Annotated in this window: 159 protein-coding genes, 2 tRNA genes and 5 pseudogenes; 96 read left to right on the top strand and 70 right to left on the bottom strand. The window is 62.7% G+C overall.

Annotated features, from left to right (window positions below):
* From WM94_RS30605 to WM94_RS04820, 7 genes are all read left to right on the top strand, one after another.
* On the top strand, nucleotides 1-180 hold a 180-nt coding region (locus tag WM94_RS30605; protein ID WP_218188719.1), incomplete at its 5' end, for a hypothetical protein.
* 110 nt (nucleotides 181-290) lie between these two features.
* Nucleotides 291-899, top strand: a complete 609-nt coding sequence (locus tag WM94_RS04795) for a YqiA/YcfP family alpha/beta fold hydrolase (protein ID WP_061550595.1) — start codon at nucleotides 291-293, stop codon at nucleotides 897-899.
* A 35-nt stretch (nucleotides 900-934) separates the two neighbouring features.
* A complete protein-coding gene (gene parE / locus WM94_RS04800) occupies nucleotides 935-2,839 on the top strand; it encodes a DNA topoisomerase IV subunit B (RefSeq protein ID WP_061550596.1) in 1,905 nt (634 codons plus the stop codon).
* Nucleotides 2,836-3,822, top strand: a complete 987-nt coding sequence (locus WM94_RS04805; protein ID WP_061550597.1) for an esterase-like activity of phytase family protein — start codon at nucleotides 2,836-2,838, stop codon at nucleotides 3,820-3,822. The genes parE and WM94_RS04805 overlap by 4 nt, the downstream gene beginning before the upstream one ends.
* A complete protein-coding gene (locus WM94_RS04810) occupies nucleotides 3,819-4,337 on the top strand; it encodes a TIGR02281 family clan AA aspartic protease (RefSeq protein ID WP_061550657.1) in 519 nt (172 codons plus the stop codon). The genes WM94_RS04805 and WM94_RS04810 overlap by 4 nt, the downstream gene beginning before the upstream one ends.
* A 10-nt stretch (nucleotides 4,338-4,347) precedes the next feature.
* Nucleotides 4,348-6,606 (top strand): DNA topoisomerase IV subunit A, encoded by a 2,259-nt coding sequence (gene parC / locus WM94_RS04815; RefSeq protein ID WP_061550598.1) that lies wholly within the window; start codon nucleotides 4,348-4,350, stop codon nucleotides 6,604-6,606.
* Nucleotides 6,607-6,778: 172 nt separating this feature from the next.
* Nucleotides 6,779-7,489, top strand: coding sequence for a membrane integrity-associated transporter subunit PqiC (locus tag WM94_RS04820; RefSeq protein ID WP_031324184.1), 711 nt, complete (start codon nucleotides 6,779-6,781; stop codon nucleotides 7,487-7,489).
* A gap of 159 nt (nucleotides 7,490-7,648) precedes the next feature.
* Here WM94_RS04820 and WM94_RS04825 read toward each other — a convergent pair whose 3' ends face one another.
* On the bottom strand, nucleotides 7,649-9,106 hold the full coding sequence (locus tag WM94_RS04825) for an AhpA/YtjB family protein (RefSeq protein WP_003258142.1): 1,458 nt from the start codon (nucleotides 9,104-9,106) through the stop codon (nucleotides 7,649-7,651).
* A gap of 135 nt (nucleotides 9,107-9,241) precedes the next feature.
* Here WM94_RS04825 and serB point away from each other — a divergent pair, with 135 nt between their 5' ends.
* Nucleotides 9,242-10,456, top strand: a complete 1,215-nt coding sequence (gene serB, locus WM94_RS04830; RefSeq protein ID WP_015272016.1) for a phosphoserine phosphatase SerB — start codon at nucleotides 9,242-9,244, stop codon at nucleotides 10,454-10,456.
* A gap of 132 nt (nucleotides 10,457-10,588) precedes the next feature.
* Here the strand turns inward: serB and asd are convergent, their stop codons facing one another.
* The 3 genes from asd to WM94_RS04845 are packed head-to-tail and all read right to left on the bottom strand — an operon-like array spanning nucleotide 10,589 to nucleotide 13,851.
* Complete coding sequence (gene asd / locus WM94_RS04835; protein WP_013974449.1) at nucleotides 10,589-11,452, bottom strand: archaetidylserine decarboxylase; 864 nt, start codon at nucleotides 11,450-11,452, stop codon at nucleotides 10,589-10,591.
* A 9-nt stretch (nucleotides 11,453-11,461) separates the two neighbouring features.
* Nucleotides 11,462-12,271 (bottom strand): rhodanese-like domain-containing protein, encoded by an 810-nt coding sequence (locus tag WM94_RS04840; RefSeq protein WP_061550599.1) that lies wholly within the window; start codon nucleotides 12,269-12,271, stop codon nucleotides 11,462-11,464.
* Nucleotides 12,272-12,315: 44 nt separating this feature from the next.
* Nucleotides 12,316-13,851, bottom strand: coding sequence for an HDOD domain-containing protein (locus tag WM94_RS04845; protein ID WP_061550600.1), 1,536 nt, complete (start codon nucleotides 13,849-13,851; stop codon nucleotides 12,316-12,318).
* 130 nt (nucleotides 13,852-13,981) lie between these two features.
* Between WM94_RS04845 and motA the strand changes: the two genes are divergently transcribed.
* On the top strand, nucleotides 13,982-14,833 hold the full coding sequence (gene motA / locus WM94_RS04850) for a flagellar motor stator protein MotA (protein ID WP_015272014.1): 852 nt from the start codon (nucleotides 13,982-13,984) through the stop codon (nucleotides 14,831-14,833).
* Between the two features lie 3 nt (nucleotides 14,834-14,836).
* Complete coding sequence (gene motB, locus WM94_RS04855) at nucleotides 14,837-15,850, top strand: flagellar motor protein MotB (RefSeq protein ID WP_013974445.1); 1,014 nt, start codon at nucleotides 14,837-14,839, stop codon at nucleotides 15,848-15,850.
* Nucleotides 15,851-16,024: 174 nt separating this feature from the next.
* Here the strand turns inward: motB and rsgA are convergent, their stop codons facing one another.
* Nucleotides 16,025-17,056, bottom strand: coding sequence for a small ribosomal subunit biogenesis GTPase RsgA (gene rsgA / locus WM94_RS04860; protein ID WP_013974444.1), 1,032 nt, complete (start codon nucleotides 17,054-17,056; stop codon nucleotides 16,025-16,027).
* 143 nt (nucleotides 17,057-17,199) lie between these two features.
* Between rsgA and orn the strand changes: the two genes are divergently transcribed.
* A complete protein-coding gene (gene orn, locus WM94_RS04865; RefSeq protein WP_003258152.1) occupies nucleotides 17,200-17,742 on the top strand; it encodes an oligoribonuclease in 543 nt (180 codons plus the stop codon).
* A 100-nt stretch (nucleotides 17,743-17,842) separates the two neighbouring features.
* The gene (locus tag WM94_RS04870; RefSeq protein ID WP_013974442.1) at nucleotides 17,843-18,454 is read left to right on the top strand and encodes a trimeric intracellular cation channel family protein; all 612 of its coding nucleotides are present in this window, start codon (nucleotides 17,843-17,845) and stop codon (nucleotides 18,452-18,454) included.
* A 58-nt stretch (nucleotides 18,455-18,512) separates the two neighbouring features.
* Here WM94_RS04870 and queG read toward each other — a convergent pair whose 3' ends face one another.
* Nucleotides 18,513-19,577: a tRNA epoxyqueuosine(34) reductase QueG gene (queG, locus tag WM94_RS04875; protein ID WP_061550601.1), complete on the bottom strand. Its 1,065-nt coding sequence runs from the start codon at nucleotides 19,575-19,577 to the stop codon at nucleotides 18,513-18,515.
* Nucleotides 19,578-19,642: 65 nt separating this feature from the next.
* Here queG and WM94_RS04880 point away from each other — a divergent pair, with 65 nt between their 5' ends.
* The 20 genes and pseudogenes from WM94_RS04880 to WM94_RS04970 all read left to right on the top strand — a co-directional run bounded on the left by WM94_RS04880 (nucleotide 19,643) and on the right by WM94_RS04970 (nucleotide 38,726).
* Nucleotides 19,643-20,503: an NAD(P)H-hydrate dehydratase gene (locus tag WM94_RS04880; protein WP_039612441.1), complete on the top strand. Its 861-nt coding sequence runs from the start codon at nucleotides 19,643-19,645 to the stop codon at nucleotides 20,501-20,503.
* A 2-nt stretch (nucleotides 20,504-20,505) separates the two neighbouring features.
* A complete protein-coding gene (tsaE, locus tag WM94_RS04885; RefSeq protein WP_206695211.1) occupies nucleotides 20,506-20,964 on the top strand; it encodes a tRNA (adenosine(37)-N6)-threonylcarbamoyltransferase complex ATPase subunit type 1 TsaE in 459 nt (152 codons plus the stop codon).
* Nucleotides 20,965-20,975: 11 nt separating this feature from the next.
* A complete protein-coding gene (locus WM94_RS04890) occupies nucleotides 20,976-22,406 on the top strand; it encodes an N-acetylmuramoyl-L-alanine amidase (RefSeq protein ID WP_013974438.1) in 1,431 nt (476 codons plus the stop codon).
* Nucleotides 22,403-24,298, top strand: a complete 1,896-nt coding sequence (mutL, locus tag WM94_RS04895) for a DNA mismatch repair endonuclease MutL (protein WP_061550602.1) — start codon at nucleotides 22,403-22,405, stop codon at nucleotides 24,296-24,298. The genes WM94_RS04890 and mutL overlap by 4 nt, the downstream gene beginning before the upstream one ends.
* Nucleotide 24,299: 1 nt before the next feature.
* Nucleotides 24,300-25,271 carry a tRNA (adenosine(37)-N6)-dimethylallyltransferase MiaA gene (gene miaA / locus WM94_RS04900; protein WP_061550603.1) on the top strand — a complete coding sequence of 324 codons (972 nt, stop codon included), beginning with the start codon at nucleotides 24,300-24,302 and terminating at the stop codon, nucleotides 25,269-25,271.
* A gap of 94 nt (nucleotides 25,272-25,365) precedes the next feature.
* Nucleotides 25,366-25,626: an RNA chaperone Hfq gene (hfq, locus tag WM94_RS04905; RefSeq protein WP_003258160.1), complete on the top strand. Its 261-nt coding sequence runs from the start codon at nucleotides 25,366-25,368 to the stop codon at nucleotides 25,624-25,626.
* A 12-nt stretch (nucleotides 25,627-25,638) separates the two neighbouring features.
* Nucleotides 25,639-26,940, top strand: a complete 1,302-nt coding sequence (gene hflX, locus WM94_RS04910; RefSeq protein WP_015272005.1) for a ribosome rescue GTPase HflX — start codon at nucleotides 25,639-25,641, stop codon at nucleotides 26,938-26,940.
* A gap of 96 nt (nucleotides 26,941-27,036) precedes the next feature.
* On the top strand, nucleotides 27,037-28,218 hold the full coding sequence (gene hflK, locus WM94_RS04915) for an FtsH protease activity modulator HflK (protein ID WP_061550604.1): 1,182 nt from the start codon (nucleotides 27,037-27,039) through the stop codon (nucleotides 28,216-28,218).
* Nucleotides 28,218-29,087, top strand: a complete 870-nt coding sequence (hflC, locus tag WM94_RS04920) for a protease modulator HflC (protein ID WP_013974432.1) — start codon at nucleotides 28,218-28,220, stop codon at nucleotides 29,085-29,087. Before hflK ends, hflC begins: the two co-directional genes overlap by 1 nt.
* Nucleotides 29,088-29,388: 301 nt before the next feature.
* Complete coding sequence (locus WM94_RS04925; RefSeq protein WP_013974431.1) at nucleotides 29,389-30,576, top strand: ATP phosphoribosyltransferase regulatory subunit; 1,188 nt, start codon at nucleotides 29,389-29,391, stop codon at nucleotides 30,574-30,576.
* Nucleotides 30,577-30,632: 56 nt separating this feature from the next.
* The gene (locus tag WM94_RS04930; protein WP_061550605.1) at nucleotides 30,633-31,925 is read left to right on the top strand and encodes an adenylosuccinate synthase; all 1,293 of its coding nucleotides are present in this window, start codon (nucleotides 30,633-30,635) and stop codon (nucleotides 31,923-31,925) included.
* Between the two features lie 1,112 nt (nucleotides 31,926-33,037).
* Nucleotides 33,038-33,250: pseudogene (locus tag WM94_RS31060) on the top strand (methyl-accepting chemotaxis protein); the annotation flags it as partial.
* 201 nt (nucleotides 33,251-33,451) lie between these two features.
* On the top strand, nucleotides 33,452-34,156 hold the full coding sequence (locus WM94_RS31065; RefSeq protein ID WP_371264016.1) for a methyl-accepting chemotaxis protein: 705 nt from the start codon (nucleotides 33,452-33,454) through the stop codon (nucleotides 34,154-34,156).
* A gap of 176 nt (nucleotides 34,157-34,332) precedes the next feature.
* On the top strand, nucleotides 34,333-34,824 hold the full coding sequence (locus WM94_RS04940) for a DUF2867 domain-containing protein (protein WP_061550607.1): 492 nt from the start codon (nucleotides 34,333-34,335) through the stop codon (nucleotides 34,822-34,824).
* Nucleotides 34,825-35,055: 231 nt separating this feature from the next.
* Nucleotides 35,056-35,544, top strand: a complete 489-nt coding sequence (locus WM94_RS04945; RefSeq protein ID WP_039613522.1) for a type VI secretion system tube protein Hcp — start codon at nucleotides 35,056-35,058, stop codon at nucleotides 35,542-35,544.
* Between the two features lie 9 nt (nucleotides 35,545-35,553).
* A complete protein-coding gene (locus WM94_RS04950) occupies nucleotides 35,554-36,528 on the top strand; it encodes a hypothetical protein (protein WP_061550608.1) in 975 nt (324 codons plus the stop codon).
* Nucleotides 36,525-36,902: a hypothetical protein gene (locus WM94_RS04955; RefSeq protein WP_061550609.1), complete on the top strand. Its 378-nt coding sequence runs from the start codon at nucleotides 36,525-36,527 to the stop codon at nucleotides 36,900-36,902. The genes WM94_RS04950 and WM94_RS04955 overlap by 4 nt, the downstream gene beginning before the upstream one ends.
* Nucleotides 36,903-37,017: 115 nt before the next feature.
* Nucleotides 37,018-37,344 (top strand): annotated as a pseudogene (locus WM94_RS30685) (hypothetical protein); the annotation flags it as partial.
* A gap of 123 nt (nucleotides 37,345-37,467) precedes the next feature.
* Nucleotides 37,468-37,842, top strand: a complete 375-nt coding sequence (locus tag WM94_RS04965) for a hypothetical protein (RefSeq protein WP_013974425.1) — start codon at nucleotides 37,468-37,470, stop codon at nucleotides 37,840-37,842.
* Between the two features lie 227 nt (nucleotides 37,843-38,069).
* Nucleotides 38,070-38,726 (top strand): Bax inhibitor-1 family protein, encoded by a 657-nt coding sequence (locus WM94_RS04970; RefSeq protein ID WP_013974424.1) that lies wholly within the window; start codon nucleotides 38,070-38,072, stop codon nucleotides 38,724-38,726.
* Between the two features lie 50 nt (nucleotides 38,727-38,776).
* On the opposite strand, the gene WM94_RS04975 is transcribed toward WM94_RS04970, so the two are convergent.
* The 4 genes from WM94_RS04975 to WM94_RS04990 form a co-directional block, all read right to left on the bottom strand.
* Nucleotides 38,777-40,342: an iron ABC transporter permease gene (locus WM94_RS04975; RefSeq protein ID WP_061550611.1), complete on the bottom strand. Its 1,566-nt coding sequence runs from the start codon at nucleotides 40,340-40,342 to the stop codon at nucleotides 38,777-38,779.
* Nucleotides 40,342-41,355, bottom strand: coding sequence for an extracellular solute-binding protein (locus WM94_RS04980; protein WP_013974422.1), 1,014 nt, complete (start codon nucleotides 41,353-41,355; stop codon nucleotides 40,342-40,344). Before WM94_RS04980 ends, WM94_RS04975 begins: the two co-directional genes overlap by 1 nt.
* Before the next feature lie 315 nt (nucleotides 41,356-41,670).
* Nucleotides 41,671-41,757 (bottom strand) — tRNA-Leu (locus tag WM94_RS04985).
* An 88-nt stretch (nucleotides 41,758-41,845) separates the two neighbouring features.
* Nucleotides 41,846-41,932: transfer RNA gene (locus WM94_RS04990), tRNA-Leu, on the bottom strand.
* A gap of 271 nt (nucleotides 41,933-42,203) precedes the next feature.
* On the opposite strand from WM94_RS04990, the gene rnr reads away from it, so the two are divergent.
* From rnr to WM94_RS05030, 8 genes are all read left to right on the top strand, one after another.
* Nucleotides 42,204-44,780: a ribonuclease R gene (rnr, locus tag WM94_RS04995; RefSeq protein WP_015271993.1), complete on the top strand. Its 2,577-nt coding sequence runs from the start codon at nucleotides 42,204-42,206 to the stop codon at nucleotides 44,778-44,780.
* The gene (rlmB, locus tag WM94_RS05000; protein ID WP_003259007.1) at nucleotides 44,777-45,523 is read left to right on the top strand and encodes a 23S rRNA (guanosine(2251)-2'-O)-methyltransferase RlmB; all 747 of its coding nucleotides are present in this window, start codon (nucleotides 44,777-44,779) and stop codon (nucleotides 45,521-45,523) included. The genes rnr and rlmB overlap by 4 nt, the downstream gene beginning before the upstream one ends.
* Before the next feature lie 305 nt (nucleotides 45,524-45,828).
* Nucleotides 45,829-46,254 (top strand): 30S ribosomal protein S6, encoded by a 426-nt coding sequence (gene rpsF, locus WM94_RS05005; RefSeq protein ID WP_013974420.1) that lies wholly within the window; start codon nucleotides 45,829-45,831, stop codon nucleotides 46,252-46,254.
* Between the two features lie 28 nt (nucleotides 46,255-46,282).
* Nucleotides 46,283-46,513 (top strand): 30S ribosomal protein S18, encoded by a 231-nt coding sequence (gene rpsR, locus WM94_RS05010; RefSeq protein WP_003249563.1) that lies wholly within the window; start codon nucleotides 46,283-46,285, stop codon nucleotides 46,511-46,513.
* 33 nt (nucleotides 46,514-46,546) lie between these two features.
* Nucleotides 46,547-47,410 (top strand): hypothetical protein, encoded by an 864-nt coding sequence (locus WM94_RS05015; protein ID WP_061550612.1) that lies wholly within the window; start codon nucleotides 46,547-46,549, stop codon nucleotides 47,408-47,410.
* Nucleotides 47,411-47,430: 20 nt separating this feature from the next.
* The gene (rplI, locus tag WM94_RS05020; RefSeq protein ID WP_003249568.1) at nucleotides 47,431-47,877 is read left to right on the top strand and encodes a 50S ribosomal protein L9; all 447 of its coding nucleotides are present in this window, start codon (nucleotides 47,431-47,433) and stop codon (nucleotides 47,875-47,877) included.
* Nucleotides 47,878-47,990: 113 nt separating this feature from the next.
* Entirely contained in the window at nucleotides 47,991-49,388 is a 1,398-nt protein-coding gene (gene dnaB / locus WM94_RS05025) for a replicative DNA helicase (RefSeq protein WP_015271992.1), read from the top strand.
* Between the two features lie 116 nt (nucleotides 49,389-49,504).
* On the top strand, nucleotides 49,505-51,805 hold the full coding sequence (locus WM94_RS05030) for a YgiQ family radical SAM protein (protein ID WP_013974417.1): 2,301 nt from the start codon (nucleotides 49,505-49,507) through the stop codon (nucleotides 51,803-51,805).
* 135 nt (nucleotides 51,806-51,940) lie between these two features.
* Here WM94_RS05030 and WM94_RS05035 read toward each other — a convergent pair whose 3' ends face one another.
* Nucleotides 51,941-52,528, bottom strand: a complete 588-nt coding sequence (locus WM94_RS05035; RefSeq protein WP_023660590.1) for a TIGR00730 family Rossman fold protein — start codon at nucleotides 52,526-52,528, stop codon at nucleotides 51,941-51,943.
* A gap of 349 nt (nucleotides 52,529-52,877) precedes the next feature.
* On the opposite strand from WM94_RS05035, the gene azu reads away from it, so the two are divergent.
* Nucleotides 52,878-53,327, top strand: coding sequence for an azurin (gene azu, locus WM94_RS05040; RefSeq protein WP_015271990.1), 450 nt, complete (start codon nucleotides 52,878-52,880; stop codon nucleotides 53,325-53,327).
* 141 nt (nucleotides 53,328-53,468) lie between these two features.
* Here azu and nadE read toward each other — a convergent pair whose 3' ends face one another.
* Complete coding sequence (gene nadE / locus WM94_RS05045) at nucleotides 53,469-54,296, bottom strand: ammonia-dependent NAD(+) synthetase (protein ID WP_013974414.1); 828 nt, start codon at nucleotides 54,294-54,296, stop codon at nucleotides 53,469-53,471.
* A gap of 3 nt (nucleotides 54,297-54,299) precedes the next feature.
* Nucleotides 54,300-55,504 (bottom strand): annotated as a pseudogene (gene pncB / locus WM94_RS05050) (nicotinate phosphoribosyltransferase).
* A 468-nt stretch (nucleotides 55,505-55,972) separates the two neighbouring features.
* Between pncB and WM94_RS05055 the strand changes: the two are divergent.
* From WM94_RS05055 to WM94_RS05080, 6 genes are all read left to right on the top strand, one after another.
* Nucleotides 55,973-57,109, top strand: coding sequence for a branched-chain amino acid ABC transporter substrate-binding protein (locus WM94_RS05055; RefSeq protein WP_013974412.1), 1,137 nt, complete (start codon nucleotides 55,973-55,975; stop codon nucleotides 57,107-57,109).
* A gap of 156 nt (nucleotides 57,110-57,265) precedes the next feature.
* Nucleotides 57,266-58,180 (top strand): branched-chain amino acid ABC transporter permease, encoded by a 915-nt coding sequence (locus WM94_RS05060; protein ID WP_013974411.1) that lies wholly within the window; start codon nucleotides 57,266-57,268, stop codon nucleotides 58,178-58,180.
* 2 nt (nucleotides 58,181-58,182) lie between these two features.
* Nucleotides 58,183-59,484, top strand: a complete 1,302-nt coding sequence (livM, locus tag WM94_RS05065) for a high-affinity branched-chain amino acid ABC transporter permease LivM (protein ID WP_061550613.1) — start codon at nucleotides 58,183-58,185, stop codon at nucleotides 59,482-59,484.
* Nucleotides 59,481-60,356: an ATP-binding cassette domain-containing protein gene (locus WM94_RS05070; RefSeq protein ID WP_010955466.1), complete on the top strand. Its 876-nt coding sequence runs from the start codon at nucleotides 59,481-59,483 to the stop codon at nucleotides 60,354-60,356. Before livM ends, WM94_RS05070 begins: the two co-directional genes overlap by 4 nt.
* Nucleotides 60,353-61,069, top strand: coding sequence for an ABC transporter ATP-binding protein (locus WM94_RS05075; protein WP_015271986.1), 717 nt, complete (start codon nucleotides 60,353-60,355; stop codon nucleotides 61,067-61,069). Before WM94_RS05070 ends, WM94_RS05075 begins: the two co-directional genes overlap by 4 nt.
* A 595-nt stretch (nucleotides 61,070-61,664) precedes the next feature.
* Nucleotides 61,665-62,432, top strand: coding sequence for an SDR family oxidoreductase (locus WM94_RS05080; RefSeq protein ID WP_061550614.1), 768 nt, complete (start codon nucleotides 61,665-61,667; stop codon nucleotides 62,430-62,432).
* A 116-nt stretch (nucleotides 62,433-62,548) separates the two neighbouring features.
* Here WM94_RS05080 and WM94_RS05085 read toward each other — a convergent pair whose 3' ends face one another.
* The 3 genes from WM94_RS05085 to WM94_RS05095 form a co-directional block, all read right to left on the bottom strand.
* Entirely contained in the window at nucleotides 62,549-63,646 is a 1,098-nt protein-coding gene (locus tag WM94_RS05085) for an AGE family epimerase/isomerase (RefSeq protein ID WP_061550615.1), read from the bottom strand.
* Between the two features lie 175 nt (nucleotides 63,647-63,821).
* Nucleotides 63,822-64,454, bottom strand: coding sequence for a TetR family transcriptional regulator (locus tag WM94_RS05090; RefSeq protein ID WP_061550616.1), 633 nt, complete (start codon nucleotides 64,452-64,454; stop codon nucleotides 63,822-63,824).
* 122 nt (nucleotides 64,455-64,576) lie between these two features.
* Nucleotides 64,577-65,074, bottom strand: a complete 498-nt coding sequence (locus WM94_RS05095) for a hypothetical protein (protein ID WP_061550617.1) — start codon at nucleotides 65,072-65,074, stop codon at nucleotides 64,577-64,579.
* Nucleotides 65,075-65,415: 341 nt separating this feature from the next.
* On the opposite strand from WM94_RS05095, the gene WM94_RS05100 reads away from it, so the two are divergent.
* A complete protein-coding gene (locus WM94_RS05100; RefSeq protein ID WP_061550618.1) occupies nucleotides 65,416-67,482 on the top strand; it encodes an AsmA family protein in 2,067 nt (688 codons plus the stop codon).
* 45 nt (nucleotides 67,483-67,527) lie between these two features.
* Here WM94_RS05100 and WM94_RS05105 read toward each other — a convergent pair whose 3' ends face one another.
* Nucleotides 67,528-68,058 (bottom strand): bacterioferritin, encoded by a 531-nt coding sequence (locus tag WM94_RS05105; RefSeq protein WP_015271981.1) that lies wholly within the window; start codon nucleotides 68,056-68,058, stop codon nucleotides 67,528-67,530.
* 48 nt (nucleotides 68,059-68,106) lie between these two features.
* Nucleotides 68,107-68,448 (bottom strand): osmotically-inducible lipoprotein OsmE, encoded by a 342-nt coding sequence (gene osmE, locus WM94_RS05110; RefSeq protein WP_061550619.1) that lies wholly within the window; start codon nucleotides 68,446-68,448, stop codon nucleotides 68,107-68,109.
* 123 nt (nucleotides 68,449-68,571) lie between these two features.
* Between osmE and WM94_RS05115 the strand changes: the two genes are divergently transcribed.
* The gene (locus WM94_RS05115; protein ID WP_015271979.1) at nucleotides 68,572-69,462 is read left to right on the top strand and encodes a triacylglycerol lipase; all 891 of its coding nucleotides are present in this window, start codon (nucleotides 68,572-68,574) and stop codon (nucleotides 69,460-69,462) included.
* On the opposite strand, the gene WM94_RS05120 is transcribed toward WM94_RS05115, so the two are convergent.
* Nucleotides 69,459-70,331, bottom strand: a complete 873-nt coding sequence (locus WM94_RS05120; protein ID WP_039613530.1) for a DMT family transporter — start codon at nucleotides 70,329-70,331, stop codon at nucleotides 69,459-69,461. The genes WM94_RS05115 and WM94_RS05120 overlap by 4 nt on opposite strands.
* A gap of 226 nt (nucleotides 70,332-70,557) precedes the next feature.
* Between WM94_RS05120 and WM94_RS05125 the strand changes: the two genes are divergently transcribed.
* The 3 genes from WM94_RS05125 to WM94_RS05135 all read left to right on the top strand — a co-directional run bounded on the left by WM94_RS05125 (nucleotide 70,558) and on the right by WM94_RS05135 (nucleotide 72,775).
* Nucleotides 70,558-71,346: a helix-turn-helix domain-containing protein gene (locus WM94_RS05125; RefSeq protein ID WP_013974400.1), complete on the top strand. Its 789-nt coding sequence runs from the start codon at nucleotides 70,558-70,560 to the stop codon at nucleotides 71,344-71,346.
* 62 nt (nucleotides 71,347-71,408) lie between these two features.
* On the top strand, nucleotides 71,409-71,696 hold the full coding sequence (locus tag WM94_RS05130; RefSeq protein ID WP_003258250.1) for a PsiF family protein: 288 nt from the start codon (nucleotides 71,409-71,411) through the stop codon (nucleotides 71,694-71,696).
* A 71-nt stretch (nucleotides 71,697-71,767) separates the two neighbouring features.
* Nucleotides 71,768-72,775: an AI-2E family transporter gene (locus WM94_RS05135; protein WP_015271976.1), complete on the top strand. Its 1,008-nt coding sequence runs from the start codon at nucleotides 71,768-71,770 to the stop codon at nucleotides 72,773-72,775.
* Nucleotides 72,776-72,910: 135 nt separating this feature from the next.
* Here the strand turns inward: WM94_RS05135 and WM94_RS05140 are convergent, their stop codons facing one another.
* Nucleotides 72,911-74,182, bottom strand: coding sequence for an Hsp70 family protein (locus WM94_RS05140; protein WP_013974398.1), 1,272 nt, complete (start codon nucleotides 74,180-74,182; stop codon nucleotides 72,911-72,913).
* Between the two features lie 164 nt (nucleotides 74,183-74,346).
* Between WM94_RS05140 and cbpA the strand changes: the two genes are divergently transcribed.
* Both cbpA and WM94_RS05150 read left to right on the top strand, forming a co-directional pair.
* Complete coding sequence (gene cbpA, locus WM94_RS05145; RefSeq protein WP_013974397.1) at nucleotides 74,347-75,300, top strand: curved DNA-binding protein; 954 nt, start codon at nucleotides 74,347-74,349, stop codon at nucleotides 75,298-75,300.
* Between the two features lie 2 nt (nucleotides 75,301-75,302).
* Nucleotides 75,303-75,608: a chaperone modulator CbpM gene (locus WM94_RS05150; protein WP_023660836.1), complete on the top strand. Its 306-nt coding sequence runs from the start codon at nucleotides 75,303-75,305 to the stop codon at nucleotides 75,606-75,608.
* 102 nt (nucleotides 75,609-75,710) lie between these two features.
* Here the strand turns inward: WM94_RS05150 and WM94_RS05155 are convergent, their stop codons facing one another.
* The 17 genes from WM94_RS05155 to WM94_RS05235 all read right to left on the bottom strand — a co-directional run bounded on the left by WM94_RS05155 (nucleotide 75,711) and on the right by WM94_RS05235 (nucleotide 93,769).
* The gene (locus WM94_RS05155) at nucleotides 75,711-76,226 is read right to left on the bottom strand and encodes a GNAT family N-acetyltransferase (protein WP_061550620.1); all 516 of its coding nucleotides are present in this window, start codon (nucleotides 76,224-76,226) and stop codon (nucleotides 75,711-75,713) included.
* A gap of 31 nt (nucleotides 76,227-76,257) precedes the next feature.
* Nucleotides 76,258-76,956, bottom strand: coding sequence for an urea ABC transporter ATP-binding subunit UrtE (gene urtE, locus WM94_RS05160; protein WP_023660838.1), 699 nt, complete (start codon nucleotides 76,954-76,956; stop codon nucleotides 76,258-76,260).
* Between the two features lie 137 nt (nucleotides 76,957-77,093).
* A complete protein-coding gene (urtD, locus tag WM94_RS05165) occupies nucleotides 77,094-77,951 on the bottom strand; it encodes an urea ABC transporter ATP-binding protein UrtD (protein WP_061550621.1) in 858 nt (285 codons plus the stop codon).
* Complete coding sequence (urtC, locus tag WM94_RS05170) at nucleotides 77,948-79,027, bottom strand: urea ABC transporter permease subunit UrtC (RefSeq protein ID WP_061550622.1); 1,080 nt, start codon at nucleotides 79,025-79,027, stop codon at nucleotides 77,948-77,950. The genes urtD and urtC overlap by 4 nt, the downstream gene beginning before the upstream one ends.
* Nucleotides 79,027-80,514, bottom strand: a complete 1,488-nt coding sequence (gene urtB / locus WM94_RS05175; protein ID WP_061550623.1) for an urea ABC transporter permease subunit UrtB — start codon at nucleotides 80,512-80,514, stop codon at nucleotides 79,027-79,029. The genes urtC and urtB overlap by 1 nt, the downstream gene beginning before the upstream one ends.
* A gap of 140 nt (nucleotides 80,515-80,654) precedes the next feature.
* Nucleotides 80,655-81,920, bottom strand: coding sequence for an urea ABC transporter substrate-binding protein (gene urtA, locus WM94_RS05180; RefSeq protein ID WP_013974390.1), 1,266 nt, complete (start codon nucleotides 81,918-81,920; stop codon nucleotides 80,655-80,657).
* A 487-nt stretch (nucleotides 81,921-82,407) separates the two neighbouring features.
* A complete protein-coding gene (gene cycA, locus WM94_RS05185; protein ID WP_061550624.1) occupies nucleotides 82,408-83,814 on the bottom strand; it encodes a D-serine/D-alanine/glycine transporter in 1,407 nt (468 codons plus the stop codon).
* A gap of 224 nt (nucleotides 83,815-84,038) precedes the next feature.
* Nucleotides 84,039-85,406 (bottom strand): PepSY domain-containing protein, encoded by a 1,368-nt coding sequence (locus WM94_RS05190; RefSeq protein WP_061550625.1) that lies wholly within the window; start codon nucleotides 85,404-85,406, stop codon nucleotides 84,039-84,041.
* A gap of 58 nt (nucleotides 85,407-85,464) precedes the next feature.
* Complete coding sequence (locus WM94_RS05195) at nucleotides 85,465-87,516, bottom strand: TonB-dependent copper receptor (protein ID WP_061550626.1); 2,052 nt, start codon at nucleotides 87,514-87,516, stop codon at nucleotides 85,465-85,467.
* 68 nt (nucleotides 87,517-87,584) lie between these two features.
* The gene (locus tag WM94_RS05200; RefSeq protein ID WP_061550627.1) at nucleotides 87,585-88,016 is read right to left on the bottom strand and encodes a DUF2946 domain-containing protein; all 432 of its coding nucleotides are present in this window, start codon (nucleotides 88,014-88,016) and stop codon (nucleotides 87,585-87,587) included.
* A 23-nt stretch (nucleotides 88,017-88,039) separates the two neighbouring features.
* A complete protein-coding gene (locus WM94_RS05205; RefSeq protein WP_061550628.1) occupies nucleotides 88,040-88,525 on the bottom strand; it encodes a copper chaperone PCu(A)C in 486 nt (161 codons plus the stop codon).
* 47 nt (nucleotides 88,526-88,572) lie between these two features.
* Nucleotides 88,573-88,962 carry a DUF2946 domain-containing protein gene (locus tag WM94_RS05210; RefSeq protein WP_061550629.1) on the bottom strand — a complete coding sequence of 130 codons (390 nt, stop codon included), beginning with the start codon at nucleotides 88,960-88,962 and terminating at the stop codon, nucleotides 88,573-88,575.
* A 213-nt stretch (nucleotides 88,963-89,175) separates the two neighbouring features.
* A complete protein-coding gene (locus WM94_RS05215; RefSeq protein ID WP_061550630.1) occupies nucleotides 89,176-90,030 on the bottom strand; it encodes an SPFH domain-containing protein in 855 nt (284 codons plus the stop codon).
* Nucleotides 90,031-90,056: 26 nt separating this feature from the next.
* Nucleotides 90,057-90,494, bottom strand: a complete 438-nt coding sequence (locus tag WM94_RS05220) for an NfeD family protein (protein ID WP_003257542.1) — start codon at nucleotides 90,492-90,494, stop codon at nucleotides 90,057-90,059.
* A 254-nt stretch (nucleotides 90,495-90,748) separates the two neighbouring features.
* On the bottom strand, nucleotides 90,749-91,474 hold the full coding sequence (locus WM94_RS05225; RefSeq protein WP_061550631.1) for a cobalt-precorrin-6A reductase: 726 nt from the start codon (nucleotides 91,472-91,474) through the stop codon (nucleotides 90,749-90,751).
* Nucleotides 91,471-92,565 (bottom strand): cobalt-precorrin-5B (C(1))-methyltransferase, encoded by a 1,095-nt coding sequence (locus tag WM94_RS05230; RefSeq protein ID WP_061550632.1) that lies wholly within the window; start codon nucleotides 92,563-92,565, stop codon nucleotides 91,471-91,473. Before WM94_RS05230 ends, WM94_RS05225 begins: the two co-directional genes overlap by 4 nt.
* On the bottom strand, nucleotides 92,558-93,769 hold the full coding sequence (locus tag WM94_RS05235) for a bifunctional cobalt-precorrin-7 (C(5))-methyltransferase/cobalt-precorrin-6B (C(15))-methyltransferase (RefSeq protein ID WP_061550633.1): 1,212 nt from the start codon (nucleotides 93,767-93,769) through the stop codon (nucleotides 92,558-92,560). Before WM94_RS05235 ends, WM94_RS05230 begins: the two co-directional genes overlap by 8 nt.
* A 245-nt stretch (nucleotides 93,770-94,014) precedes the next feature.
* Here WM94_RS05235 and cobG point away from each other — a divergent pair, with 245 nt between their 5' ends.
* From cobG to WM94_RS05265, 6 genes are all read left to right on the top strand, one after another.
* Nucleotides 94,015-95,346 (top strand): precorrin-3B synthase, encoded by a 1,332-nt coding sequence (gene cobG / locus WM94_RS05240; protein WP_177342355.1) that lies wholly within the window; start codon nucleotides 94,015-94,017, stop codon nucleotides 95,344-95,346.
* On the top strand, nucleotides 95,339-95,965 hold the full coding sequence (locus tag WM94_RS05245) for a precorrin-8X methylmutase (protein WP_039613543.1): 627 nt from the start codon (nucleotides 95,339-95,341) through the stop codon (nucleotides 95,963-95,965). The genes cobG and WM94_RS05245 overlap by 8 nt, the downstream gene beginning before the upstream one ends.
* Complete coding sequence (locus tag WM94_RS05250; RefSeq protein WP_177342357.1) at nucleotides 95,962-96,696, top strand: precorrin-2 C(20)-methyltransferase; 735 nt, start codon at nucleotides 95,962-95,964, stop codon at nucleotides 96,694-96,696. The genes WM94_RS05245 and WM94_RS05250 overlap by 4 nt, the downstream gene beginning before the upstream one ends.
* Nucleotides 96,684-98,381, top strand: coding sequence for a precorrin-3B C(17)-methyltransferase (gene cobJ / locus WM94_RS05255; protein ID WP_082810493.1), 1,698 nt, complete (start codon nucleotides 96,684-96,686; stop codon nucleotides 98,379-98,381). Before WM94_RS05250 ends, cobJ begins: the two co-directional genes overlap by 13 nt.
* Before the next feature lie 93 nt (nucleotides 98,382-98,474).
* The gene (locus tag WM94_RS05260) at nucleotides 98,475-99,155 is read left to right on the top strand and encodes a hypothetical protein (RefSeq protein WP_023662437.1); all 681 of its coding nucleotides are present in this window, start codon (nucleotides 98,475-98,477) and stop codon (nucleotides 99,153-99,155) included.
* A 59-nt stretch (nucleotides 99,156-99,214) separates the two neighbouring features.
* Nucleotides 99,215-99,868 (top strand): hypothetical protein, encoded by a 654-nt coding sequence (locus WM94_RS05265; protein ID WP_256206998.1) that lies wholly within the window; start codon nucleotides 99,215-99,217, stop codon nucleotides 99,866-99,868.
* Nucleotides 99,869-99,875: 7 nt separating this feature from the next.
* On the opposite strand, the gene WM94_RS05270 is transcribed toward WM94_RS05265, so the two are convergent.
* From WM94_RS05270 to WM94_RS05310, 9 genes are all read right to left on the bottom strand, one after another.
* Nucleotides 99,876-100,472 (bottom strand): MarC family protein, encoded by a 597-nt coding sequence (locus tag WM94_RS05270; RefSeq protein WP_013974374.1) that lies wholly within the window; start codon nucleotides 100,470-100,472, stop codon nucleotides 99,876-99,878.
* A 177-nt stretch (nucleotides 100,473-100,649) separates the two neighbouring features.
* Complete coding sequence (locus WM94_RS05275) at nucleotides 100,650-103,421, bottom strand: hybrid sensor histidine kinase/response regulator (RefSeq protein WP_061550638.1); 2,772 nt, start codon at nucleotides 103,419-103,421, stop codon at nucleotides 100,650-100,652.
* 144 nt (nucleotides 103,422-103,565) lie between these two features.
* On the bottom strand, nucleotides 103,566-104,861 hold the full coding sequence (gene purD, locus WM94_RS05280) for a phosphoribosylamine--glycine ligase (protein WP_013974372.1): 1,296 nt from the start codon (nucleotides 104,859-104,861) through the stop codon (nucleotides 103,566-103,568).
* 182 nt (nucleotides 104,862-105,043) lie between these two features.
* On the bottom strand, nucleotides 105,044-106,651 hold the full coding sequence (purH, locus tag WM94_RS05285) for a bifunctional phosphoribosylaminoimidazolecarboxamide formyltransferase/IMP cyclohydrolase (protein WP_061550639.1): 1,608 nt from the start codon (nucleotides 106,649-106,651) through the stop codon (nucleotides 105,044-105,046).
* An 81-nt stretch (nucleotides 106,652-106,732) separates the two neighbouring features.
* Entirely contained in the window at nucleotides 106,733-107,053 is a 321-nt protein-coding gene (gene fis / locus WM94_RS05290) for a DNA-binding transcriptional regulator Fis (protein WP_012274390.1), read from the bottom strand.
* The gene (dusB, locus tag WM94_RS05295) at nucleotides 107,050-108,063 is read right to left on the bottom strand and encodes a tRNA dihydrouridine synthase DusB (RefSeq protein WP_061550640.1); all 1,014 of its coding nucleotides are present in this window, start codon (nucleotides 108,061-108,063) and stop codon (nucleotides 107,050-107,052) included. Before dusB ends, fis begins: the two co-directional genes overlap by 4 nt.
* A gap of 254 nt (nucleotides 108,064-108,317) precedes the next feature.
* Nucleotides 108,318-109,673 (bottom strand): DUF3426 domain-containing protein, encoded by a 1,356-nt coding sequence (locus WM94_RS05300; protein WP_061550641.1) that lies wholly within the window; start codon nucleotides 109,671-109,673, stop codon nucleotides 108,318-108,320.
* Between the two features lie 42 nt (nucleotides 109,674-109,715).
* Nucleotides 109,716-110,594 (bottom strand): 50S ribosomal protein L11 methyltransferase, encoded by an 879-nt coding sequence (gene prmA / locus WM94_RS05305; RefSeq protein ID WP_061550642.1) that lies wholly within the window; start codon nucleotides 110,592-110,594, stop codon nucleotides 109,716-109,718.
* A gap of 198 nt (nucleotides 110,595-110,792) precedes the next feature.
* Nucleotides 110,793-111,248: a MaoC family dehydratase gene (locus WM94_RS05310; RefSeq protein WP_039613549.1), complete on the bottom strand. Its 456-nt coding sequence runs from the start codon at nucleotides 111,246-111,248 to the stop codon at nucleotides 110,793-110,795.
* A 143-nt stretch (nucleotides 111,249-111,391) separates the two neighbouring features.
* Here WM94_RS05310 and WM94_RS05315 point away from each other — a divergent pair, with 143 nt between their 5' ends.
* From WM94_RS05315 to WM94_RS05325, 3 genes are read left to right on the top strand one after another with little or no spacing between them, the layout of a single operon-like run.
* Nucleotides 111,392-111,754: a CidA/LrgA family protein gene (locus WM94_RS05315; protein ID WP_061550643.1), complete on the top strand. Its 363-nt coding sequence runs from the start codon at nucleotides 111,392-111,394 to the stop codon at nucleotides 111,752-111,754.
* A complete protein-coding gene (locus tag WM94_RS05320) occupies nucleotides 111,751-112,467 on the top strand; it encodes an LrgB family protein (protein ID WP_013974365.1) in 717 nt (238 codons plus the stop codon). The genes WM94_RS05315 and WM94_RS05320 overlap by 4 nt, the downstream gene beginning before the upstream one ends.
* 9 nt (nucleotides 112,468-112,476) lie before the next feature.
* Nucleotides 112,477-113,067, top strand: a complete 591-nt coding sequence (locus WM94_RS05325) for an LON peptidase substrate-binding domain-containing protein (protein ID WP_039613550.1) — start codon at nucleotides 112,477-112,479, stop codon at nucleotides 113,065-113,067.
* A 111-nt stretch (nucleotides 113,068-113,178) separates the two neighbouring features.
* Here the strand turns inward: WM94_RS05325 and WM94_RS05330 are convergent, their stop codons facing one another.
* Nucleotides 113,179-114,495: a bifunctional DedA family/phosphatase PAP2 family protein gene (locus WM94_RS05330; RefSeq protein ID WP_013974363.1), complete on the bottom strand. Its 1,317-nt coding sequence runs from the start codon at nucleotides 114,493-114,495 to the stop codon at nucleotides 113,179-113,181.
* Between the two features lie 3 nt (nucleotides 114,496-114,498).
* Nucleotides 114,499-115,167, bottom strand: coding sequence for a DNA-3-methyladenine glycosylase (locus WM94_RS05335; RefSeq protein WP_015271945.1), 669 nt, complete (start codon nucleotides 115,165-115,167; stop codon nucleotides 114,499-114,501).
* A 330-nt stretch (nucleotides 115,168-115,497) separates the two neighbouring features.
* Between WM94_RS05335 and WM94_RS05340 the strand changes: the two genes are divergently transcribed.
* The 13 genes from WM94_RS05340 to WM94_RS05400 all read left to right on the top strand — a co-directional run bounded on the left by WM94_RS05340 (nucleotide 115,498) and on the right by WM94_RS05400 (nucleotide 127,920).
* Nucleotides 115,498-116,769 carry a glutamate-5-semialdehyde dehydrogenase gene (locus WM94_RS05340; protein ID WP_061550644.1) on the top strand — a complete coding sequence of 424 codons (1,272 nt, stop codon included), beginning with the start codon at nucleotides 115,498-115,500 and terminating at the stop codon, nucleotides 116,767-116,769.
* Nucleotide 116,770: 1 nt separating this feature from the next.
* Complete coding sequence (nadD, locus tag WM94_RS05345; protein ID WP_039613553.1) at nucleotides 116,771-117,430, top strand: nicotinate-nucleotide adenylyltransferase; 660 nt, start codon at nucleotides 116,771-116,773, stop codon at nucleotides 117,428-117,430.
* 43 nt (nucleotides 117,431-117,473) lie between these two features.
* Complete coding sequence (gene rsfS, locus WM94_RS05350) at nucleotides 117,474-117,893, top strand: ribosome silencing factor (protein ID WP_013974359.1); 420 nt, start codon at nucleotides 117,474-117,476, stop codon at nucleotides 117,891-117,893.
* Between the two features lie 10 nt (nucleotides 117,894-117,903).
* Nucleotides 117,904-118,371 carry a 23S rRNA (pseudouridine(1915)-N(3))-methyltransferase RlmH gene (rlmH, locus tag WM94_RS05355; RefSeq protein WP_003249722.1) on the top strand — a complete coding sequence of 156 codons (468 nt, stop codon included), beginning with the start codon at nucleotides 117,904-117,906 and terminating at the stop codon, nucleotides 118,369-118,371.
* Nucleotides 118,372-118,387: 16 nt separating this feature from the next.
* On the top strand, nucleotides 118,388-120,277 hold the full coding sequence (gene mrdA, locus WM94_RS05360) for a penicillin-binding protein 2 (protein WP_015271942.1): 1,890 nt from the start codon (nucleotides 118,388-118,390) through the stop codon (nucleotides 120,275-120,277).
* 38 nt (nucleotides 120,278-120,315) lie between these two features.
* Entirely contained in the window at nucleotides 120,316-121,419 is a 1,104-nt protein-coding gene (gene rodA / locus WM94_RS05365) for a rod shape-determining protein RodA (protein WP_015271941.1), read from the top strand.
* A gap of 17 nt (nucleotides 121,420-121,436) precedes the next feature.
* Entirely contained in the window at nucleotides 121,437-122,447 is a 1,011-nt protein-coding gene (mltB, locus tag WM94_RS05370; RefSeq protein ID WP_061550658.1) for a lytic murein transglycosylase B, read from the top strand.
* Nucleotides 122,447-123,448 carry a septal ring lytic transglycosylase RlpA family protein gene (locus tag WM94_RS05375; protein WP_013974354.1) on the top strand — a complete coding sequence of 334 codons (1,002 nt, stop codon included), beginning with the start codon at nucleotides 122,447-122,449 and terminating at the stop codon, nucleotides 123,446-123,448. Before mltB ends, WM94_RS05375 begins: the two co-directional genes overlap by 1 nt.
* Nucleotides 123,449-123,718: 270 nt before the next feature.
* Nucleotides 123,719-124,879, top strand: a complete 1,161-nt coding sequence (locus WM94_RS05380; RefSeq protein WP_013974353.1) for a D-alanyl-D-alanine carboxypeptidase family protein — start codon at nucleotides 123,719-123,721, stop codon at nucleotides 124,877-124,879.
* A 73-nt stretch (nucleotides 124,880-124,952) separates the two neighbouring features.
* Nucleotides 124,953-125,228: a DUF493 domain-containing protein gene (locus WM94_RS05385; protein WP_003249736.1), complete on the top strand. Its 276-nt coding sequence runs from the start codon at nucleotides 124,953-124,955 to the stop codon at nucleotides 125,226-125,228.
* Nucleotides 125,228-125,875: a lipoyl(octanoyl) transferase LipB gene (gene lipB, locus WM94_RS05390; protein WP_013974352.1), complete on the top strand. Its 648-nt coding sequence runs from the start codon at nucleotides 125,228-125,230 to the stop codon at nucleotides 125,873-125,875. The genes WM94_RS05385 and lipB overlap by 1 nt, the downstream gene beginning before the upstream one ends.
* 2 nt (nucleotides 125,876-125,877) lie before the next feature.
* Entirely contained in the window at nucleotides 125,878-126,894 is a 1,017-nt protein-coding gene (lipA, locus tag WM94_RS05395) for a lipoyl synthase (RefSeq protein WP_003257574.1), read from the top strand.
* Nucleotides 126,895-126,981: 87 nt separating this feature from the next.
* Nucleotides 126,982-127,920 carry an LD-carboxypeptidase gene (locus WM94_RS05400; protein WP_061550645.1) on the top strand — a complete coding sequence of 313 codons (939 nt, stop codon included), beginning with the start codon at nucleotides 126,982-126,984 and terminating at the stop codon, nucleotides 127,918-127,920.
* A 121-nt stretch (nucleotides 127,921-128,041) separates the two neighbouring features.
* Here WM94_RS05400 and WM94_RS05405 read toward each other — a convergent pair whose 3' ends face one another.
* From WM94_RS05405 to leuS, 5 genes are all read right to left on the bottom strand, one after another.
* A complete protein-coding gene (locus WM94_RS05405; RefSeq protein WP_013974349.1) occupies nucleotides 128,042-129,355 on the bottom strand; it encodes a lytic murein transglycosylase in 1,314 nt (437 codons plus the stop codon).
* A gap of 60 nt (nucleotides 129,356-129,415) precedes the next feature.
* Entirely contained in the window at nucleotides 129,416-129,580 is a 165-nt protein-coding gene (gene arfA / locus WM94_RS05410; RefSeq protein ID WP_003257578.1) for an alternative ribosome rescue factor ArfA, read from the bottom strand.
* 237 nt (nucleotides 129,581-129,817) lie between these two features.
* Entirely contained in the window at nucleotides 129,818-130,855 is a 1,038-nt protein-coding gene (gene holA, locus WM94_RS05415; RefSeq protein WP_039613557.1) for a DNA polymerase III subunit delta, read from the bottom strand.
* A 39-nt stretch (nucleotides 130,856-130,894) separates the two neighbouring features.
* Entirely contained in the window at nucleotides 130,895-131,500 is a 606-nt protein-coding gene (lptE, locus tag WM94_RS05420) for an LPS assembly lipoprotein LptE (protein WP_003257580.1), read from the bottom strand.
* A 60-nt stretch (nucleotides 131,501-131,560) separates the two neighbouring features.
* Nucleotides 131,561-134,167 (bottom strand): leucine--tRNA ligase, encoded by a 2,607-nt coding sequence (leuS, locus tag WM94_RS05425; RefSeq protein ID WP_061550646.1) that lies wholly within the window; start codon nucleotides 134,165-134,167, stop codon nucleotides 131,561-131,563.
* A 227-nt stretch (nucleotides 134,168-134,394) separates the two neighbouring features.
* Between leuS and WM94_RS05430 the strand changes: the two genes are divergently transcribed.
* Both WM94_RS05430 and WM94_RS05435 read left to right on the top strand, forming a co-directional pair.
* The gene (locus WM94_RS05430) at nucleotides 134,395-134,709 is read left to right on the top strand and encodes a hypothetical protein (RefSeq protein WP_003257582.1); all 315 of its coding nucleotides are present in this window, start codon (nucleotides 134,395-134,397) and stop codon (nucleotides 134,707-134,709) included.
* A gap of 135 nt (nucleotides 134,710-134,844) precedes the next feature.
* Nucleotides 134,845-135,606, top strand: a complete 762-nt coding sequence (locus WM94_RS05435; protein ID WP_061550647.1) for a YdcF family protein — start codon at nucleotides 134,845-134,847, stop codon at nucleotides 135,604-135,606.
* Between the two features lie 111 nt (nucleotides 135,607-135,717).
* Here WM94_RS05435 and lnt read toward each other — a convergent pair whose 3' ends face one another.
* Genes lnt through WM94_RS05455 form a run of 4 tightly spaced genes read right to left on the bottom strand, consistent with a single transcriptional unit; the run spans nucleotide 135,718 to nucleotide 139,573 of the window.
* Nucleotides 135,718-137,235, bottom strand: a complete 1,518-nt coding sequence (gene lnt, locus WM94_RS05440) for an apolipoprotein N-acyltransferase (RefSeq protein WP_013974344.1) — start codon at nucleotides 137,233-137,235, stop codon at nucleotides 135,718-135,720.
* An 8-nt stretch (nucleotides 137,236-137,243) separates the two neighbouring features.
* A complete protein-coding gene (locus WM94_RS05445; RefSeq protein ID WP_003257584.1) occupies nucleotides 137,244-138,083 on the bottom strand; it encodes an HlyC/CorC family transporter in 840 nt (279 codons plus the stop codon).
* 25 nt (nucleotides 138,084-138,108) lie between these two features.
* Nucleotides 138,109-138,582 (bottom strand): rRNA maturation RNase YbeY, encoded by a 474-nt coding sequence (gene ybeY, locus WM94_RS05450; RefSeq protein ID WP_013974343.1) that lies wholly within the window; start codon nucleotides 138,580-138,582, stop codon nucleotides 138,109-138,111.
* The gene (locus WM94_RS05455) at nucleotides 138,575-139,573 is read right to left on the bottom strand and encodes a PhoH family protein (protein WP_039613560.1); all 999 of its coding nucleotides are present in this window, start codon (nucleotides 139,571-139,573) and stop codon (nucleotides 138,575-138,577) included. The genes ybeY and WM94_RS05455 overlap by 8 nt, the downstream gene beginning before the upstream one ends.
* Before the next feature lie 276 nt (nucleotides 139,574-139,849).
* Here WM94_RS05455 and WM94_RS05460 point away from each other — a divergent pair, with 276 nt between their 5' ends.
* Entirely contained in the window at nucleotides 139,850-140,176 is a 327-nt protein-coding gene (locus WM94_RS05460; protein ID WP_039613561.1) for a DUF1820 family protein, read from the top strand.
* 3 nt (nucleotides 140,177-140,179) lie between these two features.
* Here WM94_RS05460 and WM94_RS05465 read toward each other — a convergent pair whose 3' ends face one another.
* The 4 genes from WM94_RS05465 to WM94_RS05480 form a co-directional block, all read right to left on the bottom strand.
* Nucleotides 140,180-140,725, bottom strand: coding sequence for a tetratricopeptide repeat protein (locus WM94_RS05465; protein ID WP_003257587.1), 546 nt, complete (start codon nucleotides 140,723-140,725; stop codon nucleotides 140,180-140,182).
* Nucleotides 140,726-140,981: 256 nt separating this feature from the next.
* Nucleotides 140,982-142,265, bottom strand: a complete 1,284-nt coding sequence (gene hemL / locus WM94_RS05470) for a glutamate-1-semialdehyde 2,1-aminomutase (RefSeq protein WP_013974339.1) — start codon at nucleotides 142,263-142,265, stop codon at nucleotides 140,982-140,984.
* 15 nt (nucleotides 142,266-142,280) lie between these two features.
* Nucleotides 142,281-142,904 (bottom strand): thiamine phosphate synthase, encoded by a 624-nt coding sequence (thiE, locus tag WM94_RS05475; RefSeq protein ID WP_003257589.1) that lies wholly within the window; start codon nucleotides 142,902-142,904, stop codon nucleotides 142,281-142,283.
* Nucleotides 142,905-142,917: 13 nt separating this feature from the next.
* Complete coding sequence (locus WM94_RS05480; protein ID WP_061550648.1) at nucleotides 142,918-143,715, bottom strand: hydroxymethylpyrimidine/phosphomethylpyrimidine kinase; 798 nt, start codon at nucleotides 143,713-143,715, stop codon at nucleotides 142,918-142,920.
* A 265-nt stretch (nucleotides 143,716-143,980) separates the two neighbouring features.
* On the opposite strand from WM94_RS05480, the gene WM94_RS05485 reads away from it, so the two are divergent.
* Nucleotides 143,981-145,969 carry a hybrid sensor histidine kinase/response regulator gene (locus WM94_RS05485; RefSeq protein ID WP_061550649.1) on the top strand — a complete coding sequence of 663 codons (1,989 nt, stop codon included), beginning with the start codon at nucleotides 143,981-143,983 and terminating at the stop codon, nucleotides 145,967-145,969.
* 488 nt (nucleotides 145,970-146,457) lie between these two features.
* Nucleotides 146,458-146,718: a DUF3077 domain-containing protein gene (locus tag WM94_RS05490; protein ID WP_003257593.1), complete on the top strand. Its 261-nt coding sequence runs from the start codon at nucleotides 146,458-146,460 to the stop codon at nucleotides 146,716-146,718.
* A gap of 823 nt (nucleotides 146,719-147,541) precedes the next feature.
* Here WM94_RS05490 and WM94_RS05495 read toward each other — a convergent pair.
* Nucleotides 147,542-148,717 carry a PAAR domain-containing protein gene (locus tag WM94_RS05495; RefSeq protein ID WP_310650311.1) on the bottom strand — a complete coding sequence of 392 codons (1,176 nt, stop codon included), beginning with the start codon at nucleotides 148,715-148,717 and terminating at the stop codon, nucleotides 147,542-147,544.
* 254 nt (nucleotides 148,718-148,971) lie between these two features.
* Between WM94_RS05495 and WM94_RS05500 the strand changes: the two genes are divergently transcribed.
* From WM94_RS05500 to WM94_RS05510, 3 genes are all read left to right on the top strand, one after another.
* Entirely contained in the window at nucleotides 148,972-150,624 is a 1,653-nt protein-coding gene (locus tag WM94_RS05500; RefSeq protein WP_061550650.1) for an acyl-CoA dehydrogenase family protein, read from the top strand.
* A gap of 177 nt (nucleotides 150,625-150,801) precedes the next feature.
* On the top strand, nucleotides 150,802-152,265 hold the full coding sequence (gene amn / locus WM94_RS05505; protein ID WP_061550651.1) for an AMP nucleosidase: 1,464 nt from the start codon (nucleotides 150,802-150,804) through the stop codon (nucleotides 152,263-152,265).
* A gap of 6 nt (nucleotides 152,266-152,271) precedes the next feature.
* Nucleotides 152,272-152,904, top strand: coding sequence for a pseudouridine synthase (locus tag WM94_RS05510; protein ID WP_061550652.1), 633 nt, complete (start codon nucleotides 152,272-152,274; stop codon nucleotides 152,902-152,904).
* Nucleotides 152,905-153,016: 112 nt separating this feature from the next.
* On the opposite strand, the gene WM94_RS05515 is transcribed toward WM94_RS05510, so the two are convergent.
* Nucleotides 153,017-153,220, bottom strand: coding sequence for a DUF2788 domain-containing protein (locus tag WM94_RS05515; protein WP_013974331.1), 204 nt, complete (start codon nucleotides 153,218-153,220; stop codon nucleotides 153,017-153,019).
* Nucleotides 153,221-153,274: 54 nt separating this feature from the next.
* Nucleotides 153,275-153,751 (bottom strand): Lrp/AsnC family transcriptional regulator, encoded by a 477-nt coding sequence (locus WM94_RS05520; RefSeq protein ID WP_003249795.1) that lies wholly within the window; start codon nucleotides 153,749-153,751, stop codon nucleotides 153,275-153,277.
* Nucleotides 153,752-154,145: 394 nt separating this feature from the next.
* Here WM94_RS05520 and WM94_RS05525 point away from each other — a divergent pair, with 394 nt between their 5' ends.
* Nucleotides 154,146-154,931 (top strand): DUF6515 family protein, encoded by a 786-nt coding sequence (locus WM94_RS05525; protein WP_061550653.1) that lies wholly within the window; start codon nucleotides 154,146-154,148, stop codon nucleotides 154,929-154,931.
* Nucleotides 154,932-155,008: 77 nt separating this feature from the next.
* Here WM94_RS05525 and WM94_RS05530 read toward each other — a convergent pair whose 3' ends face one another.
* Together WM94_RS05530 and WM94_RS05535 are read right to left on the bottom strand one after the other, a co-directional pair.
* Nucleotides 155,009-155,881 carry a cation diffusion facilitator family transporter gene (locus tag WM94_RS05530; RefSeq protein ID WP_061550654.1) on the bottom strand — a complete coding sequence of 291 codons (873 nt, stop codon included), beginning with the start codon at nucleotides 155,879-155,881 and terminating at the stop codon, nucleotides 155,009-155,011.
* A 22-nt stretch (nucleotides 155,882-155,903) separates the two neighbouring features.
* A complete protein-coding gene (locus tag WM94_RS05535) occupies nucleotides 155,904-156,323 on the bottom strand; it encodes a hypothetical protein (RefSeq protein WP_013974328.1) in 420 nt (139 codons plus the stop codon).
* A 116-nt stretch (nucleotides 156,324-156,439) separates the two neighbouring features.
* On the opposite strand from WM94_RS05535, the pseudogene WM94_RS05540 reads away from it, so the two are divergent.
* A pseudogene (locus tag WM94_RS05540) lies at nucleotides 156,440-156,832 on the top strand (DEAD/DEAH box helicase); the annotation flags it as partial.
* A 311-nt stretch (nucleotides 156,833-157,143) separates the two neighbouring features.
* Nucleotides 157,144-158,829 carry a hypothetical protein gene (locus WM94_RS05545; protein ID WP_061550656.1) on the top strand — a complete coding sequence of 562 codons (1,686 nt, stop codon included), beginning with the start codon at nucleotides 157,144-157,146 and terminating at the stop codon, nucleotides 158,827-158,829.
* Between the two features lie 255 nt (nucleotides 158,830-159,084).
* On the opposite strand, the gene WM94_RS05550 is transcribed toward WM94_RS05545, so the two are convergent.
* Both WM94_RS05550 and WM94_RS05555 read right to left on the bottom strand, forming a co-directional pair.
* A complete protein-coding gene (locus WM94_RS05550) occupies nucleotides 159,085-159,300 on the bottom strand; it encodes a hypothetical protein (protein ID WP_028697843.1) in 216 nt (71 codons plus the stop codon).
* A 1-nt stretch (nucleotide 159,301) separates the two neighbouring features.
* Nucleotides 159,302-160,495, bottom strand: coding sequence for a hypothetical protein (locus WM94_RS05555; protein ID WP_141745075.1), 1,194 nt, complete (start codon nucleotides 160,493-160,495; stop codon nucleotides 159,302-159,304).
* Between the two features lie 343 nt (nucleotides 160,496-160,838).
* On the opposite strand from WM94_RS05555, the gene WM94_RS05560 reads away from it, so the two are divergent.
* The 3 genes from WM94_RS05560 to hrpB all read left to right on the top strand — a co-directional run bounded on the left by WM94_RS05560 (nucleotide 160,839) and on the right by hrpB (nucleotide 165,471).
* The gene (locus WM94_RS05560) at nucleotides 160,839-161,312 is read left to right on the top strand and encodes a hypothetical protein (RefSeq protein ID WP_028697841.1); all 474 of its coding nucleotides are present in this window, start codon (nucleotides 160,839-160,841) and stop codon (nucleotides 161,310-161,312) included.
* Nucleotides 161,309-162,337: a serine/threonine-protein kinase gene (locus tag WM94_RS05565; RefSeq protein WP_028697840.1), complete on the top strand. Its 1,029-nt coding sequence runs from the start codon at nucleotides 161,309-161,311 to the stop codon at nucleotides 162,335-162,337. The genes WM94_RS05560 and WM94_RS05565 overlap by 4 nt, the downstream gene beginning before the upstream one ends.
* Before the next feature lie 599 nt (nucleotides 162,338-162,936).
* Nucleotides 162,937-165,471, top strand: coding sequence for an ATP-dependent helicase HrpB (gene hrpB / locus WM94_RS05570; protein ID WP_028697839.1), 2,535 nt, complete (start codon nucleotides 162,937-162,939; stop codon nucleotides 165,469-165,471).
* 68 nt (nucleotides 165,472-165,539) lie between these two features.
* Here hrpB and WM94_RS05575 read toward each other — a convergent pair whose 3' ends face one another.
* Nucleotides 165,540-166,025, bottom strand: coding sequence for a helix-turn-helix domain-containing protein (locus tag WM94_RS05575; protein ID WP_230849520.1), 486 nt, complete (start codon nucleotides 166,023-166,025; stop codon nucleotides 165,540-165,542).
* A 226-nt stretch (nucleotides 166,026-166,251) separates the two neighbouring features.
* On the opposite strand from WM94_RS05575, the gene WM94_RS05580 reads away from it, so the two are divergent.
* From WM94_RS05580 to WM94_RS05595, 4 genes are all read left to right on the top strand, one after another.
* Complete coding sequence (locus tag WM94_RS05580) at nucleotides 166,252-166,626, top strand: hypothetical protein (protein WP_236198324.1); 375 nt, start codon at nucleotides 166,252-166,254, stop codon at nucleotides 166,624-166,626.
* Nucleotides 166,627-166,629: 3 nt separating this feature from the next.
* Nucleotides 166,630-167,025, top strand: a complete 396-nt coding sequence (locus tag WM94_RS05585) for a hypothetical protein (protein ID WP_028697836.1) — start codon at nucleotides 166,630-166,632, stop codon at nucleotides 167,023-167,025.
* A gap of 79 nt (nucleotides 167,026-167,104) precedes the next feature.
* The gene (locus WM94_RS05590) at nucleotides 167,105-167,833 is read left to right on the top strand and encodes a metallophosphoesterase family protein (RefSeq protein ID WP_028697835.1); all 729 of its coding nucleotides are present in this window, start codon (nucleotides 167,105-167,107) and stop codon (nucleotides 167,831-167,833) included.
* A 62-nt stretch (nucleotides 167,834-167,895) separates the two neighbouring features.
* A complete protein-coding gene (locus WM94_RS05595) occupies nucleotides 167,896-168,291 on the top strand; it encodes a hypothetical protein (RefSeq protein WP_042131944.1) in 396 nt (131 codons plus the stop codon).
* Between the two features lie 17 nt (nucleotides 168,292-168,308).
* On the opposite strand, the gene WM94_RS05600 is transcribed toward WM94_RS05595, so the two are convergent.
* Entirely contained in the window at nucleotides 168,309-168,602 is a 294-nt protein-coding gene (locus WM94_RS05600; protein ID WP_042131946.1) for a hypothetical protein, read from the bottom strand.
* 188 nt (nucleotides 168,603-168,790) lie between these two features.
* Here WM94_RS05600 and WM94_RS05605 point away from each other — a divergent pair, with 188 nt between their 5' ends.
* Complete coding sequence (locus WM94_RS05605; protein ID WP_028697834.1) at nucleotides 168,791-169,108, top strand: hypothetical protein; 318 nt, start codon at nucleotides 168,791-168,793, stop codon at nucleotides 169,106-169,108.
* Nucleotides 169,109-169,461: 353 nt separating this feature from the next.
* Nucleotides 169,462-169,639, top strand: a pseudogene (locus tag WM94_RS28750) (IS5/IS1182 family transposase); the annotation flags it as partial.

The following is a 169,639-nucleotide window of genomic DNA, read 5'->3' on the forward strand; positions in this document are numbered from 1 at the left end:
TCGAAGCCAAAAGCCAAGACCGACAGCTTCGGGCTTTGCTTCGCAAAGCCCGAAAGCTGGGATATCAATTGGTGGCAGCCTAAGGTGCTTAAAAAACAGCGGGTTGCATTTTGTTTGATGAGAGCGGCCTTGTGTCGCGATAGGGGCGCAAAGCGCCCCCGGCACTCTCAAAGCTGTTGAAGAATTTGTTGCTAAAACCCCTGTGCGGCGCCAAAACCCGGCGAACGCGCTACACTGCGCGTCCCTGCGCCCATATCACCGGGCGCGAAGCCACAGATTCCGGGGGCAGCATGTCGGGTTCCATCCTCTATATCCATGGCTTCAACAGCTCGCCACTTTCGACCAAGGCGCGCCAACTCGAGGCCGTGATGCAGCAACTGGGCCTGTCGGCCCGACTGCGGGTGCCCGCCTTGCACCACCACCCACGGCAGGCCATCGCCCAGCTCGAAGCGGCCATCGCCGAACTGGGCGCACCATTGTTGGTAGGTAGTTCGCTCGGCGGCTACTATGCCACCTATCTGGCCGAGCGCCACGGCCTCAAGGCCTTGCTGGTGAACCCGGCGGTAACACCGCACAAGCATTTCGACGGCTACCTGGGCACCCAGCACAATCACTACACCGGTGAAGCGTGGGAGCTGACCCACGATCATGTGCAGGCCCTGGCCGAGCTTGAGGTACCAGCCCCGGTGGATGCCAGCCGCTATCAAGTGTGGCTGCAGACCGCCGATGAAACCCTGGACTATCGCCATGCCGAGCGCTATTACCGTGCTTGTGCCCTGCGCATCCAGGCCGGTGGCGACCATAGCTTCCAGGGCTTCGCCGAGCGCCTGCCGGCACTGCTGGCCTTCGCCGGCATTGCCCGTGGGCAGTACGCAGCGCTCGATTTTTCTGTATTTTGACTTTTTTGCATTCACCAGACTGACGACGAGACCCTATGGCCACTCCCAGCGCTAGCGCCTATAACGCAGACGCCATCGAAGTCCTCTCGGGCCTTGACCCGGTCCGCAAGCGGCCGGGCATGTACACCGATACCAGCCGCCCCAACCACCTGGCCCAGGAAGTCATCGACAACAGTGTCGACGAAGCCCTGGCCGGTCACGCCCGTTCGGTGCAGGTCATTCTCCATGCCGACCACTCGCTGGAAGTCAGCGATGATGGCCGCGGCATGCCGGTGGACATCCACCCGGAAGAGGGCGTGTCCGGGGTCGAGCTGATCCTCACCAAGCTGCACGCCGGCGGCAAGTTCTCCAACAAGAACTATCAGTTCTCCGGTGGCCTTCACGGCGTGGGCATCTCTGTGGTCAACGCCCTGTCGACCCAGGTGCGCGTGCGCGTAAAACGTGACGGCAACGAATACCAGATGACTTTCGCCGATGGCTTCAAGGCCAGCGAGCTGGAATTGGTCGGCACGGTTGGCAAGCGCAATACCGGCACCAGCGTGTACTTCAGCCCCGACCCCAAGTACTTCGATTCGCCGAAATTCTCCATCAGCCGCCTCAAGCATGTGCTCAAGGCCAAGGCCGTGCTGTGCCCGGGCCTGCTGGTCAGCTTCGAGGACAAGGCCAGCGGCGAGAAAGTCGAATGGCACTACGAGGACGGCCTGCGCTCCTACCTGGTCGACTCGGTAAACGAGTTCCAGCGCCTGCCCGACGAGCCGTTCTGCGGCAGCCTGGCCGGTAACAAGGAGGCGGTGGACTGGGCCTTGCTGTGGCTGCCCGAAGGCGGCGACAGCATCCAGGAAAGCTACGTCAACCTGATCCCTACCGCCCAGGGCGGCACCCATGTCAACGGCCTGCGCCAGGGCCTGCTGGATGCCATGCGTGAATTCTGCGAGTTCCGCAACCTGCTGCCGCGCGGCGTGAAGCTGGCGCCGGAAGACGTCTGGGAGCGCATCACCTTCGTGCTGTCGATGAAGATGCAGGACCCGCAGTTCTCCGGGCAGACCAAGGAGCGCCTGTCGTCGCGCGAGGCGGCTGCCTTCGTTTCCGGCGTGGTCAAGGACGCGTTCAGCCTGTGGCTCAACGCCCACCCCGAGCTGGGCATGCAACTGGCGGAGCTGGCCATCAGCAACGCCGGGCGCCGCCTGAAGGCCAGCAAGAAGGTCGAGCGCAAGCGCATAACCCAGGGCCCGGCACTTCCCGGCAAACTGGCCGATTGCGCCGGCCAGGACCCGATGCGCGCCGAACTGTTCCTGGTCGAGGGTGACTCGGCCGGTGGCTCGGCCAAGCAGGCTCGCGACAAGGAATTCCAGGCGATCCTGCCGCTGCGTGGCAAGATCCTCAACACTTGGGAAGTGGATGGTGGCGAAGTACTGGCCAGCCAGGAAGTGCACAACATCGCCGTGGCCATTGGCGTCGACCCGGGGGCCACCGACCTTGCGCAGCTGCGCTACGGCAAGATCTGCATCCTCGCCGACGCCGACTCCGACGGCCTGCACATCGCCACGCTGCTGTGCGCACTGTTTGTCCAGCACTTCCGCGCCCTGGTCGAGGCCGGGCATGTGTACGTGGCCATGCCGCCGCTGTACCGCATCGACCTGGGCAAGGAAATCTACTACGCCCTCGACGAGGCCGAGCGTGACGGTATCCTCGATCGTCTGGTTGCCGAGAAGAAGCGCGGCAAGCCACAGGTCACCCGCTTCAAGGGCCTGGGCGAGATGAACCCGCCACAGCTGCGCGAGACCACCATGGACCCGAATACCCGGCGCCTGGTGCAACTGACCCTGGACGACGTGCAGGCCACCTGCGAGCTGATGGACAAGCTGCTGGCCAAGAAGCGCGCGGGCGACCGCAAGAGCTGGCTGGAAACCAAGGGCAACCTGGCCGAGGTCATGGTTTGATTCGGCGGCTTCTGGCTGCCTGCCTGGCGCTGGTTGCCCTGCCGAGCCTGGCGGGCAACTGGCCAGAGTTGAAGCTGAGCGCCGAGCACCCGATCGAAGGCATGCGCGGTGGCAACCTGTCTGGCCTGGTGGAATGCCGGGGCGGGCTGTGGGGCGTATCCGACCGCGACGACGACCGCATCTACCGCTTCGACCAGCAAAACCCGACCTGGCGCGCGCAGCCGCTCACCTTCATCCCGCCAGCGGTGCCGGAAAGTGGCCTGCCGTGGGGCCTGAAGTCGCGCAACTGGGCGGCGTCGTATATTCGTGGTGGCGAGCTGGATTTCGAAGGCATCAGCTGTGACCAGGCGGGCAACCTGTACCTGGTCAGCGAAGCTCATGCCGCTGTGCTGCAACTGCCGCTGGAAGGCGAGGCGGACTGGTTGAAGATCGACCCGGCCATGGTTCGTCAGGCCCGGGCCAGCGGCATGCTGCTGAACTTCAACGCCTTGTTCGAAGGCCTGGCGATCAACCCGGCGGGTGACCGCCTGTGGCTGGCCGCCGAGCGCGAGCGCCGTGGCCTGGTGGCCATCGAGCGCCAGCAGTCGGTGTGGACCTGCGGCCGCAGCTGCGTGTTGCTGAGCGAGGCCGGGGTCGAAATGCAACCGGCACAGATGCCCAATGCCCAGGCACTGTCGCGCGACTTCTCCGACCTGGCCTGGTTCGAAGGCAAGCTGTTCACTCTCGAACGCAATGCCTACCGCGTCTGTCGTCGGGATACCGACAGCGGCATGGTCGAGCGCTGCTGGTCGTTCGCTGCCGATGCCTTGGTCGAGTCGCGTCGCTACCAGCAGCCGTTCGGTCTGGCCGAGGCCCTGGTGATCGATGCCAAGGGCGCCTGGATAGGCGTGGACAACAACAACGGCGCCCGCGCCGATGGCGAAGCACGCCCGATCGTCTGGCGCTTCGATGCGCCGGAAGGCGGATGGAGCGCCAAGCCATGAGCCAGGCACCGGGCAAGCGGGCTGGCAAGGTATTGATGATCGTCGCCTGGGCGGCGGCGCTGTTCCTTGCCACGCGTTTTTTCGGCCAATGGGAAGACAGCCAGCGCAACCCCAATGCCCAGGTGCAGTCGTCGCATGGCGAAGGCTTTATCGAGGTGCGCCTGCTGGGCAACGGCCAGGGCCACTTCGTGATGGATGGCGCAATCAACGGCCAGGTGGTGCATTTCATGCTCGACACAGGTGCTACCGACGTGGCCATCCCCGAGGCGCTGGGCCGCGAGCTGGGCCTGGAGCGTGGCAGCCCGGTGCAGCTCAGTACCGCCAACGGCCGTACCGAAGGCTACCGCACGCGCCTGACCAGCCTGCAGCTGGGGGATATCCGCCTGCAGGACGTGCGCGCCATCGTGGTGCCGGGCCTGGACGGGCAGACCGTATTGCTGGGCATGAGTGCCCTGAAACAACTTGAATTTACCCAGCGCGGCGGCACCATGCTGCTGCGCCAGAACCTGAAATGACGAGGCCCGCATGAGCGACTCACTGGAACTCAGCCTGGATGGCGTAGAACGCCGCTCGCTGGCTGACTTCACCGAACAGGCCTACCTCAACTACTCCATGTACGTGATCATGGACCGCGCCTTGCCGCACATCGGCGATGGCCTGAAGCCGGTGCAGCGACGCATCGTCTACGCCATGAGCGAGTTGGGGCTCGATGCCGATGCCAAGCACAAGAAGTCGGCGCGTACCGTCGGTGACGTACTCGGCAAGTTCCACCCCCACGGCGACTCGGCCTGCTACGAAGCCATGGTGCTGATGGCCCAGCCGTTCAGCTACCGCTATACCCTGGTCGACGGCCAGGGCAACTGGGGTGCGCCAGACGATCCGAAGTCGTTCGCCGCCATGCGTTATACCGAAGCGCGTCTTTCGCGCTACGCCGAAGTGCTGCTCAGCGAAGTCGGCCAGGGCACCGTGGACTGGGTGCCCAACTTCGACGGCACCCTGCAGGAGCCGGCCGTGCTGCCTGCGCGCCTGCCCAACATCCTGCTCAACGGCACCACTGGTATCGCCGTTGGCATGGCCACTGACGTACCGCCGCACAACCTGCGTGAAGTGGCCACGGCCTGTGTGCGCCTGCTCGACGAGCCCAAGGCCACCATCGAGCAGCTGTGCGAGCACATCCAGGGGCCGGACTACCCGACCGAGGCCGAGATCGTCACGCCGCGGGCAGAAATCCTCAAGATGTACGAAAGCGGTCGCGGCTCCATCCGTATGCGCGCCGTCTACCGCGTCGAGGATGGCGACATCGTCGTCACCGCGCTGCCGCACCAGGTCTCCGGGGCCAAGGTGCTGGAGCAGATCGCTGCGCAGATGCAGGCCAAGAAGCTACCTATGGTCGCCGACCTGCGTGACGAGTCGGACCACGAGAACCCGTGCCGCATCGTCATCATCCCGCGCTCCAACCGTGTGGATACCGATGAGCTGATGCAGCACCTGTTTGCCACGACCGACCTGGAGAGCAGCTACCGGGTCAACGTCAACATCATCGGCCTGGACGGCCGGCCACAGCTGAAGAACCTGCGAGCGCTGCTGCTGGAATGGCTGGAGTTCCGTACCGCTACCGTCCGTCGCCGCCTGCAGCACCGCCTGGACAAGGTGGAGAAGCGCCTGCACCTGTTGGAAGGCTTGCTGACCGCGTTCCTCAACCTGGATGAAGTTATCCACATCATCCGTACCGAAGACCAGCCCAAGCAGGCCCTGATCGCCCGTTTCGACCTGACCGAAATCCAGGCCGACTACATTCTCGAGACCCGCCTGCGGCAGCTGGCACGCCTGGAAGAGATGAAGATCCGCGGCGAGCAGGATGAATTGCTGAAGGAGCAGGCCAAGCTGCTCGCCCTGCTGGGCAGCGATGCCAAGCTGCGCAAGCTGGTACGCAGCGAGCTGATCAAGGATGCTGAAACCTATGGCGACGACCGCCGCTCGCCGATCGTCGAGCGTGCCGAGGCCAAGGCGCTGTCGGAAAACGAGCTGATGCCGACCGAGCCGGTTACCGTTGTGCTGTCGGAGAAGGGCTGGGTGCGCTGCGCCAAGGGCCACGACATTGATGCCACCGGCCTGTCGTACAAGGCCGGCGATGGCTTCAAGGCCGCAGCCGCCGGGCGCTCCAACCAATTTGCCGTGCTTATCGACTCCACTGGCCGCAGCTACTCGCTGGCCGCTCACAGCCTGCCGTCGGCGCGTGGTCAGGGCGAACCGCTGACCGGCCGCCTGACGCCCCCACCGGGGGCCACCTTCGAGTGCGTTCTGTTGCCGGACGACGATGCGCTGTACGTGGTGGCTTCGGACGCCGGCTATGGCTTCGTGGTCAAGGGTGAAGACCTGCAGGCCAAGAACAAGGCCGGCAAGGGCTTGCTCAGCCTGCCCAACGGTGCCAAGGTCATGACCCCGCGGCCGGTGGCCAACCGCGAGCAGGACTGGCTGGCGGCGGTTACCACCGAAGGCCGTCTGCTGGTATTCAAGGTCAGCGACCTCCCTCAGTTGGGCAAAGGCAAGGGCAACAAGATTATCGGGGTGCCGGGCGACCGGGTGGCGAGCCGTGAAGAATTTGTTACCGATCTGGCCGTGATTGCAGATGGCGCGACGCTTGTATTGCAAGCCGGCAAGCGTACCCTATCTCTGAAAGCGGACGACCTGGAGCATTACAAGGGCGAGCGCGGACGGCGCGGCAGCAAGCTGCCACGCGGGTTCCAGCGGGTCGATGGGTTGCAGGTGGAAGTGCCGGCGTAACCGGTTGAAATGTCTGGAACGGCAATTTCAGCGTCGTTCCGGGCAGAAATGCTGGAGTCGGACGGTTATTTCGCGGATGATATGGCCCTTGCGGTGCCGGCGTGGCCGTGTGCCCGTTTGAATTTATGTGTATCACTGCGGTTGGCCTTTTGGCGACCGCCTGGATGGGATGATGAAATTTCTGCGCCTTCCATTTGCGCTGTTGATGACTGGCCTGCTGGGCCTTGGCGGGTGCACCATGCACCAGCCGGTTGCCCTGTACCAGCTCGACAGTGGTGATCCTGGCCAGCCTTCGCAGAGTGCGGGCATGGCCGTGGTGCTCGGCCCGGTATCGGTTGCCGATTACCTGCAACGTGAGACGTTCCTGCAGCGTCAGGCCGATGGCAGCCTGAGTTCGGCGACCGACGGTCGTTGGGCCGGCAGCCTTTCGTCGGATATCGACCAGCTGCTGGTGCGCCAGCTCGCCTGGCGCCTGGACAGCCAGCGCGTGGTGCTGGCCCCGGCGGCTGCCGGGTTCAACCCGGATGTACAAGTGCTGCTGTCGATCACTCGCCTGGACTCGGGCAAGGACCAGCCGGCCGTCCTGGATGCCCAGTGGCGCCTGTTGGACCGCCGTGGCCATGTGCGTGACAACCGCATCGTTCACCTCGAACAGCCACACGCGGGCAGCGAGGCGTCGCAGGTGCAGGCCCAGGGCCAGTTGCTTCAGAAACTGGCCGAACAGCTGAGCACAGCGGTCAAGCCTCTGGCTAACCAGCCGGCGATTGCCGAAGAGTCGCCTAAAAAATCGGCTGCTCCGGTGCAGGTGAAGAAGACGCCTGAGAAATCCAAGATCCCGATGGCTGCGCCGATTCGAACCGATATGGAAGTCTACCGGTTCTGATCTAACTGCCAGATACGAAAAAGCCCGCATCATTGCGGGCTTTTTCGTATCTGCAGTTTTTGTACTGTATGTGCTGGTCTCTTCGCGGGTGAGCCCGCTCCCACAGGTTGGTGCAGGCCCTGTGGGAGCGGGTTTACCCGCGAAGAAGCCAGCCCGGTATCAGGCCCGGCGTTCGTGCATCCGCGCCAACTGCCGCTCCAGCATCGACGGGTAGGGCTCCATCAGGCGCTCCACGCAGCAGGCGCCCTCAGGGCTGGCAATCGGGCGAATGCGGGCGCGCTGGCGAATCAGCGTGTCATCGCTGATCTGCCGTTCTACCAGCAACAAGTTGCGACTGTGCTGCGACAGTGCCAGAGCGTCCTGGGCCTTTTCGGCCATCAGCAGGTCTACCAGCTCCAGCCCTTGCAGGTCGTTACCCAGGGCAAGGCCCAGCTGCAGCTGCAGGGTAATGCCGCTGTCCGCTACCTCGATCTGCAGGGCATGGCCCAAGGCGCGCAACAGCTCGCCGCAGCAGATGGCGTTGGTCAGGTAGTCCTCGCCGCAGTCGCGGCTGTGGAACAGCACCAGGGTGCTGCCGTCGTTGAGCGTGTGAGTTTCACCGTCGTAGAGTGAGGCGGCATGTTCCAGGCAATCGCGGTAGCGCTCGGTCAGTTCGGTCAGGCGCGTGCGCGGCAGGCGACGCAGCTGCTCCTGCGAGCCCAGTTGCACGGCAAGCACGGCGCTGTACTGCGGCTCGTCGGATTCGACCACGGCGGCCTTGGGCGCGCTTTCGTCGTCCAGCAGGCCGGCGAAGGCTTCATCGTCATCCTCGTCCGCCTGGGCGGCAAGCTTGGCGCGCGGTGCGACCTTGGCTGCCGGGGCAGCGTCGTGCAGGTCGTCGAACTGCTCGTCTTCTTCTTCTTCGGGCTCCGGCTCAGGTGGCGGCGGCGGGGCCAGGCGCGCGTGCAGCTGGCGGGCGATGTCGCCGATCTCGTCCTGGCGGTCGGTGGCCGGGGTATAGGGTTGCGGGTCGCGCAGCCACACCCGCAGCTGCAGCAACGGCAGGGTGATGAAGCGGCCCTGGCGCAGGCTCAGGGTCAGCGCCAACACCAGCAGGATGGCGGCAAGGATGCCCATGCTCTGCAGACTGATCAGCATCGGCTGCTGGAACTGGCTCATGTCCAGGCTGATGCGCAGTTGCCCGGCGGTCACGTCCTGGAAGGTGATCTTGGTCTGGTACAGGCCTTCGGCCTCGCCCAGCAGGCTGTTGCGCGGGCGCTGGCCGGCTTCCGCGAGGATGCGGTTGTCCACGCTGTAGATCGCCGCATGGGCCACCAGTGGGTTTTTCACCAGGTTGCCGAGCAGAACGTTGAGGCTGAGGATGTCGTTGGCCACCAGCAACTCGGTCGCCGAGGTGGCGGTCTGGGTGGTCAGGCTCTGGCCCAGGGCATCGGCCTGCTCGTGCATGGCCTGCTTGAACTGCAGGCCCATCACGCAGGCGTAGATCACCAACGCCAGCGCCACCAGGAAAATGTTGGTGCAGGCGATGCGTAGTGCCAGCGGCACGCGACGTTGACTCAGGGCGCGATAGATCATCAGGAAGAAGTTGTCTGCTTTGACGGGCGTGGGCCGGTTCACTGAGCTCGGCTCTTAATGGCATGAAAGTGTGGGGCAGTATAGCGAGCCGGGTTTTGTCGGCAAAGTATCGTTGGCGCCCGACGGTCACGGAAAATCGGTAGAATGCGCATTTTTCATCGAAGTCGGAGCCAGGTTGTGCGCGAAATCGTCCTGATCAACATCACCGGTGAGGACCGTCCCGGTCTCACTGCGGCTATCACCGGCGTCCTGCTGCAGGGCGGTGTGAGCATCCTCGACATTGGCCTGGCAGTCATGCACGGTACCTTGTCGTTCGGCATCCTGGTCGATATCCCGGACAACGAAGTGGCCACCTCCCTGCTGCAGAGCGTGCAGGCCAAGGCCCACGAGCTGAACCTGCAGGCCCGCTACACGCCGATTTCCGAGGCGGACTACCAGCACTGGGCCGATGGCCAGGGCGAGGCGCGCCACATCGTCACCTTGCTCAGCCGCAAGATTACTCCAGAGCAACTGCAGCGGGTGAGTGCGGTGATCAGCCGGTACGGCCTGACCATCGAGCGCATCGAGCGCCTGTCGGCCCGTGTGGCGCTGGATGCCGAGACCGACAAGGGCAAGGCGGCCATCGAGATCTCTGTGCGCGGCGTGCCGAGCGATGCCGAGGCTCTGCGTGCCGACTTCTTCGCCCTGGCCGAAGAGCTGAGCATCGACATTGCCTTCCAGAAGGACGACCTGTTCCGCCGCAACCGTCGCCTGGCGGTCTTCGACATGGACTCGACGCTGATCGAAGCCGAGGTCATCGACGAACTGGCAAAGGCCGCTGGCGTGGGTGAGCAGGTTGCCGCCATCACCGAGCGCGCCATGCGCGGCGAGCTGGACTTCCGCGCCAGCTTCAAGGAGCGCATGGCGCTGCTCAAGGGCCTGGATGTGGGCGTGTTGGATGAGATCGGGGCGTCGCTGCGTCTGACTGAAGGTGCCGAGAACCTGTTTGCCGAGCTCAAGCGCCTGGGTTACAAGACCGCGATCCTGTCCGGTGGCTTCACTTACTTTGCCCGCCAGGTGCAGGCGCGCCTGGGCATCGACTATGTGTTCGCCAACGAGCTGGAAGTGGTCGATGGCAAGGTGACCGGCGTGGCTGTGGAGCCGATCGTCGATGCCCAGCGCAAGGCCGAGCTGCTGCAGAAGCTGGCCAGCGAAGAAGGCTTGCAGCTGGAGCAGACCATTGCCGTTGGTGACGGTGCCAACGACCTGCCGATGTTGTCGCTGGCCGGCCTGGGCGTGGCGTTCCGCGCCAAGCCGCTGGTGCGCCAGTCGGCCAAGCAGGCGATTTCTACCCTGGGGCTGGATGGGGTGTTGTATCTGCTGGGCCTGCGTGACCGCGACGCGCGCGGCTGATCTGCAAATTTGGGGCTGCTTCGCAGCCCTTTCGCGACACAAGGCCGCTCCTACAGGGAATCGCATATCTCCTGTGGGAGCGGCCTTGTGTCGCGAAAGGGCCGCAAAGCGGACCCAGGTTCCATCAGGCAATCAAGCCTGCACAGGCGCCGCCAACTGCTGGCCCATGCGCACCGCGGAACCAGCCCCCAGGTTCTCCGCCCACTTCACCTGCTCCGGCCCGAACAGCACGATAGCAGTCGACCCCAGCTTGAAGCGGCCTAGTTCGGCACCTTTCTCCAAGTGGATCGGCGCGCGGCTGGCTTCGTCGTAGCGGAAGGTCTTCAGTTCACGCTTGGGTGGCGTCACCAGCCCGGCCCACACGGTTTCGATCGAAGCGACGATCATCGCGCCCACCAGCACCACGGCCATCGGCCCGCGCTCGGTATCGAACAGACAGACCACGCGCTCGTTGCGGGCGAACAGCTCGGGGACGTTCTCTGCGGTGGTCTGGTTGACCGAGAACAGGCGGCCCGGCACGTAGACCATTTCACGCAGGGTACCGGCCAGCGGCATGTGCACGCGGTGGTAGTCCTTGGGCGACAGGTAGATGGTGGCGAACTCGCCGCCCATGAACGGCGCGGCCATGGCCGGGTCACCGCCCAGCAGCTCCTGCGCGCTGAAACCGTGGCCCTTGGCCTGGAAGATGCGGCCGTGCTCGATCGGGCCAAGCTGGCTGACGGCACCGTCGGCCGGGCAAAGGATGGCGCCCGGAGTCTCGTCCAGCGGGCGGGCACCCGGCTTCAGGGCGCGGGTGAAGAATGCATTGAAGTGCTCGTAGGCGCTCAGGTCCTCGACCAGCGCTTCGCTCATGTTGACCTGGTAACGCTTGGCGAACCAGGCGGTGAAGGCATTCTTGAACCAGCGCACGCGGCACTCGGCTATGCAGCCGGCCAGCCGCGACAGCAAGTGGTGCGGCAGCAGGTACTGGCTGATGATGAACAAACGGGATTTCATGCAGGTTCCTTAGACTTCTACAGGCGTGTCCGGGTGGTTGCCCCATTCGCTCCACGAGCCGGCGTAGGCCTTGACCCGTGGATAGCCGAGGGCCTTGGCCACCAGGTAGGTGAAACCGGAGCGACGGTGGGATTGGCAGTGGGTAATGACTTCCTTGTCAGGAGTGATGCCCAGTTTCTGCAGAACTTCGGCGATGTCCGTGCGTATGCGCAGGTGGTCATTGAGGTCCATGCCGGACGTCCACTCGAAGTTGATCGCGCCGGGAATGTGGCCGCCCCTGGCTGCCAGTACTTTCTCGCCGCGGAATTCCTGCGGGCCACGAGCATCCCAGATGACCAGATCTTCCGCGCCCAGGCGGCTTTGCAGGTACTCTCGGGTGGCTGTGGGTGCCGTGTCGATGCGCAGCTGCACGGGGGAATTAGCTCTGGCGGGCGCTTCGGTGGAGAGCTTGTCGGCCGGCCAAGCCTGGATGCCGCCGTTCAGGTAGTGATAGCGCTTGTGCCCGATCACATCGAGCAGCCAGATGAAGCGCCCGGCCCAGCCGCCACCTTCATCGTCGTACACCACATACACCGCATCCTCGCGGTGGCCGAGTTCACTGAACAGCTTCTCCAGATCGGCCTGGGCCGGCAGCAAGCCGGGCGCAGGCGGCTGGCCGAGCTGAGTACGCTTGCCTTCGACAAAGCGTGCGCCGGGGATATGCCCGCTGACATAGCGGTTGGCGCTGCTCAGGTCGACCAGGATCAGCTGTGGCGAATCCAGGCGCGGCAGCAGGTCCGCGGCTTCGATCACCAGGGGCAGGCCGGAAAAGTCAGTCATCCACGGTCTCCAGTGTGGAAAGAGGGGCGATTGTAGCGCAAGGCTCAGGCCTTGCGGTTGGCAAACACCGATAGCGCCCGTTCGGTGCACTGTGCGGTCTTGCCGAAGGCTTGCACGCTGATATCGGCCAGCGGCCGGCAGCCTTGGTCTGCCACCATCAGCATCAGCACCTGGTCCGTCACCGCCAGCGAGCGTAGCAGCACGTGCTCGCTGCGGAACAGGGCACGCAGCGGGGCCGGCAGCAGGGCCGAGAACTGGCTGTGGTTTTCCGGGGTGATACGCAATTGCCCGGCCTTGGCCAGCAGCTTTTGCAGCAGTTTGTTCTGCGCCACCGGCAGTACCAGCGCTGCGGCTTCCTTGGGCAGGCCGGCCATCTGCTGCACGCGCAGCTGGTCGTTGGCCTTGTCCAGGCTCAGCAGCAGTATCCGCTGCATGCCAGAGGCCAGAAGGGCCTCGATAACCTGCGTGGCCAGGTGCACGCTGTTGGTGAACGGGCTGGGCTGGGCCAGAAGGTCTTGGCACAGCTTGCGCCAGCGCGCCAGTTCGTCGCTTGTGGGAGGTGGCGGAGCCAGCATGTCTGGGTGCGGACGGCGCTGGTGCCAGGGCCAGATCAGCGCTTCGGCCGGGTGGAACAAGGCATGCTGGGCATGGCGGCGGGCGCTGGCCGCAGCCTGCTGGTGCACCTGCTGCTGCACGTCGTCCAGCGAGGTCTGCAGGTACAGTGCGGTCAGCAGCTGCCAGCGCAACAGGTGCGGGTTGTCCCAGCCCACTTGTGCCGCCAGGGCCAGGTTGTTTGCCAGCAGCACGGTGTTGGCCGGCTGGTTGAACCAGCGGCGCAGGCCAGGCTCGGCGTCCAGGCGGTGTTGCTGGCTGAGCAGGTCCGGGTCGCGGGCGATACTGAGCACCTGGGCCAGTTGTTCGCGCTCTTCCAGCAGCAGGCGGTAACCCTGGGTCACCCATTGTGGCAGGCGCCAGTACTCCGCCATGGTCTGGCACAGCTCCATGATGCGCACGCCAAACAGTTCTTCCTCGACATGGGCGGCGTCTTCGCCCTTGTGGATAACCCGCAGCTCCCAGGTATCGAGCAGCTTGGGGTAGGCCAGCGCCAGCGGCCAGAGTGGCGACAGGAACAACAGGCTGCCCCAGTGGATTTCCTGCCACAGCCGTGCCAGGCGGCTGGCGAACAGGCCGTTGGCCTGCTGCGAGGCGTGCTGGCTGATCAGCTGGAACTGGCACAGTACCGGCGGGATCTCTTCGACGGGCACTGCTGGCAGGCGCTTGAGCAGCTGTTCGCTGCGCTCCAGGCCCAGGCGGTTGAGGGCGACTTCCAGGCTTTCGGCGGGCTCGGCCAGGCTGGCATTGGTGGGGTGATTGGCTTCGCGCATCACCGACAGCACCAGTGCCGGGCTATCCTGCATCAGTTCGGCGATATCGCGCAGCGAGCGGCGGCTATCGTGGATGGCGGCCATGACCCGGTCGTAGCTGTGCTTCGGCACGGGGATGCGAACACTCTCGAGCAGCTTTACCCAGGCCTCTAGCGTAAGTGGAGCCTGAGCGGGCACCTTGGTTTCAATTGGCATTTTGACATCAGTCCGAACTGGCTTTTCGCATTGAGTGGCTATAGTCTGGCGCAGTTCTGCCGATAAGTAGAAGAAGAGTTTTAAAGCTCCCGTCTCTTCCCCTGACCACGACAGCAAGTGCTTTGAACCTATGGCTAAAATTATCGGCATCATCGTCGTATTCGCGAGCGTGCTCGGCGGATACGTGCTTTCCCACGGCAAGATCGCGGCACTGATCCAGCCGTTCGAAGTACTGATCATCGGCGGTGCGGCCTTTGGTGCATTCCTGCAGGCCAACCCTGGCCACATGACCATGCACGTCATCAAGAAGTCGATGAAGATGTTCGGCTCGCGCTTCACTCACGCCTTCTACCTGGAAGTGCTGGGCCTGGTGTACGAAATTCTCAACAAGAGCCGGCGCGAAGGCATGATGGCCATCGAGGCCGATATCGAGGATGCCGCCGCCAGCCCGATCTTCGCCAAGTACCCGACGGTGCTGGCCGATGAGCGCATGACCGCGTTCGTCTGCGACTATCTGCGCATCATGTCCACCGGCAACATGGCCCCGCACGAACTCGAGGGCCTGTTCGACATGGAACTGCTGAGCATGAAGGAAGAACTGGAGCACCCGTCCCATGCGGTGACCGGCATCGCCGACGGCATGCCCGGCTTCGGTATCGTTGCGGCGGTACTGGGTATCGTGGTGACCATGGCCTCGCTCGGCGATGGCGACCAGGCCTCCATCGGCCTCCATGTGGGTGCGGCGCTGGTGGGTACCTTCTTCGGTATTCTGGCGGCCTACGGCTTCTTCGGCCCGTTGGCCAAGTGCCTGGAGCACGATGCCAAGGAAGAGCTGAACCTCTACGAATCGATCAAGGCTTCGCTGGTGGCCTCGGCCTCGGGCATGCCGCCTTCGCTGGCGGTCGAGTTCGGGCGCAAGGTGCTGTACCCCAAGCACCGCCCAAGCTTCGCCGAACTGGAACAAGCGGTTCGCGGTCGCTGAGTCATGGAGAACAATCAGCCCATCATCGTCAAGCGCGTCAAGCGCTTTGGCGGCGGCCACCACGGCGGCGCCTGGAAAATCGCCTTCGCCGACTTCGCCACGGCGATGATGGCGTTCTTCCTGGTGCTGTGGCTGTTGTCCACGGCCACCCCGGAACAGAAGATCGCCATTGCCGGCTACTTCAAGGACCCGATCGGCTTCTCGGAAAGCGGAACGCCCTACGTCATCGACCTGGGCGGCTCGCCTCAGCTGGCGCCGGAAAAGACCATCAACCCCGAAGCCAAGTCGGAGCCGACGCCTGATACCAGCATTCAGCTGGACAAGGACCAGGTGGAGACCATGGCCGAGCAGGTCGAGCGTGAGCGCCTGGAGTTGCTGCTGCAGGAACTGCAGAACAAGGTGGAAGAGAACCCGCAACTGCAGAAGTTCAAGGACCAGATCCTGTTCGAGATCACCCAGGACGGCCTGCGCATCCAGATCATGGACGCCGAGAACCGGCCGATGTTCGACATTGGCAGCGCGCGCCTGCAGCCGTACTTCGAGGACATCCTGCTGGCGATGGCCGACACCATCAAGGCGGTGCCGAACAAGATCAGCATCAGTGGCCACACCGACGCCAAGCCCTATGCCGGCAGTGGCGAGTTCGGCAACTGGGAATTGTCGGCCAACCGCGCCAACGCCGCGCGCCGTGCACTGGTGGCCGGCGGCTACCCGGATGGCCAGGTGGCGCGGGTGGTGGGTTATGCCTCGTCGTCGCTGTTCGACCGCAAGGACCCGTTCAACCCGGTCAACCGCCGCATCGACATCATCGTGCTGACCAAAAAAGCCCAGCGCAATATCGAAGGCGAGCAGGGCGCGCCGGAAGCACCGGCTGCCGAGCCCGCGCCGCCGGCCGCTGCGGCACCGGCGGCGCCAGGGGAGGCCGGGCAGGCCCCCATGCAGCCGCGTGAATTGCGCCAGAAGCTGAACATCTTCGAAGAGGGGACGCTGAAGATGGATGAGGCCAAGGACCAGTAAACCTTGCAGGATCGCGCTGTAGCTGAAGCCAGCGCGTACCCTGTGGGAGCGGGCTTGCCCGCTAACACGGGCGAAGCCCGTGCCAACCACCGAGGTGCCTGCTTCGCGGGCACGCCCGCTCCCACAGGATTGGCGTAGCCCTCGAGTCTTGTGCAGAACCTGGGGTGCAAGCGGTCAGTAAGCGTCTTCCGGCAAACTGGCAATGATCGAGCGGTAGCTGTTCATCCGTTGCTGCTTTATACGCCCCTCGTCCAGCGCCTTGAGCAGCGCGCAGCCCGGTTCGCGATCATGCTTGCAGTCGCGGAAGCGGCAGGTGCCGAACAGGTCGCGGAACTCGATGAAACCATCCTCCACATCACTGCGGCTGACGTGACCCAAGCCGAACTCGCGGATGCCCGGTGAGTCGATCAGGTCGCCACCATTGGGGAAGTGGTACAGCCGCGCGGTGGTGGTGGTGTGGGTACCCTGGCCAGACCATTCCGACAGGTCGCCGACACGGGTGCCGGCCTCCGGCAGCAGGCTGTTGACCAGCGACGACTTGCCCACCCCCGACTGGCCGACGAACACGCTGATGTGGCCGTCGAGCATCTGCTGCAGGCGTTGCATGCCGTCACCGTGATGTGCCGAGACCTCGAGCAGCGGGTAGCCGAGCTCGCGGTAAACCTCCAGCAGCGCATGCAGGCCCGGGCCGTTCTCTTCGTTGATCAGGTCGGCCTTGTTCAGCAGCAGCAGCGGGCGAATGCCAGCGTGCTCCGCGGCCACCAGGTAACGGTCGATCAGGTTGGGGTGCGGTTCGGGCGCGGGGGCAAAGACGATCACGATCAGGTCGACGTTGGCCGCCACCGGCTTCAGCTGGCCGTGGTTGTTAGGCCGGCACAGCTCGGTGCTGCGCGGCATCTGCGCGACGATCACACCAATGCCCTGGTTGCCCGCCCGCCATACCACGCGGTCGCCGGTAACCAGCGCCGGCAGGTTGGCGCGCAAGTGGCAACGGAACACCTGGCCCGCGGCTTCGCCGTCCTGGGCTTCCACTTCTACCTGCACACCGAAGTGCGCAATCACCAGGCCCAGTTGCTCTGGCCCAAGGTCGCCACCCTCCAGTTCCTGCAGCACGTGCTGTTCGCGTTTGGCCGCACGCGCGGCGCGCTCGTTCTGGATTTTTTCGATGCGCCAGTTCTGGCGGCGATTGAGCTGGCGTTTGGCCATGAAGGTTCCGTGCGTGGGGGCAGGTTGAAAACGGCAGGCAGTTTAGCACGCCAGGCGCCGGACCATTTGGCTTACCTTCGCACCGTGAATGGGCGTGCCTTGGCCACTACGCTACTATGACGGCCTATACGAGGAGCCCCCGCATGCAAAACCCACAGAACCTGATCTGGATCGACCTGGAAATGACCGGCCTGGATCCGGACAGCGACGTCATCATCGAGATGGCCACCATCGTCACTGATAGCGAACTGAACACCCTGGCCGAAGGGCCGGTGATTGCCATCCACCACAGTGACGAAGTGCTGGCGCGCATGGACGAGTGGAACACCCGCACCCATGGCGCTTCGGGCCTGACCCAGCGCGTTCGCGAGAGCAAGGTCGGCATGGCCGAGGCCGAGGCGCAGACCATTGCCTTCCTCGAGCAGTGGGTACCGAAAGGCAAGTCCCCGATCTGTGGCAACAGCATCTGCCAGGACCGCCGTTTCCTGTACCGACACATGCGCAACCTGGAAAACTACTTCCATTACCGCAATCTCGATGTTTCGACCCTGAAGGAACTGGCTGCACGCTGGGCACCTGATGTGCGCGACAGCTTCAAGAAGGGCAACACCCACCTGGCGCTGGACGACATCCGCGAATCGATCGCCGAACTGCGCCACTATCGCGAGCACTTCATCAAGGTGTGAGCCGAAAAGGCGCAGATATTGTATCTGCGCCCTCTTTTGGTGCCATGGGCAACTGGTTAGACTGCGCGCCTTTCTCGCACGCCCGCACGGACCCCGCACCATGTTGTTGATGCTCTACCTCATCGCCATCACCGCCGAAGCCATGACCGGCGCATTGTCTGCAGGCCGCCGCGGCATGGACTGGTTCGGCGTGGTGCTGATTGCCTGCGTCACCGCCCTGGGTGGCGGCTCGGTGCGTGACGTGCTTCTCGGGCATTACCCGCTGACCTGGGTGAAGCATCCTGAATATCTGGTGCTGACCAGCTGTGCGGCGCTGCTGACCATTTTCATCGCGCCGATGATGCGCCGCCTGCGCTCGCTGTTCCTGGTGCTCGATGCCCTAGGGCTGGTGGCCTTTACCCTGATCGGCTGCATGACCGCGCTGGAGATGGGGCAGGGCATGCTGGTGGCGTCGATCAGCGGGGTGATCACCGGGGTATTCGGCGGGATCCTGCGGGATATCTTCTGCAACGACATTCCCTTGGTGTTCCGCCGCGAGCTGTACGCCAGCGTGTCGTTTGCCGCGGCTTGGTTCTACCTGGGCTGCGTGTATTTCAAGGTGCCGGCGGAGCAGGCGATGCTGCTGACCTTGTTTGGCGGGTTCCTGGTGCGGCTGCTGGCGATTCGGTTCCATTGGGAAATGCCCAAGTTCCACTACAACGACCAGCAGTAACGCAGTTCCGGCACAACATGGCCTCTGTGGGAGCGGCGCAAGCTCTGGGGCTGGGTCGCTATCGAACGCCGTGCTGCGCCAGCGCCCACTCCACATGCTCCCTTACCAGCTCCGAGGCATCCTCGCGCCGCGCCTTCAGCGCTTCGATCACCGGGATTGTCGATGGCGCATTGCCAAGCCCCACCGCCAGGTTGCGCAACCAGCGCTCATACCCGGCCCGGCGCAATGGCCCGCCTTCGGTCTTGCGCAGGAAGGTCCTTTCATCCCACAGGAACATCTCCGCCAGCTCGGCATTCTCCAGCCCGTGCCGTGGCTGGAAGTCCTGCTCCTGGCTGTGCCTGGCAAAGCGGTTCCACGGGCAGACGATCTGGCAGTCATCGCAACCGAACACCCGGTTGCCCATCTTCGAACGCAACTCGACGGGGATCGGCCCCCGCAATTCGATGGTCAGGTAGGAGATGCAGCGCCGTGCATCCAGCACATACGGCCCGACGAAGGCCTGGGTCGGGCAGATGTCCAGGCAGGCCTGGCAGCGCCCGCAGTGTTCGCTCGTGGTGGCTTCGTCCACCGGCAGCGGCAGGTCGACGAAAAGCTCGGCGAGGAAGAAGTAGCTGCCCGCCTTGCGGTTGAGCAGCAGGGTGTTCTTGCCGATCCAGCCCAGCCCGGCCTGCTCGGCCAGGGCCTTTTCCAGCACCGGAGCGCTGTCGACGAAGGCGCGGTAGCCGAACGGGCCGATGGCTTCCTGAATGCGATCGGCCAGGAACTGCACGCGCTTGCGCACCAGCTTGTGGTAATCCCGGCCCAGGGCGTAGCGCGATACGTAGGCTTTTTCGGGCTGTGCCAGGCGCTGCGCCATCTGTGTGTCGCCCGGCAGGTAGTCCATGCGCAGCGATACCACGCGTACCGTGCCAGGGATCAGTTGCTCTGGGTGTGCACGCTTGCTGCCGTGGGCACCCAGGTAATCCATCTCGCCCTGGTAGCCGGCGTCGAGCCAGCGCTGCAAGTGGTGTTCGTGTTCGCCAAGGTCTACCCCGGCGATGCCAACATGGGCAAAACCGAGTTCTTGGCCCCAAATCTTGATGGATTGGGCCAGTTGGGCGAGGTCAGGCGTACAGGCGGACATGGATGGGCAAGGCAATACGGGCTCAGGTGCGTATAATTCTGCCAGACATTGGAGCCTTTGACCCCATGCCGCAGACCAAACACCCCAGCCATACCCCTCAATTGCTCAGCAGCGTGACTGTCGCGCACCTGCCGGCACGGCATGCGCATGCCCATAAAGGCGACTTCGGCCATGTACTGGTGGTCGGTGGCGACCTTGGTACCGGAGGCGCTGTGCTGCTCAGTGCCGAAGCCGCCCTGCGCTGTGGCGCGGGGCTGGTCAGCGTGGCGACCCGGCCTGAACACGTGACTGCCAGCCTGGCGCGCCTGCCCGAGGTCATGTGCCTGGGCGCCACTTCGGCCAACCAGCTGATGGGCGTGCTGGAGCGCGCTTCGGTGCTGGTGGTCGGCCCTGGCCTGGGCCAGGCAGCCTGGGGCCGCAGCCTGTTGTCGGCGGTGGCCAATGCCGAGCGCCCACAGGTGTGGGACGCCGATGCCCTGAACTTGCTGGCGCGCACCCCGCTGGCCCTGCCCAGTGGCAGCATCCTTACCCCGCACCCCGGGGAGGCGGCGCGGCTGCTGGGCATTTCCACCGAGGCTGTGCAGGCGGACCGCCCGGGTGCCGCACGCAAGCTGGCGCGCCGTTACAACAGCGTCTGCGTGCTCAAGGGGGCCGGCACTCTGGTAGCCGACCCGGCCGGGCAACTGCTGTTGTGCGAACGTGGCCACCCGGCCATGGCCGGTGCCGGCCTGGGCGATGTGCTGACCGGCGTGCTGGCGGCGCTGTTGGCCCAAGGCCTGGATGCCTGGCACGCCGCGGGGCTGGGGGTATGGCTGCACGCCTGTGCCGGCGAGCGTCTGGGCGTAAAAGGTAGAGGCCTGGCTGCCAGCGATCTGGCACCGGTCATTCGTGAGTTGTTGGAGGAGCATTCAGCGTGTCTGGCTTAAACCTGTTTCTGGCCGATGAAGCGGCCACGGTCAAATTCGGCGCACAACTGGCCGAGGTGACCGGCGGTCACGGCGTGATTTTTCTGGAAGGTGACCTGGGCGCGGGCAAAACCACGCTGTCGCGTGGCCTGATTCGTGGCCTGGGCCATACTGGTGCAGTGAAAAGTCCGACCTTCACCGTAGTCGAGCCTTACGAGATCGGTGAGGTGCGGGCGTTCCATTTCGACCTGTATCGCCTGGTCGATCCGGAAGAGCTGGAGTTCATGGGCATTCGTGACTATTTCGAGGGCGACCCGCTGTGCCTGTTCGAGTGGCCACAAAAGGGTGCGGGCGTTTTGCCAAAGCCCGACCTGACCATTACCATAAGCCCCCAAGCGGGCGGACGCTCGCTGAACCTTTCGCCGCAGGGGGCTCGCGGCGAGGCCTGGTGCGTGGCACTGGCCGAACACTATAAACAGTAAGTGGGGTAGGTATGCGCATACGCGCACTGGTCGCCATCGTTGGGCTGCTGCTGACAACGGTGACCGTTGACGCTCTGGCCGTCACTCAAGTCAAGAGCATGCGCCTGTGGCGCGCGCCGGACAACACGCGGCTGGTCTTCGACCTGTCTGGCCCCGTGCAGCACAGCGTCTTCACCCTGAGCGCACCTGATCGCCTGGTTATCGACATCAATGGCGCGACCTTGGCCGCGCCACTGAACGTGGCTACCTCCAATACGCCGATCAGCAGCGTGCGTTCGGCTCAGCGCACCCCGACAGACCTGCGCGTGGTGGTCGACCTGAAAAAGTCGGTCACCCCAAAAAGCTTCACCCTGGCGCCCAATGCCCAGTACGGCAACCGCCTGGTGGTCGACCTGTACGATCAGGAGGCTGACGCCATCGCGGCCAGCGCGCCGACTCCGGCCCCGACTCCGGCACCAACGCCTGCAACCACGCCAGCAGTACCGGTGACCCCGGCCCAGCCTGCCATCAAGCTGCCGCCGGTTCCCAACGGCAAGCGTGACATCGTGGTTGCCATCGACGCCGGTCACGGCGGCGAAGACCCGGGCGCATCCGGCTCGCGTGGCCAGCATGAAAAAGACATCGTGCTGCAGATCGCCAAGGAACTGCAGCGCCAGATCAACAGCGAAAAAGGCTTCCGGGCCGAGCTGACCCGTACCGGCGACTACTTCATCCCACTGCGCAAGCGCACGGAAATCGCCCGCAAGAAGGGCGCCGACCTGTTCATCTCGATCCATGCCGACGCCGCGCCATCCCGCGCCGCCTTTGGCGCCTCGGTGTTCGCCCTGTCCGACCGCGGCGCTACCTCCGAGACCGCGCGCTGGCTGGCCGACACGGAAAACCGTTCCGACCTGATCGGTGGTGCCGGTAACGTCAGCCTCGACGACAAGGACCGCATGCTGGCCGGCGTGCTGCTCGACCTGTCGATGACCGCCACGCTCAGCTCCAGCCTCAATGTCGGGCAGAAGGTGCTGGGCAACATGGGCCGCATTACCTCCCTGCACAAGCAGCGGGTGGAACAGGCCGGCTTCATGGTGCTGAAGTCGCCGGATATTCCGTCGATCCTCGTTGAAACCGGGTTCATCTCGAACAACAACGAAGCTGCCAAGCTGGCCACCGCCAGCCATCAGCAGGCCCTGGCCCGTTCGATCCATACCGGTGTGCGCCAGTACTTCCAGCAGAACCCGCCGCCAGGCACCTACATCGCCTGGCTGCGCGATACCGGCAAGATCGCCGCTGGCCCGCGTGAGCATACGGTGCGCCCTGGCGAGACCCTGGCGATGCTTGCCGTTCGCTACCAGGTCAGCGTCACCAGCCTGCGCAGCACCAACAGCCTCAAGACCGATGAGCTGAAGGTCGGCCAGCGCCTCGATATCCCTGCTACCACGTTGGCCTCCCAATGAGTGGCGGTTCGCGCATCCAGCTGCTCAGCCCGCGGCTGGCCAACCAGATTGCCGCCGGCGAGGTTGTCGAGCGGCCGGCCTCTGTCGCCAAAGAGTTGCTGGAGAACAGCCTGGACTCCGGCGCCCGGCGTATCGACGTGGAAGTTGAGCAGGGCGGCGTCAAGCTGCTGCGAGTGCGAGACGATGGCAGCGGCATCTCCGCCGACGACCTGCCGCTGGCCCTGGCCCGTCACGCCACCAGCAAGATCCGTGAGTTGGAGGATCTGGAAGGGGTCTTGAGCCTGGGCTTTCGTGGTGAGGCCCTGGCCTCGATCAGCTCGGTGGCGCGCCTGACCCTGACCTCGCGTACCGCCAGCGCTACCGAGGCCTGGCAGGTAGAAACCGAAGGCCGGGACATGACCCCGCGGGTGCAGCCGGCGGCGCACCCGGTGGGTACTTCGGTGGAAGTGCGCGACCTGTTCTTCAATACCCCGGCCCGGCGCAAGTTCCTCAAAGCCGAGAAAACCGAATTCGATCACCTGCAGGAAGTGATACGGCGCCTGGCGCTGGCGCGCTTCGATGTCGGCTTCCACCTGCGCCACAACGGCAAGAGCATCCTCAGCCTGCACGAGGCCCACGATGAAACCGCCCGTGCGCGGCGGGTAGGCGCCATCTGCGGTCCGGGCTTCATGGAGCAGGCGCTGCCGATCGACGTGGAACGCAACGGCCTGCGCCTTTGGGGTTGGGTCGGCCTGCCGACGTTCTCGCGCAGCCAGGCGGACCTGCAGTATTTCTTCGTCAACGGCCGTGCGGTGCGCGACAAGCTGGTCGCCCACGCCGTGCGCCAGGCCTACCGCGACGTGCTGTTCAATGGTCGGCACCCGACTTTTGTGCTGTTCCTGGAGCTGGAGCCCAACGGCGTCGACGTCAACGTGCACCCGACCAAGCACGAAGTGCGTTTCCGCGAGGGGCGCTCGGTGCACGACTTCTTGTATGGCACCCTGCATCGCGCCCTGGCCGATGTGCGCCCGGAAGACCAGTTGGCGGCGCCAGTTGCCGTACCCGAAGTGGTCCGCCCCACGGGCCCGCAGGCCGGTGAGTTCGGCCCCCAGGGCGAAATGCGCCTGGCCTCGCCGGTGCTCGAGCAGCCACGTGGCCCGCAGCAGTCATTCTCCAGCGGTGGTAGTGGTGCGGGTTACCAGTACCAGTACACGCCGCGCCCCTCGCAGCCGCTGCCGGCCGCCGAGGCACAGGCGGTGTATCGCGAGTTCTACAAACCGCTGGATGAAGGCGCGGTGCCGACGACGCTGCCTGAAAGCCAGGGCGATATTCCACCGCTGGGCTACGCGTTGGCGCAGCTCAAGGGTATCTACATCCTGGCCGAAAATGCCATTGGCCTGGTGCTGGTAGACATGCACGCCGCTCACGAGCGCATCATGTACGAGCGCCTCAAGGTGGCCATGGCCAGCGAAGGCCTCAGCGGCCAGCCGCTGCTGGTGCCCGAGACCCTGGCCCTGAGCCAGCGTGAAGCAGACTGCGCCGAAGAGCACGCGCAGTGGTTCCAACGGCTGGGTTTCGAACTGCAGCGTCTGGGCCCCGAGGCCTTGGCTATCCGCCAGATCCCGGCTTTGCTCAAGCAGGCTGAGGCCAACCGCCTGGTGCAGGATGTACTCGCCGACCTGATGGAATACGGCACCAGCGACCGTATCCAGGCGCACCTCAACGAGCTGCTCGGTACCATGGCCTGTCACGGTGCCGTGCGCGCCAACCGGCGCCTGGCGATCCCCGAGATGAACGCCCTGCTGCGTGACATGGAAAACACCGAGCGCAGCGGCCAGTGCAACCATGGTCGCCCCACCTGGACCCAGATGGGCCTGGACGACCTGGACAAACTCTTCCTGCGCGGTCGATGAAATGAGCGGCAAGCCCCCTGCAATATTCCTGATGGGCCCGACGGCGGCCGGCAAGACCGACCTGGCCATCGAGCTGACCAAAGTACTGCCGTGCGAGCTGATCAGCGTCGATTCGGCGCTGGTCTATCGCGGCATGGACATCGGTTCGGCCAAGCCGTCGAAAGAAATCCTCGCCGCTCACCCGCACCGGCTGATCGACATTCGCGACCCGGCCGAGAGCTATTCGGCTGCGCAGTTCCGTGCCGATGCCCTGGAGGCCATGGCCGAGATCACCGCGCGCGGCAAGATCCCGCTGCTGGTGGGCGGCACCATGCTCTATTACAAGGCGTTGATCGATGGCCTGGCCGACATGCCGGCGGCCGATGCCGCTGTGCGTTCCGAGCTGGAAGCCCAGGCCGAAGCGCTGGGCCTGGCCGAGTTGCACCGCCAGTTGGCCGAGGTTGATCCTGAGTCGGCGGCGCGCATCCACCCCAATGACCCGCAGCGATTGATCAGGGCGTTGGAGGTGTACCGGGTGAGTGGCGAGAGCATGACGGCACATCGACAGCGTCAATTCGCGGAAAGTCGCGGCGCAGACGCAGGCGCTGGCGGACATTTGCCCTATACTGTCGCGAGTTTGGCGATTGCTCCTACAGATCGTCACATTTTGCATCAGCGAATTGCGTTACGATTTTCACAGATGCTGGAACAGGGCTTCGTCGACGAGGTCCGATCGCTGCGAGCCAGAAGTGACTTGCACGCCGGGCTGCCGTCTATACGGGCAGTGGGGTATCGGCAGGTCTGGGATTACCTGGACGGCAAGCTGACTGAGAATGAGATGCGTGAACGCGGTATCATTGCCACCAGGCAGCTGGCCAAGCGGCAGTTCACCTGGTTGCGTGGCTGGCCTGAAGTACACTGGCTTGACAGCCTGGCCTGCGACAATCTGTCCCGCACCTTGAAATACCTTGGGGCCATCTCCATATTGAGCTGAGTCCCTGCTGATTGCCGTCTATTCTTGCGAAGGGGCGGCCTAATTTATCGATTTTCTTGATTTTCTATTATTTATCCTTACAGGAGTGCGGCATATGTCAAAAGGGCATTCGCTACAAGACCCTTACTTGAACACCTTGAGAAAAGAAAAGGTCCCGGTATCCATCTATCTGGTCAACGGCATCAAACTGCAGGGTTCGATCGAGTCCTTCGACCAGTTCGTGGTACTGCTGAAGAACACCGTCAGCCAGATGGTCTACAAGCACGCCATTTCGACCGTGGTTCCTGCCCGTCCGGTTCGTCTGCCAAGCCCGTCCGATTCCGAACACGGCGACAGCGAGCCAGGCAACGCCTGATAGGAGCCTGCATTGTTCTTTGAGCGCCACGGTGGTGGTGAGCGGGCGTTGCTCGTTCACTTGGAAGGTCAGAACCCTGAGGCGCGCGAAGACCCGCAGGAGTTTCAGGAGCTGGCATTGTCGGCCGGTGCCGACATCGTCTCGCTGGTCACGGTGGCAAGGCATCAGCCTTCCGCCAAATACCTGATTGGCAGTGGCAAGGTCGAAGAGTTGCACGACCTGGTCCATGCCGAGCAGGTAGACCTGGTGATTTTCAATCACACCCTCACGCCCAGTCAGGAGCGCAACCTCGAACGTGTGTTCGAGTGTCGTGTGCTCGACCGCACCGGGCTGATCCTCGATATTTTCGCCCAACGGGCGCGTACCCATGAAGGCAAGCTGCAGGTCGAACTGGCCCAGCTCGAGCACATGAGCACGCGGCTGGTGCGCGGCTGGACCCACCTTGAGCGACAGAAGGGTGGTATCGGCCTGCGCGGCCCGGGTGAAACCCAGCTGGAAACCGACCGCCGCCTGTTGCGGGTGCGCATTCGCCAGATCAAGTCACGCCTGGAGAAGGTGCGCAGCCAGCGCGAGCAGGCACGCCGCGGGCGCAAGCGTGCGGACATTCCGTCGGTATCGCTGGTGGGTTATACCAACGCCGGCAAGTCCACGCTGTTCAACGCCCTGACAGAATCCGAGGTGTATGCTGCGGACCAGCTGTTCGCCACCCTCGACCCGACCCTGCGCCGGCTCGAGCTGAACGACCTGGGGCCGATCGTGCTGGCCGACACCGTGGGCTTCATTCGGCACCTGCCGCACAAGCTGGTCGAGGCATTTCGGGCTACGCTCGAAGAGTCGAGCAACTCCGACTTGTTGCTGCATGTGATCGACGCCCATGAGCCGGAGCGCATGGAGCAGATCGAGCAGGTGCTGGCGGTATTGGGCGAGATTGGTGCCGAAGGGTTGCCGATCCTCGAGGTGTATAACAAACTCGACTTGCTCGAAGATGTCGAGCCGCAGATCCAGCGCAATGCCGATGGCAAGCCGGAACGGGTCTGGGTATCGGCACGCGATGGGCGTGGCCTGGAGCTGGTCGGCCAGGCGATTGCCGAGTTGCTGGGGGATGATCTGTTTGTCGGTACCCTGTGTCTGGAGCAGCGTTTTGCCCGCTTGCGCGCGCAATTCTTTGCCTTGGGTGCCGTGCAGAGTGAAGAGCATGATGAAGAAGGGCGCAGCCTGCTGAGCGTGCGACTGCCCATGGTCGAACTGAATCGCCTGGTCAGCCGCGAAGGCATGGAGCCGCAAGTGTTTGTCGAGCAACACACTTTGCAATAAATGCTCGTCGAGGTCGCCGGGCAGCAGTGACAGGCATTCTGTAGCATTGGACGGCGCGCCGTGGGCGCGTCTTTGCTTTATCAGATGGAGAGCGCTATGGCTTGGAACGAGCCGGGTGGCAACTCGAACAATCAGGATCCCTGGGGCGGTCGCCGGAATGGCGGTGGCGGCGGTGGTGACAAGAAAGGTCCACCGGACCTGGACGAGGCCTTCCGCAAATTGCAGGACAGCCTGAACGGCATGTTCGGCAGCGGCAAGAAACGTGGCGGCAGCGACCGCAATATCGGCAAGGGCGGTGGCCTGGGCTTGCTGGGCATCGGCCTGGCTGTGCTGGCTGCAATCTGGCTGTACAGCGCTGTGTACGTGGTGGACGAGCAGGAGCAGGCCGTGGTGCTGCGCTTCGGCAAGTACTATGAGACGGTCGGTCCCGGCCTGAACATCTACTTCCCGCCGATCGATCGCAAGTACATGGAGAACGTCACGCGCGAGCGTGCCTATACCAAGCAAGGCCAGATGCTGACCGAAGACGAGAACATCGTCGAGGTACCGCTGACCGTCCAGTACAAGATCAGCAACCTGCAGGACTTCGTGCTCAACGTCGACCAGCCTGAGGTCAGCCTGCAGCACGCGACCGACAGTGCCCTGCGCCATGTGGTGGGCTCCACCTCGATGGACCAGGTGCTGACCGAAGGTCGTGAGCAGATGGCCGTGGATATCCGCGAGCGCCTGCAGCGTTTCCTCGACACCTACCGTACCGGTATCACTGTCACCCAGGTCAACGTACAGAGCGCGGCTGCCCCGCGTGAAGTGCAGGAAGCCTTCGACGACGTGATCCGAGCCCGTGAAGACGAGCAGCGTGCCCGCAACCAGGCCGAGTCCTACGCCAATGGCGTGGTGCCGGAAGCCCGCGGTCAGGCCCAGCGCATCATCGAGGACGCCAACGGTTACCGCGACGAAGTCATTGCCCGCGCGAAGGGTGAGGCCGATCGCTTCACCAAGCTGGTCGCCGAGTACCGCAAGGCACCTGACGTGACCCGTCAGCGCCTGTACCTGGAGACCATGCAAGAGGTCTACAGCAATTCGAGCAAGGTCATGGTGGCAACCAAGGACGGGCAGAACAACCTGCTCTACCTGCCGCTGGACAAGATGGTCGAAGGCAGCCGCAACCCGTCCGCGCCGACCACCAGCGTGTCGCCATCGGTCAACGATGCGGCCGCCCGTGCGGCGCAGGACCTGCAACAGCAACAGCAGCCGCTGCGCACTAGGGAGAGCCGCTGATGAGCAACAGATCGCTGATCGCCCTGATCGCCGCCGTGGTCCTGGCCATCGTGGCCTGGAACAGCTTCTACATCGTGTCCCAGACCGAACGTGCGGTACTGCTGCGCTTCGGTAAGGTGGTCCAGGCGGATGTACAGCCGGGCATGCACGTGAAGATTCCGTACGTGAACCAGGTGCGCAAGTTCGACGCCCGCCTGATGACCCTCGACGCCCCGACCCAGCGGTTCCTGACCCTGGAGAAGAAAGCGGTGATGGTCGACGCCTACGCCAAGTGGCGCGTCAAGGACGCCGAACGTTTCTACACCGCCACATCCGGCATGAAACAGATCGCCGACGAGCGTCTGTCGCGTCGTCTGGAAAGCGGCCTGCGTGACCAGTTCGGTAAACGTACCCTGCACGAAGTGGTTTCCGGTGAACGTGACGCGCTGATGGCTGACATCACTGCTTCGCTGAACCGCATGGCCGCCAAGGAGCTGGGTATCGAGGTGGTCGACGTGCGCGTCAAGGCCATTGACCTGCCGAAGGAAGTTAACCGCAGCGTGTTCGACCGCATGAGCACCGAGCGTGAACGTGAAGCCCGCGAGCACCGCGCCAAGGGTAACGAGTTGGCTGAAGGTATCCGTGCCGATGCCGATCGTCAGCGCCGCGTACTGCTGGCTGAGGCCTATCGCGAAGCAGAGGAAACCCGCGGTGACGGCGATGCCCAGGCGGCTGCCATCTACGCCAAGGCCTACACCCAGGACGCTGATTTCTATGCGTTCTACCGTAGTCTGCAGGCGTACCGCGAGAGCTTCTCGAGCAAGAGCGACGTGCTGGTCCTGGATCCGAAGAACGAGTTCTTCCGCTTCCTGGACAAGAGCAGGCCGTGATGCTCAGGCCCTGATTTTCATGCGGCGGCGCCCCGCCTGGCAGCTAAAACGCCAGGCGGGGTGCATCCTGAATGAAAAGGGGTGTATGATGAGGCAGCCGGGAAATTTCCCGGCTTTTTTGCGTCTGCAAGGTTGATTGGCAAACCGCCAGTTGGCGGATTGGTCAGGTCGCAAGGCAATTCGAGGGTGTCGGGTACGGTGGCTGCGCTGGGATCAGTGCTGCCCGCTGCTGTGCGCGATACCGGCTTTACTGACGGCTCGCCTGCTGGCAAGCCGCCCGGACCAGAGGGGAAATGGCGTAATGGCAACGGTAGACCGCTGGCTGCTGCCAGATGGCATCGAGGAAGTACTGCCACCTGAGGCCGCGCGAATCGAGATCGCGCGCCGCCAGGTGTTGGACCTGTTCCAGAGTTGGGGCTACGAGCTGGTCGTCACCCCGCATATCGAGTACCTGGAGTCGCTGCTCACCGGCGCCGGCCAGGACCTGGATCAGCGCACCTTCAAGGTAGTAGACCCGCAGTCCGGTCGCCTGATGGGCTTCCGCGCCGACTTCACCCCGCAAGTGGCGCGCATTGACGCCCACACCCTGCGCCGTGAAGGCCCGAGCCGCCTGTGCTATGCCGGCAGCGTGCTGCACGCCCAGCCGCGTGCCCTGTCCACCTCGCGCAGCCCGATCCAGCTGGGTGCCGAGCTGTACGGCGATGCCAGCCCCACCAGCGATGTCGAAGTCATCAGCCTGATGCTCGCCACGCTGCAGCTGACCGATGTGCCGGATGTGCACATGGACCTGGGCCACGTCGGTATCTACCGCGGCCTGGCCCGTGCTGCCGGCCTGTCCGGCGCGGTCGAGCAGCAGCTGTTCGACGCCCTGCAGCGCAAGGCCGTGGATGAGGTTCAGGTGCTGACCGCCGACCTGCCGAAGGACCTGGGCAACATGCTGCGCGCGCTGGTGGAACTGTGCGGTGGTCGCGAAGTGCTGGCCGAAGCCCGTGTGCGCCTGGGCCGAGCCCCGGCCAGCGTGCTGGCGGCGCTGGACGACCTGCTGGCGATCGCCGATCGCCTGGCGTCGCGCTTCCCGGACCTGCCGCTGTACTTCGACCTCGGCGAGCTGCGCGGTTACCACTATCACACAGGCGTGGTGTTCGCCGTGTTCGTGCCGGGCGAAGGCCAATCGATCGCCCAGGGCGGGCGCTATGACGACATCGGCGCCGATTTCGGCCGGGCCCGCCCGGCCACCGGTTTCTCCACGGATTTGAAGACCCTGGTCACACTGGGGCGAGCGGAGGTCGTATTGCCAACTGGCGGCATCTGGATGCCGGACAGTGGCGACGCGGCCCTCTGGCAGCAAGTCTGCCAGTTGCGCAACGAGGGCCAGCGTGTGGTCCAGGCCCTGCCTGGCCAACCGTTGAGTGCTGCTCTCGAGGCGGATTGTGATCGGCAATTGATTCAGCAAGACGGGCGCTGGCAGGTTCTGCCGCTGGCCCAGTGAGTTTCTGCGCCGGCAGTAGGCCGGCAACCAAGTTTGCGTGAATGAGGACCAATGTAATGGGTAAGAATGTCGTCGTCCTGGGCACCCAGTGGGGTGATGAGGGCAAAGGCAAGATCGTCGATCTGCTGACCGAACATGCTGCCGCCGTAGTGCGCTACCAGGGTGGCCACAACGCGGGTCACACCCTGGTGATCAACGGTGAAAAGACCGTTCTGCACCTGATTCCGTCCGGCATCCTGCGTGAAGGCGTACAGTGCCTGATCGGCAACGGCGTGGTCGTTGCCCCGGATGCCCTGATGCGTGAAATCACCAAGCTGGAAGAGAAGGGCGTACCGGTGCGTGAGCGTCTGCGCATCAGCCCGGCTGCACCGCTGATCCTGTCGTACCACGTTGCCCTGGACCAGGCCCGCGAAAAAGCCCGCGGCGAAGCCAAGATCGGTACCACCGGCCGCGGTATCGGCCCAGCCTACGAAGACAAGGTCGCACGCCGCGGCCTGCGCGTGGGCGACCTGTTCCACCGCGAGCGTTTCGCCGCCAAGCTGGGTGAGCTGCTGGACTACCACAACTTCCAGCTGGTGAACTACTACAAAGAGCCGGCCATCGACTTCCAGCAGACCCTGGACGAATGCATGGCCTACGCCGAACAGCTCAAGCCGATGATGCTCGACGTCACTGCCGAGCTGCACAACCTGCGTCGCGCCGGCAAGGACATCATGTTCGAAGGCGCCCAGGGCTCGCTGCTGGACATCGACCACGGTACCTACCCGTACGTCACCAGCTCCAACACCACCGCTGGCGGTATCTCCACTGGTTCTGGCGTTGGCCCGATGTACCTGGACTACATCCTGGGTATCACCAAGGCCTACACCACTCGCGTAGGTTCCGGTCCGTTCCCGACCGAACTGTTCGACGAGACTGGCGCTACCCTGGCCAAGCGTGGCCATGAGTTCGGCTCCACCACCGGCCGTGCGCGCCGTTGCGGCTGGTTCGATGCCGTGATCCTGCGTCGCGCCATCGACGTCAACAGCATTTCGGGCATCTGCCTGACCAAGCTGGACGTACTGGATGGCCTGGAAACCATCAACATCTGCGTTGGCTACAAGAACGAGAACGGTGCCGTCATCGACGCGCCTTCCGATGCCGACAGCTACATCGGCCTGGAGCCGGTGTACGAAGAGATGCCAGGCTGGAGCGAGTCGACCCTGGGCGTGAAAACCCTGGAAGATCTGCCAGCCAACGCTCGCGCCTACATCAAGCGCATCGAAGCGCTGATCGGCGCGCCGATCGACATCATCTCCACCGGCCCGGACCGCAACGAGACCATCGTTCTGCGTCATCCGTTCGCCTGATCTGCCTTCCAGGCTGATCTGACGCCGTGGCCCTGAAAGGGGCTGCGGCGTTTTCATTTGTGGGGTATGCCTGTCCCGGCCCTTTCGCGGGTAAACCCGCTCCCACAGGTACCGCAAAGTCCTCAGGACCTGCGCGGTCCATGTGGGAGCGGGTTCACCCGCGAAGAGGCCCGTGCGGGCAACCTCATTGCTAGACCTTGGCACATTTCCCTGCTGACCCCGGCACAACCCTTGCTGTAAGAAGTTTCTGAAGATGCCATCAAAATAGTGGCGCCAGAAAACACGAGGGTTACACCGTGTCTGCCATCCTCTCACTGTTACGAAGCCGCCTTTTGCGGCCTGTGTTTGTTGCCCTTGGTATCGCTCTTTTGGTGCAGGTGCTGGTCGCCGTTGCGCTTACCCGAAGCACGGTCACCGCCCTGGAAGCCGACCTGGGTGAACGCCTGGGCAATGACAGCCGCCAACTCGCCAGTGAGTTGGAGCAAGCCGGGCAAGATGTGCGCTCAGGCCTCGACGGCCTCTCCAGCAGCACCCGCCAGCGCTTGAGCGCAGGTTTGTCGGCGCGCCTGCAAAGCGAGCAGCAGCAGCTGCGCAGCACGCTGGAGAAGAACCTCAAGGATTCCGCCAACGATATGGCCGAGCTGCTGGCGTCGGTCGCACCGCGGGCGATATGGGACAACGACGTGCCGGTGCTCTCCGACTTCGCGCGCCGCGCCCAGCGCAACCCCAACGTGCTGTTTGTGGTTTACGACGACGCTCAGGGCCAGCACCTTACCCGCTACCTGAACCGGCAGAACCCGATCAACCAGGCGTTGATGGAAAAAGGTCAGGGCGAGCGTGCGCTGGACAAGGTGATCGACGCGGCACGGCGGGACCCGGCGGTGTACTTCGTCGAGGCCTCGATCAGCCCCAATGGTGCGGAAATCGGCAAGGTGGTGATGGGTGTTTCCACGGCTGGCATCGACCAGGAGCTCAAGGCGCTCGACCAGCGCTTCGCCGCCCTTATCACCAGTGGCGAGCAACTGGTCGGTGACAGCCTGGTCGGTGCTGCGGCCGAGAGTGGCAACACCCTGCGCGAGCGTTTGGAAAAGGCCCAGGGCAGCGCCGCCGCGATGCAGGCCAATACAGCACAGACGGTTCGCGATGCTGCTGCAGAGCTGCGTTGGCGCATCGGCCTGGGGCTGGTGCTGGTCGGCCTGGGGGTGCTGCTGGTGGTAGCCGTGGTGCTTGGCCGGCGGGTGTTGAGCAAGCTGCGCCTGCTGATCGCTGCACTCGACGACCTCGCTGCCGGTGAAGGCGACCTGACCAAGCGCGTGCTGCTCGACAGCCGCGATGAAATCGGCGACATGGCCTCGGCGGTGAACCGCTTTGTCGACAAGCTGCAGCCCATCGTGCGCGAGGCCGGCGAGGTGGCGCAGCGTACCGGCGTTGAGATTGGCGCAATGGCCCAGCGCAATGCCGGCGCCGATGCTGCCGCTGCGCTGCAACGCGATGAAGTGGCGGCCAGCCTGCGCGACCTGTCGAGCATGGCCGACGAGGCCCAGGCTGAAAGCCACGCGATGCAGGCAGCCCTGCAGCAGGTGGTGGATATCCGCCAGGCAACTGACGAGAACAGCCGCACATCAACCCAGCTAGCCGGTATGATCGAGAACCTGGCCGGGCAGGTGGAGGCCGGCTCCCAGGTGATCGAGCGCCTGGCCAAGCAGAGCGAGCAGATCGAAGTGGTGCTGACGGTTATCCACGGCATCGCCGAACAGACCAACCTGCTGGCCTTGAACGCGGCCATCGAAGCCGCCCGTGCTGGCGAAACCGGGCGCGGGTTTGCCGTGGTGGCCGATGAGGTGCGGGCGCTGGCGAGCAAGACGCAAAGTTCCACGGGAGATATCCAGGCGCATATCGCCGCGCTGCAAAAGGGCGCCAAGGAAGCCGTCGCCACCATCAGCCAGGCGGGTCTCAAGGCCAGCGAAGGCTTGCTGGTGCTGCGTGACAACGAGCGCCGCCAGCAGTCGGTGCAGGCAGCGGTGGAGCAGGTGCATGCAGCCATCGGTCTGGCCACCCGAGCGGCCGAGCAGCAGGCGAGCGGGGCGCAGGCAGTGCGTGGACGGGTGGAAACCATACACGCCCAGGCCGAACGCTCGGCCGAGGTGGTGATGCAGACAACGGCCAGTAGCAAGGTGCTGGATGACCTGGCGGCACAGCTGCGTGCCAGCCTGGGCCAATTCAGAGCTTGATGCGGTCCCTGTAGGAGCGGCCTTGTGTCGCGAAAGGGCTGCGCAGCAGCCCCGGGATATCTGCTTGAATGCTGAAATTGCCGGGGCCGCTGCGCAGCCCTTTCGCGACACAAGGCCGCTCCTACAGCGAGTCATGTTGCTAAGCTGTCGGCGACACATGACAAAGGGAGTTGCTCATGTCCGCCCAACTGGTCGCCGCCAAGGCATGCCTGGATTTTCTCCACACTGACAGCGTGCAGCTGACGGTACCGCTGACCGCCCTGCAAGCCTACTGCGCCATGACCTCGGACGTCCCCGGCTGGCTGGCCTTGGCTTTTCACATTCGCGACTTCATCTCACGTCGTTTCAATGTCGCCGATATCCACGGCTTCACTCGCCGCGATCCAGAGCATGTACCAGCCGTCGGCGAGGGTCTGGACTTCTTCACTGTCGAGGCCATCAGCGACCAGCAACTGGTGCTGACCTCGCGCGATACGCACTTGGCCGTCATGGTCTGCATGGATGTGTCGACAGGGGAGTGCGGCTTCCCGCAGTTGAACGTGACCACCTCGGTGAAGTGCTTCAACACCTTTGGGCGTTTGTACATGGTACCGGTTGGATGGGTTCATGGCGTGATCGTGCGGCGGATGCTGAGCAACTTGCAGGGCCATCGTTTCGAGCGTCGATAAGCAGCAGATTCTTACCTGATAAACCAGAATTTTTACCTGATGTTGTAGGTAATTTCCCAAAGTTTGCTTTGGTTGGTGCGTGCTATTGCGTGGCTTGGCGCCGGGAACTAGTGTCAACCGGGCCTTGAGGCGACAGCGCTAAACCGCCGTGCGCTTTTCAGGCACAACCGCAAGACGACAATGTCAGAGCGTTGTCGTTATCAGCCCAAACATTACCAGGGAGAGGTAAGCATGGCTTTCGATGCTTATATTCAAATCAACGAAATCGCTGGTGAGGCGCTGGACGAGCAGTTCACTAACTGGATCGAGATCGCTGGCTATAAGTTTGGTGCCAACCAGAGCACCTCTGCCACCGCCAGTTCTGCGGGCGGCGCATCATCAGGTCGCACCACCCTCACCAACTTCTCTTTCACCAAGCACCTGGACAGCGCCAGCTGCAAGCTGCTGGAAGCCAGCTGTGCCGGCCAGCACCTGAAAGAAGTGAAGTTGGTGCTGTGTCGTGCGGGTGGCGACAAGCTCAAATACTACGAGGTCGTCCTCGAAGAAGTGATCATCGCTGACTACACCCAGAGCGCCAGTGCCGGCGTGCCGATCGAGGTGGTGCAACTGAACTATGGCCGTATCAAGACCACTTACACACGGCAGAAGCGCCTCGACGGCAGTGCCGGCGGCAATGTGACCGGCGGCTGGGATCGCATCAGCAACAAGAAATATGCGTGAGGTGCGACCATGTCCGAGGCACGTAGCTTCATCAATCCCCAGGCACAATCCTATGAGTCGTTGAAGGCCGGCACGCCGATGTCGGCCAATCAGCGGGCCAAGTTTGATGTGTTGAATGCGCATATCGTCAATAGCGTGGTTGTCGGAGGGGAGCTGGTGATTGTTGGAGATCCCAGTACCCCATCGTGTACGAGCCATGAAGCATATTTGATGGCAGAGGCGGCGGGGATACACCATCAGCTTGAGATCAATGGCGCTGGGGTGGATGACTTCTTTCTGGATAACTATGAGATGTTGAAAGGCTTGCTCTCTCATACCTCCATGGGGGCAGGCGTTGTGAGCGATGGTTGGAGCAGATACCTCGATGCGATCAAGAGGACGTTGGAAGAAATCGAGATATTACATCGGGAGTATTTGAAAAACGGCACGCTAAAAGCGCGTGACGAATTTTATGCCAAGAGAATGGCATTGTTTATGAAGTTGGAAGGGCAGTTGAACAACATGGCTGCGTATGGTTCGGGCCTGAAAAATAAGGGATCGGTGAAAAGAGCGCTCGAGATATCTACCAAGAGCTACCTACATACAGGTGAGATTGCTGGATATGCCGAAAAGATTGCTGGCGTCTCGAAAGCGGCAAGTCTGATTAAGAAGGGCACTTATATCGGCTTGGGGCTCGACGTGGCTTCAACAGGGTTAAGTATCCATCATGCATGTACCTTTGGACGCTCTGAAGATTGCAGAAAGGCCAAGTATGTGGAAGGAGTCTCTCTGGTCGGCAGTACGGGGGGCTCGATCGCGGGCGGGTCGATTGGTGGATTTCTAGGGGGAACTGGATGCGTACTTTTACTCGGAGTGACGACAGGCGGTCCGGGGGCCCTCGCGTGTACTGTCATTGGAGGCGCCGTGGGTGGTGCTGCAGGCGGTTCGGTCGTAGGTGATATCGGTGAGATGTTTGGTGAGTTGTTATATGAGGTGACGCAATGATTGGCTTCGACGCCAGGTGGTTAGGTCTTCCTTTAATGATGGCTATGTTCATGGTCATATTTATATGGGTTTATATTTCAGTTCGCTATGTGAGTTACATAGAGTCGTTGCTTTCTAATAGTTCAATGGTTTCGGGTAATAAAAAGATTTTTGGTCAGGCGGGTTTGGTGGGTAAAGTGATGCGTACCGGCTCCGCATCCGTAATGTTGTCGATGAGGGCGATTTGCATTCGTAAAGGCCTTTTGGATCTTCAGGATGTAAAGAAATTTCCTGGTGGTTTGCGCCGTATGCTTGTGGGCTTGTGGTTTGTTCATGTCGCTATTTTTTTGTCGCTCATAGGTCTTTGGAGTTGGTTGAAATTGGAAGGCTATTAATTTGGTGTGTGGGTAGGCGAGTTTGCGCCGATCGCGGGCAGCACGGTGCCGGCGGCGGTGGAGCAAGTGCAATCTCCAGGCGCAATCGTATGAGTCGCTGAAGGCCGGCACGCCGATGTCGGCCAATCAGCGGGTCAAGTTTGATGTGTTGAATGCGCATATTGCCAATAGCGTCGTTTTCCCTGGCGAACTCGTGATCGTGGGTGATCCAAGCACCCCCTCCTGCACTAGTCATGAAGCTTTTCTCATGGGTAAGGCGGCTGGGATACACCTTGATATCGAGTTGAACGGAGGGGGAATCGATGGATTCTTCCTAGAGAACTATGACCTGTTGCAGAGCTTGTTGACCCGTGCGTCTATAGGTGCAGGTCCAGCCAGTGATGCCTGGAACAAGCATCTTGAAGCTATCAAGAAAACGCTAGAGGAGATTGATCAACTGCATCACAGCAGGTGCAGGGGCTGTCGCTTGCGTGGTGCTCGGCGGGGTGGCTGGAGGTAGTGTAGGTGGGGCGTTAGAAGAAATGGGTGGCGAGTTTCTTGGAGAAGTTTTATATGAGGTGCTGTAATGACCAATGTGCAGGTCGCGGTGCTCGGAGTGTGTTTGTTTGCATCACCATTTTTAATGTTTGGAACGTGGATTGTAATTGCATACCGCTTCCTTGATAAGGTCGAGGCAAGCTTCTCAAATAGTCCCATGGTTGTGGGAAACAAAGCAATGTATGCCCGTGCTGGTATGCTTGGGCAGATTATGCGTTTGGGGTCAGTTTCCGCGATGCTATCAATGAAGGGTTTTTGCATTCGCAAAGGTATGTTGGACAGTGAAGATGTCCGCAATGCCCCTCAAAGCCTTAAAAAACTACTGGTTTGGTTATGGCATGCTCACGTGCTGCTTTTTGTCTTGCTGGCTATGTTCTGTGTTTGGATAAGGTTTCTGAGATGACGGGTGTATATTAATGAAATCGGGTTGGTCACCAGTCTGGACCCGTTCTCCGCCTTATTCAAATACATCCGTATAGTCAGCAAATACACCGGTAACCCGATGCCACGATCAACAACGCCGCATAAGGCTCCGCCGCCGCGAAACAGCAGTTGCTTAGCGGGGTGGCGTTGAGCGCACGTTATCGCGGGCAGTATTTACAAGCATAGACGCCAGGGGGCGTAACAGACATGCTGGAGAACGAAACCTTCAATCGACTCGGAACCAATCATAAAATATCGGCGTGCATCTACAATCTGATCCTCGGCGCAGTACTGCTGTGGGGCTTCTTCGTCAACTGGTATCTGGTAATCACGGTGCCGCCCGATATTGTTCGGTCCATCCCCATGATGCTGTTCCTGGTTGGCTACTTGATCACCGCGCTAGCGGGTGTCGCGATCATCTTCAAATCTGAAAAGCCGTTGTACAGTTTCCTCGGCTACAACCTAATCGTGATTCCGGTCGGGTTGCTGCTTGTCATCGTCCTCCCAAAGTACTCACATGAAAACATCGTGAATGCCTTGCAGGCGACCGTCTTGCTAACCGTTACCATGATGTTGCTGGGGTCTGTATTCCCCCGCTTCTTCAAGCGCATCAAGGCGTCATTATGCATAGCTTTGATAGCTGTGATCTTCGTTGAATTGGCGCAGGTTTGGTTATTCGGTATCCATCTCGGGGTAATGGATTGGATCACTGCACTGATCTTCTGTGGCTATATCGGGGTTGATTGGGGGCGTGCGAACCAGATTGAGCGTACCGTGGATAATGCAATAGACAGCGCTGCATCGCTGTATCTAGACATTATCAATCTGTTTCTGCGGGTCTTGCGGATCATGTCCAAGAAGTGAGTTGCCCAGCTGGCTTAATGCCCAGGCCGCATGGCGGCCTGGGCAAGCTTTCAAGCCTTGTTCAAATACATCCGCGTAGTCAGCAGATAAACCGGCAACCCCGACACTACGATCAGCAACGCCGCATAAGGCGCTGCCGCCGCGAACTCGACGTTGGCCGTGTGCGCCCACACCTCGGTGGCCAGGGTGGTCATGCCGGTCGGGCTGAGCAGCAAGGTAGCTGTCAGTTCCTTCATGGCATCCAGGAACACCAGGGCAAAGGCTGCCGCCATGGCCGGGAAGATGATCGGCAGGGTCACCCGGCAGAACGCGGCAAAGCTGCTCGCGCCCAAGGTTCGTGCCGCTTCCTCCAGGGTAGGTGAAGCCTTGTTCAGTGCGGTGCGCACCGGCGACTGCGCCAGCGGCAGGAACAGTAGCGCATAGGCCAGCAGCAACAGTGCCGTGGTCTGGTACAGCGCCGGCACGTAATGCAGGGCGAAGAACACCAGGGTCAGGGCAATCACCAGGCCGGGCAGGGCGTGCAACAGGTATGGCAGGCGCTCGGCCCAGATTGCCAGGCGGCCCTTGTAGCGCACCACCAGGAAGCTGATTGGCAGGGCTAGCAACACGCAGAAACCGGCCCCCCCCAGCGACACCGATAACGAGGTGAACAGCGCCTTGGAAATGGCTGCCACAGGGAATGCCGCCGATGAACCCACGCTCAACCAGTAGCCGAGCATGGCCAGCGGAATACCGCTGCCCAACACCGCCAGGCCCACGCAGAACAGTTGCGCCAGCACTGCCCAGCCACGCAGCCGCACCGGATGGGCTCGCCGCGCCACACCTTGGCCGATGCGCACATGACGGGCTTTGCCGCGTACCCGCAGTTCAAGCCACAGCATCACCAGGCACATCGCCAACAGTACGGCGGACAGCATGGCTGCGTTGGCATTGCTGAACTCCAGTTCGAACTGCTGGTAAATCGCCGTGGTGAAGGTTTGCAAGCCGAGGATCGACAAGGCGCCGAACTCCACCAGCATGTGCAGGGCGATCAGCAGCGCGCCGCCCAGCATCGATGGCCATAGCAGCGGCAGGGTGACCTTGATGAATCCACCCCAGCGGCTGCAACCCAGCGTACGTGCCGATTCCTCCAGCGAGGTATCGAGGTTGCGCAGGGTCGCGGCCACCGGCAGGAACACCAGTGGGTACTTGGACAGGGCCATGACCATGATCGCCCCGCCCAGCCCTTCGAAGTCCGAACTCAGCGACACCCAGGTGAAGCTGCTGACGAACGACGGCACGGCGAACGGCAGGCACAGCACCACGCCCCACAGCCGACGGCCGGCCAGGTTGCTGCGCTCAAGCAGCCAGGCCAGGGCCAGGCCGACTACCATGCAGGTCAGCGTCACCCCGACCATCAGCATCAGGGTGTTGCGCATGAGGCCCCAGACAAACGGCCGCCACAGCAGGTGCAGGGCTTCGCGCCAGCCGGCCTCCCAGGCTTTCATGGCAACGTACAGCAAAGGCAGCAAGCTCATCGCTACCAGGAACAGCACAGGCAGCACCACCCAGACAGAGGGGCGCTTGCGGCGCGGTACGAAGCGTACCGGCACCGGCTCGGACAGGGCGGCAGTCATCAGAGCAGGCCGACCTCGCGCTCAAGCTCGATCGCTTCCTCGGCATTGCCCAGGTCGGCTGGTGAGATCTTCGGTGGGCGCAGGTCTTCGAACGGCTTCAGGCCACGGTCGGAGACCATGCCTTTGTGCAGCGGGTACTCGGCAGTGGTCTGGGTGATCACGCGCTGGCCTTCTTCGCTGGCCATCCAGTTGAGCAGGGCCTGGGCTTCTTTCGGGTGCTTGCTGGCCTTGACCACGGCTGCGCCGGAAATGGTGACCAGGTTGCCGGCGTCGCCATCGGCCAGGTAGTAGAGCTTGGTGTCCAGCTTGCCGCGCTCGCGCTCAAGCGCATACCAGTAGTAGTTGTTCACCAGTACCGCAGCCACTTCGCCTTTTTCCACGGCTTTGAGGGCGACCATGTTGTTGGTGTAGGTCTTGCCGAATGCCTTCAGGCCGGTTAGCCATTCTTCGGTGGCTTCTCGCCCGTGCATCTTCAGGATAGCCACGGCCTGTTCCTGGAAGGCGCCGCTGGTGGGTACATAGCCGACACGGCCTTCCCACTCGGGGTTGGCAAAGTCCATCACTGTGGTCGGCAGGTCTTTCTCGTCGACCTTCTTCGGGTTGAACACGACGATGCGCGTACGGGCGGTAATGCCCATCCAGGTGCCGTTGGCGCCAACGTACTCCTTGGGCATCATGTTCGCGGTGGCGTCGTCGATCTTCGCCAGCAGGCCCAGTTCGCCCAGGTTGTTCAGGGGAGGGGACTCTTCGGTATAGATGATGTCGGCCGGCGAGCGTTCGCCTTCCTCGATGATCTGGCTGGCCAGCTGGTTGCTGCTGCCCTTGCGGATATCGATGTGGATGCCGGTCTTGGCCTCGTAGGCCTTGGCGATGGCCTCGCCGATTTCCTTGTGCTGACCGTTGTACATGGTCAGGGTGACCGGTGCGTCTGCCATGGCGGCCGGAGCGCCGATGGCCAGGCTCAGCACGGCGGCGGCCAAGGTACGCATCAGCGGTTGCGGGCGGATCGTCATGCGGGTACTTCCTCGCTTACGGCTACATATTTGGAAACAATGGTAAACGAAATCGTTTCTCAAGTGGCTGGGTGACGAGAAATTCATGGTCAGACCATGGTGCAAGAGTCTGAAGGTGTGTTGGCTGTGCTGGCCTCTTCGCGGGTAAACCCGCTCCCACAGGTGCATCACAGGTCTTGAGGGGAGTGAAATACCTGTGGGAGCGGCTTTAGCCGCGAAGAGGCCAGCACAGGTTTGCACCTATGACCGAAAAGAGGAGGGATACAAAAATCGCAGGCAAGAAAAAACCCACTAGCAAGCTAGTGGGTTTTTGTATGGTGCCCAGGAGAAGACTCGAACTTCCACGACCGTTAAGTCACTGATACCTGAAACCAGCGCGTCTACCAATTCCGCCACCTGGGCAAAGCTTTACATCATCTGGAGAAGGCGACTATCGTTCGCTTTCACACAGTAGTAACAGATCCTTGGTCATCTGTTACTTGAAAATATTTGGTGCCCAGGAGAAGACTCGAACTTCCACGGCCGTTAAGCCACTGATACCTGAAACCAGCGCGTCTACCAATTCCGCCACCTGGGCACACATTCGAGATTACTTGATGCTTTACAGCGCCGCTCATCTCTACTACAACTTCGGGGTTGTCCGTCGTTGTGGTGCGCACTATACGGACGGTCCGGGGGGCTGTAAACCCCCCAAGCAAAAAAAATTTCAAAAAATTCAACTTGTTGATTCCGCAGGCCTATTCGTCCTCGCCAGACACGCCGGTGGGGCTGTCCAAGGCTGACATTTCCGGTTTCAATACGCCTATGCCAGAATTCCTATCTATATACCCCAAGGTGAACCCCTTCTGATGGCCGATTGGCAATCCCTCGATCCCGAGGCCGCTCGCGAAGCGGAAAAATACGACAACCCCATTCCCAGCCGTGAGCTGATCCTGCAGCGCCTCGCCGACCGTGGCGAACCGGCCGCACGCGAGGAGCTGGCGGCCGAGTTCGGTCTTTACGACGAAGACCAGATCGAAGCCCTGCGCCGCCGCCTGCGTGCAATGGAGCGCGATGGCCAGCTTATCTATACCCGGCGCGGCACTTATGCCCCGGTAGACAAGCTGGACCTGATCTGCGGCCGCGTCTCCGGTCACCGCGACGGCTTCGGCTTCCTTATTCCGGACGACGGCAGCGAAGACCTGTTCCTCAGCCCGTCGCAAATGCGCCTGGTGTTCGACGGTGACCGCGGCCTGGCCCGCGTCTCTGGCGTCGACCGCCGTGGCCGCCGTGAAGGCGTGCTGGTCGAAATCATCTCCCGCGCCCACGAAAGCGTGGTCGGCCGTTACTTCGAAGAAGGCGGTATCGGCTACGTGACCCCGGACAACCCGAAGATCCAGCAGGAAGTGCTGGTCACTGCCGGGCGCAACGGCGGTGCCAAGATCGGCCAGTTCGTCGAGATCAAGATCACCCACTGGCCGACCCCGCGCTTCCAGCCGCAAGGCGATGTGGTCGAGGTCATCGGCAACTACATGGCGCCGGGCATGGAAATCGACGTTGCCCTGCGCAGCTACGATATCCCGCACGTCTGGCCCAAAGAGGTGATCAAGGAAGCGCGCAAGTTCCGCTCCGAAGTCGAAGAGAAGGACAAGGAGAAGCGCGTCGACCTGCGCCACCTGCCGTTCGTCACCATCGACGGCGAGGACGCCCGCGACTTCGACGATGCCGTCTATTGCGAGCCGCTGGGCAAGCTGCGCCTGTTCTCCGGTGGCTGGCGCCTGTATGTGGCCATTGCCGACGTGTCCAGCTATGTGCGCCTGGGTTCGGCCCTGGACGTCGAGGCCCAGCAGCGCGGCAACTCGGTGTACTTCCCCGAGCGCGTGGTACCGATGCTCCCCGAAGAGCTGTCCAACGGCCTGTGCTCGCTGAACCCGCATGTCGATCGCCTGGCCATGGTCTGCGAAATGACCATGAACAAAGCCGGCCAGATGGTCGACTACCAGTTCTACGAAGGCGTCATCCACTCCCACGCCCGCCTGACCTACAACAAGGTCAGCAGCATGCTCGAGCACTCCCGCACCCGTGAGGGCAAGGCGCTGCGCGAGGAGTACAAGGCAGTCGTCCCGGACCTGAAGAACCTGTACAACCTGTACAAGGTGCTGGTGGAGGCCCGTCACACCCGTGGCGCGATCGACTTCGAGACCCAGGAAACCCGCATCATCTTCGGTGACGAGCGCAAGATCGCGGAAATCCGCCCGACCGTGCGCAACGACGCCCACAAGCTGATCGAAGAATGCATGCTGGCGGCCAACGTGGCCACCGCCGAATTCCTGCAGAAGCATGGGGTGCCGGCCCTGTACCGCGTGCACGACGGCCCGCCGCCGGAGCGTCTGGAAAAGCTGCGCGCCTTCCTGGGCGAACTGGGCCTGACCCTGCACAAGGGCAAGGACCCGTCGCCGAAGGATTACCAGGCACTGCTGGCGAGCATCGCCGGGCGCCCGGACTTCCACCTGATCCAGACCGTGATGCTGCGTTCGCTGAGCCAGGCGGTGTACAGCACCGACAACAACGGCCACTTCGGCCTGAACTACGAGGCGTACACCCACTTCACCTCGCCGATCCGTCGCTACCCGGACCTGCTGGTGCACCGCGCCATCCGCAGCATCATCCGTTCCAGGGTCGACACCCCGCACGTCAAGCGTGCTGGCGCCATGAGCATTCCCAAGGCGCGTATCTACCCGTACGACGAGAACACCCTCGAGCAGCTCGGCGAGCAGTGCTCGATGACCGAGCGCCGGGCCGATGAAGCCACCCGTGACGTGGTCAACTGGCTCAAGTGTGAGTTCATGAAGGACCGCGTCGGCGAAACCTTCCCGGGTGTGATCACTGCGGTAACCGGTTTCGGCCTGTTCGTCGAGCTGACCGATATCTATGTGGAAGGCCTGGTGCACGTCAGTGCGCTGCCGGGTGACTACTACCACTTCGACCCGGTGCACCACCGCCTGTCTGGCGAGCGTACCGGTCGCAGCTTCCGCCTGGGCGACACGATCGAGGTCAAGGTCATGCGCGTCGACCTGGACGAACGCAAGATCGACTTCGAAGTGTCGGAAAAGACCCTCGCCGCCCCGATCGGCCGCAAGCAGCGTGGTGCCGCACCGGCTGCCGGCCAGGCCGAGCAGGCCCCGGTCGAGGCCAAGGCCACGCCGAAGCCGCGCAGCCGCAAGAGCGAGACCGCCGAGGCGTACTTCCCGAAAGACGCTGTGCAGCGTAACGCCGAAGTGCGCAAGAGCCGCGAAATGAAGAAGGCGCTGATGAGCGAGGCGCGCAGTGGCGGCCATGCCAGCAGCAAGTCGGACAAGGGCGGCAAGGCCTCCGGCAAGCCGACCAAGCACCGTAAAGGCCCGTCGAAGTCCGGCGCGCCACGCAAGAGCAAGAGCAAGTCATGAGTCAGCTGGAAAAGATCTACGGCGTGCACGCCGTGCAGGCATTGCTGCAGCACCATCCGAAGCGGGTCAAGCAGATCTGGCTGTCGGAAGGGCGCAGCGAGCCTCGCCTGCAGGCGTTGCTGGCGCTGGCTGCGGAAAATCGCGTGGCGGTCGGCCAGGCCGAGCGTCGTGAGATGGATGCCTGGGTAGAAGGCGTGCACCAGGGTGTGGTCGCCGAGGTGAGCCCGAGCCAGGTCTGGGGCGAGTTGATGCTCGAGGAGTTGCTCGAACGCACCGAAACACCCCCGCTGATCCTGGTGCTGGATGGCGTGACCGACCCGCACAACCTTGGCGCCTGCCTGCGTACCGCCGATGCCGCCGGTGCCACGGCAGTGGTGGTGCCCAAGGACAAGTCCGCAACCCTGACGCCGGTCGTGCGCAAGGTGGCCTGCGGCGCGGCGGAGGTGATCCCGCTGGTGGCGGTGACCAACCTGGCGCGTACCCTGGAAAAACTGCAGCAGCGTGGCCTGTGGGTGGTAGGTACCGCCGGCGAGGCCGAGCAGGAGATCTACCAGCAGGACCTGACCGGGCCGCTGGTGATGATCATGGGCGCGGAAGGCAAGGGCATGCGCCGGTTGACCCGCGAGCATTGCGATTTCCTGGTTAAGTTGCCGATGGGCGGTAGTGTCAGCAGCCTGAACGTGTCGGTGGCGACTGGCGTGTGCCTGTTCGAGGCTGTGCGTCAGCGTCAGGCCAAGCGCTGATCTTCGGCCTGTACCGGCCTCTTCGCGGGTAAACCCGCTCCCACAGGGATCGCACAAGGCCTAAGCCATGTGGGGTATCTGTGGGAGCGGGTTTACCCGCGAAAGGGCCGGCAGTCTGTAATGTGTTTCAGGCTGTTCAAATATTCACCAATCACCTTGCTTGTACGCCTCGCCTTCTCTACAATTGCGCCCCTTGCCGAGCTGGCAGGCGCGCATGTGCCTCCCCTCCGTGCAAGACATACAGTGTCATTCACTCCTTGTCTGACCAGATTCGCTGGCAGACTACTAACCCGTAAGGAGCATTCATGCGTCATTACGAAATCATCTTCCTGGTTCACCCGGACCAGAGCGAGCAAGTCGGCGGCATGGTTGAGCGTTACACCAAGCTGATCGAAGAAGATGGTGGCAAGATCCACCGCCTGGAAGACTGGGGCCGTCGTCAACTGGCCTACGCAATCAACAATGTTCACAAGGCTCACTACGTGATGCTGAACGTTGAGTGCACCGGCAAGGCCCTGGCCGAGCTGGAAGACAACTTCCGCTACAACGATGCCGTTATCCGTAACCTGGTCATCCGTCGTGACGAAGCCGTTACCGGTCAGTCCGAGATGCTGAAGGCTGAAGAAAACCGCAGCGAGCGCCGTGAGCGTCGTGAGCGTCCTGAGCATGCTGAATCCGCCGACGGCGACGACAGCAATGACAGCGACTCCAGCGATAACGCTGACGAGTAATCCACGGACCTTTAGAGGAGCCTATTAAATGGCACGTTTCTTCCGTCGTCGTAAATTCTGCCGCTTCACTGCTGAAGACGTGAAAGAGATCGACTTCAAAGATCTCAACACCCTGAAAGCTTACGTATCCGAAACCGGCAAGATCGTTCCAAGCCGTATCACCGGTACCAAAGCTCGTTATCAGCGTCAGCTGGCTACCGCTATCAAGCGCGCCCGCTTCCTGGCCCTGCTGCCCTACACCGACAGCCACGGCCGCTGAGACCGGGTCGTCGACAAGCAGTAAGGGATTAGCATGCGAGCGTTAGCAAGTTTCATCATGCGCGGTCGTGTGCAGGCCACCCTGGTGGTGGTCATCAGCGCGGTACTGCCGCTGCTGTTCTGGTTGAGTGCCGCTGCCGGCAGCCTTGTGCTGCTGCGGCGTGGGTTCAAGGATGCTACAACGGTCATCGCCGGCGGCCTGCTGGCCGGGCTGGCCGTGTGGGTCATGGGCGATCCCATCACCTTTCTGGTGATCGCGGGTGCCCTGGGCTTGGCTGCGCTATTGCGCGCCGAGCATCCCTGGAGCCGGGTGTTGCTGGTCAGTGCCGTGTTCGCCGTGGCTTTCAGCCTCGTGCTCGATCTGGCGCTGGCGCAAACCTTCGATGTACTGGCCAAGGCCTTTGCCGAAGCCATGCCGAAAATCGAGGGGCAGCCGGTGCTCTCCGGTGAGCTGATCCGCCCTGTGCTGGTCGCTTCCACAGCAGTGACGGTGCAATTGTTCAGTGTGCTGGCCTTGGTGCTGGCGCGCTACTGGCAGGCGGCGTTGTACAACCCTGGAGGCTTCGGTCGCGAGTTTCGCGCCCTGAAGTTGCCGAAACAGACCATGGCGGTCTTGGTGGCAGTGATGCTGGTGGCCCCGTTCATCGGGCCGCAGTTCATCGTCCTGGCATCGGCCTCGAGCCTGGTACTGGTACTGGCCGGCATCGCCTTGATGCATGGGCTGGTGGCACAGGGTCGACTGGCCGGGTTCTGGCTGGTGGGCATGTACGTGACGCTGCCGCTGATCATGCAGCTGATTTATCCGTTGCTGGTGGTTCTGGCCATTGTCGACAGCCTGATTGATTTTCGCGGTCGCAAGTCCCCCAAGGGGAATGACTCCGCGAACGGTGAAGGTTAAAAGTTAAGAGGTTTTACCAAATGGAACTGATCCTGCTGGAAAAAGTCGCTAACCTGGGCAACCTGGGCGACAAAGTAAAAGTTAAGGCTGGTTACGGCCGTAACTTCCTGCTGCCATTCGGCAAGGCCACCGTTGCCAACGCCGCCAACCTGGCTGCGTTCGAAGAGCGTCGCGCCGAGCTGGAAAAAGCAGCTGCTGACAAGAAAGCTTCGGCTGAAAGCCGCGCTGCCCAACTGGCCGAGCTGGAAGTGACCATCACTGCCACCGCTGGCGATGAAGGCAAGCTGTTCGGTTCGATCGGCACCCACGACATCGCTGACGCCCTGACCGCCTCTGGCGTTGAAGTGGCCAAGGCTGAAGTTCGTCTGCCGAACGGCACCATCCGTCAGGTTGGCGAATACGACGTAGCCGTGCACCTGCACAGCGACGTTGAAGCCACCGTACGCGTGGTCGTCGTAGCTGCCTAAGCTGCGCTGACTGTCTGGCTCCTTGTGGGGCAGGCGGTTAACATCGGGCACGGTCCTGTTTTCGACAGGCCGTGCCCTTTGTCTTTTTCATCCTCCAGAATTCTTTCGTGGCCATGAACGAGATCACCACTTCCGAACAGCTTGACCTGCAAACCGCAGCCCTGAAGGTGCCGCCGCATTCCATCGAGGCCGAACAGGCCGTGCTCGGTGGCCTGATGCTGGACAACAACGCCTGGGAGCGGGTGCTGGACCAGGTATCGGATGGCGACTTCTACCGGCATGACCACCGCCTGATCTTCCGTGCCGTGCACAAGTTGGCCGACGCCAACCAGCCATTCGACGTGGTGACCCTGCACGAGCAGTTGGACAAGGAAGGCCTTTCTTCGCAAGTCGGTGGGTTGGCTTACCTGGCCGAGCTGGCCAAGAACACCCCGTCGGTAGCCAACATCAAGGCCTATGCCGCGATCATTCGCGAGCGTGCCACCCTGCGCCAGCTGATCAGCATCAGTACCGATATCGCCGACAATGCGTTCAACCCGCAAGGGCGCAACGCCGAAGAAATTCTCGACGACGCCGAGCGGCAGATCTTCCAGATCGCCGAGGCTCGCCCGAAAACCGGCGGCCCGGTTGGGGTCAACGAACTGTTGACCATGGCCATCGACCGCATCGACACGCTGTTCAACTCCGACAGTGACATCACCGGCGTATCCACCGGCTTCACCGACCTCGACGAGAAGACCAGCGGCCTGCAGCCAGCCGACCTGATCATCGTCGCCGGCCGACCGTCGATGGGTAAGACCACTTTCGCCATGAACCTGGTGGAAAACGCCGTACTGCGTACCGACAAGGCGGTACTGGTGTTCTCCCTCGAGATGCCAGGTGAATCGCTGATCATGCGTATGCTCTCGTCCCTTGGCCGTATCGACCAGACCAAAGTGCGTTCCGGCCAGTTGGACGACGATGACTGGCCGCGCCTGACCTCGGCTGTGAACCTGCTCAACGACCGCAAGCTGTTCATCGACGATACCGCCGGCATCAGCCCCTCGGAAATGCGCGCCCGTACCCGCCGCCTGGCCCGCGAGCATGGCGAAATCGCCATGATCATGGTCGACTACCTGCAGCTGATGCAGATCCCGGGTTCGGCCGGCGACAACCGGACCAACGAAATTTCCGAGATCTCCCGCTCGCTCAAGGCCCTTGCCAAGGAATTCAACTGCCCGGTCATCGCCCTGTCGCAGCTGAACCGCTCCCTGGAACAACGCCCGAACAAACGCCCGGTGAACTCCGACTTGCGTGAATCCGGTGCGATCGAGCAGGACGCCGACGTGATCATGTTCGTGTACCGCGACGAGGTGTACCACCCCGAGACCGAGCACAAGGGCGTGGCGGAAATCATCATCGGTAAACAGCGTAACGGCCCCATCGGCTTCGTGCGCCTGGCGTTCATCGGCAAGTACACCCGCTTCGAGAACCTTGCGCCGGGCATGTACAACTTCGACGACGACGAATAAGCCACCGGCCTCATCGCCGGCAAGCCATGAATCCGACAACCATCGTCGGATTTGGTCAAAATTTGTGCTATATTCCGCGCCCGCGATTTCCCTGCACACCAGAACCGGTCACTGACATGCAAGCAGCCAAACCACTCTACGACTATCCCAAGTACTGGGCCGAATGTTTCGGGCCAGCACCTTTCCTGCCGATGAGCAGGGAGGAGATGGATCTGCTCGGCTGGGATTCCTGCGACATCATCATCGTGACCGGTGATGCTTACGTCGACCACCCGTCGTTCGGCATGGCCATCATCGGCCGCCTGCTGGAGGCCCAGGGCTTCCGCGTGGGCATCATCGCCCAGCCGAACTGGCAGTCGAAGGACGACTTCATGAAGCTCGGCGAACCGAACCTGTTCTTCGGTGTGGCCGCGGGCAACATGGACTCGATGATCAACCGCTACACCGCGGACAAGAAGATCCGTTCTGACGACGCCTACACCCCTGGTGGCCTGGCCGGCAAGCGTCCGGACCGTGCCAGCCTGGTGTACAGCCAGCGTTGCAAGGAAGCCTACAAGCACGTGCCGATCGTACTGGGCGGCATCGAGGCTTCGCTGCGCCGCATCGCCCACTACGACTACTGGCAGGACAAGGTCCGCCACTCGATCCTGATCGACGCCAGCGCCGACATCCTGCTGTTCGGCAACGCCGAGCGTGCGGTGGTCGAGGTGGCCCAGCGCCTGTCCAACGGCGAGAAGATCGAGACCATCACCGATGTGCGCGGCACTGCTTTCGTGCGTCGTGACACGCCTCAGGGCTGGTACGAGATCGATTCGACCCGCATCGACCGCCCGGGTCGCGTCGACAAGATCATCAACCCGTACGTGAATACCCAGGACACCCAGGCCTGTGCCATCGAGCAGGCCAAGGGCGACCAGGAGGACCCGAACGAAGCCAAGGTCGTGCAGATTCTCGACAGCCCGAGCATGACCCGGGAAAAGTCGGTGATCCGCCTGCCGTCGTTCGAAAAGGTGCGTAACGACCCGGTACTCTATGCCCATGCCAACCGGGTGCTGCACCTGGAGACCAACCCGGGCAACGCCCGTGCCCTGGTGCAGAAGCATGGCGAAGTGGATGTGTGGTTCAACCCGCCACCCATCCCCATGAGCACCGAGGAAATGGACTACGTGTTCGGCATGCCCTATGCCCGTGTGCCGCACCCGGCCTACGGCAAGGAGCGCATCCCGGCCTACGAGATGATCCGCTTCTCGGTGAACATCATGCGTGGCTGCTTCGGTGGCTGCACCTTCTGCTCGATCACCGAGCACGAAGGCCGCATCATCCAGAACCGCTCGCACGAGTCGATCCTGCACGAAATCGAAGAGATGCGTGACAAGGTGCCGGGCTTCACCGGCGTGGTCTCCGACCTTGGCGGCCCGACTGCCAACATGTACCGCATCGCCTGCAAGAGCCATGACATCGAGAAGCACTGCCGCAAGCCGTCGTGCGTATTCCCGGGCATCTGCGAAAACCTCAACACCGACCACAGCTCGCTGATCGAGCTGTACCGCAAGGCTCGTGCCCTGCCGGGTGTGAAGAAGATCCTGATTGCCTCTGGCCTGCGTTATGACCTGGCGGTGGAGTCGCCGGAGTACGTCAAGGAGCTGGTCACCCACCATGTCGGTGGTTACCTGAAGATTGCCCCTGAGCACACCGAGCGTGGCCCGCTGGACAAGATGATGAAGCCGGGTATTGGCACCTATGACCGCTTCAAGCGCATGTTCGAGAAGTTCTCGAAAGAGGCGGGCAAGGAGCAGTATCTGATCCCGTACTTCATCGCCGCCCACCCAGGCACCACCGACGAAGACATGATGAACCTGGCCCTGTGGCTGAAGGGCAACGGCTTCCGTGCCGACCAGGTGCAGGCGTTTTACCCGTCGCCGATGGCTTCGGCCACGGCCATGTACCACTCGGGCAAGAACCCGCTGCGCAAGGTGACCTACAAGAGCGAGGGTGTGGAGATCGTCAAGAGCGAGGAGCAGCGTCGTCTGCACAAGGCGTTCTTGCGTTACCACGATCCGAAGGGCTGGCCGATGCTGCGTGAGGCGCTGCAGCGCATGGGCCGTGCCGACCTGATCGGGCCGGGCAAGCACCAGCTGATCCCGCTGCACCAGCCGCAGACCGATACCTACCAGAGTGCTCGCCGCAAGAACTCGACCCCGGCGGGTAGCCACAAGGTGGGCAAGGAGCAAAAGGTCCTTACCCAGCACACCGGCCTGCCCCCGCGTGGCAGTGATGGCAGCAAACCGTGGGACAAGCGTGAAAAAGCCAAGGCCGAAGCGTTTGCACGTAACCAGCAGGCGGCCAAGGAGCGCAAGGAAGCGGCCAAGGGTGGCAAAGGCAACAAGAAGCCGCGTCAGCCAGTGATCCCGCGCTGATTTCGGGGGCCGCTTTGCGGCCCAATCGCCGGCAAGCCAGCTCCCACAGGATTTGCACAAAGCCCAAGGGTTGCACTGTACTTGTGGGAGCCGGCTTGCCGGCGATCGGGCTGCAAAGCAGCCCCTGTTACAGGTTTAGTCGGGCTTCTTGTCGACCCACTTCGGCGCCACCGGCGCAACAAAGCTGTCCATCCCGTCCAGCAGTTCATCGGGCTGCTGTCCCAGCAGCAACATCGCCCGATGCTGCGGCCGCACGAAGCCTTCTTCGACGATATGGTCGAGGAACCCGCCCAGCTTCTCGTAGAAACCGTTCACATCCAGCAGCCCCAGCGGCTTGGCGTGATAGCCCAATTGCCCCCAGGTCCATACCTCGAACAACTCCTCCAGCGTACCCAGCCCACCGGGCAGGGCGATAAAGGCGTCGCTCAGTTCGGCCATGCGTGCCTTGCGCGCGTGCATGCCGTCGACCACTTCCAGGCGGCTGAGGCCCTTGTGGCCGATTTCGGCATTCATCAGGCTCTCGGGGATGATTCCGATCACTTCGCCACCGGCCGCCATGGCCGCGTCAGCGACGGTGCCCATCAGGCCAACTGCGCCGCCGCCATAGACCAGGGTCAGGCCGCGACGGGCTATCGCCTGGCCCAGCGCGATGGCTGCTTCACGGTAAGCGGGGTTGGCACCAATGCTGGCGCCGCAGAATACACAAACGGAACGTACGGGCATTGCTCATCTCCAGTCACTCAGGCTGACAGGGTAAGGCCCATGTCCTACAGTTCCAAGGCTGGTTTCACTCCGGTCGGGAGAATTCGCAGATGGCGCCGGTCGCTCCATGGGCGTAGGCCGCCAGCAGGCTGTTCATCAGGCTACCAAGGGTCATTTCGTATTGCTCCTAAATGAGAGGTTGTCCCATCGTCCAATAAAAGGGCATGATGTGCCCTTGAATTGGTTGTATACAATCCATTGAACAATTCTACTGGCTGGCCTCTTGACAGCCCCTTGACCCATATCAGCAAGGGGCTGAACGGTTTCAGGCAGTCTCGCAATTGATAAAACCCTGCCAAGGAGATTCATGATGTTTGCGAAAGCTGTAGCGGTATCCCTGCTGACCCTCGCCAGCGCTTCTGTCTTCGCAGCCGAGTGCTCGGTGACTGTCGACTCCACCGACCAGATGTCCTACAACACCAAGGAAATCACCGTCGACAAGAGCTGCAAGGAATTCACCGTCAAACTGACCCACTCCGGCAACCTGCCGAAGAACGTCATGGGCCACAATCTGGTGATCAGCAAGACTGCCGACATGCAGGGCATTGCCACCGAAGGCATGAGCCAGGGTCTGGAAAAGGACTACATCAAGGCTGACAACGCCGCGATCATCGCCCACACCAAGATGATTGGTGCTCCTGAGAAGGAGACCGAGGTGAAGTTCGATGCTACCAAGCTGGAAGCCGGTGGCGACTACAGCTTCTTCTGCACCTTCCCGGGCCACATCTCGATGATGAAGGGCAAGGTCGTCGTCAAGTAATCAAAGACTGACGGTGAACCCTGTGGGAGCGGGTTCATCGGGACGCCGAACCGCCGCGAATGCAATGGTGAGCCCACCGACGTATTCGCGGCGGTTCGGCGCCCCGATGAACCCGCTCCCACAGGTCTTTCTACAGCCTGATCAAGGGGCGAACGGCAGTTCGCGCTTGTGCTGGGTCTTGCGGTAGGTAGCGACGATGATATCGAACGCTTCCTGGTCAACCGGCTGCCCATGCAGGAAGGCATCGATCTGCTGGTAAGTCACGCCATGGGAGGCTTCGTCCGGCTTGCCCGGTGCCAGGTCTTCCAGGTCCGCAGTCGGCACCTTCTCCACCAGTGACTCCGGCGCACCGAAGCTGCGCGCAATCGCCCGCACCTGGTTCTTCACCAGCCCGCTCAGCGGCGCCAGGTCGCAGGCACCATCACCGAACTTGGTAAAGAAGCCCATCACTGCCTCGGCGGCGTGGTCGGTGCCGATCACCAGGCCTGCGCGGGCACCGGCGATGGTGTACTGGGCGACCATGCGGGTGCGTGCCTTGACGTTGCCGACCACGAAGTCCACCAGCGTCGGCGAGCCGTTCTTCAACTCCACCACTTCAGCCGCCAGCGCCCGTACTGCCGGGGCGATATCCACGGTGTGCACTTCGTCGGCCTTGATCACTTCCAGGCACGCCTGGGCGTCATGCTCGTCATGCTGGACCTGGTAAGGCAGGCGTACGGCGATGAAGGTGTAGGCCTTGTCACCGGTTTCGGCGCGCAGCTCGTTGATGGCGCGCTGAGCGAGCAGGGCGGCGGTCAGTGAGTCGACGCCGCCGCTGATGCCCAGCACCAGGGTCTTGAGCCGGGCGTTGGCCAGGCAATCCTTGATGAACGCCACGCGCCGGGCGACTTCGGCCTCGAGCGCGGCGGCGTCGGCGAACGGCGGCTGTACCTTCAGCGCCTGGGCAATCTCTTGCTGAACCGCTTGCATGGGTTACTCCTTGCTGGGGACTTTGAATACATGGCGCATGTAGGCGACGAAGTTCTCGTCGCGGCATTGGGTCTTGGCGGCTTCGTCCGAGATCTTCGCTACCGGCGCGCCGTTGCAGTCGGTCATTTTAAGCACGATGCTCATCGGGGCCACACCCGGGATGTCGCAAGTCAGGTTGGTGCCGATGCCAAAGCTGACGTTGATGCGACCGCGCAGGGCTCGGAAGATTTCCAGCGAGCGGGTCAGGTTGAGACCGTCGGAAAACACCAGGGTCTTGGTCATCGGGTCGATACCCAGTTTCTGGTAATGGGCAATGGCTTTTTCCGCCCATGCCACCGGTTCGCCCGAGTCGTGGCGCAGGCCGTCGAACAGCTTGGCGAAGTACAGATCGAAATCGCCGAGGAAGGCATCCATGGTGATGCAGTCGGTCAGGGCGATACCGAGCAGGCCGCGGTACTCGCGCACCCAGCAGTCCAGCGCGGCGATCTGGCTGTCGATCAGTCGCGGGCCGAGTTGCTGGTGGGCCATGATCCATTCATGAGCCATGGTACCCAGCGGCTTGATATCCAGTTTCCATGCCAGGTCGACGTTGCGGTACCGACGAAGCGGCCTGGGAAATCGTCGCGCAGCACGCGCACCACCTCTTCCTGCACGCGGCTGGAAAAGCGTCGGCGGGTGCCGAAGTCGGCCACCTGCAGTTCGGCCAGTTCATCTTCGTTGGCATGCGCGCGCAGCCAGTCGAACTTGCGGTATAGCTGGTCGCGGGCCTCGGCCAGGCGCATGCGCGGGTGCAGATGGCGGTTGCGCACTTCGCTGATAATCGCCAGCAGCGGCACTTCGAACAGGATCACATGCAGCCACGGACCTTTCAGGCGCAGGAACAGCTGGTCGTTTTCTATCCCCAGGCGTACGTAGCGCAGGTTGAAGCGGAACAGGCGCAGAAAGCGCAGGAAATCTGGTTTGAGAAAGCTGATGCGTTCGAGAAAGGCCAGCTGGCCGTCATCCAGGGTGAGGTCGCTGAGCAGTTCTAGCTGGTTGCGGATCTCGCCGAGGTATGGGCGCAGGTCCTCGCCGTTGCGACAGCGGAATTCCCATTCAACGTCGGCATCCGGGTAGTTGTGCAGTACGCCCTGCATCATGGTGAGTTTGTAGAAATCGGTGTCGAGCAGGTTGTGCACGATGCGCTCGGCGAATGCGCTCTCGCTCATCAGTGGGGCTCCGGAAGCGGCGAATGGCGGACATTGTGCCAGCCTTTTTGGCCTTGTTGTGTCTGGGCTGGCCTCTTCGCGGGTGAACCCGCTCCCACAGGGCCGCGTATCTGCCAAAACCGCGTGTTTTTTTCGTGCACCAGCTAGCCTTGAAACGGTGCCGCCTGTAGCAGTCGCGCACCAGCTGTGTGCAGTTCGGTGACGTCCGCTGTTACAGGGCGGTTGCACGTAAACACTTGCCAGGGTTGCAATGATGGCACTCGACGGTTGCTCCTTGTCTGTACGTCTGGTGGCGCCTGCCGCGTGGCAGACGGTTGCACGCTCAATAAAGAAAAGGCCGTCGGTCGCCTGCAGGCAACCTCCGCAGTGTGTTTTGCCGGAAGACAAAACCTATGGCACGGCCCTTGCTCTGAGCACAGGGCTGAGAAGTTGTAGTGCCAACCAAAAAAACTCTAGGAGCACCACCTCATGTCGCAGACGTTTTACAAGAAAGGTTTCCTGGCTCTGGCCGTAGCTACGGCACTGGGTGTTTCTTCGTATGTTCAGGCCGACGTCAAGATCGGTGTAGCGGGCCCGATGACCGGGGCTAACGCAGCGTTTGGCGAGCAGTACATGAAAGGTGCGCAGGCAGCGGCCGACAAGATCAACGCCGCCGGTGGCGTGAATGGCGAGAAAATCGTACTGGTCAAGGGCGATGACGCCTGCGAGCCGAAACAGGCCGTGGCCGTGGCCAACCGCCTGGTCGACCAGGACAAGGTGATTGGCGTGGTAGGCCACTTCTGTTCTTCCAACACCATCCCGGCCTCCGAGGTGTATGACGAGGCTGGCGTCATCGCCATCACCCCGGGCTCCACCAACCCACAGGTTACCGAGCGCGGTCTGGGCGCCATGTTCCGCATGTGCGGCCGTGACGACCAGCAGGGCATCGTCGCCGGCGATTACATCGTCGACGTGCTCAAGGGAAAGAAAGTCGCGGTGCTGCACGACAAGGACACCTACGGCCAAGGCCTGGCCGACGCGACCAAGGCACAGCTGGAAAAACGCGGCGTCAAGCCGGTGCTGTACGAAGGCCTGACCCGCGGCGAGAAGGACTTCAGTGCCGTGGTCACCAAGATCCGTTCCACCGGTGCCGACGTTGTCTACTTCGGCGGCCTGCACCCGGAAGCCGGCCCGCTGGTACGCCAGCTGCGCGAGCAGGGCCTGAAGGACGTCAAGTTCATGTCCGATGACGGCATCGTCACCGACGAACTGGTGTCCACCGCTGGCGGCGCGCAATACGTCGATGGCGTGTACATGACCTTCGGCGCCGACCCGCGCCTGCTGCCGGACAGCAAGGCGGTGGTGGAGGAGTTCCGCAAGGCCGGTACCGAACCTGAAGGCTACACCCTGTACGCCTATGCCTCGCTGCAGGCCCTGGCTGCTGCGTTCAACGGCGCCAAGTCGAACAAGGGCGAAGACGCTGCCAAGTGGCTCAAGGCCAACCCGGTGAAGACCGTCATGGGCGAGAAAAAGTGGGACTCGAAGGGTGACCTGACCGTCTCCGACTATGTGGTTTACCAGTGGGATGCCCAAGGCAAGTACCACCAGCTGGAAAAACAAAAATAACAACGGCCCACGGCCCGGGCGCGTCAGCCCCCGGGCCAAAGCCCCGCGGTACCTGTCTTTATCCGTAGATCTGCACAGTACTGCGCTGCGAGGGCCGCCTGTTCCAGGCCCGCCGTGGTCGGCGCTCGTGCAATCTCAATCAGGTGAGATTGCGTTATGGATGGTATTTTCCTGCAGCAACTGGTCAACGGCCTGACCCTCGGGTCGGTCTATGGCCTGATCGCCATCGGCTACACAATGGTCTATGGCATCATCGGCATGATCAACTTCGCGCACGGCGAGGTGTACATGATTTCCGCGTACCTCGCGGCGATCAGCCTGGCATTGCTGGCTTATTTCGGTATCGAGTCGTTCCCCCTGTTGATGCTGGGCACCCTGTTGTTCACCATCGTCGTCACCGGCGTGTACGGCTTCACCATCGAACGCATCGCCTACAAACCCCTGCGCAACTCCACCCGCCTGGCACCACTGATCAGTGCCATCGGCATCTCGCTGATCCTGCAGAACTACGCGCAGATCAGCCAGGGCGCCCGCCAGCAAGGCGTGCCAACCCTGCTGGAAGGCGCCTGGCGTGTCGAAGTGGGCACCGGCTTCGTGCAACTTACCTACACCAAGATCTTCATCCTGGTGGCAGCCTTCGTTGGCATGGGCCTGCTCACCTATGTGATCAAGTACACCAAGCTCGGCCGCATGTGCCGTGCTACCCAGCAAGACCGCAAGATGGCCTCGATTCTGGGCATCAACACCGACCGGGTGATTTCCTACGTGTTCGTCATCGGTGCGGTTATGGCTGCCCTGGCCGGCGTGCTGATCACCATGAACTACGGCACCTTCGACTTCTACGCCGGCTTCATCATCGGTATCAAGGCGTTTACCGCCGCGGTGCTCGGCGGTATCGGGTCGCTGCCAGGCGCCATGCTCGGCGGGATCATCCTGGGCATTTCCGAGTCGCTGTTCTCTGGCCTGATCAACTCCGACTACAAGGACGTGTTCAGCTTCTCGCTGCTGGTGATGATCCTTATCTTCCGCCCACAAGGCCTGCTGGGTCGCCCGCTCGTGGCTAAGGTGTGAACATGTCCATTGCCAAAACTGCCTCTGTTCCTGAAACCAAAAGTTTCGATATCAAACGCAGCCTGCTGGAGACCATCGTCGCCGGCCTGCTGGCACTCATCGTGTTCGGCCCTGTCGTTGGCGTGGTGCTCGACGGCTACACCTTCAACGCCGAGCCGCGGCGTGTGGCCTGGCTGGTTGGCGGGGTGATGCTGGGGCGCTTCCTGCTCAGCCTGTACCTGCAGACGGCCGCCGGCACGCGCATGCTCCAGGGCTTCGAAAGCGGTGGCTCGGGCGTGCATGTGCGCGCGCCGAACTACGTATCGCGGCTGCGCTATATCATCCCGGCGCTGGTGGTGATCGCCATCGTCTTCCCGATCTTCGCCAACAAGTACCTGCTGACCGTCGTCATCCTCGGCCTGATCTACGTGCTGCTGGGCCTGGGGCTGAACATCGTGGTCGGCCTGGCCGGCCTGCTCGACCTGGGCTACGTGGCGTTTTATGCCATCGGCGCGTACGGCCTGGCGCTGGGTTATCAGTACCTTGGCCTGGGCTTCTGGAGCGTGCTGCCACTGGCGGCCATAGCTGCGGCGCTGGCGGGGTGCATACTCGGTTTCCCGGTGTTGCGGATGCACGGCGACTACCTGGCGATCGTGACCCTGGGCTTCGGCGAGATTATCCGCCTGGTGCTGAACAACTGGTTGTCGTTCACCGGCGGCCCCAACGGTATGCCGGCACCGGCGCCGACCTTCTTCGGCCTGGAGTTCGGCCGTAGAGCCAAGGACGGTGGGGTACCGATCCACGAGTTCTTCGGCTTCGATTACAACGCCAACCTCAAGTTCGTGTTCATCTACGCGGTGCTGTTCATCGTCGTGCTTGCAGTGCTCTACATCAAGCATCGCCTGACCCGCATGCCGGTTGGCCGTGCCTGGGAAGCGCTACGCGAAGACGAGATCGCCTGCCGCTCGATGGGCCTGAACCACGTACTGGTCAAGCTCTCGGCGTTTACCCTGGGTGCCTCCACCGCCGGCTTGGCCGGGGTGTTCTTTGCCACCTATCAGGGCTTCGTCAACCCGTCGTCGTTCACCTTCTTCGAGTCGGCGCTGATCCTCGCCATCGTCGTGCTCGGTGGTATGGGCTCGACCGTAGGCGTGGTGATCGCCGCCTTCGTGCTGACCGTGGCACCCGAGCTGCTGCGCAGCTTCTCCGAATACCGCGTGCTGCTGTTCGGTGTGTTGATGGTGCTGATGATGATCTGGCGACCGCGTGGGCTGATCCGCATCAGCCGTACCGGTGTGACCCCGCGTAAAGGAGTGGCGCCATGAGCGACGATATCATTCTCTCGGTCGACAACCTGATGATGCAGTTTGGCGGCATCAAGGCGCTCAGCGATGTCAGCCTGAAGGTCCGGCGCAACCAGATCTTCGCCCTGATCGGCCCCAACGGTGCGGGCAAGACCACCGTGTTCAACTGCCTGACCGGGTTCTACAAGGCCAGTGGCGGGCGCATCGAACTGAACGTGCGCGGTAGCCACACCAATGTCATCCAGCTGCTCGGCGAGCGCTTCCAGGCGGCAGACTTCGTCTCCCCGGCGCGCTTCGCCAACCGCATGTACTACAAGATGTTCGGCGGTACCCACCTGGTCAACCGCGCCGGCCTGGCACGCACCTTCCAGAACATTCGCCTGTTCAAGGAAATGTCGGTGGTGGAGAACCTGCTGGTGGCGCAGCACATGTGGGTCAACCGCAACCTGCTGGCCGGGGTACTCAACACCAAGGCCTACCGCAAGGCCGAGAGCGACGCGCTGGACCACGCGTTCTACTGGCTGGAAGTGGTCGACCTGGTCGATTGCGCCAACCGCCTGGCTGGCGAGTTGTCGTACGGCCAGCAGCGCCGCCTGGAAATCGCCCGGGCCATGTGCACGCGGCCGAAGATCATCTGCCTGGACGAACCGGCGGCTGGCCTGAACCCACAGGAAACCGAGGCCCTCAGCCGCATGATCCGCGTGCTGCGCGACGAGCACGACATTACCGTGGTGCTGATCGAACACGACATGGGCATGGTCATGAGCATTTCCGATCATATCGTGGTGCTCGACCACGGCAACGTGATTGCCGAAGGCGCACCGCAGGATATCCGCCACAACCCGACGGTGATCGCCGCCTACCTGGGTGCAGATGAAGAGGAACTGGTATGAGTGCACCCATTCTGGAATTGAAGGACCTGGACGTGTTCTACGGCCCTATCCAGGCGCTGAAGAAAGTCTCGATGCACATCAATGAAGGTGAGACGGTCAGCCTGATCGGCGCCAACGGCGCTGGCAAGTCGACCCTGCTGATGTCGATCTTCGGCCAGCCGCGGGCGGCGTCGGGGCATATCGTGTACCGCGGCACCGACATCACTCGCAAGTCATCGCATTACATTGCCTCCAACGGCATCGCCCAGTCGCCGGAAGGGCGCCGGGTGTTCCCCGACATGACGGTCGAGGAGAACCTGATGATGGGTACCATCCCCATCGGCGACAAGCATGCCGACGAAGACATGCAGCGCATGTACGAGCTGTTCCCGCGCCTGAAAGAGCGGCGTAACCAGAGGGCCATGACCATGTCCGGTGGCGAGCAGCAGATGCTGGCCATTGCTCGCGCGCTGATGAGCCGGCCAAAGTTGTTGCTGCTGGATGAGCCATCGCTGGGGCTGGCGCCGATCGTGGTCAAGCAGATCTTCTCGACCTTGCGTGAACTGGCCAAGACCGGGATGACCATCTTCCTGGTGGAGCAGAACGCCAACCATGCGCTGAAACTGTCGGACCGGGCTTATGTGATGGTCAACGGGCAGATTCGCATGAGCGGGACGGGGCAGGAGCTTTTGGTCAACGAAGAAGTGCGCAACGCCTATCTCGGCGGGCATTGAGTTGCTTTCGGGGGCCGCTTTGCGGCCCTCGAAGCCAATGTGGACAACCTTTCGAACACCTCTCCCCAATTACTCCACAACCCCACCACAAACCCTTGTTTCCACAGGATCATTTTTTCCACGGTTAATGTGGAGCTGCCTGTGGAAAACATGGTGGCATCTCGCTCAAGCCCTTTGATACCAAGCCCTGCAGAGTAATGATCATTTTTTGATCAATTGCACCTTGTGGATTATTTTCCAAGGTTTTTCAAAGCCCTGCATTCATTCCAGGCGTTGCGAAAAGCCTGTGGATAACCCTGTGAAAAAGCCTTGGACAGACCGCTGCAGACGGCATGCTTGAAAGCCTTGCGCCATCACCGAAAAGATATCCACCGACCATAAGTCGCTGAAAGGGTTCCGTACCGTGGACAAGTTGCCCCCAATCCGTGGGGAAAGCCTTGTGGATAACGTGCGCATAGCTGGTGCCGAGCCGTCTACTGTAAGGGTTTGCCACATATGATCAAAAAATGAACAGTATCCCGGGCGGGTTGCTGCAAGCACGCGGCGCGGGCATGCTGCAAGACTGCCGATGACAATCCACCGTGAGGAACAGAGCATGACGTCCACCGTATTCATCACTGGCGCGACTTCCGGTTTTGGTGAGGCCACTGCCCGCCGTTTTGCCGAAGCTGGTTGGAAGCTGGTGCTCACTGGCCGCCGCAAGGAGCGCCTGGATGCCCTGTGCGCAGAACTGTCGGCCAAGACCGAAGTACACGGCCTGGTGCTCGACGTGCGTGACCGCAAGGCCATGGAGCGGGCCATCGCCAACTTGCCGGCCGGCTTCGACAAGTTGCGCGGCCTGGTCAACAACGCAGGCCTGGCGCTAGGGGTGGACGCGGCGCAGAACTGCAGCCTGGACGACTGGGAAACCATGGTCGATACCAACATCAAGGGCCTGATGTACACCACTCGCCTGCTGCTGCCACGGCTGATCGCCCATGGCCGTGGGGCGTCGATCCTCAACGTAGGTTCAGTGGCGGGCAACTACCCGTACCCAGGCAGCAACGTGTATGGCGGCACCAAGGCCTTCGTCGGCCAGTTCTCGTTGAGCCTGCGCTGCGACCTGCGGGGTACGGGCGTGCGCGTGAGCAATATCGAGCCGGGCCTGTGCGAGAGCGAGTTCTCGCTGGTGCGCTTTGGCGGTGACCAGGCCAAATACGACGCCACCTACGCCGGTGCCGAGCCGATCCAGCCGCAGGACATTGCCGAGACCATCTTCTGGATCCTCAACCAGCCGGCGCATATCAATATCAACAGCCTCGAGCTGATGCCGGTGAGCCAGGACTGGGCAGGGTTCTCGATCGACCGGTCGGCCAAGGCCTGATCAAAAGGCGGGGCCGCTTTGCGGCCCATTCGCAGCACAAGGCTGCTCCTACAGGATTGGCACTGGTTTCAGGTGCGCCGCTTTCCCTGTAGGAGCAGCCTTGTGCTGCGAAAGCGTCAGCCCAGGCGCTGCAACCCTTCCAGGCAAGTCGCCAAGTGGTAGGGCGTAGTCGAAGGCATATCATGCCGGCTGACACTGCCTTGCCCATCCCGGCACTCATACCAGCCCGCCTCACGCAGGAACCGCGTTTCCAGAGCCTGCAACTGCCCGGCAAGCTTGCTCTCGCCCCCTGTCCGCAACACCAGCGCCCGCAGGTACTCTGCCTGCGCCCAGATCCGCTGGGTGGCGTCGAGCACCTGGCCATCCACATCCAGCATCGCCAGCACAGCGGCATCCTTCACCCCGTATTGCTCGGCGTAGCCGAAAGCCCGGTCGATGGACGCATGCAGCGGCGTATCTCGCAGCAGTGGCGAGGTATGCAGGAGGTAGAACCACTCGAACTGGTGCCCCGGCTCGAACCAGTTATCCACAGTGCCGCGTGGCTTTTCCAGCATCAGGCCGTGGGCGGGGTCGATGAAGTGTTCCTGCAGCGCGCCGCACAGGTGCAGCAACGACTGCCGGACATGCTTGTCGTCACGCACCGCCAGCACCTGCAGGAAGGCTTCGGCCAGGTGCATCTGTGGGTTTTGCAGCGGGCCGCTGCCAAGGTCTGCCCAGTCTTCAGCGAGGCTGGCTTCGTACAGGCCGTCGTCGCGGGCGAACTGCTGGTCGATGATGTCCAGCGCGGCGTTCAGCGTGGACTCCACCAGGTTTTCACGCACCTTGCCCCAGTAGTGCGCACAGGCGAAGACGATGAACGCGTGGGTGTAGAGGTCCTTGCGCCGGTCCAGCGGTTTGCCCTGGGCGTCGATGCTATAGAACCAGCCGCCGTGTTCGGCGTCGTGGAAGTGCTTCTGCAACGAGCGGAACAAGGCCGCCGCACGCTCGGCTGCGCCCGGTTGCCCGATGCGGCTGCTGAACAGGTAAAGCTGACGCGCGCAGGCCATGGCCCGGTAGCGCTGCACCGGCAATGGCTGGTGTTGGGCGTCCAGTGCCTCGTAAGGCAGGGCCATGTCGGCGTTCCAGCCCGGGCCTTGCCACAACGGCACGATACGTTCGGCGAAGTGCTGGTTGAAGCGGGCCAGTTCGGGCAGGGTGGGGCGGGGGTCGGACATTTCGGCGCTCGTCGCTGTCGGGCAGGGCGCAATGGTAGCAGAACTGGGTTGTGGGTAGCCTGTGCCGGCCTCTTCGCGGGTGAACCCGCTCCCACAAGTACGGCACCGGACCTGAGGGAAGCGCAATACCTGTGGGAGCGGGTTCACCCGCGAAGAGGTCAGTACAGGCTACCGATCAGCTCGGGTTGCCAAGCCCCTGCCATTGCCGCGCCCCTACGAAGATGAAGCGCAACTGCTGGGTGATCTTTTCCTGCGGCGTCAGCGCCTGTGGATAACCCGCTTCGGGGCTGTCGATAAGCTCGGGCAGGGTGGCGAACACGGTCTTCACCACCAGGTCGGCCATCACCGCCAGCGCGGCGCTGTCCAGGTGCTGCCAGCGCTTCATCCGCGCCAGGTCGGTGGCCAGGTCGTCGCTGATGTCCTGTCGCAGGCGGGCGATGGCCTGGCGTACGGCCTGCGAACCGCCGTACTGCTCACGGGCGAGGAACAGGAACTGCGCACGGTGGGCGGCGACCACGTCAAGGAAGATGCGCACCGAGGCGTCGGTGATGCCGCCCAGTTCGAATTCGTTCTGGCGCACCAGGCGGATGGTCTGGCGGAAGGTGGTGTCGACCTCGGCAACCAGGGCCAGGCCCAAGGCGTCCATGTCGGAAAAATGCCGGTAAAAACCGGTGGGTACGATGCCGGCCGTCTTTGCCACTTCGCGCAGGCTGATACTGCCGAAACCACGGCCACTCTCCATGAGCTGGCAGGCAGCATCGAGCAGGGCCTGGCGGGTCTGTAGCTTCTGTTCGGCGCGCGGCAGCATGGTGCGGGCTTCTATGGCGGTAAGGCTGGGCACTCTAGTTAAAAAAACAAAGCCCGGTCAATGGACCGGGCCTGGAGGGGAGCTGGCGTTGTGATATAGGTTGTTCTTTTCAGTCATGGCGATCAGCTCACACGGCTGATTTCAACCAGGCGATCGGAACCACCCTCGGCAACACGGCCAGTACGTTCGATCAGGCGATCGGAACCACCCTCGGCGACGCGGCCAGTACGTTCGATCAGGCGATCGGAACCACCCTCGGCGACGCGGCCAGTACGTTCGATCAGGCGATCGGAACCACCCTCGGCGACGCGGCCAGTACGTTCGATCAGGCGATCGGAACCACCCTCGGCGACGCGGCCAGTACGTTCGATCAGGCGATCGGAGCCACCTTCGGCAACGCGGCCAGTACGTTCGATCAGGCGATCGGAGCCACCTTCGGCAACGCGGGCACTACGTTCGAACAGGCGATCAGCACCACCTTCAGCAACGGTCTTCAGCGGCTGGGCGATTTCAGCAGCGCTGGAGCGCGATTCGGCGGTCAGGTGTTGCTCGTCGGCTGGTAAGGCAAAAGCGTTGGCAGCCAGGATGGACAGGGTCAGGGTCAGCAGATGGCGTTTCATGATTTCGGTGCTCCTCTCGGGGGCTGGAAAGTGGGTACGGAGCCAATGCTACGCCGCGTAACGCCAGAGAGAAGTTCATACGGGTAATGGTAACAATCGACCGTATTGATAGAGATTTAAAACTGCTCTAGAAAGCGCTTTACAGGACGTTAGATGGCAATTTGATGGCGCTTTTTGCAGGTAACACGTACGGTCTGGCGCGACGATTTGCTGAGCAAAAGGCCAGAAAAAACATCGCTATCATGGCGCCATCGATAAAACCCCACGGGTTTTCATCAGTCCGAGATATTGAGTGCCACCGCTGCACCTGTTCTGTGCCATACCGCAAGGAGAATCACGCAATGACGCGTCCCGCCAGAATCCTCGTCTGGACCTTCACCAGCCTGCTGACCCTGCTGGCGATCCTGGTGGTGGTGATTGCCACCTTCGACTGGAACCGCGTCAAGCCCCTGCTCAACGAGAAAGTCTCCGAGGCCCTGCAGCGGCCCTTCGCGATCAATGGCAACCTTGCCGTGGACTGGCGCACCGAACCAGAAGAGGGGGGCTGGCGTGCCTGGGTGCCCTGGCCGCACTTCATTGCCGAAGACCTGACCCTGGGCAACCCCGAGTGGCTCAAGGAACCGAAGATGGTCGGCCTGGAGCGCGTGGCGTTCCGCCTGGCGCCGCTGCCGCTGCTGTTCCAGCAGATCAGCATCCCGCGCATCGACCTGACCAAGCCCACAGCCAGCCTCACCCGTCTGGCCGATGGCCGCGCCAACTGGGCCTTCGACTTCGGCCCCCAGGATGAAAACGCAGAGCCTTCCAAATGGCAGCTGGACATTGGCGCCATCGGCTTCGACCAGGGCAATGTCAGCTTCGATGACCAAACCCTGAAAACCAGCATGAAGGTGCAGATCGACCCGCTGGGCAAGCCTGTCCCGTTCAGCGACATCGTCGGCAAGGCCAGCGCCGAGAAGGCCGGTGCCGCGCAGGACTATGCCTTCGGGCTCAAGGCCCAGGGCCGCTACAAAGGCCAGTTGGTGTCCGGTACCGGCAAGATCGGCGGCCTGCTGGCCCTGCAGGACGCCAGCCAGCCGTTCCCGCTGCAGGCTGACGTGCGCATCGCCGACACCCATGTGGTGCTTGCCGGCACCCTGACCGACCCGCGCAACCTCGGCGCCCTCGACCTGCGCCTGCGCCTGTCCGGGGCCAGCCTGGGCAACCTCTACCCGTTGACCGGCGTAACCTTGCCCGACACCCCGGCCTATTCCACCGACGGCCACCTCAGCGCCAACCTCCACGCGGCGCAGGGTGCGACCTTCAATTACCAGGGTTTCAACGGCAAGATCGGTGACAGCGATATCCATGGCGACCTGGCCTTCGTTGCCAGCCAGCCACGGCCCAAGCTGTCCGGCAACCTGGTGTCCAACCAGTTGTTGTTCAAGGATCTGGCGCCGCTGATCGGTGCCGACTCCAACGCCGAGCAGAAAGCCCGTGGTGGTGCCAGCAAGCAGCCGGAGGGCAAGGTGCTGCCAGTGGAAGAGTTCCGCACCGAGCGCTGGCGCGCGATGGACGCCGACGTCACCTTCGCTGGCAAGCGCATCGTGCACAGCGCGCAACTGCCGTTCAACGACCTGTCGGCCCACGTGATCCTGGAGGACGGCCTGCTGCGCCTGGAGCCCCTGCGTTTTGGCGTGGCTGGCGGCAACCTGGCTTCCAGGATTCGCCTGGATGGCCGCAACGTACCGTTGCATGGGCGTGCCCGGCTGACGGCGCGGGGCTTCAAGCTCAAGCAGTTGTTCCCCTCCTTTGCGCCGATGCAGACCAGCTTCGGTGAGTTGAATGGCGATGCCGATATCACCGGCCGGGGCAACTCGGTAGCCGCCTTGCTGGGCACCGCCAATGGCGACCTGCGCATGTTGATCAACGATGGTGCCATCAGCCGCAGCCTGATGGAGATTGCCGGGTTGAACGTGGGCAACTATGTGGTCGGCAAGCTGTTTGGCGATGAGGATGTGAAGATCAACTGCGCAGCGGCTGACGTGGGTATCAAGGATGGCCTGGCGACCACGCGCCTGTTCATCTTCGATACCGAGAACGCGATCATCTACATCAACGGCACGGCCAATTTCGCCACGGAGCAGCTGGACCTGAAAATTACCCCCGAATCGAAAGGGTTGCGGCTGTTCTCGCTGCGCTCGCCGCTGTATGTGCGCGGGCCGTTCGCCAAGCCCAGTGCCGGGGTGCAGGCGGTGCCGCTGGCATTACGCGGAGCGGGAATGGTGGCGTTGGGCGTGGTTGCCGGGCCGGCGGCGGGGTTGCTGGCGCTGATTGCGCCTAGCAGCGGGGATGATCCCAACCAGTGCACGCCGCTGTTGCAGCAGATGAAGGCGGGCAAGGCGCCGGCGGTGGTGAAAAGCAAGAAATGATGGGGCCGCGTTGCGGCCCATCGCCGGCAAGCCAGCTCCCTGCGCTTACAAGCCTTGCAACAGGTCGGACATATCGTCCGCGTGCTCTTCTTCCTGCGCGAGGATGTCTTCAAAAATCCGCCGCGTAGTCGGATCTTTATCCCCGATGTACCGAATGATCTCGCGATAGCTATCGATGGCGATCCGCTCCGCCACCAGGTCTTCCAGCACCATCTCCTTCAATGAAGTGCCCGCCACATATTGGGCATGGGACCGCTTGCTCAAATTGTCCGGGTTGAAATCCGGCTCTCCACCCAACTGCACGATCCGTTCGGCAAGCTTGTCGGCGTGTTCGGCTTCCTGGTTGGCATGCTCGAGGAATTCATCGGCAGCCACGCTGGCCTTGATGCCGCTGGCCATGAAGTAGTGACGCTTGTAGCGCAGCACGCAGACCAGCTCTGTGGCCAGTGAATCATTGAGCAGGCGCAGGATCTGTTGGCGATCAGCATCGTAACCCTCGGTCACCGCACCTTGCTCGACATGCTGACGGGCACGTTCGCGCAGGGTTTGTACATCGGTCAGTTCATTAGCATTCATGTTCATCTCCTGGAACATCAGGGTGGTCATGGATATGGCCTGGAAGGCTTAGGCGCCGTGGACGGCGTCGCTGTCTTCTTCGCGTTGTCTGCAAGTCTTGAAGCCCTTGGCGTCGACATGGCCGGTGGCGTCGAAGCGCACGTAGTAGGGCTGCTGGTGGCCATCGTGGTTGAGGATGTAGTCGTTGCAGGTGCCGCCATGGGGGAGGTCGATGACGTTGGACGGGCTGCCGCCGATGGCGATGACTTTCTGCATGGTCATGCCTTTTTCCACCTGCTTGACCAGCGGTTCGTCGCGGTAGGTGACGTAATCCACCGGGTTTTCCGGGCGGCTGCCGCAGGCGACGAGGGTGGCGCTTGCCAGAAGGATTGCCAGGGTCTGCTTGTACATGGTCCCGCTCCTTGCAAAGGGTCTGTGTGGTTTGGAACCGCAGCGCGCGGCGGGAGTTCGATTGCGATGGTCATCAAGGCCGCTGTAGTGTTGGCCGGTCGTCCACGGAAAGGGGCTGGGGCAATGCAGCAGGAATTGGCCACGCGATACCCGTTGGTGCTGGTGCCGGGCATGCTCGGTTTTGTCCGGGTAGTGCTCTACCCCTACTGGTTCGGCATCGTGCCGGCCCTGCGCCAGGGCGGGGCGCAGGTGTTCCCGGTGCAGGTTTCGCCACTGCATTCCAGCGAGGTGCGCGGCGAGCAGTTGCTGGCGATCATCGAAGACATCTGCCTGCGTACCGGAGCGGAAAAGGTCAACCTCATCGGCCACAGCCAGGGCGCCCTGAGCGCGCGCTACGCGGCTGCCAGGCGGCCTGGGCGGGTGGCTTCGGTCACTTCGGTGGCAGGGCCCAACCATGGCTCGGAACTGGCCGACTACCTGGAACGCACGGCACCGGGCGATTCCCCGCAGGGGCGCATCCTGAAGGCCGTGCTGCATGGCTTGGCCGTGCTGCTGGTGTGGCTGGAAACCGGCTGGCGCCGTGACCCGTTGCCGGTGGATGTACACGCCTCGCACCAGTCACTGACCAGTGCAGGTGTGGCGCTGTTCAACCAGGCTTATCCACAGGGGTTGCCAGACACCTGGGGCGGGGAGGGGGCCTATGAGGTCGATGGCGTGCGTTATTACTCCTGGTCCGGCACCTTGCAGCCCGGCCTGACCGACCAGCGGCGCAACCGTTTCGACGGCAGCAGCCACTTCTGCCGCCTGTTCGCGCGCAGTTTCGTCAAGGAAAAGGGCTATTGCGACGGAATGGTCGGGCGCTTCAGTTCGCACCTGGGGCAGGTGATCGGCGATGATTACCCGCTCGACCACCTGGATATCGTCAACCAGTCGCTTGGTGCGGTGGGCAAGGGTGCCGAACCGGTGCGGCTTTTCACCGAACATGCCGCCCGGCTCAAGGCGGCAGGGCTCTAGCGACGGATCGGTGTGGTCCAGCGCTCGGCCAGCACCACGCCCGCCAGGGTCAGCAGGCCGCCGACCAGGTGATAGCGGGCCAGCTGCTCATCGAGCACCACGGCGGCGATCAGTGCCGTGACCAGCGGCAGCAGGTTGAAGAACAGCGTGGTGCGGCTGGGCCCCAGGCGGTGCACGGCCTGCATCCACACCAGGGGCGCGATCATCGAGGCCAGCACGCAGGCGTACAGCACCAGGCCGACGTTGCGGCTGTTCAGGCCAGTCTTGTCCGACAGCACGAACAGCGGCAGCAACACGACGATGGCTACCAGCACCTGCAGGTACAGCAGTTGCATCGGCGGCAGGCGCAGCTGCCATTTCTTCAGCAGGAAGCTGTACAGCGCGTAGGCCAGTGTGGCCACCAGCATCAGCAGGTCGCCGCTGTTCAAGCCTTGTTGCAGCAGGCTGGCGGGGTGGCCGGCGCTGACCACTTCAAGCACGCCGAAAAATGACACCAGCGCGCCCAGCAGGGCACCGTAGCTCAGGCGCTGGCCCAGCCAGGCGATGGACAATGCCAATGACATCAGTGGCATCAGCGAAAGGATGATGCCCATGTTGGTGGCGCTGGTGATGCCGGCGGCAAAGTAGGCCAGGCTCTGGTACAGCGCCATGCCCAGCACGCCCAGCACGAAAACCTTGCCCAGGTGCGGGCGAATGGCCGCGCGATTGCGCCACACGGCGGGCAGCAGGAACGGGGTGAACAACAGCGCGGCCAGCAGCCAGCGGTAGAAGCCGATCTCGGCGGGGTGGATGGCGCCGGCGGACATCTTGGTGACCACGGTGTTGCCGGCCCATATCAGGATGGCGGTCAGGGGGAACAGATAGTTCATGTAGCAGGTTACTCGTTTTGGACTGTTTGGGGCTGCTTTGCAGCCCATCGCGACACAAGGCCGCTCCTACAGGTATCGCGCAGGCCCGGAAGGCAACGCGGGTCCCTGTAGGAGCGGCCTTGTGTCGCGATGGCCTGCGCAGCAGGCCCCGATGGCAGCCATTATCAACTGTCTGTCAACAAGCTTATACTCCTATCCAGACAATCCACCCCGCAAAGCAGACAGCATGCCGCGCAAATACCTCGACATTCCCCAGTTCACCCGGCTCCCGGCCGCGGTGTACTTCCGCCACGACGAGTTCGGTGCCGACACCCGCAGCGCCCTGCATCGCCACGCCTGGGGCCAGCTCAACTACACCGCCCACGGCGTGATGCACCTGGAGGTAGCTGGCCAGCACTTCCTGTCGCCGCCGCAATACGCCGTGTGGGTGCCGCCCGACACCGAGCATGGTTGCTACAACCCGCAGGCCATCGTCTACCGTTCGGTCTACCTGGACCGCAGCCTGTGCGCCGCACTGCCGCAGCAACCGTGCAGCCTGATGATCAGCGACATCCTCAAGGCCATCCTCGCCGACTTCGCCCGGCGCGACCTGCGGGTGGCCGAGGGCGAGCGCGACCAGCGCCTGGCGCAGGTGCTGCTCGACCAGCTGCTGCTGGCGCCAACTCAGGCTTGCTACCTGCCGTTTGCCCACAGCGAGGGCTTGCGCCAGGTGCTCGATGCCCTTGGTGCCGAGCCGGGCGACAACCGCCCGCTGGGCGAATGGGCCGCCCAGATTCATGTCAGCGAACGTACTTTGGCCCGGCAGTTCCTGCGCGAGCTGGGCATCAGTTTTGGTGAATGGCGGCTGCGCCTGCGCTTTTTGCGCGCCATCGAGGCGCTTGAAGCCGGCCAGCCGATCCAGGCCATCGCCTTCGACCTCGGCTACAGCAGCGCCTCGGCGTTCATCGCCATGTTCCAGCGCCAGGCCCAGTGCACGCCCGAGCAATACCGTCGCCAGGCACGGGCAGGGCGTTGAGAATTCTTGGCTACACTCAGCTCGACCCCCGTGCATCGGGCGCGGAGCCAAGGAGATACTCCATGAAAGTGCTGCAAATCCCCTTACTGGTATTGGCGGTGTTGTTCAGCGCACAAGGCTTCGCCGCCAATACCGCGCAGCAGGAAAAGATGAAAACCTGCAACGCCGACGCCACCGCCAAGGCCCTCAAGGGCGATGAGCGCAAAGCCTTCATGAGCACCTGCCTGAAGAAGGATGTGCCACAAACCCAGCAAGAGAAGATGAAAACCTGCAACGCCGACGCCACCACCAAGGCCCTCAAGGGTGACGAACGCAAAGCGTTCATGAGCGACTGCCTGAAGAAGAAATGACCTGCGCCTATGCCTGCAGACGTAAGGCTGGCAGACTGCGGGTCTTTCCCGTTGTCTGCCGTTGAGGCTGTATGACCTTCACCCCCCGCCAGGTCACCCTGGCCAGCTGGATCATCGTATTTGCCGGCCTGTTGCTGGCGTTGCCCCTGAAATTGCTGCCAAGCCTGCTGGCCGGCCTGCTGGTGTTCGAGCTGGTCAACATGCTCACGCCGCGGCTGCAGCCGCTGCTCGCCGGGCAGCGCGCCCGCTGGCTGGCTGTGGCGCTGCTAGGCACGCTGGTTGTCAGTACCCTGACCCTGCTGTTTGCCGGTGCCTTCAGCTTTTTGCTGCACGAGGCGGAAAACCCCGGTGCCTCGCTGGACAAGTTCATGGCCCTGGTGGAGCGCGCCCGTAGCCAGCTGCCGCCGTTCATCGAAGGCTACCTGCCGGCCAGTGCGGCGGAGTTCAAGGTGGCCATCGGTGACTGGATCAAGAGCCACCTGAGCGACCTGCAGCTGGTGGGCAAGGGTATGGCGCACATGTTCGTCACCTTGTTGATCGGCATGATCCTCGGTGCCATCGTCGCCTTGCAGCGCATCCCCGACATATCCCGACGCAAGCCGCTGGCAGCGGCGCTGTTCGAGCGCCTGAGCCTGCTGGTGAAGGCGTTTCGCAACATCGTCTTCGCGCAGATCAAGATTTCGCTGCTCAACACCACGTTCACGGGCATCTTCCTGGCCGTGGTGCTGCCGATGTTCGACGTGCACCTGCCGCTGACCAAGACGCTGATCGTGCTGACCTTCCTGCTGGGCCTGCTGCCGGTGATCGGCAACCTGATGTCGAATACCCTGATCACCATCGTCGGCCTGTCGCTGTCGATCTGGGTGGCGGCGGCGGCGCTGGGTTACCTGATCGTCATCCACAAGGTCGAGTACTTCCTCAACGCGCGGATCGTGGGCGGGCAGATCAGTGCCAAGTCTTGGGAGCTGCTGCTGGCGATGCTGGTGTTCGAAGCGGCATTCGGGCTGCCTGGGGTGGTGGCGGGGCCGATCTACTATGCCTACCTGAAGAGTGAGCTGAAGCGGGCCGAACTGGTCTGATTCTTTGATTGACCAGTACCGGCCTCTTCGCGGGTAAACCCGCTCCCACAGGTATGCCACTTCTCTCAAGACTTGCGGGGACCCTGTGGGAGCGGGTTTACCCGCGAAGAGGCCGGCACAGGGGAAAGGGATGGCTCAGGCTACGCCGTAGCGCTTGCGCGCCTCGATGGCCAACCCGCTACCAATGCTGCCAAAGATGTTGCCTTCCACATGCCGCGCATTCGGCAGCATCGCCGACACGCTGTTGCGCAACGCCGGAATCCCGCTGGAACCGCCGGTGAAGAACACCGTATCGACCTGGGTCTCGCTCACTCCAGCCTTGGCCAGCAGTTCGCTCACGCTACCACGCACCCGCTCCAGCAACCCTTCGATAGCCCCCTCGAACAGCGCTCGAGACAGGTCCACGCCCAGATCGCGCTCGATGCGGCCTAGGTCGACGTGGCGGCTCTGCTGTTCGGTCAGCTCGATCTTGCTGGCCTCCACTTCCATCGCCAACCAGTGGCCGGCACGCTCTTCGATCAGTTTGAACAGGCGGTCGATGCCCAACGTGTCCTCGATGTCATAGCGCATGCTGCCCAGCGCCAGCTGAGACTTCTGCGAGTACAGGGCGTTGATGGTGTGCCAGGTGGCGAGATTGAGGTGATAGCTGGTTGGCATCAGCGCGCCGCTCTTCATGCGGCTGCCGTAGCCGAACAGCGGCATCACGCCCTGCAGGCTCAGCTGCTTGTCGAAGTCGGTACCGCCAATGTGCACACCGCCGGTGGCGAGGATGTCGCTCTGGCGCTCGGCGACCAGGTGGCGCTCGGGCGACAGGCGGATCAGGGTGAAGTCCGAGGTACCACCGCCGATGTCGACGATCAGCACCAGTTCTTCGCGGCTGATGCTCGACTCGTAGTCGAAGGCCGCGGCAATCGGCTCGTACTGGAAGGAAACATCCTTGAAGCCGATCTTGCGCGCCACTTCGGCCAGGGTGTCCTCGGCCTCCTGGTCGGCGGCAGGGTCTTCGTCGACGAAGAACACCGGACGGCCCAGCACCACCTGCTCGAACTCCCGCCCGGCAGCGGCCTCTGCGCGTTTTTTCAGCTCGCCGATGAACATGCCCAGCAGGTCCTTGAACGGCAGGGCGCTGCCCAGCACGCTGGTATCGTGCTTGATCAGCTTGGAGCCCAGCAGGCTTTTCAGCGAACGCATCAGGCGGCCTTCGTAGCCTTCCAGGTACTCGTGCAGTGCCAGGCGGCCATATACCGGGCGACGCTCCTCGATGTTGAAGAACACCACCGAGGGCAACGTGATCTTGCCGTCTTCCAGGGCAATCAGCGACTCGGCGCCTGGGCGGTGCCAGCCGACCGTGGAGTTGGAGGTGCCAAAGTCGATGCCCAGGGCGCGGGCCGGGGATACGTCAGACATGGGGAATGAGCTTCCGGAGGCAAAACGGCCGCGCAGTGTATGCCAGTTGGCTACAGAATCAAGACCGATCGTCTGCCATGGAGCAACCCCAAGCTGGTCTTGAAAGGCTATGCTTGACCCCTATCTTCTCTTGCAACACGCACATTCACATTGGTGATCCATAGATGGACTTCAAAGACTATTACAAGATACTCGGCGTAGAGCCCGCGGCGGACGAAAAGGCGATCAAGGCCGCGTACCGCAAGCTGGCGCGCAAGTATCACCCCGATGTCAGCAAGGAGCGCGACGCCGAGGAAAAATTCAAGGAGGCCAACGAGGCCTACGAAGTGCTGGGCGACGCGCAGAAACGTGCCGAGTACGATGAAATCCGCAAGTACGGTGGCCAGCATGGCCGGCCGTTCCAGGCGCCACCGGGCTGGGAGAACCGTGGCGGTGGTGGCGGCTTCGAAGGTGGCGATTTCTCCGACTTTTTCAGCTCGATCTTTGGTGGCCGGGGGGGCAACCCGTTCGGTGGTGCCCGGCAGCAGCAACGCAGCGCCGGCAGGCGGGGGCAGGACGTGGAGCTAGAACTGGCGGTATTCCTTGAAGAGACCCTGAGCAAGGAGTCCAAGCAGATCAGCTTCCAGGTGCCGCAGACCAATGCCATGGGCCAGCGCACCGGCTTCACTACCAAGACCCTGAACGTGAAGATCCCGGCCGGTGTGACCGACGGCGAGCGCATCCGCCTCAAGGGCCAGGGCGCGCCGGGAAGTGGTGGCGGGGCCAATGGCGACCTGTTCCTGACCATTCGCATGGCACCGCACCCGCTGTTCGATGTCGAAGGTCATGACCTGATCATCACCGTGCCGCTGGCACCGTGGGAGGCAGCACTGGGCGCCAAGGTGGCCGTGCCGACCCTGGACGGCAAGATCAACCTCACCATCCGCCCCGACAGCCAGAGCGGCCAGCGCCTGCGCGTACCGGGCAAGGGCCTGGCCAACAAGAGTGGCGAGCGTGGCAACCTTTACGCGCAACTGAAAGTGGTCATGCCACCAGCATCCGACGAGTCTGCCCGCGAACTGTGGACCAAGCTTTCCGAGAAGGCTGCGTTCAACCCGAGGACACAATGGAGTAAGTGATCATGAGCAGCACCCTGATCGTTCAACTGGACATGCGTACCTTGTGTCAGGAGGCCGATCTCACGGCTGACTGCGTGATCGAAATCGTCGAGCACGGCATTGTCGAACCTTCCGGGCGAACGCCGGAGGACTGGTTGTTCGACGATCAGGCGCCGTTGCTGGCCAAACGCGCGGCGAAGCTGCATCAGGAGCTGGAACTGGAGTGGGAAGGCGTGGCGCTGGCGCTGGAGTTATTGCAGGAAGTGCAGCAGCTGCGCAGCGAGAACAGCATGCTGAGGCAGCGGTTGGGCAGGTTTATCCAGATGTGAGGTTTGCAGGCCCGGCCTCTTCGCGGGCTTGCCCGCTCCCACAGATACTGCACAGGCCTCGGAAAATGTGCGGTCCCTGTAGGAGCGGGCAAGCCCGCGAAGTTAGCTTGGTTCTGCCCCCGGGTTCAGCACCAGTTGCATGAAGGTCAAGTCCAGCCACCGGCTAAACTTCACCCCCACCTGCGGCATCTGCCCGGTCACCACGAAGCCCAGCCGCTCGTGCAGGCGCACCGACGCTGCATTGCCGCTCTCGATGGCCGCCACCATCACATGCTTGCCACACTCGCGCGCACGCTCGACCAGCGCTGCCATCAGCACCGGCCCCAGCCCCTTGCCACGTTGGTCGCCGCGGATATACACCGAATGCTCAACGGTAAGGCGAAAGCCCTCGAACGGCCGCCAGTCGCCAAACGACGCATAGCCCAGCACACCGCTCTCATCCACCGCCACCAGGATCGGGTAGCCCTGCTGCGCACGTGCGGCAAACCAGGCCAGGCGGTTGGCCAGGTCCACCGGGTTTTCGTTCCAGATCGCCGTGGTGTTGCGCACCGCGTCGTTGTAGATGTCGAGGATGCCCGGCACGTCGGAAGGCAGGGCGTCGCGGATTTCATGACTCATGACAGCGTCTCGCAGGGTCGTTGCTTGCAGATTAAATGGTTACCAGCCCGCGCACACCTTCGGCCTGCATGTTTTCGCCGCGGCCCCGCTGGATGATCTCGCCACGGGCCATCACCAGGTACTGGTCGGCCAGCTCCTCGGCGAAGTCGTAGAACTGCTCCACCAGCAGGATTGCCATGTCGCCACGCTCGGCCAGGCGGCGGATGACTGCGCCTATCTCCTTGATCACCGAAGGCTGGATGCCCTCGGTGGGCTCGTCGAGGATTAGCAGCCGCGGGCGGCTGGCCAGGGCGCGGCCGATGGCCAGCTGTTGCTGCTGGCCGCCGGACAGGTCACCGCCACGGCGTTGCTTCATCTGTTCCAGCACGGGAAACAGTTCGTAGATGAAGGATGGTACTTCGCGCGCTTCACGGGCGGGAAAGCGCGACAGGCCCATCAGCAGGTTTTCCTCGACAGTGAGGCGGGGGAAGATCTCGCGGCCCTGGGGCACGTAGGCGATGCCGGCGTGGACCCGTTGCTGGGGCTTGAGGCTGGTGATCGGCTTGCCTTCCCATTCGATGCTGCCGTCGCGAGCGGGTACCAGCCCCATCAGGCAGCGCAGCAGGGTGGTCTTGCCCACGCCGTTGCGGCCCAGCAGGCAGGTGACTTCGCCAACCTTGGCCTCGAAGGACAGGCCCCGGAGGATGTGGCTGCCGCCGTAATACTGGTGCAGGGTGTCGATCTTGAGCATGTGTGTATTCCTGAAATTGTTGCTGTGCCTGTGCCGGCCCTTTCGCGGGTAAACCCGCTCCCACAAGGACCGCGCAGCTCTTCAGGCCTGTGTGGGAGCGGGTTTACCCGCGAAGAGGCCGGCACAGGTTTCAATGTCTAGCGGCCCAGATACACCTCGACCACCCGCTCATCCGCCTGCACCTGTTCCAGCGACCCTTCCGCCAGCACGCTGCCCTGGTGCAGCACGGTCACATGGTCGGCAATGCTGCCGACAAACCCCATGTCGTGCTCCACCACCATCAGCGAATGCTTGCCAGCCAGCCCCTTGAACAGCTCGGCGGTGAACTCGGTCTCGGCATCGGTCATGCCTGCCACCGGCTCGTCCAGCAACAGCAGTTGCGGCTCCTGCACCAGCAGCATGCCGATCTCCAGGAACTGCTTCTGCCCATGCGACAGCAAGCCCGCCTGGCGCTGGGCCAGCGGCAGCAGGCGCAAGGTGCCCAAAACCTCCTCGATGCGCTGGCGCTGCTCCCCACCCAAGCGCGCTGCCAGGCTGGCCCATACCGACTTGTCGGTCTTCAGCGCCAGCTCCAGGTTTTCGAACACCGTCAGCGCCTCGAACACCGTGGGCTTCTGGAACTTGCGGCCTATGCCGGCCTGGGCGATCTGGTATTCGCTCATGCGGGTCAGGTCGAGGGTGTCGCCAAAATAGGCCGTACCGGTGTCGGGCCTGGTCTTGCCAGTGATCACATCCATCATCGTCGTCTTGCCGGCACCGTTGGGGCCGATGATGCAACGCAGCTCGCCCACGCCGATGTACAGGTTCAGCGCGTTCAGCGCCTTGAAGCCATCGAAGCTGACGCTGATGTCTTCCAGGCTCAGCACCGTGCCGTGGCGGGTGTCGAGGCCGGTCTTGCGGCTTTGGCCCAGGCCGATGGCGTCGCGGCTGGCGCCGAGGTTGTCGAACACCGGTTCGAGCATGAATTCCGGGTGTACCGGGGGCACGCCTCTCATGGCTGGCTCCTTTTCTTCAACAGGCCGACCACGCCCTTGGGCAGGTACAGAGTGACGAGGATGAACAACGCGCCGAGGAAGAACAGCCAGAACTCCGGGAAGGCCACGGTGAACCAGCTTTTCATGCCATTGACCAGGCCAGCGCCGAGCAGCGGGCCGATCAAGGTGCCGCGCCCGCCCAGGGCCACCCACACGGCGGCTTCGATGGAGTTGGTCGGCGACATCTCGCTGGGGTTGATGATGCCTACCTGCGGTACGTACAGCGCACCGGCCAGGCCGCACAGTACGGCGCTGAGCACCCACACCAGCAACTTGAAACCGCGTGGGTCGTAGCCACAGAACATCAGGCGGTTTTCGGCATCGCGCACGGCGGTGAGCAAACGGCCGAACTTGCTGCGGGTGAGGCGCCAGCACAGGTACAGGCTGGCCAGCAGCAGGCCGACGGTGAGCAGGAACAGCACCGCGCGGGTGCCTTGGGCGGCGATGTCGAAGCCAAGGATGGTGCGGAAGCTGGTAAAGCCGTTGTTGCCGCCAAAGCCGGTTTCGTTGCGGAAGAACAGCAACATGCCGGCGAAGGTCAGCGCCTGGGTCATGATCGAGAAGTACACGCCCTTGATCCGCGAGCGAAAGGCGAACCAGCCGAACACCAGCGCCAGCAGCCCGGGCGCCAGCACCACCAGGCACAGGGCCCAGGCGAAATGCTGGGTGCCAGCCCAGTACCACGGCAGCTCGCTCCACGACAGGAAGGTCATGAACCCTGGCAGGCCGTCACCGGCGGCCTGGCGCATCAGGTACATGCCCATGGCGTAGCCACCGAGGGCGAAGAACAGCCCGTGGCCCAGCGACAGCAGCCCGGCGTAGCCCCAGACCAGGTCCAGGGCCAGGGCGACGATGGCGTAGCAGAGGATCTTGCCGACCAGGGTCAGGGTGTAGGCCGACACCTGCAGGGCATGGTCCGCCGGCAGCAGCGACAGCAGCGGCAGGGCCACAAGCAACAGGACGACGATGGCGCCGATGGCCAGGGTCAGGCGTGGCCCGGCCTTTTGCGTAGCGGTGACAAGCAGTGGCTGGTTCATCAGTCGATTACCCGTCCCTTGAGGGCGAACAGGCCTTGCGGGCGCTTCTGGATGAACAGAATGATCAACGCAAGGATGAGGATCTTGCCGAGCACGGCGCCGATCTGCGGCTCCAGCAGCTTGTTGGCGATGCCAAGGCCGAAGGCTGCCCACAGGCTGCCGGCCAACTGGCCGACGCCGCCGAGCACCACCACCAGGAACGAGTCGATGATGTAGCTCTGGCCCAGGTCCGGGCCGACGTTGCCGACCTGGCTCAGGGCCACGCCACCAAGCCCGGCGATGCCCGAGCCGAGGCCGAAGGCGAGCATGTCGACGCGCCCGGTGGACACGCCGCAGCAGGCGGCCATGTTGCGGTTCTGGGTGACCGCGCGCACGTTCAGGCCCAGCCGCGTGCGGTTGAGCAGCAGCCAGGTGAGCAGTACCACGGCCAGGGCGAAGCCGATGATCACCAGGCGGTTGTATGGCAGTACCAGATTGGGCAGCAGCTGGATGCCCCCCGACAGCCAGGCCGGGTTGCTGACTTCTACGTTCTGCGCGCCGAACAGCAGGCGGATGGCCTGGATCAGGATCAGGCTGATTCCCCAGGTCGCCAGCAGGGTTTCCAGAGGGCGGCCATACAGGTGGCGGATTACCGTGCGCTCCAGCGCCATGCCGACGCCGGCACTGACGGTGAAGGCCACCGGCAGTGCGATCAGTGGGTAGAACTCGATGGCGCCTGGAGCGTAGCGTTGCAGCAGTACCTGGACCATGTAGGTGCTGTAGGCGCCGAGCATCAGCATTTCGCCGTGGGCCATGTTGATCACCCCGAGCAGGCCGAAGGTGATGGCCAGGCCAAGGGCTGCCAGCAGCAGGATCGAGCCCAGCGACAGGCCACTGAAGGCCTGGCCGAGCAGTTCGCCGGCCAGCAGCTTGCGCTGCACCTGGGCCAGGCTGGTTTCGGCGGCGGTGCGCACGCCCGGGTCGGTTTCCGCGTTGGGTTGCAGCAAGGCTTCGAGGCGGGTGCGGGCCAGCGGGTCACCGGTTTCGCCGAGCAGGCGAACGGCGGCCAGACGTACTGCCGGCTCGCTGGCACCTAGTTGCAGGTTGGCCAGGGCAAGGCCGAGGGCGGCGTGCACGGCGGCATCCGGTTCGCTGGCGAAGCGCCGGTCGAGGAAAGCCATTTGCGCCGGTTGCGCGCTTTTCTGTAGTTGTTGGGCAGCGGCCAGGCGGATGTCGCTGTTGTCGCTGAGCAACTGGTGGCTAGCCAAGGCATTGTCGATCAGGCCACGCAGGCGGTTGTTCAGGCGCACCTTGCGCGTGTCGTCGGCGGCGATGCGGCCCTGGCGCAGGTTGTCCAGCAGCGCCAGGCGCGCGGTATCGGGTTGTGCGGCCCAGCCTTCGAGCAGGCGGGCTTGCTCGGCGGGCTTGGCAGCGAGGAAGAATTCGCCCTCGCTGGCCTGGGTTGCCAAGGGCATCAGCAGGAGAAGAGTTAGCAGGAGTCTAAGCATGCGAGCAATCCTGGAATACAGCGGTGGATTCTTCGCGGGTAAACCCGCTCCCACAGGGACCGCACAGGTTTCGAACCTTGCACCGAACCTGTGGGAGCGGGTTCACCCGCGAATGGGCCGCAAGGCGGCCCTAACGGCTCTCAGTTACCTTTCACGGCGTAATCAGGGCGCTTGTCGTTGCCGGGAATGAACGGGCTCCATGGCTGCGCCCGCAGCGGTTGCTCGGTCTCCCACACCACGCTGAACTGCCCGTCATCCTGGATCTCGCCGATCATCACCGGCTTGTGCAGGTGGTGGTTGGTCTTGTCCATGGTCAGGGTGAAGCCGGACGGCGCCTCGAAACTTTGCCCGGCCAGTGCCTCGCGCACCTTGTCGACATCGGTGGACTTGGCTTTTTCCACTGCCTGCGCCCACATGTGGATGCCCACGTAGGTGGCCTCCATCGGGTCGTTGGTCACCGCCTTGTCGGCGCCTGGCAGGCCCTTGGCCTTGGCGTAGGCCTTCCAGTCGGCGACGAACTTCTGGTTGACCGGGTTATCCACAGACTCGAAGTAGTTCCACGCCGCCAGATGGCCCACCAGAGGCTTGGTGTCGATGCCGCGCAGTTCTTCCTCGCCCACCGAGAAAGCCACCACTGGCACATCGGTGGCCTTCAGGCCCTGGTTGGCCAGCTCCTTGTAGAACGGCACATTGGAATCGCCGTTGACGGTGGAAATGACGGCTGTCTTGCCGCCAGCAGAGAACTTCTTGATGTTGGCGACGATGGTCTGGTAATCGCTGTGGCCGAACGGGGTGTACACCTCTTCGATGTCCTTGTCGGCCACGCCCTTGCTATGCAGGAAGGCGCGCAGGATCTTGTTGGTGGTGCGCGGGTAGACGTAGTCGGTGCCCAGCAGGAAGAAGCGCTTGGCGCTGCCGCCGTCCTCGCTCATCAGGTACTCCACGGCCGGGATCGCCTGCTGGTTGGGCGCGGCGCCGGTGTAGAACACGTTTGGCGACATCTCTTCACCTTCGTACTGCACCGGGTAGAACAGAAGGCCGTTCAGTTCCTCGAACACTGGCAATACCGACTTGCGCGATACCGAGGTCCAGCAGCCGAACACCACTGCCACCTTGTCCTGGGTCAGTAGCTGGCGGCTCTTTTCGGCGAACAGCGGCCAGTTGGAGGCCGGGTCGACCACCACCGGCTCGAGCAGCTTGCCGTTCACGCCGCCCTTGGCGTTGATCTGCTCGATGGTCATCAGCGCCATGTCCTTGAGCGAAGTCTCGGAAATGGCCATGGTCCCCGACAGCGAATGCAGGATGCCGACCTTGATGGTTTCGGCGGCCTGGATGCTCCAGCTCAGGCCCATTGCGGCAATCGATGCGCTAAGGGTGAAGGCCTTGATCAGACTGCGTCGCTTCATGTGCTCTCTCCGCTGAGTTTTTATGTGTTGGGCAAGCGGGGAGGGGTGTTGCAAGGGGTGTGCCTAACGGCGGAAGGTGCGCAATAGAGGGGTTGTGCGAGGTGTTGGGGCGTTGGTTGGATCCAGGTTGGTGCCTGATGGATTTGTGTGCACAGGATTGGGGCCGTTGTGCGGCCCATCGCCGGCAAGCCAGCTCCCACCTCGACCGCATCGGCCTTGAGCCATGCGCTGTCCCTGTGGGAGATTGCCCAGCCCTTTGGGCTGCGCTGTCGCGCAGAGAACCAATATCGCTCGTCTGACGCGTCCTTTGTAGGAGCAGCCTTGTGCTGCGAAGAGGCCGGTACAGCCAATAGACAGGCTTTGTCAGCCCCGGCCTCTTCGCAGCACAAGGCTGCTCCTACAGGACCTCGCCGAACCAATGAGTCATGTGTTGTTCTATGAGAGCTGGCTTGCCGGCGAAAGGGCTGCAGAGCAGCCCCCAGGGTCATCAGCCGTTACGCACTGCCGTGCGCGGATGGCGCTTGCTGCGCACCCCCTGATAGGTCACCGCCAGCAGCACGAACCAGATCGGCGTCACCAGCAACGCCGCGCGGGTATCGTCCTCCAGGCTCAGCAACACCAGGATGAAAGCAAAGAACACCAGGCACACGTAGCACATGAAACGCCCGCCCGGCATCTTGTACTTCGACGCCTGGTGCAGTGCCGCGCGGTTTTTGCGGTACTGCAGGTACGACAGCAGGATCAGCGTCCAGACGAACATGAACAGCACCGCCGAAACGGTGGTGACCAAGGTGAATGCCTCGATCACGTTCGGCACCAAATAGATCAGCACTGCACCCAGCAGCAGGCAGGTGCAGGAGAAATACAGGCCGTTGGCAGGTACCGAGCGGCTCGACAGTTTCTCGAATGCCTTGGGTGCGTCACCCTCCTGGCTCAGGCCGTAGAGCATGCGGCTGGTGGAGAAAACGCCGCTGTTGGCAGAGGAGGCCGCCGAGGTCAGCACCACGAAGTTGATGATGCTCGCCGCCGCCGGCAGGCCGGCCAGCACGAACAACTCCACGAACGGGCTCTTGCCCGGCACTACGTCGCGCCATGGGGTCACGGCCATGATCGCGATCAGCGCCAGCACATAGAACACGATGATGCGTACCGGGATCGAGTTGATCGCCCGCGGCAGGGTGCGCTCCGGGTTCTTCGCTTCGGCGGCGGTTGTACCCACCAACTCGATGCCGACGAAAGCGAACACGGCGATCTGGAAGCCGGCGAAGAAGCCCATCAGGCCATTGGGGAACATGCCGCCGTCATTCCACAGGTTGGCCAGTTGCGCGGTGCGCCCGCTGGGCGAGGTGAAGCCGGTGATGACCATGTACAGGCCGGTGGCGACCAGGCCGATGATGGCGACAATCTTGATCAGGGCGAACCAGAACTCCATTTCACCGAACATCTTCACCGTCACCAGGTTCAGCGACAGCAGCAACCCTACGCAGGTCAGCGCCGGTATCCACTGCGGCAGTTCGGGGAACCAGAACTGCGTATAGGCCGCGATCGCGACCACGTCGGCGATGCCGGTGACCACCCAGCAGAACCAGTAGGTCCAGCCGGTGAAGTAGCCTGCCCAGGGGCCGAGCAGGTCGGCGGAAAAATCGATGAACGACTTGTAGTTGAGGTTCGACAGCAGCAGTTCGCCCATGGCGCGCATGACGAAGAACAGCATGAAGCCGATGATCATGTAGACGAAGATGATCGACGGCCCGGCCAGGCTGATGGTCTTGCCCGAGCCCATGAACAGGCCGGTACCGATTGCGCCGCCAATGGCGATCAGCTGGATGTGGCGGTTGGTCAGGTTGCGCTGCAGATGCTGTTCATCTGGCGCTGTGGATGAGGTTTGCGTCATAGGCTGCATTCCGTTGGACGGTCGGTCGTCTTGTCAGAGGTAGCCGGCTAGGCTAACACGCGCGTTCCAGTTCGGGGCGCGACAGATCGACTCGACTTTTGGGTAGCAGTGTTGTGCCTGTGCCGGCCTCTTCGCGGGCTTGCCCGCTCCCACAGGGACCGCGCTGGCGCAGAAACTGTAGGAGCGGGTTACCCGCGAAAGGGCCGGCACAGACGAAGCAAGGCTCAAGCGCTGGCCAGCACTCGGCCGCGCCTCACCACCAAGCTATCCACCAGCCACATCACCACCATCGACACCCCCACCAGCGGGAACATCAACCCCAGCACCAGCATCACCCCCACCGCTACTTTCCAGCGCGGCAAGTCATGGCGCAGCGGCGGCACACCCAGCCCGCCGGCCGGCCTGCGCTTCCACCACATCACCAGCCCGCTCACCGAGCCCAGCAAGATCATCAGGCACACCAGCAGGATGATGATCTGGTTGAACGCCCCGAACATCCTGCCTTCATGCAGCATCACACCCAGTTCGGTAGCGCGCGCCACCGGGCTGTAGTCCTGCCAGCGCACATCGGCCAGGACCTTGCCGGTGTACTGGTCGACATGCAGGGTGGCGTCGTTGCGTGGGTCGTCGGCGAACACCGCAATGGTGAACACGCCATCGGCCGTGGTCGGCGCGGTAATGCTGTAACCCGGCTCGACCTGGCGCGCGGTTGCGATGTCTTCGACTTGCTGCAGGCTTACCTGTGGCGCTGCGGGCGCGCTCGACGTCATGTGATGCCCGGCATGTTCGGCGTGTGCACCGGACTGTGGCATCGGCGTGTTTTCCATCGCCCACGGCACGGTCTGGCGGTGTGCGCTGTTGAGTTCACCCGCCTGCTGGTCCGATTTGGGCACGTCGTTCCACATGGCCGCCGGAAAGCGGTTCCACAAGTCGGCGTACTGCTTGCCCCACAGGCCGGTCCAGGTCATGCCGCTGAGCAGCATCAGCAGTAACAAGGCCGAGCCCCAGAAGCCGGTTACCGCATGCAGGTCGCGCCAGAACATTCGGCCGCGTGCCGAGAGCCGTGGCCACAGCACGCCAGCGCCATTGCGCCCGCGTGGCCACCACAAGTACAGGCCCGACACCACCAGCACGATGCCCCAGCCCGCGGCCAGTTCTACCAGGCGGTCACCGATCGTGCCGACCATCAGTTCGCCATGCAGGGCGCGGGCGATGGCCTGCAGGTTCTGCTTGCCATCCTGTACGCCAAGGATTTTGCCGCTGTAGGGGTCGACGAAAACGTTCAGTTCGCGCCCGGCGTCATGCACCACGAATTGTGCGCTGCGTTCGGCGTCCAGCGGCGGCAGGTACTGGCCAACGTGGCCTTCGGGGTAGGCCTTGCGCACTTCGGCCAGCATCGTGTCCGCGCCCTGTCGGTGGTGGCCGGCTTCGACCACCATCAGCTCGCGGTACAGCAGCGGGTCGAGCTGCGGCTTGAACAGGTAGATGATCCCGGTGATTGCCAGCAGGATCATGAACGGGGCCACGAACAGCCCCGCATAGAAGTGCCAACGCCAGGCCAGGTTGTAGAAATTGATGCGTGTTCCTCTCATGGGAACCTCCTGTTTGACCAGCAGATGGGCGCGACCTGCGCCGCGCCCGTTGTTGTTGTCAGAAGCTGAAGTCGACCTTGGTCCAGAAGGTCCTGCCTGGCTCGTTGACCGGCTGTGGATCGCTAGCCGGGTAGCCGAACCCGGCGTTCCCGGCCAGGTTCAAGTGCTCGGCGTAGGTTTTGTCGAACAGGTTGTCGACCCCTGCGCTGAGCTTGAGGTGGTTGCTTACCTTGTAGGCGCCATTGAGCGAGAACACGCCGAAGCCGGCGCTGTTGTCGTAGTCCTTGCCGACCACGTTGCCCTGGTTCTCGGCGATGCGGTTCTGCGCCGCCACCAGCCGCCACAGTGCGCCGACGCTCCACACATCGCGGCTGTAGGTCAGGCCCAGGCGGCTTTCCAGAGGCGGCATTTGCGGCAGTGCTGTGCCGTCACTGCTGTTCTTGCCCCAGGCGTAGGCCAGCGTGGCGTCGGCCTTCCAGTTTTCCGTCAGCTGGTAGGCCGCGCCCAGTTCGCCGCCCATGATGCGGGCGTCGATGTTGCGAGCCTGGGAGCTCATTCCCTGGTAGTCGAACAGGATGTAGTCGCGGATCTGCCCGATGTAGCCAGACGCCCAGGCTTCCATGCGCTCGTCGCGGTACTGGACACCGAAGTCGAGCTGGGTGGTCTTCTCTGGTTTGATACCGTCGAAAGCATTGGCCGCACCGGGTGGTGCCAGCTTGGGCGAGAACAGCTCCCAGTAGTCGGGGAAACGCTGGGCATGACCAAGGCCGATGTACATGGTGGCCGGGATGGCTGCCAGGTCGTGCTCGTAGCGGACGAAACCGCTGGGCAGGGTATCGGCGCGGGTGTCGCCGTTGGTGGCGCTGGTTGCGCGGAAGTCGCGGGCCGAGGCGCGGTCCAGGCGGGCACCGGTAATCATGCGGTCCTCGCCGCTGACGTACCAGGTCAGCTCGCCGAAGGCACCGTAGTTGTGGAAGTCGGCGTCCTTGGTCCAGGCCTGGCCCTTGTGCGCGTCCACACCCATGCCGCCGCGTTTGCGATGTTCGTTGGTCTGCGCGTCGATGCCGCCGATCAGTTGCACATCGGCCCAGCGCCAGGTGGCCTTGATGCGTGCGCCCATGGTGCGGCGGTCGACGTTGCTGACCATCGGCATGCCCATCATGCCGCTGCCCGAAGGCGTGCGCAGGCTGTAGTTGTCCATCACGTGGTCGGCGTAGTTGTAGTAGACCTGCGCCTCGACCTTGTCGAGCACCTCGCCGAGGTTGGATTTTTCGAAACGCAGGCCCAGGCTTTCGCGCTTGAACTGCGAGCCGTCCATGCCACGCCCGGCATAGCGGGCCTCACCATCGCCCTTGCCGGCGGTGAGTTCCAGCAGGGTGTCCTGGTCGGGGGTCCAGCCGAGGGCGACATCGCCATTCCACTTGTCCCAGCGTGACGGCACGGTGTTGTCATCGCCGTCATGGTAGTCGTCCGAGCGCGACTGGTTGCCGACGAAGCGGGCGTAGGCCTGGTCGTTGCCGGCGGCGGTGTCCAGCACCTTGTCGAAGCGGCCGTTGGAGCCGGCCAGCAGGCTGGCGTTGACCCGGCTGCCGAGGGTGCCGAACTTCTCCGGCTCGCGCTCGAAGAGGATGGTGCCCGCCGAGCCGCCCGGGCCCCAGATCACGCTTTGCGGGCCTTTGATCACGGTCAGGCGGTCGTAGGTTTCCGGCGAAATATACGACGTGGGGGCATCCATGCGGTTGGGGCAGGCGCCCAGCATCAGGCCGCCATTGGTGAGGATGTTCAGGCGCGAGCCGAACATGCCGCGCAGTACCGGGTCGCCGTTGGTGCCGCCGGCGCGGATGGCCGAGAAGCCGGGGATGGTCTTCAGGTAGTCGGCGCCGTCGCTGGCAGGCACCGGCTGGCGCGGGTCTTTCGGGTTGGTGACCACGGTCAGCGGCGAGCTCGGGGCCACGGCGGTGATCACCGTCGGGCTCAGCTCGGGGGCGTCGTATGCATGGCCTTCATGGCCTGGGGCGGCGGCCAGGGCCACGGGCGCGAGCAGCGAGCCGCACACGGCGGCGATGGTCCCACGCAGGGACAAGGCAAAAACAGGGGTGTAGCCGGACATAATGATTCCAGTCGATCAGTCATGGGTCAGCGCGAAGCCTCCTGGCTCCGTGCGCAAAAAATGTGGGTTCAGACGTTGATCGAGGAAGGTGGGGCGCGGCTGCGCGCGCCAGGGAATACAGCCTGCCGGGCATGGCCCTGGCGCGTGGGTGCGAACAGGTGGGTGGTGGGTACGACGCTGCTGGCACTGAGCGGGCTGAGGGCCTGGGGCAGGGCCGGGCAGTTGAACAACAGGCTGCAGTAACCGCACTTTTCCCACATCACATGCAGCTGGCCATCGCCAGTCTGGCCGTGATGGGCGTCGCCGCCATGCTGATGGGCGGTGGCCATCGGCATGTCCATCGGCATGCTCATGCCGGCGTGGTGGTCCATCGGCATCGACTGGGAAATCAGCGGGCCGATGAAGATCATCCACATGGCGAACAGGCTCAGCCATCCGCCACCGGCGCGCCTGCGGTCAGGGCGGGTGGTACGGCTGATGCTGTTGCGCGGCAGGCTCATGACGAGTGCCTTTCAGCGGGTGATCAGTGCGCGTGTTCGTGGGCTTGCGGCTGGTCCGTCGGCGCCTGCTTCTGCACGGCCACATCGACGGTGATATCGCCGGCCTTTTCGAAGTGCAGGGTCAACGGGAAGCGCTTGCCGTCGCTGAGCAGGCTGCGGTCCTTGGGCTGCATCAGCATCACATGGTAGGCGCTGGGGGCGAAGGTCAGGTCCTTGCCGGCGGGCACCACCACGCTGGGTACCTGCTGCATCTTCATGGCACCGCTGGCGCTCATGGCATGCTCGTGCAGTTGTGCGTCATCGCTGATGGGGCTGTCGACACCGAGCAGGCGGTCGTCGGCCTGGCCATTGTTGTGCACCACGAAATACGCCGCGACGTTGGGGGCGTTGGGGGGCAGCTGCAGTGACCAGGGGTGGGCGATGTGCAGGTCACCCACGCTGTATTCGTGGGCATTGGCAAAGGCGCCGGGCAGCAGCAGGGCGGCCAGGACGAGGGCGTGCTTGAGCATGGTGAATCTCCGTTTCTGTTCAGGTTCAGGCAGACAGCGTGATGAACTCAGGCCAGCGGAGAGGCTCGGGGGTTGAGCGCCGGCCAGAGTTGGCGCGGCGTGGCGTGGTAGTCGGCGGGTGGCGGCAGCAGCCCGGCGAGCAGTATCGGCGGGTTGTGCAGCTGCGGCGGGTAGCCGGGCAGGGCCAACAGCGGCGCGGCACCAGAGCAGCACCAGCAATTCATCATGCTGCCACTGTCGTCGCTTTGCGTGCCTAGGTCGATCCTGGCCAGGGCCTGGACGTCGGCCTTGGCCTTGTTGGCCATGCTGGAACAGAAGGCCCCCCACAGCAGCTGCTCGGCCGGGCCCTTGGGCGCGGCAGAGGACAGCGGCATGGCCAGCAGGTTGAACAGCACTGCAAGGCAGGCTATCCAGGCAATGTGCCGACGTGGGGGCATGGAGAGATCCGGTCAGGAATCGTGGTGGGTATTGTAAGGCCGAGTATAGGTAAAAATGGCGGGGTGCGGTGAAGTGACGCAGGCCGGGCCCTTAGAGGGGCCGCTTTGCAGCCCGATCGCCGGCAAGCCAGCTCCCACAGGGACCGCACAGATTTCAAGGCCTGTGGTAAACCTGTGGGAGCTGGCTTGCCGGCGATGAAGATCAAGGTACCCTCAAGCCTTGTTGCGGCCCATCAACCCTCGCACGGTCTCCTGCAGGTCCGCCGGCAGCACCACCACCTTGGCATTGCTGCTGCCCGCCAGGTTCTCCATGGCCCCCACATAGCGCTCGCCCAGCAGGTACATCGCCGGCACGGTCTCGTTGCCGACCGCGTCCTTGACCAGCGTAATCGCCCGCGCCGAGGCCTCGGCCAGGCTGATCTGCGCTTCGGCATCCAGCCTGGCAGCCTGCAAGCGTGCTTCTGCTTCCAGGATCGCCGCCTGCTTGGCTCCTTCGGCACGAGTCACGTCGGCCTTGCGTTCACGCTCGGCTGCCGCCTGGCGCTCCATGGCCAGTTGCATGTTCTCCGAGGGCTTGATGTCCTGGATTTCCACCGAGCGTACGGTCACGCCCCAGTCTTCGGTCTGCTCGGACATCGCCTCGCGCAGGCGCGCCTTGATCTGCTCGCGGCTGGACAGCGCTTCGTCCAGGTCCATGGCCCCGACGATGGCGCGCAGCGAGGTCATGGTCAGGCTGGTGACGGCGAACGAGAAGTCCTGCACGCCATAGGAGGCCTTCTGTGGGTCGACCACCTTGGCGAAGCACAGGGCGTTGGCCACGATCACGGCGTTGTCCCGGGTGATGATTTCCTGCTGCTGCACATCGAGGATGATGTCCTTGGTAGGCAGGCGGTAGGCGACCACGTCCATGTACGGGATGACGATGTTCAGGCCGGGCTTGAGCGTGCTCTGGTAGCGGCCCAGGCGCTCGACGACCCATTCTTCGCCCTGGGGCACGATGCGCACCCCCTTGAACACGGTGATCAGGACGAACAGGGCGATGGCGACGACGACGATGAGACTGGTCATGATGCGAAATTCCTTTTAATGCGGATTCAGGCCCGAATGACCCGGGCGGTGTTCCCTTCGATGGCGGTCAGGCGTACCCGCTCGCCGGCCGCGATCTCGCTGTCGGCGATGCAGGTCCATTCCTCGTTGCCGAGGATAGGCTTCTGGAAGCGCACACGGCCTTTCTGGAACTCCGATACACCAGCAGTCAGCAGCCCCACTTCACCGATCACGCTTTCGGCGGTCCAGCGCACGTCTGGTTGCTTGCGCCGGAACAGCTTGAACCACAGTGCCGTGGTGACTGACGACATCAGCACCCACAGCAGCACCTGCATGTCCAGTTGCAGGCTGGGGGCGGCCAGCGAAATGAGCGATACCAGCACGGCGCCGATGCCGAACCAGAGGATGAAGAACGTCGGCAGGACCAGTTCGAGCAGGATCAGCGCGATGCCGAAGACCAGCCAGATCCACCATTGCATTTCCATATGGGTAGCGCCTTCCGGGAGGGGAGTGCCGAGTTTAAGGTAGCAGTGCGGCACATGGCCACTTCATGGTTTGCAAGAAAAGTCCGAAATGGCTGTAGGAGCAACTATCTTGTGCAAATACATGAAAGTTGCCGCGTCCCCTGTGGGAGCAGGTTCACCCGCGAACACCGGCGAAGCCGGTGCCATGCACCGCGTTGATTTCTTCGCGGGTAAACCCGCTCCCACAGGGATCTGCGGTGCGCTTACGGAATTTGTTATCCGCGCAGGTCGAGCGCCGCAGCCAGGTCGGCTGGCGAATCGAATGTCCGGTCCACATCCGGCAAAGCCGGTCGCTTCAGGATCAGCACAGGTATCCCCAGCTCCCGCGCCACCTCCAGCTTCGGTTCGGTCGCTACGCTGCCACTGTTCTTGCTGATCAGCACATCGATCTTGCGGCGCTGGAACAACGCCCGCTCATCCTCGATATGGAACGGCCCGCGCGCGCCAATCACTTCGCAGCGATCGTTGCCAGGGCACGTTTCCAACGCACGCAAGGTCCAGAACTGCTCCAGCGGTATCTCGTCCAGATGCTGCAGCGGCTCACGCCCCAGCGTGAACAATGGCCTGCGAAACGGCTTGAGTGCCTCGATCAACCCCGCCCAGTCCTCGACCTCGCGCCAGTCGTCCCCCGCTTGTGTCTGCCAGGCCGGGCGGCGCAAGGCCCAGCACGGAATACCGGCCAAGCGTGCGGCGTTGGCCGCGTTGCGGCTGATCTGCGCGGCATAGGGATGGGTAGCATCGATCAGCAACGTGATGCCTGCATCGTGCAGGTAGTTCGCCAGCCCTTCGGCGCCGCCAAAGCCGCCGACCCGAACCTGGCATTGCAGGTCCTGCGGCACCCGGCCGATGCCCGCCAGGCTGTAGACATGCTGCGGGCCCAGGCGGCGAGCGATGGCCAGGGCTTCAGTGACGCCGCCCAGCAGCAGGATGCGCCCGTTCATTGCACACCCGCCCGGCCGACGATGCCACCCTGGCGATCGATGGCGAACACCTCCACCTGCACCTGCGCCGGCACCACGCTGCGGGCGAAGGCCAGGGCGTGGGCGCACACCGCGTCACCCAAGGGAATGCCGGCCGCATGGGCCAGTGCCAGGGCCTGTTGGCTGGTGTTGGCAGTAATGATCGATGCCTGCAGCGCTGCGTCGGCGCCGATGTCCGCCGCCCAGCCGGCCAGTTGCGGCAGGTCGATGCTGGAATGACGGCTGTGCAGGTCCATGTGCCCGGCAGCCAGTTTGCTGATCTTGCCGAAACCGCCGCACAGGGTCAGGCGTGGCACCGGTACCTTGCGCAGGTGCTTGAGCACCGCACCGACGAAGTCGCCCATTTCGATCAGGGCTATTTCCGGCAGGCCATAGACGCGGCGCATGGTGTCTTCGCTGGCGTTCCCGGTGCATGCGGCGATATGCGTGTAGCCGTTGGTGTGGGCGACGTCGATGCCCTGGTGGATCGAGGCAATGTAGGCCGCGCAGGAAAACGGCCGCACGATGCCGCTGGTGCCGAGGATCGACAGACCGCCGAGAATGCCCAGGCGCGGGTTCATGGTCTTCAGGGCCAGTTGCTCGCCGCCCTGCACATTGACCGTCACCTCGAAGCCGCCGGGATAGCTGCATTCGTCCGCCAGGCGTTGCAGGTGTTCGCTGATCATGCGCCGTGGCACCGGGTTGATGGCCGGCTCACCCACCGCCAGCACCAGCCCCGGGCGGGTCACGGTGCCGACGCCGCTGCCGGCGACAAACCGGATGCCAGGTTCGGCCAGCAGGCGAACCTGGCTATAGAGCAGGGCCCCATGGGTCACGTCCGGGTCGTCGCCGGCGTCCTTGAGCGTGCCCGCTTCGGCACCTTGGCTGGTGAGGCGGCAGAACTCCAGGCGCATCTGCACCACCTTGCCCTTGGGCAGGGTGATGCTGACGGCGTCGTTGCTCTCGCCACCGAGCAGCAAGCGTGCTGCCGCCAGGCTGGTGGCGGTGGCGCAGCTGCCGGTGGTCAGGCCGCTGCGCAGGGGGGCGGGCTGTTCGCGGGTTTCTTCACGCATCGGCGGGTTTCACCACGTCCAGCAAGGTGATCGGCAGCGCCTGGCGCCAAGTGTCGAACGCGCCCAATGGCTGGGCATGGGCGACATGGATGCGGGTCAGCTCGCCGCCGTGGCGTTCACGGAAATGCGTCAGGGCCAGTTCGCTTTGCAAGGTCACCGCATTGGCTACCAGCCGGCCGCCGGGGCGCAGGTTTGCCCAGCACAGTTCGAGCACACCTTCGCGGGTGACGCCGCCACCGATGAAGACAGCATCCGGTTGCTCCAGGCCCTCCAGCGCCGCCGGTGCCTTGCCGCGGACCAGTTGCAGACCGGGTACACCCAACGCATCGCGGTTGTGTTCGATGAAGCCCTGGCGGCCTTCGTCGGCCTCGATGGCCAAGGCGCGGCAGGCCGGGTGGGCGCGCATCCATTCGATGCCGATCGAGCCGCAGCCGGCGCCCACGTCCCACAGCAGTTCGCCGGGCTGTGGTGCCAGGCGGGCCAGTGTGATGGCGCGGACGTCGCGCTTGGTCAGCTGGCCGTCATGCCGGAAGGCGCTGTCCGGCAGCCCGGCCAGCCGGTGCAGGCGCGGCGCCTCGGGCGTGGCCAGGCACTCGATGGCTACCAGGTTGAGCGCGGCGACGTCGCTGTGCGGCCAGTCCTGGGCGGTGCCGGCCAACTCACGTTCGTCCACGCCACCCAAGTGTTCGAAGACTCGCAGGCGGCTTGGCCCGAAGCCCCGCTCGCGCAGTTGCGTGGCAATTGCTGCCGGGCTGTCGCCGTCGTTGCTCAGCACCAGCAGGCGCACACCGCTGTGCAGATGGGCATTGAGCGCTGCCAGGGGCCGAGCGACCAGCGATACCACCTGCACGTCCTGGAGTGGCCAGCCCAGGCGGGCGGCGGCCAGGGCGCAGGAGGAGGGCATCGACAGCACGCGTATTTCAGCGGCGGGCAGTTGGCGCGCCAGGCTGGCACCGACGCCGTAGAACATCGGGTCGCCGCTGGCCAGCACGCACACCGGCTGGCCGCGCAGGGCCAGTACCGGGGCCAGCGAGAACGGGCTTGGCCAGCCCAGCCGTTCGCCGGCCACGCAGCGTGGCAGCAAGGCCAGCTGGCGCGGGCTGCCGAAGATCCGCGCAGCGCCCAGCAGCGCGCGCCGGGCCTGCTTGCCCAGGCCGCTGAAGCCGTCTTCGCCGATACCTACTACTGTCAGCCAGGGTGCCATGTATTTCATTCCGCCATTTTTTGGGGCCGCTGCGCCCCCCTTCGCGGGCTCGCCCGCTCCCACAGGTACAGCGCAGCCGTTGAGGGCAGCGGTGATCCTGTGGGAGCGGGTATGCCCGCGAAGGAAGGCGACGCGGTCCTTAATTTCTACTCGATCGTCGATGATGCTCGACCACCGGCTTTTCATGCCGCCGGACAAAGCAGGCATAATACCGCGCCTTCTACACTCAAGCGCATTTTCACAGATTGCCGGACGCCCCTTTGACCCAGGCCCATGCCTTCCATGTATCGCCCCGTCCCTCGGCCTGCCCGGGGTTGTGGCGCATCGTCAGTGCCCGTGATGGCGGCATCTGCCGCATCAAGCTGCCGGGCGGCCTGCTGCTGGCCGACCAGGCCGACGCAGTGGCGGCGGCTGCCGAGCGTTTCGCCGGTGGCGTGATCGAGGCCACCAACCGCGGCAACCTGCAGATTCGCGGCATCGGCAGCGACCATCGCGGCCTGGTCGAGACACTGCTCGCTGCCGGCCTGGGCCCACGTGATGCCGCCGGTGACGATGTGCGCAACCTGATGCTCAGCCCGCTGGCCGGGCATGACCCGGCGATGCTGCTGGACGCTCGACCGTTGGCCGGGCAGATCCTCGACCTGCTGGAGGGCACCCCGCGTTTTCACCAGTTGTCGGCCAAGTTCGCTGTGCAGCTGGATGCCGGCGAAAACCTGGCCATGCTCGAACACCCCCATGACCTGTGGCTGTCTGCCCTGCGCCTGGGGCAGCAGACCTGGCTGGCGTTTGGCCTGGCAGGTTGCCCGGCAGACGGCCAGGTGCTCGGCGCGGTGCCGGCGGACCAAGGCCTGGTGCTGGTGCGTGCGGTGCTGGAGCGCTTCCTCGACCTGGCCACCCCGGCACAGTCGCGCATGCGCCAGTTGCTCGAGGTATGTTCGGCAACCGATTTCATCGACGGGCTCGGCCTGGCCATCCGCCGCGATGCCGCCGTGCTCGCATGGCGACGTGAACCGCGCAGCGCCTCGTGGCTGGGCGTTCTGCCCCAGGCGCAGGGCGTCGCCTTGGGCGTTGCCCCGCCGCAGGGGCGCCTGACCCCGGCCATGCTGCGTGGCGCTGCGCGCGTTGCCCGTGAACATGGCGATGGCAGCCTGCGCCTGAGCCCCTGGCAAAGCCTGGTGCTGACCAACCTGCAAGCGCAACACATCGACCACGCCCAGGCCGGGTTGTCCGCACTGGGCCTGCTATGCCATGACCATGAGCCACTGGCACGCATAAGCGCCTGTACCGGCGCCAGTGGCTGTGCCAAGGCCCTGGGCGAGACCAAGGCCGACGCCGTCACCCTGGCCGCACTGCTCGGCCCTGGTGTGCCCGGCAGCGTGCACTTGTCCGGTTGCCCCCGATCCTGCGCCGTGGCCCATGTTGCCCCGGCCACCCTGCTGGCCCGCGCGCCGGGCCGTTACGACCTGTACCTGCGTGATGCGCGCCAGCCGGGCTTCGGCGCCCTGCGCGCCACCGACCTTACCTTGAATGAAGCAGGCGCCATGCTCGACCTGCCGACGGAGCACCTTGATGATTGACTACATCCGCGATGGTCAGGAGATCTATCGCAATTCCTTCCGGATCATCCGCGAGGAAGCCCGACTCGAGCGGATCCCCGCAGACCTCGAAAAGCTCGCCGTGCGCGTGATCCACGCCTGTGGCATGGTCGACGCCATCGATGGCCTGCAGTTCTCCGAAGGCGCCGGCCGGGCCGGGCGCGAGGCGTTGCTGAACGGCGCGCCGATCCTGTGCGATGCGCACATGGTCGCCGAAGGCATCACCCGCGCCCGGCTGCCCGCCGACAACAAGGTCATCTGCACCCTGCGCGACCCGAGCGTACCGGGCCTGGCGAAAGACGCCGGCAACACCCGTTCCGCCGTCGCCCTGGAGCTGTGGCGACCGTACCTGGAAGGCAGTGTGGTGGTGATCGGCAATGCGCCTACCGCACTGTTCTACCTGCTGGAAATGCTCGACGCCGGCGCCCCGAAACCAGCACTTATCCTCGGCTTCCCGGTCGGCTTTGTCGGTGCCGCCGAGTCCAAGGCGATGCTCGCCGCCGACAGCCGTGGCGTGCCGTTCGTGATCATGCAGGGCCGCCTGGGCGGTAGCGCGATGGCCGCAGCTGCGGTCAACGCCTTGGCCACGGAGGTGGAATGATGGCGCCGCGTGGACGTCTGCTGGGCCTGGGTGTGGGCCCTGGCGACCCAGAACTGATTACCCTCAAGGCCCTGCGCCTGCTGCGTGAAGCGCCTGTGGTTGGCTACTTCGTGGCCAAGGGCAAGCGCGGCAACGCCTTCGGCATCATCGAGGCGCACCTGCAGCCCGAGCAGACCCTGCTGCCGCTGGTCTACCCGGTAACCACCGAAGCGCTGCCAGCGCCGCTGTCCTATGAACAGGTGATCAGCGACTTCTACGACGAGGCCAGCGTGCAGGTGGCCGAGCACCTGGATGCCGGCCGCGACGTGGCGGTTATCTGTGAGGGCGACCCGTTCTTCTATGGTTCCTACATGTACCTGCACGACCGCCTGGCACAGCGCTACGAGGCCGAAGTGATCCCCGGCGTCTGCTCGATGCTCGGTGGCGCCTCGGTACTGGGCGCGCCGCTGGTGTACCGCAACCAGAGCCTGTCGGTGCTGTCTGGCGTGTTGTCGGCCGAAGAGCTCAAGCGTCGCCTGGCCGATGCCGACGCGGCGGTGATCATGAAGCTTGGCCGCAACTTCCCCAAGGTGCGCGAAGTGCTGGCCGAACTGGGCCTGGACGGGCGCGCGCTGTATGTGGAGCGGGCGACCATGGCCAACCAGAAAATCGTGCCGCTGGACCAGGTCGACCCACAGTCGTCGCCGTACTTCTCGCTGATTATCGTGCCGGGTGAAAAATGGCAGGGCTGAACATGCACCAGGCACCGGCGATCGTCATCCTTGGCCAGGGCAGCCTGGCCACGGCGCAGCGTATCCAGCAGTGTTATCCACAAGCATCGATCCATGGGCTGGAAGGACGGGTCGAGGGTGCCGACCTTTGCTACACCGCGTTCGGCGATACCCTGCGTGGGCTGTACCAGCAGAACACTCCGATCATTGCCTTGTGCGCGGCGGGTATCGTCATCCGCAGCCTCGCCAGCCTGCTCAGCGAGAAAGGTGTCGAGCCGCCAGTACTGGCCGTGGCCGAAGACGGCAGCGCGGTAGTGCCGTTGCTCGGTGGCCTTGGCGGTGTGAACGTGATGGCGCGCGAAATCGCTGAAGCACTGGGCGTTGCTGCGGCGATTACCACCAGCGGCGAGTTGCGTTTCGGCACCTGTCTGCTGAACCCACCGCAAGGTTACGCGTTGGCGGATATCGAGCAAGGCAAGCGCTTCGTCTCCGATCTGCTGGCTGGCGAGGCGGTGCGCATCGAAGGTGACGCGCCGTGGCTGCAGCAGGCGCAGCTGCCTGCCAGCGAGGCGGCCCGGCGTACCATCCATGTAGGGCACCAGGCGCGCCCGGCCAGCCGCGACGAGCTGCTGATCCACCCGCGTTCGGTGGTGGTGGGTGTTGCTGGCGGTAGCCTGGCCAGTATCCGGTCGGCATTGCAGCAGGCCGGCATCGCCGAGCCGGCAGTGGCCTGCCTGCTGGCCGACGAGCAAGCCATGGCCGATAGCGCCCTGTACGAGGCCGCACAGGCCCTGGGGGTTGCCTTGCGCTTTGCTGCCAGGACGCATGATCTCGCCAGCATGGTTGCCGCGGCATTGCCTGCTGCGCAGCTGATCGAGGTGGCAGACGTGGTCATCGCGGTGGCGCCTGCCCCGGTCGAAGTGGCGCAGATCGGTCGTCGTCGGGGTCGTTTGGCGGTCATCGGCCTGGGGCCGGGTGCAGCCGAGCTGATGGTGCCGGCGGTCAAGGCCGAGCTTGCGCGGGCCGAGGATGTGCTCGGTTACGAAACCTACGTGCGCATGGCCGGCCCGTTCCGTGACGACCAGGTACTGCACTGCACCGACAACCGTGAAGAGATGCAGCGTGCCCGGCATGCCTTCGAACTCGCGGCTCAGGGCCGTTCGGTGGTGGTGGTTTCGTCGGGCGACCCGGGGGTGTTCGCCATGGCGGCTGCGGTACTTGAAGCGCTGCACGAGTCCACGGACCCGGCCTGGCACCGGGTGGATCTCGAGATCCTGCCAGGGGTGTCGGCCTCGCTCGCGACGGCCGCCCAGGCGGGCGCGCCGCTGGGGCATGACTTCTGTGTGATGTCGCTGTCCGACAACCTCAAGCCTTGGTCGATCATTGAAAAGCGCCTGGACCTGGCGGCCCAGGCCGACCTGGTGCTGGCATTCTACAACCCGATTTCCAAGGCCAGGCCGCACCAGCTTGGGGTAGCGCTGGAGGTCGTGCGTCGGCACCGCGAGGGTAACACGCCTGTAGTCCTTGGCCGTGACATCGGTAGGCCGGGGCAGACGCTGAGGGTCGTCACATTGGCCGAACTGCTGCCGGAAATGGTCGACATGCGCACCATGGTGCTGGTGGGTTCATCTACAACCTGCGTGTTTCCTCGCTTGTCGGGCGGGGTGTGGGCCTACACCCCGCGTTGGTACCCGTCGGCTGACTAGTTGCACCGGAAACCCTTCAGCGCGCTGCATCCTGGGCGTGCTGCCTAAGGTGGTCGCCCCTGACTCGGGGGGCAACCATCTAGGAGTTTCCACATGTCCACAGAAACACAAGTCACTGCGACCGACACCGCCATCCTGGTCGAAGGCAACCTGCTGGCCTGCGGCGCAGGCATGTCTTCGCAAAGCCGTCATGACGTAAAGAACGCCTTCCACTTTGCCACCTTGGTGGCTGACAAGTCCTTCGATGCCGAAAAACAGAGCAGGGAGTGGTACGACCGGTTCATCGATGTCATGCGTGATCTTGGCTTTACCATCCCTCGTCGCACCTTCGAGCTGGAAACCTCTGCCGAGTTGTCTGTCACCGTAGGCGCTGTCGCTATACGGGCGATCGGTGCGGTCGGCAATGCAGTGCTGGGTGGTACCAAGTTGGGTGTGCTGGCCAAGGCGGCTTTCGACAAACTCACCACCGTCGAAAATGACGTCAAGGTGGTCGATCACAAGCGCAAGAACAAGGTCAGGGGCATGGTCGGGATGGCCGCCTGCGTCGAAACCGACAACAACGATGTGGTCATGGTGGTGAGCTGCATCCAGGCCTCTGCCCCCAAACTGGAGGATGACATCCTGGGTATCCAGTGGAAGCTGGAAAAGACCGAGTACTACGCCGGCATGGCTGTGCTCACCCTCAACACTTTCGTCTACGACAAGGTCCGCGAAACCGTGGAAAACAAACTTGGCGTGCGCAGCGTCGAGAACGTTCTCCAGTACGACTTCTGATTGCAGGGCGGCGTTGTTGCAACGCCGCCTTGTTCGGCTCTTTGTGACGAGGCAATGCAATGGACAGAACAGCTGAACAACTGATGTTGATTGGCGGGACTGCATTACTGTATCGCGCGGACGCTGGCCAGATTCAACGCCAGGCTGCTTTCGACTCCATCCTTTACGCCCAGTTGGTGGCCAACAGGAATGCGGGGTCACGCTTTGACAACTATGAAGCCTGGTATGACGCCTATCGCGAGGCATACCGGCAACTGGGCTGGATCAAGCTGGCCAGTACGCATGACTTGAAACAGCTGGGGCAGCCCGCGCGCAGCGCGCAGATACAGCCACTCGAGGCGTGGCTGAAGATGCGCTCGATCCGTCATGAGGCTGTGCTGGCTGCAGTAAGAAGTGGCCTGGGCCGATCGATCGAAGGTTTTCGTCACCAGCTGAAGTTCAGCACGCAGGGTTCGCAACTGGTGATCGAGCTTGGCTTGCTCAAGCCGGGCCCGACCCTCGATCTTTGCAGTATCACCATCCAATTCGACGCACCGATTGCCGGCATACCCAAGGACATGCTGCTGGTCGAAAAGGCGCTGGAGGGTGAAGCCGGGTTCAATGGCGTTTCCTTGCAGCTGGATAACGGGCGTTTCCAACACCAGCGAGATGAGCTGGAGGCATTGATGAAAACCAAGGATGCACAAGGGGAGTATCGGTTCGACCTGCATTAGGCAATGGCTATGGCGCCAGGTAGCCTTTGATACCGGTAAAGATGATTTGCGCAGCCAGGGCGCAGACGAACAGCCCCATCAGCCGGCTGACGATCTGCAGGCCCTGGTCGCCGAGGATGCGCTCGATACGGTGTGACAGGTACAGCACCAGGCCGACGGTAAAACTGGCCAGGGCGATGCTGATGATGGCCAACAGCTTGTCGTCCCAGTGCGGGTGGCCGACGCCCATTACCAGCAGTGCACCGATGGTGCCCGGGCCGACGGTGAGCGGGATGGTCAGCGGCACGATGGTGACATCCTGCTGCACGTTGTCGGCCTGTACCGCAGACTTGCCTTGGGCCATGCCCAGTGCCGAAATGAACAGCACACTGCCAGCGCCGATGCGGAAGGCGTCGGCGGTGATGCCGAAGATGCCGAAGATCGCCCGACCGAACAGGTACAGCAGGACACTGGCGATGAGTGCGGCGATGGCTACCTTCCATGCCAGCTGCTTGCGCTCCTTGCTGGAATGGCCGCGGGTCAGGCTGATGAAGCACGACAGCACGAAGAACGGGCTGTAGAGCACGAGCATTTTCAGGTAGACGCTGAACAACTCATGGAGCATGGGGGCTAGTCCAGGCAGTTATGGCTGGGCAGAGTTTATCAGCAGATTCTGTTGATAGCCTGTGCCGGCCTCTTCGCGGGTGAACCCGCTCCCACAGGGATAGCATTGCCTTCAGGTCTTATGCAGTACCTGTGGGAGCGGGTTCACCCGCGAAGAGGCCGGCACAGGCGCCTCAGATCAGGAGCTATGCACCGGATCCACCTTGGCTTCCCGGTGGTTGGCCCAGTACTGGATCAGCTCTCGCAACTGCGACAGTTCCACCGGTTTGGCCATGTGCCCGTCCATGCCCGCCAGGCGGGCGCGTTCCTTGTGTTCGGCAAGTATGTGCGCGGTCAGCGCCACCACCGGGGTGCGCTGGCGCTGGTTGGCGGCTTCCCAGGCGCGCAGCTGCTGGGTGGCCGAGAAACCGTCAAGTATCGGCATTTCGCAGTCCATCAGCACCAGGTCATAGCGCTGCGCCTTCATCGCCTGCAAGGCCTCTTCACCATTGCTGGCGGTGTCGGGCTCGAGGTTGAGCTTGCCAAGCATGCCGCGGATCACCTTGGTCGAGATGCTGTTGTCCTCGGCGACCAGCACGCGGAAATCGCCGGGCAGGTCCAGTGCCTGGGGGATGCCGGGCAAACTGGCTGGTACGGCTTGCTCGCGGCCGCGCTGGGCCAGTTCTTCGGCCAGGGTGGTTTTCAGCGTGTAGCCGGCCACCGGCTTGGCGAGGATCCGCTTGACCCCGGCGTTGCGCGCAATGACCTTGCTCGGCGCGTTGCTGATGCCGGTGAGCATCACCACCAGGATGTCGTGGTTCAGGCTCGGGTCTTCCTTGATCTTGGCGGCCAGCTGCATGCCGGTCATGCCCGGCATGTTCTGGTCCAGCAGCACGGCATCGAAGTAGTCGCGCAGGTGGGCCTTGGTGCGCAGCAGGGCCAGTGCTTCCTTGCCCGACGGGACCGCGCTGACGTTCATGCCCCAGGCGCTGCACTGCTGTACCAGCACCTTGCGGCAGGTGTCGTTGTCGTCCACCACCAGTACGCGAGCATCACGCAGCGGGCTGTCGAGGTCGGCCGGTGGCTGTTCCAGGCGCGAAGGGTCCAGCGGCAGGGTCAGCCACAGGGTATTGCCCATGCCGGTGCTGCTCTTGATGCCGAACTCGCCCTGCATCAGCCCGATCAGCTGCTTGGCGATGACCAGCCCCAGGTGGCCGCCCAGCTTGTTGCTGGACAGGAAGTGGTGGCTGTGCAACTCGGCCTGCAGCAAGGCTTCGCGGTCAGCGGCCGGCAACGGTTCGCCGCTGTCCTGCACGGCGATGCGCAGGCGCGGTACCTCGCCGCGCTGGTCCAGCGCCACTACCAGCAGTATCTCGCCCTGGTCGGTGTTTTTCAGGGCATTCTCCAACAGGCTCGACAAGGCCTGGCGCAGGCGCGTCGGGTCGCCGCTGATCACCCGTGGTACCTGTGGTTGGGTGAAGCTGATCAGTTCGATGTTCTGCTGTTCGGCCTTGGCGCGGAAGATGTTCAGGCAATCCTCGATCAACGCGTTGAGGTCGAACTGCACGTCATCGAGTTCGATCTGCCGGGATTCCAGCTTGGAAATGTCGAGAATCTCGTTGATCAGCGTCAGCAGTTCGTTGCCGGCGCTGTGAATGGTCTGCACGTAGTCGCGTTGCTTGACCGACAGCGGCGTGCCCAGAAGCAGCTCGGTCATGCCCAGCACACCGTTCATGGGGGTACGGATTTCGTGGCTGATCTTGGCCAGGAACTCGGCCTTGGCGTTGATTTCGGCATCGCTGGCGGCCAGTGCGCGGCTGGCGCTGAAGCGCTCCTCGCTAATGCGCCGCAGGCGTTCACTGACGGCCAGGTTGAGCAGCAGGCCGCTGGCCACGGTCAGGCCCAGCAGGATGCACAGCAGCCAGGGCGTCGAGGTACGGGTCAGGCCCAGTAGCGCTGGCAGCAGCACCAGGCCACCGAGGTTGAACACCACCATGGCCAGGCTGAACAGACGTGCTGGCGCATAGCCCTTGTACCAATGGTAGCTGCTGACCAGCAGCATGCTCACGCTGCCCAGGGCCATCAGGGCGTAGGTCATCAGGTTGAGGGGCAGGGTGTCGACGAACAGCAGCACCAACCCGCTCACCCCGACCAGCAGCATCTCGCCCTGCAGCAGGCGGTTTAGCCGTGGCGAGTTGCATGGCGAGAAGAAATGCTGGGTGAAACCCAGCCCCGCCAGGCCGGCCAGGACCAGCGTCAGGTATGCGGCGGGTGTTTGCGCGCTATGCCAAACGTGCCACCAGGGGCCGCTGAGGTTCAGCAGGATCAGGCCGCTGAGCAGCATCAGGCCGTGGTACAGCGCCAGGATCAGGGTGGTGCTGGAGCGGCTGTAGATGAAGCGGATCAGGTTGTGCATGATCAGCATCACCAAGCCGCCGAACAGCATGCCGAACAGCAGTGGCTGGCGCTGGTCGGAGGCTGCCACGGCCGCAGGCTCCAGGCTGATGGCCGGGCGCAACTGGTGCTCGGAAACCAGGCGCAGGTAGATATCCAGGGGTTGCTTGCTGTTGGGCAGGGGTAGTACATGGTCGCTGCCACGTAGGGTCGGGCTGGCATTGCCTGCCTGGCGCCCGTGGTGCAGCTGACGCAGAAGCTTGTCGCCCTCGAGGGCGTAGAGGTCCAGGCCAGAAAGGTCTGGGGCGAAAACCCGCAGCAGTTTTTCCTGCTCGCCGGGCTCCAGGCGGTAGTGCAGCCACAGGGCCTGTTCCGCAGGAGCGGCATCCAGGTCGGCAAGTACCAGCGGGCTGAACTGGTTGCGGTAACGTTCGGAGCGCACGTCGCTCAGTTGCAGGTTGGCCTGTTCGTCGAGCATAACGGCCCAGCCTCCGTCATGTTCGGCCGCCGCCGGGAACATGCAGAGCAAGGTCAGCAAGCTGACGATCAGAGCTGAGGCAATCCGAAGCCGACGCACTACGAAATCCCTTCTTAGCCTAGGTGCCGGATATTAACTATGCGCGGCGCGCCAAGTCGAAGGCAAGGCCCCTTGGGGCCCTGTCGACGAGCCGGATGCCGCAGGCGCAAGGTGCTGGGGCGCGCTGCGGACGTCCGGTACAACTTACTGCTGGTGCTCACCGCGTTCGCGGGCGATGGCCCGGTAGCCGATATCGGTGCGGTAGAAACTGCCGTTCCAGCTGATTTCCTTGGCCAGGCGGTAAGCCTGCTGCTGTGCGTCGGCAACGGTGCTGCCCATGGCGGTGGCACACAGCACGCGCCCGCCGTTGGTGGTCACCTTGCCATCCTTGAGTGCGGTACCGGCGTGGAACACCTTGCCTTCGATCTTCGCGGCAGCGTCCAGGCCGTTGATCACGTCACCCTTGGCGTAGTCGCCCGGGTAGCCGCCGGCAGCCAGTACCACGCCCAGGCTCGGGCGCGGATCCCACTGTGCTTCTACCTTGTCCAGCGCCTTGGCGAAGGCGGCCTCTACCAGCAGTACCAGGCTCGACTCCAGGCGCAGCATGACCGGCTGGGTTTCTGGGTCGCCGAAGCGGCAGTTGAACTCGATGACCTTGGGGTTGCCCGCCTTGTCGATCATCAGGCCGGCGTAGAGGAAACCGGTGTAGACGTTGCCTTCCTCGGCCATGCCGCGCACGGTCGGCCAGATCACCTGGTCCATCACGCGCTGGTGAACTTCGGCGGTGACTACCGGGGCAGGGGAGTAGGCACCCATGCCGCCGGTGTTCGGGCCGGTGTCCTGGTCGCCGACGCGCTTGTGGTCCTGGCTGGTGGCCATGGGCAGCACGTTCTGGCCGTCGACCATGACGATGAAGCTGGCCTCCTCGCCGTCGAGGAACTCCTCGATCACCACGCGGGAGCCCGCATCGCCGAAGGCGTTGCCGGCCAGCATGTCACGCACGGCGGCTTCGGCTTCTTCCAGGGTCATGGCGACGATCACGCCCTTGCCCGCGGCCAGGCCGTCGGCCTTGATCACGATCGGCGCGCCTTTTTCCTGCAGGTAGGCCAGCGCCGGCTCGATTTCGGTGAAGTTCTGGTAGTCGGCGGTCGGGATCTTGTGACGCGCCAGGAAGTCCTTGGTGAAGGCCTTGGAGCCTTCCAGCTGGGCCGCGCCCTTGGTCGGACCGAAGCAGTCCAGGCCGCGGCTGCGGAACAGGTCGACCACGCCGATGACCAGCGGTGCTTCCGGACCGACGATGGTCAGGTCGACGTTCTTCTCGGCGAAGTCAGCCAGTTGCTCCAGGGCGCACACGTCGATGGCGACGTTCTCGCACTTGGCTTCAATGGCGGTGCCGGCGTTGCCCGGGGCAACGAAGACTTTCTCGACGCGTGGGTCCTGGGCGACTTTCCAGGCCAGGGCGTGCTCACGGCCGCCGCTGCCGATGATCAAAACTTTCATGTCAAAACCTCGAATTTTGTCTGGCCGATCCCGCTTCCTGTAGGAGCGGCCTTGTGTCGCGAAAGGGGCGCGTAGCGGCCCCAGGTTTTCAGCTTCGCAGCAGAAATTGCTGGGGCCGCTTTGCGGCCCTATCGCGACACAAGGCCGCTCCTACAAGGGCCGGCGATCGGCCCTGCATCTGTTTAGTGGCGGAAGTGGCGCATACCGGTGAAGACCATGGCGATGCCGGCTTCGTCAGCGGCAGCAATCACCTCGGCATCACGCATCGAACCACCTGGCTGGATCACGGCGCTGATACCCACTTTAGCCGCATTGTCGATGCCATCACGGAACGGGAAGAACGCATCCGACGCCATGACTGCACCCTGCACCTGCAGGCCGGCATGCTCGGCCTTGATTGCAGCAATGCGCGCGGAGTTGACGCGGCTCATCTGGCCGGCGCCGACGCCGATGGTCTGGCGCTGCTTGGCGTAGACAATGGCGTTGGACTTGACGAACTTGGCCACTTTCCAGGCGAACACCAGGTCGTTGATCTCTTGCTCGGTTGGCGCACGCTTGGTGACGATCTTCAGGTCATCGGCAGTGATCATGCCGATATCGCGGCTCTGCACCAGCAGGCCACCGTTGACGCGCTTGAAGTCCCAACCGGCAGCGCGCTCGGCAGGCCACTCGCCGCACTCCAGCAGGCGTACGTTCTGCTTGGCGGCAACCACTTCGCGGGCAGCCTGGGAAATTTTCGGGGCGATGATCACTTCGACGAACTGGCGGTCGACGATGGCCTTGGCGGTTTCGCCGTCCAGTTCGCGGTTGAAGGCGATGATGCCGCCGAACGCCGACTCGGTGTCGGTGGCATAGGCCAGGTCGTAGGCCTTGCGGATGCCGCCTTCGTCTTCAGGTACCACGGCCACGCCGCACGGGTTGGCGTGCTTGACGATGACGCAGGCCGGCTTGACGAAGCTCTTCACGCACTCCAGCGCGGCATCGGTGTCGGCCACGTTGTTGAACGACAGTTCCTTGCCCTGCAGCTGGACGGCGGTGGAAACGCTGGCTTCGCCTTTCTTCGCTTCTACGTAGAACGCCGCGCTCTGGTGCGGGTTTTCGCCGTAACGCATTTCCTGGGCCTTGACGAACTGGCTGTTGAAGGTGCGCGGGAACTCGCTGCGGCCTTCAGTGCTCAGGGTTTCTTTAGCCTGGTCGATGGTGCCCATGTAGTTGGCGATCATGCCGTCGTAGGCAGCAGTGTGCTCGAACGCCTTGAGCATCAGGTCGAAGCGCTGGGCGTAGGTCAGGCCACCGGCCTTGAGGCCTTCGACGATGCCGGCGTAGTCGCTGGCATTGACCACGATGGCCACGTCCTTGTGGTTCTTGGCAGCCGAGCGGACCATGGTCGGGCCGCCGATATCGATGTTCTCGATGGCGGTCGGCAGGTCACAGCCAGGCTTGGAGATGGTGGCTTCGAACGGGTACAGGTTGACTGCTACCAGGTCGATCGGCTTGATGCCGTGCTCGTTCATGATGGCGTCGTCGGTGCCGCGACGGCCGAGGATGCCACCGTGGATTTTCGGGTGCAGGGTCTTGACCCGGCCATCCATCATTTCGGCGAAGCCGGTGTAGTCGGCCACTTCCACCGCATTGACGCCGTTGTCCTTGAGCAGCTTGTAGGTGCCGCCGGTGGACAGGATCTCGACACCGAGCTGCTGCAGCTCACGGGCGAATTCGAGGATACCGGTCTTGTCGGAGACGCTGATCAGGGCGCGGCGGACTGGCAGGCGGGTAGTCTGGTCGGTCATTTCGGGTTCCAATAACGCGGTGGAGTCAGCAAAAAAGGCGCCTCTGTTCAGGGAGCCGCCTTTTCTGGTTGGGATTCTGGCTTACAACAAGTCGTACTGCTTGAGCTTCTTGCGCAGGGTGCCTCGGTTCAGCCCGAGCATCTCGCTGGCCTTGGTCTGGTTGCCCTTCACGTAGTTCATCACGCTTTCGAGCAGGGGCGCCTCGACTTCGGAGAGCACCAGGTTGTACACGTCCGTCACGGTCGCGCCTTCCAGGTGGGCGAAGTAGTTGTGCAGCGCCTTCTCGACGCTGTCGCGAAGGGTCTGGCCCTCTTCGCTCGGCGTGTTGAGGTGCTGTTTCAGGTTGGCGTTGTCGCTCACGGGCGTTGTTCCACTCACAAATGTCTCGGTCATCATCGTCATGCGGCCACCCCTTGTCCGTCCTCTGTCTCAAGGCTCTGTCGACGTTCGCTGAAAAACGCGCGAACGTTGGCGCACTGCGCTTGTGTGTCTTCCAAAGCGTTGAACCGGGAGCGAAACTCCTTGCCGCCGGGTCGTGTTGCCAGGTACCAGCCAACGTGCTTGCGGGCAATACGTACGCCCATCACATCGCCATAGAAGGCATGCAGCGCGGCCAGGTGCTCCAGCAGGATGCGTTCCACTTCCTCCAGCTGCGGCGCTGGCAGGTGTTCGCCAGTGCGCAGGTAATGCTCGATCTCGCGAAAGATCCATGGCCGCCCCTGGGCGGCCCGGCCGATCAACAGGCCATCGACCCCGGTGGCGTCCAGCACCGCCCGGGCCTTTTCTGGCGAGGTGATATCGCCGTTGGCAAAAACCGGGATCGACACCGCCTGCTTGATGGCAGCGATGGTGTCGTATTCGGCTTCGCCGGTGTACAGGTCGGCGCGTGTGCGGCCATGCACCGCCAGCGCCTGGATGCCGGCCTGCTCGGCAATCTTCGCCACGTTCAGGCCGTTCTTGTTCGTCCGGTCCCAGCCGGTGCGGATCTTCAGGGTCACCGGGACGTCCACGGCGCCGACCACGGCGTGGAGAATCTCGCTGACCAAGGCTTCATCTCTCAATAAAGCAGAGCCTGCGGCTTTGTTGCAGACTTTTTTTGCCGGACAGCCCATGTTGATATCAATGATCTGGGCGCCTGCATCGACGTTGGCCTTTGCCGCCGCTGCCATCATCTGCGCATCACCACCGGCGATCTGTACCGAGCGTGGCTCGGGATCACCTTCATGGATGCGGCGCAGGCTCGACTTGCGGCTGTTCCAAAGGCTCATGTCACTGGAGACCATTTCCGACACCACCATGCCGGCGCCCAGGCGCTGGCAAAGTGTACGGAAAGGCTGGTCCGTGACCCCGGCCATGGGCGCGAGGATCAGGTTGTTACGTAGTGTGTATGGGCCGATGCGTACCGCCGACATAGGTGATCCCTGTTGTGGGGCCGAATCTTGGAGTTCGAAAAAGGGTTGGCATGATACCCGCTCTCGGTGACCGGATAAAGATGGATTTGGATAAAATCTGAACAGTTGTCGGCTTATGACTTTTGGTATGGGTGAGGATCCAGGACCTTGCGCGGCCCCTGTGGGAGCGGGCCTGCCCGCGAAGCAGGCGGCGCAATGGATGGCACGGGCTTCGCCCGTGTTCGCGGGCACGCCCGCTCCCACAGGGCTGCTGGTTATTCCGGCGAACGGAAGCTCAGGCTGTAATTAACGGCCTTCGGCCCTGGGTCGAGGATGTCCAGGGCGATATGGATCGGGGTCTGGCTTGGCATTTCGCCGCGCCCGGCCAGTTCGCCGGACAGGTATTCGCTGGGCTTGAAGCGACGGCTGGCGATCAGCTGGCCATTGAGGTCGGCGAAGCGCAGCTCCAGCAGCGGGAACGGCTGGGCGAACGGCGCGCGGTTGTAGATGATCGCATCGACGATCAGTGCGCCCTTGAAGTCCGGGTGGCTGCGTACTACCAGGTTGCTGCTCTTGATTCGAGCGATATCGACGCGGGTCGGCACTTCGCAGCCGACCAGCGGGCAGACTTGCTGGAAGAGCGGCCGGTACTGGTCCTGGCGGGCCATTTCGTCGAAATGGAACCAGACATACTGGAACGCAAGCAAGCCAGCGGCCAGCAGTGTCAGGAAACCCCACAACAAGCGCTTGCCCCAGTTGGGCGCGGGCTGTTCCCAGCCCAGTTGCAGTGGGTCGTCGACCACATCTACCAGCGGCTCCTTGCGCGCCGGGCGCTCGGCTTTGCCGGCAAGGCCTGGTTCCAGGCGTTCGTCGGGAAGCGGCTCGACAGGTTCGTCGTCGCGCGCTGACAGGCGCAGCTCCAGCGGCTCGTCGTTCCGGGCGCTCAGGCCCCGTACAGGGGCCTCATCATCGCTGGCCCGCAGCGGTTCGTTGAATTCGGGGTGGTCATCGATTGCGGCGGTACGGTGTACCGGTGGTTCGTCGTCGATGTCCAGATCAAGATTGCCACCTAACGTCGGCTCGGTACGCTCGCCTGGGGCGGGTTCCAGGTCCAGCTCCAGGGGCTCCGGCTCCCGCAGCACGGGCGTGGGTTCTACCGCCTGTTGCGGCTCGAACGGCTCATCGGTTGCCGTACCGAACAGGTCGTCGGCATGTTCGTCCGGGTGCAGTTCGTCACGCCGCGCCTGCAGGCCGTCATCCTGGCTTGCCGGGCGAGCCGAGGCCGGTTGGCCGCGGCGCTCCAGGCGCTCCAGTTCCATGTCGAGGTCGAGCGATTCCAGCGCCTGGGTGGTGAGCGCCCAGTCCTCGTCCGAGGGGGCGCTGGGCTCGCTGGCGACTGGCTGGGGTGCGATCGCCGGTTCGACCAGCGGTTCGGCAGGTGCAGCTGGTATCGGCACCGCAGGTGCGCTGGCTCCGCTGGCGCGGTTCTGCTCCAGCAGCTGCCTGGCGGCGTTGAACACCTGCAGGCAGTGGCCACAGCGCACTACACCGCGGGCCACGCTCAACTGGTGGTGGGTGACGCGAAAGCTGGTCTGGCAATGCGGGCACTGGGTGACGAAACTGTCGGTCATGCGGCAATCCGGGAGCTGTGCAGAAAAGTATTCTAGGCCCGCTTAACGGCGGCGACCACTGATGCGCACCCAGCCGTCGCGCACGACGATCGGGTCCAGTTCGAAGTCGGCGGCATAGGCTGCGGCCACTTCCTCACCTTGCTCGGCGAGGATGCCCGACAGCGCCAGCAGGCCACCTTGGCGGACCAGGCCGGACAGTTGCGGTGCCAGCGACACCAGCGGGCCGGCGAGGATGTTGGCGACCAGCACATCGGCCTGCATGGCCGGCATGTTCACTGGCAGGTACAGCGCCAGCTTCTCGTCGGCGATGCCGTTGCGCTGGGCGTTGTCGCGAGAAGCCTCGATGGCCTGTACGTCGATGTCGGTACCGACCGCCTCACGGGCGCCCAGCAGCAACGCGGCGATGGCCAGAATGCCCGAGCCGCAGCCGAAGTCCAGCACCTGGGTGCCTTCGAGCTGCTGGCCGTCGAGCCATTCCAGGCACAGGGCGGTGGTGGGGTGGGTACCGGTGCCGAACGCCAGGCCCGGGTCGAGCAGCAGGTTCACCGCGTCCTGTTCCGGGGCCTCGTGCCAGCTTGGCACGATCCACAGGCGGCGGCCGAAGCGCATCGGCTGGAAGTTGTCCATCCAGCTGCGTTCCCAGTCCTGGTCCTCGATCACCTCGGCCTGGTGCTCGGGCAGCTCGGCAGCGGTCAGCAGGCGCAGGTGGGCGAATACCTGCTCAGGGTCGGCATCGGCCTCGAACAGGGCCAGCAGGTGGGTGTGCGACCACAGCGGAGTGGTGTTGAGGTCTGGCTCGAAGATCGGTTGATCCTCGGCGTCCATGAACGTGACCGAGACGGCACCCACTTCGAGCAGGGCATCTTCGTAGGTTTCGGCTTGTTCCGGGCTGATGGCCAGGCGTACTTGCAGCCAGGGCATGGCGGGCACCTTTGGTAAATCGACAGGGGCAGCCCTAGGCTGCGCGAAGGCTGGCAGTTTACGCGAGTGCGGGGGATTTGTGGATCTGGGCTGCTGTGCAGCCCGTTCGCAGCACAAGGCTGCTCCTACAAGAGATCACATACCCCTGTAGGAGCAGCCTTGTGCTGCGAATAGGGCGCGAAGCGCCCCCGGAATGCATCAGACAAAACAGAGGGAAAGCGACTCAGCTATATAAGCAGGCTTCTCCTCACCGTCGATCTCCAGCGTGGCAATCGCCTTTAGCAGCCATTGCCCCGGTCTCTTTTCCGTCACTTCGGCCAGGTCCACCTTCAGCCGTACCTGGCTGTCGACCTTGACCGGCTGGATGAACCGCACGCTGTCCAGCCCATAGTTCACCACCATCTTCAGCCCTTCCGGCAGAACCAGGATGTCCTCGATCAGCTTGGGAATCAGCGACAATGTCAGGAAACCGTGGGCGATGGTGCAGCCGAATGGGGTTTTTGCCGCCTTTTCCGGGTCAACATGGATGAACTGGAAATCGCCGGTGGCTTCGGCGAACAGGTTGATGCGTTGCTGGTCGATCTTCAGCCAGGCCGAGCGGCCCAGTTCCTTACCAACGTACTGCGAAAGCTCTGTAACCGGTACATGGGGCATCGCGGACTCTCCGGGTTGTCAGTTGGTACGAAAGTGCAAGATCAGCACGGCGAACCGTTTCAGTCAAGTTGCACGTTTTTCGACGAATATCGGTATATGACGGCACATGCTTATAATGGCGGCCATGCCCGAGGGAGATGCTTATGCTGTTGCGTGGTTTGACCTGGCTGGTGCTATTCCAGCTGCTGGGGACGGCAATCAACCATCTGTTGGTGCCGTTTCTGCCGGGGCCGATCATCGGCCTGTTGCTGCTTTTGTTCTTCCTCATGGCCCGTGGTGAGGTGGGCAAGCCGCTGAACGAGGCCGCCAGCAGCCTGCTGCGTTACCTGCCGCTGTTGCTGGTGCCACCAGCGGTGGGGGTGATGGTGTATGCCAGGGATATCGCCGCCGACTTCTGGGCCATTGCCGGTGCCTTGCTGATCTCCTGCCTGGTGACCCTGGTGTTCGTCGGCGTGTTGATGCAAAAGCTCATCCACCGTCAGGTCCGGAGCGAGGAGCAGCCATGATGCTCGACTGGCAAGGCGCACTGGATGCGGTCGTTCATCATCCCTTGTTCGGTATCGGCATCACGCTTGGGGCCTACCAGGTGGTGCTGGCGGCCTACGAGAAGACCCGCTGGATCTTCCTGCAGCCGGTACTGGTCTCGATGCTGCTGGTGATCGGCGTGCTGCTGGTGTGTGGCATCGACTACAGCGAATATCGCAAGAGCACCGAAATCATGAACATCCTGCTGGGGCCTGCCACCGTAGCCCTGGCTGTGCCGCTCTACCTCAACCTGCGGCGTATCCGACAGCTGTTCTGGCCCACATTTACTACGCTGGTAGTCGGAGGCCTGTTCGCCACGCTGTGCTGCCTGTTGCTGGGCTGGTGGTTCGGTGCCGAGCACATGATCCTGATGACCATGGCGCCGAAGTCGGTCACGTCGCCGATCGCCATGCTGGTGGCTGAGCAGATTGGCGGCGTGGCTGCCTTGGCGGCGGTGTTCGTGCTGATTACCGGGGTTATCGGGGCAATCTTCGGCCCGGCGTTGCTGAGCCGTTTTGGCGTGCATAGCCCCGAGGCCCGTGGCATGTCTTTGGGCGTGACCGCGCACGCAGTGGGCACTTCGGTGGCCCTGCAGGAAAGTGACGAATGCGGCGCCTTTGCCGCGCTGGCGATGAGCCTGATGGGGGTGGCCACGGCGGTGTTCCTGCCGCTGGCGGTCAGCCTGGTGGCTTGAGGACTTGTGATGACGCTACCGCTGTTTCCTCTCAATACCGTGCTGTTTCCTGGTTGTTTCCTCGATTTGCAGATTTTCGAGGCACGCTATCTGGACATGATCGGGCGCTGCATGAAGCGGGGCGAAGGTTTTGGTGTGGTGTGCATCCTCGAAGGCGAGCAGGTCGGCAAGGCACCGCCGGTGGTCGCCTCGATCGGCTGCGAGGCGGTGATCCGTGACTTCGTGCAGCAGGATAACGGCTTGCTGGGTATCCGCGTCGAAGGCGTGCGGCGCTTCAACCTGGAAAGCACCGAGGTGCAGAAGGACCAGTTGCTGGTGGGGCAGGTGCAATGGCTGCCGGAGCAGGCGGACAGCCCGTTGCTCGAGGCGGACGAAGACCTGCTGGCGTTGCTGGTGGCCCTGGGTGAACACCCAATGGTCGAAGCCCTGGACATGCCGCGGCCTGTGGACGGGCGGCAGACGTTGGCCAACCAGTTGGCGTACCTGCTGCCCTTCATGGAAGAGGACAAGCTGGATCTGCTGACCCTCGACTCGCCACAGGAGCGGTTGGGGGAAATCCAGAAGCTGCTGGAGCGGATTCAGGGTGAATTGTTTGCCTGATACTGCTGTGTTGCCAGTGCCGGCCTCTTCGCAGCACAAGGCTGCTCCTACAGGCTGACGAGAGCCCTGTAGGAGCAGCCTTGTGCTGCGAAGAGGCCGGTACAGGCGACATCAATATTGATATCGCAGCAAAGCCTGCGGCAGCGCATGCATGGCAAAGAACGCCAGCAACGCGACACACGCCGGCAAAACCAGCCACCACACCCGCAGCGGCAAGGCCGGGAGGGTCTGGTGACGCTGCGCCAGTGCCAGGCTGAGCGCGCACACACAGCACGCCAGCAAGGCCCCGGCGAGGATGTCGGTCGGCCAGTGCGCCCCGAGGTACACCCGTGACAGGGCAATCGCCAGCGCCGGAATGCAGCCCAGCATCACCCAGGTCAGGCGCATCCGCGGCGGCTGACCGCGACCGGCCAGCACTGCCATTACCAGGAAGAACGCAAACGACGCCGAACTGTGCCCACTGGGCATGCTGTAGCTGGTCAGCGGGTCGCTCAGCACTTCCGGGCGGGCCCGGGCGAACAGCCACTTCAGCGTGCCGTTGGCAAACGCCGTACCCATCAGTGCGCCCGCAGCGAACATGGCATGCCGCCACTGCCTGGCAAGCAGCAGCAGGCCCGTCAGCAGCCCGCCGAGGAATAACTGGGTGCGGAAATCGCCCAGCCGGGTCACCAGCACCACGGCGCCATCGATGGCCTGGCTGCGGTGCTCCTGCACCAGTGTCATAACGCCCTGGTCGAACTCGTGCAGGTAGGGCCAGCCGAGGAAGACCCCGGCCAAGGCCAGGAAACTCATGCCGGCGATCAGCCGGGTGCCGTGGCGTTGATCACGAATGCTGGTGTTCAGGCTCAGCCCGATGATGACTGCCAGGGTGCCGGCGATGATCCCGGCATCCAGCCAGAAGCCTTCCGGCAAGGGCAGGCGCATGGCTGCGCCGGTAGCCCAGCCGGGCAGCAGGTAGGCCACTGCCCAGCCGGCACCGGCCACCAGGCTGACGGCGATGAACCGCGGCAGCGGCATGTCGAACATGCCGGCGACCATTGGCAGCATAGGCCGCAGCGGCCCGATGAAGCGCCCTACCAGCAGGCTGGCGATGCCGTAGCGCTGGAAGTAGGCCTCGGCGCTGCCGATCCATTCCGGATGGTGGCGCAGCAGGGGCAGCCTGCGAATGTTCTGGTGGAAGTACTTGCCCACCGTGTACGACAACGCATCGCCCACCAGGCCACCGAGAAAGCCCAGCAGCAGCGTTTCGCCCAGGCTGAAGGCGCCGCTGCCGGCCAATACCGCGACCGCGAACAGCAGCACGGTGCCTGGCACGATGATGCCGGCAATGGCCAGGCACTCTATGCAGGCCACCAGGAATATCGCCAGGCCAAGCCACTGCGGGTTGGCGCTGAGCCAGCCAGTCAGGCTGTCGAGCCATTGGCCCATGGTTCAGCTTCCTTGTTCCAGAATGAAGAAGTCGCGGCCTTCGACTTGGCCGCGACGTAACGGGTTCCGCGTGCAGAAACGGGCGTATTCGGCATCGACGAAACGGTAGGGCAGGTGCTCGTCGCGGCCATGCGGGATGCCCAGGCGGGCGGCCTGGATCACCCGTGGCACGATGTTGCCGCAATCCTCCACGTACAGGCGCTCGGCGTCAAAACGCTGGGCGTCCCAGTGCGGCACCTTCAGGCCCAGGGCCCGGCACAGCAAGGTCTGGCCCGCGCACAGGCGCTCGGGCGGGCGGAGGTTGCCGCTCGCATCGGGGTTGTTCAGTTGCATCTGTGCCAGGCTGTTCGGCCCCGAGCGGGCGTCCTGCCAAGGATAGGCCGACTTGATGAGCACCGCGTTGCCTGGCCCGTGGGCGCTGAAGTTCAGCGAGTCGCCGCCGCGGGCGTAGTACATATAGATGTGCCCGCCATCGAGGAACAGCGCCTTGCGCTTTTCGGTGTAGCCGAGCGAGGCGTGGCTGCCTTTGTCGGTGAGGTAGTAGGCCTCGGTCTCGATGATGCGCGCGGCCAGCCACAGGTCGCCGTGGCGATGGCGGATGACTTTGCCCAGCAGGGCCTTGGCCAGGGTCTGGGCGTCGCGATCGAAAAAGCTGTCGGGCAAGGCTGGCATGCGGGCGGTTCGTGGCTGGGACGGCGGGGATGATAGCAATGAATAGCTTAATCGAGGCTGAATCGAGTGGGATGTTGGCAGTGGCGGCCCTTTCGCGGGCTCGCCCGCTCCCACAGGTACCTCGGAGGTCCCAGGCCTTGTGCAATCCCTGTGGGAGCGGGTTTACCCGCGAAAAGGCCCTGACAGGAGATAGAAATTTCGATAACCCCGGTTACATCTTTCCTACACAATGCCCCCAGCCATTTTCTACCATCCGCCACCCGCCGCTGGGCGTACACCTGCGCGCCAGTTATAATCAGCCGATTTCCCCTTCGCCAAGACACCGAACCCATGACTGAGTCCGTTCTTGACTATATGACCCGCCTGGGTCGCGCTGCCCGTGAGGCTTCCCGGGTGATCGGCCGTGCCAGCACCGCGCAGAAGAACCGCGCCCTGCAAGCTGCCGCCGACGCACTGGACGCCGCTCGTGCCGAGCTGACCGCAGCCAACGAGCTGGACCTGGCCGCCGGCCGTGCCAACGGCCTGGAGCCCGCGCTGCTCGACCGCCTGGCGCTGACCCCGGCGCGTATCGACGGCATGATCACCGGCCTGCGCCAGGTGGCCAGCCTGCCGGACCCGGTCGGTGCCATCCGCGACATGAGCTACCGCCCATCCGGTATCCAGGTCGGCAAGATGCGCACGCCGCTGGGGGTGATCGGGATTATCTACGAATCGCGCCCGAACGTGACCATCGATGCCGCCAGCCTGTGCCTGAAGTCGGGTAACGCGACCATCCTGCGTGGCGGCTCCGAAGCCATCCACTCCAACCGCGCCATCGCCACCTGCATCCAGCGTGGCCTGGCCGCCGCCGGCCTGCCGGCAGCCGTGGTGCAGGTGGTCGAGACTACCGACCGCGAAGCCGTGGGCGCGCTGATCAGCATGCCGGAATTCGTCGACGTCATCGTGCCGCGCGGTGGCCGTGGCCTGATCGAACGCATCAGCCGCGATGCCCGCGTGCCAGTGATCAAGCACCTGGACGGTATCTGCCACGTCTATGTCAGCCAGCACGCCGACCTGGACAAGGCCTGGCGCGTGGCGTTCAACGCCAAGACTTACCGCTATGGCATCTGTGGTGCCATGGAAACGTTGCTGGTCGACCAGCAGGTGGCCGAGCGCTTCCTGCCGGAAATGGCCAGTCGCTTCCAGAAGAAGGGCGTCGAGCTGCGTGGCTGCGAGCGCACCCGGGCGATCATCGCCGCCAAGCCCGCCACCGAGGCCGACTGGCACACCGAATACCTGGACGCGATCCTGTCGATTCGCGTGGTCGATGGGCTGGACCAGGCCATCGAGCACATCAACCACTATGGCTCGCACCATACCGACTCGATCATCAGCGAACACCAGGGTGAAGCCCGCCAGTTCATGGCCGAGGTCGACTCGGCGTCGGTCATGCTCAATACCCCGACCTGCTTCGCCGACGGCTTCGAGTACGGCCTGGGTGCGGAAATCGGCATTTCCACCGACAAGCTGCATGCCCGCGGGCCGGTCGGCCTGGAAGGCCTGACCTGCGAGAAGTACGTGGTGATCGGTGACGGCCAGCTGCGCGGCCAGGAGTCCTGCTGAGTTGAGCAAGGCCCAGGCAGTCCGGCGCATCGGCATTCTTGGCGGCACCTTCGACCCCGTGCACATCGGCCACCTGCGCAGCGCGCTGGAAGTGGCCGAGTTCATGGGGCTGGACGAGCTGCGCCTGCTGCCCAACGCCCGGCCGCCGCACCGCGACACCCCGCAGGTGGCCGCGCAGGACCGCCTGGCCATGGTGCAAGGCGCTGTACAGGGCGTGCCCTGCCTGAGCGTGGATGCCCGCGAACTGGCGCGCGACAAACCGTCGTACACCATCGACACGCTGGAATCGATCCGCGCCGAACTGGCCGCTGACGACCAGCTGTTCCTGGTGCTGGGCTGGGATGCCTTCTGTGGGCTGCCCGGCTGGCACCGCTGGGAAGAATTGCTGCAACACTGTCACATCCTGGTGCTGCAACGCCCGGATGCCGACGTAGAACCCCCTGACGAGCTGCGCAACCTGCTGGCTGCGCGCTCGGAGAGCGATCCCACCGCCTTGTCCGGCCCGGCGGGAAACATTTCGTTCGTCTGGCAGACGCCGCTTGCGGTGTCGGCTACACAGATCCGACAGCTGCTGGCCAGCGGCAAATCGGTGAGGTTCCTGGTGCCGGACGCCGTACTGGCCTACATCGAGGCGCACGAACTGTATCGTGCACCTAACTGACGGTGCCTCTGGCGCCTCATCCAACGAGTTGAACGAGTTTTATATGACCAAGCAGAAAATCCACGGCGAAGAACTGGTCGCCCTGACCAAGGCAGCGCTGGAAGACGTCAAGGCCCAGGACATCCAGGTCATCGACGTGCGCGAAAAGCACAGCCTGACCGACTACATGATCATTGCCACCGGTACCTCCAACCGCCAGATCAACGCGATGCTGGAAAAGGTCCGCGAAGCGGTCAAGGCCAAGGGTGCCCAGCCACTGGGTGAAGAAGGCAAGGGCGACAGCGACTGGGTCCTGCTGGACCTGAACGACGTCATCGTGCACATGATGACCGCCGCTGCCCGCCAGTTCTACGACCTGGAGCGCCTGTGGCAGGGTGCCGAGCAAAGCCGTGCTGCCGATGGCAAGCACCACAGCCCGGACCATGCCCACGAGTACTCCGACAAGCTCAAGGACCGGGAATAAGGAAAGCGCTGTGCGTCTGCGCCTGATCGCGGTCGGCTCGCGCATGCCGAAGTGGGTCGAGGAAGGCTGGCATGAATATGCCAAGCGCCTGCCCGCCGAGCTGTCGCTGGAGCTGGTGGAAATCCCGCTGAACACTCGTGGCAAGAATGCCGACGTCGCCCGCCTGATCCGTCAGGAGGGCGAAGCCATGCTGAGCAAGGTTCAGCCAGGGGAACGCATCGTCACCCTCGAGGTCCATGGCAAGCCCTGGAGTACCGAGCAGCTGGCGACCGAGCTGGACCGCTGGCGCCTGGATGCGCGCACGGTGAATTTGATGGTGGGCGGCCCGGAAGGCCTGGCGCCCGAGGTCTGTGCGCGCGCCGAGCAACGTTGGTCGCTGTCGCCGCTGACCTTGCCGCACCCATTGGTAAGGATACTCATCGGCGAGCAGATTTACCGCGCCTGGACCGTGCTGTCCGGGCATCCTTACCATAAATGAGCCTGTAAGCAGTCCGATGTCGCAGCCGATCCGTCTCAAGGACCACGAGAAAGACGCCCGCCTGGTGCGCAACCGCGTCGTGGTCGGCGCAGTCGCGATCATGCTGCTTATCTGCGTGCTGATTGCGCGTCTGTACTACCTGCAGGTCATCCAGCACGACTATCACTCGACGCTGTCGGAGAACAACCGGGTGCATGTGCAGCCGATCCCGCCGACCCGCGGGTTGATCTTCGACCGAAACGGGGTGATCGTCGCCGACAACCGGCCCAGCTTCAGCCTGTCGATGACCCGCGAACGTGCGGGTAACTGGCAGGAAGTGCTGGATACCATCGTCGAAGTGCTGGAGTTGACGCCCGACGACCGCGCCCTGTTCGAGAAGCGCATGCGCCAGGGCCGCCGGCCGTTCGAGCCGGTGCCGATCCTGTTCGAACTCAACGAAGAGCAGATCGCCCGTGTGGCGGTGAACCAGTTCCGCCTGCCGGGCGTGGAAGTGGTAGCCCAGTTGGTGCGCCATTACCCGCAGGGCGCGCATTTCGCCCATTCGGTGGGGTATGTGGGGCGGATCAACGAGAAAGAGCTGAAAACCCTCGACCCGGTGAACTACAGCGGCACCCACCACATCGGCAAGACCGGCATCGAGCGCTTCTACGAAGCCGACCTGCATGGCCAGGTGGGCTACGAGGAAGTCGAGACCAACGCCCGCGGCCGCGTGCTGCGGGTGCTCAAGCGCACCGACCCGAAACCGGGCAAGGACATCGTGCTGAGCCTGGACATCAAGCTGCAGGAGGCCGCCGAGGCTGCCCTGGGTGGCCGGCGTGGTGCGGTGGTGGCGCTCGACCCGCGTACCGGCGAGGTGCTGGCGATGGTCAGCCAGCCCAGCTTCGACCCCAACCTGTTCGTCACCGGTATCGGCTTCAAAGCCTATGCCGAACTGCGCGACTCGATCGACCGACCGCTGTTCAACCGCGTGCTGCGCGGCCTGTACCCGCCGGGTTCGACCATCAAACCGGCGGTGGCCATCGCCGGCCTGGACAGCGGCGTGGTCAATGCCGGCAGCCGGGTGTTCGACCCGGGCTACTACCAGTTGCCCAACTACGACCACAAATACCGTAACTGGAACCGCTCGGGCGATGGCTGGGTCGACCTGGACACCGCGATCATGCGCTCCAACGACACCTACTTCTACGACCTTGCCCACAAGATGGGCATCGATCGGCTGTCCAGCTACATGAACAAGTTCGGCATCGGCCAGCGGGTTTCCCTCGACATGTTCGAGGAATCCGCCGGGCTGATGCCATCGCGTGAATGGAAGCGCGCCACCCGCCGCCAGGCCTGGTTCCCCGGCGAAACCCTGATCCTCGGCATCGGTCAGGGCTACATGCAGGCCACGCCGCTGCAACTGGCCCAGGCCACTGCGCTGATCGCCAACAAGGGCGTGTGGAACCGCCCGCACCTGGCCAAGACCATCGAAGGCCAGCCGCCGGTGGACGACAACCCCATGGAAAACATCGTGCTGCGTGACAAGTCCGACTGGGCCAAGGTCACCCATGGCATGGAGCAGGTGATGCACAACGCCCGCGGTACCGCACGCAAGGCGGCCATTGGCTCCCAGTACCGCATTGCCGGCAAGAGTGGTACCGCCCAGGTGGTGGCAATCAAGCAGGGCGAGAAGTACGACCGCAACAAGCTTCAGGAGCGCCACCGCGACCACGCCCTGTTCGTCGCCTTCGCCCCGGCCGAGGACCCGAAGATCGTGGTTTCGGTGATGGTCGAGAACGGTGAGTCCGGCTCGGGCGTTGCCGCCCCGGTGGTGCGCCAGGTGATGGACGCCTGGTTGCTCGACGAAAACGGCCGGCTCAAGCCCGAGTTCGCGCCTGCCACCGTTACCCAGGAATCAGCCCTGTGATGAACAATTTCGATCGCATGCTCTCCAGCGAGGATGTGATGCGTCGGCGCGCCAGCTTTCTGCAGCGCATCCACGTCGACGGCCCTTTGCTGATCATTCTGCTGACCCTCGCGGCCGGTAGCCTGTTCGTCCTGTATTCGGCCAGTGGCAAGAACTGGGACCTGCTACTCAAGCAGGCCACCTCGTTCGGCATCGGCCTGGTGTCGATGTTCATCATCGCCCAGCTGGAGCCGCGCTTCATGGCTCGCTGGGTGCCGCTGGCCTACCTGGCCGGGGTGCTGTTGCTGGTGGTGGTGGACGTGATGGGCCACAACGCCATGGGCGCCACGCGCTGGATCAACATCCCCGGGGTGATCCGCTTCCAGCCCTCGGAGTTCATGAAGATCATCATGCCGGCGACCATCGCCTGGTACCTGTCCAAGCGCACGTTGCCGCCACATCTGAAGCATGTGGCGATCAGCCTGGTGCTGATCGGCGTGCCGTTCATCCTGATCGTGCGCCAGCCCGACCTGGGCACGGCGCTGCTGATCCTCGCCTCCGGGGCTTTCGTGCTGTTCATGGGCGGCCTGCGCTGGCGCTGGATCCTCAGCGTGCTGGCGGCTGCGGTGCCAGTGGCGGTGGCGATGTGGTTCTTCGTCATGCACGACTACCAGAAGCAGCGGGTACTGACCTTCCTCGACCCGGAAAGCGACCCGTTGGGCACTGGCTGGAACATCATCCAGTCGAAGGCGGCGATCGGCTCGGGGGGGGTGTTCGGCAAGGGCTGGCTGCTCGGCACCCAGTCGCACCTGGACTTCCTGCCGGAAAGCCACACCGACTTCATCATTGCCGTGCTCGGCGAGGAATTCGGCCTGGTCGGCATCTGCCTGCTGTTGATCGTCTACCTGCTGCTGATCGGCCGTGGCCTGATGATCACCGCCCAGGCGCAGACCCTGTTCGGCAAGCTGCTGGCGGGCAGCCTGACCATGACCTTCTTTGTGTACGTGTTCGTCAATATCGGTATGGTCAGCGGCCTTCTGCCCGTGGTGGGCGTGCCGCTGCCCTTCATCAGCTATGGCGGAACTTCGTTGGTGACGCTGCTGTCAGCGTTTGGCGTTCTGATGTCGATCCACACGCACCGCAAATGGATCGCTCAGGTTTGAATAAGGTGAAGAATTTCATGCAAGCAGTGCGTAACTGGGCTGCCCGTTGTGCGCCGTGGATCGGCGCGGTGGGCCTGTTCGGCGCTGTACAGCTGGCCCATGCCGGCGATTATCAGGGCTCGCCGCAGGTGGCCCAGTTCGTTGGCGAAATGAGCCGCGACCATGGCTTTGCCCCTGAGCAGCTGATGGGTGTGTTCGCGGAGGTGGAGCGCAAACAGTCGATCCTCGACGCCATTTCGCGCCCGGCCGAACGGGTAAAGCCGTGGAAGGACTACCGGCCGATGTTCATCACTGACGCGCGTATTGCCCGCGGTGTGGACTTCTGGCGCCAGCACGAGGCGGTGCTGGCCCGTGCCGAGCAGGAATATGGCGTGCCGGCGCAGTACATCGTTGCCATCATCGGCGTGGAAACCTTCTTTGGCCGCAACACCGGTAACTACCGGGTGATCGATGCCTTGTCGACCCTGGGCTTCGACTACCCGCCACGGGCGGAGTTCTTCCGCAAGGAGCTGCGCGAATTCCTGCTGCTGGCCCGTGAGGAACAGCTCGACCCGCTGACGCTCAAAGGCTCCTACGCTGGTGCAATGGGCCTGCCGCAGTTCATGCCGAGCAGCTTCCGCAACTTCGCGGTGGACTTCGACGGCGACGGCCACATCAATATCTGGAACAACCCGGACGATGCCATTGGCAGCGTGGCCAGCTACTTCAAGCGCCACGGCTGGGTGGCCGGCGAAGGTGTGGTCAGCCGCGCCTGGGTGGACGGTGGGCGCGCCGACGAAGGCCTGACCACCGGCATCGAGCCGGTAAAAACCGTTGGGGAGTTGCGCACGCTTGGCTGGTCGGTCCATGATTCGTTGCGCGATGATCTGCCGGTTACCGCCTTCCGTCTCGAGGGCGACAATGGCCCCGAGTACTGGATGGGCCTGAAGAACTTCTACGCGATCACTCGCTACAACCGCAGCGTGATGTATGCCATGGCGGTGCATCAGCTATCGGAACAGCTGGTTCAAGCACGGGGCGTCAAGTAATGCGCGCAATCATCTCTGGCAAGTCTTTCAAGCTGCTCACCTGCCTCGCCGTGGGCGTGGTGCTGGCCAGCTGTTCGTCCAACCGCCCGCCCCAGCAAAGCAGTGGCAACGTGGTGCGCACCCAGCCGGGCCTGGACATCAACCGCGCGCACAAGGACGGCGCGCCGTGGTGGGACGTGGATGTGAACAAGATCCCCGACGCCACGCCAACCGTGCACACCGGCAACTACAAGGCCAACCCGTACACGGTACTGGGCAAGACCTACTACCCGATGCAGGACTCGCGCAATTATCGCGCGGAAGGTACCGCGTCGTGGTATGGCACCAAGTTCCACGGCCAGAACACCGCCAACGGCGAGCTGTACGACCTGTACGGCATGAGCGCGGCGCACAAGACCCTGCCGCTGCCGGCCTACGTGCGGGTGACCAACCTGGCCAACGGCCGTAGCGTGATCCTGCGGGTGAACGACCGTGGGCCGTTCTATTCGGACCGCATCATCGACTTGTCCTATGCCGCGGCGAAAAAGCTCGGTTATGCCGAGATTGGCACCGCGCACGTGCGCGTCGAAGGTATCGACCCGCAGCAGTGGTGGGCCCAGCGTGGCCAGACACCACCGATGGTGCTCAAGGAGCCCCAGGTGGCCCAGACCCAGGCGATCCCGGCCAGTACCGGGCGCGTCGAGCAATGGACCCCGCCGCCCCAGCAGCATGCGGCGCCGGTGGTGCCGGTGCAGGTGGCCGGCAACAACGTGCCGGCCGGCAGTGGCGGCAGCTTCCTGCAGGTGGGGGCCTTCGCCAACCCGGACGCCGCCGAACTGCTGCGCTCCAAGCTCAGCAGCATGGTCAGCGCGCCAGTGTTCATCAGCTCGATCGTGCGTAACCAGCAGACCCTGCACCGCGTGCGCCTCGGGCCGATCAACAGCCAGGGCGAGATCCAGCAAGCGCAGGACAGCATCCGCCTGGCGAACCTTGGGCAGGCCAAGCTGGTCACAGCTGACTGACCGCGTTGCCTTCTTCGCGGGTACGCCCGCTCCCACAAGGGCATGCGAAACCCTGTGGGAGCGGGCGCGCCCGCGAAGAAGGCAACACCAAACTGTCGGTTTTGTCATGAATTGACGGGCGCGGGCATGTACAATGTCGGCTTTTGCCCGCAGCGACATAAAGCCGCACATTGCGAGCCAGGCCTACGGCCGCAAAAACTAGACTGACTGGCGCTGGGCACATGATCTTGCCCAGGGAACATCAGACCATTAGCGATTTTCGAGAGACGGATGAACATCACCAACCTTGCCAAACGACTTTGCCTGCCCGTACTGCTGATGATCACGCCTGCCGCCTTCGCGGCTGAGCAGATGACGCCGGCGCCACCGCAACTGGCAGCCAAGTCCTACGTACTCATGGATGCGTCCAGCGGCAACGTGCTGGTCGAGAACAACGGTGACGAGCGCCTGCCGCCTGCCAGCCTGACCAAGCTGATGACGGCCTACATCGCCACCCTGGACATCCGTCGCGGCCAGATCGGTGAAAACGACCCGGTTACCGTCAGCGAAAACGCCTGGCGGACCGGGGGTTCGCGCATGTTCATCAAGGTGGGCAGCCAGGTGACCGTCAGCGACCTGCTGCACGGCATCATCATCCAGTCCGGCAACGACGCCTCGGTCGCCCTGGCCGAGCACATCGCCGGCAGCGAAGACGCCTTCGCCGACATGATGAACAAGACCGCTGCCGACTTGGGCATGGCCAACAGCCACTTCATGAACCCGACCGGCCTGCCGCACCCGGACCATTACTCGTCGGCCCACGACATGGCTACCCTGGCCCGTGCGATCATCAACGTCGACCCGGCCCACTACGCCATCTACTCGCAGAAAGAGTTCTTCTGGAACAACATCAAGCAGCCAAACCGCAACCTGCTGCTGTGGCGTGACAAGACTGTCGACGGCCTGAAGACCGGCCACACCGACGAAGCCGGCTACTGCATGGTGGCTTCGGCCGTTCGCGATGGCCAGCGCCTGATCGCCGTGGTCTTCGGCACCAACAGCGAGCAGTCGCGTGCTGCCGAGACCCAGAAGCTGCTGACCTATGGCTTCCGCTTCTTCGAAACCCAGACCTTCTACCAGAAGGGTACCGAGCTGACCAAATCGCCGGTCTGGAAGGGCGCGACTGGCGAAGTGAAAGCTGGCCTGGCCAACGACCTGACCCTGACTATGCCTAAAGGCCAATTGAAGCGCCTGCAGGCTTCGATGACCATGAACCCGCAGCTCACCGCGCCAATCGCCAAAGGTGACGTGATCGGCAAAGTGGAAGTCAAACTGGACGAGAAAGTGGTTCACAGCGCCGACCTGATCGCCCTCGATGGCGTCGAGGAAGGTGGTTTCTTCCGCCGTATGTGGGATAGCATCCGTCTATTCTTCTACGGGTTGTTCAACTGATACGTGACCTGCATGCCCCCGCGTATCCAGCGGGGGCGTTGTTGTTGCCACGGCTTACGAGGCCGTTTCCGCCATGAGCGAACCAGACGTCAAGTCGCACAAGATCGAATTCCCCTGCGACGATTACCCGATCAAGGTCATCGGTGACACCGTTGTCGGCTTCAAGGACACGGTGATCGAGATCCTGAGCAAGCACGCGAAGGTCGACCTTTCCACCCTGGCCGAGCGCCAGAGCAAAGAAGGCAAGTACACCACCGTGCAATTGCACATCGTTGCCGAAAGCGAGAACCAGCTGCACGATATCAACAGCGCCCTGCGCGCTACCGGCATCGTGAAAATGGTGCTCTGATGTCCGCCTGCCTCGGTTTTCGCGAGCTTGGCCTGCAGCCCTACGAACCGGTGCTGGAGGCCATGCGTCGCTTCACCGAGCAGCGCAGCCCGGACAGCCAGGATGAAGTCTGGCTGGTCGAGCACCCCGCGGTCTTCACCCAGGGCCAGGCCGGCAAGGCCGAGCACCTGCTGGTGCCGGGCGACATCCCGGTAGTGCAGACCGATCGCGGTGGCCAGGTGACCTACCATGGCCCCGGGCAGCTGGTGGCCTACCTGCTGCTGGATGTGCGCCGGCTGGGCTTTGGCGTGCGTGAGCTGGTCAGCCGTATCGAGCAGACCCTCATCGACCTGCTCGCCAGTTACGATGTCCAGGCCGCGGCCAAGCCCGATGCCCCGGGCGTCTATGTCGACGGAGCGAAAATCGCCTCCCTCGGCCTGCGAATCCGCAACGGCCGTTCGTTCCACGGCCTTGCCCTGAACGTGGACATGGACCTCGCGCCATTCCGCCGAATCAACCCCTGCGGCTATGCGGGGCTGGCGATGACCCAGCTGCGCGACCTGGCAGGTCCGATCGAACTCGACGAGGTCAGGACAAGGCTGCGCGGACAGCTGGTCAAGCACCTCGACTACGCTGAGCAGACGACCCTCACGGGCGGAATCGACTGAATATGACAACTGTGCAAGAAGCCGTGCCGAACCTGATACCTACCCAGGATGCCACCCCGCGCCCAGCGCCGAAGAAGGTGGAAGCCGGGGTCAAGCTGCGTGGTGCCGAAAAGGTGGCGCGCATCCCGGTGAAGATCATCCCCACCGAAGAGCTGCCGAAGAAGCCCGACTGGATCCGCGTGCGTATCCCGGTGTCGCCCGAGGTAGACCGCATCAAGCAGCTGCTGCGCAAGCACAAGCTGCACAGCGTATGCGAAGAGGCATCCTGCCCGAACCTGGGCGAGTGCTTCTCCGGTGGTACCGCCACCTTCATGATCATGGGTGACATCTGCACCCGTCGTTGCCCGTTCTGCGACGTTGGCCACGGCCGGCCGAAACCGCTGGACCTGGACGAGCCGAAGAACCTGGCCATCGCCATCGCCGACCTGCGCCTGAAGTACGTGGTGATCACCTCGGTGGACCGCGACGACCTGCGTGACGGTGGTGCCCAGCACTTTGCCGACTGCATCCGCGAAATCCGTGCGCTGTCGCCGGGCGTACAGCTGGAAACCTTGGTGCCGGACTACCGTGGGCGCATGGATATTGCCCTGGAGATCACCGCGCAAGAGCCGCCGGATGTGTTCAACCACAACCTCGAGACCGTACCGCGCCTGTACAAGGCCGCGCGCCCGGGATCGGACTACGACTGGTCGCTGGACCTGCTGCAGAAGTTCAAGCAGTTGGTGCCGCACGTACCGACCAAGTCGGGCCTGATGCTCGGCCTGGGCGAGACCGACGAGGAAGTGATCGAAGTGATGCACCGCATGCGCGAGCATGACATCGACATGCTCACCCTCGGCCAGTATCTGCAGCCGTCGCGCAGCCACCTGCCGGTGCAGCGTTTTGTTCACCCGGACACCTTCGCCTGGTTCGCCGAGGAAGGTTACAAGATGGGCTTCAAGAACGTCGCTTCCGGCCCGTTGGTGCGTTCTTCGTACCACGCTGACCAGCAGGCTCACGAAGCCAAGATCAAGCTCTGAGCCAAGCACAGAGCCACGCATGCCGATGCGCGCCGAAGGGCCGCATCGGCATTTTTGTTTGTGCCACACGCGCTGCAAGGAGCCGCGATGAATTGCGCCGAAACCTTCCAACCCAGCCTGCCAGCCGCGCTGCCGCGTGATGCCTGTTTTGCCATTGTCGCCCCGGCGGGCGCGGCGCGGCTGGATACGCACAAGGTCAACCAGTGGTTCGTTGATAGAGGCTACAGCTGCCGTATCTATCCGGGAGCCCTTCAGGCCCAGGGCTATCTGGCGGGGCCGGACCGGCAGCGGTTACAGGACCTGCATGATGCCTTTGCCGACCCGGCCATCTACGCCATTCTGTGCATGCGTGGGGGGTACGGCAGCATGCGACTGCTCGACCAGCTCGATTTCGAACTGATCCGGCGCAACCCCAAGCCGCTGGTCGGTTACAGCGACATCACCGCGCTGCACACGGCGATCTACCGGCATACCGGGCTGCTCACCTTCCATGGCGGGATGCTCAATGCCGACCTGCTGGGGGCCAAGTTGCCGCCAACCGAGACTTCGTTGCTGGCGCAGCTGGGTGGGCATGTGCGGGCAGGGGAGCAGATCGTGCACCCTGCTGACTTCGCATTGAGCAGCGTGCTGCATGGGGTGGCCAGCGGGCCGCTGCTGGGCGGCAACCTGTCGATGTTGGGCGCGACCCTGGGGACGATTGCCGAGCTGGATACGCAGGGCTGCATCCTGTTCATCGAGGACGTCAACGAGCCGCTTTACCGGGTGGATCGCTTGCTGACCCAGCTGCGCCTGGCAGGCAAGCTGGAGGGGGTGAAGGGTGTGCTGGTGGGGGACTTTGCCGGGATTACCACTATGGCGTTGACGCCCCTGCTGGAGGATATCTTCGCGCCGCTGGGTGTGCCGGTGCTGGCCGGGTGGCGCAGTGGGCATTGTGACCCGAATGTGTGCTTGCCGTTGGGGGCTCGGGTAATGCTGGATAGCGGGAGGCAGACATTGGTGTTGGAGCAGGATTTGTTCAAGGCTTGAGATTGTCGGGGCTGCTTTGCAGCCCATCGCGACACAAGGCCGCTCCCACAGGAGAAGTGCTATCGCTTGTGGGAGCGGCCTTGTGTCGCGAAAGGGGCGCAACGCGCCCCCAGCAATCTCACTATTTGCGCAGGCTCTCGAGCAGCTTGTGGGTCGGATACCCATCCGCCGGCCACCCCAGCCCCTGTTGGGCATTGCGGATCGCTTTGCGGGTATTGGCGCCAATGATGCCATCGGCATTGCCGGCTTCGTGCCCGTTGCTGTTCAGCAGGTTCTGCAGCTCCATGCGCTCGCTGCGGCTGAGGGGCAGGTCTTCTTTCGGCCAGCTGCCGGCAATGAAGCCCCAGCCCGTGAAGCGATCACCCAGCAGGCTTACTGCCAGCGCGTAGGACGACGAATTGTTGTACTTGAGGATGGCGCGGAAGTTGTCCAGCACCAGGAACGCCGGGCCACGCGCGCCTGCGGGCAGCAGCAGTGCGGCAGACAGCTGGTTGCTACCCACCGGCAGCTGGGTACCGGCAGGCAGTTTCACGCCCATCGCCAGCCACTCGCTCACCGGCTTGCGCAGGGCGCCATCGGCCTGCCAGTAATCGAAGCCAGGCGGCACCTGTACCTCGAAGCCCCACGGCTGGCCACGCTTCCAGCCCGAACTCTGCAGATAGTGCGCGGTCGAGGCCAGGGCGTCTGCCGTGCTGTTCCAGATGTCGCGGCGACCATCGCCGTCGAAGTCCACGGCATGGGTGTTGTAGGTGGTCGGGATGAACTGGGTCTGGCCCATGGCACCGGCCCACGAACCACGCATGGCCTCAGGCTGGATGTCGCCGTGCTGAATGATCTGCAGCGCGGCGATCAGCTGGTCCTGGGCGAACTGCGGGCGTCGGCCCTCATAGGCCAGGGTAGCCAGCGAGCGGATCACCGACTTGTTGCCCTGAAACTGGCCGAAGTTGCTTTCCATGCCCCATACCGCGACCAACACCTGGCGATCGACACCATAGCTTTGCTCGATGCGGGTCAGCAGTTCGGCGTTCTGCTCCAGCAGCTTCTTGCCGTTGCGCACGCGCAGAGGCGACAGGGCGCCTTCGAGGTATTCCCATACGGGGCGGGTGAACTCCGGCTGGCTGCGATCGGCCTTGATCACGTCCATGTCGGGGGTGACGCCGAGGAAGGCGCGGTCGAACGTATCCTGCGAAATGCCGGCTTGCAGGGCTTGCTGGCGAAAGCCTGCTTGCCATTGCGCGAAGGTTTGCAGAGGCTGGATTTCAGTGCTGGTGTCGGGCGTCGTGCCGGGCAGGGTCACCACAGGGGTGGGCTGGGCGGGGGCCAGCGGCAGGGCGTCGGCGGCGGTGGGCTTTTCTGCGCAGGCCACGAGCAGGATGAAACTGGAGGCCGCGATCAGCTGGCGGGTTTTCCAGCGGGGGAGAAGACTGAGGAGCATTCACAGATCCAGAATTGCAGGTCAGGTGACGACCATATCATGCCTGCGCTCTCGATGCTTTCATGCAGCCAAAAAGTAGGAAGCCTCCCAATCTCTCGATTGGAAGGCTTCGCGGCGGTAGCTGCCTTTGCCCTTGTTCGGCTGTTCCTGGCGGCAGCGGAACAGCGGTTGGGCGATGATCGACTTGGCCTTGTTGGGGCCGTGCTTTTTCGGCTTTTTGCTCATGGCGGGGTTCCCCGGTTGGGTGGGTTTCGCAGCGCACTGTAGGGCTTGGGGCAGGGTGGGGCCAATTAATTGTGTATATGGCCGAATACCTGGTTCTTATGGATTTGGCAGGGCCCTTGTAGGAGCAGCCTTGTGCTGCGACGAGGTCTGTAAGGCAGAAGACTTTCTTCGGCACTTATGGCCTCTTCGCAGCACAAGGCTGCTCCTACAGTGCACTGGGGCAGTCTGGAGGACGATTTACTCGGGCGGGAGTGTCAGACGCTGGCCGGCCATCAGCAGCGACAAGCGCGCCAGGCCAGTCCACGGCGAGCCCTCGGCCTGGCCCTTGATCTGTGCATCGATACGCTGGGCATCTTGCAGCAACTGCGCCCAACGCTGCGCCGACAGGCGCTGCAGGGCCTTGCTGACCAGTGGCCGGCGTTTGTCCCAGACCGGTGGGCGGGCCTGGCTGAAGGCCTTGTCCAGCGGTACACCTTGGCTGAACTGTTGGGCCAGCCCCGCCAGTTGGCGCAGCTCTCGGGCAAGGGCCCAGAGAATCACTGGTGGCTCCACGCCTTCACCGCGCAAGCCTTCGAGCATACGCAAGGCATGCGCAGCTTCGCCGTTGAGAATGGCATCGACCAGGCCGAAGACGTCGAAGCGGGCGCTGTCGGCGACGGCGGCCTGCACGGTCTCCACGGTGATCTGGTTGCCCTCGGCAAGCAGCTTGAGCTTTTCGATTTCCTGTGCGGCCGCCAGCAGGTTGCCTTCCACGCGCGCGGCAATCAGGTCGACAGCGTCACGCTGTGCCGACAGGCCGGCCTGCTGCAGGCGCTGGTTGATCCACTGCGGCAGCTGGTGCACATCCACCGGCCAGATCTGGATGAACTGGCAGTGGGCACCTTCGATCAGCGCCTTGCCCCACTTGGTCTTCTGCGCGCTGCCGTCGAGCTTGGGCAGGCTGACCAGCAGCAAGGTGTCTTCGGCAGGGTTGGCGCAGTATTCCATCAGCGCAGCAGCGCCCTTGTCACCAGGCTTGCCCGAGGGCAGGCGCAATTCCAGCAGGCGGCGCTGGGCGAACAGGGACAGGCTGGCGCCAGCCTGGAGCAGGGTGCCCCAGTCGAAGTTGGCGTCGGCACTGAAGACCTGGCGTTCGTCGAAGCCCTGCTGGCGCGCGGCGTTGCGGATGGCGTCGGCGGCTTCCTGGCACAGCAGCGGGTCGTCGCCGCTGACCACGTAGACCGGTGCCAGGGCGCCTTGCAGGTGCTTGTTGAGTTGGGCGGGAGCGAGCTTCATGGGAAACAGGCGGGGTACCCGAAGGTGCCCCGCTCGGGCTTAGTTGCCCGGTACTTCCAGAGGCGACTGCTGAGGAGTTTCGGCCTGCTGGCGGCGAGCGGCCTCCAGCGCAGCGGCTTCGGCCTTGGCACGCTCGTCGGCTTGACGCTGCAGCTCGTCCAGCTGGGACGGGGTCAGCATCTGCAGGCGAACGACCATGGCGTTGACCAGGTCGCGACGCATTTCTTCGCGGGCGCGGTTGGCTTCCTGCTCGGAGCCGGTGATGTTCGAGCCGTCACGCAAGTAGATCTTGCGCACTTCCAGCTTGTCGCTCATCAGCTCCAGGTTGTTCAGGCCCTGGATGCTGTAGTTCAGCACGGTGGTCAGCTCGTACTCGGCGGTACGGTTACCGCTGTTGTAGGTCGCCGAGCGCTCGCGCTCCTGCTCGTTGGTCAGCACAAGGCGGTATGGTGCGCCAGCGTGCACGTTAACGCCGCTACGCTGCAGTACTTCACGCAGCTGGACCACGGTCGGGCCGTAGGCGTTGCGTGCGCTTACGTCCATTTCCTTCACGCTCAGTTCGGTAGAGCCGGTGCCGCGCAGCTGGAAACCGCAGGCGCTGAGCATGACCGCCAGGCCAATTACCAGCAAATTGCGTTTGATCATGTTGTTGCTCCCTTGTGGGCCTGTTCGCCCGCCCGCAGTGCCTGCGGGCGGGCGTTGCCATCAGTTGGCGACGATGTTGACCAGCTTGCCCGGTACCACGATGACCTTGCGGATGGTCAGGCCATCGATGAAGCGCAGGACGTTCTCGTTGCTGCGCGCGGCGGCTTCGATTTCTTCGCGGCTGGCGGCGGCCGGCATTTCGACCTGGCCACGCAGCTTGCCGTTGACCTGCACCACCAGGGTGACGGTGTCCTGTACCAGGGCTGCCTCGTCGACGGCTGGCCAGCTGGCGTCGATGACGGCCTGCTGGTGGCCCAGCTGTTGCCACAGCTCGTGGGAGATGTGCGGGGTGATCGGCGCCAGCAGCAGGGTAACGGCCTCGAGGCCTTCCTGCAGCAGGGCACGGTCCTGCTCAGTGGCTTGCGGGGCTTTTTCCAGCACGTTCATCACGGTCATCACCTGGGCGATGGCGGTGTTGAATTTGTGGAACTGGCCCACGTCGGTGCTGGCTTGCTTGATGGCGGTGTGGATAGCGCGGCGGATGACCTTTTGCGCGTCGTCCAGGGCGGCGACATCCAGCTTGCCCGGCAGGCCTTGGGCTACATGAGCCTGGGCCAGGCGCCAGACGCGGCGCAGGAAGCGGCTGGCGCCTTCGACGCCGGAGTCGGACCATTCCAGGCTCATGTCGGGCGGCGAGGCGAACATCATGAACAGGCGGCAGGTATCGGCGCCGTACTGGTCGATCATCGATTGCGGGTCGACGCCGTTGTTCTTCGACTTCGACATCTTCTCGGTGCCACCGATTTCCACCGGCAGGCCGTCGGTCTTCAGGCGAGCGCCAATGATCTTGGCCTTGGCATCACGCTCGACTTCGACATCGGCCGGGTTGAACCAGTCCTTGCCGCCGTTGCTGGCCACACGGTAATAGGTTTCGGCCACCACCATGCCCTGGGTCAGCAGGTTCTTGAACGGCTCGTTCGAGGTGACCAGGCCTTCGTCACGCATCAGCTTGTGGAAGAAGCGCGCGTACAGGAGGTGCAGGATGGCGTGCTCGATACCGCCGATGTACTGGTCGACCGGCAGCCAGTGGTTGGCCGCTTTCGGGTCGACCATGCCACCTTCGTAGTTCGGCGAGGCGTAGCGGGCGAAGTACCAGGACGACTCGACGAAGGTGTCCATGGTGTCGGTTTCGCGCTTGGCCGCGGTGCCGCATTTCGGGCAGCTGCACTCGTAGAATTCAGGCATGCGCGCCAGTGGCGAACCGGCACCGTCCGGCACCACGTTCTCCGGCAGGGTGACCGGCAGCTGGTCTTCCGGCACCGGTACGTCGCCGCAGGATGGGCAGTGGATGATCGGGATCGGGCAGCCCCAGTAGCGCTGGCGGCTGATACCCCAGTCACGCAGGCGGAACTGGGTACGCGATTTGCCCAGCTCCTTGCGGATCAGGGCGGCTTCGATGGCGTCGAAGGCACCGGCGAAGTCCAGGCCGTCGAATTCGCCGGAGTTGATCAGCTGGCCGTGCTCGCCATAGGCGGCCAACCACTCGCTGCCGACTTCGTCGCCAGCGCTGGTGCGCACCACGGCCTTGACCGGCAGGTTGTACTTGTGGGCGAACTCGAAGTCGCGCTCATCGTGGGCCGGCACGGCCATGACGGCGCCATCGCCGTAGTGCATCAGCACGTAGTTGGCGACCCATACCGGCAGCTTCTCGCCGGTCAGCGGGTGCTCGACCAGCAGGGAAGTGGCCATGCCCTTCTTCTCCTGGGTGGCCATGTCGGCTTCGGCAACGCTGCCGCTCTTGCGCTCGTCGATGAACGCCTGCAGCGCCGGGTTGCCCTGGGCGGCCTGGGTGGCCAGCGGGTGTTCGGCGGCGACGGCGACGTAGGTGGCGCCCATCAGCGTATCGGGACGGGTGGTGAACACCTTGAGGGTGCCTTCGTGGCCGATGCTGGCCAGGTCGTACGGGAACTGTACTTCCATGCCGCGCGACTTGCCGATCCAGTTGCGCTGCATGGTCTTGACCTGCTCAGGCCAGCCCGGCAGCTCGTCGAGGCTTTCCAGCAGCTCGTCGGCGTAGTCGGTGATGCGGAAGTAGTACATCGGGATTTCGCGCTTCTCGATCAGCGCGCCCGAACGCCAGCCACGGCCGTCGATGACCTGCTCGTTGGCCAGTACGGTCTGGTCCGCCGGGTCCCAGTTCACGGTACCGTTCTTGCGGTAGATGATGCCTTTTTCGAACAGGCGGGTGAACAGCCACTGCTCCCAGCGGTAGTAGTCGGGCTTGCAGGTGGTGACTTCACGTGCCCAGTCGATGGCCAGGCCCAGGCTCTTGAGCTGGGTCTTCATGTAGTCGATGTTTTCGTACGTCCACTTGGCCGGGGCGACGTTGTTCTTCATCGCCGCGTTTTCCGCGGGCATACCGAATGCGTCCCAGCCCATCGGCTGCAGGACGTTTTTGCCCAGCATGCGCTGGTAGCGGGCAATCACGTCACCGATGGTGTAGTTGCGCACGTGGCCCATGTGTAGCTTGCCGCTCGGGTACGGGAACATCGACAGGCAGTAGTAGGTGTCCTTGCCTGGCTGTTCGGTAACAGCGAACGATTGTTGCTCGTCCCAGAACTTCTGGGCGGCGGCTTCGATATCACGGGGCGTGTATTGTTCGTGCATGGCTACTTTTTGCTGAGAGGGAAGAGACCTTGTTCCAGGCAGCGGAACCTCGCTGCGTCCGGCACTCCGGTGTCGTTTAGAGTGAACGCCGTAGCATACAGCAGCGCCGCGCATCGTGGGAAACCTTCGTTGCGAATGCCCGCTGGTCGCGGCACACGGCTGCTTTTTTCAACGACGCTAAGCTCAGGTGTGGGGGGAGATATTCTTATCTTCAATGAGGTGAACGGATGGGAGAGACGCAGCTACCCGCAATCAGACCGGAGCTATACGAACGCCTGATCGACCGGCTTGGCCTGGCGCTGGAAGTGGCCAGGACCTCGGTGCGATTGCGCGACGAAATGCCAGCCGAGCTGGAGTTGCGTGGCCTGAGCCACGCAGAGTTCGAACTGATCAAGGCCTACCTGGATTCCCTCCCGGAGCGCCACAATGCCTGTGTCGGCAGTTACCCACAAGCGGAGCCGACATCGGCCAAGATCATCTGGCTCAAGGACAAGAAACGCCCCGCCAGCACGGCGAGATCCAGGACGCTGCCGCATCGCTAGCCGTTCAGGACGCCAGGCGCAGGCAATCGCGCGCCGGTTCTTAAATTTTGCACAGCTCACGATTGGCGCCGGCCACACCCTTGTTGACCGGCGTCGATCCTTCTAGGCTGCACGCCTGCCAAGGAGGTGTGGCCAATGCCGATCCGATTCTTCGTCAAACAATGGCTGATGCCGCCAGGCGTCCTGTTCCTGCTGCTGCTTGTGGCGTGGTGGCTGCGCCGCCGTCGGCCCCGGCTGGCAGCGCTGTGCTTTGCCCTGGGCCTTGGTGGCCTGTGGCTGATGAGCCTGCCGCTGGTGGTGCAGGAAACCGCTCGTGTGCTCGAGACAGAAGCGCCACTGGCGGTAAGCGATTGGACAGGCCTGGCAAGCCGGGCAGATGCCATCGTGGTGCTGGGCGCGGGGCGTGAGCGGGGTGACCCGGCCTGGGGTGGTGGCGACCAGCCCACAGCCACGGCGCTGGAGCGCATGCGCTTTGCCGCACGGCTGGCCAAGGCTTCGGGCTTGCCGGTGTTGACCAGTGGCGGGTTGCACTATGGCTCGCCGCCGAGCGAGGCGCAGTTGATGGCTGATCGCCTGCGTGAAGATTTCGGTGTCGAGGTGAAATGGCGAGAGGAGGGCAGCCGCACGACCTGGGAAAATGCCCGGCTGACGGCCAAGGTGCTGCAGCCGTTGGGGATTCGCCGGGTGGTCGTGGTGACCCAGGCCTGGCACATGCAGCGCTCGCGCTGGAGCTTCGAGCAGGCGGGGTTCGAGGTGGTGCCGGCGCCAGTCGGGTTCCTCGGGCGCGATCATGCGCGGCCGTTCGGCGGGTTGCTGCCGGAGAGTCGGGCGATGTGGCAGAGCGGGCAGTTGCTCAATGAAGTGGCCGGGTTGGTGGGGTATCGGCTGTTCTACTGAGCCTTGTACTGCCTGTACCGGCCTCTTAGCGGGCACGCCCGCTCCCACAGGTTCATCACAGCCCTTGTGGGAGCGGGCGTGCCCGCGAAGAGGCCGGTACAGGCGACATCATCAGACAGTCTTGGCTATTCGCCCAGCCAGCAACGCCCAACCCAGCAGCAATGCACAGACTATCGCCAGCGGCCACGACCGCCATTGCAGGTACGGCGTCAGCTTCTGCATCGGCACCACCTCGCCATACAGCACCGCCTGCTGGAACTGCGGTACCTGCGTGGTAATGCGGCCAAACGGGTCGATCAGCGCGGTCACGCCATTGTTGGTGGCGCGGATCATCCAGCGCCCGGCTTCCAGCGCGCGCATCTGTGCCATCTGCAGGTGCTGCAGCGGGCCGATCGAGGTACCGAACCAGGTGTCGTTGCTGATGGTCAGCAGCAGGTCGCTGCGGGCCGCCAGGCCTGCGGCGAATTCGGGGTAGACCACTTCGTAGCAGATGTAAGGCGCAATCTGGTAGCCCTTGGCCTGCAGCAGCGGCTGGTCTTCCGGCCCGCGGGCGAAGTCCGACATGGGCAGGTTGAAGAACTCGATCAGGCCACGCAGCATGTCCTGCAGCGGCACATACTCGCCAAAAGGCACCAGCTTCTGCTTGAGGTAGGTGCCATCGCCTTCACCAGTGACAGTGATGCCGTTGTAGTAGCGGCGCTGGTGATGCACCACTTCACGCACCGGCACGCCGGTAATCAGCGCCGAATGCCGCTCGGCGGCAAACCGGCCCATCACGTCGATATAGCCTTGGGCCTGGTCCTTGAGCACCGGCACCGCGGTTTCCGGCCACACCAGCAGGTCTACCGGCCTGGAGCTGAAGCTCAGGTCACGGTACAGCGCCAGTTGCGCATCGATGTGCGCCGGGTCCCATTTCAGGTCCTGCTCGACGTTGCCCTGGATGGCCGCCACTTTCAGTGGGTCGCCCGCCGGCTTGGTCCAGGCATGGCCCTTGAGCGCCAGGCCAAGCACCCACGGGGCCAGCAACAGCAGGCAGCCCACCGCGAGGAACGAGGGGCGGGCGCGCAGGCGGTGCACATTGCACAACAGGGCAGCGGTCAGGGCCAGTGCGAAGGAAATCAGCCACACGCCACCCAGCGGTGCCAGGCCGGCCAGCGGGCCGTCCAGCTGGCTGTAGCCGGCGTAGAGCCAGGGGAAGCCGGTCAGGAACCAGCCGCGGAAGGCCTCTTGCAGCAGCCACAGGGCGGCAAAGCACAAGGCGTCGGCCAGTGGTGCTTCGGTGCGGCGCAGCCAGCGTGCCCACAGCCAGGTGGGCAGGGCGAAGAACCAGGCCAGGGCGGCGAAGAACGCCAGCAGCAGCAGGATCGCCAGCAGCGGCGAGGCGCCGCCGTAGGTGTTCATGCTGACGTAGATCCACCAGGTACCGGCACCGTACAGGCCGAAGCCGAACCACCAGCCGCGCCACATGGCCTGGCGCGGGCTGAGCTCGCGCAGGCCGAGGTAGAGCAGGGCGATGGACAACACGGCCAAGGGCCAGATGTCGAAAGGCGCCAGGGCCAGGAGGGTGGAGGCACCGGCCGCCAGGGCCAGCAGGTTACCGGGCCAGCCGGGGCGGGTGATCCAACGCATGTTTGTCCTTAACGGGTGATCGGTGTCAGGCGCAGCAAGTGTATCCGCCGGCTGTCGGCATTGAGAATACGGAACTTGTAAGGGCCGATCTCGGTGGTTTCGTTGCGCTTGGGCAGGTGACCGAAGGCGCTCATTACCAGGCCGCCGACGGTGTCGAACTCGTCATCGGAGAATTCGCTGTCGAAGAACTCGTTGAAGTTTTCGATCGGGGTAAGCGCCTTGACCAGGAAGTCGCCGCTGGGCAGCGGTTTGATGTAGCTGTCTTCCTCGACGTCGTGCTCGTCCTCGATGTCGCCGACGATCTGCTCCAGCACGTCCTCGATGGTGACCAGGCCGGCCACGCCGCCGTACTCGTCGATGACGATGGCCATGTGGTTATGGTTGGCGCGGAACTCGCGCAGTAGCACGTTCAGGCGCTTGGACTCGGGCACGAAAGTGGCCGGGCGCAGCAGGTCCTTGATGTTGAAGCTGTCGCCATTCTCCTTGAGGATCAGCGGCAGTAGGTCCTTGGCGAGCAGGATCCCGAGCACATCGTCGTGGCTTTCGCCGATCACCGGGTAGCGCGAGTGCGCGGCGTCGATCACCGCCGGCAGGAACTCGCGGGGCGACTGGCTGGCCTTGATGCTGATCATCTGGGAACGCGGCACCATGATGTCGCGAACCTGCAGGTCGGCCACCTGGATGGCGCCTTCGACGATGGTCAGCGCTTCGCTGTCCAGCAGTTTGTTCTGATGGGCTTCGCGCAGCAGTTCAAGGAGTTGCTGGCGGTTTTTCGGCTCATGGGCAAAAGCCTGGGTCAGTTTACCCAGCCAGGACTTCTGCCCGTTGCTCGATCGATCTTCGCTCATGGCGGTTCTCGTGATCCTTCGTGTTTCAGTGTGTGATGGTGTCGGTTTCATCGTCGGCGTACGGGTCGGGATGACCCAGTTCTGCCAGCAATTCCCGTTCCAGGCCTTCCATTTCCTCGGCTTCCTCATCTTCGATGTGGTCGTAGCCGAGCAGGTGCAGGCAACCGTGTATGACCAGATGTGCCCAGTGCGCTTCCAGCGACTTGCCTTGATCGGCGGCTTCGCGCTCGACCACTGGCACGCAGATCACCAGGTCGCCCAGCAACGGGATATCGAGCAGGTCGTCGGGGACGTCGGCCGGGAACGACAGCACATTGGTCGCGTAGTCCTTGTGCCGGTAGGTGTGGTTCAGCTCGCGGCCTTCGGCTTCGTCGACCAGGCGAATGGTCATTTCCGAATCGGCGCTGCGCTGGCGCAGGGCCAGTTCGCACCAGCGGCGAAAGGCGGTGTCATCCGGGGCGGCAGCATCCGTGGCCCGTTGAATATCGAGTTCAAGCATCTTTGCCGGGCGCCTCGGGCTTGGCCTGGCGGGCATCGAAGCGGTCGTAGGCCTCGACAATGCGCTGCACCAGTGGGTGACGAACCACATCTTTGGGTTGGAAGTGGGTGAAACTGATCCCCGGAACGTCCCTCAGCACCTCGATGACGTGCGCCAGGCCTGACTTGGTGCCACGGGGCAGGTCGACCTGGGTGATGTCACCGGTGATGACCGCGGTGGAGCCGAAGCCGATACGGGTGAGGAACATCTTCATCTGTTCCAGCGTGGTGTTCTGGCTCTCGTCGAGGATGATGAAGCTGTTGTTCAGGGTGCGGCCACGCATGTAGGCCAGCGGGGCGATCTCGATCACCTGGCGCTCGATCAGCTTGGCCACGTGTTCGAAGCCGAGCATTTCGTACAGGGCGTCGTACAGCGGGCGCAGGTACGGGTCGATCTTCTGGGCCAGGTCGCCGGGCAGGAAGCCGAGCTTTTCGCCCGCCTCTACCGCAGGTCGCACCAGCAGGATCCGGCGCACCTGTTCGCGTTCCAGCGCGTCCACGGCGCAGGCCACGGCCAGGTAGGTCTTGCCGGTACCGGCCGGGCCGATGCCGAAGTTGATGTCGTTGGCCAGGATTTCCTTGACGTAGCGTTGCTGGTTGACCCCGCGCGGGCGGATGTTGCCCTTGCGCGTGCGCAGCGACACGCTGACCTCGTTGACGGCCGGGTTGTCGATGTTCTCGACGGTCGATTCCTGCAGGTACAGGTGCACGGTTTCCGGTGACAGGTCGCTGGCCTTTGTCTCGCGGTAGAGACGGCGCAGCAGTTGTTCGGCAGCGGAGGTGGTCTTGGGTTCGCCGATCAGTTCGAACTGATTGCCGCGGTTGCGGATCTCGATGGCCAGGCGCTGTTCGATCAGGCGCAGGTGCTCGTCGAACTGGCCGCACAAGTTGGCGAAACGGTGGGCCTCGAAAGGTTCGAGGATGAAGCGATGGGGTTGTATGGGTGCGTTCAAGGTCGTTTTTAGCCGCTCGACGGCAATGAATGTGAACTCAAGAATAACCCTTGAATGGCAGTGGCGAAAGCACTGAAACGTTCAACGGTATGTATGGCCTGTTCCGGCCCTATCGCCGGCAAGCCGGGCTCCCACAGATACTGCACAGGCCTGAAGCTTGCGCAGTACCTGTGGGCGCTGGCTTGCCGGCGATGAGGCCGGGACAGGCAACACAGTTCAGCAAACCTGTCTGTTATGATGCCCGCCTTTTCTTACGCATGTGTTATCCCGACGAACATGAGCAAACGTGAACCTGCCATCTATAAAGTGATCTTCCTCAACCAGGGGCAGGTCTTCGAGATGTATGCCAAGCAGATCTACCAGAGCGACCTGTGGGGTTTCCTGGAAATCGAGGAGTTCGTGTTCGGCGAGCGTTCGCAGCTGGTAGTTGACCCTGGCGAGGAAAAGCTCAAGAGCCAGTTCGAGGGGGTGATCCGCAGCTTCGTGCCGATGCACTCGATCGTGCGCATAGACGAGGTGGAGCGCCTGGGCACGGCGAAGATCAGCGAAGCCAAGGGCGGCGGCAACGTGATGCCGTTCCCCATGCCGATGCCGGAAAAGTAACCCTCAGGGGAGTGGCGAGAACGGCGTGCGCCCTTCGGCGTTCTGCAGTTCCAGCAGGTATTTGCGGAAGATCTGGCCGAGCACCTGGGTGGCATGCTCCAGCTCGTCGCGGGGCATTTGCTCGGTCACTTCGTCGGCCATGTCCAGCGCATCCTCGGCGCCGTTGACCGCGGCCATCTTCAGCAGTATGTAGGCCTGCACATTGTTGGCCTTGACCCCTTCGCCACGGAAGAACATGGCGCCCAGGCGGTACTGGGCCTCGGCATGGCCTTGCAGCGAGGCCTTTTCGAACCAGTTCAGGGCTTTGCCCAGGTTTTTCGGCGTTTGCGTGTAGTAGTACTCGCCCAGTTCGAATTGCGCCTGGGCATCCCCCGCCGTTGCCGTCTGCTCACAAGCCTTGAGGGCGTTTGCCAGGTCTTCAGGCTGGACATTCAAGGTGCAGCGGCCCGTCGCCGGAATGAGCAACGAGTTACCGCCCTCCGCCAGAGCCAGCAGGGGCTGAAGAAGCAACAGGCAGCCCAGGGTCAGGGCGCGGCCGGTGCGGTTCATGGGGATCGACTTACCTCTGCAAAGCTGCGGCCAATGTCTCTGGTGGCACATTATGGGATAAGCAGCGCCAACCTTACAAAGTTTTACTCGAATTTCTGCTTGGTTGGGGAAGTCAGCTGATTGTGCATGGGTATTTGTTGCCTGTACCGGCCTCTTCGCGGGTAAACCCGCTCCCACAGAGACCGCACCGCTTTCACGGGTGCGCAGTCCCTGTAGGAGCGGGTTTACCCGCGAAAGGGCCGGTACAGACACTGCATTACTTCAGGGCTGCAAAAGCCTTTTCAGCCGCATCCAGGGTGATCTGCAGCTCCTTGTCGCCATGGGCGATGGAGGTAAAGCCGGCCTCGAACGCGCTCGGCGCCAGGTACACGCCACCATCGAGCATCAGGTGGAAGAAGCGCTTGAAGCGCTCGGCATCGCTGGCCATCACGTCTTCGAAGGTGACGATGTCGTCGGCACCGCTGAAGTACAGGCCGAACATGGCACCGGCCTGGGTGGTGACGAACGGCACGCCAGCGGCATCGGCGCGCTGTTGCAGGCCGTCGAGCATGCGGCTGGTGTAGTCGGTCAGCTCGGCGTGGAAGCCCGGGCGGCTGATCAGCTTCAGGGTGGTCAGGCCGGCGGCCATGGCCAGCGGGTTACCCGACAGGGTACCGGCCTGGTAGACCGGGCCGAGCGGGGCGATGCAGCCCATGATTTCACGCTTGCCGCCGAAGCAGCCGACCGGCATGCCGCCGCCGACGATCTTGCCGAAGGTCGACAGGTCCGGCTTGATGCCGTAGTGGCCCTGGGCGCCGCCGAGCGAAACGCGGAAACCGGTCATCACTTCGTCGAAGATCAACACCACGCCGTGCTTGTCGCACTGCTCGCGCAGGCCTTCGAGGAAGCCTGGCGCCGGCGGTACGCAGTTCATGTTGCCGGCGACCGGCTCGACGATGATGCAGGCTACGGTCTGGCCGACTTCGGCCAGGGTCTTCTCGACGGCGGCGATGTCGTTGAACGGCAGGGTCAGGGTGTGCTTGGCGAAGTCCGCCGGCACGCCCGCCGAGCTCGGCACACCCTGGGTCAGCAGGCCGGAGCCTGCTTTTACCAGCAGGCTGTCGGAGTGGCCGTGGTAGCAGCCTTCGAACTTGATGATGGCGTCACGGCCGGTGTAGCCACGGGCCAGGCGGATGGCGCTCATGGTGGCTTCGGTGCCCGAGCTGACCATGCGCACCATCTCCATGGATGGCACCAGCGAGCAGACCAGGTCGGCCATCTCGGTTTCCATGGCGGTCGGGGCGCCATAGGACAGGCCGTGCTCCAGCTGCCTGCGTACCGAGTCCAGTACCTCCGGGTGGCCGTGGCCGAGGATCATCGGGCCCCAGGAGCCGACGTAGTCAACGTAGCGCTTGTCATCCTCGTCAACGACGTAGGCGCCTTCGGCATGCTTGAAGAACAGCGGCGTGCCGCCAACGCTCTTGAAAGCGCGGACCGGCGAGTTGACGCCACCGGGGATGTGCTTCTGGGCTTGGGCGAACAGGGCTTCGGAACGGGACATGGGGGTTCTCTCGAATCAGGATGCGAACAAGGCGTTGAAGGCGCGGGCGCGGCGGGTGACTTCCTGAGCGCTGTCGGCACCGAACAGGCCGTGGATCACCGCCAGCAGGTCGGCGCCATGGGCGACCAGCGGGGCGGCGTTGTCGAGGGTAATGCCGCCGATCACCGCGATCGGCAGTTTCACCTGGGCGCGGGCCTGCTCCAGCAATTCGATGTTGGCAGCGGGTGCACCCGGCTTGGTGACAGAATTGAAGAAGCGGCCAAAGGCCACGTAGCTGGCGCCTTCGCTGGCAGCCTGCGCGGCCAGCTCGAGGCTGGCGTGGCAGGTGGAGCCGATGATTGCCTGGCGTCCGAGCAATGCGCGGGCCGGGGTCAGCGGGCCGTCGGTCTGGCCCAGGTGCACGCCGACGCCCAGGCGCGCGGCCAGTTCGGCGTCGTCGTTGATGATCAGCTGAGTGCCGTAGCGCTCGCAGAGCTGCATCAGCCCTTCAGCTTCGCGCAGGCGGCGTGCCGCGTCGTCACTTTTGTCGCGGTACTGCAGCAGGCATACGCCGCCTTCGAGTGCCGCCTCGACATGGGACAGGAAACGGCCAGCGAGCAGCTGGCTGTCGGTGATGGCGTACAGACCGCGTAGCTTCATTGGAGGCCTCGTGTCAGGAGCAGAAATCCAGCGGCAGGCGGCGCGGCACGAACTGGCCCTTGCCCAGCTGTTCGGCGTCACGCAGGGTGCGCCAGGTGTAGTCCAGGGCGCTGCGGACGGCGCTTTCCAGCTGCTCGCCAAGGGCCAGGCGGCCGGCCAGGGCACTGGCCAGGGTGCAGCCCGAGCCGTGGTAGCTGCCCGGCAGGCGCTGGCAGGTCCAGGTGTGGTGCTGGCCGTCGCGGCTGTACAGGCGGTTGTGAATTTCGTCTTCGTCGCCGTGACCGCCGGTAATCAGCAGGTGTCTACAGAACGGCAACAGTTTCTCGGCACACTCGTCGGCGGTGCCTTCGGGCAGTTCGGCAAGGATGCGGGCTTCGGGCAGGTTCGGCGTGGCGATGGTCGCCAGCGGCAGCAGGCGTTCGCGCAGGGCGTAGCCCACTTCGTCCTTGCCCAGGCGACCACCACCACCGGCACGCAGCACCGGGTCGCAGACCAGCGGCAGGTGCGGGTGTGCCGCCAGCAGTTCGGCGACGGTGTCGACCATTTCGATCGAACCGAGCATGCCGAGCTTGACGGCGGCCACCGTGGAGTCGGCCAGCACGGCGTTGGCTTGGGCCAGCACCCACTCGCGGTCGAGCACGCGGAAGTCGGAAACGTTGACGGTATCCTGCACGGTCAGGGCGGTCACTGCGGGTGCGGCGTGACAGCCTTGGGCGATCAGGGCTTCGATATCTGCCTGCAGGCCGGCGCCGCCACTGGGGTCGTGGCCGGAGAGACAGAGGACAACGGGGCGGGAGCTGTAGGTATTCATGGTCGGCGAGCTTACCACCAATCCTGTTTGGGCGGATCGTCCTACAAACGAGTTTTGTTGATCATAAGGTCAGATTTTTGCCGGTTTAATTTCTGAAGGTATTGATTTAGAGCCTTTTCTTTGTGATTGGATATGGTCGATTGCCAGGTTGCGAAGCTATGCTAGAGTGCTCGGATAACTCTACAAACGGGTTCTGCCGGATCGTGTCGTCTCAAACGGATGGGAGGCAACCGCGACTCGACCGGACAGGCCATGCTGGGGCTGTATGCGCTATTTGCTGATTGTGCTTCTGGGCTTGCTGCCCGTGCTGGCCGGGGCAGTCGATTTCGACGACGCTACGCAGCATCTTCCGCTGGGCAAGGCCATGCAGGTTTATGAAGACCTCGATGGCAGCGCCAGCATCGCCCAGGTCAGTGCCCCTGGGTTCGCCAAGCATTTTCGCCCCCACCATGAAGACGTGCTGAACGCCGGTTACTCCACCTCGGTGTTCTGGCTCAAGGTCGAACTGCGCCCTGTCGCCGCGCCCGGCGCCGCCCCACGGCAATGGCTGCTGGAACTGGCCTATCCGCCGCTGGACCACCTCGAGCTGTACCTGCCCGACAGCAGTGGCAGTTACCGCCTGGCCCGGCGCACCGGCGACGCCTTGCCCTACCAAAGCCGGCAGATCCTGCAGAACAACTACCTGTTCGAACTGCTGCTGCCGCCTGGCCAGGTGACCACCGCCTACCTGCGCCTGCACAGCCAGGGCTCGGTGCAGGCGCCGCTGGCGCTGTGGTCCGCCCAGGCCTACATGGAGGAGCAGCCCACGCGCCTGTATGTGCTGGGGATGATCTACGGCGTGTTGCTGGTGATGCTGGTGTACAACCTGTTCATCTACCTCAGCGTGCGCGACGTCAGCTACCTCTATTACATCCTCTATATCGCCTCGTTCGGCTTTTACCAGGTGTCGGTGAATGGCGCCGGTGTGGCCTACTTCTGGCCGGACAGCCCGTGGTGGGCGAATGCTTCGACGCCGTTGTTCATCGGTGCCGCTGGCCTGTTCGGCTGCCAGTTCGCCCGGCATTTCCTGCAACTGGGCAGCATCAGCCGTGGTTTCGACCGGCTGCTGCAGCTGCTGATGCTGGGTGGCGCGCTGGTGATGATGCTGGCGGTGAGCATGCCCTACGGCGTCGCCCTGCGCATGGCCACGGTGCTGGCGTTGCTGTTTACCGTGAGCATCTTCGCTGCAGGGCTGTACGCCTGGTGGCGTGGCTTGCGCGTGGCACGCTGGTTCATCATCGCCTGGACGGCGTTCCTGCTCGGAGGCTTGGTCAACACCCTGATGGTGCTGGGCTACCTGCCGAACGTGTTCATCACCATGTATGCCAGCCAGCTGGGGTCGGCGCTGGAGGTGGCCTTGCTGTCGCTGGCGCTGGCCGACCGCATCAACAGCCTGCGCGAGCAGCAGGCGCAGACCTTGCGAGACACCGGGCGCACGCTGGAGCAACTGAACCTGCAACTGGCCAGAAGCAACCGGCTGAAAGACGAATTCCTGGCCAGCGTGACCCATGAACTGCGCACGCCGATGAATGGTGTGATCGGCTCGCTGGAGCTGATGCATACCCTGCCGATGGAGGCCGAGATGGCCCAGTACCACCGCACGGCGGTGGGCTCGGCCCAGGGCATGATGGACATGGTCGATGCCATTCTTACCCTCTCCGAACTACAGGCCGGCCGCCTGCGCGCGCAGACGGCGCCATTCAGCCTGCGTGACCTGCTGCAGGGCGTACGTGCCGGTTATGCTGGGCAGGCTTTGGGCAAAGGCTTGTACCTGAGCCTGGACATCCCGGCCGATGTGCCGGACGGGTTGCAGGGTGATGCTCAGAAGCTGGCCCGCTGCCTGGGGTGCCTGGTGGACAACGGTTTGAAGTTCACCCACCAGGGCGGGGTGATGATCCAGGTGCGCGGGCGCCGGGTGGGGCCTGACGACTTGGCGCTGACCTTCATGGTCAGCGACAGCGGTATCGGCTTCGATGATCTCGATCAGGCGACCCTGTACCAGCGCTTCTTCCAGGTCGATGGCTCGATGACCCGGCGTTATGGCGGGCTGGGGATTGGTCTGTCGATCTGCCGGCAGATGGGGGAATTGCTGGGGGCACGGTTGTCGCATGAGTCGACGCGGGGGTTGGGGAGCCGGTTCGAGTTGAGTTTGAACATGGCTATTGCGCAGGTGCAGATGGCATCGAATGCTCTGCAGACGCGACGGTCGCTTTAGGCGTTTTCGTTTTCGCAGGCTTTGTTGGGGCTGCTTTGCAGCCCTTCGCGGGCGCGCCCGCTCCCACAGGTTTGGCGCTGAATTCAGGCAATGCGCGATCGCTGTGGGAGCGGGCATGCCCGCGAAGGGCCGCAAGCGGCCCCCAGGACATGCCCTGACCGCGCCTGCACTCCTACAACAACGCCAGACTCTTCCTACGCTTCAGCACTGGCAACTCCATCCCCTGCGAAATACCCTACAACCGCTGTCGACACGCGTCTGATTGTTCCTGCAAATCCCGCGCTCTAGGCTTTTCCAGTCGCTGACGGTTCAGCGATCGGGTGTGGAAACCTGGCAAGACCTATGGTGCGTGTCGTTACGACAGCTGTACGCGGGAGGCCTTTGGGCCTACCGGGTTCGCACCATGCCTGGTTTTCCACCCCGTGTGCAGCTGTCACCCCTATGTGTGGAAACAGACGGGTGGCACATATCTCCATGGTGCCGAACTCATGAACGACGAAACCAAAACCACCCCTGGCGTTACCTACTTCTACCAAGGCGAAGGCCAAACCCATCCACTGTTCCGCATTGCCGAGGGCATCCCCTGTCGCAGCGCCCGCGAGCAGGCCTCGGAACTGATGGGCTATGCGCGGGACTTGTCGCTTACCGGTTTGATGGATGGCGACCAGCAAATGATGTGGGCTTCGCACTACTTCGCAGCCATGGCCAAGGCGCTGCTGGATGATGCCGAGCTGGGCTTGATGCGCTGATTCTTGTACTGGCTGTACCGGCCCTTTCGCGGGTGAACCCGCTCCCACAGGAGTTGTGCATAGACTGAAAGATGCGCTATCTCCGTGGAAGCGGGTCCCCCGCGGTGAGTCCTCAGGCAAGACCAGGCATCGCGGGTTACTGCATTAATGGTGCGTAAGCCGACAAAAAGCCTAAAAGAGCGGCGATGGGCATTCAGCAGATACGGGAGCTCTCATTTAATCAGTTTCATTAGGAAATATGTCGCTACCCAGGCAATACCAATGGTGTTTAGCGAGGATGCAATAAGTATTTTTCTTCTTAAATGCCTAGGGAATTGTAAGTGGTCTTGCTCATCCAATAGTCCGCTCCGAATGCTTGAGGCGGGGGATCCAATGGCACCCGCGATTACAGAAATAACTAGAACTCTGGAACCTATTCTTTTCTCTCCCCACATGCCGGTCGCAAATGGGAGGCACGCGCTCCGTTGGAGTGCTGAGGTCATTTCTTTATACTGGCGAGAGCATGCAATGTGAAGATCAGATGCAAGCCCGATTAAGGCGAGACAGATAGGAGTGGCTAACAGGAATAGCCTTAGTTTGACGTCAAGATGATCAATCATCTCCAAAGACCTCGAAGACTAATTCGCCGAACTCCTCACCCGCTTCCATACCGCCGATGCTGCCGGCCAAAGCGCCTCCGCCAGTGATGACTATTCCGCATGCCACGGCGTAGGGCCCAACTCTCCAGCAAACCTTTGCAGAGATTTTGCCCGCAAATTTTCCTGCCAACCAGCCACCAGCTAAGCCACCGGAGAAATTGCCGGCCTCAGTAACGCTTACTTTTTTACAAGCATTTGTATTGCCCTCTTTGCACACCTCTGAAATTTTCAGAGCAGATCCGCCTCCACCAATAGCAATGCCAATACGTCCTCCGTTTTTTAAATATTTTGCCATCTTGGCCAGCTTGTCCAAATGTGTCGAGTAACCAGGGATGTGTGTCGCTCCCCCCCGCTTTACTCCAGTGGTGCACCAAGCTTCTTGACGATATTCCTAAGTCCCGGCGCAAGCTTTCATAGTTCCCTAGATTGAGGCGCTTGTTCAGGAGAGTCGCTTTCAGGTTTGTACTTAATTGCTTGAACAGTTTTTGACGTTCCGCAAAGAACTCCGGGTGTCTAAGATGTCCATGCTTAATGAATTGATCTTTATGCAAGTCTTCAATTTTTCGCAGTATGTCGCTGAGCTCATCCAGCGACTTGCCAATCATCGCCTCGCTCACACCCATCGTCAGACTCACATCGCTGAGCAGCCCGGCGATCTCGGCCTGATGGCGCATCATGAATTCGGCTTCCTCCGGCGTCAGTTCTGCCAACGCTTCCCGCGCCTGTTTCGCCGCACTCATTGCAGTCAGTTCTTCACGCGTGCACATCGGCCGCCGCAAACCGTCACCAATGACAAAGATCTCACCTGCCTTGAACCCACGTTCATACGTCGGGTTCAGTCTCTCCAGAATCGAACTCGGCAAATTGGCCTGCGGCGCGCCGAGCTCTGCCAAGACTTCCTGGTACGTCATGCAACGCGGAACGATGTAGAAGCCAGGTTCCATGCCTTGCGCAGCGGTCGAGGGCTGGAATGCCCCAAGTTGATAGCTGTTTCTTACCTGATTACTCGCTTGAGCCTGTGGCGGTGCCTCATGAACGGCCTCAGGTACAGGCGCCCTGCGCGGCGCTGGAGCTGAATGCCCACGCGCAATCAGGCGATTGCTGCCCAATGGGCACCCGCATTGCACCAGCGCTCCATCCAAAGCTGTAGGTATGCCGTCCTGCTGCCAGCGGGACTCGCCTTCGATAAGGGTGCCTTCTTGGCCGCAGAGAGGGCAGGGGGTGGTCTTGTCGCCTTTGAGCAGCCAGTCGCTGCCGTGTACACGGCCCCTGGCCTGGCCGGCAATGCAGATGGCGCCAGTGGTGGTTTCGTCCCCGTCCAGGCCCTGGCCTCGGCCGAAGATGTTCATGCGCATGCTCATGGCTCGCCTCTTTTTAAAGTGGGAGCCAGGAACCTAGCAGCCTGTAGGCGGGTATTTTCAGGTAGGGCAGGTTTTAGGAAGGGTCCTACAATGGATAGGGATTTGGACTACAGCGCTTTTTGATGACGGTGCGGGAATCGGGTTAGGGCTGACATGCGCCCCCCACCACATGTTTAGTCATTAATGTCACTTTGACTGACCCGCGGGGAGTGCTTCACTGGGGCTCTCAAGCTACCCGGATCCAGGAGCCCCCGATGAACCTGCACCAGTACGCTGAAACCCACGAAGTCACCAACCAGCCACCGCCCCTCGACGGTGCCAACCTTTACCGCCTCGACCTGCCGCTACAGGAATGGTCGCGGCGTTTCGGTGCGGGTTGGGCCGAATCGCGGATCGATGCCTACGGTGCCCTGGCCGGCGGCCCGCTGATGCAGGCGGGCTTCCTGGCCAATGCGCACAAGCCGGAGTTCAGCAGCCACGACCGCTACGGCCATCGCATCGACTTGGTCGAGTTCCACCCCGCCTACCACGAACTGATGCGCACCGCCGTCGAGCACGGCCTGCCGTCATTGCCATGGGCTGAACCCCGCCCAGGCGCCCATGTGGCGCGGGCTTCGATGACCTACCTGCACAGCCAGGCCGAGGCCGGTACCGGCTGCCCGCTGACCATGACCTTCGCCGCCGTGCCAGCGCTGCGGCTGCAACCCGAGCTGGCCGAATACTGGCTGCCGAAAATCCTCGCCTGCGAGTACGACCCGCGTAACGTCGGCGACCGCCACAAGGCCGGAATCACCCTGGGCATGGCCATGACCGAGAAGCAGGGGGGCACCGATGTACGGGCCAACACCACCCGGGCTTATCCGGTCGGTGCCGCGGGCCCGGGGCAGCCCTACGAACTGGTCGGGCACAAGTGGTTCTGCTCGGCGCCCATGTGCGATGCCTTTCTGACCCTGGCCCAGACCGAGAAAGGCCTGAGCTGCTTCCTGCTGCCGCGTCACCGCCCGGATGACAGCCGCAACCAGTTCTATATCCAGCGCCTGAAGAACAAGCTGGGTAACAGTTCCAACGCCTCCAGCGAGGTGGAATTCCGCGGTGCCCTGGCTTGGATGGTTGGGGAAGAAGGGCGGGGCGTGCCGACCATCATCGAAATGGTGGCCATGACCCGCTTCGACTGCATGGTCGGCTCCAGCGCCTTGATGCGCCAGGCGCTGACCCAGGCGACCCACCATTGCGCGCACCGCAAGGTCGGCGGGCGGCTGCTGAGCGAGCAGCCGTTGATGCAGAACGTGCTGGCCGACCTGGCGTTGGAAAGCGAGGCCGCGCTGGCCCTGAGCCTGCGCATGGGGCAGGCGCTGGAGCAGCTGGAAGACCCGCAGCAGGCGCATTTCGCCCGGCTGGTCACGGCGGTGGGCAAGTACTGGATCTGCAAGCGCGCGCCGGCCATGATCAACGAGGCCGCCGAGTGCCTGGGCGGGGCGGGTTATGTGGAAGACAGCATCCTGCCACGGCTGTACCGCGAAGCGCCGGTGAACTCGACCTGGGAAGGTTCGGGCAATGTGCAATGCCTGGACGTGCTGCGGGCCTTGTCCAAGGAGCCGGGCGTGCTCGATGCGCTGTTCGCCGAGCTGGGCGATGGCCACGGGGACCCGCGCCTGGCGGCGCACATCGGCAACCTCAAGGGGGCGTTTGCCGACACTGGCGACATGCAGTACCGCGCGCGGCAGCTGACCGAGGATATTGCCCTGGCGCTGCAGGCCAAACTATTGCTGGAGGCGGGCAATGCGGTGGTCAGTGATGCGTTTATCGACAGCCGCTTGACGGGGGGCGGGCGCGTGTACGGGGCGTTGCCGCGGGGTGTGGATGTGGCGGCATTGGTGACCAGGGCGACGCCATCCTGGGCAAACTGAGCTGGCTTCTTCGCGGGCACGCCCGCTCCCACAGGTACTGCGTCGTGCCTGAGGGCAGTGAAGATCCTGTGGGAGCGGGTGTGCCCGCGAATGGATGCAACACCGATCAATGGGGGTGTATTTAGCCAAGAAGGCAGGCAAGATGGTTCACATGCATGTCCAGACAGGAAGCACAGTGTGAGCCAAGCTTTTGTAGTCGTTGATACCCCCGAACAGGCCGTCGACCGTCTGGCGGCCCTGCATGACCAGGCCACCGGGGCCCTTAGCCAGGCCCTCAAGCGTTACCTGAAGGACCGTACCGAGCCGGACGCCGAAGAGCGCGACCTGTTCCGCTACCCGGCGCTGCGCCTGACCTATTACAGCCATGGTGAAGTCGCCGCCACCACGCGGGCCTACGCCAAGGTTCAGGTGGCAGGTACCTACAGCGTCACCATCACCCAGCCTGCTGCTTTTCGTGGTTACCTGCTGGAGCAACTGCGCCCGCTGATGCACGATTACACCGTCACGGTAGAGGTCGGCGTCAGTGAACAGAACATTCCTTACCCCTACGTGGTCGATCAGGGCGACGAACTGGCCGGCAGCGGCATCACCGCCGCGCAGCTGGCGCGGGTGTTCCCCAGCACCGACCTGTCGGCTGCGACCGACAACATCGCCGACGGCCTGTATGACTGGGGCAGTGCCGAGACTCTGCCGCTGGCGCTGTTCGATGCCGCGCGGGTCGACTTCTCGCTGCGCCGTCTGGTGCACTACACCGGCAGCGACTGGCGCCATGTACAGCCGTGGATCCTGCTGACCAACTATCACCGCTATGTCGACCAGTTCATCAGCCACGGCCTCGACCAATTGCGTGACGACCCTCGCTTCGTGCGCATGGTCCTGCCAGGCAATGTGGTGATCGAAAAGGGCATGGACCATGGTGAAACCCAGGCCCTGGTGGCCAGCGTGGTCTGGCACCGCTACCAGATGCCGGCTTATCACCTGATCGCCGCCGACGGCGACGGCGTCACGCTGGTCAACATCGGCGTCGGCCCGTCCAATGCCAAGAACATCACCGACCACCTGGCCGTGCTGCGCCCGCACTGCTGGCTGATGATCGGCCACTGCGGCGGCCTGCGGCAGTCGCAGACCATCGGCGATTATGTGCTGGCACACGCCTACATGCGCCGTGACGGTATTCTCGACCGGGTAGTGCCGCCGAACATTCCGATTCCGGCCCTGGCCGAGGTGCAGTTGGCCTTGCAGGAAGCCGCTGCGCAGGTCACCGGCGAGCGTGGTGAACAGCTGAAGAAGCGCCTGCGCACCGGCACTGTGCTGACCTACGACGACCGCAACTGGGAGCTGCGCTGGGCCCAGGAGCGGCCGCTGATCAACCTCTCGCGTGCCGTGGCGGTGGACATGGAAAGCGGTACGATTGCCGCCCAGGGTTACCGCTTGCGCGTGCCGTACGGCACCTTGCTGTGTGTGTCCGACAAGCCGCTGCACAGCGAGATCAAACTGCCGGGTTCGGCCAACGCCTTCTATAACCGGGCGGTCAGCCAGCATCTGAAGATCGGCATTGCCGCCCTCGACCTGCTGCGCACCGAGCTCAACTCGCTGCACTCGCGTAAACTGCGCAGCTTTGATGAGCCGCCGTTCCGCTGAGGATCCATGTCACTGCCACCCCGTTCCAAGCCGCGCCGCCCCCAGGCGCGGCCTGCCACCGGCCCGCGTCGCCAGCCCAAGGCGCCACCGGCCGAGCCGCGCCTGATCCTGTTCAACAAACCGTTCGACGTGCTGACCCAGTTCAGCGACGGCGACGGGCGCGCGACGCTCAAGGACTACATCGACATCCCCGGCGTGTACCCGGCCGGGCGGCTGGACCGCGACAGTGAAGGCCTGTTGCTGCTGACCAACGATGGCGGCCTGCAGGCGTGCATTGCCGACCCGAAGCACAAGCTGGCCAAGACTTACTGGGTTCAGGTGGAGGGGGAGCCGAGCGAGGAGCAGTTGCGGCGCTTGCGCGATGGCGTGGAACTGAACGATGGGCCGACCTTGCCGGCCGAGGCGCGGCGCCTGGACGAGCCGGCGCTGTGGCCGCGCAAACCGCCGGTGCGTTTTCGCAAGAGCGTGCCGACCAGCTGGCTGGAGCTGGTGATTCGCGAAGGGCGTAACCGCCAGGTGCGGCGGATGACGGCGGCGGTGGGGTTGCCGACCTTGCGCCTGGTGCGGGTGCGGATTGGCGACTGGGCGCTGGATGGGTTGGAGCAGGGGTGCTGGCGCGAAGTGGCCGCCAAGCTTTAGTCCAGTTCAAGGGCCATTTGCGGGCACGCCCGCTCCCACAGGTATAGTGCAGCCCTCAAGTGCAGCGCCAGACCTGTGGGAGCGGGCGTGCCCGCGAATGGCCCTGAATTTTCTACACCCCTTCGAGAAACCCCACCACCACGCTCTTGATGATAAAGGCCAACACCCCCAGCCCCAGCACGAAGAACAGGATCAGCGTCCCGAACCGCCCGGCCTTGGACTTTTTCGCCAGGTCCCAGACGATGAAACCCATGAAACCGATCAACACGGTGACCAGGATGATCATCATCCACTCTTCGAATACGGCGGGATCCATCGGTGTTCTCCAGGCGGGTTGAGCGTCCGATTATACGCCTGCTGGCGCAGGCAATTAACGCAGGTGGGTCAAGGGCAGCTCGGTGCTGGCCAGCACCTGGTTCAGCACGAAGCTCGAACGCACGCTGGTGACGCCTTCAATGCGGGTCAGGCTGCCTAGCAGCAGTTTCTGGTAGTGGTCCATGTCGGGCACCACCACCTTCAGCTGGTAGTCGGCATCCATGCCGGTGACCAGGCTGCATTCAAGCACCTGTGGCAGGTTGCGGATGGCCGCCTCGAAGGTTTCGAAACGCTCCGGGGTGTGGCGGTCCATGCCGATCAGCACATAGGCAGTCAGGCTCAGGCCCAGCTTCTTGCGGTCGAGCAGGGCTACCTGGCGCGAGATGTAGCCATCGTCCTCCAGTTGCTTGACCCGACGAGAGCATGGCGAAGGCGACAGGCCGATGCGTTCGGCCAGTTCCTGGTTGGAAATGCGCGCATCGCGCTGCAATTCGGCGAGGATACTCAGGTCGTAGCGGTCAAGTTTGCTCATGGTTTATGCCTTTTCTGTTCGGATTGCGGCGAATTATCAATCCACGGTGAAAAATTGCGCAAGTGCTATTTATCCGAGCAATCTTCGCAATCCTGTGCTGTAACCTGTCCGGTATCTTTATCCACAGAATCACTGCCCGGACATCAGTCCACGGCGACGCGCCCTAGGCGGGCGGTTGCGGCCAGCCATCCAACAGGATCTGCAGGCCCCCGGGCTACGCACCTTCCAGAAGACGGTGTGAGGTGAGCCGGCGCCACAAGTGCCGAGCACGGACGACAATTCCTGAAGGGAGGCCCTGTGGCCTCCCTTTTTTCATGTCCGGAATTTAATTGGCGTGCGTGACAGGCGCGGTAGACTGGCTGTGGTTGCCTTATTTTCTACCGAGAGGAACAGCATGAAGTCGCGCATCTGGCAGTTGGCAGGTGTTGGTGTGTTGGGGTTGAGCATCAGCCTTGGGGCCATGGCCGAAGGGCCGGGAGAGGGGGCGCCGGGCCGCTCGCTCAATTCGCGTGACGAAGTGCAGCAGACCCAGCCGCCACGACAGGGCTATTACCAGGATATTCCCCGCCGTCATGGCGATAACCGCCACTGGGAAGCCGGTGGCCCGGGGCAACGGCCTGGCGGTGACTGGCAGGGGCGCCCGGATGGTCATGGCAATGGCTGGGGGCCGGGGCCGCAGTATCGCCCGGGGCACACCATCGATCATTTCCCGGACCGCTACTGGAAAGTGCCCTACCGTGGCGATGACTACTTCTACTCCGGTGGTTACTGGTATCGCCCCCATGGTGGCCGTTATGTCGTGGTGAGCCCGCCCTACGGCGTGCGGGTCGACTACCTGCCGCCTTATGCGCGGGAAGTCTGGTTGGGCGGGGCGCTGTTCTTCCTGGTGGCCGATACCTATTACCAGTACCTGGCCGACAGCCGCGAGTACGTGGTGGTCAACCCGCCGGTTGTGGCGCCGGCACCTGTAGGCGGTGGGTATGACGTGGTGGCCTACCCGATGTATGGGCAAGGGCAGGAACAGCAGGACCAGGACCGTTACCAGTGCCACCGTTGGGCGGTGAGCCAGTCAGGGTTCGACCCGGCGACGGCGACTTATGCGCCGCCGGCCAATGTGGCGGACAACTACCGGCGGGCGCTGGGCGCGTGCTTCAGTGGCCGAGGCTACAGCATCAACTAAAGCGGGACATGCGGTGCATGGCACCGGCTGTGCCGGTGTTCGCGGGTAAACCCGCTCCTACAGTTACGCTCACTGATTCACACCGGATCCGCATGCACCATCACATCCGCCTGTGGATAACGCTGGCGGATCACCTTCGAGTCCTCCACGCACAAGGCATGCGCCTCATGCAGCGGCAACTGCCCCGGCATCTCCAGATGCAACTGCACGAACCACTGGTTGCCCGACACCCGTGTACGCAGGTCGTGTACGCCTTTGACCCCGGGAATGGCCAGCACCAGCGCAGCCATGGCCTCGCCGACATCGCCGGGCAGTTCCTGATCCATCAGGATGGCCGTGCTTTCCCGAGCGATCTGCAGCGCGCTCCAAAGGATATAGACAGCGATGCCCAGGCCGAACAGCGCATCCAGTTGCGGCCAGCCAAAGCGTGCCAGCAGCAGGGCCAGCAGGATGCTTCCGTTGAGCAGCAGGTCCGAGCGGTAGTGCAGGGAGTCGGCCCGCACCGCCGTGGAGCCGGTCAGGCGGATGACCTTGTGTTGCAGTGCCAGCAGGGCAAGGGTCAGCACCAGCGACAGCAGCATTACCGCGATACCGACGGCGGTATCGCCCAAGGGTTGCGGGGTGTGCAGGCGTTCAACCGCCTGCACCCCGATCAGCACCGCACTGACCCCGATGAACAGCGCCTGCGCCATACCGGCCAGGGCTTCGGCCTTGCCATGGCCGAAACGGTGGTCGTTGTCGGCCGGGCGCAGGGCGTAGTGCACGGCGAGCAAGTTGAGGAACGAGGCAACGGCATCCAGTGCCGAGTCGGTCAGCCCGGCCAGCAGGCTGACCGAGCCGCTCAGCCACCAGGCCAACGCCTTGCTCAGGACCAGGATGCTGGCCACCGCCAGCGATGCGCGAGTGGCCAGGCGTAGCAGGCGCTGGTGTTCAGCCGGGGTGGTCATCATCCGTGGGTAGTGTCCTTGTACTTCAGGCTGCAGGTACCAGGCCCAGGCTGGCCAACTGCTCGATGCTGCCGCGATGCTGGATCAGCCGTGGGTCGTTCAGCGGCAGGCGCTGGCCCAGTTCGCTTTCCAGAATGGCCTGCAACTTCAGGTTGTCGACCTTGCCATCGGGGCTCACGGCCTCACGCAGCTTGACCGGGTCAACCTGGGCGGATCGCCCGCCTGAGTAATAGATGGCGCCCGTGGCAAAGTCGATACCGAAGGCGATCAGCCCCGGGATCACGTAGAACAGGATGCCGATGGCATCCATTGCGGCAACCACTGGGTCGATCTTGCCGCCGATCTGGCCGCGCCGTTCCGGGTAGAGAATGGTGCCGCAGGCGGTCAGTTGGGTCAGCAAGGTGACGATGAGGGCGCCACCGATGACGCGGGTTGGGATGCGCATGTAAATCTCCGAAAAGGTATCCAGCAGGGCAAGCGAAGCGCCTGCACCTGAAGCTAAGACCATGATAGAGCAGGCTGGGTTCGCCGTTATACTCGCGGGACTGTTCGAGGACCACCATGATTTCATTACCGATCGATGCTGTCTTGCCCGCCCTGCGCCAGGCCCTGGAAAACCGTGACGAAGCGGTGCTCGAGGCGCCGCCCGGTGCCGGCAAGACCACCCGCGTGCCGCTGGCGCTGCTCAACGAGCCGTGGCTGGCCGGGCAGAGCATTCTCATGCTCGAGCCCCGCCGCCTGGCAGCGCGGGCTGCGGCCGAGCGCCTGGCCAGCGAGCTGGGCGAAAAGGTCGGCGAAACCGTGGGCTATCGCATCCGCCTGGACAGCAAGGTCGGGCCGAAAACCCGCATCGAGGTAGTGACCGAAGGCATCCTCACCCGCCGCCTGCAGGCCGACCCGGCGCTGGAGGGCGTGGGGCTGGTGATCTTCGACGAATTTCACGTTTTGTCACTTTCACCGAAAAAACCTACTTTCTTGTCAAAATGCAGGGCATTCCTCTCCCTCCACTGAGCTCCATCCAGGACATCTCCCTAGGGCCCCCATCCTCTTTTTCCTTCCTTAAGCAACCTCGGTGCGATTCCAAATCCCACCCCCGGTAGGTGCCACGATCTCAAACCCAACCCACCCAATCACGTCGATCACAGCCACCCCCGACGCCCTCCAGACCCATCCCACCCAACCACACCATCACCCCTCCAACCATCGCAATCCGCTCGATTTCCAAGCATCATCAGCACATCCAAAATTCATCACCAGGACAGTGCATGAGCGGGCCGACCAAGCCAAAAAACAGCGCAAAGAAGAAAGCCAAAGCCGCTCCAAAGCGCGACAACTTCCTAGGAACGACAACACAGAAGCTTCGTGATAGCGCTGGAAACGTGTGTTCTTTCCCGGGCTGTTACGTACATACGCACGGTGCGAAATCGAACGGAGAGGGCACTGTAGGCATTGGTGTCGCATGCCACATTAAAGCTGCTGCACCAGGAGGCCCACGATACGATGAGCACCAGTCCCCAGAAGAGCGCAAGCACTTCGACAACGGCATCTGGATGTGCCAAACACATTCGAAGCTCATTGACGCTGACGAGCCCCCCTACAGTGTTACAACGCTGCTCCAGTGGAAGCGCGATGCCGAGGCTAGATCCAACTCCCTCCTGAACCAAAAGAGCTTCACTGAGAAAGAGGTTAAAGCAGCTGCGGGTAAAGAATCAGCCGATCTGCTCCATCGATTTATTAACAGATCCGATGACCCGCTCCTAACACCGGTTGCGGAAATAATGAAGGGCTACGAATCTAACCTGGCCAACCTCGATCCGCGATTCACCGTTGAGGTGAATAAAATTGGAAGTGCTTACACGCATTTGATCAGGGCGGTTGATGAAGACGTTAATGTCAACCTCGTCATTGAAGACGTAGATAAAATTGAAGGGTATTTGGCAGCCGAAAAGGCCTTCCTGGAAGAGGGTCGGGAACTAACTATTTCTGGTGCGCATTTTAAGATTGAAGGTTCCAAGCTGTTCGAAGCATTCCACAGCGGCATCAAGGGGATTGAACAAGCAGTGCTGACTATGTCGGCTCCTAGAAAGGAAGCCCGCGCGACTCTTTTTGTCAGAACCCCTGAGGGCCATGAAACCGTATTGGATGTGTTCCCTTGTTACTACTATTCTGGCTCACTTCGGACAGTGTTCGAAGGTAGTGCTCTCGATGGTTTCTTTAAGGTCAAAGCGTACTGCTCTCACGAAGGGCAAGATGCCAAATTCGACTTGTTGTTCAATCTCGAGGCGTGGGTCGGGAAAAATATTCTTAATCTTCCCCGGTTTCATAAACTCGCCAATGCTGCCAAGCTTTTAGATACAGGGCGGTTCGTAATTGAAATCGAAATTGCCGAGATTGCGAGCACATTCAGTTCGCAATCCAACTCGCACAATGAGGTTTTACACGCGCAGGTACAGTTTTTAATTGACTACATCGGTTTTGCCAGGGCAGTTGCACAAAGGTGCGCTGAGCCTCTGATAATTAAGAATACCATGCTGAACCCGGCTACATATAAGTTCCTAAGAAATTATGCTCGACTAGGAAGCAGTTCGCTTGAGCGTACCCTACAGCCTACGAGGATATGTGTAGGGCCATTCGCGTATCATGAAGGTGCCTCTTTCGAAGAGATTGATAATAATCCTGGCGGGAAGATAATTCGGATTACCGAAGGAGAAGGTCAGAAGTTTGAGGTTTTCGGTAGCATAATTCAGGTGCCGCGGGTTGTGAGGTTGTATTCGAATGTTGAATATGTGTTTTATACTGAGATTGATGGCGAGCGAAATTCAAAAGTTGAAGTCCACGCTACATCGGATACCACGCTCTCGACTTTCTTAGAAGAGAGTGATGTTTGGAGCGTTTGCCAGGAGGTGGACATTACTCCAGCTAGTCTAGAGCAGCAGGAGCCTCAGAGCTAAGAGCGCAAGAGTGAAGCCGGCGTTGCCGGATGTGCGACTGCAAAACGACGAATCCCGACACAGCGCGACTGCGGCCACAAGAGAGTTTTTGCCACCAAAGCGTGTACGTGTGACGGACGTGAGTGTTGCTGTAAGCTTGCGTGGTGGCTTGCCTTGCGGGGCGGATGGTTGCACTGAAGACAGAAACGAGAAAGCCACCTTTCGGTGGCCTTCAAGTAAGCTGCTAGCGCGTCGCAGTAATGGGGTACTAAGCGGCTAGCGGTGCTCGACTACGGTTACCAGGTCGAGCGAGCCGATGCCTTTCTCGACAACGTTCTTCGCCTTCTCCAGCATAGAAGCCCTAAGCTCTTCACGAGACATACGGCTATTGTAAATCTTCGCGAAAGCTTTGTTCTTCCGAGCATTGGAGACCTCAACTGCTACGTCACCTGTAGTCACAGTAACGTCTTCAGTTCTGGCAAGTTCGGTCATTTTAACTAGCCTCCATGTCGTTAGTTTCTCGGTATAAGAATATCATATCATGCAAATACGCGCAAATTGGTTGCAATAACTGTACAAATTGGGCGTTGCGGCTATCACCCATAAGGATGTTCGCTTTGTTGTTGTAGATATTTAAGCATCCAATTGGGTGTGGCATCCCTTCACCATTATTACGAGAAACTAATGGAATGGAAAGAATGGACGTAGCGTAGCGATGAGAGTTGTAATAACGGGAGATGGTGGTTTTATAGTGTTCAGTTATATGCGGATTTTGCAGCGCCTCATCATCGAGCCACTGCTTGAAGTGTGTCCGAGAGTCTTCGATATATTGAGATGCCATGGTCGAGACCGCTACCGGCCCGCCGGGTAGGTTCGGGTGCGATTTGGCGTGATCCGACGCATCCATTTTGAACGGGAAGCAAATCGGCACGATATCGGTGTCCGGCTTTGCCAAAACCTGGGCGCCGACCAAGGTTGAGAGCTCAAGGTCTGTGATGTGTAGGATGCCGTCTGCGTTATCCAAGCGAGCATCAATGTTGGAGTTGAACAGGAAGAAGGGGCTGTCGTTTACCTGGTTCGAGTACTCCTTGCGGATGAGATCCTTGTCCTCCTCAATCATCATGATGTTGGCCCTGTACGTTTCGGAGGGCGCACTGTCCCAGTTCTGTGCCAAGACCAGGATCTTCGTGAGCATCATGCGGATGTCGCCTGCGAGACCTTTACGGGTCAACGGCGGCGCACCTTCTTCCAGTAGGCCCTCGTAAAGCTGCCGAATGTCGATCATCGCGTCGCTATAGGCGGCGAGAAACTGCTTGGGCGGCATGGTGGTCAGGCGATCCTGTAGCTCTTTTTCCTTCTTCCGGGTTGAGGTGACGACCCCTACCTCACGTAAGAACACCAAGATGACTGCGGCGATGGAGAGCTGAATGGACGGCCACAGGTAGTTTGTTGCGAAGAACTCAGGCCAGGTGTGTACGGCGGTATACTCGTTTTTGATGTCGCCGCTCATCACGGAGATCATCGCGGCGCTGCCGATGGTGAGTAGGGCGATGATCATGGAGCCCCAGGTGGTGCCCACCAGCATGCACATGCCCATGAAGACTTTCTTGATCTGACGTCCAGTCCAGAACAAGCAAGCCTTCGCGGTGGCCCAGATTTTTCGTTTTGTTACCTGCCAGTCATCCACTGTTCAGTCCCAAGTAGTGCCGTTACGAATGGCCATTCGGGCCATGTCCCTTTCTTGCGTTCCGCTTCCAGCGTCTATCGAACTCCACTCACAAACCCAGCTAAAGACGCCCGCTTGGCCTCCCAATGGCTCGCAGGATCTTGGCCGCCAACATTCGTCCCTCCAGACGGTCAGGTTTGAACCAACCGTCGGATCTCATGTTTCGTTGAAACCAGCAGGCTAGACGGCGTTGGCCCCGAATTCGGTGGTCTGGCAACGTTCACACACACAACCAGGCAATTGACGGTGTAAGCGGCTGTAATACCATGGCGTGATATTTAATTGCCTTCACAAGGAAAAGTACATGGCAACACGCTGCGTTGGTCTGATGGTAGGTTCCGGGGAAGTGACTGTCGTTGATACGCAGATTCCGGATGACTGTGATGCCCCTATCTCACTGGTTACCGATGTGACCTGGAAGCTGCCCACAGGGGATCGGCAGAAGGGATACGAAACGCTTTTCCATCGGTGCAAGGATTACCTTGAAGTGAATGGAATTGACCAGGTGGTGGTCAAGGCGAGCTCAGTACCTCAAGGCAAGGCCAACGGGGGGCTTCTCGATAGCGCAGAGCTTCGTGGTGTGATCATGTGCGCTGCTGCGTCTGCCTGTGAGACCCGTGTTCTCAAGAAAGAAGTGATCAGCCGAACCTACGGTCGGAAGGTCGATGATTGCGTGAACGACGACGCGTTTTGGGCAGAGAAGCTAGAGGGAGCGAAGCTGCGCAAGGGGAGTCGTGAGGCCGCAATGCTTGTGATTGCACACAGGGCTCGACCATGACCAGCGTCGTTCCGAAACTCCAAATCCTAGACAAATTGGGGAACGGGCACTTCGGTGAAGTGTTCCTTGGTCAAGACGCCGTTCATGGGCAAGTGGCAGTAAAAGTGGTTTCCCGTAAGGCGGAAAACGACGATGAAGAGTGGGTGGATATCAGGAGGGAATTCCTCGCCGAGGCTCAGCACCTGAAGACCGCCACTCACCGCAATGTCGTTCAGGTTTACGGTATAGACGAGGTGGAGGATGCCATCCGCTTCACGATGGCGTACTGCCCTGGTGGCTCCCTGCAAGCTCATTTTGAACGGGGGCCGATGACTCTCGCTGCCGTGCGGAAGGTCGCGATCGATGTGCTGATCGGGCTGCACGCATTGCACGGGCGCGAGATGCTTCACAGGGACATCAAGCCAGGCAACATCCTGCTCGACCATCTCGGCATGGCAAAGCTCGGTGACTTCGGTCTGGTCACCGACAGGTTGCTCCTTGGCTACGGCTCAGCTGCGGGGTACGCAGACCATATTGCTGTGGAGGTGTGGCAGGGCAGGGGTACCAGTATCAAGAGCGATATCTGGGCCTTGGGTATGACGCTGTTCCGGTTGTTGCACGGACAGGTCTGGTACGTGTTCCAAAACGAGTGTCCTGCAGATGTCATCGCCCAAGGCGGCTTCATTGAACGTCTGCGCTGGCTGCCACATGTTCCCAAGCCGTGGCGTAAGGTCATTCGAAAGATGATGGCTGATAACACCAACGATCGTTATGCGACTACCCAAGAGGTACTCAATGCCATTTCGGCTTTGCCGACTGAGCCTGAGTGGACAGTGCCTATCGTGACTGAGGATCTGGTGAGGTGGGAACTGCAGTCGCCCAAGCGGCTAAACGTCGTTGAGTGGAACATTCATGGTCAACGCCAGCATGAGTGGCGGGCCTGGAGCCAACCTTTGGGCAAAGGTAACAATCGGAGCCTGGGCGCATCCACGAAGGTCATAGGCCGCAATCAGGTTGATCGCGAACTGGAAGCGTACTTTCGGTAAGCGGTGCTTTAGCCGGCAGCGCTTCGCAGGCGGCGTGGTAGTAGGTACCCGCCGCTGAAGTCGGCAGCGCTCAGCGGCTTAAGCTGGAAGTGAGCCTCAGCAAGGGCGCGACGAGCATCAGCACAACAAGGGCAGTACGATTTGAGCGCGTCGATGCCTTCAGCTGGTTGCCAGGTGGCACCACAGAACGCACATCTAGGCGACGTAAGCCTCAGGTTGGGAAGCCGCTTGCTCATTCGAATCCTTCCTGTCGCCTCAGCGACGAACGTGGGCATTGTGGGCGTACATTTTTTCGGCGGCAAAGCTTATACGAGATCAATCCATTTGGCCTACGTATTCGCCGAAAGGTCATTCTGCACGGATGCTGCTTACTAATACTGTATACATGAACAGGTTTTGTGGCTAGGGGCCATTACAAAATTTAAAAACGCACTCTCATGTCGAATTTCGAGAGGCGTTTCCCAAGAGGTTTAGCAGATAAACCCAATCGCAGCACGGTTGAGGCTGCACATGAGAGGGCACGGGGTTCGTGAGTCCTCATCCATCGCATCTACCCCTGGTGAACCTTTGTATACTGCGCTTCTGCCGCAGGAGTACACATGAGTTCGTTGCCAATCAACGCCGCGTTGCCGGCCCTTCTTGAAGCCCTTCAAAATCGAAATGAGGTGGTGCTTCAAGCACCGCCTGGCGCCGGTAAAACGACTCGCGTCCCGCTTGCCTTGCTCAATGAACCATGGCTCGAAGGGCAGACGATCATCATGTTGGAACCTCGCCGTCTTGCTGCGCGAGCTGCTGCGGAGCGAATGGCCAGCGAGCTAGGTGAGAAGGTCGGTGAGACCGTTGGCTATCGGATTCGCCTGGACAGCAAAGTCGGGCCAAAGACGCGGATCGAGGTGGTGACAGAAGGAATACTGACGCGTCGTCTGCAGAGCGATCCTGCACTTGAAGGTGTGGGGCTCGTAATCTTCGATGAATTCCATTTGCGAAATCTAGATGCCGATCTCGCCTTGGCGCTGACGCTCAATGGGCGCGAGCTTTTCCGGGACGATGCCCCACTGAAGGTGCTGCTGATGTCGGCAACGCTCGAAGGTGAAAGGTTATCGCGCCTGCTGGATGACGCTCCGATCGTGACGAGCGAGGGACGCATGTTCCCGGTCTCGACAGTCTGGGGAAAACCTCAGCAACCTGGAGAATACATCGAGCCGCGAGTCATCAGTGCGTGCCTTGAAGCACTTGCTGATCAGCCTGGCAGCTTGCTGGTTTTCCTTCCTGGTCAAGCCGAGATCCGTCGAGTCGTAACAGGCCTGGAAGATGCTTTGACCCAGTCGGCATCACTTCAGCGTGACGTTCTTCTTTGCCCCCTTCATGGTGAGCTCGATCTGAGTCAGCAGCGGGCTGCGATTGATCCGGCACCGGCAGGAAAGCGGAAGGTTGTGCTGGCCACAAACATCGCTGAGACCAGTATCACCATCGACGGTGTGCGGGTCGTGCTCGATGCCGGTCTTGAGAGGGTTCCACGCTTCGATCCTCGTAGTGGGATGACGCGACTCGATACTCAGCGAATATCCAAGGCTAGTGCAACTCAACGAGCAGGTCGGGCAGGTCGAGTCGAGCCCGGTGTGTGCTATCGACTCTGGTCTGAGACGCAGCATGACCAAATGGCCTCTTTCAGCTCGCCTGAAATTCAGCAGGCTGACCTCACTGGCTTGGCGCTTCAACTGGCTAAATGGGGCGTTCAGCCGGGCGACCTAAAGTGGCTTGATGCTCCGCCCGCAGCTGCTTACTCCCAAGCCAACGACTTGCTTCGGCGCCTTGGCGCATTACAGCCTGATGGGCAACTGACAAAGCACGGCCAAGCGATGGCCGAGCTGCCAAGCCACCCTCGAATCGCCCATCTACTGTTGCGAGGTCACGAACTGGGTCTGACAGTGACTGCGTGCAATATCGCTGCTTTGCTTGGCGAGCGGGATATCCAGCGTGGTGGTGGTGCAGACCTTCATAGTCGCTTGGCCATCCTGTCCGGTGAGCAGAGAGCACAGCGGGGTGAGCAAGGCGGTGCTCAAAGAGCGAAGCAACTAGCGAGGCAATACCGGTCGTACTTGCGCGGCCCAGCATCCCAACCAGTCGCTGATTCAGACCACCCGAGGTGGGTGGGCTGCCTACTTGCTTTGGCGTATCCCGACCGGGTCGCGCAACAACGTCGTGCCGGTGGGGCTGAATACCGATTGGCGAATGGTCGGGCAGCTATGTTCACCGAGACCGATGCCCTGATGAAGCATTCTTGGCTGGTGATCGCCGACCTGGGCAGCCGGCAAGGCCAGCGTGAAGAGCGAATTTACCTCGCTGCTGACCTGGATGAGGCTTTGTTTGATACGGTCTTGAACGACCAAGTCAGCCAAGTGGATGAACTTGAGTGGGATGAGCGGGAGGGGGCCCTCCGCGCTGAGCGACAAGTGAAAGTGGGGGCGTTGGTACTGTCCCGCGCGCCGCTGGCAAACCTGGGTGATGAAGCGCGCACTCAGGCGTTGCTCAATTACGTACGCCGAAAAGGGCTGGAGCTTTTGCCCTGGACACCTGAGCTTCGTCAGTGGAAGGCGAGGGTCGAATTGCTGCGCGTGCTTGATGAGGAAGCTGGTAGTAAGGGTGAGTGGCCTGACTTACGTGATGAGTCATTACTGCAGTCGCTGGAGGATTGGTTGGGGCCATACGTTGGGAAGGTGACCCGCCTCAGTCATTTTGGCCAACTTGAACTGTCGAGCATCATTCGCAACTTGTTGCCCTGGCCTCTGCCACAACAGTTAGACACGCAGGCGCCTCAGACGATTGCGGTACCCTCGGGATCGAACATCCGTGTGGACTACAGTGAGCGGCCCCCTGTACTTGCCGTGAGGCTACAGGAGCTCTTCGGACAAGCTGATACGCCGCGCATTGCTAATGGTCGCCAAGTGCTCAAGCTGCACCTGCTATCCCCGGCGCGCCGCCCCGTACAGGTGACCCAGGACTTGGCAAACTTCTGGGCATCGACCTACGTTGAGGTGAAGAAGGATTTGAAAGGTAGATACCCCAAGCATTTTTGGCCTGACAATCCTCTTGTTGCCCAGGCCACTGCGCGCGCAAAGCCTAGGGGTACCTGATCTAACGGAAAATCTGACCGGTGAAAGGGCCCGCTGGTCATGAACAGTCATCGGTAAACCTACCCGCGCTAATGTTCTTCAGGTGGCATGTGCCAAATCTTGTGCACAGTGGACTTAGGTATGCCTAGCCTCACCGACGTCTCCTTCTGCGTCAGCCCTTCGGCTTTGCAATCAAGGACGGCTCTGATTTTGTCGGCGGAGGTAGCAGGCTTACCTCCTTTGGCAGCGATCAGCACGCCATCAGAGAATTGGGATGGCACGTTCTCCATGACTCTCATCGCGCGCAGCTTGCCAAGCTCACTCCACAAATAGGCCATGAACTCTTCGAAGGTCTCTTGACGGTCAAAACTCGAAGCGGCAGCAAGCAATGCTATGGGGTCGACCTCCAGATGGCCGCTGATACCCTCGAGCATTTTTAGCGTCATGTTAGTCAAGCCGTGCTCAACGTTGTGCAGGTGCCGGGCCTCCAGCGTTTTCACCATCTGCTCTTGAGAAAGGCCTCGAGCAGCACGCACGGTGCGCAACACAGCTGCTAGGGAGTGGGGCGAGGGCATCAAGACTTCCGGATAAAGGGAAGGATAAGGCCACAGCGCAAAATCCACATCTATGAAATATAGTCAGGGAATGTGGATTGGTGTTATCGTGCCTCACCTGTCTCGGAACGTAAGAAATTTCGCGTTTTTGCAGCTAATGGCCGGTAAAAGTGTCAATTTATATCAATTGTTGTAGGGCTTAACACTAGCTTGTAGCCCGAGAATAAGCGGAGTACGAGTTGTGCTGGTGACAAAGCGAACCGACTTGCGGGGGCAGTTCTTGGCGCCGGATCATCTGCGCTTGCTCTGGGACTCGGCGAGCCTGAACGCAGATTCCTACTATTTCATCGTAGAAGGGAGTGGCTTCGTCGACGGATGCCTTGGGCCTTCTATGCGCATCGTCTCGAGCGTCGAGGCTGTCGATTCGTTGTGTAAGGGCGATTCAGTCGATTTTTTGAGCGTCAACAAAGTTCAGCTGCTCGCTCCACCCGCGATGACCAATCAGACTGAGTTCTCAATGAGGCTCCTCTCAGAAATCCGTATTAAAGACGGTACGGAAGCGACCCCGATCTACGAGTTCGTCACTCATGATGGGCAAGTTTTCTCGAGCGCCAGGGGGTAAGAGATGTCCGTGTCCCTTGATGACGCTATGGAGTTTCTTTACGGCGCCGGCGAGGTTGTCCATGGGTGGTCTGGTGATAGAGCAGAGCTTATTCAAGCAGCAGAGCAGCGCTTTCCAGGTAAAGCCTTTTGCTTGGTGAAGCGTTGGATAATCGTTGAGATTCCCGCGAATGAGGTTGAGCCGTTGCCGGACGGGATCGCGCCGATGATTGTGCTCGCTCATGAGGTCATATACGACAGCCGTGGACGGTTCGTACCTGGTTGCTGGGTGAGATCTACGTACGCGATCTCGCATGAGCATCCTTGGATTTTTGAGACTCGCAACACCGTCTATCTGCTTATCGGCGACGGATACAAGAAGCAAGCCTCGCTCGAGATGGTTCTGTCATTTCGTCCGTGATGACCCAGTTCTTGAAGCCCGGGCGTCCGTCGGACGGGCCCGGGATTAGCGACCCAGCCCTTGTATCATGGAGCGAGGTATGAAGATTGCGGTTTACTCCGACCTACACAACGAGTTCTCCGAGTTCGTGCCACCTATGCTGGACGTCGAGCTGGTCGTGCTCGCGGGTGACATCTCTGTGCGCGGTCAAGGGGTCGAGTGGGCAAACGCGGCGTTCGACTGTCCAGTGATCTACGTCCCTGGGAATCACGAGTTCTACCGGGGGCACTTAGACCGAACGCTGACGAAGATGCAACAGGCGGCAGCTGGGCATGTTCATGTTCTGGATAACCATACACTGATCGTTGGTGATGTGAGATTTTTAGCGGCGACGGGGTGGACAGATTTTACGTCCACAGGGGATTACCGCGTAGCGATGTCGTTGTGCTGGGAGTGGATGAGCGACTTCACGCAGATCCGAATCGGCGAGGGCTTTAGGAAGCTTCGCCCTGTCGATCTCATCGCTCGCAACATTTGTGCGCGGGACTTTCTGGCTACGGAGTTGGCTAAGGACTTCGGTGGCAAGACGGTCGTCGTCACGCATCATTGCCCGATTGAAGCGGTCGCTGGTGATGCTCATGAGGGCCACCTCGGTGCTGCGTACTTCAACCAGTGGGGTGACCTAGTTTCGCAGGCTGATGCCTGGATCTTCGGCCATACCCATTACGCGGTCGACACGATCGTTTCGGGATGTCGGCTCATATCGAACCCCAGAGGGTATCCAGGTGAAAAGACCGGCTTTGTACCGGACTTCATCATTGAAATCTAAGCACCTCTAGGAGCGAAACCTCTCAGAGGGGTATTGAATTGGACGCAGGAGCGCATGAACACATGACAGATGAGATCGTCAGGTACCCAGGTGAAGAACCATCGATTTTTCAGCTCACGCGCATCATACAAGCGATGGGTCAGCAGTATTCTGTGCCGATCACTGCCTATCTGAGCGACGTCGAAATTTTGAACGATTGCGCAGTGGGGGTCGTGGTTGGTCAGATCGTTCCAGGGCTTATTGAGAAGCGCACAGGGGCATATTTGCTTACGACCACGCCGATCTTCTCGTTGAAAAGGGTAGGGCGCTTCTGGGTGGTTGATACAAAGGCAGGAAATTTTGTTCTGACTTCATTCAAGCGCGGAGCGGGCCGGAAGAGTCTTCGAGCATTCATTACAAGCGCAGACCAACCTGACGCTTCGCCAACGAGCGAGCCAGGCGCCTTTGCGGGCGCCTGAAAGGTCGATTATGCGGATCAGGTGAGCGTCGCGAGGAGTGTACGCAAAAAATCCTGACGGCGATGAATCGAGCTAAGAATCACGTAGTCGCGTTCGCCATCTGGTGGTAGATGACCACTTTCCATTAGGCCGATGATGTAACCCTCCGCCTTCCCTCGGGCCTCACGCAGGTCTTGCTCTGTCGTGGATTTGTGAATGTCATCCACCAGGCGTTTCCAACGCTCGGCTTGGCGTTTGCCGGCAGGGTCGCTGGAGAAAGTAGGAGCGTGAAGCAGTGAATCGTAGTAGCCGGTAGCAGGTTGCGTGCTCAAGCGGGAAGCTCCACAGATTAAATCTGGAGCGATTTTATCATGCGTACACTCAATCGCCTGTTACTGCTCCGCCAGGGCCTGGCGACCCGTGCCTGGCTTAAAGCTGTGGAGCATTAGGTTGGGGAGTCTGGATGGGTTGAGATCGGGAAGGTGCGACTCATGATGGCAGATGGTGACGGAGGCTCAGAATGAAGGTCACACAAGCAGGTGAGTCCGATGTAGTTGTCGACGTGGTATGCGATGTCTGCGGTATGTCTACGCGAGATGGCGAAGGTGAGCCCCAGTACGGAACGATGCATGCGGCATGGGGCAAAGGCTCAGCGCATTGCGGCCAAGAGTACGAGCTTCACCTCTGCGAAGGCTGCTTTTTCTCTCAAATAGCTGAGATGAAGAGGGCGCGGTGGCTCGCTGTGATGTTTGATCAGGAAGGCGACGCGATTTTAGGTGATGACACCTACGGTCGGATCAGAACACCTATCTCAGATGGTGGTTGCGAAGATACATGACCGTTTGCTCGATCTCGTTTTAGGGCAAATTATGGAATACCAATAATTATTGGCCTAGAATAATTTTCCGTAATTCTGAACCCGTTGTCATGCTTGCGCTCCGCCTTTTGGCTCCACACGGCTGCGTACTGCACTGCTCCAGCAGTGGTTTTACGGAAAATGCGCGGTGAGCCTCACATCTCAAGGGGATGCGGAGCTCCTCTAAAAATGCAGTCAATGGAGTCTTAGCTTGAGCACTCTGCGCACTCTGCTTGCTAAGCCGCTTCGCGAAAATGCGACCCTCATACCTAGGGAATCTCCGAACAAGCCTTCAGTTATGCGAGAATCCCCGCAACACCTGATCCGAGCCGCCCATGAGCCAGATGAGCTTTTCCGACTTTGAGTACGCCGGCAAGCGCAAGCAAACCCGCCGAGAGCGCTTCCTCGCCGAAATGGATCAGGTGGTGCCCTGGGCAGGCCTGCTGGAGCTGATCGAACCGTTCTACCCCAAGGCCGGCGGCGGTAGAAAACCCTATCCTCTGGAAACCATGC

It is taken from the genome of Pseudomonas sp. ABFPK (assembly GCF_001586765.1).
In the GTDB taxonomy this organism is placed as follows: domain Bacteria; phylum Pseudomonadota; class Gammaproteobacteria; order Pseudomonadales; family Pseudomonadaceae; genus Aquipseudomonas; species Aquipseudomonas asiatica.

What these genes read in the sequence shown, in the direction of transcription:
- lptE (WP_003257580.1), bottom strand. Translation starts at nt 131,500, where the DNA reads ATGATCAAACGCAATTTGCTGGTAATTGGCCTGGCGGTCATGCTCAGC.
- WM94_RS05400 (WP_061550645.1), top strand. Translation starts at nt 126,982, where the DNA reads ATGAATTGCGCCGAAACCTTCCAACCCAGCCTGCCAGCCGCGCTGCCG.
- rsgA (WP_013974444.1), bottom strand. Translation starts at nt 17,056, where the DNA reads ATGGCCAAACGCCAGCTCAATCGCCGCCAGAACTGGCGCATCGAAAAA.
- WM94_RS05335 (WP_015271945.1), bottom strand. Translation starts at nt 115,167, where the DNA reads ATGCCAGCCTTGCCCGACAGCTTTTTCGATCGCGACGCCCAGACCCTG.
- urtA (WP_013974390.1), bottom strand. Translation starts at nt 81,920, where the DNA reads ATGAAGCGACGCAGTCTGATCAAGGCCTTCACCCTTAGCGCATCGATT.
- WM94_RS04880 (WP_039612441.1), top strand. Translation starts at nt 19,643, where the DNA reads ATGCCGCAGACCAAACACCCCAGCCATACCCCTCAATTGCTCAGCAGC.
- WM94_RS04925 (WP_013974431.1), top strand. Translation starts at nt 29,389, where the DNA reads ATGGCAACGGTAGACCGCTGGCTGCTGCCAGATGGCATCGAGGAAGTA.
- mutL (WP_061550602.1), top strand. Translation starts at nt 22,403, where the DNA reads ATGAGTGGCGGTTCGCGCATCCAGCTGCTCAGCCCGCGGCTGGCCAAC.
- parE (WP_061550596.1), top strand. Translation starts at nt 935, where the DNA reads ATGGCCACTCCCAGCGCTAGCGCCTATAACGCAGACGCCATCGAAGTC.
- WM94_RS05510 (WP_061550652.1), top strand. Translation starts at nt 152,272, where the DNA reads ATGTCACTGCCACCCCGTTCCAAGCCGCGCCGCCCCCAGGCGCGGCCT.
- WM94_RS05430 (WP_003257582.1), top strand. Translation starts at nt 134,395, where the DNA reads ATGGGAGAGACGCAGCTACCCGCAATCAGACCGGAGCTATACGAACGC.
- WM94_RS05120 (WP_039613530.1), bottom strand. Translation starts at nt 70,331, where the DNA reads ATGAACTATCTGTTCCCCCTGACCGCCATCCTGATATGGGCCGGCAAC.
- cobJ (WP_082810493.1), top strand. Translation starts at nt 96,684, where the DNA reads ATGGCAGGGCTGAACATGCACCAGGCACCGGCGATCGTCATCCTTGGC.
- WM94_RS05190 (WP_061550625.1), bottom strand. Translation starts at nt 85,406, where the DNA reads ATGAGAGGAACACGCATCAATTTCTACAACCTGGCCTGGCGTTGGCAC.
- WM94_RS05030 (WP_013974417.1), top strand. Translation starts at nt 49,505, where the DNA reads ATGCAAGCAGCCAAACCACTCTACGACTATCCCAAGTACTGGGCCGAA.
- WM94_RS05115 (WP_015271979.1), top strand. Translation starts at nt 68,572, where the DNA reads ATGCAGCAGGAATTGGCCACGCGATACCCGTTGGTGCTGGTGCCGGGC.
- WM94_RS04795 (WP_061550595.1), top strand. Translation starts at nt 291, where the DNA reads ATGTCGGGTTCCATCCTCTATATCCATGGCTTCAACAGCTCGCCACTT.
- purH (WP_061550639.1), bottom strand. Translation starts at nt 106,651, where the DNA reads ATGACCGACCAGACTACCCGCCTGCCAGTCCGCCGCGCCCTGATCAGC.
- WM94_RS05560 (WP_028697841.1), top strand. Translation starts at nt 160,839, where the DNA reads ATGGCAACACGCTGCGTTGGTCTGATGGTAGGTTCCGGGGAAGTGACT.
- urtC (WP_061550622.1), bottom strand. Translation starts at nt 79,027, where the DNA reads ATGAACCAGCCACTGCTTGTCACCGCTACGCAAAAGGCCGGGCCACGC.
- rplI (WP_003249568.1), top strand. Translation starts at nt 47,431, where the DNA reads ATGGAACTGATCCTGCTGGAAAAAGTCGCTAACCTGGGCAACCTGGGC.
- WM94_RS05015 (WP_061550612.1), top strand. Translation starts at nt 46,547, where the DNA reads ATGCGAGCGTTAGCAAGTTTCATCATGCGCGGTCGTGTGCAGGCCACC.
- WM94_RS04810 (WP_061550657.1), top strand. Translation starts at nt 3,819, where the DNA reads ATGAGCCAGGCACCGGGCAAGCGGGCTGGCAAGGTATTGATGATCGTC.
- WM94_RS04845 (WP_061550600.1), bottom strand. Translation starts at nt 13,851, where the DNA reads ATGCCAATTGAAACCAAGGTGCCCGCTCAGGCTCCACTTACGCTAGAG.
- WM94_RS05105 (WP_015271981.1), bottom strand. Translation starts at nt 68,058, where the DNA reads ATGAATGCTAATGAACTGACCGATGTACAAACCCTGCGCGAACGTGCC.
- WM94_RS05055 (WP_013974412.1), top strand. Translation starts at nt 55,973, where the DNA reads ATGTCGCAGACGTTTTACAAGAAAGGTTTCCTGGCTCTGGCCGTAGCT.
- WM94_RS05405 (WP_013974349.1), bottom strand. Translation starts at nt 129,355, where the DNA reads ATGCTCCTCAGTCTTCTCCCCCGCTGGAAAACCCGCCAGCTGATCGCG.
- WM94_RS05320 (WP_013974365.1), top strand. Translation starts at nt 111,751, where the DNA reads ATGATGCTCGACTGGCAAGGCGCACTGGATGCGGTCGTTCATCATCCC.
- WM94_RS04840 (WP_061550599.1), bottom strand. Translation starts at nt 12,271, where the DNA reads ATGACTGACTTTTCCGGCCTGCCCCTGGTGATCGAAGCCGCGGACCTG.
- rodA (WP_015271941.1), top strand. Translation starts at nt 120,316, where the DNA reads ATGCGTCGGCGCGCCAGCTTTCTGCAGCGCATCCACGTCGACGGCCCT.
- WM94_RS05265 (WP_256206998.1), top strand. Translation starts at nt 99,215, where the DNA reads ATGGACAGAACAGCTGAACAACTGATGTTGATTGGCGGGACTGCATTA.
- lnt (WP_013974344.1), bottom strand. Translation starts at nt 137,235, where the DNA reads ATGCGTTGGATCACCCGCCCCGGCTGGCCCGGTAACCTGCTGGCCCTG.
- dusB (WP_061550640.1), bottom strand. Translation starts at nt 108,063, where the DNA reads ATGTCGGCGGTACGCATCGGCCCATACACACTACGTAACAACCTGATC.
- WM94_RS05195 (WP_061550626.1), bottom strand. Translation starts at nt 87,516, where the DNA reads ATGTCCGGCTACACCCCTGTTTTTGCCTTGTCCCTGCGTGGGACCATC.
- prmA (WP_061550642.1), bottom strand. Translation starts at nt 110,594, where the DNA reads ATGCCCTGGCTGCAAGTACGCCTGGCCATCAGCCCGGAACAAGCCGAA.
- WM94_RS05535 (WP_013974328.1), bottom strand. Translation starts at nt 156,323, where the DNA reads ATGCGCATCCCAACCCGCGTCATCGGTGGCGCCCTCATCGTCACCTTG.
- WM94_RS05215 (WP_061550630.1), bottom strand. Translation starts at nt 90,030, where the DNA reads ATGACCAGTCTCATCGTCGTCGTCGCCATCGCCCTGTTCGTCCTGATC.
- cycA (WP_061550624.1), bottom strand. Translation starts at nt 83,814, where the DNA reads ATGACGCAAACCTCATCCACAGCGCCAGATGAACAGCATCTGCAGCGC.
- WM94_RS05220 (WP_003257542.1), bottom strand. Translation starts at nt 90,494, where the DNA reads ATGGAAATGCAATGGTGGATCTGGCTGGTCTTCGGCATCGCGCTGATC.
- WM94_RS05080 (WP_061550614.1), top strand. Translation starts at nt 61,665, where the DNA reads ATGACGTCCACCGTATTCATCACTGGCGCGACTTCCGGTTTTGGTGAG.
- WM94_RS05155 (WP_061550620.1), bottom strand. Translation starts at nt 76,226, where the DNA reads ATGAGTCATGAAATCCGCGACGCCCTGCCTTCCGACGTGCCGGGCATC.
- arfA (WP_003257578.1), bottom strand. Translation starts at nt 129,580, where the DNA reads ATGAGCAAAAAGCCGAAAAAGCACGGCCCCAACAAGGCCAAGTCGATC.
- WM94_RS04955 (WP_061550609.1), top strand. Translation starts at nt 36,525, where the DNA reads ATGATTGGCTTCGACGCCAGGTGGTTAGGTCTTCCTTTAATGATGGCT.
- orn (WP_003258152.1), top strand. Translation starts at nt 17,200, where the DNA reads ATGCAAAACCCACAGAACCTGATCTGGATCGACCTGGAAATGACCGGC.
- WM94_RS05380 (WP_013974353.1), top strand. Translation starts at nt 123,719, where the DNA reads ATGAACATCACCAACCTTGCCAAACGACTTTGCCTGCCCGTACTGCTG.
- azu (WP_015271990.1), top strand. Translation starts at nt 52,878, where the DNA reads ATGTTTGCGAAAGCTGTAGCGGTATCCCTGCTGACCCTCGCCAGCGCT.
- rsfS (WP_013974359.1), top strand. Translation starts at nt 117,474, where the DNA reads ATGACCAAGCAGAAAATCCACGGCGAAGAACTGGTCGCCCTGACCAAG.
- WM94_RS04975 (WP_061550611.1), bottom strand. Translation starts at nt 40,342, where the DNA reads ATGACTGCCGCCCTGTCCGAGCCGGTGCCGGTACGCTTCGTACCGCGC.
- WM94_RS05435 (WP_061550647.1), top strand. Translation starts at nt 134,845, where the DNA reads ATGCCGATCCGATTCTTCGTCAAACAATGGCTGATGCCGCCAGGCGTC.
- rlmB (WP_003259007.1), top strand. Translation starts at nt 44,777, where the DNA reads ATGAGTCAGCTGGAAAAGATCTACGGCGTGCACGCCGTGCAGGCATTG.
- WM94_RS05230 (WP_061550632.1), bottom strand. Translation starts at nt 92,565, where the DNA reads ATGCGTGAAGAAACCCGCGAACAGCCCGCCCCCCTGCGCAGCGGCCTG.
- WM94_RS04945 (WP_039613522.1), top strand. Translation starts at nt 35,056, where the DNA reads ATGGCTTTCGATGCTTATATTCAAATCAACGAAATCGCTGGTGAGGCG.
- hfq (WP_003258160.1), top strand. Translation starts at nt 25,366, where the DNA reads ATGTCAAAAGGGCATTCGCTACAAGACCCTTACTTGAACACCTTGAGA.
- asd (WP_013974449.1), bottom strand. Translation starts at nt 11,452, where the DNA reads ATGAAATCCCGTTTGTTCATCATCAGCCAGTACCTGCTGCCGCACCAC.
- WM94_RS05150 (WP_023660836.1), top strand. Translation starts at nt 75,303, where the DNA reads ATGAGCAGCACCCTGATCGTTCAACTGGACATGCGTACCTTGTGTCAG.
- lipA (WP_003257574.1), top strand. Translation starts at nt 125,878, where the DNA reads ATGACAACTGTGCAAGAAGCCGTGCCGAACCTGATACCTACCCAGGAT.
- osmE (WP_061550619.1), bottom strand. Translation starts at nt 68,448, where the DNA reads ATGTACAAGCAGACCCTGGCAATCCTTCTGGCAAGCGCCACCCTCGTC.
- rnr (WP_015271993.1), top strand. Translation starts at nt 42,204, where the DNA reads ATGGCCGATTGGCAATCCCTCGATCCCGAGGCCGCTCGCGAAGCGGAA.
- WM94_RS04890 (WP_013974438.1), top strand. Translation starts at nt 20,976, where the DNA reads ATGCGCATACGCGCACTGGTCGCCATCGTTGGGCTGCTGCTGACAACG.
- WM94_RS04870 (WP_013974442.1), top strand. Translation starts at nt 17,843, where the DNA reads ATGTTGTTGATGCTCTACCTCATCGCCATCACCGCCGAAGCCATGACC.
- WM94_RS05545 (WP_061550656.1), top strand. Translation starts at nt 157,144, where the DNA reads ATGAGCGGGCCGACCAAGCCAAAAAACAGCGCAAAGAAGAAAGCCAAA.
- urtB (WP_061550623.1), bottom strand. Translation starts at nt 80,514, where the DNA reads ATGCTTAGACTCCTGCTAACTCTTCTCCTGCTGATGCCCTTGGCAACC.
- lipB (WP_013974352.1), top strand. Translation starts at nt 125,228, where the DNA reads ATGTCCGCCTGCCTCGGTTTTCGCGAGCTTGGCCTGCAGCCCTACGAA.
- WM94_RS04970 (WP_013974424.1), top strand. Translation starts at nt 38,070, where the DNA reads ATGCTGGAGAACGAAACCTTCAATCGACTCGGAACCAATCATAAAATA.
- livM (WP_061550613.1), top strand. Translation starts at nt 58,183, where the DNA reads ATGTCCATTGCCAAAACTGCCTCTGTTCCTGAAACCAAAAGTTTCGAT.
- WM94_RS05250 (WP_177342357.1), top strand. Translation starts at nt 95,962, where the DNA reads ATGATGGCGCCGCGTGGACGTCTGCTGGGCCTGGGTGTGGGCCCTGGC.
- WM94_RS05385 (WP_003249736.1), top strand. Translation starts at nt 124,953, where the DNA reads ATGAGCGAACCAGACGTCAAGTCGCACAAGATCGAATTCCCCTGCGAC.
- WM94_RS05130 (WP_003258250.1), top strand. Translation starts at nt 71,409, where the DNA reads ATGAAAGTGCTGCAAATCCCCTTACTGGTATTGGCGGTGTTGTTCAGC.
- WM94_RS05085 (WP_061550615.1), bottom strand. Translation starts at nt 63,646, where the DNA reads ATGTCCGACCCCCGCCCCACCCTGCCCGAACTGGCCCGCTTCAACCAG.
- ybeY (WP_013974343.1), bottom strand. Translation starts at nt 138,582, where the DNA reads ATGCTTGAACTCGATATTCAACGGGCCACGGATGCTGCCGCCCCGGAT.
- WM94_RS05530 (WP_061550654.1), bottom strand. Translation starts at nt 155,881, where the DNA reads ATGATGACCACCCCGGCTGAACACCAGCGCCTGCTACGCCTGGCCACT.
- WM94_RS04930 (WP_061550605.1), top strand. Translation starts at nt 30,633, where the DNA reads ATGGGTAAGAATGTCGTCGTCCTGGGCACCCAGTGGGGTGATGAGGGC.
- rpsR (WP_003249563.1), top strand. Translation starts at nt 46,283, where the DNA reads ATGGCACGTTTCTTCCGTCGTCGTAAATTCTGCCGCTTCACTGCTGAA.
- hrpB (WP_028697839.1), top strand. Translation starts at nt 162,937, where the DNA reads ATGAGTTCGTTGCCAATCAACGCCGCGTTGCCGGCCCTTCTTGAAGCC.
- WM94_RS05300 (WP_061550641.1), bottom strand. Translation starts at nt 109,673, where the DNA reads ATGACCGACAGTTTCGTCACCCAGTGCCCGCATTGCCAGACCAGCTTT.
- WM94_RS05245 (WP_039613543.1), top strand. Translation starts at nt 95,339, where the DNA reads ATGATTGACTACATCCGCGATGGTCAGGAGATCTATCGCAATTCCTTC.
- WM94_RS05070 (WP_010955466.1), top strand. Translation starts at nt 59,481, where the DNA reads ATGAGCGACGATATCATTCTCTCGGTCGACAACCTGATGATGCAGTTT.
- hflK (WP_061550604.1), top strand. Translation starts at nt 27,037, where the DNA reads ATGGCTTGGAACGAGCCGGGTGGCAACTCGAACAATCAGGATCCCTGG.
- cbpA (WP_013974397.1), top strand. Translation starts at nt 74,347, where the DNA reads ATGGACTTCAAAGACTATTACAAGATACTCGGCGTAGAGCCCGCGGCG.
- WM94_RS05090 (WP_061550616.1), bottom strand. Translation starts at nt 64,454, where the DNA reads ATGCTGCCGCGCGCCGAACAGAAGCTACAGACCCGCCAGGCCCTGCTC.
- WM94_RS05590 (WP_028697835.1), top strand. Translation starts at nt 167,105, where the DNA reads ATGAAGATTGCGGTTTACTCCGACCTACACAACGAGTTCTCCGAGTTC.
- WM94_RS05200 (WP_061550627.1), bottom strand. Translation starts at nt 88,016, where the DNA reads ATGAGCCTGCCGCGCAACAGCATCAGCCGTACCACCCGCCCTGACCGC.
- hflC (WP_013974432.1), top strand. Translation starts at nt 28,218, where the DNA reads ATGAGCAACAGATCGCTGATCGCCCTGATCGCCGCCGTGGTCCTGGCC.
- WM94_RS05210 (WP_061550629.1), bottom strand. Translation starts at nt 88,962, where the DNA reads ATGCCCCCACGTCGGCACATTGCCTGGATAGCCTGCCTTGCAGTGCTG.
- WM94_RS05480 (WP_061550648.1), bottom strand. Translation starts at nt 143,715, where the DNA reads ATGAATACCTACAGCTCCCGCCCCGTTGTCCTCTGTCTCTCCGGCCAC.
- WM94_RS05205 (WP_061550628.1), bottom strand. Translation starts at nt 88,525, where the DNA reads ATGCTCAAGCACGCCCTCGTCCTGGCCGCCCTGCTGCTGCCCGGCGCC.
- WM94_RS04820 (WP_031324184.1), top strand. Translation starts at nt 6,779, where the DNA reads ATGAAATTTCTGCGCCTTCCATTTGCGCTGTTGATGACTGGCCTGCTG.
- WM94_RS04940 (WP_061550607.1), top strand. Translation starts at nt 34,333, where the DNA reads ATGTCCGCCCAACTGGTCGCCGCCAAGGCATGCCTGGATTTTCTCCAC.
- WM94_RS05500 (WP_061550650.1), top strand. Translation starts at nt 148,972, where the DNA reads ATGAACCTGCACCAGTACGCTGAAACCCACGAAGTCACCAACCAGCCA.
- WM94_RS05465 (WP_003257587.1), bottom strand. Translation starts at nt 140,725, where the DNA reads ATGAACCGCACCGGCCGCGCCCTGACCCTGGGCTGCCTGTTGCTTCTT.
- WM94_RS05095 (WP_061550617.1), bottom strand. Translation starts at nt 65,074, where the DNA reads ATGAAACGCCATCTGCTGACCCTGACCCTGTCCATCCTGGCTGCCAAC.
- parC (WP_061550598.1), top strand. Translation starts at nt 4,348, where the DNA reads ATGAGCGACTCACTGGAACTCAGCCTGGATGGCGTAGAACGCCGCTCG.
- WM94_RS05260 (WP_023662437.1), top strand. Translation starts at nt 98,475, where the DNA reads ATGTCCACAGAAACACAAGTCACTGCGACCGACACCGCCATCCTGGTC.
- dnaB (WP_015271992.1), top strand. Translation starts at nt 47,991, where the DNA reads ATGAACGAGATCACCACTTCCGAACAGCTTGACCTGCAAACCGCAGCC.
- WM94_RS05125 (WP_013974400.1), top strand. Translation starts at nt 70,558, where the DNA reads ATGCCGCGCAAATACCTCGACATTCCCCAGTTCACCCGGCTCCCGGCC.
- WM94_RS05585 (WP_028697836.1), top strand. Translation starts at nt 166,630, where the DNA reads ATGTCCGTGTCCCTTGATGACGCTATGGAGTTTCTTTACGGCGCCGGC.
- nadE (WP_013974414.1), bottom strand. Translation starts at nt 54,296, where the DNA reads ATGCAAGCGGTTCAGCAAGAGATTGCCCAGGCGCTGAAGGTACAGCCG.
- WM94_RS05485 (WP_061550649.1), top strand. Translation starts at nt 143,981, where the DNA reads ATGCGCTATTTGCTGATTGTGCTTCTGGGCTTGCTGCCCGTGCTGGCC.
- WM94_RS05520 (WP_003249795.1), bottom strand. Translation starts at nt 153,751, where the DNA reads ATGAGCAAACTTGACCGCTACGACCTGAGTATCCTCGCCGAATTGCAG.
- WM94_RS05445 (WP_003257584.1), bottom strand. Translation starts at nt 138,083, where the DNA reads ATGAGCGAAGATCGATCGAGCAACGGGCAGAAGTCCTGGCTGGGTAAA.
- motA (WP_015272014.1), top strand. Translation starts at nt 13,982, where the DNA reads ATGGCTAAAATTATCGGCATCATCGTCGTATTCGCGAGCGTGCTCGGC.
- rpsF (WP_013974420.1), top strand. Translation starts at nt 45,829, where the DNA reads ATGCGTCATTACGAAATCATCTTCCTGGTTCACCCGGACCAGAGCGAG.
- urtD (WP_061550621.1), bottom strand. Translation starts at nt 77,951, where the DNA reads ATGAGAGGCGTGCCCCCGGTACACCCGGAATTCATGCTCGAACCGGTG.
- WM94_RS05135 (WP_015271976.1), top strand. Translation starts at nt 71,768, where the DNA reads ATGACCTTCACCCCCCGCCAGGTCACCCTGGCCAGCTGGATCATCGTA.
- thiE (WP_003257589.1), bottom strand. Translation starts at nt 142,904, where the DNA reads ATGAAGCTACGCGGTCTGTACGCCATCACCGACAGCCAGCTGCTCGCT.
- WM94_RS05495 (WP_310650311.1), bottom strand. Translation starts at nt 148,717, where the DNA reads ATGAGCATGCGCATGAACATCTTCGGCCGAGGCCAGGGCCTGGACGGG.
- WM94_RS05310 (WP_039613549.1), bottom strand. Translation starts at nt 111,248, where the DNA reads ATGCCCCATGTACCGGTTACAGAGCTTTCGCAGTACGTTGGTAAGGAA.
- WM94_RS05460 (WP_039613561.1), top strand. Translation starts at nt 139,850, where the DNA reads ATGAGCAAACGTGAACCTGCCATCTATAAAGTGATCTTCCTCAACCAG.
- WM94_RS05575 (WP_230849520.1), bottom strand. Translation starts at nt 166,025, where the DNA reads ATGCCCTCGCCCCACTCCCTAGCAGCTGTGTTGCGCACCGTGCGTGCT.
- miaA (WP_061550603.1), top strand. Translation starts at nt 24,300, where the DNA reads ATGAGCGGCAAGCCCCCTGCAATATTCCTGATGGGCCCGACGGCGGCC.
- urtE (WP_023660838.1), bottom strand. Translation starts at nt 76,956, where the DNA reads ATGCTCAAGATCGACACCCTGCACCAGTATTACGGCGGCAGCCACATC.
- WM94_RS05140 (WP_013974398.1), bottom strand. Translation starts at nt 74,182, where the DNA reads ATGTCTGACGTATCCCCGGCCCGCGCCCTGGGCATCGACTTTGGCACC.
- WM94_RS05375 (WP_013974354.1), top strand. Translation starts at nt 122,447, where the DNA reads ATGCGCGCAATCATCTCTGGCAAGTCTTTCAAGCTGCTCACCTGCCTC.
- WM94_RS05315 (WP_061550643.1), top strand. Translation starts at nt 111,392, where the DNA reads ATGCTGTTGCGTGGTTTGACCTGGCTGGTGCTATTCCAGCTGCTGGGG.
- WM94_RS05035 (WP_023660590.1), bottom strand. Translation starts at nt 52,528, where the DNA reads ATGCCCGTACGTTCCGTTTGTGTATTCTGCGGCGCCAGCATTGGTGCC.
- WM94_RS04950 (WP_061550608.1), top strand. Translation starts at nt 35,554, where the DNA reads ATGTCCGAGGCACGTAGCTTCATCAATCCCCAGGCACAATCCTATGAG.
- WM94_RS05075 (WP_015271986.1), top strand. Translation starts at nt 60,353, where the DNA reads ATGAGTGCACCCATTCTGGAATTGAAGGACCTGGACGTGTTCTACGGC.
- WM94_RS05225 (WP_061550631.1), bottom strand. Translation starts at nt 91,474, where the DNA reads ATGAACGGGCGCATCCTGCTGCTGGGCGGCGTCACTGAAGCCCTGGCC.
- WM94_RS05550 (WP_028697843.1), bottom strand. Translation starts at nt 159,300, where the DNA reads ATGACCGAACTTGCCAGAACTGAAGACGTTACTGTGACTACAGGTGAC.
- WM94_RS05340 (WP_061550644.1), top strand. Translation starts at nt 115,498, where the DNA reads ATGACTGAGTCCGTTCTTGACTATATGACCCGCCTGGGTCGCGCTGCC.
- purD (WP_013974372.1), bottom strand. Translation starts at nt 104,861, where the DNA reads ATGAAAGTTTTGATCATCGGCAGCGGCGGCCGTGAGCACGCCCTGGCC.
- WM94_RS05490 (WP_003257593.1), top strand. Translation starts at nt 146,458, where the DNA reads ATGAACGACGAAACCAAAACCACCCCTGGCGTTACCTACTTCTACCAA.
- WM94_RS05100 (WP_061550618.1), top strand. Translation starts at nt 65,416, where the DNA reads ATGACGCGTCCCGCCAGAATCCTCGTCTGGACCTTCACCAGCCTGCTG.
- WM94_RS31065 (WP_371264016.1), top strand. Translation starts at nt 33,452, where the DNA reads ATGGCCGACGAGGCCCAGGCTGAAAGCCACGCGATGCAGGCAGCCCTG.
- WM94_RS05515 (WP_013974331.1), bottom strand. Translation starts at nt 153,220, where the DNA reads ATGGATCCCGCCGTATTCGAAGAGTGGATGATGATCATCCTGGTCACC.
- WM94_RS05595 (WP_042131944.1), top strand. Translation starts at nt 167,896, where the DNA reads ATGACAGATGAGATCGTCAGGTACCCAGGTGAAGAACCATCGATTTTT.
- WM94_RS05565 (WP_028697840.1), top strand. Translation starts at nt 161,309, where the DNA reads ATGACCAGCGTCGTTCCGAAACTCCAAATCCTAGACAAATTGGGGAAC.
- fis (WP_012274390.1), bottom strand. Translation starts at nt 107,053, where the DNA reads ATGACGATGATGACCGAGACATTTGTGAGTGGAACAACGCCCGTGAGC.
- mltB (WP_061550658.1), top strand. Translation starts at nt 121,437, where the DNA reads ATGCAAGCAGTGCGTAACTGGGCTGCCCGTTGTGCGCCGTGGATCGGC.
- WM94_RS04965 (WP_013974425.1), top strand. Translation starts at nt 37,468, where the DNA reads ATGACCAATGTGCAGGTCGCGGTGCTCGGAGTGTGTTTGTTTGCATCA.
- WM94_RS05235 (WP_061550633.1), bottom strand. Translation starts at nt 93,769, where the DNA reads ATGGCACCCTGGCTGACAGTAGTAGGTATCGGCGAAGACGGCTTCAGC.
- hemL (WP_013974339.1), bottom strand. Translation starts at nt 142,265, where the DNA reads ATGTCCCGTTCCGAAGCCCTGTTCGCCCAAGCCCAGAAGCACATCCCC.
- WM94_RS05330 (WP_013974363.1), bottom strand. Translation starts at nt 114,495, where the DNA reads ATGGGCCAATGGCTCGACAGCCTGACTGGCTGGCTCAGCGCCAACCCG.
- WM94_RS05605 (WP_028697834.1), top strand. Translation starts at nt 168,791, where the DNA reads ATGAAGGTCACACAAGCAGGTGAGTCCGATGTAGTTGTCGACGTGGTA.
- mrdA (WP_015271942.1), top strand. Translation starts at nt 118,388, where the DNA reads ATGTCGCAGCCGATCCGTCTCAAGGACCACGAGAAAGACGCCCGCCTG.
- WM94_RS04980 (WP_013974422.1), bottom strand. Translation starts at nt 41,355, where the DNA reads ATGACGATCCGCCCGCAACCGCTGATGCGTACCTTGGCCGCCGCCGTG.
- WM94_RS05525 (WP_061550653.1), top strand. Translation starts at nt 154,146, where the DNA reads ATGAAGTCGCGCATCTGGCAGTTGGCAGGTGTTGGTGTGTTGGGGTTG.
- WM94_RS05325 (WP_039613550.1), top strand. Translation starts at nt 112,477, where the DNA reads ATGACGCTACCGCTGTTTCCTCTCAATACCGTGCTGTTTCCTGGTTGT.
- WM94_RS05060 (WP_013974411.1), top strand. Translation starts at nt 57,266, where the DNA reads ATGGATGGTATTTTCCTGCAGCAACTGGTCAACGGCCTGACCCTCGGG.
- WM94_RS05270 (WP_013974374.1), bottom strand. Translation starts at nt 100,472, where the DNA reads ATGCTCCATGAGTTGTTCAGCGTCTACCTGAAAATGCTCGTGCTCTAC.
- queG (WP_061550601.1), bottom strand. Translation starts at nt 19,577, where the DNA reads ATGTCCGCCTGTACGCCTGACCTCGCCCAACTGGCCCAATCCATCAAG.
- leuS (WP_061550646.1), bottom strand. Translation starts at nt 134,167, where the DNA reads ATGCACGAACAATACACGCCCCGTGATATCGAAGCCGCCGCCCAGAAG.
- holA (WP_039613557.1), bottom strand. Translation starts at nt 130,855, where the DNA reads ATGAAGCTCGCTCCCGCCCAACTCAACAAGCACCTGCAAGGCGCCCTG.
- motB (WP_013974445.1), top strand. Translation starts at nt 14,837, where the DNA reads ATGGAGAACAATCAGCCCATCATCGTCAAGCGCGTCAAGCGCTTTGGC.